Here is a 226,536-nt window from a genome sequence, read left to right as displayed (position 1 = left end):
GCGCCCGCGCACCTACTACGACGTCGATATCCAGGCCACCCCGCGCGATCTGCGCAAGCTGCTCGAGGCGCACCTCGACATTGCGCGCTTCGCCACGCGCGCCGACGTGAACGAGGACCAGTTCGAGTTTCTCGTGACCGCGACGCCGCAACAGGTGCGCGACCTCGCCTCGACGGCGGGCTATTTCACGCCGGTCGTGCGCACCGATGTGCGCACGATCGACGGCAGGCGGCACGTGCGGGTGAGCGTCGATCCGGGGCCGCGCACCACGATTTCGTCGGTGAAACTCGTCTTTCGCGGTCCGGTCCTCACGGAAGACCCGGCGCAGGAGAACACCGCGCGCTTCGCGTTCTCGCTGCACGAAGGCGACGCCTTTACGCAGTCGGGCTGGGACGACGCCAAGAACGGCTCGCTCAAGGCGCTGCAGGCGCGCCGCTACCTTGGCGCGAAGATTACGTTTTCGGAGGCGCGGGTCGATCCGCTCAGGCACGACGCGCAACTTTCCGTAACGTTCGACAGCGGGCCGACCTTTACGCTGGGCAAGCTCGATGTTTCGGGGCCGCGGCGCTATCCGGGCTACATCATCGACAACGTGAATCCGCTTTCGCCGGGCGAAATCTACGACCTGAAGCGCGTGGCCGAACTGCAGCGCCAGGTGCAGAACACGCCGTACTACGCGAGCGTGGCGATCGACGTCGACGCGAACACGCAAAAGCCGCTCGAGACGCCCGTGCACGTGAAGGTGAGCGAGTTCCCGTACAACAACTTCCGCGGCGGCGTGGGTTATTCGACCGATACCGGCGCGCACGTCCAGGGCTCCTACACCTACCTGAACACGTTCGGGGCGGCGTGGCCGTTCCAGGTGCAGGGGCGGCTCGACCAGATCCAGAAGTTCGGTCAGGTCCAGCTTTCGATGCCACCGGGCCCGCGCGCCTGGACCAACAGCCTCGTCGCGTCTTACACCACCACCGACGTCTCGGACACCAACATCTATAGCGCGCGCGTCGGGGTGCAGCGCACGCGCACCTCGCAGAACATCGACTATGCGTACGCGCTGATGTTCTACGACGACCGACTTACGCAGAACGTGGGGCCGTCCTCGCGGGCCTATGCGCTCGTGCCGACCTGGGGCTGGACCCGCCGCAACGTCGACGACCCGCTCTTTCCGCGCTCGGGCAACATCATCCGCGTGGAGGCGGGCCTCGCACTCAAGAACGCGGGCGCTGAGCAAAGCTTCTTTCGCGCCTACATGCGCGGCCAGCAATATCTGCCGATCGGCCACAGCGACATCATGGTGTTCCGCGCGGAACTGGGCGGCGTGTTCACGGGCGGCCCGTCGAGCGGCATCCCAGCGTCGCTGCTGTTCCGTGCGGGCGGCTCGAACTCGGTGCGCGGCTACTCGTTCCAGAGCATCGGTAACGACCAGTCGGGCTCGATCCTGCCGACCAAGTATCTCGTCACCGGCTCGGCCGAGTACCAGCACTGGTTCAGCCACGACTGGGGCGGCGCGGCGTTCTTCGACGTCGGCACCGCCACCGACACCTGGGGCGAAAAGCAGTTCGATCCGGGCGCGGGTATCGGCGCGCGCTGGCGCAGCCCCGTCGGGCCGGTCAACCTCGATCTCGCCTATGGGTTTCGCACTCACAGCGTGCGGCCTTATCTGACACTCGGGATCGCCTTCTGATGATGACGTGCTCGCTGCTCCGCTTCGCAACGCCTCCTGCGCCGCACGGCGAGGGGGCCGCATGAGCGCGCGCCGTTTTGCTGCGGTGGCATGGCTGCCGGCCACGTTCGCGGTGCCGCCGGAAGAAGCTGGCCGCAGCCCGGAAGATGAAGCGCGCAGCGAAGCCGGCGGCCATGGAGGCCATGGCGGCGACGGCGGCGCGGGCGGCGACGGTGCGCCGCCGCGCCGCCGCGGGCCGCGGCTCTGGAAGGCGCTTGCCTGGGCGATCGTCGTGCCGGTGCTGCTCGTCGGGCTCGTCGCCGGTTTGCTCTATGGCGTGCTGACCACCGAGCGCGGCACGGCCTACGCGTGGCGCGCGGCGGTCAGGCTGCTCGACGGCAAGCTCGCGGGCCGGTTCGAAGGCGGCACGCTCGCGAGCGGTGTGCGCTTTTCCAACGTGAGCTGGCGCGGCACGGACGGCACCACCCTCAAGGTCGACCGCATCGGCGGCCAATGGGAGCTGCAGGGCTTCGGCCAGCAACCGTGGCGCTTCGTGGTGGACTACCTGCATGCCGGCGACATCGAGATGCGCGTCGTGCCGTCGCACGAGCCTTCCTCGCCCATGAAGCTGCCGGAAAACCTGCAGCTGCCGCTCGGGCTCGAGATCCGCGACCTGCAGGTGGACAAGCTCACGGTGCACGAAGGCACCTCGACCAACGAGTTCTCGCACTTCCAGTTCCACGGCCGCAGCGACGGCCGCCATCACGAGGCCGCCATCGAGCATCTCGACACGCCCTTTGGCGCAGTGAGCGCCGAGGCGAAGCTCGACGGCGTGCGGCCGTTCGCGCTCACGGGCGACCTGGGCTACTCCGGCAAGGTGAACGGCGAAGACGTGCAGGTGAGCGCAAACCTCGCCGGCTCGCTCGAGGCGCTCACGGCCGACGTCGAGGCGAGCGGCATGAAGCTCACCGGCCGCGCGCATGTGGAGGCCACGCCGTTCGCTGCCGTGCCGCTGCAGCGGGTCACGCTCGCGTTCGATCATGTCAATCCGCAGGCGTTCGCGCCGGGCGCGCCGTTCGCCGACCTCGCCGTGCGTGCGCAGTTGCAGCCGGTGCCGGGCGGCGCGGCGGGCGTGCCGGCGGCGCTCGCAGCGGTGGCTTCGGGCGCGGCGGCGGTGTCGGGCGTGACGCCGGCTTCCGTGCCCGCGCTGGCATCGGCGCCTGCGGGCGGGGCGATGCCCGATGCGGCGCGCGCGCGCAGTAATGTGGCGGGCTTCACGGTGGCGGGCGCGGTCTCGATCGTGAACGCGAAGCCGGGCGCCATCGACGAAAAGCTGCTGCCGCTCATCGACGCCCACGCCGACGTCGTGCTCGACGCGAAGACGCAGCGCATCCCGAAGCTCGCCGTGCGTCTCGTGAAGAACGCGACGATCACCGGCGGCGGCACGATCAGCGGGCGCGACGGGCGTTTCGATCTGAAGGTGGCCGGGCTCGACCTCAACGCGATCCAGTCGAGCGTGCGCGCCACGCAATTCGCGGGGCCGGTCGGCGTGCGGCTGAATGGCGACGTCCAAAGCGTCACGCTCGATCTCGCCGACCCCAAGGCGGCGCTGCGCGTGCAGGGCAAGATCACGCAGGACCCCGCGCGACTGTCGCTCAACGATGTGCGACTGACTTCCGGCGCGGGGCGCATCGACCTGTCGGGCGCGCTCAAGCACGACGCCAGTTCGACCTATCAACTCAAGGCGGTGCTGACCAATTTCGATCCGCTGTCGCTCACGTCGCAAACACCGGCGCGCACGGCCGCGAAAACTCCAGCGCCGGCCGCCCGGCCGCGGCCTGCAGCCCAACCCGCCGCCGACGCGCTCAACCCGCAACGCAATCTCGCGCTCAATCCGGCGCTGAACCCGTCGCTCAATCCCGCGCAATCGGGCGAGCAGGCCGCCGAGCAAAAGCGCGTGGAGAACGCCAAGCAGACCGAGCGGGGCGGGGCGGCCCAACACGAGGCGAAGCCGCGAGCCGCCACGCGTCCCGCGGCCCGGCGCATCGAAGCGCGCGTGAACGGCACGCTCAATGCGAGCGGCACGCTCGCGCCCGCCTTCACGACGCGGGCCGAGTTCAAGCTCGGCCCGAGCGTCTACGACGACTTGCCGCTCACGGGCGAGGGCCTCATCCAGCTGGCGGGCTCGCGGATTCTGCCAAGCCGCGCGAACCTCTCGGTCGCGGGCAATACCGTGGATCTGCAAGGCAGCTTCGGCGCGCGTGGCGACCGCTTGCGCTTTCGCGTGGATGCGCCACAGCTCGATCGGCTCGGCTTTGGCATCGCGGGCCAGCTCGCGGCGAACGGCGACGTGACCGGCACCTTCGCACATCCCGACGTCTCGCTCGACTACAAGGCCGACCACGTGGTGTTCGGCGATAACCGCGTCGGCCATGCCGAGGGCCGGGCGCTCGCGCGCGACGGCGCGAACGGCGCGCTCGCCTTCAGCACCGACGCGAGCGATATCGCCGTGGCGGGCGTCGATATCACGACGCTCACCGCGCGCCTCGACGGCACGCGCGCGAAGCACACGCTCACCGCGAGCGCGAAGGGCAAGGTGCAGGGCCAGCCGATCGACTTCGTGGCGGCGGCCAACGGCGGCCTCCAGGACACGCGCGAGGGCACGCGCTGGAACGGCACGGTGACGCAGCTCGAGAACCGCGGCGTGCCCGGCGTGAAGCTGCAGTCGCCTCTCACCGTCAGCGCGGGCCCCGGCAAGGTCACGCTCGGCGCGACGCGTATCACGGCGGAAGGCGCGTCGCTCGACCTGAAATCGTTCGACCTCGACCATGGCCGCATCCGTTCGGCGGGCACGCTCACCAACGTGTCGCTTGCACGCATCATGCAAATCCGGCAGCAGTTTACGGGCGTGCCGTCCACGCTCAGGACCGACCTGATCTTCGACGGCGACTGGGACTTCGCTGTCGGCCCGACGGCCACCGGCTACGTGCAGATCAAGCGCCGCTCGGGCGACATCACGACCGAGGTCGGCCGCGGCTTTGCCTCGCTCGGCGTGGGCGACCTCAACGTGCGCGCGGCCTTCAGCGGCGGCAACCGCCTTACGCTCACGGCGCATGCGCAGGCGAACCGCGTGGGCGTGCTCGACATCGACGCCTACACGACGCTCATGCCGCGCGACGGCATCCTCACCGTCGCGGACGAGGCGCCGATCGGCGGCACCATCAAGGCGAACGTGCCCTCGCTCCGGAACACAGGCGGCATGCTCGGCCCGACTTACCTGCTCGACGGCCATCTCGCGCTGCAGCTTGCGCTCGGCGGCACGGTCGCGAAGCCGAATCTCACGGGCTCGCTGGTCGGCGACGGCATCTCGGCCACCGTGGTCGACCAGGGCGTGGAGTTGAAGGACGGCGTGATACGCATCGCGCTCTCGCAGAACCTGGTCGACTTCCAGCAGGTGGAGTTCCACGGCGCGACGAGCGGCACGCTGCGCGCAAAAGGCCAGGTGCGGCTCGACAACGCCGAGCCCGATCTCACCGCGAGCATCGTCGCCGACAAGCTCGAGCTTTTCGCTTCGCCCGACCGCAAGCTGTCGCTTTCCGGCAGCGCGAGCATCGCCAACGGCGGGCATCTGGGCGGCATGCAGATCGACGGCAAGTTCACCGTCGATCACGCGCTCTTCGACATGCCCGCGTTACCTGCGCCGTCGCTCGGCGACGACGTCGTGATCGTGCGTCCCGACGGCACGACAGTGGGCGGCAGGCCGCCGATCGAAGAAACGGCGTCGACCAGGCCCGCGCCGCGATTTGCTCCGCGTGCTAACGTCGACATCGATCTCGGCCACGACTTCCGCTTCCGCGGGCAGGGTGCGGATCTGGGCCTGGCGGGCACGATTACGGTCAACAGTGCGCCGGACGTCCCGCTGCGCGCGGTCGGCAACGTGCGCGTGACCGAAGGCTCCACGTACACGGCGTTCGGCACCAAGCTCAATATCGAAAACGGCTTCTTCACGTTCAACGGGCCGGTGGGCAATCCGGGCATCAACATTCTCGCCATGCGGCGCAACCAGCAGGTCGAGGCGGGCGTGCAGGTCACCGGCACCGTGCAGGCGCCGTCGGTGCGGCTCGTCTCCGAGCCCAACGTGCCCGATAACGAAAAGCTCTCCTGGCTGCTGTTCGGGCACGGTACCGACCAGGGCAACAACCTCGGCCAGCAGAGCGCGATGACGACGGCGCTCGCCCTGCTCGGCAGCGCGCAAGGCAAGCGCATTGCGCAGAGCATCGGCCTCGACGAATTTTCGATCGGGCGCAGCGAGGTGGGTCTGACCGACACCGAGGTCGTCATGATCGCGAAGGCCATCAACCAGCGTCTCGTGATCGGCTATGAGCAGGGCCTGCAGTCGGCGTCGAACGCGGTGAAGGCCACGATCAACCTCTCGCGCTACTGGTCGCTGGTGGTGTACGGCGGCACCTTCAACGGCGCCGATATTCTCTATACGCGGCGTTTCGATCGGCTGCGCCGCTAGCGCCTCGAAAAGCCAGATGCAAAAAGAAACGCCCCTCGCAAGGGGCGTTTCGTATGACATCAGCGAGTGGGTATTACCTGACCCGCATGCCCGGCTTTGCGCCGCTATGCGGTTCGAGAATGTACAGACCCGGTTCGGCCTTCTCGTCGGCGGCGGAAGCCGCGAGCACCATGCCTTCGGACATGCCGAACTTCATCTTGCGCGGCGCGAGGTTCGCAACCATCACCGTGAGCTTGCCCTTGAGGTCTTCCGGCTTGTACGCCGAACGGATACCCGAGAACACGTTGCGGGTTTTTTCCTCGCCCACGTCGAGCGTGAGTTGCAGCAGCTTGTCCGACCCTTCGACGAAGTTGCAGTCGACGATCAGCGCCACGCGCAGGTCGATCTTCGCGAAGTCGTCGATGGAGATGACTTCCGGCGTTTCATCGGCGGCAGGCTTCTTCGCTTCCTTCGCAGCCTTCGACTTCTTGTTCGCATCCGCAACCGCGGCGGCGGGCGCATCGGTTGCCTGCAGCGAATCGCGGTTGGCGGCAAGCAGCGCTTCGATCTGCTTCGGATCGACGCGCGTCATCAGGTGCTTGTACGCGTTGATCGGCTGTTGCGACGAAAGCGCCTTGCCGGCATCGGCCCAGGTCAGCGGCTCGATCGCGAGGAACTGCTCGACGCCTTCCGCGAGCGTCGGCAGCACCGGCTTCAGCGCGAGCGAAAGCAGGCGGAACGCTTCGAGGCTCACGCTGCAGGTCTCGTGCAGCGCCACCGGGTTGGCCGGATCCTTGGCCTGTTCCCACGGCTTGGCCGTGTCGACGTAGCCATTCACGGCGTCGGCGAGTTCCATCGTCTGGCGCAGCGCGCGGCTGTATTCGCGTGCTTCGTAGTGCGCAGCGATTTGCGCAATCGCGCCGCGCAGTTGCTCGAGCAGCGGATGGTGCATCGCGCTGTCCTGCACGCGGCCGTCGAAGCGCTTGATCAGGAAACCCGCCGCGCGGCTTGCGATGTTGATGTACTTGCCGACGAGGTCGCTGTTCACGCGCGCCTGGAAGTCTTCGAGGTTCAGGTCGAGGTCTTCCATCGTGCTGTTGAGCTTCGCGGCGAAGTAGTAACGCAGCCACTCGGGGTTCAGGCCCGTGGTCACATAGCTTTCCGCCGTGATGAACGTGCCGCGCGACTTCGACATCTTCGCGCCGTCCACGGTCAAAAAGCCATGCGCGAAGACGTTGGTCGGCGTGCGGTGGCCCGAGAACTGCAGCATCGCCGGCCAGAACAGCGTATGGAAGTACAGGATGTCCTTGCCGATGAAGTGATACTGCTCCGTCTTCGAGCCGGCCTTCACCCATGCCTCGAAATCGAGGCCGCGCTTTTCGCACAGGTTCTTGAAGCTCGCGTAATAGCCCACGGGCGCATCGAGCCACACGTAGAAGTACTTGCCGGGCGCGCCCGGAATCTCGAAGCCGAAGTAGGGGGCGTCGCGCGAGATGTCCCAGTCGGCGAGCTTCGATTCGCCCGATTCGCCCAGCCACTCGCGCATCTTGTTGGTCGCTTCCGGTTGCGCGAGGCCGCTCACCCAGCCGCGCAGGAAGTCTTCGCAGCGCGGGTCCGAGAGACGGAAGAAGTAGTGCGTCGAGGTCTTGCGGATCGGCGTCGCGCCCGAGACCACCGAGTACGGATTCTTCAGGTCAGTGGGCGCGTAAGTCGAGCCGCATACTTCGCAGCTGTCGCCGTACTGGTCCTTCGCGCCGCACTTCGGGCACTCGCCCTTGATGAAGCGGTCCGGCAGGAACATGTTCTTGACCGGGTCGTAGGCCTGCTCGATGTCGCGCGTCTCGATGAAACCCGCTTCCTTGAGCGCCAGATACACCGACTCGGAGAGCACGCGGTTCTCTTCGGAGTCCGTCGAGTAGTAATTGTCGAACGACACGCCGAAGCTGTCGAAGTCGCGCTTGTGCTCCTGCCACACGCGCGCGATCAGCTGCTGCGGCGTGAGGCCTTCCTTCTCCGCGCGCAGCATGACGGGCGTGCCGTGCGTGTCGTCGGCACCGACGTAGTAAACCTCGTGACCATGCATTCGCAGCGCGCGAACCCAGATGTCCGTCTGGATGTACTCGACCAGGTGGCCGATGTGGATCTGACCGTTGGCGTACGGCAGAGCAGACGTAACGAGAATCTGGCGGCGGCCGCTTTGATTGGCATGCGCGCCGGCTGCTGCGAGGTCGGTGGCGGGTGCTGACATAAGTGAGGGGAAGTCCGATGTTGCGGGGGGAAAGCGCGATTTTAGCAGGGCAGGCGCAGCGCCGTTCGGCGAGCCGGTGGACGCTCGTATGCGCAATGCCTGGAAGGGGCGCGGGCTGCGTGAGTCGCGGGGATGCTGCGACGCACAAATTGTGGCCAAAAAAAACCGGGGCAAGATTGGCCCCGGAGCAACAACGACAAGAGGAGAATGGTGACGCGGCGGCACTGCCGCACACGTACCGTAAAGACAGACAGCACGGCTTCCCGAGAGTTCGAAAATTTTTTCGATTCTCTGCAAGCGCGTCGAAGCAGGTTTGCGAGGGCCGTCCAGCAAGGGTTTCCGAGCGCGTGTTCGAGCGACTCCAAATGCAAACGGGGCGGCATGACTGCCGCCCCGTCAATATGTCGCTGTTTTTTGCGCAGTCGCCGGCACTGCGTTCCCGGCGACTGCGGCGGGCCAGCTTAACCGCCCTGGTGCTGCGACGTCGCGCGCAGGTACATTTCCACGCGGCGGTTGGCGGCGCGGCCCGCTTCGGTGTTGTTGTCGGCGATCGGTTGCGTATCGCCGCGTCCCTCCGCCGCCATGCGCTGCATCTGAATGCCGCGAGACGCGAGGTAGTTCACGACGCTCTGTGCGCGGTTGACCGACAGCGTCTGGTTGTACGCGGCGGAGCCCGTGTTATCCGTATGGCCGACCACCTGCGCAACCACTTCCGGGTTCTGCTGGAGCGTCTGCGCGACCTGGTCGAGCACCGGCGCGAACGACGGCTTGATCGCGTAGCTGCTGGTGTCGAACGTCACATTGCTCGGGATGTCGAGCTTGAGCGAGCCGTCCGGCTGCTCGGTGATCTTCGTGCCGGTGCCCTTGGTGGCGCCCGAGAGCTTGTTGTGGATGTTTTGCCAGTTGTAGCCGGTGATGCCGCCGACCAGTGCGCCCGCGCCTGCGCCGATTGCCGCGCCCTTGCCGCCGCCGAAGATGGCGCCGATCGCCGCGCCCGTGCCTGCGCCGACACCGGTGCCGACAGCCGTATTGGTGCCCTGCTGCGTCGCGCAGCCGGCGACGAGCGCGCCGGCAATGGCGAAGACGGACAGGCGAGTCAGGATTCTTGTGTTCATTTGCTTTCCTTTCTTGAGTGGAACGGACGCTGCCTGCGGCGTTCGCGGCCCCGCTTGCGAACAGGGTCTTCGAACGGTGCGCGGCGGCAGCTACTACAATGACGCCTTGAGGTTTGCGCCGCCAGGCGAAAGGCCGCTGGGTCGCGGCTTCGAGACCGCCTGGTCGGCATACAAAATCGATGCTGCCGCGAAGCGTGCCCTTTCGGGCAATTTTGCGCAATGCAGCTTAACAATTTCTTTCGATTTCCGGCGCGTAGGCGATCAGTCCTCACTCGGATCGGCGCTAACGCAGACCGGCATTCTCCCCACGGAGTTTCAATGAGCATAGATCGGGCTTTGGTCGACGCCGCGCTCGCGGCCTTGACGGACGCGAACACGGGCCATCCCTACACGGTGGCCAAGGGCGTGCGCAACGTGACCGTCGATGGCGATACGGTCGGCGTCGAGATCGTGCTCGGCTATCCGGCGAAGAGCCAGTTCGACGCGGTGCGCGCGCAGGTCGAAGCGGCGCTTGCCGCCGTGCCGGGCGTGAAGGCGAGCCGCGTCGCGGTCAGAAGCGAGATTACCGCGCATACGGTGCAACGCGGCGTGAAGCTGCTGCCCAACGTGAAGAACATCGTCGCCGTGGCATCGGGCAAGGGCGGCGTGGGCAAGAGCACGACCGCCGTGAATCTCGCGCTCGCGCTCGCCGCCGAAGGCGCTTCGGTCGGCGTGCTCGACGCGGACATCTACGGCCCTTCGCTGCCGATGATGCTGGGCATCGAAGGCCGCCCCGAATCGCCCGACGGGCAGTCGATGAATCCGCTCGAAGGCCACGGCGTGCAGGCCAACTCGATCGGCTTTCTGATCGAGCAGGCCAACCCGATGGTCTGGCGCGGCCCGATGGCCACTTCCGCGCTCGAGCAGCTGCTGCGTCAGACCAACTGGCGCGAGCTCGACTATCTCGTGGTCGACATGCCCCCGGGCACCGGCGACATCCAGCTCACGCTCTCGCAGCGCGTGCCCGTCACGGGCGCCGTGATCGTCACGACGCCGCAGGACATCGCGCTGCTCGACGCGAAGAAGGGCCTGAAGATGTTCGAGAAGGTGGGCATTCCGATTCTCGGCATCGTCGAGAACATGGCCGTGCACATCTGCTCGAACTGCGGCCACGCCGAGCATATTTTCGGCGCGGGCGGCGGCGAGCGCATGGCCAAGGAGTACGGCGTGGAAGTGCTCGGCAGCCTGCCGCTCGACATCGCCATTCGCGAGCAGGCCGATTCGGGCAACCCCACCGTGGTGGCCGCACCCGAGGGGCCGGTGGCGGCAACCTATCGCGCGATCGCGCGGCGCGTGGCGATCCAGATCGCCGAGCGCGCCCGCGACATGACCTCGAAGTTCCCGACCATCGTCGTCCAGAACACCTGAGCGCCGGTGCGGCCGCAGCGCTCGTGCGGCGCCCCGCGCATGGGGACAGATAGGCGCGCGACGCGCCGCCTGCGCGGTATCATGTGGGCTTCATCGGGTCCGGTATGGCGGCAGCAACGGGGCTGCCGCCGCCCGGCAAGAGGATCGCATGGATAAAGGACACGACAGGCAAGCGGGGAATGCGCAGGTCGTCAGGATGATCGCCCTCGTCACGCTCTGCGGCTGCGCGCTGCTGGCGGGCTGCACGAGCTTCATGGGGCAGCAGGAGAAGCGCGCGGTCGCACAGTTGCTGCCCACTGTCGGCAGCCAGGTGCGCGGCACGGTTTCGTTCGTCGAACATTCGGACGGCGTGCAGGTGAGCTACAACCTCGCGGGCCTGCAGCCCGACAGCGATCACGCATTGCAGGTGCACGAGCGCGGCGACTGCAACGCCACCGACGCCTCGAGCGCCGGCGCCGTGTTCGCGCCCGCCGCGGAGCGCCTGAAGCCCGGCGCGCGCGTGGAAGGCGACCTCGGCAATATCCATGCGGATTCGAACGGCGTGGCGTCGGGCTTTATCGTCGCCCCCGACGTCTCGCTCGACGGCGTGCGCTCCGTCCTGCAACGCGCGGTGATCGTGCACCGGGACGCCATCGACCCCTACGCGTACCCGCAGCGCGGCACGGGCCCGGCGCTCGCCTGCGGCCTGATCCGCGCCCAGTGAGCGCGGCGTTGGCGCCGGCGCGAAACGCAGTTCCAGGCATGGCGATCCACATCGCGTAAAATAGGCGCCTTTCGCACGCGGCGCGCGCCCGGTGGGTCCGTCCGCATGCTTTCCCGACCCGAATTTCTCGTCAAGTAGCGAACATGGCAATCAAGTCCGACAAGTGGATCCGGCGCATGGCCGAAGAGCAGAAGATGATCGAGCCGTTCGTGCGCGATCAGGTCCGTATGTCGGAAGACGGCCGCAAGATCGTGAGCTACGGCACCTCGAGCTACGGCTACGACATCCGCTGCGCCGACGAATTCAAGATCTTCACGAACATCAATTCGACCATCGTCGATCCGAAGAACTTCGACGAAAAGTCGTTCGTGGACTTCAAGGGCGACGTCTGTATCATCCCGCCCAATTCGTTCGCGCTGGCGCGCACGGTCGAGTATTTCCGCATTCCGCGCAACGTCCTGACGGTGTGTCTGGGCAAGTCGACCTATGCGCGCTGCGGGATCATCGTGAACGTCACGCCGTTCGAGCCCGAGTGGGAAGGGTACGTCACGCTCGAATTCTCAAATACGACACCTTTGCCTGCGAAAATCTACGCGAACGAAGGGGTGGCGCAAGTGCTGTTCTTCGAAAGCGACGAGATCTGCGAGGTCTCGTACGCGGATCGCGGCGGCAAGTATCAAGGCCAGCACGGCGTCACCCTGCCGAAGACCTGAGTTCCAGCGCACAACACTACCGGATTCAACGACATACGGGGACCGCTGCGCGTCATATGCAGCGGTCGTTTCTTTTGGAGAATCGCCCATGAAGTTTCGTTTTCCCGTCGTCATCATCGACGAAGACTTTCGCTCCGAGAACATCTCGGGTTCCGGCATCCGCGCGCTCGCCGAAGCCATCGAGAAAGAGGGCGCGGAAGTCCTCGGGCTGACGAGCTACGGCGACCTCACGTCGTTCGCGCAGCAGTCGAGCCGCGCCGCGTGCTTCATCCTCTCGATCGACGACGACGAGCTGCTGCCCTACGTCGAAGGCTCGGACGAGGAAGCGCCCGAGCACGCGCCCGCCATCGTCGCGCTGCGCGCGTTCATGGAAGCGGTGCGCAAGCGCAACTCGGACATCCCCATTTTCCTGTACGGCGAGACGCGTACCTCGCGCCATCTGCCCAACGACATCCTGCGCGAGCTGCACGGCTTCATCCACATGTTCGAGGACACGCCGGAGTTCGTCGCGCGCCACGTGATTCGCGAAGCGCGCGTGTATCTCGACGCGCTCGCGCCGCCGTTCTTCAAGGAACTCGTCAAGTACGCCGACGAAGGTTCGTACTCGTGGCACTGCCCGGGTCACTCGGGCGGCGTCGCTTTCCTGAAGAATCCGCTCGGCCAGATGTTCCACCAGTTCTTCGGCGAAAACATGCTGCGCGCCGACGTCTGCAATGCGGTCGAGGAACTCGGCCAGCTGCTCGATCACACCGGCCCGGTCGCGGCCTCGGAGCGCAACGCGGCGCGCATCTTCAGCGCGGACCACGTGTTCTTCGTGACCAACGGCACGTCCACGTCGAACAAGATCGTCTGGCACGCAACGGTCGCGCCCGGCGACATCGTGCTGGTCGACCGCAACTGCCACAAATCGATCCTGCACGCGATCACGATGACGGGCGCGATTCCCGTGTTCCTCACGCCGACGCGCAACAACTTCGGCATCATCGGCCCGATTCCGCGCGACGAGTTCAAGCCGGAAAACATCCGCAAGAAGATCGAGGCGAATCCGTTCGCCCGTGAGGCGCTCGCAAAGAATCCGAACGTGAAGCCGCGCATTCTGACGATCACGCAGAGCACGTACGACGGCGTGGTCTACAACGTCGAGATGATCAAGGATCTGCTCGGCGACATGCTCGACACGCTGCACTTCGACGAAGCCTGGCTGCCGCACGCCGAATTCCACGAGTTCTATCAGGACATGCACGCGATCGGCGCGGGCCGTCCGCGTACCAAGGCGCTGGTGTTCGCGACGCACTCGACGCACAAGCTGCTCGCCGGAATCTCGCAGGCCTCGCAGATCGTCGTGCAGGACTCGGAAGACAGCGCGTTCGACCGCCACCGCTTCAACGAGGCGTATCTGATGCACACGTCCACGTCGCCGCAATACGCGATCATCGCGTCGTGCGACGTGGCCGCCGCGATGATGGAAGCGCCGGGCGGCCCGGCACTGGTGGAAGAGTCGATCGCCGAAGCGCTCGACTTCCGCCGCGCCATGCGCAAGGTGGACGCCGAGTACGGCGACGACTGGTTCTTCCAGGTCTGGGGCCCGGACGAGCTGGCCGAAGAAGGCATCGGCTCGCGCGAAGACTGGATGCTGCGCCCGAACGATCACTGGCACGGCTTCGGCGCGCTGGCGGAAGGCTTCAACATGCTGGACCCGATCAAGGCGACCATCGTCACGCCGGGTCTGGACGTGGACGGCGAATTCGGCGAGACCGGCATTCCCGCCGCGATCGTGACGAAGTACCTGGCCGAGCACGGCATCATCGTCGAGAAGACGGGGCTGTACTCGTTCTTCATCATGTTCACGATCGGCATCACGAAGGGCCGCTGGAACTCGATGGTGACCGAGCTCCAGCAGTTCAAGGACGACTACGACAACAACCAGCCGCTGTGGCGCGTGCTGCCCGAATTCGTCGCGCAGCATCCGATGTACGAGCGCGTGGGCCTGCGCGACCTGTGCCAGCAGATCCACAGCGTCTACCGTGCCAACGATATCGCGCGCCTCACGACCGAGATGTACCTCTCGAGCATGGAGCCTGCGATGAAGCCGTCGGACGCATTCGCGAAGCTCGCGCACCGCGAGATCGACCGCGTGCCTGTCGACGAACTCGAAGGCCGCGTCACGTCGATCCTGCTCACGCCGTATCCGCCGGGTATTCCGCTGCTGATTCCGGGCGAGCGCTTCAACAAGACGATCGTGAATTATCTGAAGTTCGCGCGCGAGTTCAACGAGCGCTTCCCGGGCTTCCATACCGACATCCACGGGCTCGTGGGCGAGACCATCAACGGCCGCATCGAGTATTTCGTGGATTGCGTGCGCGACTGAACGCGCGAGGGGAGGGGATGTTGGATGGTTCTTCGGCGCGGCTAGCGCGTTATTTTGCTGCGATGGTGTCGACGCTGTCGGTGATTTCGACCGCCACGGTGCTGTTCGCCGTGGCACCGGCGGCGCGCGCCGAGGTCGCGGCGGCCGATCCGATCGATACGGCCATGCGCACCTGTCTCGCGCGCGCGGACCGGTCGTCGACGGCTGGCCAGATCCAGTGCATGGACGACGCGCGCACCGCATGGCGCAAGGCCGCCGACAACGCGCTCGCGCAACTGCTCGCGAAGCTGCCGGCCGCGCAGCAAAAGCGCTGGCAACTGAGCCAGCAGAAGTGGGTGGCCTGGCGCGACGCCGAGGACACCATGCTCGGCGCCGCATTCGCGACCACGAGCGGCAGCACCTACCAGCTCTACGAGGCGGACATGCGCCTGCAGCCGGTGCGCGATCGCGCGCTCGCGCTGCGCACCCAGGCGACGACCTACGACGGCGACGCGCCGAAGGTGCGCGCCTGCAGCGCCGATGCGCGCTGCGAGCACGTGAGCTATGACCTCAATCGCTACTACCGTCAGCTCTATGCGCGCATACCGAAGCACGCCCGGCCTACGGTTGCACGCGCACAAAGCGACTGGCGCGCGTATCGCGACGCGACCACGCCGCTCATCGACGAGCATGCGCGACTCGATCTGCTAGGCGGGCGCCTCGCGACCTTGAAGCGCCTCGCCGAAACGGTGAACAACCACTGAGGCTGCGCCTTCAGTCGAGGATGAACTGCTCCGGCGCGCGCGCCGGCAGCGCAGTCGGCTCGCCCATCAGGTCGTGCAACGCGACTTCGATGCCGGTCGACATCAGGTTGAGCGCGAGGTCGTTGTCTTCGGTGCCGAACGGGTCTTCGAGCTGCGAGGCGATCGCCTCGTGGGCCATGAACGCGTAGGCCACGAACACGGCGAAGATCGGCGTCAAACCGCCGATGCTGTCGACGAGGCCGAACGGCAGCATCGCGCAGAAGAAGTACACGGTGCGATGAATCATCACCGTATAGGCGAACGGCAGCGGCGTGGAGACGATGCGCTCGCACCCGCCGATCACATCCGAAATGCCATTGAGATTATGTTCGAACGCGAGCACCGCGTAGCCGTCGAGGCGGCCTTCGCGCGTCTCGCGCTGGACCCATTCCGAAGCGCACAGCAGGAGCGTGGCCGGGCGGTAGCGCGCCGCCATCACGCGCGCGAACAGCGCGGGCGCCAGGCGCGACTCGAGATCGGCGCGCGGGTCGGTGTTGCGCAGTTGATGGCGCAGCGCATGCGGCAGCGCAGCGAGCAGACCGGCCAGTTCGCTCGCCCGCTCGCGTGTTGCCGCTTCGTCGCCGCTGCGCGGGAGCGTCAGCGCCTGGCGCACCAGCGAGCGCGTCTCATTGAGCATTTGCCCCCAGAGCTTGCGGCCCTCCCAATAGCGGTCGTAGCTCGCGCTGTTGCGAAAGCCGAGAAACACCGCGAGCGCAATACCGATCAGCGAGAACGGCACGGTGCTCAGGTTGACCGTGAGCTTGAGGATGTGATCGTGCGCGGCCACTGCGATGATCGACAGTACCAGCACGATGAAGAGGCGCGGCAGAAGTTGCGGCAGCACGGAGCCGCGCCACGCGAGCAGCATGCGGAACCAGTGGAGGTGAGGGCGGACGATCATGGGGCAGGTGTTGGGGGCGAAGACGAAACCTGACGGAGCAAGTCGTCAGTATGGCGCGGGATCGTAGGCCATGACGCGCGGCTGCCGGGCGCACACTTCCGGCATTTTGCTGCGGGTACAGCGCGCTGTCATGTGTGTCCTCATGGGCATGGTCACCTTGTGCGCCGCCCAAAAGCAAACCGGGCGCGCGACGTTGTCCGTCGCGCGCCCGGTTGGGCTTTAGACTGCGGCCGTTTTCCGCCCGTTGCGCTGCGCTTACTTGAGCGCCGCGCGCGCCGCCGCGATGGCCGCACGCACCTGCTCGGGCGCGGTGCCGCCCGGATGGTTGCGCGCCGAGACCGAGCCTTCGAGCGTCAGCACTGCGAACACGTCTTCGGCCAGCAGGTTCGACACGGCCGGCAGTTCGCGGCGCATCTCGTCGAGCGTGAGGTCGGCCAGATCGCAGTTGCGGTCCACGCAGATACGCACCGCGTGCGCCACGGCTTCGTGCGCGTCGCGGAACGGCAGGCCCTTCTTGACGAGGTAGTCGGCCAGATCCGTGGCCGTGGAGAAGCCCTGCAGCGCCGCCGCGCGCATCGCCTGCTCCTTGACCGTGATGCCCGCGACCATCTCCGCGAAGATGCGCAGCGTGTCTGCCACGGTATCGACCGTGTCGAACAACGGCTCCTTGTCTTCCTGGTTGTCCTTGTTGTAGGCGAGCGGCTGGCCCTTCATGAGCGTGAGGAGCGCCATGAGATGGCCGTTGACGCGGCCGGTCTTGCCGCGCGCGAGTTCCGGCACGTCCGGGTTCTTCTTTTGCGGCATGATCGACGAGCCCGTGCAGAAGCGGTCGGCCAGATCGATGAAGCCCACGCGCGGGCTCATCCACAGTACCAGTTCTTCCGAGAAGCGCGAGACGTGCGTCATCACCAGCGCGGCCGCCGCCGTGAATTCGATGGCGAAGTCGCGATCGGACACGGCGTCGAGCGAGTTTGCGCAGATGCCGTCGAAGCCCAGCGTCTTCGCCACGGCGAAGCGGTCTACGGAAAAGCTCGTGCCCGCGAGCGCCGCCGCACCGAGCGGCAGACGGTTCACGCGCTTGCGGCAGTCCACCATGCGCTCGGCGTCCCGCGTGAACATTTCCACATAGGCGAGCAGGTGATGCCCGAAGGTGACCGGCTGCGCCACTTGCAGGTGCGTGAAGCCGGGCATGATCGTGCCCGAGTGCTGTTCGGCCAGGTCGAGCAGCGCGCCGCGCAGGTCGCCGAGCAGGCCGCCGATGCGGTCGATCTCGCCGCGCAGCCAGAGGCGGATGTCGGTCGCGACCTGGTCGTTGCGCGAGCGGCCCGTGTGCAGCCGCTTGCCCGCATCGCCGATCAGGGCGGTCAGGCGCGCTTCGATGTTCAGGTGCACGTCTTCGAGGTCGAGCAGCCATTCGAATTCGCCGCGCTCGATTTCGCCCTTGATCTTCGCCATGCCGCCCTCGATGGCGGCGAGGTCGTCGGCGGAGATGATCTTCTGCGCGGCCAGCATGGACGCATGCGCGAGCGAGCCCTCGATATCGACGAGCGCAAGGCGCTTGTCGAAGAAGACCGACGACGTGTAGCGCTTGACCAGCTCCGACATGGGTTCGGAGAAGCGAGCCGACCAGGCTTCGCCTTTTTTGTGCAGTTGGGACGTCATGGTGATGGGGCGTGAACGAGCAAGCGGTGAGAAGGCGTGCCGCGCGGCGCATTGCGCTGCATTGCGTCAAGCACGGCGGGAAAGAACTCGATTTTAACATTGGCGGTCTGCCGCAACGCCGCCAGGCGGCCCGCGCCGCTCAGAGCCGCACCAGCACCACGAGCTTGAGATCTTCGCGATGCGCGGGCTTGAAGGTGATCTGGTCGCAGGCGATGCGGCCGTGGCGCGGATGGTTGAACTCGCGCCGGCCGCCCTCGCGCTCGAACACGTCCTGCGAGGCCCAGAAGCGCGCGAAGTCATCGCTTGCGGCGATCAGCGAGTCGATCAGCGCGCGCGTGGGCGCGTCGTTGAGGTGGCGGATGGAGTCGGCGCGGAACTCGGCGGCCAGGCGCCGCGCGCGCGTTTCCCAGTCCACGATCAGCTCGCGCCCGAGCGGCTCGGTGAACGTGAAGCGCAGCAGGTTGCGGTCGTGCTCGCCGTCGAGCCAGCCCGTGAAGAGGTCCGCCGCATGCGCGTTCCAGGCGAGCGCCGTCCACTGGCGGTCGAGCACGTACGCGGGGGCGTCCACGAGCTTCACCGTTTGCAGCAGCGTGGCGGGCGCGTCCGCGGCGGTGGCCGGATCGGGCTCGGCGGGGTCGCGCTGCGCGGCCAGCTCGAACAGATAGGCGCGCTCGGCGCGCGAGAGCCGCAGTGCGACGGCGATGCGCGCGAGCGCGTCCGCCGAAGCCGAAACGGGGCGGCCCTGCTCGATCCACGTGTACCAGGTCGGGCTCACGCCGCACAGCTGTGCGACTTCCTCACGGCGCAGGCCAGGCGTGCGGCGGCGCGGGCCGGGCGGCAGGCCGACCTCCGCGGGCGAAAGACGCTCGCGATGGGCGCGGATGAATTCGCCCAGCGCGCGGGCGGGCGTTGCGTCGAGGGTTTTGCCGGCGGCGGCGGGTGAAGCCGGGGAGGGCGTATCGAGGCTCATTGGGCGTGGGGCTAGTGGCAGCGATACCAGAATAATCGCTTAACTTGTACTGGTACAAAACGGACTCTATTGTAGCGTCTGACGCGGCGACGGGCCGCCACGTCAGCCAGCCCGGAGATTGCAGACCCCTCGGCGCGCGGCGCTCGCCGCTTCGCGCCCCACATAAAGCACCGCATAAGAACCCGCAAAAGGAGCATGCGATGAAGCATCACGATCAGGTCGCCGACGCGTTCGGCTCGACCGCCGCCGCCTACCTCACGAGCCAGGTCCACGCGAGCGGCGCGGATCTGGAGAACCTCGCCGCGACCTTCGCGGCCACCTGCGGCAATGCGACGGTGCTGGACATGGGCTGCGGCGCGGGCCACGCGAGCTTCGCCGTGGCGCCGCACGTGCGCGAAGTCGTGGCCTACGACATCGCTCCGCAGATGCTCGCCACGGTCGAAGCCGCCGCGAAGGAGCGCGGCTTGACGACCGTGCGCACGCAGCAGGGCGCGGCGGAAACGCTGCCGTTCGCCGACGCGAGCTTCAACTGGGCCGTGAGCCGCATGAGCGCGCACCACTGGCGCGACGTGCCGCGCGCGCTTGCCGAAGTGCACCGCGTACTCAAGCCGGGCGGACGGCTGAAGTTCATCGACATCGCGGGCATCGACGATCCGCTTTACGACACGCATATTCAGGCGATCGAACTGTTGCGCGATGCGTCGCACATTCGCGACTACCGCGCCGACGAGTGGATCGCGATGCTCGACGCCGCCGGCTTCGACGCGAAGGTGAGCGCGCGCTGGCGCATCGCGCTCGATTTCGATTCGTGGGTCGCGCGCATGCGCACGCCGCCGGAGCGCGTGACGGCGATCCGCTCGATGTGGGAGCGCGCGCCCGATGAAGTGCGCCAATATTTCGATGTGCAGAGCGATTCGTCGTTCAAGCTCGACGCCCTGATGATCGAGGCGACGCGGCGCGATTGACGCTCGCCTGAGGCAATAAAAAACGGCGTCGTGACCGCGAGGGCACGACGCCGTTTGCACAGGAGCACAGCGCGAACGCTCAACCCGTATTGCGCAGCCCCGCCGCAATCCCGTTGATCGTCAGATGAATACCGCGCCGCACGCGCGGGCTCGGGTCGCCGGCGCGATAGCGCTTGATCAGCTCCACCTGCAAGTGATTCAACGGATCGAGATACGGGAAGCGGTTCTTGATCGAACGCGCGAGCAGCGGGTTGTCGGCGAGTCGTCCGGGGGCGCCCGTGATCTCACCGAGCACCTTCGTCGTGCGCTCCCATTCGGCCACGATGCGCTCGAATACGAGCTTGCGCAGCTTCTTGTCCGCGACGAGTTGCGCGTAGCGCGAGGCCACCGCGAGGTCGGTCTTCGCGAGCGTCATGTCCATGTTCGAGAGCAGGTTCGAGAAGAACGGCCAGGTCTTGTACATCTTCTTGAACATCGCGAGACGGCGCGCGCGCTCGGCGTCGCTGCCCGCATCGTCGAGATACGAGGCCACCGCGCTGCCAAAGCCGTACCAGCCCGTGAGCAGCAGGCGGCACTGGCCCCACGAGAAGCCCCACGGAATCGCGCGCAGATCGTCGATCTTGCGGTTCTTCGGGTCCTGCAGCTTGCGCGAGGCCGGGCGGCTACCGATGTTCAGCTCGGCGATTTCCGTGATCGGCGTGGAGGCGAAGAAGTAGTCCGTGAAGCCGGGCGTCTCGTAGACGAGCGAGCGGTACGCGGCCATCGCGGCGTCGGAGAGCGATTGCATCGTCTGCTCGAACGCGGGCAGCTGGTCGGGCGCGTTGCTCGCCCCGCCCATCGGCAGCAGCGTCGCTTCGAGCGTCGCGGCGATCACCGTTTCGAGGTTGCGGCGGCCGATCTCCGGATTGCCGAACTTGCTCGCGATGACTTCACCCTGCTCGGTCAGGCGGATCTGGCCTTCGACCGTGCCCGGCGGCTGCGAGAGGATCGCGTTGTAGGTCGGGCCGCCGCCGCGGCCCACCGTGCCGCCGCGGCCGTGGAACAGACGCAGCGTGATGCCGCGCTGCTTGTATAGCGCGACGAGCGCGAGTTCCGCACGATACAGCTCCCAGTTCGAGGTGAGGAAGCCGCCGTCCTTGTTGCTGTCCGAGTAGCCGAGCATGATTTCCTGCTCGTTGCCCTGGTGCTCGACGATGGCGTCGATGCCGGGCAGCGCGAGCAGGTCGCGCATGATGCCCGGCGCGTGGCGCAAGTCGGGAATCGTCTCGAAAAGGGGGATCACCATCAGCGCGGCCTTCGCGGGGTCTTCCGCGTGGCCGAGGCGCCCGCTCATGAGACCGGTTTCCTTCTGCAGCAGCATCACTTCGAGCAGGTCGGAAACCGTTTCGGTGTGCGAGATGATGTAGTTGCGCACGGCGCGCGCGCCGAACTTCTCGCGCGTCACGCGCGCCATCTCCAGCACGCCCAGCTCGCTTTTCACGAGCTCGGAATAGTCGAGGTACGGCGAGCGCAGCGTGCGCGGATCGGCGAGCTGCGCGAGCAGCACGATCTGCTTGTCTTCTTCGGAAAGCGCCGCGTAGTCGGCTTCGACACCGGCGCGCGCGAGCAGCTCCGTAATCACGGCTTCGTGGATGTCCGAACTCTGGCGCAGATCGATCGAGGCGAGATGGAAGCCGAACACGTCGACGGCGCGCATGAGCGGCGCAAGCCGCGTGGTGGCGAGCGACGCGCCGTGATGCTCGGCGAGCGAATCCATCAGGATATGCAGGTCGCGCGAGAACTCGTCGGCATCGGCATAGGGCTTGGCACGCACGGGCGCGGCGTTGCGGCCCGCGCTGCGCACGGCCACCACGCCTTCGCCCAGACGCACGCGCGCGCTCGCGGCGAGGCGCGTATATACGCCGATCAGCGCGCGGCGATACGGCTCGTCCACGCGGTGCGGCGACTGGTCGGGCGAGGCTTCGGCGAGCGCCTTCAGTTCTTCGCTTGCGCCCGCGAGCAGGTTCGACACCGAAAGCTCGGCGCCGAGGCGGTGCACTTCGTCGAGGTAATGCTGCAGGATCACCTGCGCCTGGCGCTCGCTCGCTTCTTCGAGCGTGGCGGCGGTGACGTTCGGGTTGCCGTCGCGGTCGCCGCCGATCCAGCTGCCCATCTGGAAGAACGCGGGCAGGCGCGCCGAAAGGCCGTGCTCCTTTAGCTGCGTTTCGATCTCGCTGTAAAGCGCCGGGATCTCGGTGAGGAAGGTCGTGTGGTAATACGAAAGCGCGTTTTCGATTTCGTCGCCCACGGTCAGGCGCGACTCGCGCAGCATGCGCGTTTGCCAGAGCGAGGTCACGCGCGCGCGCAGGAGCGACTCGTTGTGCTCGAGCTCGCGATGCGTGAGCGGCTGGTCGCGCTCGGCGAGCAGGCGCGCGATGTCGTGCTGCGAGTCGAGCGTGCTCTTGCGCTGCACTTCCGTGGGGTGCGCGGTGAGCACGGGGACGATCAGCGCGTCGTTGAAGAACTGCTGGAGCACCGGCGTCGCGGCCGCGCCCGCCAGTGCGAGACGTTCGAGCGAATGCGCGATGGTGCCCGCCTGCGGCGCCGAGCCCGCGAGGTCGTGAATGCGGCGGCGGCGGTTGCGGTGGCGATCTTCAGCGATGTTCGCGAGATGCGAGAAGTAGCTGAACGCGCGCACGACGCTCACGGTCTGCTCGGGCGAGAGCGCGCGCAACTGCTTTTCCAGCGCGAGCGCGTCGGCGCTGTCGTCCTCGCGGCGAAAGCGCACGGCGGTCTGACGAATGGATTCCACGACGTCGAATACCGCGTCGCCTTCCTGCTCGCGCAGCACTTCGCCGAGCAGGCGGCCCAGGTAGCGGATGTCTTCGAAGAGCGGCTGGTCCTTGTCGTCGCGCGCGCGACCATTGCGCGAAGCGCCGGCGGGCGTTTTCGGAGCCTTCACCGCCTTCGTGGCCTTCGTCGCTTTTTCGGCCTTCGGCTTCTTCGCCGCCTTGACAGCCTCGGCGGCCGGTTTCGTCGTCGCGGATTTCGTGGTCTTCGTGGTCTTCGTCGTTTTCGCCGGTTTCGTGGACGGCGCGGCCGATGCGGCCTTCGAAGTTGCGTTCTGCGATGCGGTGTTGCGGCGCTCTGCGCGCGCCGAGCCGGAAGACTTCACGATGTTTTCCTTGAGGCTTGCCAGGATATGGGCAGGTTAGTCGGAGAACTGCCAACTGCATGACCGCGGCGCGTGCCGGGCCGTGTACTGCGGGTGCAACCTGGAGAGGGCGGAAGGTGCCACCCGGTGCGAGCCGTGCGGATAGGGCAGAGGCGGCGCGGCTCGCCAATGGCGGTGCGCCGGGTGCAGGCCTTGCTGGAGAGTGCGCCGCTCGCGAGGGCGAGCGCAAGCCGAAGCGGCGCCGCGGCCGCGCGGGCCGCGTTTGTGCCAGCCGCATGCCAGACGCGCGCCAGTTTGCCTACGATGGGTACAGTAAGCGCCGCTGCAACGCCTGAGTCTCTTCCTTGCCGCCGCCCGCGCCCTGTCAGCCTGTCCCAGCGGGGAGGCGGTAAAAAGGGCGCGTGCTAACATTGCCTGTTATCCGATCCTGCTTTTCATCCCGTCATTCGATGTACTTGTCATGAACTCCGAGACGTTATCCGCGCCCATGCCCCGCACCCTGGTGATCGCTTCGCGGGAGAGCCGCCTCGCGATGTGGCAGGCCGAGCATGTGCAAGCTGCGCTGCACAAATTATATCCAGCCTGCGACGTGAAAATTGTTGGAATGACGACACGCGGCGATCAAATTCTCGACCGCACGCTCTCGAAGGTGGGCGGCAAGGGTCTTTTCGTCAAGGAACTGGAGCAGGCGCTGGCCGAGGGCCGCGCCGATCTCGCCGTGCACTCGCTCAAGGACGTGCCGATGGAGCTTCCGGAAGGCTTCACGCTCGCGGCCATCATGGAGCGCGAGGACCCGCGCGACGCGTTCGTCTCCAACGACTACGACTCGCTCGCCGCGTTGCCGGCGGGCAGCGTGGTGGGCACGTCGAGCCTGCGCCGCGAGTCGATGATCCGCGCGCGCTATCCGCATCTCGACGTGAAGCCGTTGCGCGGCAATCTCGACACGCGCCTCGCCAAGCTCGACCGCGGCGATTACGCGGCCATCATTCTCGCGGCGGCGGGCTTGAAGCGCCTTGGCCTCGGCGCGCGTATCCGCGCGCTCATCGAGCCCGAGGACAGCCTGCCGGCGGCGGGGCAGGGCGCGCTCGGCATCGAGATCCGCGCCGATCGCGCCGATATTGCCGCATGGCTCGCGCCGTTGCACGACGACGCCACCGCGAAGGCCGTCGAAGCCGAGCGCATGGTTTCGCGCGCACTGGGCGGCAGCTGCACGGTGCCGCTCGCGGCCTACGCGCAGTGGCACGATGGCAAGCTTGCGCTGCGCGGCACGATCGCCATGCCCGACGCGAGCCGGGTGCTCGCGGCGCAGGAGGCCACCGCGGCATCCACGCTCGACGATGCCATGGCGCTCGGCCGCCGCGTTGCCGACGACCTCATCGCGCAGGGCGCGCTCGAGATCGTGCGCGCACTCGCGGACGCGGCCCAGGCCGCCGATGGTCCGAATGCGGCGCCCGCCAGCGGCGGCGCCGCCCACAACCCTACCGGCGCGGGCGAAGGCCCGGCCTCCAGATGATGGCCGGCCCGAGGCAACCATACGGCAACCCCGACCAGCCCGACGACTGGGGCGGGCCGGGCGACGCCTCTACCGGCGCGAAGCGCGCGTCACCGGCAAGCGGCGATAACAGCCATGGTGGCAATGGCAATGGCAATGGCAATGGCAATGGCAATGGCGACGGTAAGCCATTCACCGTCGTCATGACCCGGCCGGCCGGTCAGTCGGATGGTCTGGCGGGGCGACTCGCGCAGCACGGCATGCGCACGCTCGACTTTCCGCTCATCGCCATTGCGCCCGTGACCGACGAAGCGCCGCTGCGCGCCGCGCTCGGCGCGCTCGAACGCTATGCGCTCGTCGTGTTCGTTTCGCCGAACGCCGTCGATCGCGCGTTCGCATGCTATGCCTCGGTCTCGTCGATCTGGCCGCCCGCGCTGCCCGTGGCCGTGGTCGGCCCGGCGAGCGTGGCCGCACTCGAGCGGCACGGCGTGGCGGCCCCCGAGCATCGCGTGGTGAGCCCTGCGGGCGCGGGGGAAGAAGAGCCCGCGCGCTTCGATTCCGAGTCGCTTTACGCCGCGCTCGAAAAGACCTTCGGCGTGGATGCCTTCGCGGGCAAGCGCGTCCTGATCGTGCGCGGCGACGGCGGCCGCGAGTGGCTCGCCGAGCGTCTGCGCGAAGCGGGCGCCGAGGTCGAGACCGTGGCGGCCTACCGCCGCGTCGTGCCCGAGCCGCCCATTGCCGCCTGGACGCGGGTGCACGCGCTGCTCGAAGGCGCGCCGCACGCGTGGCTCGTCACGAGCTCCGAGGGCGTGCGCAACCTCGACGAACTCGCGCGCGAGCACCTCACGGCCGGCGAGATCGTCGAGCTGCGTCATGCGCCGCTTGTCGCGCCGCACCCGCGGATCGCCGAGACGGCGCGCTCAATGGGTTTTGATAGGATTACGGTGTCCGGCGCGGGCGACGAACGCATCGTCGAGACGCTGCTAAGCCTCGCTTCTTCCGTTGTTCAACCGGTTCAGAACACTCCGGCCCAGGCGCCGGCCAACCCACGCATGACAGATTCGAACAACTCAAGCAGCACAACAAACCAGGGCGCCCTCGCCACGGGCGCGGCCGCTTCCAGCAGCGCGTCGGCTTCGGGCAGCGCATCGGCGCGGCCTTCGTATGCGTCGTCGGGCGCGGGCTCTTCCGCGCCGCTGACGCCACCGCCGGGCGCGGGCAACGGGCGGCGCGGCGCAGGCTCGGCGCTGCTGTGGCTCGTCCTGGTGCTGGTCGCGGCGGGCTCGGGCGCAGGCGGCTATTTCCTCAATCGCAAGGTCGACAACCTCGGCATGCAGGCCATTCAACGCCAGCAGGCGAGCGAGCAGCAGACCGCCGCGCTGCGTGCGCGCGCCGACCAGGCTGTGGCGGGCGCACAGCAGGTCGACAAGCAGATCGCCCAGCTCGAAGGCAAGATCGCCGACGCGCAGAATTCGCAGCAGGCGCTTGCGCAGCAATACGCCGACCTGTCGAAGAGCCGCGACGACTGGACGCTCGCCGAAGTCGGCCAGATGCTGTCGAGCGCGAGCGAGCAGCTCCAGCTCACGGGCAACACGCAGCTCGCACTGTTCGCGCTGCAAAGCGCCGACACGCGCCTCGCCGCCTCGGACAACGCGCAGGCCATCGCCGTGCGCAAGGCGATCGCGCAGGACATCGACAAGCTCAAGGCCGCGCCGTCGACGGACCTCACGGGTCTCGCCATCAAGCTCGACACCGCGCTCGGCCAGATCGACTCGCTGCCGCTTTCGGGCGAGGCGATCGTCGCGCATACGAAGCCGGAGGCTGCACAGCCCGCCGATATCGCCCAGGTTGCCGCGGCGACCAACCAGCCGAAATGGAAGGTGTGGATCGACACCTTCGTCGACGGCGTGGGCAAGCAGATCGCGAGCCTCGTGCAGGTGCGCCGCATCGACAACGCGGACGCCATGCTCGTGTCGCCCGATCAAGGCTATTTCGTGCGTGAGAACCTGAAGCTGCGTCTGCTTTCGGCGCGCCTGTCGCTGCTCTCGCGCAACCAGGACACGCTCAAGTCCGACCTCGCGGCCGCCGACGCCACGCTCGCACGCTACTTCGACAGTGCGTCGAAAGACACGCAAACGGTGCGCGGACTGCTCAAGGAAGTGAACGACGGCTCGGCCGCCGTCACGCTGCCCACGCTCGACACGAGCCTGAAGGCGATTCAGCAATACCGGAGCCGGGGGTAAGACATGGCGATCCGTGGACTCCTCTGGCTCGCGCTTCTGTTCGCGATTGCCGTCGCGCTCGCGACTGTCGGGCGCTTCGACACCGGGCAGGTGCTGCTCGTCTATCCGCCGTATCGCGTGGACGTCTCGCTCAACCTGTTCGTGGTCGGCATCGTGGTGGCGTTCCTGCTGCTATACGCGATCCTGCGTTTCGCTCGCAACATCGTGACGATGCCGCGCCGCGTGGGCGCCTACCGCGCGCGCATGCGTGCCGAGAAGGCGAACTCGGCGCTGCGCGATGCCGTGGGCAATCTCTACGCGGGCCGCTTCTCGCGCGCCGAGAAAGCCGCACGCGATTCGCTCGCCGACGCGAAGAATACGAGCGCCGCGGGCCTGATCGGCGCGACGGCTGCGCACCGTCTGCACGAATACGCGCGCCGCGACGAATGGCTCACCCAGGTCGACGACCCCGACCTCCAGGAAGCGCGCCTCATGGCGACCGCCGACATGCGCGCCGACGGCCGCGACGCCGATGGTGCGCTTGCCGCGCTCACCGAAATGCGCACGCAGGGCGGCCGCCGCATCCACGCGCAACAGATCGCACTGCGCGCGCAGCAGCAGCTCAAGAACTGGAGCGAAGTGCTCAAGCTCGTGAAGACGCTGGAAAAGCGCGAAGCGTTGCACCCGGCCGTGGCCGTGCGCCTGCGCCAGCTCGCGGCGGAAAATCTGCTGCGCGACCGTCGTCACAACGCCGATGCGCTGCTCGAACTGTGGCAGTCGCTCTCGAACGTCGAGCGTCACTCGCCGCGTCTCGCCGACTGCGCCGCCGAACTGCTGATCGCGCTCGATCGCCAGGCCGACGCGCGCAAGATCGTCGAGGAAGCGCTCGCGCAGAACTGGGACGCGCGCTTGCTGCGCCGCTATCCGGACACGGCGGGCAGCGACGCGCTGCCGCTCATCCAGAAGGCCGAGATTTGGCGCAAGGAGCGCCCTGAGGACGGCGACCTGCTGTTCGCGCTGGGCCGCCTGTGCCTGAAGCAGCAACTGTGGGGCAAGGCGCAGTCGTTCCTCGAAGCCGCGCTCAAGTCCGCGGACGCCACGCAGAACGAGCCGCTCAAGATCCGCTCGCATCGCGCACTCGCGCGTCTGCACGAGCAGCTCGGCGACGGCGAGAAGGCCGCTTCGCACTATCGGGAAAGTGCGCTGTCGATGAACGTGGTGTAAAGCAGCCCGCGACGAATCCGAAGCCGCAATAAAAACGGCCGCCTGCAAAACAGGCGGCCGTTTGTTTTTGCTGAAGCCGTAATGCGCTTAGCGGTTCACGAGCTTCGCCGGTGCCGAAAGCGCGAGCAAACCGCCCAGGATCATGAACGCGGCGAGCATGTACATGCCCGAATCGTTGGCCTTGGTGGCCTCTTTGAGCCAGCCCACCGCGTACGGGCTCAGGAAGCCCGCGAGATTGCCGATCGAGTTGATGAGTGCGATACCCGCCGCCGCGCCCGTGCCTGCGAGCCAGGCCGTGGGCAGGCTCCAGAACAGCGGCAGCGTGGTGAGAATGCCCATCGTCGCGATGGTGAGCGCCGTCATGGCGAGCGTCGTGTCGTGCGCCCACGTGACCGAAAGGACGAGGCCGAGCGCACCGATGGCGGCCGGCACGGCGATGTGCCAGCGGCGCTCGCGCGTGCGGTCGGCGCTCTTCGCCACCAGCACCATGCCGACCACGGCCGCGGCGAACGGAATCGCCGAAAGCAGGCCGATCGTGAGCGCGTCTTTCACGCCCGTCGCCTTGATGATGGTGGGCAGCCAGAAGCTCACGCCGTAGAGGCCCATCACGAACGAGAAGTAGGTGAGGCTCATCACCAGCACGCGCGCGCTCGTGAGTACGGTCATGATCGGCGGGTCCTCCTTGGTGGCATCTTCAGCGGCGATGTTGCGCTCGAGCAGCGCGCGCTCTTCTTCCGTGAGCCACTTCGCTTTTCCGATGCGGTCGTCGAGCACGAAGAACACCAGCACGCCGACGATCACCGAAGGCAGCCCTTCGAGCAGGAACAGCCACTGCCAGCCTTGCCAGCCGTTCGCGCCATCGAAGGACTTGAGAATCCAGCCCGACACCGGACCGCCGATCACGCCCGACAGCGCAATGGCCGTCATGAACCACGTGGTCATGCGCCCGCGGCGGTGCGCCGGATACCAGTAGGTGAGATAGAGGATGATGCCGGGGAAGAAGCCCGCCTCGCACAGGCCGAGCAAAAAGCGCATCACGTAGAACATGGTGGGCGTGGTGACGAACATCGTCAGGATGGAGACGAGGCCCCACGTGACCATGATGCGCGCGATCCACACGCGCGCACCCACGCGATGCAGGATGATATTGCTTGGCACTTCGAACAGAAAGTAGCCGACGAAGAATATGCCCGCGCCGAAGCCATAAACCGCATCGGAGAGATTGAGCGCCGAACTCATCTGCAGCTTGGCGAAGCCCACGTTGACGCGGTCCAGATACGCGACCACGTAACACAGCATGAGAAGCGGAATGAGACGCCACGCGACTTTGCGGTACGTGGCTTCTTCGAAGGCGGAGGGCGGGGCACCCGCTCCCGCTTGCGGCAGATGATTCGCTGGACTGGCCATGGTGTCTCCTAAGCGATCTTGCTCGTTGGCGTGTTTGTTGTATTGCCGCCTTGATATGGCGGGTATTCGACGCGAAAGCACGAACATTCTATACGCGCCGCCGTGGCGCGACGGCGCGTATCTGTCGGGGAAAACACCGATCGGCCAGCTGGCGGGCGCAACTATACACAGCGCCCGCCATCCACTTCGATGCAGGTGCCGGTAATGAACGCGGCCTCATCCGAAGCGAGATAGAGACACGCATTGGCCACGTCCTGCGGCGTGGAAAAGCGCCCGAGCGGAATGGTCGCGACGAAGCGCTGGCGGTTCTCGGGCGTGTCGGGCACGCCCATGAACTCCGCCGTGAGCCCCGTATCGCCGATCACGGGATTCACGCAGTTCACGCGAATCTGGTCGGGGCCCAGCTCGGCCGCCAGCGCCTTGCTGGCCACGATCATCGCGCCCTTGCTGCCGTTGTACCAGACGAGCCCGGGCCGGGGCCGGATGCCGGCCGTAGACGCGATATTGACGAACGCGCCGCTGCCGCGCTCCCGAAAGTGCGGCACGAACGCGCGCACGCTCCAGTAGAGGCCCTTCACGTTGACCGCGTATACGCGGTCGAACTCAGCTTCGCTCACTTCGAGCACGGGCTTGTTGCGATGCGTAGTGCCTGCGTTGTTGACGACGATCTGCACGCTGCCGAAGTCCTCGATGGCCGCCTCGCGCAGCGCGTGCCAGTCGGCTTCGCGCGTGATGTCGCCTTGCACGGCAATGGCCTTGCCGCCTGCGAGCGCGATCTCGCTCGCCACGCGCTCGGCGGCGTCACCGTTCAGATCGTTGATGACGACGTTCGCGCCTTCGCGCGCGTAAGTCCTGGCGATCCCTTCGCCGAAGCCCGAGCCGCCGCCGGTCACGACGGCCGTCTTGCCTTTGAGTCGCATGGTGTCTCCGTATGTATGAGTATCGACATGTTCAGCCGTGCCGGATCGCAATCGTCTTGAGCACCGTGAAGCCATAGAGTGCTTCGAAGCCTTTTTCGCGCCCGTGTCCCGAGTGCCGCGTGCCGCCGAACGGCAATTCGACGCCGCCGCCCGCGCCGTAGTTGTTGACGAACACCTGGCCCGCGCGCACGCGCCGGGCGAGACGCATCTGGCGCGCGCCGTCGCGTGTCCAGATGCCGGCGACGAGGCCATAAGGCGTGCCATTGGCGAGCGCGAGCGCTTCTTCCTCGCTCTCGAAGGGCATGGCCGCGAGCACCGGGCCGAACACTTCCTCCTGGGCGAGGCGGCTTTGCGGCGGCACGTCGCGCAGGAGCGTCGGGACTTCGTAGAAGCCGCCGCTGGGCGCATCGGCTTCGAGCGTGCCGCTTGCCGCCGTGGCGATGCGGCTCGCGGCCGCTTCGTCGAGAAAGGCGCGCACACGCTGGCGCTGCTTCTCGTTGATGAGGGGGCCGCAGTCGAGATCGGCACTGGCCGGGCCCACGCGCAACTTGCCGAACGAGGCGGCGAGCCGGTCGATGAGCGGCTCGTAGGCGTTGCGCTCGATCAGCACGCGGCTGCCCGCCGAACAGGTCTGCCCCGCGTTCTGCACGATCGCGGCGACGAGCACGGGCAGCGCGGCGTCGAAATCGGCATCGGCGAAGACGATTTGCGGCGACTTGCCGCCCAGTTCGAGCGTGACGGGCACATGGTGCTCGGCGGCCATCTGCGCGACGAGCTTGCCCGTTTGCGGCGAGCCCGTAAACGAGATGTGGTCGATGCCCGGATGCGCGCTGAGCGCCGCGCCCGCCTCATGCCCGAGCCCGGTGACGATGTTGAGCGCGCCCGCGGGCAGACCGGCTTCGCGCGCGAGTTCGGCTACGCGCAGCAGCGACACGCAGGCGTCCTCGGCGGGCTTCACCACGCACGCGTTGCCGGTGGCGAGCGCCGCGCCCACGCTGCGGCCGAAGATCTGCATCGGGTAATTCCAGGGCACGATGTGGCCCGTCACGCCGTGCGGCTCGCGCACCGTGAGCACCGTGTAGCCGGCCTGGTAGGGCAGCGTTTCGCCGTGCAGCTTGTCGGCGGCGCCGGCGTAGAACTCGAAATAGCGCGCGAGCGCGGCGGCGTCGGCGCGCGCCTGCTTGAGCGGCTTGCCGGTGTCGCGCGCTTCGAGCTGCGCGAGTTCTTCCTTGTGCTGGCCGACGAGACCCGAGAGCGCGAACAGCATGCGCCCGCGTTCGGCGGCGCTCAGTGCGCCCCAGGCGCCCTCGAAGGCTTTGCGTGCGGCCGTGACGGCCGAGTCGATGTCGGCTGCATTGCCGCGCGCGAGTTGCGCGAAGGGCTGGCCGGTGGAGGGATCGATCGCGGCGAGCGTCTCGCCGCTGGCGGGCGATTGCCACTCGCCGCCGATGAAGTGCTTCGCTTCTTCCATGTATGCGCCTCGTAAGTAGGGAGTGAAGCGGGGATGAAACGCGGAAGGGAAACGCAAAAACGGGAAACGTCGCCGAAGCGTGGCTCGGATCGCCCGAAGGAGGGCCGCGCCGGCAGATCGATTATCGCGCCAATTGCGGGCGCCACGCGCGGGAATTCAGCAGCCACTTCATCTGCGTGCGGGAAAGCCCTGGGCCGAACTGCCGGCCGCCCTGGCCGATTGGCTATAATGGCGTCCATCCTCCAACGTCCGCGACGTTCGGTTCCGCGCCGTTTTTCCGCGCGAGCCGTCGATTTTTCCCCTTCTCAACAGAGAGCGCTCATGAGCTTTGCAAATGTCCCCGCCGGCAAGGATCTGCCGCAAGACTTCAACGTGATCATCGAGATTCCCGCGCAAAGCGATCCGGTGAAATACGAAGCCGACAAGGACCTGGGCCTGCTCGTCGTCGACCGTTTCGTCGGCACGGGCATGCGCTATCCCGTGAACTACGGCTTCATTCCGCAGACGCTCTCCGGCGACGGCGACCCGGTCGACGTGCTCGTGATCACGCCGTTCCCGCTGCTGGCCGGCTCGGTCGTGCGCTCGCGCGCGCTCGGCATGCTGCAGATGACCGACGAGTCGGGCGTCGACGCGAAGCTGATCGCGGTCCCGCACGACAAGGTCTGCCCGATGACGGCCAACCTGAAGTCGCTCGACGACGTGCCCGAGTACCTGAAGGACCAGATCAAGCACTTCTTCGAGAACTACAAGGCGCTCGAAAAGGGCAAGTGGGTCAAGGTCGAAGGCTGGGTCGGCATCGAAGCCGCCCACAAGGAAATCACCGAAGGCGTGGCGAACTTCAAGAAGTAACTCGCGCTTCAGGGTTGATCGAAAACCGCACGTGCCTGCCAGGGCCGTGCGGTTTTTTCATGGGCGCCCGATCAACCCACTTCGGCGACGTCGCGCAGCTCCGGCCCGCGCAGGATGTCGAGCCGCGCGGGCCTGCCCACGCCGTAGCCCTGCGCGTAGTCCACGCCCATCGCGATCATCCAGTCCACGATGGCGGCGTCCTCCACGCACTCGGCGATCGTCAGCTTGCCCGCGGCATGTGCGACCTGGTTGATCGATCGCACGATGGCCTGGTCCAGCGGGCTGTCGATGATGCCGCGTATGAAGCTGCCGTCGATCTTCAGATAGTCGACGTGCAGATGCTTGAGGTAGTTGAACGACGACATGCCCGCGCCGAAGTCGTCGAGCGCGAAGCGGCAGCCCTGCGCGCGCAGACGTTCGATGAGCGTGATCGCGTCGTCCAGGTTCGTGATCGCGGCGGTTTCGGTGATCTCGAAACATACGCGCTCGAACGGGATGGACCAGATGCGCTGCTGCTCCTCGATATAGTCGGCGAGTTGCTCGTCGCCGAGCGAGGCGCCCGAGAGGTTGATCGACCAGGTGCCGTAATCGTGTGTGCCTTCGGCGATCATCGCGAACGCGCTCGCAATCACCCAGCGGTCGATGGCCGGCATGAGGTCGAAGCGCTCGGCTGCGCCGATGAACGCGGAAGGCTCGACGAGCGCGCCTGAGGCGGACTGCATGCGCAACAGCAGTTCGACGTGCGTGTCGTCGGCCCCCGATGCCGATGTGGACGACTGCGCGAGCGAGAGGATCTTCTGGCCGAAGAGGCAGAACTGGCCGTTCTCGAGCGCCGCCTTGATGTCGGAGACCCACGCCATCTGCGCGTGGGTTTGCGAGAGTTCCTCGTCGTCATAGCGAAAACGGTGCACGCGGTTGCGGCCTTTCTTCTTCGCCATGTAGCACGCGACGTCCGCGGCTTTCATCACCTCCTTCACGGAAACGAGACCCGCCGCATCGCCGACGAGGCCGATGCTCACGCTCGTCTGCACGATGCGCCCGGCGCCCGTGAAGCGGATCGCGGCGATGCCCGCGCGCAGGCCTTCCGCGAGCAGCGACGCGTGCGCCGCCGTGCAGTGGGGCAGCACGACGCCGAATTCGTCGCCGCCGAGGCGCGCAATGATGTCCTCGCCGCGCAACTCGCTCTTGAGCACGCGGCAGACCTGGCGGATCAATTCGTCGCCGGTCGAGTGGCCGCAGGTGTCGTTGACGACCTTGAACTGATCGAGGTCGAGAAACATGACCGCGTGGCCGGGCTGTCCGGGCGGTGCGCCCGCGCTGTCTTCCAGCAACGCGGCGAGGCGCCGCTCGAACTCGCGGCGGTTGTAGATGTCGGTGAGCTCGTCGTGGGTCGCCTGGTACGCGAGGCGGGCGGCATGCTCGCGCAGCGCGCTCACGTCGTAGAGCACGATGACGGTGCCGATCACGCGGCGTTGCGCGTCGCGCAGCTTCGACATCGAGTAGTCGACCGCGAGACGCGAGCCGTTCGGGCGCATCACATGCAGACTCGCGCCGCCTGCGTTGCCCGTCGCTTGCGAATTCATCAGGATATCGAAGCGCTGCGGTTCCTGTGCGTCGTTGCGCACGTCGCAGATCGCATCGAACGGTTGCGCGAGCATCTCGGCGGCCGCGCGGCCGAGCATGCGTTCGGCCACCGCGTTGCAGTAGGTCACACGCGCGTGCTCGTCGGTGCGGATCACGGCTTCGCCGATCGAGGCCAGTGTGACCTCCGCCAGTTCGCGTTCCGTATAGGCCTTCGCTTCGGCGGTCTTCAGCTCGGAAATGTCGAACAGGCAACCGACCATGCGCACGGCACGCCCGCGTGCATCGCGCACCGCCTGACCGCGCGCGCGGCACCAGCAGTAGCTGCCCGCGAGCGTGCGCAGGCGAAACTCCACGTCGAAAGTCGTTGCGCGCGCAAGGTGTTGGCGCAGCGCGTGGCGCACGAGTGTGAGGTCGTCCGGGTGGACGAGCTGGGTGAGGCCCGTGTCGCTTTCGAAGCGCGTGCCCACGTCGTAGCCGAGCTGCTCGTAGAGCCAGTTCGAGAAGTAGCATTGGCGGCTGCCGACCTCCCAGTCCCAGAGTCCGGCGTTGATGCCTTCGAAGCCTAGCGTGAGGCGCTCCTCGTTCTTGCGCACTTCGGCTTCGAGGCGGTCGCTGCGCGCGAGCGCGCGGCGGATGAACTGCGAGAACACGCCGAGCAACACGATCGCGGAGGCGGCGAGCGCGAGCGTGAGGAGCGAGCGCGTGGCGCGCGCCGCGTCGTCGAGCGAGCGGGAGAAGCCGCTTTCGATGGGCGCGAGCCGGCTGTCGATCTCGCGCAGCTCGTGCACGAGGTTCGCGGACTCGGGCGCGTGCAGTTTGCCCGCCTGCACGAGCGCGTGCAGGCGTTCGCCGGTATCGGCAAGACGCAGAATGTAGCGGTCGCCGATCTCCCAGAAAGCGACGGCCGGGCGCATCCACGGCGTGTTCTTGAGCGTGCGGTAGCCCCAGGTCATGCCGTCCATGTCGGCGGACGCGATGCGGCCCAGCTCGAAACCGTGCCGGATCGCCGCGATGTCCGGCTGCGCGCGGTTCATCTCCAGCCGTGCCGCGCGGTCGCCGAGCGGCACGGCAATGCCGGCGAGAAACGTGCGGTAGTCCGCTTCGTCGCCGGTGCGCGCGTAGCGTTCCAGCGCGTGGACCGCGTCCTTCTGGCCCTTCGACCAGCTGCTTTCCCCCGCCACATAGGCGAGCAGGATCGACATGATCGCGAGGCTGACCGCCGCGATCAACGCCATGACGGCAGCGAGCAGCCATAGCGGCAGCAGGACCGCGGTCGTGCGCCGCAATCCGTGCCAACCGGGGCCAAGCCGGGTCGTCTCCGATTTAATGGGTCTCTTCATGCTTCACCGGTCCCCGTCGGCTTGCGAGGTGAAATGAGAGCGCGCGCCGGGGGCCAGGACCGGCGTCTTGTGAGCAATAACGGCGGGGGCAGCGGCGGCTTTAGGATTTAGACGGCACGTTCGATGAAAAGAGCAAACGCTCTTGCCGCGAGGCGTTTGCTCATTCTGGCGCTGCGGTTTCCGGGGCTGCTTCCGCGGCCGTTTCCGGCGGCGGTGGTGGCGGTGGTGGCGGGGGCAGGACCGATTCGAGCGTGCGCACGCCGGCCGCGAGCGCGCGCTTTTCGCGTGGTGTGAGGCGCTTGACCCAGTACTCGGCGCTCGAGGCACGTGCACGGTCGGCGAACTCGAATTGCGCGAGCACCTGTACCGGCTTGCGCGAGCGCGTGTAGCGCGCGCCGGTGCCGCTCGCGTGCTGGGCGAAGCGGGCGGCGACGTCGATGGCGATGCCCGTGTAGACGCTGCCGTCGGCGCATTCGAGCATGTAGAGGAACCACGGCATAGTTCTGGAAGCGATGATCGTTATGGGCGTGGGCGTTTCAGGCCACGTCGTGCGCGAGTTTTACGGATGAATCACGCACGAAACGGATTGCGCTCATTGAGCTCGTGCATGTAGGCGTGAATGTGGTTCGTCTCGCTTTCGAGAAAGCGCGCGACGGCATCGGAGAACGCCGGATGGGCGAGCCAGTGTGCCGAGCGCGTGGCGGTGGGCAGGAAACCGCGCGCCATCTTGTGTTCGCCTTGCGCGCCGCCTTCGAACACGTCGAGCTTTTCCTCGATGCAGAATTCGAGCGGCTGATAATACGCGGTCTCGAAGTGCAGGCAGGGCACGTGTTCGAGCGCGCCCCAGTAGCGGCCATAGAGCGTGCCGCCCTGGCCATTCTCACCGCGCTGCCAGACCACGAGCGAACTCGCGATCGGCTTGCCTTCGCGCTCGGCGATCACGAGCAGCAGATTCTCGGGCATCGTGTCGCCGATCATGCGAAAGAAGTCGAGATTCAGGTACGGCGAAGAGAAATGCTCGCGGTAGGTTTGCCGGTAGCAGCGACTGAAAAAGCGCCACTCGGTGTCGCTAATGTCCTCGCCGCGCACACGCCGCATCGTCACGCCCGCGTCGTGCACCTTGCGACGTTCCGCGCGGATGTTCTTGCGCTTCTTCTGTTCGAGAGTCGAGAGGAAGTCCTCGAAGTCGCGATAGCCGTCGTTGAGCCAGTGAAATTGCACGCCTTCGCGCTGCATCATGCCGAGGTCGGTCAGTGCCTCGGCGTCTTCGGTGGTCGGAAAGAGCACGTGCAGCGACGAGACGTCGGCCTGCTCGGCAAAGGCGAGCAGCGTCGCGGCCAGATGGCGGCGCGCGGTCGTGTCGGCGGCGATCAGGCGCGTGCCCTGTACGGGCGTGAACGGCACGGCGCACAGGAGCTTCGGGTAGTACTCGAGGCCGTTGCGCTTGTACGCGTCGGCCCAGGCCCAGTCGAACACGTACTCGCCGTACGAGTGGCCCTTCAGATACACCGGTGCGGCGGCGGCGAGGCGGCCCGTGCGTGCGTCGGTGAGCGTGACGAATTGCGCGGCCCAGCCCTCGTTCGGCGTGGTACAGCGCGTGGCGTCGAGCGCCGCGAGGAATTCGTGGCGCAAAAAGGGCGTAGGCTGCGCCTGACGCGCGAGCAGCGCGTTCCATTCGGCGGCGTCGACCTCGGACGGTGAGCCGAGGATGCCCGTGCGATAATTGAAATGTTCCTGTTTCATGCGTGCCCGTTGGCGTGGGATGCGGCTTGAGTCGTTCAGCAGCGCCTGCAGCGGCAAACGGTCATGGTAAAGCAAACGTCCCGAGCGGGTGAGGACCGCCGCGCTTCGTGCAGCGGCGTCAGCCACGCAGCATCGAGCGTTTCAAAGCGGCTTCAAGCGGCACCAGGCAGCCCAAACGTCAGAGCGCGCGCTTTCGTGCGCAGCGCGCCCGCCTCAAGGTTATCGAAATGAAAGAGCGCTTCTTCAATCTCTATACGCACGGCTTTGCGCGCGTGGCCGTGGGCGTGCCGCGCTGCCGTGTGGCCGATCCCGCATTCAACGCCAGCGAGACGCTCGCGCTCGCGCGCCAGGCCGCGGCGCGGGGCGCGGCGCTCGTCGCGTTCCCCGAGCTGGGGCTTTCGGCCTATACCTGCGACGACCTGTTCCATCAGCAAGCGTTGCTCGACGCCTGCGAGCGCGCGCTCGCGCAGATCGTCGAAGCGTCGGCCGCGCTGCCGCTCGTGATGATCGTGGGGCTGCCGGTGCGCGCGGGGCATTCGCTCTTCAACTGCGCAGCGGTCGTGGCGGGCGGGCGTGTGGCGGGCGTCGTGCCCAAGAGCTTCCTGCCGAACTACGGAGAATTCTACGAGCCGCGCCAGTTCAGCGCCGCCGATAGCGCGAGCACCGACACCGTGCGCCTCGCCGGCGCGGATGTGCCGTTCGGCGCGTCGCTGCTGTTCGAGGTGCCGCAGGTTGCGGGTCTGCGCTTTCACGTGGAAATCTGCGAGGACGTCTGGGTGCCGATCCCGCCGTCGTCGTTCGCGGCGCTCGCGGGCGCTTCGGTGCTCGTCAATCTTTCGGCGTCGAACGTCGTGGTGGGCAAGGCGGGCTACCGTCAGCAGCTGGTCTCGCAACAGTCGGCACGTTGTCTCGCCGCGTACCTGTACACCTCGGCGGGCAAAGGCGAATCGACCACCGACATGGCCTGGGACGGCCACGCGCTCGTGTGCGAAAACGGCGAACTGCTCGCGCAGTCGGAGCGCTTCTCCGACGACTCGCACCTCATCTTCGCCGATGTCGATCTCGCGCGGCTGCAGCAGGAGCGCATCCGCCAGACCACGTTCGGCGATTCGATCCGCCGCCACGCCGGTGAAGTCGCGAAGTTTCGCGTGATTTCATGCGAGCTGGCGGGCGAGGGCGCATGGCAGCGCGACACGCTCGCGCTCTCGCGCCGCGTGGAGCGCTTCCCCTATGTGCCGGCCGACCCGAAGCGGCGCGACGAGCGCTGCAACGAGGTCTACAACATCCAGGTGCAGGCGCTCGTGCAGCGGCTTTCGCAGGCGGGCATCAAGAAGGTGGTGATTGGCGTCTCGGGCGGGCTCGACTCCACGCATGCGCTGCTCGTGTGCGCGAAGGCGATGGATCGCCTCGGGCTGCCGCGCGCGAACATTCTCGCGTACACCATGCCTGGTTTCGCCACGAGCGAGCGCACGCTGCGCCAGGCGCGCGAGCTGATGGCGCTCGTGGGCTGTACGGCGCGCGAAATCGACATTCGCCAGAGCTGCATGCAGATGCTCGAAGACCTCGGCCATCCGTACTCGGAAGGCAAGCAAGCCTACGACATCACGTTCGAAAACGTGCAGGCCGGCGAGCGCACGAATCACCTGTTCCGCCTCGCCAACTTCAATCACGCGATCGTGATCGGCACGGGCGATCTCTCCGAGCTCGCGCTCGGCTGGTGCACATACGGCGTGGGCGATCACATGTCGCACTACAACGTGAATGCGAGCGTGCCGAAGACGCTCATCACGCACCTCGTGCGCTGGGTGGCCGAAACGGGCCAGATTGGCCAGAACGGGGAGAGCGGCCGCGACGTGCTCGAAGCGATTCTCGCCACCGACATCAGCCCGGAGCTGATCCCCGGCAAGTCCGATGGCGCGCCCGAGCAGAAAACCGAGAACACGATCGGCCCCTACGAGCTGCAGGACTTCAACCTCTACTACACGCTGCGCTTTGGCTTCGCGCCTTCCAAGGTCGCGTTCCTCGCGCGCCACGCGTGGGGTGACCGCGAAGCGGGTGCATGGCCCGAGAACGCGAAGGTCGCGCGCAATCAGTACGATCTCGCGTCGATCAAGCGCAATCTGCGCATATTCCTCGACCGCTTCTTCCGCCAGAGCCAGTTCAAGCGCACCTGCATTCCGAATGCGCCGAAGGTCGGCTCGGGCGGCTCGCTCTCGCCGCGCGGCGACTGGCGGGCGCCCAGCGATTCGGAGTCGGTGGTCTGGCTCGCCGATCTGGAGCGCGTGCCCGACGAAGCGGGCGGGTCGAGCGCGGCGCCTGCGGGCAAGCCCTCGGCGTGAGCCCCGGCCGCACAGCGTAGAATCCCGATATGTTCCGAAATTTCCGACAAATCCGATAACGAGACGAGGTTCGCCATGAAACGCATTACTGCCGTGATCAAACCGTTCAAGCTCGACGAAGTACGCGAGGCGCTCGCCGAAGTGGGCCTCACGGGCCTGACCGTCACCGAGGTCAAGGGCTTCGGCCGCCAGAAGGGCCACACGGAGCTTTACCGCGGCGCCGAATACGTGGTCGATTTCCTGCCAAAGGTGAAGATCGAGGTGGTGGTCGCGAACGACCAGGCCGACCAGGTGATCGACGCGATCATCGGCGCGGCGCGCACCGGCAAGATCGGCGACGGCAAGATATTCGTGACCGACGTGGAGCGCGTGATCCGCATCCGCACGGGCGAGGAAAACGAAGCGGCGGTTTGAGACCGTGCGCCTTCGAAGCACCTGATGCACCAATAGAAAAGGGGACGGCGCCGCTCGCGCGGCCCGTCCCCAGAATAAAAAACGGTGCGATACCCTTTCGGACATCGCACCGATACGCGCCTCTCGCAGCAGCGTGAAAACGTCGATGTAGCTGTTCTTTCTACACTCGTTTCGAATTAGAACGAGTGCTGGATACCTGCGTACACGCCAACCTGGCTGTGGCCCGGAACCGGGTTGCCCGTGCTTGCAGCCGTACCGAAGTTGTTGGCGTTCAGACCGAAGTTGGCCGTCTTGCTGTTCTGCACCGTGCCTGCCTGGATGTCGAGCAGCGTGCGCTTGGACAGGTTGTACGAGCCGCCGATCGTGTACAGCGTGGCGTTGCCGCCGCCGTTGTTCGCGTTGACGTGGTAGACCGCTGCAATCAGCGCTGCAGCCGGCGTCATTTGCCACGTCACACCGCCCCACTCGTGGTCGAGCGTGGTCGGCTGGCCGATGATGCCCGGATTCATGCCCGACGAACGGATGGCTTCGTAGCCGCCCTGAACCTTGAACGCGCCGAGGAACAGGTTGAACATGGCCATGTAATCGCGCGAGTAAGCGAACACGCCGTTGCCGTTACCTTGCGAGGTGGAGAGCGGCGTCTTCGTGCTGCCGTCCAGCGCGTTGTACAGGCCGCCCAGCTGACCATTGTTTGGATTGCGGATTTCGTCATACAGGCCGCGGATCTGGAACAACGAGCTCGTGTAGGTCAGTTGCAGGCCAGCTTCACGACCCGACGGCGTCGTGTTGTTGCCGTTCCAGTTCGTCGCGTTCGAGAACGCGTACTGGCCGTACACGTCAAAGCCGAACCAGTTCGGCGACTGGTACGAAATGTTGTTGCTCGATTGCGGCCAGTTGCGGCCACGGACCATCGAGGCCGACGACCAGTTCGACTGACCGAACGGGTCGAAGTCCCAAATGCCGTTGGAGATGAACAGCATGCGGCCAGCGAGCAGCGTACCGAACTGGTCGTTCGCGACGCCGATAGTCGCCCAGCGATTCCAGAGCGAGCCGGCCGAGCCGAGCGAGCCGTTGGCGGTGCTGAAGCTGCCTTCCAGGTGGAACAGGACCTTGTTGCCGCCACCGATGTCTTCAACGCCCTTCATGCCCCAGAGGCTGGTGCCCCAGTAGCCGCTCTCGAGCTGAACCTGGCTGGAGCCGTGGGTGGCTTGACCATTTGCGCCGCTGCCGGCACCAATGCCGTTCATATACGCCACACCCATGTCCAGGCGGCCGTAGAGCGTGACGCTGCTTTGTGCATGCGCGATCACGCCAGCCGACATCAATGCTGCGGCGAGCAAAGCTTTCTTCATCTTCTCCTCCATACCCTGTCAAAGAGTCAACCTTAGTACTGCGAAAGACGTCCGTGCGCTTGGCGGCGCTGCGAACAGAAATCGTCGCGTAAGGGAGAATTACCCCGAGGACCGGCGTACGGGCTGGTGCCGCTGCATGACCCGGGCTGGGTCGTCTTGCAGGTCCCCTGGTTGACTGGCATCTCCCGTTCTTTTTGAAGTGAAACTACTTTTAATGAACTTTGTTTTGCTACTTTGGTTACTAATTTAGCAAAAAAGGTCCGCGCTGGCGAACTAATTCGTGCTCGCACCCCGGGATGTCGTCAAATTGCAATATGGTCTTCCTGGATGGTGGTCAGAGAGGTACTACAACCAGGTCGAAACCCTTGTGGGACAAGGGACTCACGTCAATTGAATGGCTGAGTTCAGGATTGCCACTATTGACGGAAGATTTCGCAAGGAGTAATGCGAAAAACGCCGTTTTTAAGGCTAAACGGACGGCTTTTGGAGGATGAAAGTCCCAAAAAGAACAGGCGCTGTAAGCGCCTTGTAAAACTACTTTTGCTACATCGCCGAAAGGCGGCGACCCTGCGAGTCGTCTTATTTGAGGCTGCCTGAAAGGAACTGGCGCAGGCGCTCGCTCTTCGGATTGGCGAAGACCTCGGCCGGCTGGCCTTCCTCTTCCACGAGACCCTTGTGCAGGAACATGACGTGGTTCGAAACGTTGCGCGCGAAACCCATTTCGTGTGTGACCACGATCATCGTGCGGCCTTCCTCGGCGAGCTTCTGCATGACCTTGAGCACTTCGCCAACGAGTTCGGGATCGAGGGCCGAAGTGGGCTCGTCGAACAGCATCACGTCGGGGTGCATCGCGAGCGCGCGGGCAATCGCCACACGCTGCTGCTGGCCGCCCGAGAGGTGCGAGGGGTATTGCTTCTCCACGCGCGGCGCGAGACCGACCTTCTCCAGATAGGTGCGCGCGCGCTCTTCGGCTTCCTTGCGCGGCAGGCCCAGCACGTGCACGGGCGCTTCGATCACGTTCTCGAGCACCGACATGTGCGACCAGAGGTTGAAGTGCTGGAACACCATGGCGAGCTTGGTGCGCACGCGCTGGAGTTGCTTTGCGTCGGCGGGGTGCAGTGCGCCCGTGCGCTTGTCCGCGCGAGTGGCGACTTCCTCGCCATCCACCACGATGCGCCCTTCGTTGGGCTGCTCGAGAAAGTTGATGCAACGCAGCATCGTGCTTTTGCCCGATCCGGACGAGCCGATCACGCTGATCACGTCGCCGGCATTGGCCTTCAGGGACACGCCCTTGAGGACTTCGTTGTCGCCGTACTTCTTGTGGATGGAGTCGACGAACAGCTTCTGCTTCTGGGAATTCATCAATTGACCTTTAAACACGCCCTGGCGGGCTCACTTGCCTTGCGGTCGCAGGTACGCGAGCCAGCGGCGCTCTGCGCGGCGGAACAGCCACACGAGCGTGAAAGAAATGATCAGGTACAACAGCGCGGCGATGCCGAATGCGCCGAACGACTGATACGTCGCCGAGTTCACGTCGCGCGCGATCTTCAGGATGTCCGGCACGGTCGCCGTGAAGGCCACGGTCGTTGCGTGCAGCATCAGAATGACTTCGTTGCTGTAGTAGGGCAGGGCGCGGCGCAACGCCGAAGGCAGGATCACGCGGCGGTACAGCGTGAATTGCGACATGCCGTACGCGCGCGCAGCTTCGATCTCGCCGTAGGGCGTCGCCTTGATCGCGCCCGCGAAGATTTCGGTGGTATACGCGCAGGTGTTGAGCGTGAACGCCAGCAACGTGCAGTTCATGCCGCTCCTGAAGAACGCGCTCGTGAGTTCGTGGTTGCGCACGATCTCGAGGCTGTAGAGGCCCGTGTAGCACAGCAGCAGCTGCACGTAGAGCGGCGTGCCGCGGAAGATGTACGTGTAGAGCCACACGAGCCCGGCGAGCCACTTCTTCTTCGACACGCGGGCCACGGCGAGCGGCACCGAGAGGCAGAAGCCGAGTCCGATCGAGATGACGAGCAGCCACAGCGTAATGGCCACGCCGCTGAAATGGTAGCCGTCGGAGAAGAGATAGTTGCGCCAGTACTGCTGGATCAGTTGGACGAAGTCTTGCATGGTCTTGGCCTCGCGCGATTCAGAGATCCGCCTTGCGCACACCGGTGGAGTAGCGCTTGTCGAGATACATCAGCACGAAGTTGGAGACCGTGGTGATGACGAGATAGATCGCGCCGGCGAGCAGCGTGAAGAAGAAGAAACGCAGCGTGCCCTTGCCGGCGTCCTGGCTAGCCTTCACGACGTCGGCCAGGCCGATGATCGAGACGAGCGCCGTGGACTTCACGAGCACCTGCCAGTTGTTGCCGATGCCGGGCAGTGCGAAGCGCATCATCTGCGGGAACATGATGCGCGTGAACACCTGCCAGCCCGTCATGCCGTAGGCGTGGCCCGCTTCGAGCTGGCCGCGCGGCACGGCGAGGAACGCACCGCGGAACGTCTCGGTGAAGTACGCGCCGTAGATGAAGCCGAGCACGACCACGCCCGCGAGGAACGGATCGATGTCGATCTGATCCCAGCCGAGCATGTCGGTGAGATTGTTCAGCCAGATCTGGATGCTGTAGAAGAGCAGCAGCATGAGCACGAGATCGGGCACGCCGCGAATGAGCGTGGTGTAGAGCGTGCCCGCGCCGTGCGCGACGCGGTTTTTGGAGAGCTTGGCCGCCGCGCCGATCAGCCCGAGCACGAACGAGAGCGCGAGCGACAGCACGGCGAGCTTGACGGTCTGCCAGGTGCCGGCGAGGATCAGCGGGCCGTAGCCTTGAAGAAACATGGGCAAGTCCTTGACGATGCGTTTCTCACACCGCGAAAGGCGCGGCTGTCTGCCGCGGTTCAAATCCGTTCATGGCCGCGCGGTTTATAGCCTGGTCGCGCGCGGCCGATGCAATTGCGCTCGTGAGCGCGCCTGTGACTGTATACGAAGCCCGGTGGCGGTCTATCGGGGAGCCCCCGGGGCTTTTGATGTGTCGTGGCGCGAGGCGCGAGCGGTGGTGTCTCGTTGTTTATTTACCTGCGTGTGCTTTCCCGTTCACTTGCCTTTGTAGATATCGAAGTCGAAGTACTGCTTCGCGATCTTGTCGAACGTGCCGTCGGCGTGAATCGCGGCCAGCGCCGTGTTGAACTTCGCCTTCAGGTCGGCGTCGTCCTTGCGCAGGCCGATCGCGGTGCCGTCACCGATCGTCGCCGGGTCTTCCACTTCCGGGCCCGCCCACGCGAAGCCTTTGCCGCGCGGCGTCTTCAGGAAGCCGAAATCCGCCTGAACCTCGTCTTGCAGCGTGGCGTCGAGGCGCCCGGCGATCAGATCCTGGTAGACCTGATCCTGATTCTGGTACGAGATCACGTTCACGCCCTGCGGCGCCCAGTGCGCCTTTGCGTACGCTTCCTGGGTCGAGCCCTGCTCGACGCCCACGTTCTTGCCCTTGAGCGAAGCCGGCGTGGGCAGAAGCGGCGAGCCCGTGCGCGCGAGCATGCGTGCGGGCGCATCGAACATCTTCGCGGAGTAGTCGATCTGCTGGGCGCGCTGCGGCGTGATGGTCAGCGACGACACGATCGCATCGAACTTGCGGGCCTTGAGCGCCGGGATGATGCCGTCGAGGTCGTTCTCTACCCAGACGCACTTCACGTTCATGCGCGCGCACAGGGCTTTCGTGAGGTCGACATCGAAGCCGACGATCTGTCCGTTCGGCGCTTTGGATTCGAACGGCGCATAGCTGGCGTCCACGCCGATGCGCACGGTTTTCCACTCTTTGGCGGCGGCGCTGCCTGCGATCAGGGCGAGCGCCACGCACACTGCAAACTTCTTCATCATTCTCCTGTCGAGCCGGAGCGAGTGCTTTTTTTAGCACTGACTCCGTCCCATGCACGACTGATACGGGCGGCGCGGCGCGGTAGGGGCGCGCGGCCGACGCAAGGCGGACCGGCTCGTGGCCGTTGGCCGCCATTCTAGGTGATCAAAAATGCGGGTCGGAAAGCGCGACGCACTCCGGCCCCTGCGGCAGCGCGCGCTGGCGGGGCGGACAATCGCCACGGGGTGTCCACCCCGGGGCCATCAGGGCTCACGCCGGCCGAAAAGCGCGGTATTTTACCCGAAGCCGGGGGGCGTGCGGGTCTGACGCAGGGCGACGTCGGCAGCGCAGCGCATTGATGTTGCTGGTGAAACGATGCGGTGCGCCGCTGCGGATTGTGCAAGTGGGCCGCCGCCCTTACCTTCGGACATCGACATGATTGACCGGAGATTGCCATGCTGACTATCCGACGCGCCGACGAACGCGGCCATGCCAACCACGGCTGGCTCGACTCGTACCACAGCTTTTCGTTTGCCGACTATTTCGACGAAGCGCACATGCACTACGGTGCGCTGCGGGTGCTCAACGACGACCGCATCGCGGGCGGCCAGGGCTTCGGCGCGCACGGCCACCGCGACATGAAGATCGTGACCTATGTGCTTTCCGGCGCGCTCGCCCACCGCGACAGCATGGGCAACGGCTCGACCATCCGCCCCGGCGACGTGCAGCGCATGAGCGCCGGCACCGGCGTGATGCACAGCGAGTTCAACGGCTCGAAGGAAGAGGAGGCGCACCTGCTGCAGATCTGGCTGCTGCCGCGTGAGCGGGGCGGGGCGCCCGGCTACGAGGAGAAGCGCTTCGACGACGCCGACAAGCGCGGGCGGCTGCGCCTCGTCGCCTCGCCCGACGGGCGCGACGGCTCGGTGACCGTGCAGTCGGATGCCGCGATCTACGCGGCTCTGGTCGACGGCGACGAGCGCGTCGAGTATTCGGTGCCTGCCGGGCGGCGCGTCTATCTGCATGTGGCGCGCGGTGCGCTCGACGTGAATGGCCAACGCCTCGAAGCCGGTGATGCCGCGATGATCGAGACCGAGGCGGCCGTCGCGCTTGCAAACGGTGCCGCGGCCGAAGTGCTGCTGTTCGATCTCGCCTGAGCCGTTGACTGGCAGCGGCAAGCGGCCGCCCGCGCCATGAAAAAAAGCGCCGCGGGGTGCGAATCCCGCGGCGCTTTGTCGCGCCGCTTTGTCGCGCAATGCGCGCGCGTGTGTGCCGATTACTGCTGGGCGGCCGGTGCCGAAGCGCCGCCCTTGTGGTGCTGCTCCCAGCGCTCGCGCATCTGCTCGTGGCGCTGCTCCATCTTCGCGAAGCGTTCCTTGATCGCCGTGCTCACGGTCGTCTTCTGCTGGTCGTTCAGGCCGTTGTAGAAGGCGAGCCACGCTTGCGTGGTTTGCTCGCGCAACTGCTGGTTCTGCTGCTCGACCTGCTCGTGCGCCGTGTGCATGGCGTTCAGGTCGAGGATCGGCTGGTTCTTCATCGAATCGAACTGCTGCTTCATCTGCTCATGATTCTTGCGCATGGCTTGACCGTTCTGCTTCATCGTGTCGAGCGCGGCCTGCCATTGCTTTTCCTGCGCGGCGTTCAGATTCAGCTTGTCGTGCAGCTTCTTGAAGCCGAGCATGAAATCGCCGTGCATGCCGGGGCCGTCATGCATGCCCGGAGCGCCGTGCATCATGCCGGAACCGCCCGGGGGCGGCGGGGTCTGGGCGTTGGCGGCGGTGGCGCCCAGGGTGAGCGCGAGCGAGGCAGCGGCGATGGCGAGAAGGCGCGAAGTCGTCTTGTACATGGTGATGCTCCTGACAAATCCATGAGGGTTTTATCCGGTCTGGCGCGGCGCTTTCGGAAAGTGGTGGCGCTCGCAACCGGTGTCCCTAGCGTATCGACCGGGCAGCCAGCGCGTGTTACGCGGGGGGGCGCCGAGATTACGCGACATTACACGCGCCTTTCGCGGTAACACCTCGTAACCCAGCTGGAAGAGCTGTAAGCAAACGGCCCGTGCGCGCGCGTTACACTTCATCCCATGGCTACTCAAATCCTTGTCGTCGACGACGACCTCGAACTACGCGACCTCCTGCGCGACTATCTCGCGCGCCAGGGCATGGAAGTCTCGGTGCTGCACGACGCCGGCTCGCTGGAGCGGCGGCTCGAGCGCGAGCGCCCGGACCTGATCGTGCTCGACCTGATGATGCCGGGCGTGGACGGCCTGACCGCACTGCGCAAGCTGCGCGCAGCCGGCGACGACATCCCCGTGATCATGCTGACGGCGCGCGCGGACGACGTGGACCGCATCGTCGGCCTCGAACTGGGCGCGGACGACTACCTCGGCAAGCCGTTCAACCCGCGCGAACTGCTCGCGCGCGTGCAGGCGGTGCTGCGCCGGCGCCGCACGGTGCCTTCGGCCGCGGCGCCCGAGCAGCGCGAGCCGTACGCGTTCGGCCGCTTCACGCTCGACTTCCAGTCGCGCACGCTGCAACAGGAGGGCAAGCCCATCATGCTGTCGGGCAGCGAGTTCGCGCTCCTGAAGATTTTCGTGAATCACCCCATGCGTACGCTCACGCGCGAGCGTCTGCTGGAATTGCTGCACGGTCCCGAGTACGACGGCACCGACCGCGGCATCGACGTGCAGGTATGGCGTCTGCGACGCATTCTCGAAAGCGACCCGTCCACGCCGCGCTTCATTCAGACCGTCCGCGGGCGCGGCTACGTGTTCGTTCCCGACGGAGAGCAGGGCAACCATGCGCCAGCCGGTTGATTCGCTGTTCGGGCGCCTCGCGGTCATCTTCATCGGCGTTCTACTGGTGTCGCATGTCGCGTGGTTCACGCTCATGCGCGTCGAACACAATCAGATGCAAACGCGCTACGCCGTCGAGGAAGCGACCTTCCTCGTCGACGCGGTGCGCCAGCACGTCGAGCGCGAGCCCGACCAGCCGCTGCCTTCGCGCGTGCAACTCGTCGATCCGGCGAGTCCCGCCGTGCCGCCGGTCACCGACCGCATGCCCGAGCCGCTGCGCCGTTTCATCGACGACGTGCGCGAACGCATGCCGCCTGGCACCGACGTGCGCGTCGGGCCGCCCGGCGGGCCGCCCACGCTCTGGGTGCGCGGGCCGCAGGACGCCCGCTGGATCGTGCTGCCGGGCCAGCCGCTGCGGATCATGCGGCCGCTCGACAAGTTTCTGCCTTGGGTCATCACCATTTTCGCCACCGCTGTGGTCGCCGCGCTCGTGGCCGCGTGGATGCTGCAACAGCCGCTGAGCGCGCTCGCGCAGGCCGTGGGGCGCTTTGGCCGCGGCGAGCCCGTGCCGCCCGTGCCCGAACGCGGGCCGCGCGAGCTGCGTCAGCTCACGCTGGGCTTTAACCAGATGGTCAAGGAAGTCGAGCGTACGGAGAAAGACCGCGCCGTCATGCTGGCGGGCGTGGCGCACGATCTCAAGACGCCGCTTGCCCGGCTGCGCCTGCGCGCCGAAATGATGGACGAGCAAAAGGTGCGCGACGGCGTGGTGCGCGATGTCGAGTCGATGGCGCATATCGTCGACCAGTTCCTCGTGTTCGCGCACGACGGCGCCGATCGCAGCGAGCCCGTCGAGGTCGACGACCAGTGCGAGCGTATCGCGCGCAACCACCGCACGGCGAGCGGCGAGACGATTGCGATCGAAACGCGTCTGCGTGCGGGTCCGGAGTTTCGCCTGCCTGCGGCCACGCTCGAACGCGTGGTATCGAACCTGCTCGACAACGCGCATGCGTACGGCGCACCGCCTGTCGTGATCGAGAGCGAGCGCGGCGCGACGGGTTTTTCGCTCACCGTGCGCGACCACGGCAAGGGCATCCCCGACCAGGAGCTGACGCAGGCGAGCCGGCCGTTCGTGCGCCTCGACCCGGCGCGCGGCGGCAACGGCCACAGCGGCCTCGGCCTCGCGATCGTCGAGCGGCTCGTGCGCCGCGCGGGCGGCGAGCTTTCGATCGGCAACGGCGAGAGCGGCGGGCTCGCGGTGCGCATGACGTTTGCGTTCGACGTGGTGGAGCGCACCGTCACCGAGGCGGCGCAGATCTGGTAAATCGCGCTGGAATGGTTTGGCGCAGGCCCTCAGCGAACGGGCGGGGCATTGCCGGATGGGCTCGCCCGAAGGCGCCGCCACAGCGACGCCAGATTCAGCGAGGTCAGGTTTGGCGCAGCCGCTCAGGCCGTAAAGAGCGTGTCGAGCGCGGCGGCGGCCTCGTTGTCCACCGTGTTGTAGGTCACGGTGTCGGCCTCGAAGATGTAGTGCGTGGTGTACTTGCCGAGGCGGGCAAGAATCTCTTTCTGAATCAGCTCGGGCGTGGCGTCGAGTTTCAGGTACCACGCGGTCGATGACAGGCGCGTCTGGAACGCGCCGTACTCGACCATCAACTGGTCGAACGCGAGCGCATCCTGATCGCGGCAGACAATGACCAGATTTCCCTTCATGCATGCCTCCAGATTTGTGCGGAACACCGAAGTGACGCGGTTTGACTCATGCGCACCGTATGGACTGGCGCGCACCGTTCATCCCATGATACCGCGCCTCGCCGGTTGAGCCGGGCGAGCCCCGCAGCCTGGTACGGGCATCCCTCGTGTGATGGGTTGGCAAGCTCGTTGCGCACTCACCAGGTCGGCGCCGCGGCGCGCGGCGGCACGACGCCCTCGGCCGTCATGGCCTCGCAACGGTCGCGCCCGGCCGCCTTCGCCATATAGAGCGCGAGGTCGGCGCGGCTCATCAGACGCTCGGGCTGATCCTGCGCGGCTGCAAGTTCGGTCACGCCGATGCTCACGCTCACGCTCGCTTCCTCGGGCAATTCCACGCAAATGCGTTTGCTCACCTGCTCGCGCAGGCGATCGAGCACCATGAGCCCCGTGGCAAGCGAGGTCGCGGGCAGCAGGATGCCGAACTCCTCGCCGCCCAGGCGTCCGACGGCGTCGTCGGCGCGCAGTTCGGCGCGGCAGGTCTCCACGAAATGCTGGAGCGCGCGGTCGCCCGCCGGGTGGCCGAAGCGGTCGTTGATCTGCTTGAAGTAGTCGAGGTCGGCAATCGCCATGCACAGCGGTTCGCCTGCCTCGTAGGCCGTGTCGATCTCGCGGCGCAGCAGGTCGAGGAAGTAGCGCCGCGAGAGCGCGCCGGTCAGGGCGTCGTGGCGCGCCTCGGCGGCGAGCAGGGCGTTCGCGGCCTGCAACTGCCCGGCGAGATCGCGGCTCGCGTGGTGCAGACGCCGCTCGCGCACCCACGACACCGAGATCACCGCAGCGAGCGCCGCGGTGCCCGCGAGCGTGAGGAAAATGAGGAGCCGGTCGCGCCGATGGTTCGCGATCAGCTCGGACCACGCATTGACCGGATCGACGAGGTGCGCCGAGAGCCCGGAGTTCAAGCCGCCGCGCTGCTCGTAGAGGGCAGGCGTGCGCTGGCCCGGCAAGGCGACCATTTGCGCGGCGTCGGCGCGCGGGATCCACGGCGCTTCGCTCAACACGGGTTTCGATGCCGAGCGCAGCTCGAGCGGCGCGAAGTGCTCGCGCAGATAGGTGTTCACGCGGTCCAGCGCATTCATTTCGGCGACGTGTGAGCCCGGCAGTGCGCGTCCTTCGAGCGCGCTGTCATGGGCCATGATGATGACGCCATTGTTGTCCGCGACGAAGGTGCCGGGGCGGGTGACCCAGTGGCGCAGCCGCGCGATGCTGACCTTCGCGACTACGGCGCCGACCAGCAGGCCGTCGTCATAGGCGGGCGCGGCGACGAAAATGCCTGGCTCGCCGCTTGCCGTGCCCACGCCGTAGGCTTCGGAAAACGCCCCGAGCAGCGTGTCGTTCAGATACGCGCGCGGACGCATGTCCACGCCGACGTAGGAGATTTTTTCGAGCGCATTGCTCGACGCGATGCAGATGCCGTTCGCGTTGACGAGCCAGATTGCATCGAGCCCGGAGAAGCCCTGGGCGTCGTGGAGGAAGCGGTCGACCCCGGCGAGCGCCGGCACGCCCTGCAGCTCCTTGCGCCGCGCCAGTTCCGTCGAATCGCTCGACGCGGCATAATGCGCGGCCCCAGTGAGCGCCTGCTGGACGACGCGGGTTTCGGCCATCGTCGCCGGAATGGCGCGCGACATGGCGAGGTCGCTGGCGATCACTTCAGCCATGTTGTCCACGACCGAGCGCATCATCTGGCGCTGTGCGGCGAGCGCGGCCTCGAACTCCTGGCGGACCATGCGGTCCGCGAGCCAGCCGGCCGCCGCCCAGCAGACGAGCGCGACCACCACGACCCCGAGGGGTCCGGCTGCCTGACGCAAGAGTCTCCTGTTCATCGGCCTTCTGGTTCGTGAGTGGTATTGAGGCGTGGGTGTCGGCGCCCGGGGCGTAGGAGCGCTACTGACGGAGCGTGTCGATTTTACCCCTCGAAACGGGGCTGGCGAGCCCGCTATCTAAGCGTCAGTGCGGCGTTGCGAGGCGGCGCGAGCGGGCGGCGGCGAGAGCGTGGACCGCCAACATGCAAGGCGCATGCCGTCAGCACGGCGACACGCGGCGATGAGCGGGGTCGACGGAGCGTTAAACGCGGTCGGCGCGGCTTCGCGTGAACGGTTCACGCGCGTGCCAGCGTGTGGCGCGCAAGCGACGCCCACTGGCGTTGGCGGCGCGAATGAGGCAAGCGCGGAGGCGGCCCCGGCGTCGTTGTGTCATCAAGGCGTCATCGATGCGTCATCACGATGACGTGCACAACCCGCGCGGCGCCTTCTGGAAGCTCTCCAGAAGGCCGGCGAAAGCGCCGCGAAAGCCCGTGTGGTCTGGCTTTCGAGGCGTACCGGGCGCGGTTGTGAGTGTCATCAAGGTTGTAGTAGTGTCGTGCCGTTTCAGTCGAGGCAAGCCCCCCCGCCAGTTGCCAGCCGCAACTGCGGCGCGGGCGGTGCGTACCACCGCGGCATCGTCGCCGTGTCATCAACGCCAACGAAATTCTGAGTCCATGCGCCTTGCCTTTGTCGATCCGCCATCCCCGCAGCTCGTGCAGTGCCTTTCCGGCGGCACGGACGCCAAGTCGTCCGCCTTTCTGAAACCCGGCGCGGAGGGCGTCTGAATGGAGTTCAGCTTCAACCTGAACCGCACGGCCAACGCCTCGGCGTGGCGCGTGCTGCCGAACCGCTGGGACTTCGTGGCGTTCCCGCTGATGATCGGCCTGATCGCAATGGCGGCCGTGGGCTTTCACGAAACGATGGCGCCCATTGCCACGTTGAAGGCGCAGCCCATCTCGCTCGATCCCGCGAACCTGCCCGAGTACGCCATGCGCACCACGCTGCGCATGCTCGCGGCGATGGTGGCCTCGTTGATCTTCACGCTCGTCTACGGCACGCTCGCGGCGAAGAGCCGCCGCGCGGGCCAGGTGCTCGTGCCGATTCTCGACATCCTGCAGTCGGTGCCGGTGCTCGGCTACATCTCGTTTACGGTCACGTTCTTTCTCGCGCTCTTTCCCTCGCGCGTGCTGGGGGCCGAGCTCGCGGCAATCTTCGCGATCTTCACGAGCCAGGCCTGGAACATGACCTTCAGCTTCTACCAGTCGCTGCGCACGGTGCCGCGCGATCTGGATGAAGTCTCGCGCGGGTTTCATCTGACCGCATGGCAGCGCTTCTGGAAGCTCGAAGTGCCGTTCTCGATGCCGGGCCTCATCTGGAACATGATGATGTCGATGTCGGGCGGCTGGTTCTTCGTGGTGGCCTCCGAAGCGATCACGGTGGGCAACAACACGATCACGCTGCCGGGTGTCGGCGCGTATCTGGCCCAGGCGATCGCGGAAAAGAACCTGCACGCCGTGGGCTGGGTGATCCTCGCGATGGTCGTGGTGATTCTCGCGTACGACCAGTTCCTGTTCCGCCCGCTCGTCGCGTGGGCCGACAAGTTCCGCATGGAGAACACGAGCTCGGGCGACGCGCCCGAATCGTGGCTGCTCGACCTGATTCGGCGCACCCATCTCATTCATCAACTGCTCGTGCCGCTCGGCTGGCTCTTCGCCAAGGCTGCGCGCATGCCGATCAAGCTGCCGTCGTTTCCGAACGTGACGTTCGCGGCGCCCGTCGCGCGCGGCCGCCCCGGCTTGCGCGCACGCATTGGCGACGCCGTGTGGGCCGTGCTCGTGATCGCATTGACCGTGTTCGTCGTATGGCGCGTGGTGACCTTCGTACGCACGGGTGTGACGCTCGACGAAGTGTGGCACGTGCTCGGCCTCGGCTTCATCACGCTCTTTCGCGTGATCTTGCTGATCGCCATCGCTTCGGTGATCTGGGTGCCGCTCGGCGTGCTGATCGGTCTGCGCCCGGCGCTCGCCGAGAAGGTGCAGCCGCTCGCGCAGTTCCTCGCGGCGTTCCCGGCGAACCTGCTGTTCCCGGTGTTCGTGATCGTGATCGTGCGCTTTCACCTGAACCCGGACATCTGGCTGTCGCCGCTGATCGTCCTCGGCACCCAGTGGTATATCCTGTTCAACGTGATCGCGGGGGCCAGCGCCTATCCGAACGACTACAAGGAAGCCGCGAAGAACTTCCGCATTCGTGGCTGGCAGTGGTGGCGTCAGGCCATGCTGCCGGGCATTTTCCCGTACTACGTGACGGGCGCCATCACGGCTTCGGGCGGCGCGTGGAACGCGAGTATCGTCGCGGAGTTCGTGCAGTGGGGCGACACGAAGGTCGTCGCGCACGGCCTCGGCGCCTACATCGCGCAGATGACGGCGGCCGGCGATTACCCGAAGATCATCCTCGGCATTGCCGTGATGTCGCTCTTCGTCACGCTGTTCAACCGCCTCTTGTGGCGCCCGCTGTACACGTACGCCGAGTCCCGTCTGCGGCTCGACTGATCGACGACTGATCGAACAACGAATGATCGAAGGTAACGCGATGCAAAACCCCAAGACGCTGAGCGCCGCGCACGGCGATGTGCAGACGGCCCCGAACCCGCCGCGCCTCGGCGAAGAAATTCTGAACGTGAAGGACGTGTGCCGGGGCTTCAAAAAGAACCAGGGCGAGCTGCTCGTGCTCGACGACGCCAACCTCCAGCTGCGCGAGGGCGAGATCGTCGGGCTGCTGGGCCGCTCGGGCTCGGGCAAGTCCACGCTGCTGCGCATCATCGCAGGCCTGATCTCGCCGACCTCCGGCGACGTCACCTGGCGCGGCAAGCCGCTCGAAGGGCCGGCCGAAGGCGTGGCGATGGTGTTCCAGACCTTCGCGCTGTTCCCGTGGCTCACGGTGCTGCAGAACGTGGAAGCGGGCCTCGAAGCGCAGGGCGTAGGCGCAGGCGAGCGCCGCGAACGGGCGCTGGCGGCCATCGACCTGATCGGTCTGGACGGCTTCGAAAACGCGTATCCGCGCGAGCTTTCGGGCGGCATGCGCCAGCGCGTGGGTTTCGCGCGCGCGCTCGTGGTCGACCCGATGCTCATGCTCATGGACGAGCCGTTCTCCGCGCTCGACGTGCTGACCGCCGAAACGCTGCGTACCGACCTGCTCGACCTGTGGACGCAAGGCCGCTTGCCGATCAAGTCGGTGCTGATCGTCACGCACAACATCGAAGAAGCGGTGTTCATGTGCGACCGCATCCTGGTGTTGTCGTCGAATCCGGGCCGCGTGGTGGCCGAGATCAAGGTACCGTTCAAGCATCCGCGCAACCGTCTCGACCCGGCGTTCCGCAAGCTCGTGGACGACATCTACGCGAAGATGACCGCGCGTCAGACCGACGAGACGACCAGGAAGGGCCTCGAACTCGGCAGCTGGCTGCCGCGCGTGTCGACCAACCTGATGGCCGGTCTGATCGAAACGCTCGCGATGGCGCCGTATCACGGCCGCGCCGACATGCCGGAAATTGCGCGCTCGCTGCATCTCGAAGTGGACGACCTGTTCCCGATCGCGGAAGTGCTGCAGAACCTCGGTTTCGCCGACGTGCGCGAAGGCGACGTGCTGCTCACGCCGCCCGCGCGCGTGTTCGCGGAGTTCGGCACGCAGGAGCGCAAGATGATGTTCGCCGAACATTTGCTGCGCCACGTGCCGCTCGCGGCGCGCATCAAGAAAGTGCTCAACGAGCGCCCGGGCCATCGCGCGCCGCGCGTGCGTTTCGAGCAGGAGCTGGAGGACTTTCTCTCCGATGGCGCGGCGGAAGAAACGCTCGACACCGTGATCGACTGGGGGCGTTATGGCGAGATCTTCTCGTATAACGACCAGTCGGAAATCTTCAGCCTCGAAGACGTGGAGTCCTGAGCGACGCGCTTTTCGCCAGGCATTAAGAGCGGTCGCGGGGTGCGTTCACCCGGCGACCGTTTTCGTTTGCGGATGAGGCAGGCTATTGCAGCGTGCCCCAGCGCTCCACCGCGGGCTCGGCCGTGGCCCACTTCCAGCCCGACTGGTCCTGACAGGCGCTCGCGGTGAACCACTGCTCGGGCGCGTCGGCTTTCTCGCCGTCCTGCACCGAGAATACGAAGTCCTTGCACAGCGTGAGGGCGTTGGCGAACGCGCGCGTCACGCGCACCTGGCCGTGGCCGTTCTCCACGGGCAAATCGTGCTTGATGCGCCAGAGGTCCATGCCGCCCACGGGCAGGCGGCCGGCTGTTTCGGCGATCAGTGCCTGCTGGTCCGCGTGCATGCTTTTCATGAAGCGGCCGACGGCTTCGTCGGTGGCCGCCTGCACGGCAATGCCTACGCCGATGCCCACGGCAGGATTCGCCGTGACGATGCCCGTTGCCGCCGCAGCCGCAGCGCCGCTTGCCGCGCCGATCGACGAGCAGCCGCTCGCCGCGAGCGCGATGCCCGCGCAGAGCGCGGCCAGCGCGATGAGCATCACGGGGCGAGCCGTCGACGACTCCGTTGCAACGTGCCGTACGCGCTTCGCGCGCGCGTTCATGCCGTTCATTGCAGCGCACCCCACCGGGCGGTAGCGGGTTCGGCCGAGGCCCACTTCCAGTTGTCGCCGTCGCGGCACACCGATGCGACGAAGAACGCGCTCGAGGCGGGTTTGTCCTTCGTGGCCTCGTGGTCGACGGAGAACACGATCTCCTTGCAGTCGAGCGCACCGCTGCTGATCGTGCGGCTCACCGTGACGCGGCCGTGTTCGTCGTCCTCGATCGGGAACGAGTGCGTGATTGACCATGGCGCGACCGCGCCGACTGCGAGCGGGCCCGCCGCGTGGGCGATGCTGTTCTGGGTGTTGGTGTGGACGACGCGCTCGGAGTACTGCACGCCGGCCTTCGCCGCGGCCACGGCGCCAAGGCCGATGCCGGTCGCCACGGCGGCGTTGCTCGTCACTTTCGAGGCAACCGCTGCGCCGGCGATACCGGCGCCCGTTTGCGCGCCTTCGGAGTAGAGCGAACTGCACGCCGAGCACGCGAGGCTCGCCACCGTGGCGAGCAGCGTGAGCGACATGACGCGTCGCCGGGGAGGATGCGCGGAAGGGCGCGGGCTGCCGCCGGCAATCGTTTCCATGACCGCCGCTGACACCGATGGCGCAACGCGCGCCCGAGCACTTCGTTCTTGCATGATGATTCCCTGCCGCTAGCCGGATAGCGCCGCATTGCGCGGATATCCGGCATGTTTTGCTTACTTGACGTGCTGCGGATTGTGCAGCACGGCATTGCTTACGGGGATAGGTAAAGTGCAAGAAATTGCAAAAGGGCGTGCTCGGCAGACCGACCTTTGATCGGTCTGCCGTACTGCTCCCGCCTCGTCGCGCAACGAGCGTGCCGCGATGGACGGGGGAGGGCAATCAGGCTTCGTCCGCGTCCGGCTCGGTGGGCGCTTCGCTTTCGCCATCGTCGGCGCCGTAGCTGCCGAGCCGGTTGTAGAGCGTCTTGAGGCTCACGCCGAGCGTGCGCGCCGCGAGACGCTTGTCGCCGCCGCAGTATTTGAGCGTGCCGAGAATGATCTGCTTCTGCGCATCGGCGAGCGGCGTGCCGATCCAGACGCTCATGGCGTCGCCCTGGGTGACGGGCTTCTTCACGCGCGGCACCAACTGCGGATGTGCGATCTCCACGACCTTTTCCGCGAGGATGTACGCGCGGTACACGGCGTTTTTCAGTTCGCGCACGTTGCCGGGCCACGACCAGTTGCGCACGGTTTCGAGCGCGCGCTTGCTGAACGCCTTTTGCGTGCCTTCCTGGTCGTTCAGTTCGGTGAGGAAATGCTGCGCGAGCAGTTCGCGGTCGCGCTCACGTTCACGCAGCGGCGGCGCGCGCAGCGGAAACACCGCAAGCCGGTACATCAGGTCCTCGCGCAGGCAGTTTTCCTTCACGGCCGTTACGGGGTCGCGGTTGGTGGCGGCGATGATGCGCACGTCGCCGCGAATCGCTTCGTTGCCGCCCACCGGAAAGTACTCGCCGGTTTCGAGCGCGCGCAGCAGCTTCACCTGATGCAGCAGCGACATCTCGGTGATTTCGTCGAGGAACAGCGTGCCGCCGCGCGCGTGCTCGAAGTGGCCGTCGCGCGCCTGCACGGCGCCCGTGAAGCTGCCTTTTTCGTGACCGAACAACTCGGCCTCGATCAGTTCGTCGGGAATCGCGCCGCAGTTGACCGCGATGAACGGCCCGTCGCGGCGTTCGCTGTGGGCGTGGATGGTCCGGGCGATCAGTTCCTTGCCCGTGCCCGATTCGCCGACGATGAGTGCCGTCGCCTCGGTCACGGCCACGCGGTCGATCTGCGCATAAAGATCCAGCATGACCGCCGACGAGCCGTACAGCAGACCGTACGACTGCAATCCCGCGACGCGCGCCTCGGCGTCCGCTGCGGGATTTGCGTTGTTTTCGCTGTTGCGTTTTGTGGCGGCGGGCGAGCCCGGCTCGATTGACGCCATAGGGATGTTCGTCCTGCAAAGGTAGTGCGGGGCGTTTGCTTCTGCGCGCATCGGCATGCTTCTGCGCGTATCGGCGAACAGGCCCTGCGATCCGGGGCTGGCCGTCCAGGACAGGTGCGGAACTTGCCGCTCCGACGGCCGCGAGGTTTGCGTCTTCGAGCCTGGTATCTCGCTTTCGCGTAAACATTTAACCACTGCCGCGCCTGACAGGGCAATGGACCTGTCCAGGCACAGCGCGAGGGAGTGTGGCACGCATCCTGCTGCGGAACTCGAGAAGCCCGGCGCCGTCTGCATGGATAGGGGCAGCGGATCGGCCACGCCCCGGGCGATGTCATTCGAGTCAACTCGCGTCTTCCGTCTTTGACGAGGCGTATCTGGGAGAAAGCGATATGTCGAAGAACCGCAGCGGTTTGGTAGGAACCCTCGTAACCGTCGGTGCGCTTGGCGCCATGGCTGGCATGCTGGCCTGGCGTTTCTCGCAGCGTCATCGCATGCAACGGCAAACCTTTTATCGCGATCTGAGCCGCTGGGAAGGCGAAGGCGGCTCACTTGCCGATACCACGGGCAACAACGGGCTGGGCCCGGAAGTGGCCATGGCCGGGGGCGCTTCGGACTTGCCTGCACACGGCGCGAAGGGCCGGATGCCGAATGGCGTGAACGGCGCGAATGGCTCGGCTGGCATGCCGTGGCCGTTTCCGCACAGCTAGAAGGCAGGCGTGGCATGGCCACGCGAGAGCCGTGCCCGCTTGTCTCGAATAAGTCTATAATAGTGATATCAACAACAATCGAGGTTCGGGCGGCCCGCGGCTGACGGTATTGTTGCTCCGATGTAGCAAAACCGCGCATATTCAGGCTTTTGTCGTCTTGGGTTTGCGTCCGACCGTTTCGTACTCCACTGCAGCGCAAACACGTGCGTCGCGACTTCCGCGGTGCCGGGCAACGTTGTCCGGCACGCCTGCGAAGGGCGCGGCGCGCGCGCTTTGGAGCCATTCACCTATCAAGGCTGACGAGACGCGATGCCACATGTATTGATTGTCGATGACGATGCGCAAACCCGCGAGGCGCTGGCGGCCGTGGTGAGCGACGACGGGCTCACCACTGCCCAGGCAGGCGACCTGCGCGAGGCGCGCATCCAGCTCGTGCGGCAGACGCCGGACGTGGTCTTCACCGACCTGAAGCTGCCCGACGGCAGTGGCACCGACCTTTTCGAGGATCTCGACCCGCGCTCGGGCGTGGAACTCGTGGTCATCACGGGGCATGCGACGGTCGAGACGGCAGTCGATGCGCTCAAATCCGGCGCGATCGATTACCTGGTCAAGCCGATCAACCTCCAGCGCGTGAAGGCGATCCTGAACCGCCTGCCGCGCGCGGGCGACCTCAAGGCCGAAATCGGCACGCTGCGCGGCGAGTTGCGCCGCATGGGCCGCTTCGGCCTGATGCTCGGCAATTCGCCGACCATGCAGGAGGTCTACGACCAGATCAGCCGCGTTGCGCCTACGCCCGCCTCGGTCATGCTGGTGGGCGAATCGGGCACGGGCAAGGAAGTGGCCGCACAGACCATCCATCAGTTGAGCCTGCGCCGCAAGCACGAATTCCTCGCGGTGAACTGCGGCGCGATCTCGCCGAACCTGATCGAGTCCGAGATGTTCGGCCACGAGCGCGGCTCGTTCACGGGCGCCGACCGGCAGCACAAGGGCTATTTCGAGCGCGCGAACGGCGGCACGCTGTTCCTCGACGAAATCACCGAAATGCCGATCGAGCTGCAGGTGAAGCTGCTGCGCGTGCTCGAGACCGGCATGTTCATGCGCGTGGGCACGACCAAGGAAATCGAGACCGACGTGCGTCTGATCGCGGCGACCAACCGCGACCCGGAGCAGGCCGTCGCCGAGGGCAAGCTGCGTCTGGACCTTTATCACCGCCTGAACGTGTTTCCGATCAGCCTGCCGCCGCTGCGCGAGCGCGGCAAGGACGTCGAGCTGCTCGCCCAGGCGTTCCTCGACGAGCTGAACGAGCGTCACGGCACGAAGAAGCAGTTTCCCGCGGCGGTGCGCGACATGCTGGCCGCCTACCCGTGGCCCGGCAACGTGCGCGAGCTGAAGAACTACGTGCAGCGCGCGCACATCATGTCGGGCAACGACGGCGATTTCACGGCGACGGTGCCGCTGCAGATCTCGCTCTCGAAGCCGATTGCGGGCACGGCGGTGACGATCCCGTTCGGCACCTCGCTTGCCGATGCGGATCGCCAGCTCATCCTCGCGACGCTCGAGCAGTGCGGCGGCGTGAAGACGCGCGCGGCGGAAATCCTCGGCATCAGCCTGAAGACGCTCTATAACCGTCTTGTGGAGTACGGCAACGAAAGCGCCGGCAAGGGCGATGCGCCTGCGCGCGTAGCCGGCGCCTGAGCAGCATGTGCGAGCGCGTCCGCCTGGGCGCGCTCGCACGGGCGGTACGACGCTTGCAGTGTGAGTTTCGCGTCCATGATGAGGAGCGAAAAATGCCGAGCTGCAAATCCAGTGATGCCCTCCGCGTGAAGCCCTGGCTCGCGCATACCCCGCAGCCCGACGAACCGCCGCCGGACCAGCCCGGTGAGCCCGACGTGCCTCCTATTGGCGATCCGCCAGAGCCGCCGGGCGAAGTGCCGCACGCGCGGCCCCGATTCGACCCTTCGGTCTCCTCTCGATTTCATCGTTCGTCTGGCGCATTGCCCGCCACGTGAGCATCTGCTCGCGCGGCCTTAGAAGTCATCAGCAGATCCTGATGGTTTTTATGTACTAGTTACAAAGGCCCCACCATTTTTACCGGCGGATTCACGCGGCGAACCCTGGACTATAAAAAAGCGCCACGGCCGCGTGGCCGCCTTCCCGCTGGAGGCATCGACATGAGACATCCTGCCTTGCGCCGCTCCGCACGTTACACGGGCAAGCGTGGCCCGCGCGATTCGCAAGAGAAAAGCAGTCCGCAGCAGTCGAACGCGCCGGACCCCGCGGGCCAGAATCGCGCAGCGCCTGGCGTGCCGCCCGACGGCGAGCACAACCAAGGCGGGGCGCGGGCTGAGGGCATCGAGTACCAGCGCGATCTCGGCTCGGAACAGGACGCCTGATCCGCTTCGAACCGCAGTTCGCCGCGCACTGTTTGCAAGCCGGTTTCCTGGTCTGGCAAATCACCGGGTATTCCGGACTTGCGCGATTGCCGCGCGGAATTTGCTCGCGCCGTCACTTGCGAGGAAAGATTTTTGCTCCGACCCTGTCTAACCGGCACGCGTCTTGCGTGCGTACCTGAAGCATTGTCTTCGGACCCAACGAAACAGGAGGTAGAGCCGCAATGGGCAGACTGATCGTGGTATCGAATCGCGTTGCGCCGACCCAGGAGGGCCGTCCCGCAGCGGGCGGGCTCGCAGTCGGCGTATTGGACGCGCTCAAGGAAACCGGCGGTGTGTGGTTCGGGTGGAGCGGCGAGACCGTCGCGGAACCGTCCGCACCGGTCATCGAGCAGCAGGGCAGCGTCACCTACGCGACGGTGGGTCTCACCCGGCGTGACTATGACCAGTACTACAAGGGCTTCTCGAATACGACGCTCTGGCCGACGTTCCACTACCGCAACGACCTCGCGCGCTATGAGCGCCAGGAGTACGGCGGCTACCTGCGCGTGAACGTGTCGCTCGCGCGCCAGTTGCAGCCGCTCATCGAGCCCGACGACATCATCTGGGTGCACGACTATCACCTGATTCCGTTCGCGCGCTGCCTGCGCGATCTCGGGGTGAAGAACCCGATCGGCTTCTTCCTGCACATTCCGCTGCCGGTGCCCGAAGTCATGCGCTCGGTGCCGCCGCACGAAGAACTCATGAAGTTCATGTGCCACTACGACGTGGTCGGTTTCCAGACCGACGCGGACCGTCAGGCCTTTCTCGACTACATCGAGCGCGGCGGTCATGGCACCGCAAGCGACGACGGCATGGTCCACGCGTGGGACCGCTTCCTCAAGGTCGGGGCGTACCCGATCGGCATCTATCCGGACGCCATTGCCAAAGCCTCGTCGCAGTTCGCCGACCGCAAGGCCGTGCGCAGCCTGCGCGAAGCCATGCGCGGACGCAAGCTGATCATGAGCGTGGACCGGCTCGATTATTCGAAGGGGCTCGCCGAGCGCTTCCAGGCGTTCGAGCGCCTGCTGCAGAACGGGCCGGGCTGGCATGGCCGCGTCTCGCTCCTGCAGATCGCGCCGCCGACGCGCTCCGACGTGCAGACCTACCAGACGATTCGCCGCAATCTCGAAGGCGAGGCGGGCCGGATCAACGGCCGTTTCGCGCAGCTCGACTGGACGCCGATCCAGTACCTGAACCGCAAGTACGAGCGCAACCTGCTGATGGCGCTGTTCCGCGAGGCCCAGGTGGGCTACGTCGCGCCGCTGCGCGACGGCATGAATCTCGTGGCGAAGGAATACGTGGCGTCGCAGAATCCCGACGATCCCGGCGTGCTGGTGCTTTCGCAGTTCGCGGGCGCGGCCGAACAACTGCCCGGCGCGCTGGTCGTGAATCCGTACGACCTGAACCAGACAGCCGAGGCGCTCGAGCGCGCGCTCTCGATGCCGCACGCCGAGCGCGTCTCGCGATACAACGACATGATGGCGTCGCTGCGCGAGAACAATCTTTCGGTGTGGCGCGATACGTTCCTTGCCGATCTGCGCAGCGTGGCGACGGCCGCTTCGGTCACGGCCAGGGCGCGCAACGCCGCACCGGCGGGGAAAGCTCCCGTGCAAACGAGCGCGCCCGAACAGCCGCATCGCGCAGCGCGCGCGTAGCGACGGGGCGGTGAGCGGCGAGGCGGCGTGACGCCTTTAGCCCTCTAACGTTTTTCTCGACGCAATTGCATCCGCGCGGCGGCCTTCGGGCCGCCGCGTTTTTTTACGTCCGCGAGATCGATACCCGGCGATACCCGGCGATACCCGTCGATCCGCGGCGCAGCGTGCGCTCAGACCCGCTGGCCGCTCGGTGCGGCGAACGGCATTGGCGCGCGGGTCGGATCGAAATCGGCCCAGTGTCCGTCGTGCCATTGGCCCGAAGCGCACTCGATATCGGCGGCGCCGCTGTCGCGCAGCAACTGCGCAGCGAGATCCTGGTTCTCGTAGCAGACGTGCACCGAGAGCAGCACGCCGTCGCTGCGCGTTTCGCGATGCACCCGCTCGTGGTGCGCCGAGATTTGCTGCGCAGCGGCTTTTGCCCCGACGCTCGCGCCGATGCGCGCGCCGATCCAGGCGCCTACGCCGGCCGCGATCACGACCGAAGGCAGCGCAGCCGAGAACGCGCTGAAAATCACCACGCCCACTACGGCGCCCGCCACGGCGCCTGCGGTGATATTGCGGGTGTGATGCGGGTGCCCTGCGGCGAGCGTAGGCGGCGCGCCCATCGCCGTCCCCTGGACGCTGTGGTGCGCATGCTGGCCGCGCGGATTGACGAAGAACAGGTTGACGTCTTCTTCGAGGAAGCCGCCCGCGTACAGCTTTTCGGCGGCGGCTTCGGCGGCGGGAAAGGTCGTGAACCGACCAGCGACGATCAGTGACATGGGAAGCCCCCTTTGCCGGACTCGGCAGGTTGACTCGCCGGGCGCAGCCGCGAATGCGGCTCGCCCTGAATCCATGTTAGTGCCTGCGCGCGCGCAGGGTTAGGCCGCGCTTAGCGCGGCGTGCGCGCCGCGGTGCCCGGCATGAGGCGCAGCAGGCTCACCACTGCCGCGACCGCGGCAAAGGCCGTCGCCACGTAGAGCGCCATGGTCGGCCCGTGTTGCGGTGCCACGCCGAAGATGAGCGCGACGAGCGCCGCGCCGAGCGTTTGCCCGGTGAGGCGCGCGGTGCCGAGCATGCCGCTCGCGCCGCCGCTGCGCTCGCGCGGTGCAGAGGAAAGAATTTGCCGGTTGTTGGGCGACTGGAACACGCCGAAGCCCGCGCCGCACAACGCCATGCGCCAGCAGATATCGAACACCGTGGGATGCGTGCCGAGTGTCGCGAGCGAGAGCAGGCCGAGCGCGAAGAGCGCGAGTCCGATGCCGCCTAGCATGCCCGCCGGATAGCGGTCGGAGAGCGCGCCCGAGAGCGGCGCTGCGCCGACGATGACGAGCGGCCAGGGCGTCATGAGGAGGCCCGTGTCGACCTGCGAGAAACCGAAGGTCTCCTGCAGCATGAAGGGCAGCGCGACGAACGCGAGCATTTGCGCGCAGAACGAGCACACCGAGGTGCCGATCGACAGTGCGAACACGGGGTTGGCAAGCAGATCGACGGGCAGGAGCGGCGCGGCCTGCGTGAGCTGGCGGCGCACGAAGAACCAGCCGACGACGATTGCGAGCACGAATTCGAGCGCGACGAGGCGATTGCTCTCGCCGTGGCCGAGGCCGTCGACGGCAAAGATCAGGAGGCCGAATACGATGGCGTTGAGCACGGCGCTCAAATAGTCGTAAGGCGCGGGGTGCCGCTCGTTCACGGGCAGTGCGCGCAGGCCCAGCATGAGCGCGGCGATGCCGATCGGCACGTTGATCGCAAAGAGCCAGGGCCACGTCGCGATGGCCAGCACGCCCGAGGCGAGCGTCGGCCCGACCGCCGAGGCGATCGCGACGACCATCGCGTTGATGGCCACGCCCCGGCCGAGCTGCGCGCGCGGATAGATCATGCGCACGAGCGCGGTGTTCACGCTCATGATCCCCGCGCCGCCGAAGCCCTGCACCATGCGTGCGAGGGCGAGTTCGGGCAGCGTGGTCGCCAGCGCGCAGCCGAGCGACGCGACGGTGAACAGCACCATGCCGGCCAGATACACGCGCTTGTAACCGATGCGGTCGCCGAGCGAGGCGAGTGGCAGGAGCGCGATGGTCACCGAGAGCTGATACGCGTTGACGATCCAGATCGAACTTGCCGCGCTCGCGTGAAGATGGCGTGCGATGGTCGGCAACGCGACGTTGGCGATCGCGCCGTCGAGCACGGCGAGCGTGATGCCGAGCGCGACCACGAGGATCGCGTAGTAACGTTGCGGGAAGGGCAGGCCGTTTTCGATGTCGGCGGTGGAATGGGCGGAGCGTTCGGAAAGCGTGGGCATCGACGGGAGAGGCGGCGCGCGATGGACGTGCGCCGCCGGCTGGATGTTGTTTTCTGGTGTTCCGTGGCGGCTTATTTCAGTTCATAGAGCCCGACGTAGGTGGTCGAATCCACCTCGTTCAGATGCGTCATGAAACGCGCTACCGCGTTCGTCGTTTCCGGCGTGACGGGCAGTTGCGCTGCCTTGAGCGCATGCACGCGGAAGATGTAGCGATGGGGTTTGTCGCCGCGCGGGGGCGCCGCGCCGCCGAAGCCGACCGTGCCGTAGTCGTTGTGCACCTGCACTGCGCCCTGCGGGAGCAGGCTGCCGTCGGCCTTGCCGGCGTTGCGGGCGAGCGAGCGCACGTCGGGCGGAATGTTCACCACGACCCAGTGCCAGAAACCGCTGCCCGTGGGCGCGTCCGGATCGTAGACGGTGAGCGCGAAGCTTTGCGTGTCGGCGGGCGGCTCGTCCCACTGCAGCGCGGGCGAGACGTTGTCGCCGTCGACACCGAAGGCCCGGTCGTCGAACTCCTGCGCCTTCGGCATGAAACCGTTGCTGGGAAAGTCATCGGACCAAAGTCGGAAATCAGCCATCGGGTGTCTCCTTCGCTTGGGGTCGTGGGACGGTTGCGCCAGCACGTGTGACGCGTGCAGGTGGGCGCGCAGCCGGTCGATCGAGTTTATCACCGCGGGCCCTACAGGCAGGGCCAGCTTCGCAGCGCGAGATGCGCAGCGCATCGGCTTGCGGTCACGTTTCGCGTGACATGTCGCGAGGGCGTGTTACGACCGCGCCTCGAACCAGGTCGACGACTCGTCTTCGAGCCATGCGGCCAGCCGCTCGACGACCGCTTGCGGATCGTGCTGCGCGCCACGCAACGCGCATTCCCAGATCACTGCCACGCGCCAGCCCTGGGCTGCGAGCGCGGCGAGCGCCTTGGCGTCGTTCAGTCGGTTGCGCGCGATCTTCTCGCGCCAGAACTCGGGGCGCGTTCGCGGCCACTTGAAGAGCGCGCAGTTGTGGCCGTGCCAGAAGCAGCCGTGCACGAACACCACGGCGCGCCGGCGCGGCAGCACGATGTCGGGCCGGCCCGGCAGCTCGCGCACGTTCAGGCGAAAGCGAAAGCCGCGCCGGTGCAGCAGACTGCGGATCAGCTTTTCGGGCTTCGTGTTGCGTCCGCGTATGCCGGACATCATCCGGCTGCGGGTCGCCGTATCGACGACGTCCACCATCGTCTGTCGCCTCGCTTCGGTTGGCCGTGGCGCGCGCCGGTCAGCGGCCTCCCGCCGTGGCCGTCGCCGAGGCCGCGTTGCGCTTGGCGCGCGTGGTGCGCGCGACGGCGGGAACCGTCGTCGCTTGCGCACGCGGTGCTTCGTGCCGTGCGGCCAGTATCGCGTCGAGATGCGGCATCATCGTGCGCGCGACTTCGCGCATCACCGGCATCACCACGCTGTTGCCGAACTGGCGGTACGCCTGGGTGTCGCTCACTGGAATGCGGAAGGTGTCGGGCAGACCCATCAGCCGCGCGCACTCGCGCGGCGTGAGGCGGCGCGGGCGCAATCCTTCGCCTTGATAGACGAGGATCTCCGAGCCGTCCTTGTGATAGCGCGCAGAAAGCGTGCGCGTGACGCTGTCGGGAAACGCGAGGCCGAAGCCAAAGCCGTTGCCGGCCGCGCGATGCTTCTCGGCGTATTGCTGCAGATAGGCCCAGAGCCCCGGCGTGAGCGTGTACTTCGGCTGCACGCGGCGCGCGCCGTGATCGAAGAAGCGCTCGCCGTCCCACGGCAGCAGCGGCTCGCAGCCGTCGGTGCGGTGCAGGATCGAGGCGAGCCGCGGGCCTTCTTCCGGCAGCGCGAGCGCGTCCCACGAGAACGCCGCCGGCTCGCGAAAGCCGACGATGATGATGCGTTCGCGATGCTGCGGCGTGAAATGGCTTCCGTCGATCACGCGGTAGTGCACGTCGTAGCCGAGTTCGTCGCGCAGCACCTGGAGGATCACGTCGAACGTGCGGCCACGGTCGTGCGAGACGAGGTTCTTCACGTTCTCGAGCAGGAAGGCGGCGGGCCGCTTCTCGGCGATGATGCGCGCGACGTCGAAGAACAGCGTGCCCTGCGTGGTGCAGGCAAAGCCGTGCGGACGGCCAAGCGCGTTCTTCTTGCTCACGCCCGCGATCGAGAACGGCTGGCACGGAAAGCCCGCGAGCAGGACGTCGTGATCGGGCACGTCGGCGGCGTCCACGGCCGTAATGTCGCCGATGAACGGATGGTCTTCGCCGTAGTTTTCCAGATAGGTCTTGCGCGAGAACGGATTCCATTCGCTCGTGAAGACGCACTCGCCGCCGTGGGCCTCGAACCCCTTGCGGATGCCGCCGATGCCGGCGAACAGGTCGATGAAGCGAAAGCGCGCCGCGCCGCCATTGGCGTGAGCGCCGCCTAGCAGCAGTTCGCGCAGTGCGGCTTCGAGCATCGCGGGGCAGGGCGTCTCGCCTTTTTCCCAACGCCGCACGGTCTTCACGTCGCGGCCGACGTGTGTGGCGATCTGCTGTTGCGTGAAACGCTTGCGTGCCTGCTGGAGCAGGTCTCTCGGTTCGGCCGTGAGCACGGAGTCCTCGTTAGGGTATTTTTGCGGACATTATGACCGATGGTCGACCCGCGGCACCAGGAATTCCCGATGTGCGTGCGCGGACGTGCGCCGCGCAGGCGAATGCCTGCACGCGCGAGCGTTGAATACAGCGGGAAGTCAGGAGTGTTGCGGGCCGGCGTTTGCCTGCTTCGCGAGGGCCGCGGAGGCCGAGGCGACGTTTAGCTCGTGCAGGTCGAGGATCAGCAGCAGGCTGTCGATTTCACACAGCTGGCCCTTGTTCACGTGACCGGTGTCGAGCAGGCGGTGCAGGCGCTGGCGCCAGTAGAGCGCGGGGAGAATCGGCCCGCCGAAGTCGCCGGCGAGTGACAGCGGCATCACGCGGCGAATGTGCGCGATATCCTGATCGATGAGGGTCGACATCATATGACCGGCGGGGAGGGGACGCGTGGAGTCCATGAAGGCCTTTACGGCACTATTTTTCCCTACTTTAGGGTTATTTAACTCGGTATTTACCCGTAATTAGCCGGTCAGCTTCCGTTTATTCGGCAGCCGGCGGCGTCGCGCCTTGCACCTGGGCCGCGCTTTCGAAGAAACGCCGCGTCGCTTCGAACGAGTTCAGCATCTGCTCGGGCCAAGGCGTCTGCAGCATGACGGCCTGGTGGTTCTCGAACGCGGCGCCCAGCTGGCGGGCGAGTTCGGGCGAATTGAGGTGGCGCAGCAGCACGCTCACGGCGATGGCGGTGGCCTGGCTGGCTCCGGCCGTCTGCAGTTCGGAAGCGGTGAGGGCGGCGACTTGCTTGTTGATGTCCATGGAAAACCTGCTCGGGAAAGAGGGTGCGCGAGTGCGCGAAAGAGACGGGACGGGAATCTGCGAACCGGTTGCGGATTTCGCGGCCCGGCCTGCGCGGCTCGGGATGGCCCAGCGGCTGGTCCCCCTGGCAGGAATCGAACCTGCATCTAGCGCTTAGGAGGCACTTGTTCTATCCATTGAACTACAGGGAGCGCGAGGTCGAGCATGGCTCCGTTCGATCGCCATGTTTCCCAAGTGACCCGTCATGGCGCGGAGCGGCGCGCGAACCGGTTCGGCCTTGCAGGTCCGAGCGATATCGCGGCGCAGGGCCCAGAGTATAGCAAACGTGTTCGGGCGCGAAAATGACGCCCTTTAGCTGCGTGGGAATCGTCGCAATCAGAACTCGACGACGGCGAATTCCGCCTTGCCCACGTCGCACAGCGGGCAGCGCCAGTCGTCGGGTATCTCCGCAAAGCGCGTGCCGGGGGCGATGCCTTCGTCGGGCAGACCTTCTTCCTCGTTGTAGATCCAGCCGCAGATCAGGCAGACCCAGCTCTTGTACTCGATTACTTCGCTCACAGCGTGTCCTTCTTCTAGTCGATTCGATGCGTGGCCCGTCATGTGGCCCTTTATCTAGAGGCAGGGCGGCGCGGGCGACCCGCGATGTTACCGGAAAACGGTTCGCGTGCCGCTGCGCTAAAGGGAAGCTAGGCGCGGAGGCCCGACCTGCGCGGCCCGACCTGCGCGGCCCGACCTCCGCGGCCCGACCTGCGCGGCCCGGTACAATGCCCCCTTCAGGTCCACCGCACGCATCGCTTTCCATCCATGTCGCTTTACACCATCACAGACGCGCAACTGGCGTTCGGCCACGTCGCGCTGCTCGACCACGCGGACTTTTCGCTCGAAGCCGGCGAGCGCGTCGGGCTGATCGGCCGCAACGGCGCGGGCAAGTCGTCGCTGCTCACGATCGTCGCCGATCTCGCCAGGCCCGACGACGGCCTCGTCACGCGCCAGCAGGCGCTTTCGACCGTCTACGTGCCGCAGGAGCCCGACTTCGACGCCGACGCCACGGTCTTCGACACCGTCGCCTCGGGCCTCGCCGACGTGCGCGCGCTGCTCGACGAATACGACACGGTCGCGCACAAGCTTGCGGACACGCCCGAAGGCGCCGAACACGAGGCACTGCTCGCGCGCATGAACACGCTGCAATCGTCGCTCGATCATGCCGACGCCTGGAGCTGGCGCACGCGCGTTGCCACGACACTCGCGCAGATCGGCCTCGAAGGCGAAGCCCGCGTGGGCGCGCTCTCGGGCGGCATGCAAAAGCGCGTGGCGCTCGCCCGCGCGCTCGTTGTGCAGCCCGATATCCTGCTGCTCGACGAACCGACCAACCACCTCGACTTCGACGGCATCCGCTGGCTCGAGGAACTGCTCGTGGCACAGCGTTCAAGCCTGCTCTTCATCACCCACGACCGCGCGTTTCTCGACCGCGTGGCCACGCGCATCGTCGAACTCGATCGCGGCAAGCTGCTTTCGTATCCGGGCAACTTCTCGCAGTACCAGGAGCGCAAGGCGCAGCAGCTCGAAGTCGAGCGCGTGGAGAACGAGAAGTTCGACAAGCTGCTCGCGCAGGAAGAAGTGTGGATCCGCAAGGGCGTGGAAGCGCGGCGCACGCGCAGCGTGGGACGTATCGCGCGCCTCGTGCAGATGCGCAGCGAGCACGCCGAGCGCCGCAACGTGCAGGGCAACGTGAAGCTCGACGTCGCGCAGGGCGAGAAGTCCGGCAAGATCGTCGCCGAACTCACGGACGTGACCAAGCGCTATGGCGGCCGCACGATCGTCGATAACTTCTCGTCGACGGTCATGCGCGGCGACAAGATCGGCTTCGTCGGTCCGAACGGCGCCGGCAAGACCACGCTGCTGAAGCTGATTCTCGGCGAGTTGAAGCCCGATGAAGGCACTGTGCGCGTAGGCACGAACCTGCAGGTCGCGTACTTCGACCAGATGCGCGCGCAGCTCGACATGGAAAAGAGCCTCGCCGATACAATCAGCCCCGGCAGCGACTGGGTCGAGATCAACGGCGCGAAGAAGCACGTCATGAGCTATCTCGGCGACTTCCTGTTCGCGCCCGAACGTGCGCGCTCGCCCGTGAAGTCGCTTTCGGGCGGCGAGCGTAACCGTCTGCTGCTCGCGCGTTTGTTCGCGCGGCCCGCGAACGTGCTGGTGCTCGACGAACCGACCAACGACCTCGACATCCCGACGCTCGAACTGCTCGAAGAGTTGCTCACCGACTACGACGGTACCGTGCTGCTCGTTTCGCACGATCGCGCGTTCCTCGACAACGTGGTGACTTCGGTGATCGCGTCCGAGGGCGAGGGCAAGTGGCGTGAGTACGTGGGCGGCTTCACCGACTGGCAAACGCAGAGCACGCGTGCGCAGGAGATTGCCGAGGCGCGCGCGCCGAAAGAAGCGGCTGCTGCGGCTGCCGCTCCCAAGGAGAGCGCGGCGGGCCGCAATGCGCAACGTACTGTGAAGCTTTCGTTCAAGGAGCAGCGCGAGCTCGAGGACCTGCCCAAGCGCATCGAGGCGCTGGAGACCGAGCAGAAGACGATCGGCGCGAAGATCGAGGACGGGTCGATCTTTGCGAAGGACGCGGCCGAAGGCACGCGGCTCACCGAGCGCTACGCGGCGATCGACGAGGAATTGCTCGTCGCGCTGGAGCGGTGGGAGGAGCTGGAGAGCAAGCGCAAGTGATGCGAGACAAAGCGGCCTGATGAAGGCCGCTTTTTTTAAGACGGGCGGCCCGTACTCATCTGTTCAGCCAGCCAACCCCCAAGCAAATTGCCGTGCGAGCCCAAATCAGTACAATACCTCGCGAATTCGAACAACTGCGCGAACCACTGCGCCGCCGCGAGCGCACCTGCCACCGCGGCGCGCAGCCGGTTCACTTCGTTGTTTCGTATCGGTTTTTTTGAACGCTCAACGCGTTTTCCCCGCAGATGTCCACAGGACCTGTGGACAAGCGCGCGGACAACCCCCTGTGGATCACCATGTCAACGAAGAAGTCCAACGCTGGAAACACTGGCTATAGCGAAGCGTCGATCAAGGTGCTCAAGGGCCTCGAGCCCGTCCGGCAGCGGCCGGGCATGTATACGCGCACCGAGAATCCGCTGCACATCATCCAGGAAGTCATCGACAACGCCTCGGACGAAGCGCTCGGCGGCTACGGCAAGCGCATCACCGTGACGCTGCATGCCGACCATTCCGTCTCCGTCGAGGACGACGGCCGCGGCATTCCGTTCGGCCTGCACCCCGAAGAGAAGGTGCCCGTCGTCGAAATCGTCTTCACGCGCCTGCACGCGGGCGGCAAGTTCGACAAGGCCGCCGGCGGCGCCTATACGTTCTCGGGCGGCTTGCACGGCGTGGGCGTCTCGGTCACCAACGCCCTGTCCACGCGCCTCGACGTGACTGTCTGGCGCGACGGCAAGGTCGCCGAAATCGGTTTCTCTGACGGCAACGTCACGAAGCAGCTCACTACGCGCAACGCCGCGCGCGACGAGAAGAAGAGCGGCACGCGCGTGACCGCTTGGGCCGATCCTAAGTATTTCGACTCGCCCAATCTGCCGCTCGGCGAACTTCAGCGCCTGCTGCGCTCGAAGGCCGTGTTGCTGCCGGGCGTCGAGGTCGAACTCGTCATCGAGAAGACCGGCGAGCGCCAGAGCTGGAAGTATGAAGACGGCCTGCGCGGCTATCTGCTCGAAGGCATGGGCGGCGCCGACCTGCTGATCCCGCTGTTCGAAGGCGAGCGCTACGCCGACGCGCGCACCACCGACGACACCTTCGCCGAAGGCGAGGGCGCCGCGTGGGTCGTGGCGTGGAGCGAGGAAGGCTCGCTCACGCGCGAGTCGTACGTGAACCTGATCCCGACGCCCGCGGGCGGCACGCACGAAAGCGGCCTGCGCGACGGTCTGTTTCAGGCCGTGAAGAGCTTCGTCGAATTGCACAATCTCCAGCCGAAAGGCGTGAAGCTGCTGCCCGAAGACGTCTTCGCGCGCGTCTCGTTCGTGCTCTCGGCCAAGGTGCTCGACCCGCAGTTCCAGGGGCAGATCAAGGAGCGCCTGAACAGCCGCGACGCCGTCAAACTCGTGTCGTCGTTCTCGCGTCCGGCTCTGGAGCTGTGGCTCAACCAGCACGTCGAGCACGGCAAGAAGCTCGCCGATCTCGTCATCAAGCAGGCGCAGGCGCGCACGCGCGCGGGCCAGAAGGTCGAGAAGCGCAAGAGCTCGGGCGTGGCCGTGCTGCCCGGCAAGCTCACCGACTGCGAATCGACCGATATTGCGCGCAACGAACTCTTCCTCGTGGAGGGCGACTCGGCCGGCGGTTCCGCCAAGATGGGGCGCGACAAGGAGTACCAGGCCATCCTGCCGCTGCGTGGCAAGGTGCTCAACACGTGGGAGACCGAGCGCGACCGGCTCTTTGCGAACAACGAAGTGCACGATATTTCGGTGGCGATCGGTGTCGATCCGCACAGCCCCGACGAGACGGTCGATCTTTCGAATCTGCGCTACGGCAAGATCTGCATTCTCTCCGATGCCGACGTCGACGGCTCGCACATCCAGGTACTGCTGCTCACGCTCTTCTTCAAGCATTTCCCGCAGCTCATCGAGCGCGGTCACGTGTGCGTGGCGCGCCCGCCGCTGTTCCGTGTCGATGCGCCCGCGCGCGGCAAGAAGCCTGCACAGAAGCTCTATGCGCTCGACGAAGGCGAACTCGAAGCGATCCTCGACAAGCTGCGCAAGGACGGCGTGCGCGAAACGCAATGGACCATCAGCCGCTTCAAGGGCCTGGGCGAAATGAGCGCCGAACAGCTCTGGGACACGACGATGAACCCCGACACGCGGCGTCTCTCGCCCATCGCGCTCGGCGACCTCGACTACGAGTCCACGGTTGCGCGCATGACGATGCTCATGGGCAAGGGCGAAGCGGCCTCGCGCCGTTCGTGGCTCGAAGAGAAGGGCAACGAAGTCGAAGCGGATATCTAAGCGCACGCGCCCATACAAGATTACGGAACGATTGAAACATGGACGATCTCTTTGCTGAAGTGACGGACGCCCCGAACGGCGACACGCTCACGCTCGGCCACTACGCGGAACGCGCCTATCTCGACTACGCGGTGAGCGTGGTGAAGGGCCGCGCGCTGCCCGACGTCTGCGACGGCCAGAAGCCGGTGCAGCGGCGCATTCTTTTCGCGATGAACGAAATGGGCCTGGGCGACAACGCCAAGCCCGTGAAGTCCGCGCGCGTGGTGGGCGACGTGCTCGGCAAGTACCACCCGCACGGCGACCAGTCGGCCTACGACGCGCTCGTGCGCCTCGCCCAGGACTTCTCGATGCGCTATCCGCTCATCGACGGCCAGGGCAATTTCGGCTCGCGCGACGGCGACGGCGCGGCGGCCATGCGCTACACCGAAGCGCGCCTGACGCCCATCGCCAAGCTGCTGCTCGACGAAATCGACATGGGCACTGTCGATTTCATGCCGAACTACGACGGCTCGTTCCAGGAGCCGAAGACGCTGCCCGCGCGCCTGCCGATGCTGCTGCTCAACGGCGCGTCGGGGATCGCGGTGGGTCTCGCCACCGAAATTCCCTCGCATAACCTGCGCGAAGTCGCGTCGGCGGCGGTGGCGATGATTCGCAACCCGAAGCTTTCGCACGCGGAGATCATGGAAAAGCTGCCGGGGCCCGATTTCCCGGGCGGCGGCCAGATCATTTCGAGCGACGCGGAAATTGCGGCGGCTTACGAGTCGGGCCGCGGCAGCCTCAAGGTGCGCGCGCGCTGGAAGATCGAGGACCTCGCGCGCGGCCAGTGGCAGCTCGTGGTGACCGAGCTGCCGCCGAACACCTCGGGCCAGAAGGTGCTCGAAGAGATCGAGGAACTCACGAACCCGAAGCTCAAGCTCGGCAAGAAGACGCTCACACCCGAGCAGCTGCAGAGCAAGCAGACCATGCTCGGGCTGCTCGACGCCGTGCGCGACGAGTCGGGCAAGGACGCGCCCGTGCGCCTCGTGTTCGAGCCGAAGACGAGCCGCATCGACCAGGCCGAGTTCGTCAATTCGTTGCTCGCGAACACGAGCCTCGAATCGAACGCATCGCTCAATCTCGTGATGATCGGCGCCGATGGCCGTCCGCGCCAGAAGGGCATCAGCGAGATTCTGGGCGAGTGGATCGGCTTCCGTTTCGCCACGGTCACGCGCCGCACGCAGCATCGCCTGACGAAGGTCGACGACCGCATCCATATCCTCGAAGGGCGGATGATCGTCTTCCTCAATATCGACGAGGTGATCCGCATCATCCGCGAGTCGGACGAGCCCAAGAGCGCGCTGATGAGCGCGTTCGGGCTTTCCGAGCGCCAGGCCGAGGACATTCTTGAAATCCGTCTGCGTCAGTTGGCGCGGCTCGAGAAGATCAAGATCGAGAAGGAACTCGCGGAACTGCGCGAAGAGAAGGCGAAGCTCGAAGAACTGCTCGCGAACGATGCTTCGATGAAGCGGCTCATCGTGAAGGAAATCGAAGCCGACGCGAAGCAGTACGGCGACGATCGCCGCACGCTCATTCAGCAGGAAAAGCGGGCGAGCTTCGAAGCGCGCGTGGTCGACGAGCCGGTCACGGTCGTCGTCTCGCAGAAGGGCTGGGTGCGTGCGCTCAAGGGCCACGGGCTCGATACGCAAGGTTTCACCTTCAAGGCCGGCGACGGCCTCTATGCGGCGTTCCAGTGCCGCACGCCCGATACGCTGATCGCGTGGGGCAGCAATGGCCGCGTCTATTCGGTGTCGATTGCGAATCTGCCTGGCGGCCGCGGTGACGGTGTGCCGGTCACGTCGCTCATCGAACTCGAAGCGGGCACGCATCTGCTGCATTACTTTGCGGCGAACGCGGAACAGCAATTGCTGCTGGCGTCGAGCAACGGCTTCGGCTTCATCGCGAAGATCGGCGACATGGTGAGCCGCGTGAAGGCAGGCAAGGCGTTCATGACGATCGACGAGGGCTGCGTGCCGCTCGCGCCGATGCCGATGCTGCCCGACGCGCTGCAGGTGGCGTGTCTGTCGTCGGGCGGTCGTTTGCTGGTGTTCGGCCTCGACGAGATGAAGACGCTCTCGGGCGGCGGACGTGGCGTTACGCTCATGCAGCTCGACGAGAACGAGAAGCTCGTGCAGGCGCTCGCGATCAGCGCGGCGGGCGTCGTGCTCGTGGGCACGGGCCGCGGCGGCAAGGCGACCGAGGACCTGATGGCGGGCGCGGTGCTGGCTCCGCAGATCGGCAAGCGCGCACGCAAGGGCCGCGCGCCGGACTCGAAGCTCAAGGTCGTGACGGGCATGCGTCCGGTGTTGCCGCAGTAACTTAGCTGCTCTGCATGGCGCCGGAGCGCTCTGCGTGGGACCGGAGTAAGCGCTGAAGCGCTAACTCCGGATCGCAAAGTGCTAAAGCGCTAACTCCGGCCGACACATATCCGGCGCGAATCGCGGCGCGGCATGGAATAATGCCGCGCAAAGGCATGGGACGGGAGTGCGTTGCACTCACTCCGTCGACATGCCGCCGATAACGACACGTTACGAGGGAAATCAAGCATGGGCCACGCGATCGCAGTCGCGCTCTTTCTGCATCTGCTGGGCGTCGCCGTCTGGGTGGGCGGCATGATCTTCGCGCATTTCTGTTTGCGCCCAGCGCTCGAAGACCTCTCGCCGCAGTTGCGCCTGCCGCTCATCGAATCGGTGTTCGGCCGCTTCTTCAACTGGGTGGGCGTCTCGGTCATCGTGATCCTGCTGACCGGCGGCTTCCTGCTCATGCAGTCCGGCGGCGAGCATGCCACCTGGCAGCTGCACGCCATGGCGGGCCTGGGCGTATTGATGATGCTGATCTTCGGCCACATCCGCTTCGCTGTGTTCCCGCGCATTCGCCGCGCCGTGCAGGCGCAGAAGTGGCCCGACGGCGCGCGCGCCGTGGGCACCGTGCGCCGGCTCGTCGTCATCAATCTCGTGCTGGGTATCGTGACGATCGGCGTTGCCGTGCTCGCGCGCGGGTTCTAATCGTTTCTCCCGCAACGTTCGCGGTCTGCGCTTGACGCACTACAGGCGCTCCGCGAGCGCATGACGCTGCATGCAGCGCTCCATCGCGTCGAAGAACGCTTCTTCGGCCGCATTGCGCTTGCGTTCGCGATGCCACAGCAAGTGGATATCGACGTCCACGAGCCCTTCCTCCGGCGGCAGCCGCCACAGGCGCTGCCGCGCCAGATCGTCCCGCACCGTATGCTCGGGCAGGCAGCCAATGCCGTAGCCCGCAAAGATCAGCCGCCGCACCTCGTCCAGACTCGGTGACGACGCCACGATCCGCCCCGTGAAGCCGCGCTGGTCGCGAAACACCGTGAGCGGCGACAGGCTGTCGCCAATCTGGTCGCTCGTGAATGAGACGAAGTTCTCCGCGAGCAGGTCGTCCATCGTCAACTGCGAGAGCCCGAAGAGCCGGTGATGCCGGCCGCAGAACATCGCGTAGCGCTGGCGCAGGAAGCAGCGCATGTCCAGCTTGTCGATGGGCGTGCGGCACAGGCTCAGGCCCGCGGTCGCGGTTTTCTGCAGCAGCGACGAGATGATGTCCGACGAGCGCATCACTTCGATCTGCAAGTCGATGCGCGGGTAGGCCGTGTGGAACTCCGCGAGAAATTCGTCGTACACGCGCGACTCGATGCGGCTCACCGTGAGCAGGCGGATCGAGCCGGTGATGTCGGCGGTGCGCTCGTCGAGCCCGGTTTCGAGCTGGGAAATCGTGCCGTAGATGTCGCTCGCAATGCGATAGACCTCTTCGCCCGCCTCGGTCGGCACGAACTGCGCGCCGCGGCGCTCGATGAGCTTGCGGCCGAGCGCGTCTTCGAGGCGCTTGAGCGCCTGGCTCACGGCCGGCTGCGTGACATAGAGCCGGGCGGCGGCGCGGCTCAGGCTGCGCTCCTGCATGATCGCGAGGTAGGTGCGCAGGAGGTTCCAGTCAAGACGGTCGTTGAGAAAGCGGGTGGTGTCGGCGCGCATGGGCGGTCTCCCGGCGCAAGGGTGCGCCAAGGGTATTAGTTAAATTTATGTGCAGAATAATAACGCGAAATTTGACTAATGATTTGTGGCTGGCGATAAAGCGTCCATGCAACAGCAACACGAACCCATCCCAAACGCGCCTGAAGGAGACCGACGCATGGCCAGCCCACAACCCAGCACCCGGCAACCGGTGCGCGCCGCCGCCGCGGCGTTCATCGGCACGATGATCGAGTGGTACGACTTCTACATCTACGCCACGGCCGCCGCGCTCGTGTTCGGCGAGCTGTATTTCCCTTCTGAAGACCGCTTCGTGAGCACGATGGCGTCGTTCGCGACCTTCGCCGTCGGGTTCTTCGCGCGTCCGCTCGGCGGCCTGATCTTCGGCCACCTCGGCGACCGCATCGGCCGCAAGAAAGCGCTCATGACCACCCTGATGATGATGGGCGTCGCGACCGTCTGCGTCGGCCTGCTGCCGTCGTACGCGAGCGTGGGGATGCTCGCGCCGGTGCTGCTCGTGCTGCTGCGCGTGGTGCAGGGCATCGCCGTGGGCGGCGAGTGGGGCGGTGCGGTGCTGATGGCGGGCGAGCACGCGCCCGAAGGCCGCCGCACGTTCTTCGCTTCGTTCGCGCAGCTGGGTTCGCCGGCCGGCCTGATTCTTTCGCTGCTCGAGTTCCGCTCGGTCACGTCGCTCGACAAGGCCGACTTTCTCTCGTGGGGCTGGCGTCTGCCGTTCCTCGTTTCGGCGGTGCTGCTCGTGGTCGGCATCATGATCCGCCTTGGCGTGAACGAGTCGCCCGAGTTCGAGAAGCTCAAGGACCAGCGCCGCACGCTCAAGCTGCCCGTCGCCGAAGTGTTCCGCTCGGCGTGGGGCCTCGTGCTGCTGTGCATCGGCGCGAACACCATCGGCATTGCGGGCGTGTACTTCACCAACACGTTCATGATCGCCTACACCACGCAATACGTCGGCATCACGCGCTCGCTGATTCTCGACTGCCTGTTCGCGGTCGCGATCATCCAGTTCCTCGTGCAGCCGCTCGCCGCGTGGCTCGCCGAACGCATGGGCGGCGCGCGCTTCCTCAAGTGCGCGGCGCTCGCCGCGATGCTCTCGCCGTATCCGATGTTCGTGCTCGTGCAAAGCGGCAAGGTCGTGCCGATGGTGATCGGCATTTCGATCGCCGTGGTCTGCATGGCGAGCTTCTATTCGGTGATCGCCGGCTTCGTCTCCGGCGTGTTCCCCACGCGCGTGCGCTACTCCGCGATTTCGCTCTCTTACCAGGTATGCGGCGCGATCGCGGGCGGCCTCACGCCGCTGGTCGGCACGTGGCTCGCGCATCGCCATGCGGGGCAGTGGTGGCCGCTCGCGGTGTTCTATACGTGCCTCGCGGGCGTCTCGCTGTTGTGCATCGTCGCGCTCGACGCGCGCCGTCACCAGCATGCGTTAGACGAGGCGGGAGCCGAGGCGTTGAGCGCACGATGACGTTGTTCAGCTGTTTGAATAGTTCGACTGAAATGGATGGACCGATGAAAGACCTTTTGCAGATCGACGGCCCGCGCCTGTGGGCGAGCCTCATGGAGATGGCGCGTGTTGGCGCGACGGCGGGCGGCGGCGTGCGCCGCCTCGCGCTCACCGAAGAAGACCGGCGCGGGCGCGAGTTGTTCGCGCGCTGGTGCCGCGAGGCGGGCATGACGGTGTGGACCGACGAAGTGGGGAACCTGTTCGCGCGCCGCGAAGGCGACGATGCGCAGGCTGCGCCGGTGCTGATGGGCAGCCACCTCGACACGCAGCCCGAAGGCGGCCGCTTCGACGGCGTATACGGCGTGCTCGCCGCTCTCGAAGTCGTGCGCGCGCTCAACGACGCGGGCGCACGCACCGTGAAGCCGATCGAAATCTGCTCGTGGACCAACGAGGAGGGCGCGCGCTTCACGCCGGCGATGCTGGGCTCGGCGGTCTTCACTGGCGCGATGACGCTGGCGGAGGCACTCTCGCGCACGGACGCCGACGGCGTGACGCTCGGCGCCGCGCTCGACGCATGCGGCGTGCGCGGCACGCGCGCCGTGCAAGGCGTCGCCGTCGACGCCTACTTCGAAGCTCATATCGAACAGGGCCCGATTCTGGAGGCGAACGAGACGACCATCGGCGTCGTGACGGGCGGCCAGGCGATTCGCTGGTTCGACGTGAACGTGACGGGCGTGGCCGCGCACGCGGGCACGACGCCGATGCGCTATCGCAAGGACGCATGGTTCGGCGCGGCGCAGATGTCGCTCGACATCGAACGCACGATGGCGCGTTACGCACCGCTCGGTCTCGTGACGATCGGCCAGGCGCAGATCGTGAACTCGTCGCGCAACACGATCGCGGCGAACCTGACGTTCACGGTCGATCTGCGCCATCCCGACGATGCGCAACTCGATGCGATGGAGCACGACTTGCGCGCGCTATGCGCGGACGTGGCCACACAGCGGGGCCTCGGCGTGCAGATCGCACATTGCTGGACGAGCCCAGCCACGCCGTTCGATGCGCAATGCGTCGAGCTGGTCGCGCAGGCAACGGCGCGCTTTGGCTATCCACACGAGCGTATCGTAAGCGGTGCGGGCCACGACGCGATCCACCTCGCGCGCTACTGCCCGACCGCGATGGTGTTCATTCCCTGCGTGGCCGGTCTGTCGCACAACGAAGCCGAGGACGCTCTGCCGGAAGACATCACGGCCGGCGCGAACGTGCTGCTCAACGCCGTCGCGGCGCGCGCGGGCGTGCGCCTGGCCGTTGAAGTGGAAAACCCGGCCGACGCGTAAAAGAAATAGAAGGAGAACTGAGCATGAAAACCTGGTTTCACCCCGATCAGCTGCTGCACCATCCGCGCGCCTATTTCTCGCGCGGCCAGTTGCGTGCGCCGCAGGAAGTGCCACAGCGTGCCGAGCATCTCGTTGCCGCGGCGCGCTCGCTTGGCTTCGACGTGCAGGCGCCCGCCGATTTCGGCACCGCGCCCATCGCCGCCGTGCACGACATGAACTATCTGCGCTTTCTCGAAGAAGCGCACACCGAATGGAAGCGCGTGCCCGAAGATTGGGGCGAAGAGGTGATGTCGAACATCTACGTGCGCGAGCCGAATCCGCTGCGCGGCGTGCTCGCGCAGGCGGCGCGCTATCTCGCGGACGGCAGTTGCCCCATCGGTGCGAACACCTGGCGTGCGGCCTACTGGTCGGCGCAAAGCGCGCTGGCGGCGGCCGCATGCGTGAACGAAGGCGCGCGCGAGTCGTACGCGCTCTCGCGTCCGCCGGGTCATCATGCCCGCGCGGACGCGGCGGGCGGCTTCTGCTATCTGAACAACGCGGCCATCGCGGCGCAGTCGCTGCGCAGCCGCTTCGAGCGCGTGGCGATCCTCGACACCGATATGCACCACGGCCAGGGCGTCCAGGAGATCTTCTACGGTCGCAGCGATGTGCTCTACATCTCGATTCACGGCGATCCGACCAACTTCTATCCCGTGGTCGCGGGCTACGAGGAAGAGCGCGGCAACGGTGCTGGCGAGGGCTACAACGTCAATCTGCCGATGCCGCATGGCGCGTCCGAAGCCGACTTCTTCGAGCGCGTGAAAGCGGCGCTGCGGGTGCTCAGGCGCTTCGAGCCGGACGCGCTCGTGCTGGCGCTCGGCTTCGACATCTACAAGGACGATCCGCAGTCGAAAGTCGCCGTGACCACCGAGGGTTTCGGCCGGCTCGGCGCGGAGATCGGCGCGCTCGGCCTGCCTTCGGTGATCGTGCAGGAAGGCGGCTATCACCTCGAAAGCCTCGAAGACAACGCACGCGCATTCTTCGGCGGTTTTGCGGCAGCGCGCTGATCAGCGCGTGAACGCGCGCTTCAGGCCAGCAGCAGCCTCGCCCCGCACGCGAGTCCTACCGTCGCGTAGACCGCGTAAGCGGGGAGCTTGAGCTTGCCGAAGCACATCGCCGAGAAGACGGCCGTCAGCAGATAAGAAAGATGCAGCGGCACGTGCCGCGCGATATGCCAGACGGCGATCGCGAGGAACGCGGTGGTCGCGGCGCGCAGCCCGCGCATGGCGTGCTCGAAGCGCGGGTTCGCCTTCATGCGGTGCAAGTGCCGCCGCGCGAGCACGACGAGGCAGCCCGACGGCACGAACAGCGCGAGCGTGGCGACGAGCGCGCCGACCCAGCCATCGACGAGATAGCCGAAGAACGGCACCACGTTCAGGAGCGGCCCCGGCGAAAGCGGCGAGAGCGTGAATGCCAGCGTGAAGTCGTCGTTGGTGATGCCGACCGCAGGCGTGACGAACAGCGTTTTCAACACGGGCAGCGCCGAAAAGCCGCCGCCGAACAGCGTCATGCCCGCGCCCGCGAGACGCGGCCAGAGCAGCGCCGAATCGAGCGGATGCGGCAGCGGCAGCGCGAACACGACGATCAGCGCGGCCAGCGCGGCGAGCAATTGCCCATCGCGCCGTGTCACGCGTAATTCGAGCCGCTGCGAAGGCACGGGGCTTGCGAGCCAGCCCGCGGCAAACGCGACGAGCAGAATCGCGACGTAGGCCGCGCCGCTCGCCGCGAGCGCGAGGGCCACACAGGCAGCGATCGCCACGCCCCATTCGAGCGGGCCGCGCACGAGCGCACGCGTCTGCCTGTACCAGGTCACGCCGATCAGCATGGCGAGCACCACGCTGAAATGGTCGAGCAGCGTGCGCGAGGCGACCGCATGCACGAGCGGCGTGCGGTAGAAAATGGCGAACAGCGTCATCAGCGCGAAGAAGGGCAGCACGCTCGCCACGCCCGCGACCCACGCGCCCGCGCGTCCGCGCAGCGCATGGCCGAGTTGCACCGCGACGTTGCAGCCTACCGGCCCCGGCACCATCCAGGCGAGTGCTACCAGATCCGAGAATGCGGTTTGCGTGAGACGCGCTTCGCGCTCCACGTAGTGCTGCTCGAGTTGCGCCATGAGCGCGAGGCCGCCCCATGAGACCGCGGACACGGTCAGCACGACGCGAAAGAGCGTCAGGAGCGGTTCGTGATGGTCGCGGATTGGCGCCGCGATCGCTTCGTCGGTGCGGGTTTGCATGGCTGCATCGTGCGGGCGAAGGTCCGTGCGGATCTGTGCGCGAAGGCACGCGGTTCGCGCAACTCACTGGAAGGCGTGGACAATGCGCAATCTGCGCGCCGGCCTCGCGTCAGCGCGATTGCGGCGCGTCGCTCAGGCGCTCGTTGCGGCGATCTTCGCGTGCGGCTTGCGTGCCCGCCGGCTGCGTCGCGCTACAGACGCCGAAGCGCTCGATCAGCGCGGCCACGCCTTCCACGGGCACGGGGCGCGAGAACAGGAAGCCCTGCGCCTCGATCGGGCCGAGCGCGGAGAGCCACGCGATCTGCTCTTCGGTTTCGGTGCCCTCGACGACTACCGTGAGCCCGAGCGAGCGCGCGAGATTGACGATCGCCGAGACCATCACGCACACGCTGCGGTCGGCGGGGATGGCCTGCACGAACGAGCGGTCGACCTTGAGCGTGTCGACGGCGAAGCGGTTCAGGTAGGACAGCGACGAATAGCCGGTGCCGAAGTCGTCGAGCGCGACGCGCACGCCAAGGCGCTTCAGCGCGAAGATCTTTTCCGAAACGAGCTCCGGGTACTCCATCATCGCGGTTTCGGTGATCTCGAGTTCGAGCCGGTGCGCGGCAATGCCGGTTTCCTCGATGGCGCGCGCTACGGTCTCGTACAGGTCGCCGCGCCAGAACTGCACCGCCGAGATGTTGATGGCGAGCGTGAGCGACTCGTAGCCCTGCTGCTGCCACTGCGCGAGTTGCGCGCACGCGGTACGGATCACGAAGTCGCCTACGGGCACGATGAGCCCCGTGGATTCGGCCACGGGAATGAACTCGCCCGCGGGAATGAGCCCGTATTGCGGATGGTTCCAGCGCACGAGCGCCTCGAAGCCCGTGATGCAGCGCCGGCGCAGATCGATCTTCGGCTGGTAGGCGAGAAAGAGCTGGTCCTCGGCGAGCGCGACGCGCAGCTGCTGCTCCCACTTCATCAGGTGGTCGGCGCGGTGGGCGAGTTGCGGCGAGTAGAAGCGAAAGCAGTTGCGTCCGGCCTCCTTGGCGGCGTACATCGCGAGGTCGGCTTTCTTGAGCAGATCGATTTCGCTTTCGTGCGCGACCGCGAAGAGCGCGATGCCCGTGCTCGCATGCAGCACGAAGGCGCTGCCGCGCACGTCGAACGGATGCGTGAACGCAGCGTTGGTGGCTTCGGCGAGCGCGATGGCGCGTTTTTCGATGTCGTCGCCCTTCACGATCACCACGAACTCATCGCCGCCGATGCGCGCAAGCGTGCCCGCGCCGCCCACGGCGTCGGCGAGGCGCGCGGCGCTCATCTGCAGCACGATGTCGCCGGCGTTGTGGCCCAGCGTGTCGTTGACCGTCTTGAAATTGTCGAGGTCGATGAAGAGGATGGCGAGCCGCCCGAGGTTGCCCGGCTGCGAGACCTCATGGCGCAAACGCTGCAGCGTGGCGTAGCGGTTGGGCAGGCCCGTGAGGAGGTCGTACTGCACGAGTTGCGACATCTCGCGCTCGCGCCCGAGCAGCTTGCCGATCAGTCCCGTGGCCACGGCGAAGAACGAGAGCATGGCGAGCGAGATGAACGTCGCCATCATCAGGTAGACGTCGCGCGTGTGGTTGTAGTCGGCGAATTCCTCGGCCTGCGAGAGACCGACCAGCACGGCGAGCGGATAGCCATCGATATGGCGGTACGAGACGATGCGCGTCACGTGATCGATCGGGTCGACGTAGGTGCCCGACACATGCTCGGAAATGGGATACACGCCGCTCGCGGAGAACGTGCCGTTCGCGCGCTCGGCGCTGCCCGTGCGGCGCGCGAGCACGGCGCCGCTGTCCGAGATGACGGCGATCACGCCGTCGCGGCCGATCGCGGCGTTGTTGTAGAAGTCGCTCGTGAAGTAGCTCGGGTCCTCAGAAACCACGACGACGCCCGCGAACGAGCCGTCCGGGTGATTGAGGCGGCGCGTCATCTGCAGGGTCCAGTGGCCGGACACGCGGCCGAGCACCGGCTTGCTGATATAGAGCTGGTCGTCGTTCTCGTGCTCGTGCACCTTGAAGTGCTCGCGGTCCGAGAGGTCGATGGGCTTGGGATTCGGATCGGCCGTGTTGGCGACGAGCGTGCCGTGCTCGTCGATGATCGACACCTGCACGAGCGAGTCGCTCTGCACCACACCCTTTTCGACTGTGCTGCCGAGATCGAAGCGGCCCGGCGACTTTTCGAACTCGTACTTCACGAAGCGCGTGATCTGGTCGACCTGGTGGATCGCCTTGACGGTGTGCTGTTCGAGCGCCGCCGAGAGAATCGCGGCCGAGGCCGTGGCCTCGCGCATGGTCGCTTCCTTCTCGACTGAGAGACGCGTGAAGATGACCGCCCACAGCAGCACGAGCACCAGCACGCCGAGCAGCGGAATGGCGAGCAGTGCGCGCGGACGCGTGTACGCCGGCCCGGGCGCGTTGCGCAGGCTCGAATCGCGCGAGAACGGACCCCGCGTGGCGCTCATCGCGGCCGCCGTAGGCGCGGGAACTCACACCGCGGATGCGGCGGCCGGAACGGCAAGGATGCGCTCGGTTGAGTCGGCGGCATGAAGGACGGATGGCTGGGGGAATACGTGCATTGCGCGCGCGCAATGCACGCCGGACGCGTCGTGCGTCCGATGTTTCGATATTACTGGTTGGGGAATGATTAAGGAAGCTGTGGTCCCTCGGGTATACGCGAGGGTCGCCTCAACCCGCGCGCGATGCTGATGTGCGGTGCATAGCTGCGAGGCGGTGCATCGTGGTCGATGCACCTTGCATGAATCGGGGCGCCGCTGCGGGCGCTTAGCCGAGCCGGCAGGTCCCGTCGACGACGGTCACCGAGTGGCCGCCAATCCAGATCTTTTTCGCCGCATCGTCATAGTCGACGCGCACGCGCCCGTCGCGCCCGAGCGCCGTGCCCTGGCGCACCGTATAGCGTGCGCCCGGACGCCGGTTCTGCTGTTCGAGCAGCATGGCGATGGCGGCGTTCGCGCTGCCGGTGACGGGGTCTTCGCCCTTGCCGAGCCCGGTCATGAGGCAGCGCACTTCGAAGGTTGCGGGACCATCGGCCTCGTGCGGGCCGTAGGCGGCCACGCCATGTGCACCCACGCTCGCGGCAACGGCTTCGATCGCTTCGTAGTCGACGTCGAGCGCGAGCACCGCTTGCGCCGACGCGAGACGTACGACGAGCCAGGGCGCGCCGTTGTCGACGCCGCAGGGCGCGGCCGAGAAGTCGACGGCGTTCGAGCGCAGCGCCGCGCGCAATGCGTCGAACTGTGCGGCGGCGAGCGGCGTCACGCGCGCGGGCGGCGCGGCGAAGGCCCATGCGCCGTTCTCCGCGGCGGCCAGATCGATGAGACCGGCGCCGCATTCCTGCACGAGGCGCCCTGGCGTCTTCGGCGGGCGGCCGCTTTCGAGAAACGCATGCGCCGTGCCGAGCGTCGGATGGCCTGCGAAGGGCAGTTCGCCCTTGGTCGTGAAGATGCGCACCCGGTAGTCGGCGCGCGCGTCGGTGGGGGCGAGCAGGAAGCTGGTTTCCGAGAGATTGGTCCAGCGCGCGATGGCCTGCATCTCGTCGCCGCTCAAACCGTCGGCGTCGAACACCACGGCGAGCGGGTTGCCCTTGAAGGGTACCGACGTGAAGACGTCGACCTGTTTGAAGCGGACGCTGGGCTGGGTCATGGCGGGACGATCACGGAAGGGGGAGAGCGGCGCAAGAGGCGCGCCAGGTTGCGCGAACGCACAACAGAAAATGCAGTAACGTGCGCGGACCCCGATGCAGGTCCGCGTGCACTGGCAAAGGTCGCTAGTGTTGTTTACTCGACTTCGGCGATCAGCTCGATCTCGACGCATGCGCCAAGCGGAATCTGCGCGACGCCGAAGGCCGAGCGCGCGTGCTTGCCCTTTTCGCCGAACACATCGGCGATCAGCTCCGAAGCGCCGTTCGTGACGACGTGCTGTTCCGTGAAGGTGAGCGTCGAGTTCACGAGGCTCATGAGCTTGACCACGCGCTTGACCTTGTTGAGGTCGCCCGTGTGGGCGTGCAGCGTGGCGAGCAGGTCGATCGCGATCGAGCGCGCGGCGGCCTTGCCTTCCTCGGTCGTGAGCGACTCGCCGAGCTTGCCGGCCCACACCGTGCCGTCCTTCTTCGCGATGTGACCCGACAGGTAAACCGTGTTGCCGCTCTGGGCGCTCATCACGTAGGCCGCGGCGGGCGCGCCTGCCTGGGGCAGGGTGATGCCGAGCTGTTCGAGACGGTCGTAGATGTTGATGTCAGCCATGATCAGGATTCCTCGTTCGGGTGTTGAGTCGGAAAGAGCCTGGCGCTGCGCCAGGCCTTCGCCGGGCTTGCGTCAGGCGTGCGCGCGGATCAGGGCCGCGAGCTTCGCGACGCCTTCTTCGATCTTCGCGGGCGGCACCGTGACGAACGACAGGCGCAGCTTGTTGTGTTGCGGCTCGTCGGCGAAGAACGGCGCGCCGGGCACGAAGGCCACGTTCTGCGCGACGGCTTCGGCCAGCAGCTTCATGCTGTCGATGTTCGAGGGCAGCGTCACCCAGATGAACATGCCGCCTTCGGGGCGGTTCCAGCTCACGCCTTCGGGCATGTTGCGCTTGAGCGAGTCGAGCATCGCCTCGCACTGGTCGCGATAGAGCGCGCGCACCTTCGGGATGTGCGTGTCGAGGAAGCCGTCCTTCACCACCTCGTAGACGATGCGCTGCGTGAAGCTCGGCGTGTGCAGATCGGTGGCCTGCTTGGCCTGCACGAGCTTGAAGTGCAGGTCTTCGGGCGCAATGATGTAGCCCACGCGCAGGCCCGGGGCCAGGATCTTCGAGAACGAACCCAGATGCACGACATGCTCGGGCGCGAGCGAGTGCACCGTCGGCAGCGGCTCGCCCGCGTAGAGGAGCGCGCCGTAGGGGTCGTCTTCGATCACGGGGAAGGGCGAGTGCTTCGCGAATTCCGCGAGCGCCTGGCGGCGCTCGAGCGGCAGGCGGCGGCCCGTGGGGTTCTGGAAGTTCGGGATCGCGTAGAGCAGGCGCGCGCCGGCCGTGAGTTCGGGCGTCAGGCCTTCGGGCACGAGGCCCTTTTCGTCGGTCGGGACCTGGACGTACTTCGGCTCGTAAAGCGAGAACGACTGCAGCGCGCCGAGGTAGGTGGGCGTTTCCACGAGCACGGGGCTATTGGGGCAGACCAGCACCTTGCCGATCAGGTCGAGCGCCTGCTGCGAACCCGTGGTGATGAGCACCTGCGAGGGACGCACCGTCACGCCGCCCACCGAGTGGCGCGCGGCAATCCATTCGCGCAGCGGCATATAGCCTTCAGTCGCGCTGTACTGGAGGGCGCCCGAGGGGTCGTCGCGCAGGATGCGGTCGGCGGCGGCGCGCATTTCCTCGGCCGGGAAGCTGGCCGGCGCGGGTAGGCCGCCCGCGAACGAAATGACTTCGGGACGCTCGGTGACCTTCAGGATTTCGCGAATCGCCGAGCTGGTCAGCTTGATTGCACGCTCGGACAGTTGCCACGCGGGCGCGGCCTTGAGATCGCTCTGGTCCATGGGGTCTCCTTGTTGGGGTGAGGCGAGTGGCTGTTCAGCGGCGGCATGGGGCGCGATCGCGCGCCGCCGGAGGCCGCCGAAAACCTTGAATTATGACGTGAAACCGGCTCATGCGCGCGCGGGCGCCGGGGCCGTGCCGATCGCCGCGCGGCGACCGAGTACGACTGTGGCGATCACCGCGGCCGCGTAGAGCCACGCCGAGGGCGCGACCTGCTCGCCGAAAAAGAGCGCCGAGAACGCCATCGTGAAGAAAATCTGCAGCAGCTGCACCTGGCCCACGCGCGCCGTACCGCCCATGGCGAGCCCCGCGTACCACGCGAAAAAGCCGATGAACTGCGAAAACAGCGTGACGTAGCCGAAGGCGAGCCAGGTCTTGAGCGCGACGGGGCCCGGGTGCGCGACGTGATGCGCCCATGCGAGCCAGCCTACCGGCAGCACGAGGAACGGCGCCGAGAGCACGAGCGCCCAGCAGATCACCTGCCAGCCGCCCAGTTGGCGCGCGAGGCGCGCGCCTTCGGCGTAGCCGAGCGCACCGATGCCCACCGCGATGAGCATCCACGCGTCGCCCGCATGCAGCGAGCCGCCGCCCGCCTGGAGCGCGAACGCGACCACGAGCGCGCTGCCGATCAGCGCGCTGACCCAGAACGCCTTCGAGGGCCGCTCGTGCGAGAGCCACGCCGCGTAGATCGCCACGGCGAGCGGCTGCAGGCCGTTGACGATGGCGCCGTGCGAGGCCGGCACGGTCTTCATCGCGAAGGCGGAAAAGACCGGAAACGCGACGATCACGCCAAGCGACACCACGGCGAGGCTCTTGACCTGCGGCCAGGTGGGCCATGTCTCTCGGCGGATGGCGAGCAGCAGCGCGGCCGGCACGGCGGCGGCGAGCGCGCGGCCGAGGCCGTTCAGAAGCGGGTGGAATTCGGCCACGACGATGCGCGTCATCGGCAGCGTGAGGCTAAAGATCATGACGCCGACGAGGCCGAGCAGCATGCCTTGGGTTTCGCGTGCTTTCATGCGGGACTTTGCGCTCGACGGATCAGCGTGCCGGCGCGCCGAGCGTGCGCGGACCGGACGGGGTTTCGAACTGCGCGACGAGCGCGGGCGAGAGGGCTTCCTCCACGACGATCAGGTGCGCCGCGCCGAGCCACTGCAACTGCTCGCGCGCCGCCTGCGCCTCTAGGTGAAACCCGGTGAGGGACGTGAGCGCGATGCCGGTGTCGGCCAGCACCTGCGACGGATGATGCGCCGTGTCCCACTGGATCAGCGAGGGCAGGATGCCGTCGCCCGCGCCTTGCCAGGACGGGAAAGCGCCGTTTTCCGGCACGGTGAGCTGCCACGAGAAGTCGCCGCGCGTCATCGGCACGAGCGCGGGAATGCGCTGGGGATACTGCTCGCGCCAGCGTGCGAGGCTCTTCGGCGGATCGACGCGCGCGACCCAATGCGACAAATACGGGCCCTGTTCGAGGCGCGCCAGTACGGCGGGGTCGTCGAGCGCGAAGAGGCGCGCGCGGGCGTTCGCGTCGCTTTTCGCCGCCGGATCGACCGCGATGACTTCCAGATACGCACCGCCCCACAGCCCGAGCAGACGGTTGTGCGTGCGCATGAGCGGGTGAGCGCCGCCGCCCGAGGGCGCGGCGCCGAGCGCGTCGCTCACGTACTGCACGCCTTCTTCCAGCGTGCGCGCGGCAACGACGAGATGATCGAGGCGAAGCGGCGAGGCGTTCATGGGCGGTCGAGCGGAGCCAAAAATACGGAGGGGCCGGAGAGAAGGGGGACAGGAGCCTGCGCCTGGACAGTGTGCCGACGCCGCTACCGAATCCTTACCGGTACGCATGCGATCAAATGTACCGGTATGGTGGCAGACAGTAACGGTACAATCGGCCCGATAGTGCTCTGTACAGTTCGAGTTCAGGGAGTCCTCATGTCCTCCGTACCGCTAGACCAGATTCCCGCCCCGCACGACGCGGCGACGCTCACGCTCGTCGACCAGCTCGTGCAGTGGGGCCGCCGCCGCATCGAGGAGCGCGTGTTCCGGCCCGGCATGCGCATGCCGTCCATCCGCAAGCTCGCGCTCGACAAGGGCGTCTCGCGCTTCACCGTGGTCGAGGCGTACGAGCGTCTGGTCGCGCAGGGCTACCTCGACTCGCGGCGCGGTTCCGGATTCTATGTGCGCGAGCGGCTGGCGCTCGTGGCCGGCGGCGAACGCCAGCCGGTGACTGCGGGCGTCCCGGCGCGCGCCGACGCGGTTGCTGCCCCGGCGCCGCCCACCATCGACGTGGTCTGGCTGCTGCGCAACATGCTTCACACATCCACGCGGCCGGAAAAAGGGCCGGGTTTGGGCTATCTGCCCGCGCGCTGGCTGGATGGCGAGCTGCTGACCGGCGCGATGCGCTCGCTTGGCCGCCAGAGCGGCACGCAACTGCTCGGCTTCGGCTCACCGCAAGGCTTCCTGCCGCTGCGCCAGCAACTCCAGACGCGCATGGCGGAACTCGAGATCGGCGCGACGCCCGACCAGATCGTGCTCGTCTCCGGCATCACCCAGGCGATCGACCTGCTCGCACGCATCTACGTGCAGCCCGGCGACACGGTGATTGTGGGCGACCCCGCGTGGTTCCAGATGTTCGGGCGCTTCGCCTCGCAGGGCGCGCGGCTCGTCGGCATGCCGTACACGCCAGACGGGCCGGACCTCGACGCGCTCGAAGCGCTGGTCGAGACCTGGCGGCCGAAAATGCTCGTCATCAATTCGGTGCTGCAAAATCCCACGGGCACCTCGCTTACCGCCGCGCAGGCGTTCCGCATTCTGCGGCTTGCCGAACAGTACGATTTCATCGTCGTCGAAGACGATATCTACGGCGACCTCTGCCCGGCCGGCTATCCGGCCACGCGCCTCGCGAGCCTCGACCAGCTTCGCCGCGTGATCTATCTCGGCAGCTTTTCGAAGACGCTCGCACCGAACCTGCGCGTGGGCTATATCGCGAGCGCGCTCGACGTGACCCAGGCGGTGGCGGACCAGAAAATGCTCGTCGGCATGACGAGCCCGGAACTCAATGAGCGTGTGCTGTACCGCGTGCTCACGGAGGGTCACTACCGGCGTCACGTGGAGCGCCTGCGTGCACGGCTGGACGGCGTGCGCGACAAGGCGGAGCGCATGCTGGAGCGCGCCGGCCTGCGCCTTTTTGCGGCGCCGGGCGCCGGCATGTTCCTGTGGGCGGACACGGGCGTCGACGCGGATGCGCTCACCGCGGCGGGCCACGAAGCGGGTTTCCTCCTCGCGCCGGGGAGCCTGTTCTCGCCGCACCAGTCGCCGACCACGTGGATGCGCTTCAACATCGCCAACTGCGGCGACCCTGCGCTGCCCGCGTTCCTCGCCGACTACCTCGAAGGCGTGGGCCGGCGGGGCGGCTCTTGAAAACGGTGCCGTCTGTCCCCAACTGGGCGGGCGGCGCGCCGCGATGCGAATTGCCGAGAACTCGCGGCCACAAATTTGTCAGACTAGAACTGCAACGTAAGAGGACTCGACCATGGCACAAGAAACCATGAGCTTCCAGGCGGAAGTGAAACAGCTTCTGCACCTGATGATCCATTCGCTGTACAGCAACAAGGAAATCTTCCTGCGCGAACTCATCTCGAACGCATCGGACGCGGCGGACAAGCTGCGCTTCGAGGCGATCGCGAACAGCGCGCTCTATGAGAACGATCCGAATCTGCGCATCCGCGTGGGCTTCGATAAGGAAGCGCGCACCATCACGATCGACGACAACGGCATCGGCATGAGCCATGACGAAGCCGTGTCGAACCTCGGGACGATCGCACGCTCGGGTACGAAGGAATTCTTCGGCAAGCTCTCGGGCGACCAGCAGAAGGACGCGGCGCTGATCGGCCAGTTCGGCGTGGGCTTCTATTCGGGCTTCATCGTCGCGGACAAGATCACCGTGGAAAGCCGCCGCGCGGGCCTGACGGCGGCCGAAGGCGTGCGCTGGACGAGCGCGGGCGAGGGCGAGTTCGCCGTCGAGGCGATCGAGCGCGCGCAGCGCGGCACGACGATCACGCTGCATCTGCGCGAAGGCGAGGACGAGCTGCTTTCCGCATGGAAGATCAAGTCGATCATCCAGAAGTATTCGGATCACGTCGGTCTGCCCATCGAGATGAAGAAGGAAGAATGGGACGCCGAAAAGAGCGAGATGGTCACGAAGGACGAGTACGAGACCATCAACCAGGCGAGCGCGCTGTGGACGCGTTCGAAGAGCGAGATCAGCGACGAGCAGTATCAGCAGTTCTATCAGCACCTCGCGCACGACCACCAGAACCCGCTCGCGTGGACGCATAACCGCGTGGAAGGCCGCAGCGAATATACGCAGCTCCTTTACGTGCCGTCGCATGCGCCGTTCGACCTGTGGAATCGCGATCACAAGAGCGGTCTGAAGCTCTACGTGAAGCGCGTGTTCATCATGGACGACGCCGAGCAGCTGCTGCCGAACTATCTGCGCTTCGTGAAGGGCGTGGTCGATTCGAGCGATCTGCCGCTCAACGTCTCGCGCGAAATCCTGCAGGAAAGCCGCGACGTCAAGGCGATTCGCGACGGCGTGACCAAGCGCGTGCTCTCGATGCTCGAAGAGATGGCGAGCGCTGTTACGGACGCCGAAGCAAGCGAAGAGGACAAGGCGAAGTACGCGACGTTCTGGACCGAGTTCGGCCAGGTGCTCAAGGAAGGCATCGGCGAGGATCACGCCAATCGCGAGCGCGTGGCGAAGCTCGCGCGTTTCGCGTCCACGCACAACGACACGAACGAGCAGACCGTCACGCTCGCCGACTACGTGGCGCGCATGAAGCCCGAGCAGACGAAGATCTACTACGTCACGGCGGATACGTGGCAAGCCGCGAAGAACAGCCCGCACCTCGAAGTGTTCCGCAAGAAGGGCGTGGAAGTGCTGCTCCTCACGGACCGTGTGGACGAGTGGATGCTGTCGTTCCTGAACGAGTTCGACGGCAAGCCGCTCGCGAGCGTGGCGCGCGGCGACCTCGACCTCGGCGCGCTCAACGACGAGGAAAAGCAGCAGCAGGAGAAGGTGAGCGAAGCGCTCAAGCCGCTCGTCGAGCACATGAAGGAAGCGCTCAAGGACAAGGCCAAGGACGTGCGCCTCACGTTCCGCCTGACCGATTCGCCCTCGTGCCTCGTGGCCGACGAAGGCGACATGAGCGGCTATCTGCAGCGCATGCTGAAGGCGGCGGGACAAAATGCGCCGCAGATGCAGCCGATCCTCGAAGTGAACCCGGAGCATCCGCTCGTGAAGGCGCTGCGCACCGATAGCGCGGACTTCGGCGACTGGTGCAATCTGCTGTTCGATCAGGCGTTGCTGGCGGAAGGCGGCGCGCTGGAAGATCCGGCCAGCTTCGTCAAGCGTACGAACGCGTTGCTGATTGCCCGCGCCGGATAAAGCGCGCGGCTTTGCGTGAGCGAAACCCCTTGCGGCTACTGGCTGCAAGGGGTTTTTCTTTTGTCCTGCCGCGCTTGCAGCGAACTGAAATCCTCGCAGCCTATAATGCGCGCCATGCCTCTTCGATTCGATGCCGCTAACGCGCACTGGCGCGTCACGCCCTTGCCCGCCTTGAGCGCCGACCAGAAGGACTGGCTCACGCGCGGCGGTTCGCTCACGGCGCATTTGCGCATGCTCGGCCGCGTCGTGGTGCGGGTCACGCGCGAAGCCGTCGACATGCCCTGGTCCGATGAATGTGCCGCGCTCGGTCTGGCGCCGCGCGAGCGCGCGTGGGTGCGCGAGATCGTCCTCGAAGTCGATGGTGTGCCGTTCGTCGCCGCGCACAGCGTGACGCCACTCGCCGCGAGTCAAGGCGTGTGGCAGGCCATGCGCCGCTTACGTACGCGGCCGCTCGCGGAACTTCTCTATAGCGATAGCGGTGTGGCGCGCTCCGCGCTCGTGAGCCGGCGCGTAAGCGCGCGGCATCCGCTCTATACACTCGCGGCGCGCGAGCTCATGATCGAGGCGAAGCACACACCGCATGCGTTCGTCGCGCGCCGCTCGGTATTCGAGCGCGCAGGCGTGCCGCTGCTCGTGACCGAATGCATGCTGCCCGCGCTGTGGTCGCGCCTCGCAAGCGGACCTTTGGCGCAAGAAGCCGGCGTGCATCTCGGACGCGAACGCGGCCCGCTCGATCACACCGCCTCGCGCACGCATCACGCGCCGCGTTGAACGTGCCGCATTCGTTGCCATGACCTTCAAGCGCTGCTTCGATCCCGTCGTCGACGCACGCACGCGTGTGCTCATCCTCGGCAGTCTGCCTGGCGAGGCGTCGCTCGCGCATCAGCAGTATTACGCGCATAAGCAGAACAAGTTCTGGCACCTCGTGGGCGAGGTGATCGGCGAGGATCTCGTGGCGATGGAGTACGAAGCGCGGCTACAAACGCTGCGCGCGCATCGCGTGGGCCTGTGGGACGTCGTGGCGCAGGCGCGCCGCGAGGGCAGTCTCGATGGCGATATCCGCGACCACGAGGGCAACGATCTCGTCGCGCTTGTCGAGCGCCTGCCCGCCCTCGAAGCGATCGCGTTCAACGGCGGCACGGCGGCGCGCATCGGCGAGCGCATTCTCGGCGCGCATGCGCGGCCCATGACGATTCTGCGCCTGCCTTCCAGCAGTCCTGCGTATGCGTCGATGAACTTCGCGGCGAAACTCGTGCAATGGCGCGCATTGGCCGCGTTCACAGGCGACTCCGATGCGCCTATGAGTGCTGGCGCACGCAAACATAAGCGCGCTGCAAACTCGCCCCGCTAGCATCGTTCCGCAGCACGCTGCGGCGCGCGCTGATCCCGTCGGGACACGGGACCATAACGAACAAGAAACGTCTGCCCCTGATCATTTTGCCCATGACGCACATGCCAGGCGCCTGCCCAGGCGACAGTCACTGACTCGCGCAGCGCGTGGGCCAGGCGCTCGAAGTGCCTGCGAAATCAGGCCCGAAGCGCCGCGAATGCTATGCTCTCGGTCGCCTGAGCAAATGCACCTGCATTTGCGCCCCCACAGCAAGCGATTTTCTACATGACGACTCTCATCAAGCGCGCCTCAGCCGAGGCCCGCGCATTCAAGCAAACCGGCAACGCGACGCAATCGGGCGACACCGCGAGCAAGACCGCAAAGGTCACGAAGCGCCCGCGCCGCGCCGCTGCCGCCGCTGCCGCCGAAGAACTCGACAACGCCCCGGTCATCGAAGCGCCGCGCAAGCCGCGTTTCGCGCCGGTCACGTTCTCTGAAGAGAACGGCGTGCGCTATCTGCACTTCGGCACGGAGTGGGTGCAGGGCGCGATGCGTCTGGCGAAGCCGCTGCACATCGAACTGGAATACGCGCAGCAGATGATGGCCTGGCTGCTGTTCCTGGCCACGCCCGAGCGCATCGTGCAACTGGGTCTGGGCGCCGCCGCGCTCACCAAGTTCGCGCACCGCTATCTGCGTCCCGCGAAGGTCGAGGCGATCGAACTGAATCCGGCGGTCGTGGTGGCCGCGCGCACGATGTTCGATCTGCCGTACGACGACGCGCGCCTCACCGTGCGCGAACTCGACGCGTGGGACTTCGTGCAGGATCGCGCCAATCACGGCACCATCGGCGCGTTGCAGATCGACGTGTACGATGCGACCGCGCGCGGCCCGGTACTCGACAGCGTGGCGTTCTACCGCGCCGTGCGTGCCTGCCTGACCAATGCCGGCGTTGCGACCATCAACCTGTTCGGCGACCACCCGAGCTTCGTGCGCAACATGAAGCGCCTGAACGAAGCCTTCGAGGGCCGCGTGATCGCGCTGCCCGAAGTGCACGAAGGCAATCGCGTGGCGCTCGCGTTCTCGGGCCCGGCACTCGAAGTCACCTTCGACGCGCTCGAAAAGCGCGCGCGTCTGCTCGAAAGCAAGCTCGGCCTGCCGGCGCACCAGTGGGTCAAGGCGCTGCGCGAATCGAGCGGCCAGCACGGCGCAACGTTCTCGATCTGATCCGCGCGAACGGCGGCAACGCCGTTGCGGCACGGAAAACCGGCTTCAGGGGCATCCCTGGGCCGGTTTTTTTTTCGCCTGCTCGCCTGCATAGCGCATTTCCGGGCAATTATCAGGAGGCGGCTCAAGCCGTTGGCTCTTGACAACGTCCTCGGAATTGGGGTCCGCCCTGCTTGACCGTGCGGCGTGGCCTCGATACTCTTTTCAGCGCTTTCGGGGACCTTGCGGACCATCCGTCCGTGAGGCCATCGGCCGCCTCACGCCGGGCGGCGGACCGCAGACAAAGCAAGGCCGCATAACTACATAAGCAACGAGGAGACGTCATGGCTCACGACGCCGACGCCGGAAAACCAAGCAAGCATTGGCTGTGGCTTTTGCTGCTGCCCTGGATCGCCATGGTCTGGGTGCCGTCTTACAACAGAATCGAGCCCACTCTGTGGGACTTCCCGTTTTTCTACTGGTATCAGCTTCTCTGGGTGCTGATCAGCGCAGTCATTACCGCGCTCGTCTACTTCAAGACGAAGACCCGCAAGGGCGATGAAGGGGGCGCGCAATGAACGTCACAGCAACGATTGTCTTTATCCTGTTTTTCCTCGGCGTCACGGTGCTCGGCTTCGTCGCCGCGCACTGGCGCAAGGGCGACCTCGCGCACCTCGAAGAGTGGGGCCTCGGCGGCCGCCGTTTCGGCACGATCGTCACCTGGTTCCTGCTCGGCGGGGACCTCTACACCGCGTACACCTTTATTGCCGTGCCGGCGCTCGTGTTCGGTGCGGGCGCAACGGGTTTCTTCGCGCTGCCGTACACGATCCTGATCTATCCGTTCGCGTTCGTCGTGTTCCCGAAGCTCTGGGCCGTCGCGAAGCGCCATCAATACGTCACCTCGGCCGACTTCGTGAGCGCGCGCTATGGCAGCCGCATGCTCGCGCTCGCCATCGCCGTGACGGGCATCGTCGCGACCATGCCGTATATCGCGCTGCAGCTGGTGGGTATCGAAGTGGTGATCGGCGCGCTCGGCTTCGACACGACGGGCTTTGTCGGCGACCTGCCGCTCATCATCGCGTTCGCGATTCTCGCCGCGTACACGTACACGTCGGGCCTGCGCGCGCCGGCCATGATCGCCGTGGTGAAGGACATCCTCATCTACATCACGATCATCGTCGCGATCATCGTGATTCCCGCGCAGATGGGCGGCTTCGGCCACATCTTCGGCGCGGTGCCGCCGGCCAAGCTGTTGCTCAAGTCGCCGGACGCCACGAGTCTGAACGGCTATAGCGCCTACGCGACACTCGCGGTAGGGTCGGCGCTCGCGCTGTTCCTGTACCCGCACTCGGTCACGGCCATCCTGTCGTCGTCGTCGGGCAACACCATCCGCCGCAATATGGCGATGCTGCCGGCGTACTCACTGGTGCTCGGTCTGCTCGCGCTGCTCGGCTACATGGCGCTCGCCGCCGGCGTGAAGGACATGCCCGAATTCGCGCCGTACTTCAAGGCCTTCGGTCCGAACTTCGCGGTGCCGGCGCTGTTCCTGCACTTCTTCCCCTCGTGGTTCGTGGGCGTGGCGTTCGCGGCCATCGGTATCGGCGCGCTGGTGCCGGCCGCGATCATGTCGATTGCAGCGGCCAACCTCTACACGCGCAACATCCACAAGGAGTTCATCAACCGCAACATGAATCACGAGCAGGAGACCAACATCGCCAAGCTGGTCTCGCTGATCGTGAAGGTCGGCGCGGTGGCGTTCATCCTGGGCCTGCCGCTCACGTACGCGATCCAGCTGCAGCTGCTCGGCGGTATCTGGATCATCCAGACGCTGCCCGCCATCGTGCTCGGTCTCTACACGCGCATGCTGGACTATCGCGGTTTGCTGATCGGGTGGGCGGCCGGCATTGCCACGGGCACGTGGATGGCGATCTCGCTGCAGTTGAAGGGCTCGATCTTCACGATCCACCTGTTCGGCATGGCGATTCCGGGCTACGCCGCGGTGTGGTCGCTGATCGTGAACCTCGTGGTCGCGATCGTCGTGTCGGCCCTCGTGCACGTGGTCGGCATGCAGAAGGGCGCGGACCGCACGCGTCCGGAAGACTATCTCGACGTCGTCGAGGGCTGATGTCCCCATGCCCGGCGCGAGCCGCGGGGCGTGGCGTTAGCGAAAATGCCCGCAACACAACAGTTGCGGGCATTTGTTTTTCTGGTGCACGATGATTGCTGATCCGGCTCACGTTCAGCCCGTGCCATGGCCTCGTCCCAAACCGAATCCCGTTCCCGATCCGGGCGCAGCGGCGCGCAACGCCTGCGGGCGCCGCGCCGCCGCTCGCGTCTCGCGCGCATGTGGCGCGCGTTGGCCTCGCCGTACTATCGCTACCGTAACGCCAAGGTGATCCACAGCGTGCGCGTGGGTCTCGCCATGCTCGCCTCGATTCTCGCCACGTCGGGCATCCATATTCCGCACGGCATCTGGGCGTCGGTCACGCTGCTCGTCGTGATCGGCGGACTGCAGCACCAGGGCAACATCCGCAAGAAGGCCGCCGAGCGCGCGCTCGGCACGCTGCTCGGCGCCGTGATCGGGCTCTCGCTCATCGCCGTGCAGGCCATTTCCGGCTCCGTGGCGCTCACCTACGTGCTGATGTCGCTCGTCGCCGCCGTGTGCGGCTACTACGCCATCGGCAAGCCCGGCTACGTCGCGCTGCTGGCCGCCATCACCATGTGCATCGTCGCGGGGCACGGCGACAACCTCATCGATACGGGCCTCTGGCGCACGCTCAACGTGATCCTCGGCATCGTCATCGCGCTCGTGTTTTCGTTTGCCTTGCCGCTGCACGCGACGTATTCGTGGCGCTACAGCCTCGCCGACAATCTGCGCGACTGCGCGCGCGTCTATGCGCAGGTGGCGAACGGCGTGCACGTCGACGCCGACGAGCAGGTGCAGACCTTCATGCGCCTGAACGCACGGCTCGTGCAACTGCGCGCGCTGATGCCCTCGGTCGCCAAGGAGATCGACGTGCCGCTCGCCCGGCTCGAACAGGTGCAGCGCCTGCATCGGTCGCTGCTGAGCGCGCTGGAGATGCTCTGTACGGGCACGGGCAGCTACGAGCAGGCGCTCGTGCGCGTGGCGTTCGCCGAGCGCAGCGAGACCGTGCGCCGTGCGCTGCTCGCCACGGCGCGGGCGCTGCGTTTTGGCGGCGGGCGTCACCCCGAGGCGGCGCAGCAGGCGCTGCGCACGGTTGGGGCACGGGGAGAGGGCAGTGGCGGGGGCGACGGCGTGGCCGAGTCCGACCAGGAAAGCACGCAGGCTCAGCCGCAGGGCTGCCCCGAGCCGCAGATGCAGGGACCCTACTGGCTGAGCCTGCGTGTGGAGGAGCAGGTGGAGCGCCTTCGTGCGCTCCTGCTCGAGACCGAGCCGCGCTGGAACATCGAGCGCGCCGCGACGCACCGCATGGTGTGACGCCGGGCGCGCTTCTCCGGTCGTGCCGGCGGACGATCAGGCGGGCTGCTCGTGCGGCGCCGAGACCATCCACGGCACGCCGAACTTGTCGGTCAGCATGCCGAAGCCGGGCGACCAGAAGGTCTTCTGGAACGGCATCGTGACCGTACCGCCTTTGGCGAGCGCGTTGAAGTAGCGTTCGGCCGTGGCGAGGTCGGACCCGGTCAGCGAGACGCCGAAGCCGAGGAACTTGTCGTTCTGCGTCATGCAGCCGCCGTCGGACACCATGATCTGCGCATCGCCGATCTGGAGCGTCGCGTGCATGATCTTTTCGGCGAATTCGGGCGGCATGGGGCGCGCGGGGTCCGGCGGCGCTTCCTTGAAGCGCATCTTCATCACTTCCTTCGCGCCGAGCGCTTCGCCATAGAACGCGATCGCTTCATCGCAGTTGCCGGGGTAAAAGAGATAGGGCTGGATTTGCATCGTCGGTTTCCTTGCGGACGGGACGTTGGCCGGCCTTGATCGTGCGATTCCGTGCGAGGGTGTGCACGGGGCCGGATCGCGCGGCGGGTTGCGCCGCTGCCCTGATTCTAGGCGCGCGCGATGACGTGACCGAGCGGTGTGTCGTCAGGGTTTGCGAGCGTGCAGACGGGAACGGTCGTTGCAGTCCGCCCCGTAAAACAAAGGGCCGCACGTGCTCCCTGTGCGGCCCTCCTCGGTCATCGATACGGCAATGCGCGCTGCGTGGGCGCGCCGGCGCTTTACTTCGCGCGCAGTTCTTCGATCATCTTTTCGAGCTTGATCGCGTCTGCGGCGAACGCGCGGATGCCTTCAGCGAGCTTTTCGGTCGCCATGGCATCGTCGTTGAGCTGGAAGCGGAACGACGACTCGTCCACGGCCACGCGCTCGATCTTCGCGTCCTTGAACGCTTCCGGCGAGAGCTTGCGCTCGACCTTCTCGTTGCTGTCGTGGAGCTTCTGCAGCAGGTCCGGGCTGATGGTGAGCAGGTCGCAGCCGGCCAGCTCGACGATCTGGCTCGTGTTGCGGAAGCTTGCACCCATCACCTCGGTCTTGTGGCCGAACTTCTTGTAGTACGCGTAGATCTTGCGCACCGACTGCACGCCCGGGTCGTTTGCGCCGCCGTCCTTCGCGTCGTCCCAGTCGCCCCCCTTGGCCTTCTTGTACCAGTCGTAGATGCGGCCCACGAACGGCGAGATGAGCTGCGCGCCCGCTTCGGCGCACGCAGCGGCCTGCGCGAGCGAGAACAGCAGCGTCATGTTGCAGTGGATGCCGTCCTTTTGCAGCGCTTCGGCGGCGCGGATGCCTTCCCAGGTGGAGGCGAGCTTGATCAGCACGCGTTCACGGCCGATGCCGGCCTGCTTGTACAGGTCGATGATGTGGTGCGCCTTGTCGATCGACCTTTTCGTATCGAACGAGAGGCGGGCATCAACTTCCGTCGAGACGCGGCCCGGGATGATCTTGAGGATTTCGGTGCCAAAGGCGATCAGCAGATGGTCGATGATCGACTCGAGCGACTCGCTCGCGTGATCGCGCACGGTTTTTTCGAGCAGCGGACGGTACTCGGCTTTCTGGACCGCCTTGAGGATCAGCGACGGGTTGGTCGTCGCGTCCTGCGGCTTGTACTGCACGAATTGCTGGAAGTCGCCCGTATCGGCGACGACGGTGGTGTACTGCTTGAGCTGGTCGAGTGCGGTAGTCATGTCAGGCCTTGTGGGCGCGTGCGCGCCTGCATCGGTGAGAGTTGAACGGCCGGCGCGCTTCAGGCGTGAACCCGAGGTGCGCCGGGCGGAACGAGAAAGGCGCTGCGCCTTTGCGGCACAGCCCGCGCGGATTGGGCGGGGAACCGGGTGGGGCGCATCTTGCCGCGCGTCCGGGCGCGGCTCACATCGTCATTTTATGGCGGAAACGCATGGCGTTGCGTTTCGCGCGGGCAGGGCGCATGACAAACGCGCCGCGCACACCGTGCCAGCGGCGTTGGCGGGCGCACGCGGCGGGGGCTCGCCCGCGTCAGGCGCGCCGCGCGTTGAGCACGAACTGTGTCATGACCCCCGCCACGAGCCCCCAGAACGCCGCGCCGATGGACAGCAGCGTAAGCCCGGAAGCCGTCACCATGAAGGTGATGAGCGCGGCTTCGCGCTCCCTCGGGTTCTGCATGGCGTTGGTGAGGCCGCTCATGATCGAGCCGAACAGCGCGAGCGCCGCGATCGACACCACGAGCGCCTGCGGGAACGCCGCGAACAGCGCCGCGATGGTCGCGCCGAAGGTGCCGGCGATCAGGTAGAAGATGCCGCACCAGACGGCCGCCATGTAGCGCTTCGTGCGATCTTCGTGGGCGTGCGGGCCGGTGCAGATCGCCGCGGTGATGGCCGCGAGGTTCACGCCGTGCGAGCCGAACGGCGCGAGCACGAGCGAGGCGATGCCCGTGGTGGCGATGAGCGGCGAGGAGGGCGCGGCCGTGTGGTCGTAGCCGTCGGCGCGCAGCACGGCGATGCCGGGCACGTTCTGCGAGGCCATCGCCACGACGAAGAGCGGAATGCCGATGCTCACCACCGCGGTGAGCGAGAACGCCGGCATCGTGAACACGGGTCTCGCCACCGCCACGCGGAAGTGGCTGAAGTCGAGCAGCCCGAGCATGGCGGCGGCGGCGATGCCGATCACGAGCGTCGCGACGATCGCGTAGCGCGGCACGAAGCGCTTCACGATCAGGTAGCCGAAGAACATCGTGAGCACGAGCGGCGTCTGCACCTGCGCGGCGTGGAAGATCTCGATGCCGATCTCGAACAGGATGCCCGCGAGCAGCGCCGCCGCGATGCCCGCGGGAACGCGCTTCATGAGCGCGTCGAACCAGCCGGTGAGGCCCACGGCCGTGAGCAGCACGGCGCAGACGAGATAAGCGCCGATCGCCTCGGCATAAGGCACGTGCGGCAGCGAGCTGATGAGCAGCGCCGCGCCCGGCGTGGACCACGCGATCACGATGGGCGCGCGCAACCACAGCGACAGGCCGATGGTGGTCAAGGCCATGCCGATGGACAGCGCCCAGATCCACGAGGAGATCTGCGCGTCGGACAGATGCGCGGCCTGGCCGGCCTGAAACATCAGCACGAGCGAGCTGGTGTAGCCGGTCATCATCGCGACGAAGCCGGCCACGATCGTGGCGACCGAGGTGTCGGCGAAGGGCCGCAGCGGTCCCGGCCTGAACGCCGCTGGCAGGTCGGGGGAAGAGGGGGCGGTCATGCGGTTGGTCTCCGGATTTTGCGTAGGTATGACGGCATCGGGCGGCGCGGCCTGAACACACCTCAGGCACGCGCCGCCTCGAACAAGCGGAAAAGGGCGGGAGTGCTGGCGCCTATTTGCTCAGCACGCGCATGGCCGTTTCGAGCCCGGCGACGGTGAGCGGGTACATGCGGTGGCCGAGGATCTCACGGATGATCGACACCGACTGGCGGTACTCCCATAGTCGCTCGGGCTCGGGGTTGAGCCAGGCGAAATGCGGGAACTGGTCGGCGAGGCGGCGCAGCCACACGGCGCCCGCTTCGGGGTTGTTGTACTCGACCGAGCCGCCCGGCTGCAGCACCTCGTACGGGCTCATGGTGGCGTCGCCCACGAAAATGAGCTTGTAGTCGGGTGTGAACTTGTGCAGCAGGTCCCACGTGGGCGTGCGCTCGGCGTGGCGGCGGCGGTTGTTCTTCCACAGGTGGTCGTACACGCAGTTGTGGAAGTAATAGAACTCGAGATGCTTGAACTCGGCCTTGGCAGCCGAGAACAGCTCCTCGGTGCGCTTGATGTGATCGTCCATCGAGCCGCCCACGTCGAGCAGCATCAGCACTTTCACGTTGTTGTGGCGCTCCGGCACCATCTTGAGGTCGAGCCAGCCCGCGTTCGCGGCGGTGCTGCGGATCGTGTCGCCGAGGTCGAGTTCTTCCGCCGCGCCTTCGCGCGCGAAGCGGCGCAGGCGCCGCAACGCGACCTTGATGTTGCGCGTGCCGATTTCGACCTGGTCGTCGTAGTCGCGGTACGCGCGCGCGTCCCACACTTTCACGGCGCTGCGCTGGCCGCCTTCGCCGCCGATGCGGATGCCTTCGGGGTTATAGCCGCCGTGGCCGAAGGGCGACGTGCCGCCCGTGCCGATCCACTTGCTGCCGCCCTCGTGACGCTCCTTCTGTTCTTCGAACAGCTCTTTAAGGCGCTCCATGAGCTTGTCGAGGCCGCCCATCGCCTCGATCTGCGCGCGCTGTTCGGGCGTGAAGTCGCGCTCCAGCCGCTTCTTGAGCCAGTCCTCGGGGATCTCGAAGGCCAGTTCCGACTTCTTCTCGATGCCGCGAAAATACGCGCCGAACGCCTGATCGAAGCGGTCGAAGTACTGCTCGTCTTTCACGAGCGTCATGCGCGCGAGATAGTAGAAGTCGTCGAGCGAGGGCGCGATCACGCGCGCCTTGAGCGCTTCGACGAGCGTGAGGTACTCCTTCACGGAAACCGGCAGCTTCGCGTCGCGCAGCGTGTAGAAGAAGTCGATCAGCATGCGGTGTCTCCGGCTTTCGCGCGCGGTTTCCCGGTCAACGGTTGTGGCGGTTCATGTAGATGAGGCGCTCGAACAGCGTCATGTCCTGCTCGTTCTTGAGCAGCGCGCCGGCGAGCGGCGGCATGGACTTCGAGCCGTCGACCGCGCGCAGCGCCGAGGGCGGGACCTCTTCGGCGAGCAGGAGCTTGAGCCAGTCGAGCAGTTCCGAAGTTGAAGGCTTCTTCTTCAGGCCCGCGACGTTGCGCAGTTCGAAGAAGCTTTCCATGGCCGCGTTGAGCAGTTCCTTGCGGATGCCCGGATAGTGCACCTCGACGATCCGTTGCATCGTCGCCGGATCGGGAAAGCTGATGTAGTGAAAGAAGCAGCGGCGCAGGAAAGCGTCGGGCAGCTCCTTCTCGTTGTTCGACGTGATGATGACGAGCGGACGCTGTTTCGCCTTGATGAGCTGGCGCGTCTCGTAGACGTAGAACTCCATGCGGTCGAGTTCGCGCAACAGGTCGTTCGGGAACTCGATATCGGCCTTATCGATTTCGTCGATCAGCAGCACGCTTTGCTCGTCCGACTCGAACGCCTGCCACAGCACGCCTTTCACGATGTAGTTGGCGATGTCCTTCACGCGTTCGTCACCGAGCTGCGAGTCGCGCAGGCGCGAGACCGCGTCGTACTCGTAGAGCCCTTGCTGCGCCTTGGTGGTGGACTTGATGTGCCACTGCATGAGCGGCATACCCAGCGCCGCGGCCACTTCTTCGGCCAGCATGGTCTTGCCCGTGCCGGGCTCGCCCTTGATGAGCAGGGGGCGTTTCAGCGTGATCGCGGCGTTGACCGCGAGCTTGAGGTCGTCGGTGGCGACGTACTGCGATGAGCCTTCGAAACGCGTGGCGCGCATGGTGAATCCGCTCGCTGGGAAAAAAGCCCAGTATAAGTCAGATGGGGTGTTGCGTCGGCGCGCCACCGCGTATCGTTGGGTCCGCACTTTGGGGCACGGTCGCGAGGGCTGCCAGCCGCCTCGCGACGGCGCGCGGCGGGTCCGTTGCGCGTGCCAGGGTTCCTCCGGGTTGTCTGCGGGCGAGGCCGCGCGACAGGGCGCTGCGTGGCCGCCGCGGGCCCGTCGCGGGGCCTCGCGATGCGCTCCGAGGCCCGCCAGGCGCGGCGCGGCCGGTGGACGGGCGGCGCGGCGGCGCGGTATACTCGGACCGATTTTTTTCGGCCTGCACGGCGACCCCAAAAGTAAAACAGCAGTAATGCGGCGCAGGCCGTGGCCTGCGGTTCGGGCGTTCGAATCCCCTCAAGCCAGGTTGGATGCTATGAAAAAAATTGTCGGCAAGCACGTCATCACGGGCGCAATCACCATGCTGGCGTGCTTCGCGGTCACGGCTCACGCGGACATCGTGGGCAACGCGAAGGCGGGTCAGGACAAGGTGGCGATGTGTATCGGCTGTCATGGTATTCCCGACTACCGCACCGCTTACCCCGAGGTCTACCACGTGCCCATTCTGGGCGGCCAGAACGCCCAGTACATCATGAACGCGTTGCTCGCCTACAAGAAGGGCGACCGGCATTTCGAGACGATGCACGCGATCGCGTCCTCGCTCACCGAACAGGACATCGCCGACATCGCGGCCTACTATGCGTCGCAAACGGCCGCGTCGAAAGACAATCCGAATAAATAACCGGCAGGTGGAGAACCCATGAACAAGCCCTACACGGCTATGCCTTCGTTTGCCGGTGCAACCATCAAGCTCGCGGGTACCGGGCTCGCACTGGCCGCCGCGCTCGCGCTCAACCCCGCATACGCGGCCGATGCCTCCAACGGCAAGGTCCTCGCCGACAGCCACAACTGCGCGGCCTGTCACGGCCCGGGCCTGAACAAGCCCGTGAGCCCCGAATATCCGAAGCTCGCCGGCCAGCACGCCGACTACATCTACTGGGCGCTGCGCCAGTACCAGATGGGTACGAGCAATCCGCACCTCGGCCGCAACAATGCGATCATGCAGGCGCAGGTGCAGAGCCTTTCGCAGAGCGATATGAAAGATCTCGCCGCGTACATCGAGTCGCTCGGCGGCGACCTCGTCAACAAGAAGTAAGCGTGAGCGCGGCGCGCCATGCGTGCCGCATCATGTGAAACACCCCGCGTGGGCCTCGTTTGCGGCGAGGCGTTCGCGGGGTGTTTTTTTGCGGTGGCGTTTGCCTGCGTCGCGCTTTCAGTTGCGATTCAATCGCGAGAAGCGCGGCGCTCGATGCGCATGAGATAGGCGTCGGTGTCGGGTGGCGTGTTCGTGCGTTGCGCTTCCCAGATCGTTTCGCCGAGGCACTCCATGATCGCGTGCTGCGCATCGTGCGTGGAGCCGAGGCGTGCGGCGAGCCGGTCGTGCGCGGCGCGGATGCCGGGCGGCTGGTCGATCGAAAGCTGCTCGCTGATCGCGAGATGCATCGACAGATGCAGGAACGGATTGCTCTGGCCGCGCTCGGGCGAGTAATCCTGCGCGGCGGCCGCATCGGCGTCGGCGAGTTCGGTGTGATATTCGGGGTGCTCGACGATCCAGTCGGCGGCGATCGCCTCTAGCGGCGTGAGGATTTCGCCCGCGCGCTGTTTGCGCCAGGTCTCGGTGAAAAAGCGGCGGACTTCGTCGCGGCTGGGATTGAACATCGTGAGTCGGTCGTATGGGTGTGCGCTACATCGTGCAGCGTCGTGTTGCGACGCCTGAATCGATCATTTTACGCCCGGGCGCCTGCGCTCGCTCAGAGCTCAGGCGGCGGCGTCTTCGGCTTGAACTCGCACAGCGGCTCGATCACGCAATGCCAGCATTCGGGCCGGCGTGCCTTGCACACATAGCGGCCATGGAGGATGAGCCAGTGATGCGCGTCCTGGAGGAACTCGGGCGGCGTGAATTTTTCGAGCGCGGTTTCGACGGCGCGCACGTCCTTGCCGGGCGCGAGTCCCGTTCGGTTCGCAACCCGAAAGATATGCGTGTCGACCGCGATGGTCGGCTGACCGAAGGCCGTGTTGAGCACGACGTTGGCAGTCTTGCGTCCAACGCCGGGCAGGGCTTCGAGCGCCTCGCGCGTGGGTGGCACTTCGCTGCCGTATTGCTCGATGAGAATGCGGCACGTCGCAATGACGTTCTTGGCCTTGGTGCGATAAAGGCCGATCGTCTTGATGTAATCGGCCACCCCTTCTTCGCCCAGCGCGAGCACCGTTTCCGGCGTGTTGGCGACCGCAAACATCCGGCGCATGGCCTTGTTCACCGAAACGTCGGTGGCCTGCGCGGAAAGCATCACGGCGATCAGGAGTTCGAACGGCGTGTTGAATTCCAGCTCGGTAGTGGGATGCGGATTGAGGCTTTGCAGCGTTTCGTAGATGGCGCGGCGCTTGGTGGCATTCATGCTCGTTGTGCGTGGGGCCTTTGCGTTGCGTTGCGGAGCGCTATCGCGCGGATTTGTCGTCGTCAGTCGACGAGTCCGATGTATTCGACTCGATACCGATACGCTTGCGGCGCGCTTCTGCGGCATCGATCTGCGCCTGCACGTCGGCGCTCACGTGCTCGACGTTGCGCGGTCCCACACCCTGTTCGGCCAATTCCGCCTTCTTGCGGCGCGCCCGTTCGAGCGCGGCCTGGATGATCGCTTTCTTCTTCGCTTCGGCATCATCGGCGGGGGAGCCTGCGGGTTGCGCGGCGCTCGCTTGCACCGCGGCGTCCTGCGCTGCCTGGGCCTGCGGCGCACTCGTGGCCGCGCGGCGTGCAGCGGCGCGCGCCTCGGCCGCATTGCGTTCGGCAGCCTGGCGCGCGGCGCGCCGGTCATGGCGCACGCGGGCTTCGTCGGCCTGCTGCTGCGTCCATGCGTCCCAGCCGGTTGCTTCGCCCGTAACGGGAATCATTGCGATGCAGTCGACCGGGCAGGGCGCGACGCACAGGTCGCAACCCGTGCACTGATCCTTGACGATGGTGTGCATCTGCTTGGGCGCACCCACGATCGCGTCGACGGGGCAAGCCTGCATGCACAGCGTGCAGCCGATGCACAGCTGTTCGTCGATGAACGCGACCGGACGCGGACGCTCCACGCCGTTGTCCGGATTGATCGGGATGACGGGTTTGCCGAGCAGTTTCGCGAGGCGCTCAACGCCTTCCAGGCCGCCGGGCGGGCACTGGTTGTAGTTGGCGGTGCCGGCGGCGACGGCTTCGGCATAGGGCCGGCAGCCGTCATAGCCGCACTTCGTGCATTGGGTCTGGGGCAGCAGATCTTCGATGCGATCTGCGAGTGTTTTGGGATCGTTCACGTTCGCTACATCGGGGCGGGGCGGGCGGTGGCGCGACCTTGGGTGCGCAGGGTTTTGCACCTGGTCTGGCAGGGCGCACACGCACAGCGCCAAAGCCTGCATTATCGCCGATTTCCCGCATTGCCATCGGCGGGCCATGTGCCATAATCAAAGCGCTTAATGCGAAGCACCGTGCAGTCCAGGGGAAATCAATAGACGTAAGCGGTACATGTTGGGCACGGCAGGCGACGTGCTTCGCACGAAGCAGACAGGGGGAAGAACGATGTCGGCTCGCAACGACATCAAACAAACAAGAAGGAACGCAAGACCGTAGGTCGGAGGGTGTCTGTCCATTAACCTGGCGCGCCCCGCACAACGTTGTCGATACCAGGGCGAGGAGAGGCCCGGCGCGGTATTGCCCGACAACGTAAACCGGACAACGCGGCTTAACGAGATCCTGCCACCATGAATCAGCCAAAAATCAAAAGAGATCCTGAAGGCACACGCCGCCGTATTCTGCTCGCCGCGGCGGAAGAATTCGCCAATGGCGGCCTGTTCGGCGCACGCGTCGACCAGATCGCGCGACGCGCGGAAACCAATGAGCGCATGCTCTATTACTACTTCGGCAGCAAGGAGCAACTGTTCACAGCTGTCCTCGAACACGCATTCGGCGCGCTCAATGAAGCCGAACGCGCGCTCGATCTCTCGGGGCTTGCACCCGTCGAGGCGATCACGCGGCTCGCGCATTTCGTGTGGGACTACTATCGCGACAATCCCGAACTGCTGCGGCTCGTGAACAACGAGAATCTGCATGAGGCGCGATATATGCAGAAGTCCACACGAATTCGCGAGATGATCTCGCCGATCGTGGCGACGCTCGGTTCGATTCTCACGCGCGGTGAATCTGCGGGACTGTTCCGCCCGAGCATCGATCCGTTGCGTCTTTATGTGACGCTTTCGGGCATGGGCTACTACATCGTCTCGAACCGCTATACGCTCAACGCCACGCTCGGTCGCGACTTCAGCACGACTGCCGAGCGCGCGGAAGTCATTCAGCTCAACACGGAGATGCTGCTCGCGTATCTCATGCGCAAATAGCGCACGACTCGCGCGGCAAATTCGCAAAGCCGTTTCACGCTCCACAAACGCCACGCGCCGTCCTGGGACGGCGCGCGGATTCTGCTGCCGGTGCGGATTGCGTGCGCTCGAGTGAAGCGCAAGCCTTCGTCAGGCGACAGCGCCCTGTGCCGAGCGGCCGCGGGCAGACGCTTCTTTGCTCGTGTGGGCGGCGGGCTGCTGGTGCTGGCGGATGAAATCGCGCAGTTGCGGATAAATGATCGTGCGCCAGCGGCGGCCCGAGAAGATGCCATAGTGGCCGCATTTTTCGGCAGTCAGATGATGCTTGTTTGCCTCGGGAATGCCCGTGCACAGATCGTGCGCGGCGCGCGTCTGGCCCGCGCCCGAAATGTCGTCGAGCTCGCCTTCGATCGTGAAGAGCGCCGTGTCGTGAATGTCCTGCGGACGCACGCGTTCGCCGGCCACGTCCCACGTGCCTTCAGCGAGACTGAACTCCTGGAATACGGTGCGGATGGTCTCGAGGTAATACTCGGCGGCCATGTCGAGCACCGCGTTGTATTCGTCGTAGAACTGGCGATGTGCTTCGGCGTCCTCTTCGTCGCCGCGCAGCAGGCTCTTGTAGAAGTCCCAGTGCGCCGTGGTGTGACGGCCCGGATTCATCGCGACGAAACCCGCGTGCTGCAGGAAGCCCGGATACACCTCGCGTCCTTCGCCCGGATAGTTCGCCGGCACGGGATGGATCACGTTGTTCGCAAACCAGTCGAGCGAGTGTTCGGTGGCGAGCGAGTTGACGGCGGTCGGGCTGCGGCGCGCGTCGATCGGGCCGCCCATCATCGTCATCGTGAGCGGGGTGTCCTCGCCGCGGCTCGCCATCAGCGAGATGGCCGCGAGCACGGGCACCGTAGGCTGGCAAACCGACAGCACATGCAGATTCTTCGCGCCGATATGGCGGATGAATTCCTGGATATACGCAACGTAGTCGTCGAGATGGAACGGACCGGCTTCGAGCGGCACCATGCGCGCGTCGACCCAGTCGGTGATGTACACCTTGTGGTCCTGCAGCAGCGTGCGCACGGTATCGCGCAGAAGCGTGGCGTGGTGGCCGGAGAGCGGCGCGCACACGAGCACGGCCGGCTCGTCCTTGAGCGCGGCCACGGCGCCGGTGTCGTCGGCGTAGCGCTTGAAGCGCAGCAGGCGGCAAAACGGCTTCTCGATGATGGTCTGCTCGACGATCGGAATATTGAAGCCATCCTTCACGATCTGGCGAAGGTTGAACTCGGGCTTCTCGTAGTCCTTGCCCAGGCGATAGAGCAGTTCGTAGCCTGCGGCGAAGCGCGTGGCGCCCGGCACGAGTGAAAACGGGCTCGTCGGATTCGAGAACGATTTCGAGGCGGCCTGGGCCCAGGCGGTCAGCGGGCTGAGCAATGCGCGCTGGAATTCACGGATTTGATAGAGCATGGGCGCTCCGGCATCTTCAAGGAGCGGTTCGCACCCGGGTCGCGCGCGGTTGAGGCGCGGAGCAGATGCGGGCCGGCAAGGTTGGTCGGTCAGTCAGGTTGTATATCGGCCGCCGCCCGGAGGGCTTTAGCGCGAGCGGACCCGCATGCGTTCGCAGCTCGTGGCTGCAAGCGCGCTGCAAGGCGGTACACGCGTTTTGCCCCGTTGCCAGGCGGCGCGGGCGGCCTTGTTTTTGCCCGGCTGTTGTGCAACGCAGCATCCCTAGTGTACCCCAGCTCGCGAAAACGTCCAGGCGCTTTCGAACATTTACGATGCGGATGCAACAGCTGGTTCGGCCGACGCGCCGCCGACCGCGGGGTGCCCCGTCTCCTTCGCCATTTCCTGTTCGTGCCGCATGAGGTTCAGGCCCGTATGCACGAGCGCCACATGCGAGAACGCCTGCGGGAAGTTGCCGACGAGACGCCCCGCAATGGGGTCATATTCCTCGGCGAGCAATCCCACGTCGTTGGCGAGCGAAAGCAGGCGCTCGTACATGTGGCGTGCGTCGTCCATGCGGCCTTGCAGGGCCAGGTTGTCGACCATCCAGAAGCTGCACGCAAGGAAGGTGCCTTCCCCGGGCGGCAGTCCATCGTTGAATTCGGTGGTGCGGTAGCGCATCACAAAACCTTCACACATCAGATCGCGCTCGATCGCCGCGACCGTGCCGGCGATGCGCGGATCCGCCGCGGGCAGGAAGCCGACCAGCGGCATGAGCAGCAGGCTCGCATCGAGATCGGTGCCGCCATAGATCTGCGTGAAGGAATTCAGATCCTTGTCGAAGCTGCGCTCGCAAATGGTCGCGTGGATCGTCGAGCGCAGTTCGCGCCAGTGATCGAGCGGCCCCGGCAGCTCGAATTTTTCCGCCGACTTGATCGCGCGGTCGAAGGCGACCCACGCCATCACCTTCGAGAACGTGAAATGCTGGCGGCCGCCGCGCGTTTCCCAGATGCCCTCGTCGGGCTCGGTCCAGATCGTCTCGAGGTGCTCGAGCATCGCGCACTGGATCGACCATGCGGTGTCGTCGGCCTGCAAGCCGCCCACGCGCGCGAGGTGCAGCGCGTTCATCACTTCGCCGTACACGTCGAGCTGCAGCTGGCCGACCGCGTTGTTGCCCACGCGCACCGGTTTCGCGCCTTCGTAGCCGGGCAGCCAGTCGAGTTCGAATTCGGGCAGGCGGCGCTCGCCGGCCAGCCCGTACATGATCTGCAACTGCGAGGGCGAGCCCGCCATCACACGGCCCAGCCAGGCGCGCCAGGCGCGGGCTTCGTCGTAGTAGCCGCCGCGCATCATCGCGAGCAGCGTGATGGTCGCGTCGCGCAGCCAGCAGTAGCGGTAGTCCCAGTTGCGCGTGCCGCCCAGCTGCTCGGGCAGCGACGTGGTGGGTGCCGCGACGATGCCGCCGGTGGGCTCGTAGGCCAGCGCCTTGAGCGTGATGAGCGAGCGGCGGATGGGTTCGGCCCAGCGGCCTTCCACGGTGCTGCGTGAGGCCCATTCGGTCCAGAAGTTTTCGGTGCGCGCGAGCGCCGTGAACGGGTCGCGCGGCGGCGGCAGACGCAGGTGCGAGGCCGCATACGAAAGCGAGAACGGCACGCGCTCGCCTTCCTTCACGTCGAACTGCGCCACTGTGTGCATGTTCTCGCCCTGGAGGTCCACGGGCGTGCGCAGCACGACCGTGTCCGGGCCCACCGTGGCCTTGATGCCGCTCTCGTAAGTGAGGCGGCTCACCCATGGCACCGAAAAGCCATAGTCGAAGCGCAGCACGAGCTGGCTTTCCATGCGCACGGTGCCGCGCCGGCCCACGACGATGCGCACGAGTTCCGACCAGCCGTTGCCGGGCGGCATGAAATCGATGAGCGTCACCGCGCCTTCGGGTGTTTCGAAGTCGGTTTCGAGGATCAGCGTGTCGCCGCGATAACGGCGCGTGGTCTTGATCTCGACTTTCGCGCCCTCTTCGGGCTGCGCGGGCGCGATCAGCCAGCGGCCGTTTTCTTCGGTGCCGAGGAGGGCGGCAAAACAGGCGCCGGAGTCGAAGCGCGGCCAGCAGAGCCAGTCGATGGATCCGGCGCGGGAAACGAGCGCGGCCGTGTGGCCGTCGCCGATCAATGCGTAGTCTTCAATGGGTGCGGGCATAGTAAGCAGATTGACAGCGTTGCTCGAAAACGAAAGCCGCTTGCCGCAGCGGTGCGGCATGCACGCACAAGAGTAGTGGCAGCGGGGCCGCCTGCGCAATGCGTTTTGCGCAGCAGCACGCGCAAATACTCATCTCGCCTGTGTCAACAAACGCCGTCGAGCGCGACCTGAGCGGGTCACAGATGCCCGCCCACGCCGAATAGCCCGATGACCCCGATGATGATCAGATACAGCGCGACGATGTAATTGAGCAGACGCGGCACGGCGAGAATCAGAATGCCTGCGATGAGCGCGACGAGCGGCCCGATGGCGACGTGAATGTTCATGACGGCTCCCTGGTTGCGGCGGGTTTCGAACCTTGGCGTGGATGCCTTTGTTGCTTGTTGCTGCTTCGATTTTGGCCCGGACTTGCCGCTGCGCGCTTGCGGGGCGGGCGCTCGCGACCTCTCCTATACTGGGCCGGTGTCCCACGTATCAGACGAAAGCGGGGCGAATACGGTCGGCATTGCGACGAGGGCCGACCCGCTCCCCTGCATCGACAAGAAAAAGGAGGTCGACATGTTCCTTCGCCGTGCCGCCGCAAACGCCGTGCCTACGCCCTCCCGCTCATCGGCCCACTTATCTGCCCGTTCAGGTAGCCTTTCCCGATCGCGCCGGGCTGAGGGCCGACCGGCGCATCTCCTTACCCAGCTCGTCAAAGGTGTTGTCATCATGGCTTCCGTCGCCGCGACGCATGCGTTCGCGCAATCCGCTTCCACGACCGCGCCCGCGGGCGGTGTCTACAACCTGATCGTCGGCACCTATACGGGCGGCAAGAGCGAGGGCCTCTACGTCTATCACTTCGATACGCAGACGGGCGACATGCAGCCGGTCAGCGTGGCGAAGACGGTGAACCCGTCGTTTCTCGTGGTGAGCAAGGACAACCGCTTGGTCTACGCAGTCAACGAGCTACCGGGCGACAACGGTCCCGCCAGCTTGCGCGGCGACGTGAGTGCGTTCGGCTTCGATGCCGCAAGCGGTCAGCTCACGTTTCTCAACAAGGTGTCGGCGCAGGGCAACGATCCGTGCTACCTGAGCCTCTCGCCAGATGGGCGCTACCTCTTCGTGGCGAACTACTCGGTTGCGGCCGACCCGGGCGGCAGCTTCGCCGTCCTGCCCGTGCAGCAGGACGGCAAGCTGGGCGAGTCCGTGCTGACCGTGCACCACGAGGGCGGCGGCCCCGTGAAGGGGCGTCAGGACAATGCGCACGTGCACTCGACGGTGTTTTCGCCGGATGGGCACTATCTCTTCACCCAGGATCTCGGCACCGACAAGCTCTGGACCTATCTCTATACGCCGGACGGCAGCCGCGGCCTGGTGAGCCCGACCGAATGGCGTTATACCGATGTGAAGTCGGGCAGCGGTCCGCGTCATCTGATCTTCGGCAATGACGGCCGTCACGCGTATCTCACGAGCGAGCTGGCCGCCACCGTGACGGTGTTTGCGTATCACGATGGCCACATGAAGCTGGAACAAGTGGAGAAGCTGGCGGAGCCGGGCTTCGAGGGAACGCAGGGCGCGGCGGCGCTCCATCTTTCGCCGGACGGCAAGTTCCTCTACGTTTCCAATCGCGGTGACGCCAACGATATCTCGATCTTCGCCGTCGATGGCGAGAGCGGCAAGCTCAAGCGCGTGGGGCGCCAGTCGAGCCTCGGCAAGTCGCCGCGCGAGTTCGCGATCGATCCGACCGGGCAGTGGCTCATCGTCGGCAACCAGAACAGCGATACCGCCTACGTGTTCCGCCGCGACCAGCAGACGGGTTTGCTCGAGCCGAACCCGAAGCGCATCGATATCGGCTCGCCGGTCGATTTCAAGTTCGTTGCGCAGTAACGGCTTGAGATGACGAAAGAAGGCGCGAGGCGCGCCTTCTTGCTTATTCGCCCTGGCCGCCGCCCGGCACGAGCACTTCGCGGCTGCCGTTGATGCCCATCGGCGAAACGAGTCCCGCGGTTTCCATCTGCTCGACCAGTCGCGCGGCGCGGTTGTAGCCGATGCGCAGTTGCCGCTGCACCGACGAGATCGACGCGCGCCGCGTGCGCACGACGAATGCGACGGCCTCGTCGTAGAGCGGATCGGCTTCGGCGTCGGGCGAGTCGCCGAACAGGTCCTGCGGCGCGCCTTCGGCCGCCGGGCCGTCGAGAATGCCTTCGACGTACTCGGGCTCGCCGAACTGCTTCAGGTACTCCACCACCGCGTGCACTTCCTCGTCGGCGACGAACGCGCCGTGCACGCGCTGCGGGTAGCCCGTGCCCGGCGGCAGGAACAGCATGTCGCCCTGGCCGAGCAGCGACTCGGCGCCCATCTGGTCGAGAATCGTGCGCGAGTCGATCTTCGACGACACCTGGAACGCCACCCGCGTCGGAATATTCGCCTTGATGAGACCCGTGATGACGTCCACCGAAGGACGCTGCGTCGCGAGGATCAGGTGGATGCCGGCGGCGCGCGCCTTCTGTGCGAGACGCGCGATCAATTCTTCGATCTTCTTGCCCGCAACCATCATGAGGTCGGCGAGCTCGTCGATCACGACCACGATCATCGGCAGCGGCGAGAGCGGCTCGGGGGCTTCGGGCGTGAGCGAGAACGGGTTGCCGATCTTCTTTTCCTGGGCTTGCGCGTCGCGGATCTTCTGGTTGAAGCCCGCGAGATTGCGCACGCCCACCGCCGACATCAGCCGGTAGCGCTTCTCCATCTCGCCCACGCACCAGTTGAGCGCGTTGGCGGCGAGCTTCATGTCGGTCACGACCGGCGCGAGCAGATGCGGAATGCCTTCGTACACGGAAAGCTCGAGCATCTTCGGGTCGATCATGATGAGCCGCACGTCCTCGGGTGTCGCCTTGTAGAGCAGCGAGAGGATCATCGCGTTGATCGCGACCGACTTGCCCGAACCGGTCGTGCCCGCCACGAGCATGTGCGGCGCCTTGGCGAGATCGGTGACGATCGGATGGCCGACGATGTCCTTGCCCATCGCGATCGTGAGCTTCGACTGCGAGCGGTGGTACGGCGCCGATTCGAGGATTTCCGAGAGGCGGATCATCTGGCGGCGGGCGTTCGGCAATTCGAGGCCCATGCAGGTCTTGCCGGGAATCGTTTCGACCACGCGGATCGACGTGAGGCCGAGGCCGCGCGAGAGATCCTTCATCAAGCCGACGATCTGGCTGCCGCGCACGCCGAGCGCGGGTTCCACTTCGAAGCGCGTGATGACCGGGCCCGCCGAGGCGCCGACCACGGTCACGGGGACCTTGAACTCCTGAAGACGCTGCTCGATGAGCTGGCTCGTTTCGGCGAGCTTCTGCTCGGAGACGGGCTCGATCTCGGACGATGCGCGCTCGAGCAGATCGAGCCCCGGCAGTTCGACCGCCGATGCGCTGAGCGGCTCGAACACGAAGGACGTGGGCGCGTGGCCGCGCACGGGAGCGCGCTGGACTGCGGGCTCGGGAGCTTCGACTGCCTCGGGGGCTTCTATGGCTTCGATTGCTTCGGGTGCGGACTCGAAGTCGGGGCTCGCCGCGCCGGGTTCGGTCGCGATGGCGGGGTAGGGCGCCGCGAGTGGGGTGGCAGCCGGCGTCGCGGGCTGCGAGGGAGTCGGCGTGAGCGTGGCCTCGGCCGATGCAGGACAGCTTTGCTTCGGCGTTTCGGCAACCCACGGCGGCGTTGCTGCGGGTGCGGGTGCCGGCGCTTGCACTGCGGACAGGGGCGTCGCGTCAAAAGGCGTTGCTTGAGTCGCCGGCGCGTCAGGTGCCGGCAAGGCTTCAGCCGTTTCGTTCGCAAACCCTTGCGCTTCGTCCATCGACGCAGGGTATGCATCGACGCTGGCGGATTCGCTGTGCGCGACGGGCGCGAAAGACTCGCTCGCCTTCTGCTCTGCCACCGGCGAAGGCGCTGCGTCGAACGGCGTCGCGGGAGCCGCATGCGTAACCGTCGGCGCGACATGTGCAGGCGTCGCGGCGGCGTCGGGCTGCGTCTCGCGAGCGATGCGGGGGGAGTGCACGATGTTCGACGCGGCCGCTGTGTCGAGCGGGTCGTGTGCTTCGTGCGCAGCGTGCGCTTCGGTCGGAGCGGGTTGCTCGGCCTGCGCGTCTACCGCGCCCGGCGTTTGCGTCGCTGCGGGCACTGACACTGGCGCCGGTGCCACAACGGGAGAAGCCGCTGCGGGCGCAGGCGCACGCACCTGCTCCTGCACCGTCGACGGGCTGAACGTGAAGAACGGTTCGGCAGTGTGCGTCTCGGCGGGGGCGGCAGCCGACGGTTCGTCGTCGAGCAGGATCCACGGCATGCCGTGATCCAGTGTCGGCCACGCCGAAGGCGTTGCAGCTTCCTCCGCCGCAGCTTGCACCTGCTCGATGCGCGTTGCCTCGTTCGAGGCGCCGTGCGTGGCTTCGTCCACGTGCTCAGCAATCGGTTGCCAGGCAGTCGGCGCAGCCATGTAGCCGACGCTGGCCGAATTCGGCTCGGACGATGCCGCGTTCTGAGGCGCGGCAGGGTAGGGGGCAGCGGGTGTCGCGCCCGGCGTCGTGTCGCCCGGTTGCGGCGAGGCGTGCATTTCCACGAACGATTGCCCAGCCGGGCTTGGCGAAAGGTAGTCGCCGTCCGACAGCGCGACCGGAGCGGACGTCGTTTCCAGCGACGCGGCCGAAGGCATTACCGGCAGCGCCGCCGTCGCGATGTCCGGCGATGCGCTCGGGAATTGCGCGTGCGTGTGTTCCTCGCCCGCGAGCGTACCCGCTTCGTCCAGGGTGCGGCGTGCGAGGCTCGCGCCGGCGAGAGTGGTCCAGCGCGCGGCGTTCTCTTCGATCGAGCGCAATGTTTCGAGCACGCTCGTCGAGAGCGGCGCCTGCGCCTGCGGTGCGCTGGTGGGCGCGAGGCGCGAGTAGGCGGGCGTCGCGGGCGGCGTTTCGGCTGGATGCGTGCCGAACGGCGCCGTGCGCGGCGCACTCATGGGCGGGCGAGGGTTCACGCGCGCGGGCTGCCCTTGCCAGACGTAGGGTTTCGGTGGCTTCGCGACGCGCGGCGGTGCGGCGGCCGCGGCGCGCGCGGCCGTGCTGCCTGCCGCAGGCGGCGGCGCCGTGCGGCGCGGCATGACGGGTTGTGCGAACGGCGAAGTCAGCGGATCGGGCGGTGGCGGCGTCGTGCCGAACGCGGCACTGCGCGCGGCGGCGGCGGCTGCGGCGGCACCGGCCGCGAGCGGCGCACCATGCACCACCGCGGAAGCCGAAGCCGTGCGCGCTGCCGCGCCCGTCATCGCGGCGGCCATGGCCGGTCGCGTTTGAGGCGTCTGCGCCCGCCACGGGGCATACGGCTGCGCAGGGATGCCCTGCACCCCTTGCGCAGGCGCCACGTCCTGCACTGCGCTCGCACCGCGCACCGGCTGGCGGCGCCCGTCGCCGAGCGGCGCGGCTGCTGGCTGCAACGGCGCGCGCGGCGGCTCCATCGGGGCTCGCGACGCACCCGCAGGCGGAGTTTGCCCCGGCGCACGCGTGCCGCGCAGCCAGTCGGCGGTCGCGGTCGGTTCGGTGCGCGCCCACGCCGCGGCGGGATCGGCGGGACCACGGAAGCCCGGTTCGGCGCGCCACGACCCGGCATCGGCAAACGCGTCCTGTGCGGTTGCAGCGGCCGACGCTGCGCCAGGTCCCGCAGCCATGGCACCGGCTGCGCGCGGGTTATCGCGACCCTCGCGCGCGTCACGCGCCGGCGGGCGCCAGATCGTCGGTCGTTTGCGCCGCGCGCCGTCGCCAGGCATCGGCGGATTGAAGGTAGCGGCGCCATGTGCGGGCAGTCCCTCTTCGGCTGCGGCGCGGCGGCTGCGGCGTTCGCGGTGCGGGCTGTCGTCAGTGTCACGCGCGGCGCGGATGTTCAGGCCGAGTCCGAGCGAAATATCCGCCCACGCGAGGAATTCGCGCCAATGGAAGTCGAGCAGCCACGGCAAGCTCACGAGGAGAAGCGCCGTCATCGCGAGCGGCGCGGCCACGTGGCCGATGAGCTTGCCGAGCCCGCCCGAAAGCGCGTGGCCGAGTGCGTTGAACCCGGCGATGTCGATGAGCGTCGCCTCGAGCACGCAGCTCGCCAGGAGCACGCCGACGAAGCCGAGCCATAGACGGATCGTGCCAGGGCCGCGCAGGCCCGCGCCGCCCGGCAGCACGGACTTGACGAGACGCCAGATCAGGGGGATGAACCAGACGGCCGAAACGCCGAACCAGCCAGGAACTACCGTGTGCATGCCGAAGATGTACGTAGAGAAGGTGTGCGACGTGTGGAGTGTAACCGCTCGGCCCCTGCGCGCCGCCATCCACTTGAGGGCGGTGTTGCGTGCGGCACGGCAGGCGTTGCGCGCCTGACACGCCAATGACCCGGCGCGCGCCGGTTTGGTTCGCGCGCAACAAAAAAAGCGCCGCGCCGGGCAAGGGCGCGGCGGCTCATGCGCGCAGCGTTCACTGCACCGGTTTGGCGTCGGAGGCGGCACCGGGCGTCGCGGCCGGGCCCGTGCCCGATTCGGCGCCCTGCTCGGCGAACGTCAGGCGGTCGCCGTTTTCGAGCACGAGAAAGAGCGATTGCGGATGGCGCATCTGCACGCCGGAGCGCGCGATATGCGAGAGCGCTTCCAGATAAGCGCCCTCGATATCGCCGCCCGCGCCGATGCACGCCATGCGCGTGCCGCCGAGCTGGCCGAACGAGAGCAGGCCGTTCTTGAGCGTATAGGCGCCGAAATAGCGGTTGCAGCCCGAAAAGCCGCTTGCGCGGCGCTGGCCGCTCTCGGTCGAGAGGTCGAGCGTAATGGGGCGAGCGTCGGGGTTTTCGATGTTGCCGGCATCGGCGTGGCCGCCCGGCAGGGCTCGCATCGTGCCGTCGGCGCGCTTCCATTCCACGAGCTGCCAGTGCGTGTTGTCGAGCAGCTGCGTCGTGGCGGGGTTGAACGGATCGGGCAGCGGCGCAGAGGCGTCCGTGTGCACGGGCAGCTTGCACGCGCACACCAGCAGGGCCGCAGCGAGCATCGCCGTGCGCGAGGCCAGCTTTCGCGCGAATTCGCCTCGGGCAGGGCGCGGGCGCTGGCGCATGGTCATGCGCGGGCTCTGGCTCGGTGCCTGGATCGGCGTCTGGCTCGCCGTCTGGCTAATAGGCATCGCATCGTTCCTCGTAATCGACGAAGGCGTAAGCGTAACGCACCGCGCTGCAGCATGCGAGCGCAAACGTGCGTGCGCCGTGCTGGAAGCGGGCGGCCGCCGACGCGCCAAAGCGCCGCGCCGCGGCAGGGCCGCGTGTTAACATCGGCGCTCTTACGCATTTGCGCCATACCGCCATTCTGGAGACATCATGCAAACCCGCCCCCGCATCGGCACGCCGCTTTCCGCTTCCGCCACCCGTGTCATGCTGCTCGGCGCGGGCGAGCTTGGCAAGGAAGTGATCATCGCGCTGCAACGTCTCGGCGTTGAGGTGATCGCCGTCGATCGTTACGAAAACGCGCCCGGCCACCAGGTCGCCCATCGCGCGCACGTGATCGACATGGCCGATCCCAAGGCGCTGCGCGCGCTCATCGACGCCGAACGCCCGCATCTCGTCGTGCCCGAAATCGAAGCGATCGCCACCGACGCGCTCGCCGCCGTCGAGGCCGAGGGTGTCGCCGAGGTGATCCCCACCGCGCGCGCCGCGCAACTCACGATGAACCGCGAGGGCATTCGCCGCCTCGCCGCCGAGGAGCTCGGCCTCGCCACCTCGCCTTACGCGTTCGCCGATTCGCTCGACGAGCTGAAGGCGGGCGTCGCCAAGGTCGGCTATCCGTGCGTGGTGAAGCCGGTGATGTCGTCGTCGGGCAAGGGGCAGTCGGTCGTGCGCAGCGACGCCGATGTCGAGCGCGCCTGGGACTATGCGCTCGCGGGCGGCCGCGTGAATCGCGGTCGCGTGATCGTCGAGGGCTTCATCAACTTCGACTATGAAATCACGCAGCTCACCGTGCGCGCCATCGACCCGGCGAGCGGCCAGGTGCAGACGTATTTCTGCGATCCGATCGGCCACCTCCAGGTGGACGGCGACTACGTCGAATCGTGGCAGCCGCAGCCGATGAGCGCGAAGGCGCTCGAGCGCTCGCGCGAAATCTCGCACAAGGTGACCGAGGCGCTGGGCGGGCGCGGTCTCTTCGGCGTCGAGCTGTTCGTGCGCGGCGAGGAGGTGTGGTTCTCGGAAGTGAGCCCGCGCCCGCACGACACGGGGCTCGTCACGCTCGCGTCGCAGCGCTTCTCCGAGTTCGAACTGCATGCGCGCGCGATTCTCGGCCTGCCCGTCGATACGACGGCGCGCGGTCCGGGCGCCTCGGCCGTGATCTACGGCGGCATGGACGCACGCGGCATCGCATTCGAAGGCGTGGCGCAGGCGCTGGCCGTGCCGGGCGCGGACCTGCGCCTGTTCGGCAAGCCCGAGAGCTTCGTGAAGCGCCGCATGGGTGTCGCGCTCGCCACGGGCGCCGACACCGACGAGGCCCGCTCGCGCGCTCGCGAAGCGGCTGCGGCGGTGCGCCCCGTGCCGGGCGACGCTGCGCAGTGAGCGCGCAGTGAGCGTATAGCGCGGCGCCAACGCAACCCACGGAGAACACGATGATCGATGCTCGAAGCGGTGCAATCCGGTTGGCGGCAGCGTGCGGTCTCGCCGCCGCGCTCCACGTGAGCGCGGCGAACGCGGCGGCCCCGCTCGAAGTGCGTGACATCCAGGTGCAGTCGCGCCACACGTTCAGCTACACCTGCGCCAACAGCAAGACCTTCAAGGTCACCTATCTGAACGCGGCCAACGGCCAGAGCTTCGCGCTCGTGCCGGTGAAAGGCCGCAAGCTCCTTTTCGTCGGCGTGATCGCGGCTTCGGGCGTGAAGTACGTCGCCGACCGCTACACGTGGTGGACCAAGGGACCCGGCGCCGATCTCTACGACGTCACCTCCGACGCAAGTTCGAAGCCGGTGCTCTCGGGCTGCGCGACGATCATGCGCTGACGCCGAACGCACGCTTCACGACGCATTGCGCCTCTCGGTAGTAACCTGACGGCCTGTTCGCGAAGGCCGGCTGCCGCCCGCGCGCCGGCCACGCTCTTGCCAGCGAGGTGGTCGATGAAAGCATCGGATCTGTTCGTGAAGGCGCTCGAAGCAGAAGGCGTCGAGTATGTGTTCGGTATTCCAGGGGAAGAGAACCTCGATCTGCTCGAATCGCTGCGGCGCTCGAAGATTCGTCTGATCGTCACGCGCCACGAGCAGGCCGCGGGCTTCATGGCCGCCACTTACGGACGGCTGACGGGCCGCACCGGCGTGTGTCTGGCCACGCTCGGACCCGGCGCCACCAACTTCGTGACCGCCGCGGCCTACGCGCAGCTCGGCGGCATGCCCATGCTGATGGTCACGGGCCAGAAGCCCATCAAGTCGAGCAAGCAGGGCCACTTCCAGATCGTCGACGTGGTGCGCATGATGGAGCCGCTCACCAAGTACGCGCGTCAGATCGTCTCCATCGGCAACATTCCGGCGCTCGTGCGCGAGGCGTTTCGCCAGGCCGAGCAGGAGCGGCCCGGCGCCGTGCATCTCGAGCTGCCCGAAGACGTGGCAGACGAAGAGGGCGACGGCAAGCCCATTCCCAAGAGCTTCAGCCGCCGGCCCGTGGCCGAGGAAAAGGCCGTCGCGCACGCGGTCGGGGCGATCTGCAAGGCGCGCCATCCGCTTCTCATGATCGGCGCGGGGGGCAATCGCAAGACCACGCGCAACGTGCTGCGCGAATTCGTCGACGAAACCGGCATCCCGTTCTTCACCACGCAGATGGGCAAGGGCGTGATCGACGAGTCGCATCCGCTGTGGCTCGGCAACGCCACGCTGTCGGACGGCGACTTCGTGCACCGCGCGATCGAGCACGCCGACTGCATCATCAACGTCGGCCACGACGTGATCGAAAAGCCGCCGTTCTTCATGCGCAGCGCGGAAGAAAAAACCGTCATCCACGTGAATTTTCTCGGCGCGGAAGTCGACCCCGTGTATTTCCCGCAGATCGAAGTGGTGGGCGACATCGCCAACGCCGTGTGGCAGCTCAAGGAAAGCCTGAAACCGCGCGAGCACGCGTGGGACTTCGCGCGCTTCGAGGAGATCAAGCGCCATTTCGAGGCGCATCTCGCCAAAGGGCAGCACGACGAGCGCTTTCCCATGTACCCGGTGCGGCTCGTGCACGACGTGTACGGCGCGATGCCCGACGACGGCATCCTGTGCCTCGACAACGGCATGTACAAGATCTGGTTCGCGCGCTACTACCGCGCACGTGAGCCCAACTCGATCCTGCTCGACAACGCGCTCGCCTCGATGGGCGCGGGGCTGCCCTCGGCCATCGCCACGAAGATCGTGCATCCGCAACGCAAGGTCGTGGCGGTCTGCGGCGACGGCGGCTTCATGATGAATTCGCAGGAACTGGAGACGGCGGTGCGCCTGAAGCTCGATCTCGTCGTGCTGCTGTTGCGCGACGACGCGTTCGGCATGATCCGCTGGAAGCAGGAAAACATGAATTTCCCCGATTACGGGATGACGCTGCAGAACCCCGATTTCGTCGACTATGCGCAGAGCTATGGCGCGCATGGCCATCGCGTGGGCTCGGCTGACGAACTCAAGCCGCTCGTCGAGCAGTGCCTCGCGCAACCGGGCGTGCATGTGATCGACGTGCCCATCGACTATTCGGACAACGAGCGCGTGCTCAATCGCGACATCAAGCGCCTGAGCGCGCAGCTTTGACGCCGCACTTACGGAGAACCCGTCATGCTCAAACCGACTTATCCGTACTATCTGGCCAACGAGGCCGTTGCCGCCAATACCGACCTCGAGGTCACCGACAAATACAGCGGCGAAGTCGCCACGCGCGTCGCGCTCGCCGACGCGAAGGCGATCGACGAGGCCATTGCGGCGGCCGAAGCCGCCATGCCCGCCATGCGTGCGTTCCCGCCATACAAGCGCCAGGCCGTGATCGATCATTGCGTGACGCGCTTTCGCGAGCGCTTCGACGAGCTGGCGATGGCGCTGTGCATCGAGGCGGGCAAGCCGATCAACGACTCGCGCGGCGAGGCCACGCGCCTGATCGACACGTTCCGCGTGGCCGCCGAAGAGAGCGTGCGCATCGACGGCGAGATCGTCAATCTCGAGATTTCGGCGCGCGCGAAGGGCTATCACGGCTACGTGAAGCGTGTGCCGATCGGACCGTGCTCGTTCATCTCGCCGTTCAATTTCCCGCTCAATCTGGCGGCGCACAAGGTCGCGCCGGCGCTCGCCGCGGGCGTGCCGTTCGTGCTGAAGCCCGCGAGCCGCACGCCGGTGGGGGCGCTCATCATCGGCGAGGTGCTGGCGGAAACCGACCTGCCCAAGGGCGCGTTCTCGATCCTGCCCGCGCACCGCGACGGTGCCGACCTCTTCACCACCGACGAGCGCTTCAAGCTGCTTTCGTTCACGGGCTCGCCCGCGGTGGGCTGGGACCTCAAGAAGAAGGCCGGCAAGAAGAAGGTGGTGCTGGAGCTGGGCGGCAATGCGGCGGCTATCGTCGACGGCGATCAGGGCGGCAAGCTCGACTACGTCGTCGACCGGCTGGCGTTCGGCGCGTACTACCAGTCGGGGCAGAGCTGCATCGGCGTGCAGCGCATTCTCGTGCACGCGTCGATCTACGAGACGCTGCGCGACAAGCTCATCGCCAAGGTCAAGACGCTCAAGATGGGCGACCCGAAGGACGAGACAACCTTCGTCGGGCCGATGATCTCCGAATCCGAGTCGAAGCGTCTGGCGGGCTGGATGGAGAGCGCGGTGCTCGCGGGGGCGAAGATCGTCGCGGGCGGCAAGGTGGACGGCGCGATGTTCGAGGCCACGCTGCTCGAAGACGTGCGCCGCGACACCGACCTCTACCGCAAGGAGGCGTTCGGGCCGGTCGCGATCCTCGAGCGTTTCGACGACTTCGGCAAAGCGCTCGACATCGTCAACGACAGCGATTTCGGCCTGCAGGCGGGCGTCTTCACGGATTCGCTCGCCAACGCGCATCGCGCGTGGGACGGGCTCGACGTGGGCGGCGTGGTGATCAACGACATTCCGTCATTTCGCGTCGATAACATGCCGTACGGCGGCGTGAAGGACTCGGGCCTCGGGCGCGAGGGGGTGCGCTACGCGATCGAGGATATGACCGAACTGCGGCTGATGGTGATGCGCGAGACGTGGTGAGCAGGGTGCAGCGGGCTGGCGAAAAAAGGGTGCGATTCTGCGCCGCATGGCGCGCGGGGATTTCCCGTGCGCCATGTTGCAGAACGCATGGCCCGCTGCCATAGGGATTTATGCCAAGGTGCTACAATACCGGCCTTTCGGCCCTTTGCGCCTGCCGCAGAGGGGGCAGAACGCCGGCAGCAGGCACGCAGCAAGCGGGCAGCAAGCACGCAGCAAGCCGCCCCGAGGCTTGCTGGATCGGCCTGAACGGTCGATCGAGCCGTTTTGACACATCCGGTGCGCACGCGCGTCAAGAGACGAGGACGGCGCCGGAACCATCTGGAATCGAGCGAGTCTGGCTGGGTTGAACCCGAGCGAGCGCGGCGATGCAGCCAGCGCCCCGTCCCCGGCAGATTGTCTCGTCGTCCCACGGGCCATCCCGGGCCATCCGTTTGCCGGGAAGCCCTCGCGGGCGTGTGTTCCGCCCGTCGCAGGAGGGCGCCTGACGTGTTGTCCGGCGCCTTTGCATCGACCTGCAATGCCCAGCAGTGACCATTTGAGGCGCTTCCGCGCCTTGCGCGAATAGCGCCTTTATAGCGAAGCCACCATGTCCGACACAGCCGTCACGCCCAGCATTGCGAACTTTGACCAGTTTGGTCTGGCCCCCGAAATCCTCCGGGCCATCAAGGAGCAGGGCTACACGACGCCCACGCCGATCCAGGCGGAGGCGATTCCCGTGGTGCTCACGGGCCGCGACGTGCTGGCTGCAGCGCAGACTGGCACGGGCAAGACGGCGGGTTTCTCGCTGCCGATCCTGCAACGCCTCCTGCCGTTGGCGAGCACGAGCGCCTCGCCCGCACGGCATCCCGTGCGCGCGCTGATTCTCACACCGACGCGCGAGCTGGCCGACCAGGTCGCCAACAACGTGCGCACCTACGCGCAGCACACGCCGCTGCGCAGCGCGGTGGTGTTCGGCGGCGTCGACATGAATCCGCAGTCCGACGAGCTGCGCCGCGGCGTGGAAATCCTGATCGCGACGCCTGGCCGCCTGCTCGACCACGTGCAGCAGAAGACCACGAGCCTCGGTCAGGTGCAGATGCTCGTGCTCGACGAAGCCGACCGCATGCTCGACATGGGCTTTCTGCCCGACCTGCAGCGCATCCTGAACCTGCTGCCGAAGGAGCGCCAGACGCTGCTGTTCTCGGCCACGTTCTCGGGCGAGATCAAGAAGCTTGCCGCGACCTATCTGCGCACGCCGCAGACCATCGAGGTGGCGCGCAGCAACTCCACCGCGACCAATGTCACCCAGGTGGTGTACGAAGTCGCCGAGGGCGACAAGACCGGCGCGGTCGTTCAACTGATCCGCGAGCGGGGCCTGAAGCAGGTGATCGTGTTCTGCAACAGCAAGATCGGCGCGAGCCGTCTTGCGCGCCAGATCGAAAAGCAGGGCATCGTCGCGGCCGCGATCCACGGCGACCGCACGCAGAGCGAGCGCATGCAGGCGCTCGACGCCTTCAAGCGCGGCGAAATCGAAGCGCTCGTGGCGACCGACGTGGCCGCGCGCGGCCTCGATATTGCCGAACTGCCCGCCGTCATCAACTTCGACCTGCCGTTCAACGCCGAAGACTACGTGCACCGGATCGGCCGCACCGGCCGTGCAGGCGCCTCGGGTGACGCGCTGTCGCTGTGCAGCCCGAACGAGAAGAAGCAGCTCGCCGATATCGAGAAGCTCATCAAGCGCCCGCTGACCGTGGAGCGCCTCGTGGTCGACGTGCCGGTGGCGCATCACGAGGGTGGCGGCCGGCGCCGCGAGCGCGACGGCTATGAAAGCCGCGAAGGCCGCGGTGAACGTGGCGAGCGCGGCACGCACCGCCGCGCGGCCTCGTTCGAGCGCCCGCATCACCATCGTTCGCAGCCGATCGACGACTTTTTCCTGAAGCCCTACGAGCCTTCGGCGAGCGCGCGCAGCAAGGTGGAAGACAAGCCCGCGAACGCCGCGCCGCAGAAGCAGCAATCGAAGCAGCCGCTCGCGGCGCTGCTGGGCGGCCTCGGGTCGTCGTGGCGCAACAAGCCGACGTCGTCTTCGAGCTGAGTTCGAGCGCGAAAGAATCGCGCGACGCAAAAAAAACGGCATGTCGCTCCTGGCGGCATGCCGTTTTTGTTTATGCGGCTGGCAATTGCACGAGCCGCCGCTTCCACGCGTCGATCGCGGCCAGCTGGAACGCTGCGAGCGTCGCGGGCGCGGGATCGTGCAATTCGAGGCCCAGGTGCCGTGCGGCGGCCATCAGCGTTTCCAGCGGGCGTGACGCGTCGAGCGCCTGCGCCCCGGTCTGCTTCGACAGCTTTTCCCCATCCGCGTTCGTGACGACCGGCACATGCAGATACGCGGGCGTCGGCACGCCAAGACACTGCTGGAGCCAGATTTGCCGCGCCGTCGAGTCGAGCAGGTCCGCGCCGCGCACCACGTGTGTGATGCGCTGGTCGGCGTCGTCCACGACGACGGCGAGCTGGTAGGCCCACTGGCCGTCCGCGCGCAGCAGCACGAAATCACCGACTTCGGTCGCGAGATTCTGGTGCTGCGGGCCTTGCCAGCGATCGTCGAAGCGGATCAGTGCGGGATTGGCGGCTGCGCCCGCAGGTTCGTCAACAGCGTCTTCGTCAGGCACGCGCAGCCGCCACGCGCGGGCGGGCTTACCGTGCAGGCCGTCGCGGCAGGTGCCCGGATAGATCAGCGTGGTGTTGCGCTGATGCGCGCGCAGTTGCGAATCGGCGATTTCCTTGCGCGTGCAGCCGCACGGATAGACGTCGCCGGAGGCGATCAGCCGGTCGAGCGCCGCGCAGTAAAGACCGGTGCGGCGGCTCTGCCATTCGGGCGGCTCGTCGGCGTGAAAGCCGAAGGCCGCAAGCGTCGCGAGAATGTCCTCGGCTGCGCCCGGCAAGGTGCGCGGGCCGTCGATGTCCTCCACACGCACGAGCCAGGCGCCGCCGTGCGCTCGCGCGTCGAGCCAGCTCGCGAGCGCCGAGACGAGCGAGCCGAAATGCAGCGGGCCAGTGGGCGAGGGCGCGAAGCGCCCGCGATACCCTTGCGGCGTTGCGCTCACGCGCGTGGCTTAAGCGGCAGCCTGAGCCGCTGCATCCGGTGCGCCTGCGCGCTCAGGATGGCACGCCGGGCAGCTCTTGCCCACCACGTAGAGCGGCGAAGCCTGCTCCTGCGGCGTCACGACGGCGCGGCACGCGAAGCACTGCACGGTGTCCGTCGGTTCGAGCTGCGGATTGAGCGCGGTGCGCTGGTCGAACACGAAGCAGTCGCCGTTGTAGTGCGCGCCGCCCACTTCCTCGAAGTACTTGAGAATGCCGCCTTCGAGCTGGTACACGTGCTCGATGCCCACTTCCTTCATGTGGATGGCCGCCTTTTCGCAGCGAATACCGCCCGTGCAGAAGGACACGACCGTCTTGCCTTCGAGGTCGGCGCGGTTCGCCTCGATCACGCCGGGGAATTCGCTGAACTTGTCGATGCGGTAGTCGAGCGCCTTGTCGAACGTGCCGACGTCGATTTCGAACGCGTTGCGCGTGTCGAGCATGACGACGGGGCGGCCTTCGTCGTCGAAGCCGCGGTCGAGCCACTCCTTGAGCACGAGGGGCGCCACGGAAGGCGCGCGGCCTTCCTCGGGACGGATCGCGGGCTTCTTCATCGTGATGATCTCGCGCTTCAGGCGCACGAGCATGCGGTTGAAGGGCCGCGTTTCCGAGAGGCTTTCCTTGAACCGCAGCGTCGCGAACTTGCCCTCGAAGAGCGGATCGTGATTGATGTAGTCCATGAAGGCGCGCACGTTGCCTTCATCGCCGGCAACGAACAGGTTGATGCCTTCCGGCGCGAGCAGGATCGTGCCCCGCAAATCGAGCGATTGGCAGCGCTCGAGCACGAGCGGACGCCACTCGGCGGTCTTGTCGAGCGTGGCGAACTGGTAAGCGGAGAGATTGAGGATACGCATGGTGCAACTGGAAAAGCGCCGTTAAAAAAGCGCGTGAAACCGGAGCCGGGCGCGCGTGCTTGCCTGTCAACGTCGGGTCCTGACTGCGTCCCCCGAAAACGGGAATTGGGGCAGAGCGCGCGGCGGGCGCAATCCGCTATTATCCCTCAATCGCGCCTCGCGCCGCTTGCGGCGTAGTCGACACGCCGTGGGGCGCCCCCGCGCCCGCGGCAAGGTCCAGGCCAGACTGGCCGATGTCACTTGCCCATGCGAGCGTGCGCCGAAAATCGCGTGCCCCTGAAGGTACAATGACGGCCATGTCAGATCCCCGCTTCGTCCATCTCCGCGTCCACTCCGAATTCTCGATTGCCGACGGCATCGTGCGCCTCGACGACCTCGTCAAGGCGGCGGCCAGGGACGGCCAGGGCGCGCTCGCGCTCACCGACCTCGGCAACGCATTCGGCCTCGTCCGTTTTTACACCGAAGCCCGTGGCAAAGGGGTCAAACCCATCGCCGGCTGCGACGTCTGGATCACTAATCACGACGACCGCGACAAGCCGTCGCGCCTCCTGCTGCTGGTGAAGAACAAGCGCGGCTACCTGAATCTGTGCGAGCTGCTTTCCAAGGCGTGGCTCACGAACCAGTATCGCGGCCGCGCGGAAGTCGACGTCGCCTGGCTCGAAGAAGGACTCGGCGAGGGCCTGCTCGCGATCTCGGGTGCGCAACAGGGCGACGTGGGTCTCGCGCTCGCGGCGGGCAATGCGGAAAGTGCGAAGCGCCATGCGCAGCGCTGGGCGAAGCTGTTTCCGAACGCGTATTACATCGAGCTGCAGCGCTGCGGCCAGCCCGGCGGCGAGCAGTATGTCGAGCAGGCGGTGGCGCTCGCGTCGCAACTGAAGCTGCCGGTAGTCGCCACGCACCCCATGCAGTTCATGACCGACGAGGAATACACCGCGCACGAAGCGCGCGTGTGCATCTCGGAGGGCGACATCCTCGCGAATCCGCGCCGCCAGAAGCGCTTCACGACCGATCAGCGCTTTCGCACGCAGGAAGAAATGGTCGCGCTGTTCGCGGACATTCCTTCGGCAATCGCGAACACCATCGAAATCGCCAGACGCTGCAATCTGACGCTCGAACTTGGCAAGCCGAAGCTGCCGCTGTTCCCGACGCCCGACGGCCTCTCGCTCGACGACTATCTCGTGCAGCTTTCGCGGGAAGGTCTCGAAAAGCGCCTCGTGCAGCTGTATCCGAACGAGGCCGAACGCGAGCAGGAGCGCGCGCGCTACAACGAGCGGCTCGAATTCGAGTGCGGGACCATCATCAAGATGGGCTTCCCGGGCTACTTCCTGATCGTTGCGGACTTCATCAACTGGGCGAAGAACAACGGCGTGCCGGTGGGGCCGGGCCGGGGTTCGGGCGCGGGCTCGCTGGTCGCCTACGCGCTCGGCATTACCGATCTCGATCCGCTGCGCTACAACCTGCTGTTCGAGCGCTTCCTGAATCCGGAACGCGTGTCGATGCCCGACTTCGACATCGACTTCTGCCAGCACGGGCGCGACCGCGTCATTCAGTACGTGAAGGAGAAGTACGGCGCGGATGCCGTCTCGCAGATCGCCACCTTCGGCACCATGGCCGCGAAGGCCGCGGTGCGCGACATCGGCCGCGTGCTCGATCTGGGCTACAACTTCACCGACGGCGTCGCGAAGCTGATTCCGTTCAAGCCGGGCAAGCACGTCACCATCGCCGACGCGATGAAGGAAGAGCCGCTCCTGCAGGAGCGCTACGACAACGAAGACGAAGTGCACCAGCTGCTCGACCTCGCGCAGCTCGTGGAGGGTCTCACGCGTAACGTGGGCATGCACGCGGGCGGCGTGCTGATCGCGCCGGGCAAGCTCACCGACTTTTGCCCGCTCTACACGCAGGGTGACGAAAGCGGCGTCGTGAGCCAGTACGACAAGGACGACGTGGAAGCCGTCGGCCTCGTGAAGTTCGACTTTCTGGGCCTGACCACGCTCACGATTCTCGACTGGGCCGAGCGCTATATCCGCATGCTCGATCCGTCGAAGAAGGACTGGTCGCTCGCCCAGGTGCCGCTCGACGACGCGCCGTCGTTCCAGATCCTCAAGAAAGCGAATACGGTCGCCGTGTTCCAGCTGGAAAGCCGCGGCATGCAGGGCATGCTCAAGGACGCGCAGCCCGACCGCTTCGAGGACATCATCGCGCTCGTGGCGTTGTATCGTCCGGGCCCGATGGACCTGATCCCGAGCTTCTGCGCGCGTAAGCACGGCCGCGAAGTGGTGGAGTACCCCGATCCGCGTGTCGAACCTGTTCTGAAAGAGACCTACGGCATCATGGTCTACCAGGAGCAGGTGATGCAGATGGCGCAGATCATCGGCGGCTACTCGCTCGGCGGCGCGGACTTGCTGCGTCGCGCGATGGGCAAGAAGAAGCCCGAGGAAATGGCCAAGCACCGCGAGATTTTCGCGGAAGGCGCGGCGAAGAACGGCCTCACGCGCGAGAAGGCGGACGAGACCTTCGACTTGATGGAGAAGTTCGCGGGCTACGGCTTCAACAAGTCGCACGCGGCCGCTTACGCGCTCCTCGCTTATCACACGGCGTGGCTCAAGGCGCACCATCCGGCCGAATTCATGGCAGCGAATATGTCGCTCGCCATGGACGACACCGACAAGGTGAAGATCCTCTTCGAGGATTGCCTGACCAACAAGATGGTCGTGCTGCCGCCGGACGTGAACGCCTCGGCGTACCGCTTCGAGCCGGTGGCCGACGCCAGCGTGGCCGATGGCAAGCGCTCGCGCACGATCCGCTACGGTCTCGGCGCGATCAAGGGCAGCGGCCAGAACGCCATCGAAGAAATCTTGCGCGCGCGTGAAGAGGGCGGTCCGTTCAAGGACCTGTTCGACTTCTGCGAGCGCATCGACCGTCGTCTCGTCAATCGCCGCACCATCGAAGCGATGATCCGCGCCGGCGCGTTCGACACGATTCACGCGAACCGCGCACAGTTGCTCGCGTCCGTGCCGATGGCGATGGAAGCCGCCGACCAGGCGAGCGCCAACGCCATGCAGGCCGGCCTCTTCGACATGGGCGATGCACCGCTCGCCGCGCACGAACTGGTGGACGAGCCGGCGTGGGGCGAGAAGCGCAAGCTTCAGGAAGAGAAGGCGGCGCTTGGTTTCTACCTCTCGGGCCATCTGTTCGACGCCTACAAGGACGAAGTGCGCCGCTTCGTGCGCCAGAAGATCGGCGAGCTCAAGGAAGGGCGCGACAAGCTGATCGCGGGTGTGATCGCTTCGTTGCGCACGCAAATGACCCAGCGCGGCAAGATGCTGATCGCGCTGCTCGACGACGGCACCGGGCAGTGCGAAGTGACGGTGTTCAACGAGCAGTTCGAGGCGCACAAGGCGCTCTTCAAGGAAGACGAGTTGCTCGTCGTGCAGGGCGGGGCGCGCAATGACGCGTTCACGGGCGGTATTCGCTTCACCGTGGACACCGTGATGGATCTCGAGCGCGCGCGCAGCCGCTACGCGCAAGCCGTGAAGCTGCAGATGAACGGCAATGCCAATGCCGGCGCGCTGCGCACGGTGCTCGAAGCCTATCGCGCGAAGCCCGACGACTCGCTGCCGGCGCCTGCCGCGGAAACGCGTGGCCGCGGCGGTTTCGGGCGCGATCGCGGCGAGCGCGCGCATGCGGTCATTCCGAACGGGCTCGCGGTGCAGATCGCCTATCGCAACGATCGGGCGGAAGGCGAAGTGCGTCTGGGGGACGCCTGGCGCGTGAAACCTACCGACGACCTGCTCGCCGCGCTGCGTGGCGAGTTCGCAGGCAGCGAAATCGAGATCGTGTACTGACGGGATCGGACGGTATGGCGGTCTTCACCGCTGCCATGCCGCGCCGTGGTTCTGCGAAACGCGCGTCGTTCAGCTCGCGAGTTCGGCCAGACCGCGTTCGGCGCGCACGGTGCCGTCCGCGACACGCACCTTGACCCTTGCTTCGTTGGAGCTTGCCTGCGCGCGCGCTTGCTCGCGGTGCCACAGGTGGAAGATTTCCGTGGCATAGGCGCCGAGCTTGCGGTGCACGCCGCCATTGGCGAGCCGGGCCACGAAATCGGCGTCCTCGTGCCCCCAGCCGGTGAAGCTGGTGTCGAATCCGTTCACGCGCTCGATGTCGCTGCGCCAGGCGCTCATGTTGCAGCCCTTGATGCCGCGCCACTTGAACTGCTCGATCACGCGCCATTTGCGATCCGGCAACTTGACGAAGAGGGGCGCGATCTTGTTGACGTGGCCAGCGAGGCGTTGCTGAACCCAGAAGCCGAAGCCCCTATCCGCAAGCGGAATCGTCTGTGCGATCACCTGTTGCGTGAGCGTTTCGTCGAGCAGGATGCGGCTGCCGGTGATGATGGCGCGCTCACTCGCGAGTTGCCGATGGCGCGCAACGAAATCGTGCTGCGCGACGCAGTCGCCGTCGAGAAAGATCAGGTAATCGCCGCGGGCCTGCACGATGCCCTTGTTGCGGATTTCGGCGAGGCGAAAGCCGTCGTCCGGGTGCCACACGTGCGCCATGCGCACCGGACTCGACGCCGCACAGCGCTCCACGGTTGCGCGGGTCGCATTGGCCGAGCCGTCGTCGGCGACGATGATTTCGTAGCGCGTGTCGGACTGCGCGCTTAAGCTGGCCAGTACCCGTTCGAGCGCATCGGGCCGGTTGTAGGTGCTGACGATCACCGAAATCAGCATGTCGCGACGCGCGTTCATCGGCTCTCCGGCGCGGCGTCGCGGGCTTTTGCCGCCGCGGACTGCTGTGTCTCGAGGAGCATGAGCTTCAGGTAGCGGTAGTAGGTGCCTTCCGCGTTGGAGATCGCCAGCACGAAGCCCATCTTGCCGTCGAGAAAGCCGCGTTGAATGATCCAGCTGCGCACGAAGGACCAGAAGCCGTGCAGCAGCGCCTTGCGCAGGCCGCCGCGCTTGCCGCGCGCCGCGCCCTGGGTCGCGCCGTAGGTCGAATAGCTGTCGATTTTGCCGAGCACTTCGGAGAAGTCGCGGAAGCTGTAGTGAATCAGCGCCTGAGTGAGCGTGCCGACGCGCGCGTCGGGCGCGGCGATCACGCGTTCGTGCACGAGATCGTTCGAGAAGCGCGCCGCGTCGCGGCGAAAGAGCCGCGTCACGTAGTCGGGCGACCAGCCGGAATGGCGGATCCACTTGCCGCAGTAGTTCGATTGGCGAGGCACGCGGAACAGGTCGGCGCCGTTCGACTTCACGCTTGCGAGAATTTCGTCGCGAAGCTGGGGGGAGACGCGTTCGTCGGCGTCGAGCGAGAGAATCCACGGGCCGCGGGCCGCGTCGAGCGCACGCTGTTTTTGCGGGCCGAAACCGGGCCAGTCGGTTTCGACGACCGTCGCGCCGAACTCGCGGCAGATGCCCTGGGTGCCGTCCGTGCTGCCCGAATCGAGCACGACGATTTCGTCGACCCAGCCGTGCACGGAAGCAAGGCAGTCCCGAATATCGTGTGCTTCGTTTTTGACGATGACGATGACACTGATCGCATCGGGTTTGGCGCTGTCGTTCATCGGCGCTGGCTCGCGATGGCTGGTAGAAGGTGAAGAGGGTGGGAAGGCCGGCTGGAGCCGGCCTCGCGTTCGGAGAGCGCTTCGCGCAGACGCTTGCTGCGCGCGCGTTCCTACCCGGAAGCCGAATCGCTGAGTATATACAAAAACGCCGGCGACGACGAAACCGCCCCGGCGCCAGGCCCGTCCGGACGGATACATCGCCTCCTGGGCCGAACGTTTACAATGGCGTACCTGTTTGCCAGGGGGCGGGCAGATTACCCGCATTTTTTTCGAGGAAATTTTGGGCGAGAGATCAACCTTGAGCAAGCCGATCGGCTCCGACACCAAGTCGTCGCCGGTCGTGATTGGCCGGCGGCTGTGGCCGTATGTGAAGCCGCTTATGTGGGTGCTCCTCGCAGGCGTGATCGCGATGGCCGTGGTGGCCGCCACCGAAGCCGGCATTCCCGCGCTGCTCAAGCCGCTGCTCGATCACGGCTTCGGCACGCGCGGCGCTCCGCAAGCGAAGTGGCTGGTGCCCATCGCGGTCATCGGGCTGGCGCTGGTACGCGGCCTCGCGCAATACGCGTCCGGTTACCTGTTGCAGTACGTGTCGAATCGCGTCCTGCTCGCGCTGCGCCTGAAGATGTTCGAACGCATGATTCACGCGAGCGTCGGCTTCTTTCAGCGCGAAACCGCGAGTACGGTCATCAATGCGATCGTGTTCGAGGTCAACCAGATTCTCGGCGTGCTGCTCGGCGTGCTGGTCACGCTCGTGCGCGACTCGCTCACGGTGATCTTCCTGCTCGGCTACCTGTTCTACCTGAACTGGCGGCTCACGTTGATCGTCGCGGTGCTGCTGCCGGCGATCGGCTGGCTCGTCAGCAAGATCAACCGGCGTTTGCGCCGACTGAACCGCGAGCATCAGATGCTCACGAACGATCTGTCCTATATCGTCGAGGAGACGGTGGGCGGCTACAAGGTCGTCAAGGTTCACAACGGCGAGACCTACGAAAAGGAGCGCTTCGGCGAAATGAGCCGCCGTCTGCGCGGCTATCAGATGCGCATGACGGTGTCGGGCGGGCTCGCGCAGCCGCTCACGCAGTTCCTCGCTTCGATCGCGCTGGCGATCGTCATCACCATTGCCGTTGTGCAAGCCTCGAACGACCAGACGACGGTCGGCGGCTTCGTGGCGTTCGTCACGTCGATGCTGCTCGTGATCTCGCCGCTCAAGCACCTGATCGACGTGAATCAGCCGCTGCAGCGCGGCATGACCGCGGCCGAGCTGATCTTCGGGCTGATCGACGAGCCGCCCGAGCCCGCGGGCGGCGGCTTGCCGCTCGAACGCGCGCGCGGCGAAGTGGAGTTCCGCGACGTCTCGTTTGCCTATGGCGAGAGCCATCGCGTGACGCTCGACCATGTGTCGTTCCGCATCAATCCCGGCGAAATGGTGGCGCTCGCCGGCCCGTCCGGCAGCGGCAAGACCACGCTCGTGAATCTGTTGCCGCGCTTTTTCGATCCGAGCGGCGGCCAGGTGATGGTCGACGGCGTGTCGATCGCCGATTACGACGTGCATGCGCTGCGCAACCAGATCGCGATGGTCAGCCAGGACGTGGTGCTGTTCAACGACACGGTTGCGAATAACGTCGCCTATGGCCAGACGGCCGACCGCGAGCGCGTGGAGCGCGCGCTACGCGCCGCGAACCTGTGGGAAACGATCTCGGCGCTGCCCGAAGGCATGGACACGCTGATCGGCGATAACGGCATGAAGTTCTCGGGCGGCCAGCGCCAGCGTCTGGCGATCGCCCGTGCGATTTACAAGGATGCGCCGATCCTGATTCTCGACGAGGCGACCTCGGCACTCGATTCGGAGTCGGAGCGCCACGTGCAGGCGGCGCTGGAAACGCTGATGCGCGGGCGCACGACGCTCGTGATCGCACACCGCCTGTCGACGATCGAGCGCGCGAACCGCATCCTCGTGATGGATGGCGGCCATATCGTCGAATCGGGCACGCACCAGCAGCTGCTCGAGAAGGGCGGCATGTACGCGCACCTGCACAAGATCCAGTATCAGCAAAGCGCTGCCTGAGTCTTCCGGGCGATGACGCGGCGCGCGCGTTCAGGCGCGCCGCGGACCTGAAAGTGCCCCGGCGTGGGCCTGAGCCGTTACGTTTGGAGTGATCAGGCCGCCGCGGACGCCGTAGCGGGCGCGTGAGCGGCGAGTTGGCGCAGCACCGCGCCGACGACTTGCGCGGGCGGGATGGTGTCCACGTTGCCGCTGCCCTGCAGACCGATGGACCGGCAGGCTTCGGTCAAACGCAGCGCGGGCGGCTCTTGATCCCTGAACAGCGAGACGCTGGGCGTTTGCGTGGTGTGGGCGACGTGCATCAGGCCGCCGTCCGCGCCCACGAACAGTTCGGCGTGCGCCACGATCTCGCGTGCCTGAAGGAACGCGAGCTTGCCGGTCAACGAGCGGATATGTACGCCAGCGGGCGCGCTCGCACACAACTGCTCCGCGATCTGCGTGCCGTTGTCGGAGCCGAGCACGACGATTTCCTTCGCGGCGCCGGCGGTGTCGTACTTGTTCAGCAATTCGACGACTTCGGGCCAGCGGTTGTAGGTGCGATCGGGGTCCACGCCGCCCGCCGCGATCGCGATGAACGGACGCGCCGGCAGGAGGCCGCGCACCGACTCGCGCGTTGCCGGCTCGCTGGCGAGATAGGGCTTGCTGATCGCGGCGAGCGTGTCGGCGTCGTGGCCGAGCGAGAACACGTCGTTGACGCTCGCGAAGCTGAAGCAGGTCTGGTTGCGGTCGGGGCCGTTGAAGTAACGGAACAGGCCCGCGTAGGGCAGCTTCGCGAAGTGCCGGGTCTTGATGCGAATCGACGGCAGGTTGTACTCGGAGAGCAGGATCGCGTCGTAGCGGCTCGCATCGACCTCGTCCGGGTCACCGTAGACCTTGCCGAACACGTCGTCTTCGCTGAACAGCGGCACCAGCGACGGCAACGCGAGGAGATCGATGCGCATGCCGAGGCCCTTGAGCAGGGCGCGGCCGGCCATGTCCATCGTCGCGTCGCCGAAGTTGCGTTTGGCGTAGACCCACAGGATGCGCTGCGAAGGGTCCAGATGCGCCTGTTCGAGGCGCAACTGGCCGTGCGCCTTCAGAAGAAATTGCTTGTGCAGGTATTTCTTCGCGATCTTGATGCGGCTGGTGCTGCGAAGAAACGGCTCCGGCTCGTAAGGCACGCCCGGGTAGGGGATCGTGCAGGACCGGGAAACTGCCCGATCGAGCCAGCTTGCCGGCGAAACCCACGAAGTGTTTGAGTTGGTCTGCTGAAACACGGGTCTACTTGATCTTCAAGATAACCTCTTATTATCACACGATAGCAGCTCGTGCGCTTGACGAAGAATCAGGGACGGCTTAATGGGCGGCCACCGTGGGGTACGAACTCCCGCGGCAGTTTGGGCAAGAAGAATGTATGCGTACAATATCGCGTTTCTCGTCATGCTTCGCACCCAAAAGCCGCGTAGTCAGGACGTCATGAGAGAACCCATTTCTTCAGGCTTGCGTGCTGGCCGTTCTCGCGGCGAGCACGAAATGCATGCATGTCAAATCTGACCCTTTCTAGGGCAAAACCTTCATGTTCAGTATTCTGATCCCGACCTGGAATAACCTGCCGTATCTCAAGATGTGCGTCGACAGCATCCGGCGCCATTCTTCGTTCGAGCACGAGATTCTCGTGCACGTCAACGACGGCAGCGACGGCACGCTCGACTGGGTCCGTGAGCAGGGTATTCGCCATACGTGGAGCAAGGGGAACGTGGGCGTATGCCTCGCCGTGAACGACGTGGCGCGCCTCGCGACGACCGGGTGGATCCTGTTCATGAACGACGACATGTTCTGCACGCCCGGTTGGGATACGGCCTTCGTCGACGCATTGCGCGAAATCGGCCCGGCGCCTGCCTATCTCGCCTCGCAGATCATCGAGCCGACCGACACCGGCAACGGCCTCGTGACGGTCGCCCACTTCGGCACGGGACCTGCCGACTTCAACGAGGCGGGGCTGCTCGAATTCGCCGCGAAGATGAACACAGTGGACCGCAACGGCATTGCGCTGCAGCCGACGCTCGTGAGCCGCGAACTTTGGCTGCGCGTGGGTGGCTATAGCATCGAGTTCGGGCCGGGCATGAGCAGCGACGACGACTTCCTGATGAAGCTCTGGCTGGTCGGCTGCCGCACGTTCCGCTCGGTCGGCGCGAGCCGCATCTACCATTTCGGCTGCCGGACGACGGGACGCATTCGCCGCAACCGCGGCGGCCGCGAATTCCTCCTGAAGTGGGGCGTGACGCAGCGCGACTTCAAGTACAACTACATGGCCCGCACGGCCGAGGCCGCGCCGGGCACGCTTGCGAACGTCCCGCGTCCCAACTTCGTGAGCCGCCTAAAGCGGGTGATCTACGCGTTCGGCCTTTATCCGACTCAGGATCTCGAAGCGTGGGAGCCCGATCTGCCCGCGCAGCTCCAGCACACCGCTTCGTTGACTGAAAACGCCACGCCGCGTCAGTAATCGCGCCAACGCCGATGGCGCCCTTCGGCGCCGGATCGCGCGGACTTTGCCTCGAATTGGAACAGTGCCTTAGGATTCTAGGGGTTAACCCTAGGGATTCGTGAGCATACGATGTGTACATCGGTCGCATGCACACACAGCCGCACGTCGACCGCCAATCCAACTGGAGGTCGTTTCCATGAAGTCCCTGATTCAAGCCGTTGCCGTCGCCACCGTTCTTGCCGCTGCCGCTCTGCCCACCGCTTCGTTCGCGCAGTCGCACTCGACCATCACGCGCGCCCAGGTGCGCGCCGAACTCGTGCAGCTCCAGCAGGTGGGCTACCGCGTCGGTGACGGTGACAACGCCCATTACCCCGAAGCCATCCAGGCCGCCCAGGCGAAGGTCGCAGCGTTGAATGGCGCAAACAGCAGCTACGGCGGCGTGGCGAACGCCTCGCAAGCGGGCGGCCGCGCCACGGTTTCGCCTGAAGACTGGAACGCGATGTACTCGCGCTAAGCCATCGCGGCGCGCGCGCCTTTTATGAAGTCCGCGAAGGGGAAGGGGATACGTCAGACAGTGCGAGGCACTTCGGCTTCGCTGTCCGCAGGTTCTGCGGCGTAGGACGTTTCCTCCAGCCGCGCGAGCAGCGTGCGGGCTTGCGCGAGCGTGTCGCCCGTCATCGGCTGGAACGCGAAGTGCAGCGATTTTTCGAGCTTCGCGAAGTTGCGCCGCGTGCTGCGTGTATAGGCGGGATCGTAGTGCTGCGCGACGAGCGCCTCGTAAAGCTCGGCCCGTCGATCTTCGTCGAGCAGCTTGCACCACGATTCGATACGCTCGCGCCCGTGCAGCGGCGTGAGCTTGTCCAGTTGCTCGCGGAAATACGTACGTTCGTCGAACAAATGTCCGTACTCCTCGAGCAGCAAGTCGATACGTTCTTTACGCGCGACGTCGAGTACGACACAAGGCGCGGCATGCAGACGTTCGACGAGCGCGGGCGGCAGCGTGATGACGCCGATGCGCCGGCTCTCGGCCTCGACGAACACGGGCCGCGTGGCGTCGAAACCGCGCAGCGTCTGCACGAGCGCCGTATCGAACGACTTCTGCGACGGCTGCGCCCGCTGGGGCAGCGCACCCAGCAACGAGCCGCGATGCGCGGCGAGCCCTTCGAGATCGAGCATCTGCGCGTTCGCTTGTCCCAGCGCCTTCAAGAGGCGCGTCTTGCCGCTACCCGTCGGGCCGGCCACCACGATATAGCGAAAGCCTTCAGGCAGTGTGCCAAGCGCTTCCACGACCGTATGCCGGTACGCCTTGTATCCGCCATCCAGCTGACGCGCGCGCCAGCCGATCATGTTGAACCACGCCGTCATCGAGCCGGAACGCTTGCCACCGCGCCAGCAATAGATGAGCGGGCGCCAGTTGCGCGGACGGTCGGCGAACAACGTGTCGAGATGCATGCCGATATTGCGCGCCACCATGGCCGCGCCCACGCGCGTCGCCTCGAAGGGCGAGTCCTTGTACATGGTCCCGACGATCACGCGCTCCTCGTTGCTGAGCACGGGTGCGTTGATCGCGCCGGGAATGTGGTCCTCGGCAAATTCGAGCGGCGTTCGTACATCGACGATCTCGTCGAATTCGCCGATCTGTTCAATGGTGACGCGCTGGTGATTCAACTGCGATGCTCCGGTGATGCCTGCCACGGCGTCGCGCTACATGAGCACGATGTCGTACTGTTCCTGACTCAAATTCGACTCCACCTGCAGCGAAACCGGCTTGCCGATGAAGTCGATCAACATGGCGAGATGCTGCGACTCTTCCTCGAGAAAGAGGTCGATCACCTGCTGTGAAGCGACCACGCGAAACTCGCGCGGATTGAACTGGCGCGACTCGCGCAGAATTTCACGCAGCACGTCATAGCAAACGGTGCGTGCGGTCTTCACCTGGCCTTTGCCGAGGCAAGTCGGGCAAGGCTCGCACAGCACGTGCGCAAGCGATTCGCGCGTGCGCTTGCGCGTCATCTCCACGAGTCCCAATTGCGAGAAGCCGTTCACGGTCACGCGCGTGCGATCGCGCGAAAGCGCCTTCTTCAGCTCGCCGAGCACCTGGTCGCGATGCTCGATGTTCTCCATGTCGATGAAGTCGATGATGATCACCCCGCCCAGATTGCGCAGACGCAATTGCCGCGCGATCGTATGCGCCGCTTCGAGATTCGTCTTGAAGATCGTGTCGTCGAAGTTGCGCGCACCGACATAGCCGCCCGTGTTCACGTCGATGGTCGTCATCGCCTCGGTCTGGTCGATCACGAGGTAGCCGCCGGACTTGAGGTCCACGCGGCGCGAGAGCGCGCGCTGGATTTCGGCTTCGATGTTGTAGAGATCGAAGAGCGGCCGCTCGCCCGAGTAGTGATGCAGCTTCGGCAGCACGGCTGGCGTGAATTCGGTGGCGAACTCGGTGAGCTTCTGGAACGTTTCGCGCGAATCGACCTGAATGCGCGAGGTCTCGTCGTTCACGAAGTCGCGCAGCACGCGCTGCGCGAGATTCAGGTCTTGATACAGCAGGCTCGTGGCGGGCAGGCGCTGCGCCTGGGCGAGTATCGTCGCCCACGTCTTGCGCAGATACGCGACGTCCGCCGCAAGCTCTTCGCTCGTGGCGTCTTCGGCGATGGTGCGCACGATATAGCCGCCTTTTTCGTCGGCGGGCAACACGGCCGTGAGGCGCGCGCGCACCGCTTCGCGCTCGGCCTCGCTCTCGATCTTCTGCGAGATGCCGATGTGCGGTTCCTGCGGCAAATAGACCAGCGTGCGCCCCGCAATGCTCACCTGCGTGGAAAGCCGTGCGCCCTTCGTGCCGATCGGATCCTTCACGACCTGCACCATGAGCGTTTGCCCTTCGAACACCGTCTTTTCGATGGGCTGATGATGCACCGGCGCATGCGCTTCGCCGGCAATGCGCGGATGCCAGATATCGGCCACATGAAGGAACGCGGCGCGCTCGAGACCGATGTCGATGAACGCGGACTGCATGCCCGGCAGCACGCGCACGACCTTGCCGAGATAGACGTTGCCGACGCGCCCGCGCGACAGCGTGCGCTCGACGTGAAGCTCCTGTACTGCGCCTTGCTGGACCAATGCGACGCGCGTCTCCTGGGGCGTGACGTTGATCAGGATTTCTTCGTTCATGGTTTGTTCTAGAAGTCGATGCCCGCGGCGCGCAGGAGGGCGGCCGTTTCGAATAGTGGCAAACCCATGATACCCGAATAGGACCCGTCGATTCGCTCGACGAATTCCGCCGCGCGGCCCTGTATGCCGTACGCGCCGGCCTTGCCGAACGGCTCGCCGCTCGCCACGTAGCGCGCGATCGCGGCGGGCAGCGCCGGGGCGAAGCGCACGTGCGAGCGCGAGACCGCGACGGGCAGGCACACCCCTTCGGCGTTGACCACGGCCACCGCCGTGAGCACTTCGTGCTCGCGCCCGGCGAGGCGCTCGAGCATCGCATATGCTTCGGCTGCATCGTGCGGCTTGCCGAGAATATGGCCGTCGATGGAGACCGTGGTGTCGGCGGTCAGAATCGGCGCGTGCCTGTGCGCGCCTGCGACGAGGCGCGCGCGGGCGGCGTCGGCCTTCGCGGCGCACACGCGCTCGACATAAACGGCGGCTTGCTCGCCGGGCAGCGCGATTTCGAGCGCTTCGGCGTCTTCGTCGGGGCGCGGCAGCAGCAGTTCGAAGCGCACGCCGAGCTGCTGCAGCAGCTCCTGGCGGCGCGGGCTCTGCGAGGCGAGATAGACGAACGGATAGGGCGCGTTGGTGGGCATCGGAGCGTCTTTGTCGTTACGGACTTCGGGTTGACGTGCGCGGCCGCCATGTCGGGCGCAAGCGGGGCTCGAGCGGGGGGGCGCAAGCGGGGCGCCGGCGCACGACGAGAGGCGGCGCGGGCGCACTGTAAACCTGCATCACACGCGATGATAGGGGTGATTCTGCGTGATGGTCCACGCGCGGTAAAGCTGCTCGGCGAGCAGCACGCGCACCATCGCATGCGGCAGCGTGAGGGAGGACAGGCGCAGGAGCGTGTCGGCGCGCGACTTGAGTTCGGGGTCGAGGCCGTCCGCGCCGCCGATCAGGAACGCCACGTCGCGGCCGTCCTGCTGCCACAGCGGCAGCGTCTTGGCGAGCTGCATCGTGGTCCAGTCGCGGCCGCGTTCGTCGAGCGCGACGATGCGCGCGTTCTTCGGCAGCGCGGCCTCGATGCGCGTGCGCTCGGCCGCCATGACGCTCTCGGCCGAGCGGCCCGACGAACGCTGCTCGGGCTTCACCTCGCGCAGCTCGATGCGCAGCTCCGGCGGCATGCGCTTCGTATATTCCTCGAAGCCCTCGGCGATCCAGTCCGGCATCTTGTGGCCGACGGCGACGATATGCAGTTTCATCGTGCGGGTCGATGGTCGTTCGCGAACGCGCCGCGCTTACTTCGCGGTTTTACGCGCGGCGCTCTTGCGCGCGGGCTTCTTCACGGCCGGCGCGGCTTCTTCGTCTTCGTCCTCGCCGTCCATCGGCTCGCTCGGGCGTGCGCCCACGAAGCCCGTGCTGGCGGCGAGCTTCACGCGCACCGGCTTGTCGCCCCAGATTTCCTCGAGGTTGTAGTACTGGCGCAGCGCGGGCTGGAGGATGTGGACGACCGCGTCGCCGCAATCCACGAGCACCCATTCGCCGATGTCCTCGCCTTCCGTGCTGATGATGTCGCCGCCGGCTTCCTTGACCTTCTCGCGCACGCTGTTGGCGAGCGCCTTGGTCTGGCGGTTCGAGGTGCCGCTCGCAACGACCACGCGGTCGAACAGCTCAGTCAGATGGCTCGTGTTGAAGACGCGGATGTCTTGCGCCTTGACGTCTTCGAGACCGTCGACGATGGCGCGTTGAAGTTTGCGGATGTCCATAGTTACCCGTGATGCAGATAGAGATGATGTTGAAGGATATAGTCCCACACGGCCGCGGGAAGCTTGTCGGCGGCGGTGCCGCGACGTTGCCCGCTTGCCACGCAGGCGGGCAGGTCGCGCCGGATTTCGGTCGCCGAAACGTCGAGCGCGAGCGTGTCGTCGACCAGCAGGTGGCCGTACGGCGTGGTCGCAAGCGCGGCGGCGCTTGCGCGGCGAGCGGTGGCTTCACGCGCGACTTCGGGCGGCAGCGCCGCGAAGTCTTCGTCAAAGCCGAAGCCGGGGCGGCTCGCCACGGCCAGATGCGCGAGGGAGAAAAGCTCGCGCCATTCGTGCCACGAATCGAGGTGCAGCAGTTGATCGGCGCCCATTAACAGCGTGAGCGCCGCTATCGCGTTGCTCGCGTTGCCGTCGACGTCGCGTCGCGCACGCCAGCGGCGCAGCGTTTCCACTGTGTAGGTCGGGCCGTTGTGCTCGATTTCGTCGGCATCCACTGTCACCGTCACGCCCGGCAGCGCGAGCGAGGCAGTGGCGGCACGCGTCATGGCGAGCCGATCCTGCGCCGCGGTAACACCCGGCTTTTGCCACGGTTGTCCGGCGGGCAGCAGGATCAGCTCGTTCAGGTCCAGCACGCGCGCAAAATGGCGCGCGAGCGCGAGGTGGCCCTCGTGGATCGGATCGAACGTGCCGCCGAGCAGCCCGACGCGCCGTTCGAGCGCGTTGGGCGGGACGGTGAAAGCGTGCGTCACGGCGTCAGACCCAGTCGCGCACGGGCAGGAAGTCGCTGTAGAGGCGCGCTTCCGGCGTGCCCGGCTGCGGCTGCCAGTCGTAGCGCCAGGTGGCGCCCGGCGGCATCGACATCAAGATCGATTCGGTGCGGCCGCCGCTTTGCAGGCCGAAATGCGTGCCGCGGTCCCAGACCAGATTGAATTCGACGTAACGACCGCGCCGGTACGCCTGGAACTCGCGCTCGGCTTCGCCGTAGGGCGTTGCGCGGCGCTTTTCGATGATCGGCAGATACGCCTTCAGGAAACCGTCGCCCACGCTCCTGAGCATGGCGAACGCCTCGTCGAAGCCGCCAGTGGCGTAATCGTCGAAGAAAATACCGCCCACGCCGCGCGCTTCGTTGCGGTGCTTCAGGAAAAAGTACTCGTCGCACCAGCGCTTGAAGCGCGGGTACAGGTCCTCGCCATAGGGCGCGAGCGCGTCGCGGCACACGCCGTGGAAGTGCTGCGCGTCTTCCTCGAAGCCATAAAAAGGCGTGAGGTCCATGCCGCCGCCGAACCAGAATACCGGCGCCTCGCCCGCCTTGGTGGCGAGCAGCATGCGCACATTCATGTGCACGGTCGGGCAATACGGATTGCGCGGATGCAGCACGAGCGAAACACCCATCGCCTCGAAGCCGCGGCCGTTCAGTTCGGGGCGCGCCGCCGTTGCCGAGGGCGGCAAGGCGTCGCCGGAAACGTCGGAAAAGCCGATGCCCCCGCGCTCGAAGAACTCGCCGCCTTCGATGATGCGCGTGCAACCGCCGCCGCGCAGCTTCTCGCCGGGGCCGCGTTGCCAGTTGTCGGTGGCGAACGGCTTGCCGTCGAAGGCGCCGAGCGTGTCGGCGATCTGCGTCTGCAGGCCGGCCAGCCAGGCGCGGACGGCGGCGCTGTCGGGGTAGGCGCGGTTAGGGGTGTCGGTCATCGATGAAATGGGGACGGCAGCGCTCGGGCGCTGGAATCGGTTCTTCGTCGGGTTATGCGTTAGGTTACTGGGATAGGCCGCCCGGCGCGGCCTGACAGCGGCAGTGTAGCGCCGATCGGCGCGACGCCCGGCGCCAACGGCGGCCGCGCGGGCTGCATGCTGCGCGCGCTTCAGGCTGCTGCGTGGCGGATGGCTTTTCAGCGTACGAAACCGGCCAGACGAAAATGCCGTGAGCGCGCCGTTGCGCGGTGGCGCATGGCCGCTCGCTTTCTTTGGGGCCGCATCGAAAGCGGGCGGCCCCGGCAAAGCGCTGCGCTTACTGCTTGCGCCCCGCGGCGCGATAGCCAATGTCGTTGCGATACTGCATGCCGTCGAACGAGATGCGGTTCACGGTCTCGTACGCCACGTTCTGCGCGCTGCGCACCGAATCGGCGAGACCCACCACGCACAGCACACGGCCGCCCGAGGTCACGAGCTTGCCGTCCACCATCTGCGTGCCCGCATGGAACGTCACCGAATCGTCGGTTTCGGCGGGGATCTCGCTGATGCGGTCACCCTTGCGCGGCGTTTCCGGGTAGTTGTGCGCGGCGAGCACGACGCCAAGTGCCGTGCGGCGGTCCCAGTCGAGCTCGACCTGGTTGAGCGTGCCGGCGATGGCGTGCTCCACGACCTTCGAGAAGTCGCCCTTCAGGCGCGCCATGATCGGCTGCGTCTCGGGGTCGCCCATGCGGCAGTTGAATTCGAGCGTCTTCGGGTTGCCCTGCGCGTCGATCATCAGACCGGCGTAGAGGAAGCCCGTGTAGCGGATGCCTTCCTTCTCCATGCCCGCCACGGTCGGCAGGATGATTTCGCGCATCACGCGTGCGTGCAGCTGCGGCGTGACGATCGGCGCGGGCGAGTAGGCGCCCATGCCGCCCGTGTTCGGGCCCTGGTCGCCATCTTGCAGGCGCTTGTGGTCCTGGCTCGAGGCGAGCGCGAGTACGTGCTTGCCGTCCACCATGACGATGAAGCTCGCTTCCTCGCCCGCCAGGAATTCCTCGATCACCACGCGCGCGCCGGCGTCGCCGAGCTTGTTGTCGGCGAGCATCATGTCGATGGCCTGGTGCGCTTCTTCCAGCGACATCGCCACGACCACGCCCTTGCCGGCAGCCAGGCCGTCGGCCTTGATGACGATGGGCGCGCCGTTCTTCTCGACGTAGGCGTGCGCCGCCGCGGCGTCCGAGAAGGTCTCGTAGGCCGCCGTCGGGATGTTGTGGCGTTTCATGAACGCCTTGGCGAAGTCCTTCGAGCTTTCGAGCTGCGCGGCTTCCTTCGACGGGCCGAACACCTTCAGGCCGCGCTGGCGGAACACGTTGACGATGCCCGCGGCGAGCGGCGCTTCGGGGCCGACCACCGTGAGGGCGACGCCTTCGCGCTCGGCGAAATCGGCGAGCTCGTGGATATCCGTGATGTCGACGTTGGCGAGCCGCTCGTCCTGCGCGGTGCCGCCGTTACCGGGTGCGACGTAGACGAGCTGCACGCGCGGCGACTGCGCGAGCTTCCACGCCAGCGCATGTTCGCGGCCGCCAGAACCGACGACGAGTAACTTCATGAGAATCCCCGAAAGACCAAGACCAGAAACAGTTGCGGCCGGCGCACAGTGCGCCGGCCGTGAAAATCGCAAGCAGGAGGCGGGGCCGAACCAGACCTCGACGCGGCCTCCCGCGCCGACGCCTTATTCCTCGGCGATCGACGCGTTGGTGTACACATCCTGGACGTCGTCCAGGTTTTCGAGAGCGTCGAGCAGCTTTTGCATCTTCACGGCGTCGTCGCCCGTGAATTCGACCTCGTTCTGCGGCTTCATGGTGACTTCGGCCATTTCGGCCTTGAAGCCCGCGGCTTCGAGCGCGGTCTTCACCTTCGTGAAGTCGAACGGCGGGCAGACCACTTCGATCGAGCCGTCGTCGTTCGTCACGACGTCGTCGGCGCCCGCTTCGAGCGCGGCGTTCATGAGCTCGTCTTCGGGCGTGCCCGGCGCGAACACGAACTGGCCGACGTGATCGAACATGAACGCAACCGAGCCGTCCGTGCCCATGTTGCCGCCGAACTTCGAGAACGCGTGGCGCACTTCCGCGACCGTGCGGGTGCGGTTGTCGGTCATCGTGTCGACGATGACGGCCGCGCCGCCGATGCCGTAGCCTTCGTAGCGGATTTCCTCGTAGTTCGCGCCATCGACACCGCCCACACCGCGCTGGATGGCGCGGTTAATGTTGTCCTTGGGCATGTTGGCGTCGTACGCCTTGTCGACGGCCAGACGCAGGCGCGGGTTCGTGTCGGCATCGCCGCCGCCCATGCGCGCCGCGACCTGGATTTCCTTGATGAGCCGCGTCCAGACCTTGCCGCGCTTCGCGTCAGCAGCAGCCTTCTTGTGCTTGATGTTGGCCCATTTCGAATGACCCGCCATACCTTTCTCCGTCTCACGCGCCATGCGCGTGCAGTGTGCAATGTGCTGTTGTCGTTGCGATGTTCCCGGGTGCGGCCTTCGCGCGTCGTTCGCGCGGCGCGCGTGAATGTCGCGCGTGCCTCGCGCGCCACGGCCGCGCAGCACGATGTGCCGGCAGGATGGGACGCAGCGCCCGTTCAGGTGGATCTGAATTTTATCACGCCGGGACCGTCCGGCTTCGCCTGCCTACGTAACGTAACGCCAGACGATTGCCGGTTACGCCGGCTGCAGAGGGTGCTAAGGGGGCGGGATCGGGTGCGCCCGGCCAAGGCGGGGTAGGGGGAGAGGGCGGCCCGTTTTCGCCGGCCGCCCCTGAACAAGCGTGGCGCAGCTGTTAGTTTTTCGTGCCGAAGAGCCGGTCGCCGGCGTCACCCAGGCCCGGGATGATGTAGGCGTGCTCGTTCAGATGCGAATCGAGCGACGCCACGTAGAGCTTCACGTCCGGGTGGGCCTTCTGGAACACGTCGACGCCCTCGGGCGCGGCCACCAGCGCGAGGAACAGGATGCGCTCGCCGGGCACGCCGCGGCGCTTGAGCACGTCGATGGCGTGCGCCGCCGAGTAGCCCGTCGCGACCATCGGATCGCAGAGGATGAAGGTGCGGTCTTCGAGGTCGGGCAGTCGCACGAGGTACTCGACCGGGCGATGGTCGTCGGCGCGGTACACGCCGATATGGCCGACGCGCGCAGAGGGCACCAGCTCGAGCAGGCCGTCGGACATGCCCACGCCCGCGCGCAGCACCGGCACGATGGCAAGCTTCTTGCCCGCGATCACCGGCGCATCGATTTCGACGAGCGGTGTCTTCACGCGGCGCGACGCGACCGGCAGGTCGCGCGTGATTTCATAGCCCATCAGCAGCGTGATCTCGCGCAGCAACTCGCGGAACGTGCGCGTGGACGTGTCCTTGTCGCGCATATGCGTGAGCTTGTGCTGGATCAGCGGGTGATCGAGGATGAAGAGATTCGGGAAACGGCTGTCCTGTTTCATGACGGGGCGCACGAGGCTGCAAGGGAATCGGAGAATCGGTCGTGCCGTTGCCGCGCGAGCCCGAAGCGCACGCCCGGGTTGCGCGGTGGCGGCGAGCACGGGCCGCCGCGCGGCAAGCGCTCAAGGCTTGCGAGGGCGCCGGGCCGCGCTACAGGCGCAAGTATACGGTAAGCATGCGCGCACCGGCGCGCGCTTGGCGCGTTGCGACGCGACTTCGCTCACGGGTTGCCGGGCCGCGCGCCATCGGCCTTCCACGCGTCGCGCCCGATTCTTCTAGAATCCCAAAAAGGTCGCAGGGCGGGACGGAGCAAGGCCTGGCCGTGTCCGCCCTGTCACAGGACGGTCATCCACGCAAAAAGGACACGAAAACGATGGACATGGGCATCGCAGGACGCAACGCGCTGGTGTGCGCGGCCAGCAAGGGACTTGGGCGCGGCTGTGCCGAGGCGCTCGCCGCCGAAGGCGTCAACGTGACGATCGTCGCGCGCACCGCGCAGACGCTGGAAGAAACCGCCGCGCAGATCCGCAAGAGCACGGGCGTGGACGTCAAGGCGGTGGCCTGCGACATCACGACCGAAGCGGGCCGCGCCGCCGCGCTCGCGGCGTGTCCGTCGCCGGATATCCTGGTGAACAACGCGGGCGGGCCGCCGCCGGGCGACTTCCGCAAGTACACCCACGAGGCGTGGATCGCGGCGCTCGAAGCGAACATGCTCACGCCGATCGCGCTGATCCAGTCGACCATCGACGCCATGATCGCGCGCGGGTTCGGGCGCATCGTCAACATCACGAGTTCGTCGGTGAAGGCCCCGATCGACGTGCTCGGCCTCTCGAACGGCGCGCGCTCGGGCCTGACGGGCTTCGTCGCGGGCGTGGCGCGCCAGGTCGCGGCCACGGGCGTCACGATCAACAACCTGCTGCCGGGCGCGTTCGACACCGACCGCATCCAGGCCACCATCGTCGCGCAGGCGAAGGCGAGCCAGATTTCGGAAGAGGAAGCGCGAGCGCGCCGTATGAAGGCGATTCCGGCCGGACGTTTCGGCACGCCCGAGGAATTCGGCCGCGCCTGTGCGTTCCTGTGCAGCGTGCACGCGGGCTATATCACCGGGCAGAACTGGCTGATCGACGGCGGGGCTTATCCGGGCACCTACTGATATCGAGTCAGCGTTGGGCAGCAGCGGCGCCTTTTGGCGCCGCATCACGACACGCATCACGACAATTACGCACGCAAACCACACGTCAAGGAGAGTTACGCCATGCCAACCCGCGTCGCACTGATCGCGCACGACCACAAGAAGGATGACATCGTCAAACTGGCGACCGAATACGTCGATACGCTGCGTCACTGCGAGATCGTCGCGACCGGCACGACCGGCTCGCGCATCGAGGCCGCGACGGGCGTGAACGTCGAGCGCATGCTCTCGGGCCCGCACGGCGGCGACCTGCAGATCGGTGCGCGGCTCGCGGAAGGCAACGTCGACATCGTGATCTTCCTGCGCGACCCGATGACCCCGCAGCCGCACGAACCCGACATCAACGCGCTCGTGCGCGCATGCGACGTGCACGACGTGCCGTGCGCAACCAACATCTCGACGGCGCGCATGCTGCTCGACGTGCTCACGCTGCGCCAGAAGAACGCGGTCTGACGCGCGCGCCGCGGAGCCCGATTTCAGGAAACCCGCCAGGACAACACCAAGGAGACGTGATGACCAAGGCAATCCGATACGACAAGACCGGTGGCCCCGAAGTGATGAAGTGGGTCGATGTCGACGTGGGCGAGCCGGGCGAGGGCGAGGTGCGCTTGCGCCAGACCGCCTGCGGCCTCAATTACATCGACGTGTATTTCCGCACCGGGCTGTACCCGCAGCCGCTGCCGGCAGGCCTCGGCATGGAAGCGGCCGGCGAGGTGACGGCGGTGGGCAGTGGCGTGAGCGCGCTGAAAGTGGGCGATCGCGTGGCTTACGTCGCGCGTCCGCCGGGTGCCTATGCACAGGAGCGCGTGCTGCGTGCCGACCAGGTGATCAAGCTGCCCGACGCGATCAGCGACGAAGCGGCGGCCTCGATCATGCTGCAGGGCCTCACCGCGCAATACCTGCTGCGTCGCACGTATCGCGTGAAGGCTGGCGACACCATCCTCATCCAGGCTGCGGCGGGCGGCGTGGGCCTGCTCGTGTGCCAGTGGGCGAAGGCGCTGGGCGCGACCGTGATCGGCACCGTGGGCTCGGACGAGAAGGCCGCGATTGCGAAGGCGCACGGCTGCGATCATCCGATCGTCTACACGCGCGAGGACTTCACGGCGCGCGTGCGTGAGATCACGAACGGTGCGGGTGTGCCCGTGGTGTACGACTCGATCGGCAAGGACACCTACACGAAGTCGCTCGACTGTCTTGCCCCGCTCGGCATGTTCGTGAGCTTCGGCAATGCATCGGGGCCGCTGCCGCCGCTCGATTCGTCGGAGTTCGCCGGGCGCGGCTCGCTCTTCTTCACGCGCCCGACGCTCTTCACGTATATCGCGAAGCGCGCCGACTACGAGGCGATGGCCGCCGAACTGTTCGACGTGGTGTCCTCGGGCAAGGTCAAGACGTCGATCAACCAGCGCTACGCGCTCAAGGACGTCGGGCAGGCCCACGCCGGTCTCGAAGCGCGCAAGACTACCGGTTCGACCGTGCTGATTCCGTGACATGACCATTGATGCACTGCTGCGCCGCATGGGACATGCTTCGGCGCCGGCGCATTGATTTGACCTTTACGTTTCTTGACTCCGTCATGGAGACCCAAAAGGCGCGCAACGCCAACGTTGCGCGCTTTTTTTCTTTGTGCCCCGGCCCGTGATCGCGTCCGCGTTTACGCGCTTTTTATACGAGCGCCAAGACCTTTGATCCGGATTTAATGCCGCAGCGGGTAACTTTCAGCCATCCGTCATCCGCGAATGGAGAACACGACAATGGATGTGCTGTATATCGGGGGGCTGGTGGTTTTCGCCGCGCTCACATACGCGTTGATCGCGGGCTGCGAGAAGCTCATGCAGTACCGCCGCGATCAAGGTGCGAAGGGGGTGCGACCATGACCTGGATCTTCTGGCTATCGGGGGCGGCAACGCTGTTGCTGTTCGTTTATCTCGTCCATGCGCTGCTGCGCGCGGAGGATATCGAATGAACGCCAACAATCTGCTCCAGGCGGGGATTTTCCTCGTCATTCTGCTCGCGCTCGCGGTGCCTGTATCGCGCTACATGACGCGCGTTCTCGACGGACGCTCGCGCGTCGTGCGGCTCTTCGCGCCGCTCGAAAACTTCCTCTATCGCATCGCCGGCGTCGATCCGCAGGCCGAGATGAACTGGAAGCGCTATGCGCTCGCCACCATCTCGTTCAACGTGCTCGGCGTGGGCTTTCTCTATGTGCTGCTGCGCATTCAGGGCTGGCTGCCCGGCAATCCGCAGCAGTTCGGCGCGATGACGGTGGACGGCGCGTTCAACACGGCCGTGAGTTTCGTCACCAACACCAACTGGCAGGACTACACGCCCGAGCAAACGGTGAGCTATCTCACGCAGATGCTCGGCCTCACCGTGCAGAACTTCCTGTCGGCGGCGACGGGCATCGTGGTCGTGATCGCGCTGATTCGCGGCTTTGCACGCCACTCGGTGCAGACCATCGGCAACTTCTGGGTCGACCTCACGCGCACGACGCTCTACATCCTCGTGCCGATGTCGGCGATCATCGCTGGGCTGCTGATGAGCCAGGGCATGATCCAGAACTTCAAGGCGTATCAGGACGTGCCGGTGCTGCAAACCACGACCTACGCCGCGCCGAAGCTCGACGCCCAGGGCAACCCGGTGAAGGACGCGAAGGGCAATCCCGAGACGGTGGACACGAAGGTCACGTCGCAGACGCTCGCCATGGGCCCGGTCGCTTCGCAGGTCGCGATCAAGATGCTCGGCACCAACGGCGGCGGCTTCTTCAACGCGAACTCGGCGCATCCGTACGAGAACCCCACGCCGGCCTCGAACGTCATCGAAATGTTGGCGATCCTGATCATTCCGGCCGCGCTGTGCCTCGTGTTCGGCAATATGGTGGGCGATCGCAGGCAGGGCGTCGCGGTGCTCGCGGTGATGACGGTGGCGTTCGCCGTGGCCGTGGGCGGCGTGCTGTCCGCCGAGCAGTCGGGCAATCCGATGTTCACGACGCTCAACGTCGACCAGCACGCCAGCGCGCTGCAAGCCGGCGGCAACATGGAAGGCAAGGAAACGCGCTTTGGCATCGCGCAAACGGGCATCTTCGTGGTCGCGACCACGGCGGCTTCGTGCGGCGCCGTGAACGCGGCGCACGACTCGCTCACGCCGCTCGGCGGTCTCGTTCCGCTGCTCTTCATCCAGCTCGGCGAGGTGATCTTCGGCGGTGTCGGTTCGGGTCTCTACGGCATGCTCGTGTTCGCGCTGCTCGCGGTGTTCGTGGCGGGGCTCATGATCGGCCGCACGCCGGAATATGTCGGCAAGAAGATCGAGTCGTTCGAGATGAAGATGGTCTCGATCGTCGTGCTGCTCACGCCGCTGCTCGTGCTGCTCGGCACCTCGATCGCCGTGCTCTCCGACGCGGGCAAGGCCGGTATCGCCAATCCGGGTGCGCATGGCTTTTCCGAGATCCTGTATGCGTTCAGCTCGGCCGCCAACAACAACGGCAGCGCGTTCGCAGGCCTGACCGTGAACACGCCGTTCTATAACTGGCTGCTCGCCATTGCCATGTGGTTCGGCCGCTTCGGCACCATCATTCCGGTGCTCGCCATCGCGGGTTCGCTCGCGAGCAAGAAGCGCATTGCTGTGACGGGCGGCACGCTGCCCACGCATGGCCCGCTCTTCGTCGTGCTGTTGCTCGGCACGGTGCTGCTGGTCGGTGCGCTCACCTATGTGCCCGCGCTCGCCCTCGGTCCCGGCGTCGAGCATCTGATCATGATGGGCGTGCATTGAACGGGGGCTTCGCAACATGAGCGAAACGAAAATGAATCAGCATAGTGCAACTCGGTCCATGTTCGATCCGGCGCTGGTGCGCCCGGCCATCGTGGACTCGTTCAGAAAACTCAATCCGCGCACGCAGTTGCGCAACCCGGTGATGTTCTGCGTCTACGTGGGCAGCGTGCTCACGACGATCCTCTGGATCGCGGCGCTCGTGGGCCAGGCCGAAGCGCCCGCGGGTTTCATCCTCGCGGTCGCGCTCTGGCTGTGGTTCACGGTGCTGTTCGCGAACTTCGCGGAAGCGCTCGCCGAAGGACGCTCGAAGGCGCAGGCGGCGTCGCTTCGCCAGGCCAAGAAAGACGTCATGGCCAAGAAGCTCAACGAGCCGCATCCGAAGGCGCCGATCCGCATCATGACGGCGTCCGATCTGCGCCGCGGCGACGTGGTGCTCGTCGAGACCGGCGACACGATCCCGGCCGACGGCGAAGTGATCGAAGGCGTGGCATCGGTGGACGAATCGGCCATCACGGGCGAATCGGCACCGGTGATCCGCGAGTCGGGCGGCGACTTTTCCTCCGTGACGGGCGGCACGCGCGTGCTCTCCGACTGGATCGTCGTGCGCGTCACGGCGAACCCAGGCGAAGCGTTCCTCGATCGCATGATCGCGATGGTCGAAGGCGCGAAGCGTCAGAAGACGCCGAACGAAATCGCGCTCACGATCCTGCTCGTCGCGCTGAGCATCGTGCTGCTGCTCGCCACCGCGACGCTGCTGCCGTTCTCGATGTTCTCGGTCGAGGCCGCGAAGATGGGCCACGTGGTCACGATCACGGCGCTCGTGGCGCTGCTCGTCTGTCTGATTCCGACGACCATCGGCGGTCTGCTTTCGGCGATCGGCGTGGCCGGCATGAGCCGCATGATGCAGGCCAACGTGATCGCGACTTCGGGCCGTGCGGTGGAAGCTGCCGGCGACGTGGACGTGCTGCTGCTCGACAAGACCGGCACGATCACGCTCGGCAATCGTCAGGCGTCGATGTTCCTGCCGGCGCCCGGCGTGACCGAAGAAGTGCTCGCCGACGCCGCACAGCTCTCGTCGCTCGCCGACGAAACGCCGGAAGGCCGCAGCATCGTCGTGCTCGCGAAGCAGCGCTTCAACATTCGCCAGCGCGACATGCATTCGCTGCACGCCGCGTTCCTCGCTTTCAGCGCCCAAACGCGCATGAGCGGTGTGGACATGCCCGGCCGCGAGATCCGCAAGGGCGCGGCCGACGCCGTGAAGAACTATGTTCAGGCGCATGGCGGCCGTTTCCCCGGCGAAGTCGACAACGCCGTGGACGATGTGGCCCGCCGCGGCAGCACGCCGCTCGTGGTGGCCGAAATGCATGACGGCGCCGCGCGCGTGCTCGGTGTGATCGAGCTGAAGGACGTGGTGAAGGGCGGCATCAAGGAGCGCTTCGCCGAGCTGCGCAAGATGGGCATCAAGACCGTGATGGTGACGGGCGACAACCGCCTGACCGCCGCCGCGATCGCCGCCGAAGCAGGCGTTGACGACTTCCTCGCGCAGGCCACGCCTGAAACCAAGCTCGCGACGATCCGCGAACATCAGGCGCAAGGCAAGCTCGTGGCGATGACGGGCGACGGCACCAACGACGCCCCGGCGCTCGCGCAGGCCGACGTGGCCGTGGCGATGAACACGGGCACCCAGGCCGCGAAGGAAGCGGGCAACATGGTCGACCTCGATTCGAACCCGACCAAGCTCATCGAGATCGTCGAGATCGGCAAGCAGATGCTCATGACGCGCGGCTCGCTCACGACGTTCTCGATCGCCAACGACGTCGCGAAGTACTTCGCGATCATTCCGGCGGCGTTCGCTTCGACGTATCCGCAACTGCGCGTGCTCGACGTGATGCATCTGACGTCGCCGTCGTCGGCGATCCTCTCGGCGGTGATCTTCAACGCGCTCATCATCGTGATGCTGATTCCGCTCGCGCTCAAGGGCGTGAAGTACCGGCCCCTCGGCGCCGCGACGCTGCTGCGCCGCAATCTGCTGGTCTACGGCCTCGGCGGCATTCTCCTGCCGTTCCCGTGCATCAAGCTCATCGACATGGTGCTCGCCGCGTTCGGCTGGGTTTGATCCGCGCCAACCCACGCGGATAGATACATAGGAAGCCAAAATGAAATCGCAGTTTCGTCCTCTGATCGTGATCTTCGCCGTACTGACGGTCATCACCGGCCTCGTGTATCCGGCCGTGATGACCGCGTTCGGCCAGGCCGCGTTCCATCACCAGGCCAACGGCAGTCTGGTCGAAGTCGACGGCAAGGTGGTGGGCAGCGCGCTCATCGGCCAGCAGTTCGACGCGCCCCAGTACTTCTGGGGCCGTCTGTCGGCGACCTCGCCGATGCCGTACAACCCGGCGGGCTCGGGCGCCTCGAACCTCGGGCCGACCAACCCGGCGCTCGCCGACGAGATCAAAGGCCGCATCGCCGCCCTCAAGGCCGCGGGCACCGATGTCTCGCAGCCCATTCCGGCCGACCTCGTGACGTCCTCGGGCAGCGGGCTCGATCCCGAGATCTCGCCGGCCGCGGCCGCCTACCAGGTGGCGCGCGTGGCGCAGGCGCGCCATATGAGTGCGAACGACGTGCAGGCGCTCGTGGACCGCTTTACGAAGGGCCGCCAGTTCGGCCTCTTTGGCGAGCCGCGTGTGAACGTGCTCGAGCTCAACCTCGCGCTCGACGGCAAAGAGGTTAGCTGAGCGGGAACGTCGAGCCGCGCCGCACGCTCGACGCCCCGCGCGTCGCGCGTGCGGTTTGCCATTTCCGTGCCACGGTGAGACGATCATTCGTGCCACAGGTGCAACCTCCGTGATTTTCATCCCGACTTCCGCATGAACCGCCCCGATCCCGACGAACTGCTCGACCGGCTGCAGCGCGACGAAGAAAAACGCCGCCGCGGCAAGCTGAAGATTTTCTTCGGCGCGTCAGCTGGCGTCGGCAAGACCTATGCGATGCTGCAGGCCGCCCGCCGGCGCGCCGAGGAGGGCGTGGACGTGGTGGTCGGCATCGTCGAGACGCATGGGCGCAGCGAGACCGCCGCGCTCACCGCCGGCCTCGACGTGATGCCGCGTCAGCGTATCGCCTACCGCGGGCGGCTGCTGGAAGAGTTCGATCTCGACGCGGCACTCGAACGCAAGCCGCAGCTCGTGCTCGTCGACGAGCTGGCGCATTCGAACGTGGCCGGCGCGCGCCACATGAAGCGCTGGCAAGACGTGTACGAACTGCTCGACGCGGGCATCGACGTCTACACGACCGTCAATGTCCAGCACCTCGAAAGTCTCAACGACGTGGTGGGGCAGATCACGGGTATTCGCGTCTGGGAGACCGTGCCCGACCGTGTGTTCGACCGCGCCGACGAAGTCACGCTCGTCGACCTGCCCGCCGAAGAACTGCTCGACCGCATGCGCGACGGCAAGGTGTACATGCCGGCGCAGGCCGAACGCGCGGTGCGCAACTTCTTTCGCAAGGGCAACCTGATCGCGCTGCGCGAGCTTGCGCTGCGCCGCACCGCCGATCGCGTGGACGCGCAGATGCGCGAGTATCGTGCCGATCGCTCGATCCAGCATGTGTGGCAGGCGCGCGAGCGCCTCGTCGTCTGCGTCGGGCCGGGGCCCGAGGCGAACGCGCTGGTGCGCGCAGCCGCGCGACTCGCCGCGAGCCTGAAGGCCGACTGGATCGCCGTGTACGTGGAGACGCCGAAGCTCCAGCGTCTGCCCGACGCCGTACGCGAGCGCACGCTCGGCGCGCTCAAGCTCGCCTCCGAACTCGGCGCCGAAACGGCGACGCTCGCGGGCGAGGACGCCGCGACCACGCTGGTCGGCTACGCGCGGCTGCGCAACGTATCGAAGCTCGTGGCGGGCGGGTCGCTGCGCACGGGCTTGTCACGCTGGGTGAAGCGCCCGTTCGGCGAGCGCCTTGCCGAAAAAGCCGGCGACGTCGATCTCACGCTCGTGCGCGCGAGCGCGGGCGAAGCCGTGCGTGGGGGCAGCGAGCCCGGGGGGGCGGCCAGCGCCGCGACGCGCGCCGCCAACGCCTGGCGCGATGCGCTTGCGGCGGGCGGCGCCGAGCGCTCGCCGCCGCGCGCCTACGGGGCGGCGCTCGTGATCTGCGCGTGCGTGACGCTCGTCGCGAACCAGCTGATCGACCGCATCGATCTCGCGAACCTCGTGATGCTGTATCTGCTCGGCGTGATCTTCGCGGCGACGAAGCTCGGGCGCGGACCGGGCGTGATGCTCTCGTTTGCAAGCGTCGCGGCGTACGACTTTTTCTTCGTGCCGCCGCGCATGTCGTTCTCGGTCTCCGATACGCAATATCTGCTGACCTTCGTCGGCATGCTGCTCACTTCGCTCGTCATCAGCCATCTCACGTCGAGCCTGCGCCGCGAGGCGAGCGTCGCGCAGCGGCGCGAACAGCGCACCGGCGCGATGTACGCGATGGCGCGCGAGCTGGCCGCGGCGCTGACCACGGAGCAGATCGTGGCGATCGGCAGCCGCCACGTGAGCGAGGTGTTCGGCGCGCGGGTGGCGCTGCTGCTGCCCGATAGCGCCGACAAGGTGCAGCAGAAGATCGAGGAGCCCGATCCGAAGATCATGCTCGACGCCGAAAACCTCGACATCGACGTGGGGCAGTGGGTGTACGACCAGCAAAAGCCCGCGGGCAACGGCACCGACACGCTGCCGGCGGCTGTGGCGCGCTACCTGCCGCTCAAGGCGCCGATGCGCACGCGCGGCGTGCTCGCCGTCGTCACACGCGACGTGCGCGAGCTGCAGGTGCCCGAGCAGCAGCGCATGCTCGACGCGTTCGCCGCGCAGATCGCGCTCGCGCTCGAGCGCGTGCACTACGTGGACATCGCGCGCGACGCGCTCGTCAACATGGAATCGGAGCGGCTGCGCAACTCGCTGCTCTCGGCCATCTCGCACGACCTGCGCACGCCGCTCACGGCGATTGTCGGCTTCTCGTCGATGCTCGCGCAAACGCACGAGCCCGAGGATGCGCAAGACTCGCGCTCGGGCGAGCTGATCGAGGCGATTCACGACGAGGCGCTGCGCATGACGGGCATCGTCACGAACCTGCTCGACATGGCCCGGCTGCAGGCGGGCAGCCTCAATCTCAATCGTCAGTGGACGCTGCTCGAGGAAACCGCGGGCGCCGCGCTCGCCGCTTGCCGCCGCGTGCTCGCGCGGCATCCCGTGCAGGTGAGGCTGGAAGAAGGCTTGCCGCTGCTTCAGCTCGACGCCGTGCTGATGGAGCGGCTCTTCTCGAACCTGCTGGAGAACGCCGCCAAGTACACGCCCGCCGACACGCCGCTCACCATCGCGGCGCGGCGCGTGGAGGAGGGCGGCCAGCCGTTCGTGCGCGTCTCGATCGAGGACAACGGGCCGGGTCTGCCGCCCGGCATGGGCGAGCGCGTGTTCGAGAAGTTCACGCGCGGCGAGAAGGAGTCGGCCAAGCCCGGCATCGGGCTCGGACTCGCCATCTGCCGCGCGATCGTGGAGGCGCACGGGGGTACAATCGGCGCAGCCAATCGCGTTGCCGCCGACGGCCATGTGGAAGGCGCGACGTTCTGGTTCGCGCTGCCCGTGGAGTCGCCGCCGCCGCTGCCCGCCGATGTGACCGATGCGCCGGAGGCACACGAAGCGCTCGAGCCGCTTGAGCCGCTCGAGCCGCTCGAGCCCGCCGGCGATGCAGAACATGCGAGCGCCGTCGAACCTGTCAGAGGCGAATCCGTCGCACGGATGCCCGCCTCTCAAGAAAACGTCGATCCCAAACCCGCAAATGAGTGACCCGAGCATCGCCGTCGTTCTCATCGAAGACGAAAAACAGATTCGCCGATTCGTGCGCGCAACCCTGGAGGGCGAAGGCATCGTCGTGCACGACGCCGAGACCGGCAAGCAGGGCCTCGTCGAGGCCGCCACGCGCAAGCCCGACCTCGTGATCGTCGACCTGGGCCTGCCCGACACCGACGGCCTCGACGTGATCCGCGAACTGCGCGGCTGGAGCGATCTGCCCGTGATCGTTCTGTCGGCGCGCACCCAGGAAAGCGAGAAGGTGGCCGCGCTCGACGCCGGCGCCGACGACTACCTGACGAAGCCCTTCGGCGTGTCCGAACTGCTCGCGCGCATTCGCGCGCAGCTACGGCGGCGCAACCGAGGCGGGGCGAACGAGGTGCCGCAGGTGAGCTTCGGCGCCGTGAACGTCGATCTGGGCTTGCGCCAGGTCACGCGCGAAGGCGCGCCCGTGCATCTCACGCCGATCGAGTACCGCCTGCTCGCCACGCTCGTGCGCGATGCGGGGCGCGTGCTTACGCACCGGCAACTGCTGCGCGAGGTCTGGGGGCCGTCGCACGTGGAGAGCAGCCATTACCTGCGCATCTACATGGCGCATCTGCGGCAGAAATTGGAGCGCGATCCCGCGCAGCCGGAGCACATCATTACGGAGACAGGCGTGGGGTATCGGCTGGTCGGCGTGCAGTAGGGCTGCACTGCGAGCCTGCACTGCGTCGGTGCTATCATTACAGCTCTGTAAGGACGGCCTTACGGATTCTGACGTCATCGGGGACGGCCCCATTTTTCAAATGGAGCGTTCCCCATGTCCTGGTTTCTTCTTCTCGTCGCCGGCCTGCTCGAAGTGGCGTGGGCCGCCGGTCTCAAATCTTCCGAAGGATTCACGCGGCTCTGGCCCTCGGTGTTCACCGTGGTCACTGCCCTGGGCAGCTTCGTCCTGCTCGCCATGGCCATGCGTCAGCTGCCGCTCGGCACCGCCTACGCGGTGTGGACTGGCATTGGCGCGGTCGGCGCGTTCGTGTTCGGCATCCTCATGATGGGCGAGGCAGTGAGCGCCGCGCGCGTGGCAAGCGCCGCGCTGATCGTGCTCGGCCTCATCGGACTCAAGCTTTCTTCGGCCGCCTGATTAAATTCGCTGCGCATACCTCGATGCGGACCTGTGCCGCGGCCGCGCAACACCGCTGCGGCACCGCAGCGAGCGTGGCTATAATGGAACGGTCATAACCCGATAACCCTCCGCGCCGCATGAGCGGCGAGCGTGTGCGCACAGCGCCTGCTCTCCCGCTTTTGCGCGTGGAGCGCCGGCGCCCCGGCCGCCCGCGCGAGGAGGCAAGCCATGCTGGAACCACTTTCGCTAGCAGCGGGCCTGTCCTGGGGCAGCGGCCTGCGTCTCTATCTCACGGTGCTGATGGCCGGCGTCTTGCAACGTCTTGGCCTGATCCATCTGCCCGACACGCTTGCCGCGCTCGCTTCGCCGTGGGTGATCGGCATCGCCGCCGCGCTCACGGTCCTCGAATTCCTCGCCGACAAGATTCCCGCGTTCGATTCGCTCTGGGACGCGGTGCATACCTTCATCCGTATTCCGGCCGGGGCCGTGCTCGCAGCCGGTGCGCTTGGCCATGCCGATCCGGCGCTGTTGACCGTCGCGGCGCTTGCGGGCGGCACGCTCGCGGGCACGGCGCATCTCGCCAAGGCGGGCACGCGCGCGTTGATCAATCTGTCGCCTGAGCCGGTGTCGAACGTCGTCACATCGAGCGCCGAAGACGGTATGACCTTCGTCGGCGTGCTGCTCGCGCTCTTCGTGCCTGTGCTCTTCCTCGTCATGCTCGTGGCGTTCCTCGTGCTCGCGGCCTGGGCGCTGCCGCGCCTGTGGCGCGGCGTCCAGGGCGGTTTTCGCGGCATGGCGACGCACATGGTTTCGCGGCTTTCGCTGCGCGGTCGTCACGATTGAGCGGCGGCGCGCCTTCTTCCTCCAACGCCAGACCTCCGCGCAGCGAAGGCGGCCCGGGCTTCGTGCAGGCTGAGCCGCCGGGCGCGGCTGGTGGCCCGGCTGGTCCTGGCGGCCCGCGTGCGCCGGTGGCCGTGCGCACCACACCTGGCTGGTCCGATCTCGTGCATCTTGCCGCGCGCATGACGGCGCGCGACTGGCGCGCGGGCGAACTCACCATGCTGCTGTTCGCGCTCGTGCTGGCCGTGGCGGCGCTCGCCAGCGTCGGTTTTCTCGCTGACCGTCTGCAGCGCGGCCTCGAGCGCGATGCCCGGCGCATGATCGCCGCCGATTTCATCGTGCGCGCCGATCACCCCGTCGATCCCATGTTCGCGCGCGAGGCGCAGTCGCTGTCGCTGCGCACGGCGACCACGGCGATCTTCCCGAGCATGGTGAGTTCGGGGACGCCACAGGCCGCGGCAGCGGCGGGCGCTTCCGCCGCCCCGGTCGCCACGGCCACTCGTCTTGCTGCCGTCAAGGCCGTCTCGGCGGACTATCCGTTGCGCGGCGCGCTGCGCATCGCCGCGGCGCCGGGTGCACCCGATCACGCTGCGCAAGGCATTCCCCCGCCCGGCACCGTCTGGGTGGACGACGAACTGCTCGACGCGCTCAAGCTCCATGTCGGCGACACGGTGAAGGTCGGCACACGCACCTTCACCGTCAACGCGCTCATCACGAAAGAACTCGACCGCGGCTTTTCGTTCGTGAACTTCTCGCCGCGGCTCATGATGCGCGCCGACGAAGTCGCGTCGACCGGACTGCTCGGCTATGGCAGCCGCGTGACCTACCGCCTGCTCGTGGCGGGCGCCGATCCGGCCGTCGCGCAGTTCGCGTCCTGGGCGCGTGCGCGCGTGGATGGCGGCAAGATGCGCGGCGTCGCGCTCGAATCGCTCCAGGACGGCCAGCCTCAGGTGCGCCAGACGCTCGACCGCGCGCGCCACTTCCTCACGCTGGTTTCGCTCCTGACAGCGTTGCTCGCGGCGGTGGCGATCGCCATGGCCGCGCATCGCTACACGCGCCGCCATCTCGACGCCTGCGCCGCGATGCGCTGCCTCGGCGCGAGCCAGCGCACGTTGCGCACGCTGTTCGTGCTGGAGTTCGCGGGGCTCGGACTCGTGGGCGGCGTAGCGGGCGTGGCGCTCGGCTACGCGGGTCATCTCGCGCTGCTGGCGTGGCTCGGTAATCTCATCGACGTCGTGCTGCCGCAGCCCGGGCCGTTGCCCGTGCTCGAAGGCATCGCCGCGGGCCTCGTGCTGCTGCTGGGCTTCGCGCTGCCGCCGCTCCTGCCGCTCACGCGCGTGCCGCCGGTGCGCGTGCTGCGCCGCGAGTGGGGCGACGAAGGACGCGCCGCGTGGGCGGCCTATGGCGTCGGCATTGCGCTGTTCGCGGGGCTGCTCGTGATCGCGGCGGGGGAGTTGAAGCTGGGCGGCATCGTCGCGGGCGGTTTCGCGATCGGGCTGCTCGTGTTCGCCGGCGTGGCGCGCGCGGCGCTCTGGTGCGCGGCGCGCGTGGCGCGCAGCGGACGCCTCTCCGGGCAGGCGCGCGCGGGCGTGGGTTGGCGCTATGCCCTGGCGTCGCTCGAACGGCGTCCGGGCGCTAGCGCGCTGCAGATCACGGCGCTCGCCATCGGCCTCATGTGCCTGTTGCTGATCGCGATGACGCGCAACGACCTCGTCGAAGGCTGGCGCAAGTCCACGCCGCCCGACGCGCCCAACGAATTCCTCATCGACATCCAGCCCGATCAGCGCGACGCCGTGGCCGCCTGGCTGCGCTCGCATGGCATTGCCGGGGCTGCCGGCAGCGATCTCCAGCCGATGGTGCGCGGGCGTCTCATCTCGATCAACGGCAAACCCGTGAATCCCGACTCGTACAAGAGCGAGGACGCGCGCCGGCTCGTCGATCGCGAGTTCAATCTCTCGTACACGACGAAGCTGCCCGACGACAATCGCATCGAGGCCGGCACCTGGTATGGCGATGCGGCCACGCCGCAGCTATCGATCGAGCAGGGACTCGCGAAGCTCATCAACGTGAAGCCCGGCGACGTGCTCAAGTTCGACGTGACGGGCCTGGAAGTCACGGCGCCCGTGACTAGCGTGCGCAAGCTCGACTGGGGCTCGTTCAAGGTCAACTTCTTCGTGCTGATGCCGCCCGAACTGCTGCGCGATTTTCCGGCGACGTACATCACGAGCTTTCACCTGCCGCCCGGGCAGCGCCAGGTCGTGGACGGTCTCGTGGCCCGCTATCCCAACGTCACCGCGATCGACATCGCGCCGATTCTCGCGCAGATCGAGCGTGTGCTGGAGCAGGTGATCGGCGCGGTGCAGTTCCTCTTTCTCTTCACGCTCGCCGCCGGCGTGCTGGTGCTCTACGCGGCGCTCGCGGGCACGCGCGACGAGCGCATGCGCGAGTCGGCGCTGCTGCGCGCGCTGGGGGCATCGCACCAGCAGGTGCGCGCGGTGCAGGTGGCCGAATTCGTTTCCGTGGGTGCGCTCGCGGGGCTCATGGCGGCAATCGGCGCGCAGGCGGTGGGCTCGGTGCTCGCCACGCACGTGTTTCTCTTCTATCTTCCGTTCGATCCGTGGCTCCTGCCTGCGGGCATCGCCGCAGGGGTGGTGTGCGCGGGCGTGGGCGGGTGGATCAGCTTGCGGCACGTGCTCGCGCGGCCGGCGCTGCAGTCGCTGCGCGACGCGTAGAGCAGCAACCCGCCGCCGCCCGCCACGCGCCGCTGTGCGAAAATCAACGATCTACGGCAGTGCGCTGCCGTCCCTCTTTTTTCCCGATTCAACCGTATGACCGATCCAGCCGACGAAGCGCCGCAGAAACCCACGGCCTTCGAACTCGTCGGCGGCGAGGCGCGCGTGCGCGAACTCGTCGACCGCTTCTATGACCTGATGGACCTCGAGGCCGATTTCGCGGGCATCCGCGCGATGCATCCGCAAACGCTCGACGGTTCGCGCGACAAGCTGTTCTGGTTTCTCTGCGGCTGGCTTGGCGGCCCGGACCACTACATCGAACGCTTCGGCCATCCGCGCCTGCGCGCGCGCCATTTGCCGTTCGCGATCGCCTCGTCCGAGCGCGACCAGTGGCTGCGCTGCATGGCCTGGGCGATGGAAGACGTGGGCCTCGCGGAGCCGTTGCGCGAGCGCCTGCTGCACTCGTTCTTCGATACCGCCGACTGGATGCGCAATCATCCGGGCTGATTGACTGGGCCCGATTGTTCCGGTCCCTGCGCCGGTACAGTCAGGCGCTCACGCATCGCGGCCGTCCGGCGGGGCGTTTCGCCTCGCGGCCATAATGGCCCTTTGGCGGGCGTCCGGCTTTGCGCGGCCCGCCGTACGCAAAACAAGGAGACACCCACGATGACGACCACCCGCGCGCTCTTTCGCGAAGACGCCTATCTCACGCAGTGCGAAGCGACCGTGCTTGCCGTTGGCGAGGACGGCGTGCGACTCGACCAGACCGTGTTCTATCCGCTCGGCGGCGGCCAGGCCGGCGACGCCGGCGCGCTGGTGCTCGCCGACGGTACGCGCATCGAGATCGCCGACACGCGCAAGGCGAAGTTCGAAGGCGCGACGCCCGACGACGCGCTCCACGTTCCCGCGCCCGGCCAGCAGGCGCTGCTCGCGCGTCTCGGCGCGGGCGAGCGCGTACGCGCCGAGATCGACTGGGCGCGCCGTCACCGGCACATGCGATTGCATACGGCGAGCCATCTGATGTGCGCGGTCCTGCCATATCCCGTGGACGGCTGCAGCATCACGACCGACTATGCGCGCCTCGATTTCGCGACCGTCGAGCCGATCGAGCGCGAGATGGTGGAGGCGCGGCTCGCCGAACTCGTGTCGGGCGCGCACGCGGTGGCGACCGAATGGATCACCGACGAGGAAATGGCGCAACGCCCCGAACTCGTGCGCACGATGAGCGTGAAGCCGCCGATGGGCCTGGGCCGTGTGCGGCTGTTGCGTATCGATAACGTCGATTTGCAGCCCTGCGGCGGCACGCATGTGCGCAATACGCAGGAGATCGGCGCGCTGCGGGTGGCGAAGCTCGAGAAGAAGAGCGCGCGCACGCGGCGTCTCGTGCTGGAACTGGCGTCATGACGCTCGACGCGCGTGCGCGCGAGGTGCTCGACTTCTGGTTCGGCGCGCCGGGTTCGGAGGAGTTCGGCCGCGAGCGCAAGATGTGGTTCCGCAAGAACGCCGCGTTCGACGCCAGGCTGCGCGAACGCTTCGGCGCGCTGCTCGACGCCGCGTGTGCAGGCGAGTTCGACGCATGGTGCGAGACGCCCGAAGGCGCGCTCGCGCTCGTGATCGTGCTCGACCAGTTCTCGCGCAACTGCCACCGCGGCACGCCGCGTGCATTCTCCGCGGACGACAAGGCGCTCGGCATCGCGCGCAGGATGGTGGCGAACGGCGCGGATCTGCGCCTACCCACGCTGCAGCATCGCTCCTTCGCTTATCTACCGTTCGAACACGCCGAAAGCGCCGAAGCGCAGCGCGAATCGCTGCGTCTGTTCGGCGAGTTGGCGAAGGATCCCGAGGGCAAGGGCTACTACGATTACGCGGTGCGCCACGCGCAGATCATCGAGCGCTTTGGGCGCTACCCGCATCGCAACGTGCAACTGGGCCGCGATTCCACCGACGAAGAAGCCGCTTTTTTGCGCGAGCGGGGTTCGTCGTTCTAGCAAAAGCCAGCGCGCGAGTTCAGCGTCCGCCGCTCACGTCGAGCAGGGCGCCTGTGACATACGAGGCCGCGTCGCTGAGCAACCACACGATCGTTTGTGCGACTTCGTCGGCGCTGCCGGGCCGGCCGAGCGGCGTTTGCGCGCCGAGCACGGCCGCGCGGTCGGGGCGGCCGCCGCTCGCGTGGATTTCGGTGTCGATGAGGCCGGGGCGCACCGCGTTCACGCGCACGCCCTGCGGGCCGAGTTCCTTGGCGAGCCCGATCGTCATCGTGTCGACCGCGCCTTTGGACGACGCATAGTCCACATATTCGTTGGGCGAGCCAAGCCGCGCGGCAGCCGAAGAAACATTGACGATCGAGCCGCCGTCGCCGCCGCGATCCTTCGACATGCGCCGCGCCGCTTCGCGTGCGCACAAAAACGCGCCGTACACGTTCACGTCGAACATGCGCTTCAGACGCTCGGCGCTCATGTCGGCGACCTGGCTGCCGGGCGCCACGATGCCCGCGTTGTTCACGAGCGCATCGATACGGCCATAGGCCGATTCGAGAGCGTCGAACATCGCGACGACGTCTGCCTCGCTCGCGACGTCGCCGCGCAGCACGCGCGCGTGGCCGCCCGCGCGGCCGACTTCGGCGGCGGTTTCGGCGGCGGCCGGTTCGTTGTGCAGATAGTTGACGCCCACGGTCCAGCCGTGTGCGCCGAGCAGGCGCGCCGTCGCGCGGCCGATGCCGCGGCTCGCGCCGGTGATCAGGACAACCTTGCTCATCGCGATGTACTCGTCATGGAGGTAACTGCGCGTGGTGCCTGCGGATTGTCGGGCGAACGGCGCGATGCGGCCGGGTCAAACGTTCTCGCGCAAATCCGCCCACTTGTCCTTCGTGGGCGCGTGGTAACGCTTGAGCCTGGCGATCAGCGCCACGGGATCGCCGTCGGTTTGCAGCATGTCGCGGTAGGTCTGGCGCATGAAGCCTTCGCGCACCGTGTGATCGAGCAGCGCCATGAGCGGATCGTAAAAGCCGCCGATGTTCAGCACGCCCACCGGCTTGCGGTGATAGCCGAGCTGCGCCCACGTATAGACCTCGAACAGCTCTTCGAGCGTGCCCGCGCCGCCCGGAAGCGCGACGAAGGCGTCGGAGAGGTCGGCCATCATCTTCTTGCGGTGGTGCATGTCGGGCACGACATGCAGCTCGGTGAGGCCCACATGGCCCACTTCCTTGTCCACCAGCAGCTTGGGGATCACGCCGATGGCGCGGCCGCCGCCCGCCATCACGGTGTCGGCGATCACGCCCATCAGGCCGACCTTGCCGCCGCCATAGACGAGCGCGAGGTTCGAGGCGACGAGCGCGCGGCCGAATGCCTGTGCGGCTTCGGTGTACACCGGATTGGCTCCGGGCGAGGAGCCGCAATATACGCAGACTGCTTTCATTCGGCTTTTGCCTTTATTCGCGGTTGTCCTTGGCGGCGCCCGCGCCTTCGCGCGGCGGCAGGTAGTCGTAGAACTCGCGTTTGGCGAGCTTGCCCGAGACGAGATCGTCGAACAGCTCGCGCGCGCGGCCGCGCAGATACGGTGCCATCAGCGAGACGATCTGCACGCTGACCTGGTGCAGCTCGTCGCGAATCGCTTCCTGGTCGTTGTACTTGCGCGGATTCATCACGAACTGGTACGAGAGCCAATAGGTGGCGATCACACCGATATTGGTCGAGATCACGTCGATCTCGGCGGGCGTGGCGACCATGTCGCCGTCTTCCACGAGCTGCTCGCAGAACTGCTTCGCGAAGTGCACCTTGTGGCTGATGATCTGCTTGAAGTGCATCTCCAGCGTGCGGTTGCGCGCGAGCAGGTCGTTCAGGTCGCGATAGAGAAAGCGGTAGCGCCACGTGAAGTCGACCATGTACTGCAGGTACGCCCACATCTCGTCGATGGTGGCGCGATGGTCCTCGGGGAAGCGCAGACGCTTTTCGATCTCCTGCTCGAACTGGCTGAAGATGCTGTTGATGATGTCGTCTTTGTTGCGGAAGTGGTAGTACAGGTTGCCTGGACTGATCTCCATTTCCTCGGCGATGGTCGTCGTGGTGACGTTCGGCTCGCCGATCTCGTTGAACAGCTTCAGCGACAGCTCGAGAATCCGTTCGCGTGTACGGCGGGGAGGTTTGGCATCCATGTCGTCCGGCCCTGAAAATGCAGTGCCGGGCTCAGGCGCCCGCTCGTATGTTGCGGTGCGCGCGGCCCGGACGCGGTTGGTCGTTATAAGACTGTCGTTCGATTATAAACCGACGGCCCGCGCGCACCGACAGCTTGCGCCTGTCAGATGCCGGGGAGCGTGGCGAGGCCCCCGCGGACTGGGGGCATGGGGCGCTAGAGTACGCCGATTCCGTGCAACAGCAGCGGGCCGAAACGGGGCACGAGAATCAGTCCCCAGGTCAGGACGCAGAGCAGCAAGGCGAGCGTCACCGCCGCGCTGCCCAGGTCCTTGGCGCGGCCCGAGAGCTCGTTGCGCTCGAGGCCGATGCGGTCCACCGCGTTCTCGATGCTCGAATTGAGCAGCTCGACGATCAGCACGAGGATCACCGAGCCGAGCAGCAGTACGCGCTCGACGGGCTCGACCGGAATGAACACGCCGATCGGCACGAGGATGGCCGCGAGCGTGAGTTCCTGGCGAAACGCGCTTTCCTCGCGGATGGCGGCGCGAAAGCCCTTGATCGAGTACTTGAGCGCTTTCCATGCCCGGGTGATGCCGCGGTTGCCCTTGTAGGGGTTGAAGGGCAGCGGGGCGAGCGGATCGTCGGGGCCGAGCGGTTCGTGCAGATGCGGCGGCTCGGGCGGTTCCGGTGCGGCCGCGCGTGGCGCAGCGGGCCCGGTGGGCTTGGCGGGCTCGCTCGCCGATGCCGGTGCGGCTGGCGGCGCAACGCCAGATGCGGCAGCGGCGGAAGCGCTCGCGCGCGGATCGAGCGCTTCGGCGGCGCGTGCGGCGCGCGTAGAGCCGCCGGCACGCTGGCTGGCTGGCGCATTGGAACTGCGTGCGCCCTGGGCGCTATGCGGCGGTAACGGAGGACGTGGCGTCATGGTCGTGCCAGGTAGTACCCCAGTATCGCACGCGTGCGACGCGGTTGCGCCGGGGCCGTCCGTGTCCCCGGCGCGCTCGCGGACAATCGAAGCGCGCACCATAGCCGGCCCCGCGCTCAGGCAGCGGCGCTGGAGGGCTCCATCGTCGCGCGCGAGCGCGGCTTCAGATGCGCCGCGAACTGCTCGGAGGCGGCGCGCCACGAGAAGCGCTCGGCCCAGGCGCGCGCCTCGGCGCGGTCGATCTTTAACGCTTCGAGGCACGCTTCGCGCAGGTCTTCGTTCATCGAACCCGCGCCGCCCGTGCCCAGCACGTCGATCGGGCCTGTCACCGGGTAGGCGGCCACGGGCGTACCGCATGCGAGCGCTTCGAGCAGCACGAGACCGAAGGTGTCGGTGCGGCTCGGGAACACGAAGACGTCGGCGGCCGCGTAGACCTTCGCAAGCTCGGGCTGGCTCAGGACACCCAGGTAATTCGCCTGGGGATAGCGCGACTTCAGTTCGGCGAGCGCCGGGCCTTCGCCGCACACCCATTTCGAGCCGGGCAGATCGAGCTTGAGAAACGCCTCGACGTTCTTCTCCACGGCCACGCGGCCCACATACAGGAAGATGGGGCGCGCCGTGTTCAGCACCTTCGATTCCATCGGCCGGAAGATGTCGAGGTCCACGCCGCGCGTCCACAGCACGACGTTCGTGAAGCCGAACTTCTCGAGGTCGGTCTTCACGACGGGCGTGGGCGCCATCACCGCGAGCGAAGGCTTGTGGAACCAGCGCAGGAAGCGGTACGTCGCCGAGAGCGGAATGCCGAAGCGCGCCTGCACGTACTCGGGAAAGCGCGTGTGATAAGCGGTCGTGAACGGCAGGTCGTGGTCGATCGCGTAGCGGCGCGCGGCGAGTCCGAGCGGACCTTCGGTCGCGATGTGGATTGCATCGGGCCCGAATGCGCTGATGCGTTCGTGCAGATGCCGCTTCGGAAACAGCGAGAGCTTGATTTCCGGGTAGGTGGGGCACGGTATCGTGCGGAACTCCAGCGGCGTAAGCAGTTCGACCTGATGGCCGAGCGCGATGAGTTCGCGCGTCGTGTTCTTCAGGGTTCGAACTACGCCGTTGACCTGCGGCTCCCATGCATCGGTCACGATCATTACTTTCATCGGTCGTCGGCCCTCTCGTCGTTCGGTAGTGCGGTTATGGCTGTTGCGTAACGGTATCAGTCGATACTCAGGCGGCGCTCACACGCGCCTTGCGCGTGGAGACCTGCGCTTCCGGCGCGCGCTTCACGGTCCAGTAGACGATGCGCAACTCGCCCTCGAACGTCTCGACGAGCGCGGACAGGCTCTCCACCCAGTCGCCGTCGTTGCAGTACAGGATGCCGTCGATGTCGCGGATCTCGGCCTTGTGGATGTGGCCGCAGACCACGCCGTCGCAGCCGCGGCGGCGCGCTTCGTCGGTCATCACGCGCTCGAACGAGGAGATGAAGTTCACCGCGTTCTTGACCTGATGTTTGAGGTACTGCGAGAGCGACCAGTACTGGAAGCCGAGCTTCGCGCGCACGCGGTTGAACCAGCGGTTGAGCAGGAGGATCAGCGTGTAGGCCGAGTCGCCGAGATAGGCGAGCCACTTGGCGTGCTGGATCACGCCGTCGAAGAGATCGCCGTGCACGACCCACAGGCGCTTGCCGGTGAGCGTCGTGTGAAAGGCTTCCTCGCGCACGTGGATGTCACCGAACGCGAGATTGCAGAACTGGCGCGCGCTCTCGTCGTGGTTGCCCGGGATGTAGATGACCTGGGTGCCCTTGCGCGCCTTGCGCAACACCTTTTGCACGACGTCGTTGTGCGCCTGGGGCCAGTACCAGCCCTTCTTCAACTGCCAGCCGTCGATGATGTCGCCCACGAGGTACAGATACTCCGACTCGTTGTGGCGCAGAAAGTCGAGCAGATACGACGCCTGACAGCCGCCCGTGCCGAGATGGATATCGGAGAGCCAGATCGTGCGGTAGCGGGTGGGATCGGGGTGGTCGTCGTCGTGGGGGCCGGAGGCGGGGGCGTCGTCGATCGACGAGGGCGGCAGGGGCGGGACGGGAAAGGTGGCTCCGCCGGGAGATGGGTGGAACGTGGCGGAGTCGGTGCCTCGTCCGGTGGTCTGCCGGAACAGGGTGGTCGCTGACGTCTTTTGGGCCATGGCGCGCGCGGCAGGTTGTAATACGCGCATTGCGCCATGCCGCCGTGACGGCAACATGACAGTCACGAGAAGGTCTCGTTACGCAGTCCCAGGGGTCCCGTGCAGCCGCTTTTCCGGCGCGATAGGGGATGTCGTGCGCCGGCTACGCCTTCGCGCCTTGTGGCGCGATTGCGACAATGCGCGTGCCCGCAATGCGGTCGTGAAGGAACTGGCGGTCGTGGGAGAAGCGGGCGCTCGCGGCCCAGATCACGAACCAGCAGGCAACGAGCGCAAGCGTGTGCGGAATCGAAAGATCGAGCAGCGGATGCAGCACAAGCGGCGGCAGGAACCAGAGCCAGGCGGCGAGATAGCGCAGCGTCGCTCGCGCGAGCGCGGGCGGCTTGCCGTCGGGGCCGACCACACGCAAACGCCAGGTCTTCATCGGCAGCGTCTGCCCGCCCTTGTGCCAGAAGCCGACGAAGTACGTGCCGGCCACGAAGATGATCCAGACTGCCATCGCGTTGTGATGCGTGTAGCCATTGCGCTGCTGCAGGACGAGGCTGAACGCGAGTCCCGCGGCGAAGACGACGCCGAACAGCAGCACGCTTTCGTAGACGAACGCGGCGAGGCGGCGACGAATCGAAACGGGCGCAGGTTCAACCGCGAAGACGGCGGCGGGCGGCAGGGCGGCGGCTTGGGCGCTTTCGGACACGATGGCGTCAGTTCGGGGACGGGACGTCCAAAGCATAACCTCGAAAACGCGCGCGGCGAAACGACCGCAACGCCGCGGCGGGGTTAACGAGGGTGCGAAGGGTGCGCGCGAGGGCGCCGCGAGCACCGGGTTGAGGCTTCAGGAGCCCTTGAACGCCGCGGGTGCTTCGGCGGGCGAGACAGGGATGGGCGTGGCGGGGACGAAGCTCCCGGCGGCGGGAATGCCCGACGCAAACGACGAAGCCACCGCCGGCTCGCCCGGCGCGCCGGGCGCTGGGGGCGCGAGACCCGAACCCGTGCTGCTCGCGCCAGCCGCGCCCGATGCCCCGGTGACGCCTGCGGGCGCGTGCGGCAGGCCGCGGTGATCACGCTCGTTGACGAGGCGCTGGATATCGCGGATCTCGCTCTTGTTGCCGCTGGGCGGGGCGCTCACGACGGTGGGCCGGCGCTTGTGCTCGCTCGCGGCAAGGCGTTCTTTCTGCTCTTCAGGGAGTTGCTGGTAAGCCTTCCAGGCGCGCTGGCGCGCCTGCGCCGGCAGTTCCTTGGAAACCTGGTAGTTTTCGCGCGCCACACGCCGTTGCTCAGGCGTCATGCCGACCCATTCCGCCATGCGCTCATGCAAGCGCTTCTGGGCGTCGGGCGACATTTTCGGGTAACGGGCGGCGATCTTTAGCCATTTGCGCTTGCGCTCGTCGCTGAAGCGGTCCCATTCGACGGCGAACGGCGCGAGCGCCGTGTGCTGCGCATCGCTCAGATGCGCCCACGCGAGCGGATTGGACTGGCCGGGCAGCGGCGCAAAGGTGGTCGTGATCGAATTATCGACCGGGGGCGCTTTCGCCTGCGCGGGCGCGCCAGCGGTGTTTTCGCCGGTGGGCTCGGGATGAAAGCGCGGGTAGGTCGCCACATACGACACCACTGCCGCGACCAGACATCCAATGACAACGGCCAGGCCGCGCTTGTAACTCACCCCGTCAGTCTCCCGCTCAGAGTCCTTAGTGCGCGCGCGTCAGATACGCGTTGAACCCGTGATCGAGGTAGGCCGTGAGCGGCAGGTCGTCGCTCAGCATGGCCGCGTCGATATCGGCGAGTTCAGCGGTGCGTTGCTGATCTTCGAAGTACGCGATGGCAAAGAGGCCCGCCACGAGTGCCGCGAGCGGCCAGGCGAGCGCGAAGCGCGCGAGCGCGGAACGGCGCCGCGCGGGCCGGGGCATGGGCGCGCCGGACAGACCGCCGACGCCGGCCGCGGCGAGCGCCGGGGCGCGTACGAGCACGACCTCGGCCTTTTTCTGGGCGAGTGCGGTCTTGCGTGCGGCGGCGAGTCGGGCGGTGGTGGCAGCGGGCAGGTTGGCGGCGCTCTCGTCGAGCGCACGACGCATTTCCCGCACGAACGCCAGTTCTTTATTTTCGAGGGCGGAGCTCATAGGGTGATTCCTTTGGCCTTGAGCGCTTGAGCCAGCGTGTGGGTTGCCCGCGAGCAGTGCGTTTTCACGCTGCCTTCGGAGCAGCCCATTGCGGCGGCAGTCTCGGCGACATCCATATCCTCCCAGTAACGCATCAGAAACGCCTCCCGTTGACGTGCCGGTAATTTCTGGATTTCGTCGTCGATCATCTGGAGCACCTGCGCGCGCTCGATCTGCTGCTCGCTGCTCTCGGCGCCAGCCGTACCCTGCTCGGCCTCGAAGGTCTCGAGGGGGTCGAATTCCTCGTCGTCGGCGTTGCCGAGCGACGAAAACAGGCTCACCCACGTATTGCGTACTTTCTGCCGACGAAAATAGTCGTGCATCGTATTTTGCAAAATACGCTGAAAGAGCAGGGGGAGTTCTGCGGCCGGGCGGTCTCCGTATTTTTCCGCGAGCTTGATCATCGCGTCCTGCACGATGTCGAGCGAGGCGTCGTCGTCCCTTACGGCGTAGACCGTCTGCTTGAACGCGCGTCTTTCGACGCCCGCCAGAAAGTCGGCGAGTTCCTTGTCTGATGCCATCCGTTGCAGGGCGCCGCCGCCAGCGTACGCGTAATCGTTCGAAAAATGTCGTAAAACTCGCGGATCGTAGCAAATTTTCGCGCCAACAGGCTAGCGGAAGGCCATGAGAATGCTTCGCATCATGGATGCGCCGGCCGTGATGCCTGTCCTGTCGGCCCTTGGCCGGCGCCGCGAGGCGTGCGCGCTGTCGCAACGTTCGTGCCCGGCTTCTCAATAATTGCTTGACCGAAAGGCACCGAGCCGCTATCTTCGACGGTTCGCAACATAAGTGACTAGTCTCAATTCGGATGTGGCCCAAGAAGCTCATCTGTCAACTGGACGCGCCGCTTGAACCCGAGCCACAAGCCCGGCAGAGAGCACCCGATCAATTTTTTGCCGAAAATTCGAAAGGTCAATGATGAACATGCCCAGCGCGGAATTCTCCACGTCGGTCCCCCCTTCGCAAGAATCTGACCCTCAAGCGCATACGTCCATCGGCGGAACCGTGCTGATGAAGGCGCTCGCAGACGAGCAGGTCGAATTCATCTGGGGCTATCCCGGCGGCTCGGTACTCTACATTTACGACGAGCTGTACAAGCAGGACAAGATTCAGCACGTTCTCGTGCGCCACGAACAGGCAGCCGTGCACGCGGCCGACGCCTATGCGCGTTCGACCGGCAACGTCGGCGTGTGTCTCGTGACCTCGGGGCCTGGCGTCACCAATGCGGTGACGGGCATCGCGACGGCCTACATGGACTCGATCCCGATGGTGATCATCAGCGGCCAGGTGCCTACCGCCGCGATTGGTCAAGACGCCTTCCAGGAGTGCGACACGGTCGGCATCACGCGTCCCTGCGTGAAGCACAACTTCCTCGTGAAGGACGTGCGCGATCTCGCCGCCACCGTCAAAAAAGCTTTCTACATTGCGCGCACCGGCCGTCCCGGCCCTGTGCTGATCGACATTCCGAAGGATGTGTCGAAGACGCCGTGCACGTATGAACCGATCAAAAACGTCACGCTGCGTTCGTACAACCCCGTCACCAAGGGCCACTCGGGGCAGATCCGCAAGGCGGTGTCGCTGCTGCTCTCGGCAAAGCGTCCGTACATTTATACCGGCGGCGGCATTATCCTCGCGGATGCGTCGCGCGAACTGAACCAGTTCGCCGATTTGCTCGGCTACCCGGTCACGAACACGCTGATGGGTCTGGGCGGCTACCGCGCGAGCGACCGCAAGTTCCTCGGCATGCTCGGCATGCACGGCACCTACGAAGCCAACATGGCGATGCAGCACTGCGACGTGCTGATCGCGATCGGTGCGCGCTTCGACGACCGTGTGATCGGCGACCCGGCGCACTTTGCCTCGCGTCCGCGCAAGATCATCCACATCGACATCGATCCGTCGTCCATCTCGAAGCGCGTGAAGGTCGATATCCCCATCGTCGGCGACGTGAAGGAAGTGCTCAAGGAGCTCATCGAGCAGCTTCAGCACGCCGATCACGGCCCGGATACGGCCGCGCTCGCCGACTGGTGGAAGGACATCGAAGGCTGGCGCGAGAAGAACTGCCTGAAGTTCGACCGTTCGAGCGAGATCATCAAGCCGCAGTACGTGGTGGAGAAGGCGTGGGAGCTCACGGGCGGCAACGCGTTCGTGTGCTCGGACGTGGGCCAGCACCAGATGTGGGCCGCACAGTTCTACCGCTTCAACCAGCCGCGCCGCTGGATCAACTCCGGCGGCCTCGGCACCATGGGCTTCGGCCTGCCGGCGGCGATGGGCGTGAAGATGGCGCACCCCGACGACGACGTGCTGTGCATCACGGGCGAAGGCTCGATCCAGATGTGTATTCAGGAGCTGTCGACCTGCAAGCAGTACGACACGCCCGTGAAGATCATTTCGCTGAACAACCGCTACCTCGGCATGGTCCGCCAGTGGCAGCAGATCGAATACAGCAAGCGCTATTCGCATTCCTATATGGATGCGCTGCCTGACTTCGTGAAGCTCGCCGAAGCGTACGGCCACGTCGGCATGCGGATCGAAAAGACCGCGGACGTCGAGCCGGCGCTCAAGGAAGCGCTGCGTTTGAAGGACCGCACGGTGTTCCTCGATTTCCAGACCGACCCTTCCGAAAACGTCTGGCCGATGGTACAGGCCGGCAAGGGCATCACCGAGATGCTGCTCGGCTCGGAAGACCTGTAACGGTATTTGCACGGCGCCGTTTCGACCTCGCGCGGCGCGCGTCCACACAAGGGGCGCGCGGGTTCGCGGGGAAGGGCGGCAGCCGCATCTGCCAAATGCGAAACTGGATAAATCGCGGATCACATCATGAGACACATTATTTCCGTTCTGCTGGAAAACGAGCCGGGCGCGCTCTCGCGCGTGGTCGGCCTCTTCTCGGCACGCGGCTACAACATCGAAACCTTGACGGTGGCGCCGACCGAAGACCGTTCGCTGTCGCGCATGACCATCGTTTCCATTGGCTCGGACGACGTGATCGAACAGATCACGAAGCATCTGAACCGCCTGATCGAGGTGGTGAAAGTGGTCGACCTTACCGAGGGCGCCCACATCGAGCGCGAGCTGATGCTGATCAAGGTAAGGGCGGTCGGCAAGGAACGTGAGGAGATGAAGCGGATGGCGGATATTTTCCGCGGCCGTATCATCGACGTCACCGAAAAGACCTACACGATCGAACTGACGGGCGCGAGCGACAAGCTCGACGCGTTCATCGAAGCGATCGATGCGACCGCGATTCTCGAGACCGTCCGTACGGGCGGCTCGGGCATTGGGCGCGGAGAGCGCATTCTGAAGGTGTGACCCGACCACAGTCGATCTTGCACCGGAACCTGACCGGATGCGTCCTTAATCGCATCCGGTGCAGCAAAAGCTAATAGCAGTACCGATATTCACCAGACTCTCGCCAAGGAACCAACATGAAAGTTTTCTACGACAAGGACGCCGATCTCTCCCTCATCAAGGGCAAGCAGGTCACGATCATCGGTTACGGCTCGCAAGGCCACGCACACGCGCTGAACCTGAAGGACAGCGGCGTGAACGTCACGGTCGGTCTGCGCAAGAACGGCGCATCGTGGAGCAAGGCTGAGAACGCCGGCCTGCAGGTCAAGGAAGTGGCCGAAGCGGTGAAGAACGCCGACGTCGTCATGATGCTCCTGCCCGACGAGCAGATCGCCGATGTCTACGCGAAGGAAGTCCACGCGAACATCAAGAACGGCGCAGCGCTTGCGTTCGCCCACGGCTTCAACGTGCACTACGGCCAGGTGATCCCGCGCGCGGATCTGGACGTCATCATGATCGCCCCGAAGGCGCCGGGCCACACGGTTCGCGGCACGTACTCGCAAGGCGGCGGCGTGCCCCACCTGATCGCTGTCCACCAGGACAAGTCGGGCGCAGCGCGTGACATCGCTCTGTCGTACGCGGCAGCGAACGGCGGCGGCCGTGCCGGCATCATCGAAACGAACTTCCGCGAAGAAACCGAAACCGACCTGTTCGGCGAACAAGCCGTGCTGTGCGGCGGTACGGTCGACCTGATCAAGGCTGGCTTCGAAACGCTGGTCGAAGCGGGCTACGCGCCGGAAATGGCCTACTTCGAGTGCCTGCACGAACTGAAGCTGATCGTCGACCTGATCTATGAAGGCGGCATCGCCAACATGAACTACTCGATTTCGAACAACGCCGAGTACGGCGAGTACGTGACGGGCCCGCGCGTCATCACGGCCGAGACGAAGAAGGTCATGAAGGAAGTCCTGAAGGACATCCAGACCGGCGAATACGCCAAGAGCTTCATCCTGGAAAACAAGGCCGGCGCACCGACGCTGCAATCGCGCCGCCGCCTCGGCGCCGAGCACCAGATCGAAGTGGTCGGTGCAAAGCTGCGCGCGATGATGCCGTGGATCGCCGCGAACAAGCTGGTCGACCAGTCGAAGAACTAATCTGACGGTATTAATCTGACTGCGTGTACGGTTTTTTGCCGACACTCATCAGTTTGACCTGAGTCAGACCCGAAAAAGCCGCCCAGGTGGGATGAACCCTGGGCGGCTTTTGCTATCCTACGGTTTTCAAAATAACAGCGAAGCCACCATGAATTACCCTCATCCGATCATCGCGCGCGAAGGCTGGCCGTTCATCGCCATTGCGGCCGTCGTGGCGCTCTTGATCCATGCGGTCGCAGGCTTCGGACTCGCATGGCCCTTCTGGCTGATCCTGATCTTCGTCGTCCAGTTTTTCCGCGATCCGCCGCGCCCGATCCCGAGCCAGGCCAACGCCGTGCTGTGCCCGGCGGACGGCCGCATCGTCGCTGTGGAAACCGCGCACGACCCGTATGCAAACCGTGAAGCGCTCAAGATCAGCGTGTTCATGAACGTCTTCAACGTCCACTCGCAACGTTCGCCCGTGGACGGCGCCGTCGCCAAGGTCGAGTACTTTCCGGGCGCGTACCTGAACGCCGCCATCGACAAGGCTTCGACCGAGAACGAGCGCAATGCCGTGGTGCTGACGATGGCCGACGGCACGACCGTCACCTCGGTGCAGATCGCGGGCCTCATCGCGCGCCGCATTCTCTGCTACGTGCGTGCCGGTGAGCCGCTGTCGCGCGGCCAGCGCTATGGCTTCATCCGCTTCGGCTCGCGCGTCGACGTCTACCTGCCCGTGGGCAGCCGCCCGCGCGTGTCGATTGGCGAGAAGGTGTCCGCCTCGTCGACGATCCTCGCCGAACTGCCGACCCAATCGGCATAAAGGAGGGCTGCGATGGCCGGATTCAAACAGCGTCGACCCCGTAACCCCGCCGGCGGGCCGCTGCCGCGGCCGTTCCGGCGCAACAAGGCCGTCCAGGAGCCCATGGGCGTCGCCGCGAACCGGCGCGCGGCGCGCCAGGAGTTCCTGAAGAAGCGCGGCATCTACCTGCTGCCCAACGCGTTCACCACGGCGGCGCTCTTCTGCGGCTTCTTCGCGGTCGTGCAGGCCATGAACGTGCGCTTCGAGGTGGCGGCCATCGCCATTTTCGTGGCGATGGTGCTCGACGGCATGGACGGGCGCGTGGCCCGCATGACGCACTCGCAAAGCGCGTTCGGCGAGCAGTTCGACAGCCTTTCGGACATGGTGTCGTTCGGCGTGGCGCCCGCGCTCGTGATGTACGAGTGGGTGCTCAAGGATCTCGGGCGCTGGGGGTGGCTGGCGGCATTCGTCTACTGTTCGGGCGCGGCGCTGCGTCTTGCGCGCTTCAACACGAACATCGGCGTGGTGGACAAGCGCTTCTTCCAGGGCCTGCCGAGCCCGGCTGCGGCCGCGCTCATCGCCGGCTTCGTCTGGCTCGCCACCGACAACCGCGTGCCCGTGAAGCTCTCGTGGCTGCCGTGGGTGGCGTTCGTCCTGACGATTTACGCCGGCGTGACGATGGTGTCCAACGCGCCGTTCTACAGCGGCAAGGCGCTCGACGTGCGCCATCGCGTGCCGTTCGCGGCCACGCTGCTCGTGGTGGTGGCGTTCGTGCTGGTTTCGTCCGATCCGCCGCTGATGCTGTTCGGCCTGTTCGTGCTCTACGGCCTCTCGGGCTACGTGTTCTGGGCGTACCAGGCCGTGCGCGGACGCTCGAACCCGGCGCGTTCGTCGCCGCGCGAGCGGTAGGGCGCGGGTGCGGGAGGGCTGCAAAGGGGCTGCGCGCGAGCGCGGCCCTTTTTCTTTTTGCGCGCGCCCACGCGGTTGCCCGGGCTGGTCTCTTCCAATTGCGCTATCGGCGGATTCCGGCTATAGTCGGCGGCATGGACACCATCCAGTTCCCCCTCTCTTCTCTTCAAGCCGGCGCGCTACTAAGCACGCTAGCGCTAGCGCGCCTGCCGCGCTGATCTCGCTCGCCCTCCGTAAGCCTCGTTCATTGTCAGCGTCGCCATCGGTGGCGCGAACACCCAAAATCCGTTTTAGACATTGAACAAGTCCCCCTGGAGACCCGAAATGGCAGCAGACAAGCTCATCATCTTCGATACGACCCTGCGTGACGGCGAGCAGTCGCCCGGTGCGTCGATGACGAAGGAAGAGAAAATCCGCATCGCGAAGCAACTCGAGCGCATGAAGGTCGACATCATCGAAGCCGGCTTCGCGGCCAGCTCGAACGGCGACTTCGACGCGATCCACACGATCGCCGGCATGGTGAAAGACAGCACGATCTGTTCGCTCGCCCGCGCGAACGACAAGGACATCCAGCGCGCCGCCGATGCGCTCAAGCCCGCCGACCACTTTCGTATCCACACGTTCATCGCCACCTCGGCGCTGCACATGGAGAAGAAGCTGCGCATGTCGCCCGAGCAGGTGCTCGAGCAGGCGAAGCTCGCGGTGCGTTTCGCGCGCAAGTTCACGAGCGACGTGGAGTTCTCGCCCGAAGACGGCAGCCGCTCGGACATGGACTTCCTGTGCCGCGTGCTCGAAGCCGTGATCAACGAAGGCGCGACCACGATCAATATCGCCGATACGGTCGGCTACGGCGTTCCCGAGCTGTACGGCAACCTCGTGAAGACGCTGCGCGAGCGCATTCCGAACTCGGACAAGGCCGTTTTCTCGGTGCACTGTCACAACGACCTCGGCATGGCCGTGGCGAATTCGCTGGCCGGCGTGCAGATCGGCGGCGCGCGCCAGGTGGAGTGCACGATCAACGGTCTCGGCGAGCGCGCGGGCAACACCTCGCTCGAAGAAATCGTGATGGCCGTGAAGACCCGCAAGGACTACTTCGGTCTCGATCTCGGCATCGACACCACGCAGATCGTGCCGGCTTCGAAGCTCGTTTCGCAGATCACCGGTTTCGTCGTGCAGCCGAACAAGGCCGTGGTCGGCGCCAACGCCTTCGCGCACGCCTCGGGCATCCACCAGGACGGCGTGCTCAAGGCGCGCGACACCTACGAGATCATGCGCGCGGAAGACGTGGGCTGGAGCGCGAACAAGATCGTGCTCGGCAAGCTCTCGGGCCGAAACGCATTCAAGCAGCGTCTGCAGGAACTGGGCATCCAGCTCGACAGCGAAGGCGAACTGAACAACGCGTTCGCACGCTTCAAGGAACTGGCGGACCGCAAGTCCGAAATCTTCGACGAAGACATCATCGCGATCGTCACGGAAGAGTCGGCCCAGGCGCAGGATCAGGAGCACTTCAAGTTCATCTCGCTCGCGCAGCACTCGGAAACGGGTGAGCGTCCGCACGCACGCGTCGTGTTCTCGGCCGACGGCAAGGAAGTGACCGGCGAAGCCGCGGGCAACGGCCCGGTGGACGCCACGCTCAACGCGATCGAAACCGAAGTGGGCAGCGGCTCGGAGCTTTTGCTGTACTCGGTGAACGCGATCACGACGGGCACCCAGGCGCAGGGCGAAGTGACGGTGCGTCTCTCGAAGGCCGGCCGCATCGTCAATGGCGTGGGCACCGATCCGGATATCGTCGCCGCTTCGGCGAAGGCGTATATCTCGGCGCTCAACAAGCTCTACTCGGGCGACAAGGTCAATCCGCAGCGCTCCGAAACGGTTTGAGCGGTTGCGAGGCATCTTGCCTCGCATCGCACAGCCGATGAAAAACCCCCGGCTCGCAAGAGCGCGGGGGTTTTGTTTTTTGCGGCGCCGGGGCCGCTGCGGCCAAAGCAATCAGAACAGGCTGCGGCGATCCGGATCGTGCAGCGGATCGGGCGTCTTCTGCGTGAGCCGCAGAATGCCCTGGTCGTCGAAGTAGAAGCTGTAGAGCATGTACCAGACGTTGTCTTCGAGGTAGCGGTAGGTCCACGCTTCCTTCTTCATCAGCGGGAAGTAGGAGGTTTCGACCGGGCGGCCGAAGTTCACGAGCACGTCGCTGCGCGTCCATTTGCCGATTTGCGCGCGATAGAACTCGTTGGGCTGCAGCACCTGGCGCACGTTCACGACGCGGCCGCTGGCGTCGATGTCGGCGGCCGTGGTGACTTCGCCCATCGGCTGGGTCGGCCACATCAGGCGCTTGCCGCCGTCGGGCAGGTCGTAGGTTTCAGCCGGCGGGCCGAAGCGGGCGATCACGGACTGCGCGTCGTCGCCTGCATGGAATTGTTGCCACGGCTGGGCGCAGCCGGCGAGCGCGAGTGCGCCCACGCCCGCGAGGAGCCCGAGACGCAAGCGGCGCGAGGCGAGGCGCACGGGTGTTGCGAGCGAGGTTGAGAGGCGCGTGAACATGATGTCCCCCGATGGCAAGGTTTCAATGACCGCCGTGAATGTGGAACCCTTATTTTGACACGGCGCGAGACGCTCGCGGGGCGGCCCCGTCCGGGCAGGCGGTGGATCGCGGCCTTGCCGTCGCCCCGCCTTGCGGCCTATGATCCGCGCTTCGAATGACAATCGGGCTGGCATCAAACAATGAGAGTAAAGCGCATGACGGCACGCACGACGCGTGCGGCCGCGATCATGGTCGGCGTGACGGCGCTGGCGGCAGGCCTTGGGGCCGCAGCCGGCGCACAGGCGGATGAGGCGCCGACCGGCAAGCCGATCCAGCTCGCGCTCATCGAAGGCATGTCCGGCCCCTTCGCGGACGCGGGCGCGGCCGTCGAGCGCAATCTGCGCTTCGGCGTGGAGCGCGTCAATGCGCGCGGCGGCGTCGTGCTGCGTGATGGGGCGCATCCGCTCGAACTGGTGACGCTCGACAGCAAGGGCAGCCCCGAGGCGGCGCTCGTGCAGCTGCGCATGGCGCAGGACCGCCACATCGGCTATGTCATGCAGGGCAACAGCTCGGCGGTGGCGGCTGCGCTCGAGTCGGCGGTCGATCGCCAGGCCACGCGCGATCCGCAGAACCGCGAGCTCTTCCTCAACTATTCCGCAGACGACCCCGCGCTCACCAACGCGAATTGCAGCTTCTGGCATTTCCGCTTCGACGCGCACGCGGGCATGCGCATGGACGCGCTCGCGGACGTGATCGCCGCGGACAAGTCGGTGAAGAAGGTCTATCTGCTCAACCAGGACTACAGCTTCGGCCACGATGTGACCACGCTCGCCCGCGCCGCGCTGGCGAAGGACCGTCCGGACATCGCCATCGTCGGCGACGAGTTCCACCCCATTGGCCGCGTGAAGGACTTCGCGCCGTATATCGCCAAGATTCGCGCCGCGGGCGCCGACGCCGTCATCACGGGAAACTGGGGCAATGACCTCACGCTGCTCGTGAAGGCTGCACGCGAGCAGGGCCTCGACGCGAAGTTCTACACCTTCTACGGCAACAGCCTCGGCGCGCCGGCGGCGCTGGGCGACGCGGGCGTGAAGCGCGTAATCGCCGTGGCCGACTGGCATCCGAACGCGGGCGGTGCGGCTTCCGACGCGTGGTACAAGTCCTTCCGGGCACGCTATCCGGCAGCGAAGGACGACTACCCGGTGCTCCGCATGTCGATGATGGTGGAGATGCTCGCTCAGGCTATGACGAAGGCGGGCACGGCCGACCCCGCGGCGGTCGCGAAGGCGCTGGAGGGCATGCGCTTCGACAATGGCTTTCACCCCATGTGGATGCGCGCCGACGACCACCAGGTGATCCAGCCCCTTTACGTCATGGAGATGGACAGGCAGGGCACGCCCGGCGTGCGCAACGACAACGAGGGTTCCGGCTACGGCTTTCGCACGGTGCTGGCGCTGCCCGCGCAGCAGACCGTGCCCGCCACGGTCTGCCAGATGAAGCGGCCTTGACAGCGTCCCTTACAAGCGGTTTCGCGGCAATTCGGGGCTGTGCTACAATACGCCCCTTGTCGCGAACCTGCGGCAAGACAATCACGCAGTCAGAACCAAGCCACGGCACGGCCTTTCTTCCGTGACCGCTCGTTTGTTTTAAAGGAAAAGCAAAATGTCCGTAGCAGATATCAAGAAGTCCGACGTCGTCGCGCAATTCGCGCGCGGCACCAACGACACGGGATCGCCCGAAGTTCAGGTTGCACTCCTGACGTCGCGTATCAACGAACTGACTGGCCACTTCAAGTCGCACGCGAAGGACCACCACAGCCGCCGCGGTCTGCTGCGCATGGTGAGCCGCCGCCGTAAGCTGCTCGATTACCTGAAGGGCAAGGATGCTGATCGTTACCGCGCGCTGATCGAGAAGCTGGGTCTGCGTAAGTAATCGGAAGGTCTTCCGCAAAGATGCCTGTGTCAGTTCCACTGATGCAGGCATTTTGTTTTTTGAACGGTGCGCTTCATGCTGCTTTTCAGGCTGCTTCGATGCAAAAAACACCGGTCGGAAACACAAGGCATCACCACGTAGCACCAGCAGTACAAGCAGCAGGGCCGGGCCTCCGGGCAGAGCTTTGTGTCATTCCAGCAGATCGTACGCGGCGATGCGTCACAGCCGCACTGCAACCGTTTTGCAACCTCGCGATCCGCTGGAATGGCATAACACTCCTCTTCCTGCGCGGTGCCGGAGCCTGTCTTGCCGCATCGTCCGCGTGTGCGGGCGGCGCATAACAAATGAGTAAGGAGTGAGTGACCATGACCATGTTCAATAAAGTCGTGAAGGAATTCAAATGGGGCCAGCACAACGTGCGCCTCGAAACGGGTGAGATCGCCCGTCAGGCCAGCGGTGCTGTCATCGTCGACGTCGAAGACACCGTCGTGCTCGCGACCGTCGTCGGCGCGAAGACCGCCAAACCGGGTCAGGACTTCTTCCCGCTCACCGTCGACTACATCGAAAAGACCTATTCGGCCGGCAAGATCCCGGGCGGCTTCTTCCGCCGCGAAGGCCGTCCGTCGGAAGGCGAAACGCTGATCTCGCGCCTGATCGACCGTCCGCTGCGCCCGCTTTTCCCGGAAGGCTATTACAACGAAGTCCAGGTCGTGATCCACGTCCTGTCGATCAACCCGGAAGTCCCGGCTGACATCCCCGCGCTGATCGGCGCGTCGGCTGCGCTGGCGATCTCGGGTCTGCCGTTCAACGGCCCGGTGGGCGCCGCACGCGTGGCCTACATCAACAACGAGTACGTGCTCAACCCGACGCGCGCCCAGATCAAGGAATCGCGCCTCGACCTCGTCGTGGCTGGTACCGAGCGCGCCGTGCTGATGGTGGAATCGGAAGCCGACCAACTGCCGGAAGACGTGATGCTCGGCGCGGTCGTGTTCGGCCACGAGCAGATGCAAACGGCCATCGACGCGATCCACGAACTGGTGCGTGATGGCGGCAAGCCCGAGTGGGACTGGACGCCGGCGCCGAAGGACGAAGCGCTCATCGCACGCGTCACGGCCATCGCCAACGACAACCTGCTCGCCGCGTACCAACTGCGCGACAAGCAGCAGCGTTCGGCCAAGCTGAAGGAAGTCTACGCAGCGACGTCGGCCAAGCTCGAAGAAGAAGCGGCTGCGGCCGGCACGACGGCGGCCGACAAGGCCACCGTCGGCAACATCGTGTTCGACCTCGAAGCGAAGATCGTCCGCTCGCAGATCCTGAACGGCGAGCCGCGTATCGACGGCCGCGACACGCGCACGGTGCGCCCGATCGAAATCCGCACGGGCGTGCTGCCGCGCACCCACGGTTCGGCGCTCTTCACGCGCGGCGAAACGCAGGCGCTGGTCGTCGCGACGCTCGGCACCAAGGGCGACGAGCAGATCATCGACGCGCTCGAAGGCGAGTACCGCGACCGCTTCATGCTCCACTACAACATGCCCCCGTTCGCGACCGGCGAGACGGGCCGTGTCGGCTCGCCCAAGCGCCGTGAAATCGGCCACGGCCGTCTCGCCAAGCGCGCGCTGGTCGCGTGCCTGCCGAGCGCCGAAGAGTTCGGCTACTCGATCCGCGTCGTTTCGGAAATCACCGAGTCGAACGGTTCGTCGTCGATGGCTTCGGTGTGCGGCGGCTGCCTCGCGCTGATGGACGCCGGCGTGCCGATGAAGGCGCACGTCGCCGGCATCGCGATGGGCCTGATCCTCGAAGGCAACAAGTTCGCCGTGCTGACCGACATCCTCGGCGACGAAGATCACCTCGGCGACATGGACTTCAAGGTGGCGGGTACGGAAGCTGGCGTGACCGCGCTGCAAATGGACATCAAGATCCAGGGCATCACCAAGGAAATCATGCAGGTCGCGCTCGCGCAGGCGAAGGAAGGCCGCATGCACATCCTCGGCAAGATGACCTCGGCCGTGTCGGGTGTGAACACCGAACTGTCGGCGTACGCTCCGCGCATGATCACGATCAAGATCAACCCGGAAAAGATCCGCGACGTGATCGGCAAGGGCGGTTCGGTGATCCGCGCGCTGACGGAAGAAACGGGCACGACCATCGATATCTCCGACGACGGCGTCGTGACCATCGCTTCGACGTCGAGCGAAGGCATGGCCGAAGCGAAGAAGCGCATCGAAAACATCACGGCCGAAATCGAAGTGGGCCAGGTGTACGAAGGCGCGGTCCTCAAGCTGCTGGACTTCGGCGCGATCGTGAACCTGCTGCCCGGCAAGGATGGTCTGCTGCATATCTCCGAGATCGCCAACGAGCGTATCAAGGACATCAACGACTATCTGAAGGAAGGCCAGGTCGTGAAGGTCAAGGTCATCCAGACGGACGAGAAGGGCCGCGTGCGCCTGTCCGCCAAGGCGCTGCTTAACGAGCAAGCGAATGGCGGCGCACCGCAAGGCGAGCCGCAGCAGTAAAGCGGTAAGCTCCAACGGCCGGCAGCGTGCAAAACGCGCCGGCCGTTTTTTATGACAATGAGGGTGAATGGCAGTGCGCATGCGTCAATCCTGTCGCGTGCGCAGCGCCATCCAGACGGGGCGCGAAGCGCTGAGGAGACGCGAGATGAAGGCAGTCGAGATTACGGAATTCGGTGCGCCGGACGTGCTCAAGCTGGCGGAACGGCCAACTCCCGAGCCGAAGGCCGGCGAAGTGCTGATCAAGGTGAGCGCCTCGGGCGTGAACCGTCCCGACGTGTTCCAGCGCAAGGGCTCGTATGCGCCGCCGCCGGGCATTTCCGATCTGCCGGGACTCGAGGTGGCGGGCGAGATCGTCGGTGGCTCGATCGACGAGAAGACCAATCCGTTCGGCCTGAAGATCGGTGATCGCGTGTGCGCGCTGATCGCGGGCGGCGGTTACGCCGAATATGCGGTCGCGCCGCTCGGGCAATGCCTGCCGGTGCCGCAGGGGCTCACCGATGTCGAGGCGGCTTCGCTGCCCGAAACGTTCTTCACAGTCTGGAGCAACGTATTCCAGCGCGCCTACCTGGGCCAGGGCGAGGGCGGCGAGAACGAGACGCTGCTCGTGCAGGGCGGCTCGAGCGGCATCGGCGTGACGGCGATCCAGATCGCGCATGCCCTCGGCTTTCGCGTATTCGCCACCGCGGGCTCGGACGACAAGTGCCGCGCTTGTGAAGCGCTCGGCGCCGACCGCGCCATCAACTACCGCACCAGCGATTTCGTGGAGGTCGTGAAGGCGCTCACGAACGACCGCGGCGTGGACGTGATTCTCGACATGGTGGCCGGCGGCTACGTGGCGCGCGAGCTGTCCGCGCTGGCGACCGGCGGACGCATCGTGCTCATCGCGACGCTCGGCGGCTCCAAGGCCGAACTCAACATGGGCGAGATCCTGCGCCGCCGGCTCACGGTGACCGGTTCGACGCTGCGTGCGCGATCCGTCGAGTTCAAGGCCCGGATCGCTCAGGAGCTCAAGGCGAAGGTCTGGCCCCTCATCGAAGAGGGACGCATCAAACCCGTCGTGTTTCGCGTATTTCCCGCCGCACAGGCCGCTGAGGCCCATGCGTTGATGGAAAGCAGCGAGCATATCGGCAAGATCATGCTCGACTGGAGTAGCGCGGCGTGAGCGCGCGTCGGCAGGAGCGATCCGCTCCTGCTTGATTTTTCGGGATTTTTTTCGCGTATTTTTTGTGCATCCCGGGCGGGGCGGTTTGACCCGTCTGGTTTTCACGCAGTAAAATTATGTGTTTTGCGTCCGCTTTTAACCGCAACCGGAACAATGACGAAACAACGATCGAAGCTCGTAGTCGGTAACTGGAAGATGCATGGCCGCCTCGCGGCCAATGCGGCACTGCTGGAAGGCGTTGCACGCGGCGCGCAGGCGCTGCCCCAGGACGTGCACGTGGGTGTGTGCGTGCCGTTCGCGTATCTCGCGCAGGCGCAGGCACTGCTCGGCGGCAGCCGGGTTCAGTGGGGCGCACAGGACGTTTCGGCGCACGAGCAGGGCGCCTATACGGGCGAAGTCGCGGCAGGCATGGTTGCCGACTTCGAGGCCACGTTTGCGATCGTTGGTCACTCGGAACGCCGCGCTTACCACGGCGAAAGTTCCGAATGCGTCGCTGTGAAGGCGCAGCGCGCGCTTGCGGCGGGCCTCACGCCTATCGTCTGCGTGGGTGAAACGCTCGAAGAACGCGAGTCGGGCGCGACTGAGCGCGTGGTCGGCGCACAGATCGACGCCGTGCTGGCCGCGCTGTCGATCGAAGAGGCCGCGCGTATCGTCGTCGCTTACGAGCCGGTTTGGGCGATCGGCACGGGCAAGAGCGCGAGCTCGGAGCAGGCTCAGCAGGTCCATGCGTTCCTGCGTGCCCGCCTCGCGGCCAAGGGCGCGCAAGTCGCGGACGTGCCGCTGCTCTACGGCGGCAGCGTGAAGCCGGAAAATGCGGCGGAGCTATTCCGTCAGGCCGACATCGACGGCGGCCTGATCGGCGGTGCGTCGCTGAAAGAGGGTGATTTCCTCGCGATCTGCGTGGCCGCTGCGGCGGGCGCCAGCATCGCGAGCTAAAGGCTTGCGCACGAAGCATTCGAACTAAAACGCGTCGTGCGGGCTGCTTATGCGTCTGCTCCGGGAGGGGCGGGCGTTCAACCAGGACTCAGGTGAGTGTGATGCTGTATTTGAAAACGTTGATTATCGTCGTCCAGCTTCTGTCGGCGCTCGGGGTGATCGGCCTCGTCTTGCTGCAGCACGGCAAAGGCGCGGACATGGGCGCCGCATTCGGCAGCGGCGCGTCGGGCAGCCTGTTCGGCGCGAGCGGTTCCGCGAACTTCCTTTCGCGCACTACGGCAGTTCTCGCAACGGTGTTTTTCTGCTCCACCCTTGCGTTAACTTACCTGGGGTCGTATCATGCGAAGCCTTCGGCGGGCGTGCTTGGCGCTTCGGTTTCAGCCCCGGTCGTAGCCTCGGCGCCGGCTGCTTCGGCGCCGGTTGCACCTGCTCCTGGCGCATCCGCTCCGGCGGCGGCTTCGCCGGCTGCAGCAGCCTCGCAACCCGGCAGCGACGTTCCGAAATAAGTTTGAAAAACCTGTTTTGTGCGTTGAACAACGAACGGAAACAAGTTAGAATCTAAGTCTTGAAGCGATTCGCGGGTTGCAAGATTTTGTTGTCCCGGATTGCATGTAGTGCCGACGTGGTGAAATTGGTAGACACGCTATCTTGAGGGGGTAGTGGCGAAAGCTGTGCGAGTTCGAGTCTCGCCGTCGGCACCAATGTTATCTAAAAAATGCCAGCCGCTTGCTTCAGCTTCGGCTGGCATTTTTGCTTCTTACGTCGTGTTCGTCTTCTGTTCGCAGCGCGAAGTACGTGAAGTGATTCCCGCGGAGCGACGCAAGTTCCAGCGGAACCTCAGAACCAACCGATATAGAGGATAGCCTTGAACCTCGCTGCCTATTTCCCCGTCCTTCTGTTCCTCCTCGTGGGTGTTGGTCTGGGCATAGCGCTAGTGACAATCGGCAAGGTCCTCGGTCCCAACCGGCCAGACAGCGAAAAAAATTCGCCGTACGAGTGCGGCTTCGAAGCCTTCGAAGACGCCCGAATGAAGTTCGACGTACGCTACTACCTGGTCGCCATCCTTTTCATCATCTTCGACCTCGAAACGGCGTTCCTGTTTCCGTGGGGTGTGGCCCTGCGCGACATCGGCTGGCCGGGCTTCCTGTCGATGATGCTGTTTCTGCTCGAATTCCTGCTGGGCTTTGCCTACATCTGGAAGAAGGGTGGTCTCGACTGGGAATAATGGGTTAATCGCCGGATTGCATGGGCGGCACTGCGGGGAAACTGTGGGCTGTCCGTCTGGAGTGGAAAGCACATGAGTATCGAAGGGGTCTTGAAGGAAGGGTTTGTCACCACTACGGCTGACAAGCTGATCAACTGGACGCGCACTGGCTCGCTGTGGCCGATGACGTTCGGTCTGGCGTGTTGCGCGGTCGAGATGATGCACGCGGGCGCGGCCCGTTATGACCTTGACCGTTTCGGCGTAGTGTTTCGTCCGAGCCCGCGTCAGTCGGACGTCATGATCGTCGCCGGCACGCTCTGCAACAAGATGGCGCCGGCGCTGCGCAAGGTCTACGACCAGATGGCCGAGCCGCGCTGGGTCATTTCGATGGGGTCGTGCGCCAACGGCGGCGGCTACTACCACTATTCGTATTCGGTCGTGCGCGGTTGTGATCGCATCGTGCCGGTCGACGTCTATGTGCCGGGATGCCCGCCGACAGCGGAAGCCCTGGTCTACGGGGTGATCCAGTTGCAGGCGAAGATTCGCCGCACCAGCACCATCGCCCGTCAATAAAGGCCGCGAGCCTCCCCACAATATGGCAAGCAAACTCGAGACCCTGAAAGCGAACCTCGAAGCGGCCCTCGGCGCGCGCATCGTCAGCCTCACCGAGGCGCTCGGCGAGCTGACGCTGGTCGTCAAGGCGGGCGAGTCCCTCGCGGTGGCCAAGGAGCTGCGCGACAATCCCTCGCTGCGCTTCGAGCAACTGGTCGACCTGTGCGGTGTCGACTACCAGACCTTCGGCGACGGCGCCTGGGAAGGCCCGCGCTTCGCCGCGGTGTCGCATCTGCTGTCGCTCGCGAACAACTGGCGCGTGCGCCTGCGCGTGTTCGCGCCGGACGACGAAGTGCCTATCGTGCCCTCGCTCGTCGAGATCTGGAATTCGGCCAACTGGTACGAGCGCGAGGCGTTCGACCTGTTCGGCATCGTCTTCGAAGGCCACCCCGACCTGCGCCGCATCCTGACCGACTACGGTTTCATCGGCCATCCGTTCCGCAAGGACTTCCCGGTTTCGGGCTATGTCGAAATGCGTTACGACCCGGAGCAGAAGCGCGTGGTCTATCAGCCCGTCACGATCGAGCCGCGCGAGATCACGCCGCGTGTGATCCGCGAAGATCGCTACGGCGGTCTGAAGAAACACTAAGAGGGTCGCATGTCAGAGATCAAGAACTACACGCTCAACTTCGGCCCGCAGCACCCGGCAGCGCACGGTGTGCTGCGCCTCGTGCTCGAGCTCGACGGCGAAGTGATCCAGCGCGCCGATCCGCACATCGGCCTGCTGCATCGCGCGACCGAAAAACTCGCCGAGAGCAAGACGTTCATTCAGTCGGTGCCGTACATGGACCGTCTCGACTACGTGTCGATGATGGTCAACGAGCACGGCTATGTGCTCGCCATCGAAAAGCTGCTCGGCATTGAAGTGCCGATCCGCGCGAAGTACATCCGCGTGCTGTTCGACGAAGTCACGCGCGTGCTGAACCACCTCATGTGGATCGGCTCGCACGCGCTCGACGTCGGCGCGATGGCGGTGTTCCTCTACGCGTTCCGCGAGCGCGAAGACCTGATGGACGTCTACGAGGCGGTCTCGGGTGCGCGCATGCACGCGGCTTACTACCGTCCGGGCGGCGTGTATCGCGATCTGCCTGACGCAATGCCGCAATACAAGGCGTCGAAGATCCACAACGAGAAGGCGCTCGCCCGCATGAACGAGGCGCGCCAGGGCTCGGTGCTGGACTTCATCGACGACTTCTTCACGCGCTTCCCCGGTTGCGTCGACGAGTACGAAACGCTCCTCACCGACAACCGTATCTGGAAGCAGCGTCTGGTCGGCATCGGCGTGGTGAGCCCCGAGCGCGCCATGCAGCTTGGTCTCACGGGCGCGATGCTGCGCGGTTCGGGCATCGAATGGGATCTGCGCAAGAAGCAGCCGTACGAAGTCTACGACCAGATGGACTTCGACATTCCGGTGGGCGTGAACGGCGACTGCTACGACCGCTATCTCGTGCGCGTCGAGGAAATGCGTCAGTCCACCCGCATTGCGAAACAGTGCATTGAGTGGCTGCGCAAGAATCCGGGCCCCGTGATGATCGACAATCACAAGGTTGCGCCGCCCTCGCGCGTGAACATGAAGTCGAACATGGAAGAGCTGATTCACCACTTCAAGCTCTTCACGGAAGGCTTCCACGTGCCCGAAGGCGAGGCGTACGCTGCCGTCGAACATCCGAAGGGTGAATTCGGCATCTACCTGGTGTCAGATGGCGCGAACAAGCCGTATCGTCTGAAGATCCGTGCGCCGGGCTATGCCCACCTGTCCGCGCTCGATGAAATGGCGCGCGGCCACATGATTGCCGACGCGGTCACGATCATCGGCACGCAGGACATCGTGTTCGGTGAAATCGACCGCTAGGGCGGCGCGCAGTAAGGTACGCCCGGTCCCGGGCGCACGCAGCATGGAACGCCACGTCTGCCGCAGCGAATGTATGAGAATGCGCGGCAGGTTTTCGTTCGGTAGGAATTGAAAGAGTCGTGTCTGAAAATGATCTCAGCTGAAGGCCTGAAAGAAATCGATCGCGCGTTGACGAAGTACCCCGCCGATCAACGACAGTCCGCCGTGATGGCGGCTTTGGCCGTTGCTCAGGAAGAGCATGGCTGGCTGTCTCCCGAAATCATGCAGTTCGTGGCCGACTACATCGGCATGCCGCCTGTCGCGGTCCAGGAAGTGGCCACGTTCTACACGATGTTCGAGACCACGCCGGTCGGCAAGCACAAGATCACGCTCTGCACGAATCTGCCGTGCCAGCTCGGCCCGGAAGGCGGCTCGGAGAGCGCCGCCGAATACCTGAAGCAGAAGCTCGGAATCGACTTCGGCGAAACCACGCCCGACGGCAAGTTCACCTTGAAAGAAGGTGAATGCATGGGCGCGTGCGGCGATGCACCGGTGATGCTCGTGAACAATCACCGCATGTGCAGCTTCATGAGCCGCGAGAAGATCGACCAGCTGCTCGAGGAGCTTTCGAAATGACTTCGTTGCACGACCGTCACATCAAACCGCTGATTCTCGCGGGCCTCAACGGCGAGAACTGGCATCTCGAAGACTACGTCGCGCGCGGCGGCTACAAGCAGCTGCGCCGTATTCTCGAAGAAAAGATTCCGCCCGAGCAGGTGATCGCCGACGTGAAGGCGAGCGGTCTGCGCGGCCGCGGCGGCGCGGGCTTCCCGACCGGCCTGAAATGGAGCTTCATGCCGCGTCAGTTCCCGGGGCAGAAGTATCTCGTCTGCAACTCGGACGAGGGCGAGCCTGGCACGTTCAAGGACCGCGACATCCTGCGCTGGAATCCGCATAGCGTGATCGAAGGCATGGCCATCGGCGCGTACGCGATGGGCATCACCGTCGGCTACAACTACATCCATGGCGAGATTTTCGAGGTGTATCGCCGCTTCGAGGCTGCGCTGGAAGAAGCGCGCCAGGCGGGCTACCTCGGCGACAACATTCTCGGCACGGACTTCTCGTTCCAGCTGCACGCGCACCATGGCTATGGCGCGTACATCTGCGGCGAGGAAACCGCGCTGCTCGAGTCGCTCGAAGGCAAGAAGGGCCAGCCGCGCTTCAAGCCGCCGTTCCCGGCGAGCTTCGGCGTGTACGGCAAGCCGACCACGATCAACAACACCGAGACCTTCGCAGCCGTCCCGTTCCTGTTGACCGTCGGTCCGCAGACGTACATGGAACTCGGCAAGCCGAACAACGGCGGCACGAAGATCTTCTCGATCTCGGGCGACGTGGAGCGTCCGGGCAACTACGAGATCCCGCTCGGCACCCCGTTCGCGAAGCTCATGGAACTGGCCGGCGGCGTGCGCGGCGGCAAGAAGCTGAAGGCCGTGATTCCGGGCGGCTCGTCGGCGCCGGTCATTCCGGGCGACCTGATGATGCAGACGGACATGGACTATGACTCCATCGCCAAGCAGGGCTCGATGCTCGGCTCGGGCGCCGTCATCGTCATGGACGAAACGCGCTGCATGGTGCGCTCGCTGCTGCGCCTCTCGTACTTCTATTACGAAGAGTCGTGCGGCCAGTGCACGCCGTGCCGCGAAGGCACGGGCTGGCTGTATCGCGTGGTGAACCGTATCGAGCACGGCGAAGGCCGCCAGGAAGACCTGGATCTGCTGAACTCGGTGGCGGGCAACATCATGGGCCGCACGATCTGCGCGCTCGGCGACGCGGCGGCCATGCCGGTGCGCGGCATGCTCAAGCATTACTGGGACGAATTCGAATATCACGTGCACAACAAGCGTTGTCTGGTCGGCGGTCATGCCGGCTCGCACGCGGCCTCGGAGACGGTGGCCGCCTGACAGGCGAAGAGACAGCATGTTGTGCGCGAACCGCGTAGCACGACGCAACGACGCAACGGCGCAGTGACGGGGAATGCTGCTGTGAAATTGAGCGGTAACAGGTTAGGGACGATTAACCATCATGGTTGAACTTGAAATAGACGGCAAGAAGGTGCAGGTGCCCGAGGGCAGCATGGTGATCCAGGCTGCTCAGCGCGTGGACACGTACATCCCGCACTTCTGCTATCACAAGAAGCTCTCCATCGCGGCCAACTGCCGGATGTGTCTCGTCGATGTGGAGAAGATGCCGAAGGCCGTGCCCGCATGCGCGACGCCGGTGTCGCAAGGCATGGTCGTGCGCACCATGTCGGACAAGGCCGTGCAGGGTCAGCAAGCCGTGATGGAATTCCTGCTGATCAACCACCCGCTCGACTGCCCGATCTGCGATCAGGGCGGCGAATGCCAGCTTCAGGATCTGGCCGTCGGTTACGGCAAGTCCGCGTCGCGCTACAGCGAAGAAAAGCGCGTGGTGTTCCACAAGAACGTCGGTCCGCTCATCTCGATGGAAGAGATGTCGCGCTGCATTCACTGCACGCGCTGCGTGCGCTTCGGCGACGAAATCGCCGGCGTGATGGAGCTCGGCATGCTCGGCCGCGGCGAGCATTCGGAAATCACCTCATTCGTCGGCAAGACGGTCGACTCCGAACTCTCGGGCAACATGATCGACCTGTGCCCGGTCGGCGCGCTCACGAGCAAGCCGTTCCGCTTCTCGGCGCGGACGTGGGAACTGTCGCGCCGCAAGTCGGTGAGCCCGCACGACGCAACGGGTGCGAACCTCGTCGTGCAGGTGAAGAACAACCGCGTGATGCGCGTGCTGCCGTTCGAGAACGAATCCATCAACGAATGCTGGATCTCGGACAAGGACCGCTTCTCGTACGAAGGCCTGAACAGCGAAGACCGCCTCACGCGCCCGATGATCAAGCAGGGCGGCGAGTGGATCGAGACCGACTGGCAGACCGCGCTCGAATACGTCGTGAAGGGCATCAAGGGCATATGCGACGAGCATGGCGAGAACCAGCTCGCGCTGCTCGCGAGCCCGCACAGCACCCTCGAAGAACTCTATCTCGCGAAGCAGTTCGCGGACGCGATCGGCACGCCGAACGTCGACTTCCGTCTGCGCCAGAGCGACTTCTCGGCGCCGCTCGAAGGCGCGCCGTGGCTCGGCACGAAGATCGCCGAACTCTCGTATGCCGACTCGGCATTCGTGATCGGTTCGTTCCTGCGCCGCGACCACGCGCTGTTCGCAGCGCGTCTGCGCCAGGCAGCGAAGGGCGGTGCACAGGTCAGCTTCCTGCAGGCCACCGCTGACGGCTCGCTGATCCCGAACGCGCAGCGCATTGTCGCCGCGCCCTCGGCATGGCTGGACGAACTCGCTTCGATCGCAGCGGCTGTCGCCGAAGCGAAGGGCGTTGCGGTGCCGGAAGGTTTCGCGGGCGCACAGGCCACGCACGCCGCGAAGCAGGTTGCCGCGTCGCTTGCGAATGGCGAGCGACGCTACGTGCTGCTCGGCAACGCCGCGGTCCAGCACCCGGAATTCTCGCGCCTGCACGCCGCCGCGCAGTTCATCGCCGAAACGACGGGCGCGACGCTTGGCTTCCTCACGGAAGCGGCCAACACGGTCGGCGCGCATATCGCCGGCGCACTGCCGGGCCGCGACGGCCTGAACGCACGCGAAGCGTTCGAGCAGCCGCGCAAGGGCTATCTGCTCCTGAACGTCGAGCCGGAATTCGATACGGCCAACCCGGCCGCCGCGCGCGCCGCGCTTGCGCAGGCCGAAATGGTCGCCGTGTTCTCGCCGTACAAGACGGGCCTCGACTACGCGGACGTACTGCTGCCCATCGCGCCGTACACGGAAACGTCGGGCACCTTCATCAACGCAGAAGGGACGTCGCAGACCTTCAACGGCGTCGTGCGCCCGCTCGGCGACACGCGTCCGGCATGGAAGGTCCTGCGCGTGCTCGGCACGCTGCTGGGCGCCAAGGGTTTCGAATACGACACCGCCGAAGAAGTGCGCCGCAAGGCGATGGGCGACGGCAGCTTCGAAGGCCGTCTGTCGAACAAGGCCGGCGCCACGATTGCACGCGGCAGCCTCGCGAAGGCCGCGGAAGGCCGCTTCGAGCGTATCGCCGACGTGCCGATCTACCACGCCGATCAAATCGTGCGCCGCGGCGAAGCGCTGCAGCTCACCATGGCTGCCCGCGTGGCGAACGCGATCGGCCTGCCGGCGGCATACTTCGACCAGCTCGGCCTGAAGGAAGGCGACGCCGTGCGCGTGCGCCAGGGCGAGCTGTCGGTGACGGCGCCTGCAACGCGCGATGCGAATCTTGCGCCGACAGTCGTGCGTGTGTCGGCGGCGACGCCGGCCGGAGCGCAACTCGGCAGCCTGTTCGGTGAACTGCTGGTGGAGAAGGCGTAAATGAGCTTGTTCGATACGATCAATGCAGGCGGCAGCCAGCTGCTCGGCGTGGCATGGCCCACCGTCTGGGCGCTGGTGCGCATTCTCGTCGTCGCGGTGGTGATCCTGCTGTGCGTGGCGTACCTGATCCTCTGGGAGCGCAAGCTGATCGGCTGGATGCACGTGCGTCTCGGCCCGAACCGCGTGGGCCCCGCAGGTCTCTTGCAGCCGATCGCCGACGTGCTGAAGCTGCTGCTCAAGGAAGTGATTCAGCCTGCGCAGGCAAGCCGCTGGATCTACATGGTCGCGCCGATCATGGTGGTGGTGCCGGCCTTCGCGGTCTGGGCGGTGATTCCGTTCCAGGCGGGCGCGGTGCTCGGCGATATCAACGCGGGCCTGCTCTACGCGATGGCGATCTCGTCGATCGGCGTGTACGGCGTGATTCTGGCGGGCTGGGCGTCGAACTCGAAGTACGCGTTCCTCGGCGCCATGCGCGCCGCGGCGCAGATGGTTTCATACGAGATTTCGATGGGCTTCGCGCTCGTCGTCGTACTGATGGTGTCGGGCAGCCTGAACCTCTCGGTGATCGTCGAAGGCCAGATGCGCGGCATGTTCGCAAACTGGGGCATTACGTTCCTCTCGTGGAACTGGCTGCCGCTGCTGCCGATGTTCGTCGTCTACTTCATCTCGGGCATTGCCGAAACGAACCGTCACCCGTTCGACGTGGTGGAAGGGGAGTCGGAAATCGTCGCGGGTCACATGATCGATTACTCGGGTATGGCGTTCGCGCTGTTCTTCCTCGCCGAGTACATCAACATGATCGTGATCTCGGCGCTCGCCTCGGTGCTGTTCCTCGGCGGCTGGAGCGCCCCGTTCGCGTTCCTCGACTTCATCCCGGGCGTGTTCTGGCTGGTGCTGAAGGTCTTCTGCCTGCTGTCGGTCTTCATCTGGGCCCGCGCGACGTTCCCGCGCTATCGCTATGACCAGATCATGCGTCTCGGCTGGAAGGTGTTCATTCCGGTGTGCATCGTGTGGCTGATCGTGGTCGGCTTCTGGTACATGTCGCCGTTGAGCATCTGGAAATAAGGGGCGAACACAACCATGAACGCTATCCAAAACTTCTTCAAGACGTTTTTCCTGACCGAGCTGCTCAAGGGGCTCGCGCTGACGGGTCGTTACACCTTCAAGCGCAAGTTCACCGTGCAGTTCCCGGAAGAAAAGACGCCTATCTCGCCGCGTTTTCGGGGTTTGCACGCGCTGCGCCGCTATGAAAATGGCGAAGAGCGCTGCATCGCGTGCAAGCTGTGCGAGGCCGTGTGCCCTGCGCTCGCGATCACGATCGAATCGGAAGTGCGCGAGGACAACACGCGCCGCACGACGCGTTACGACATCGATCTGACCAAGTGCATCTTCTGCGGTTTTTGCGAAGAGAGCTGCCCGGTCGACTCGATCGTCGAAACGCACATTCTCGAGTATCACGGCGAGAAGCGCGGCGATCTGTATTTCACGAAGGATATGCTGCTGGCCGTTGGCGATCGCTATGAAGCGCAGATCGCGGCGAACAAGGCAGCGGATGCACCGTACCGTTGATCTTTCAGTTTGACGCTGCATCGGCCCGCGGTTCGGGCCGGCTGTGGGGAACGCGTGTGCCGAACGCCCGCGCGATACCGCAGCCTGACCGCCGCGGCGCGACGCTCACTGGTCTGGCCGCCAGTCTGCGCCGCGCAATCCGCTTCACGAAGGCCTCAACGATGAACCAGTAATCATGGAATTCACGACCGTCCTGTTCTACATCTTCGCGCTGCTGCTCACGCTGTCAGGGCTGAAGGTGATCACTTCGCGCAATCCTGTCGCGTCTGCGCTCTTCCTCGTGCTCGCGTTCTTCAACGCGGCCGCGATCTGGATGCTGCTCGAGGCCGAATTCCTCGCGATCCTGCTGGTGCTCGTCTACGTGGGCGCGGTGATGGTGCTGTTCCTGTTCGTGGTGATGATGCTGGACATCAACATCGACGTGCTGAGCCGCGACTTCAAGCGCTTCATTCCGGTGGCGACCATCGTGGGCGCGATCATCGTGGTCGAAACCGCGCTGATCCTGTGGCACGGCTTCGGCGCGACGAGCGCGCCGGTGCCCGATACCACGCCGGCTGCCGCCGCCGCGATCTCGAACGCACACCTGATCGGCAAGATCATCTACACCGACTACATCTTCGCCTTCGAAGTCGCCGGCCTCGTGCTGCTGGTGGCGATCGTCGCGGCCATCGCGCTCACGGTGCGCGAGCCGAAGGACTCGAAGCGTCAGGACGTATCGAAGCAGGTCAACGTGCGTCGTCAGGACCGCGTGCGCCTCGTGAAGATGCAGGCCGTCGTGGAAGTGCCGGAGCCCGCGGAACCGGCGCAAGCCGAAGCCGGGGCTGCGCCCGCGGCGGGCGCCGCGCCGGCCGCACCGGCAACGAAGAGCTAAGCGCGAAGGAGCGAACCATGCTGACACTGGCCCATTACCTCGTCCTCGGCGCGATCCTTTTTGCGATCTCGATCGTCGGAATCTTTTTGAATCGGCGCAACGTCATCATCATCCTGATGGCGATTGAGCTGATGCTGTTAGCGGTGAACACGAACTTTGTCGCGTTCTCGCATTACCTCGGTGACGTTCACGGACAGATTTTCGTGTTCTTCGTGCTTACAGTTGCGGCGGCGGAAGCTGCAATTGGTCTGGCTATTCTTGTGACCCTGTTCCGCAGCCTCGACACGATCAATGTCGAGGATCTCGATCAGCTCAAAGGCTAAGGCAGGCTGACTTTATGGCAACGACTCTCAACGAAACTCTTCTGCTGGCGATCCCGCTGGCTCCTCTCGCCGGTTCCCTGATTGCCGGTCTCTTTGGCAAAACGATCGGGCGCGCGGGCGCGCATACGGTGACCATTCTCGGCGTCGCGATTGCGTTCGTGCTGTCGTGCATCACGCTCTTCGACGTGATGGGCGGCGCGAGCTTCAACGCGACGGTCTACGAATGGATGTCGGTTGGCAGCCTGAAGTTCGAAGTCGGCTTCCTCATCGACTCGCTGACTGCGCTCATGATGGTCGTCGTGACCTTCGTGTCGCTGATGGTGCACATCTACACGATCGGCTACATGGCGGAAGAAGAGGGCTACGAGCGCTTCTTCTCGTACATCGCGCTCTTCACGTTCTCGATGCTGATGCTCGTGATGAGCAACAACTTCCTGCAGCTGTTCTTCGGCTGGGAAGCAGTCGGTCTCGTCTCGTACCTGCTGATCGGCTTCTACTTCAAGCGTGAAAGCGCGATCTACGCGAACATGAAGGCGTTCCTCGTGAACCGCGTGGGCGACTTCGGCTTCCTGCTCGGTATTGGCCTGTTGCTCGCGTTCGGCGGCTCGCTGAACTACAACGACATCTTCGCGAAGGGTCATGAAATCGCCGCGCTGACGTTCCCGGGCACCTCGTGGAACCTGCTCACCGTTGCGTGTATCTGCCTCTTCATCGGCGCGATGGGTAAGTCGGCGCAGTTCCCGCTGCACGTCTGGCTCCCGGACTCGATGGAAGGCCCGACGCCGATCTCCGCGCTGATTCACGCGGCAACCATGGTGACGGCCGGTATCTTCATGGTCGCGCGCATGTCGCCGCTGTTCGAACTCTCGGAAGCCGCACTGTCGTTCATCGTCGTGATCGGCGCCATTACCGCGCTCTTCATGGGCTTCCTCGGCGTGGTCCAGAACGACATCAAGCGTGTGGTGGCTTACTCCACGCTCTCGCAGCTCGGCTACATGACGGTGGCGCTCGGCGTGTCGGCTTACCCGGTCGCGATCTTCCACCTGATGACCCACGCGTTCTTCAAGGCGCTGCTGTTCCTCGGCGCGGGCTCGGTCATCATCGGCATGCACCACGATCAGGACATGCGCAACATGGGCGGCCTGCGCAAGTACATGCCCATCACGTGGATCACGTCGCTCATCGGTTCGCTCGCGCTGATCGGCACGCCGTTCTTCTCGGGCTTCTACTCGAAGGATTCGATCATCGATGCCGTGAAGCTCTCGCACCTGCCGGGTTCGGGCTTCGCGTACTTCGCGGTGGTCGCGAGCGTGTTCGTCACGGCGCTCTATTCGTTCCGCATGTACTTCCTCGTGTTCCACGGTGAAGAGCGCTTCCGCGGTCCGAAGCATCCGGAATCGCCGATGGCGATCGAAGCAGCCCACGGTCATGGCGATCATGGCCACGACGAACACCACGTGCACGTGCCGCACGAGTCGCCGTGGGTCATCTGGGTGCCGCTCGTTCTGCTCGCGATTCCCTCGGTGATCGCCGGTGCGTTCGCGATCCAGCCGCTGCTCTTCGGTGACTTCTTCTCGCATGGCGTGGCGTTCCAGAACGTCATCTTCGTTGGCGAGAACCACGAAGCGCTCGCGGAGATGGGCAAGGAATTCCAGGGCTGGGCCGCGATGGGCGCGCATGCGTTCTCGGGTCTGCCGGTGTGGCTCGCACTCGCGGGTGTGGTGGTGGCGTGGTTCTTCTACATGAAGCGCCCGGAACTGCCGGCCGTCGTGTCGCGCACTTTCTCGCCGGTCTACAAGCTGCTGGCAAACGCGTATTACCTCGACAAGATCAACGAAATTGTCTTCGCTCGCGGAGCCGTCGCGATCGGTCGCGGTCTGTGGAAGGAGGGCGATGTCGTCGTGATCGACGGCGTCGTAAACGGGAGCGCCAAGTTTATCGGCTGGTTTGCAACTGTCATTCGTTTCCTGCAATCCGGCTATATCTACCACTACGCATTTGCCATGATCATTGGCATGCTTGGCCTCCTTACCCTGTTTGTAACGCTCGGCGGCAAATAAGGCAAAATAAGGCGAGGAAACGCATGCACGCAACTCCGATTCTCAGTATTGCGATATGGATGCCGATCGTATTCGGCATCATCGTTCTTGTAGTGGGTTCCCGTCGGAACCCGAGTGCGGACCGCTGGCTCGCACTCATCGGTTCGGTGCTTAGTTTCCTCGTCACCCTTCCGCTCGTTGCGGGCTTCGATACGAGCACGGCTTCCCTGCAGTTCGAGGAGAAGGCGGTCTGGATCGAGCGGTTCAATATTGCGTATCACCTGGGCGTCGACGGCATCGCGATGTGGTTCGTCGTGCTGACGGCGCTCATCACCGTGATCGTCGTGATCGCGGGCTGGCAGGTCATCACGAAGAACGTTGCGCAGTATTACGCGTCGTTCCTCATCCTGTCGGGCATCATGATCGGCGTTTTCTGCGCCGCCGACGGTCTGCTGTTCTACGTGTTCTTCGAAGCCACGCTCATTCCGATGTACATCATCATCGGTGTGTGGGGCGGCCCGAACCGCGTGTACGCAGCGTTCAAGTTCTTTCTTTACACGCTGGCCGGCTCGCTGCTCATGCTGGTCGCGTTGCTGTACCTGTACCGCATTACCGGGACCTTCGACCTCGCCACCTGGCAGGCCGCGAAGATCGCCATGACGCCGCAAATCCTGCTGTTCATCGCGTTCTTCTTCGCGTTCGCGGTCAAGGTGCCGATGTGGCCGGTCCACACGTGGTTGCCGGACGCGCACGTCGAAGCGCCCACGGGCGGCTCGGTCGTGCTGGCCGCGATCATGCTCAAGCTCGGGGCGTACGGTTTCCTGCGTTTCTCGCTGCCGGTCACGCCGGACGCGAGCCACTACCTGGCGCCGGTCATCATTACGCTGTCCCTGATCGCCGTGATTTACATCGGCCTCGTAGCGATGGTGCAGGCGGACATGAAGAAGCTGGTCGCGTACTCGTCGATTGCCCACATGGGCTTCGTCACGCTCGGCTTCTTTATGTTCGGCGAATCGAGCCAGCTCGCGATGGAAGGCGGGATCATCCAGATGATCTCGCACGGTTTCGTCTCGGGCGCCATGTTCCTGTGCATCGGCGTGCTGTATGACCGCATGCACACACGCGATATCGCGGATTACGGCGGTGTGGTCAACACCATGCCGAAGTTCGCGGCGCTGGTCATGCTGTTCGCGATGGCCAACTGCGGTCTGCCGGGCACCTCGGGATTCGTCGGCGAATTCATGGTGATTCTGGCGGCCGTGAAGTACAACTTCTGGATCGCATTCGGGGCGGCGTTCACGCTGATCCTGGGCGCGGCCTATACGTTGTGGATGTACAAGCGGGTGTATTTCGGCGCCGTTGCGAATGACCATGTTCGCGAGCTGAAGGACATTAACGGTCGCGAATACTTCATTCTCGGAGTACTCGCACTGTTTACGCTTTTCATGGGCGTCTACCCGAAGCCCTTTACCGATGTGATGCACGTTTCCGTGGAAAACCTCCTCTCCCACGTCGCAGTGTCGAAACTGCCGCTGTCACAGTAATACCCGAGCGGAGGAACAAAAGATCATGCCAAACGCCCCTATGTACGCTCTGCTGCCCGACGGCCTGGTGATGACCGGCCTCGTCGTCGCGTGGCTCAACGACACGTTCACCGGACCTGAAGGCCGGCGCACGACCTACTTCATCGCGCTGCTGACCACGGTCATAGCCGGTATCTGGTTCGCGGTGGACGCGTTCGATCCGCACGTGTACTACTACTTCACGCGCATGTACGTGGTCGATCCGTTCGCGAGCGCCATGAAGGCGGTGGTCACGCTCGGCTACGCCGTGTCGATCGTGTACTCGCGCAAGTACCTCGAAGACCGCGACATGTTCCGGGGCGAGTTCTTCCTGCTTGGCCTGTTCTCGCTGCTCGGCCAGCTCACGATGATCTCGGGCAACAACTTCCTCACGCTGTACCTCGGCCTCGAGCTGATGTCGCTCTCGCTCTACGCGGTCATCGCACTGCGCCGTAACGCGGCACAGTCGAACGAAGCGGCCATGAAGTACTACGTGCTGGGTGCGCTCGCTTCGGGCTTCCTGCTCTACGGCATCTCGATGCTGTACGGCGCGACCGGCTCGCTCGAGCTGAACGAAGTGTTCAAGGCCGTGGCTTCGGGCCACATCAACGATATCGTCCTGCTGTTCGGCGTGGTGTTCATCGTCGCCGGCGTGGCGTTCAAGATGGGTGCGGTGCCGTTCCACATGTGGGTGCCCGACGTCTATCAAGGCGCGCCTACGGCCATGACGCTGCTGACCGGCGGCGGCCCGAAGGTCGCGGCATTCGCCTGGGCCGTGCGCTTCCTCGTGATGGGCCTGCTGCCGCTGGCCGTCGACTGGCAGGAGATGTTGATCATCCTCGCGGCACTCTCGATGATCGTCGGCAACATCACGGGTATCGTCCAGCGCAACATCAAGCGCATGCTCGCGTACTCGGCCATTTCGAACATGGGCTTCGTGCTGCTCGGCCTGCTCGCCGGCATCGTCGACAACAAGGCGACGGGCGCGGCCAGCGCATACAGCTCGGCCATGTTCTACAGCATCGTCTATCTGATCACGACGCTCGGCGCGTTCGGCATCGTCATGCTGCTGTCCCGCCGCGATTTCGAAGCGGAGACGATCGACGACTTCAAGGGCCTGAACCAGCGCAACCCGGTGTTCGCGTTCGTGATGATGCTCATGATGTTCTCGCTCGCCGGCATTCCGCCGACCGTCGGCTTCTACGCGAAGCTCGCCGTGCTCGAAGCGACCATGAACGCGGGCCTCACGTGGCTTGCCGTGCTCGCCGTGGTTACGTCGCTGTTCGGCGCGTTCTACTACCTGCGTATCGTCAAGCTGATGTACTTCGACGCACCGCAGGACGAAGCACCGATCGAGAGCCACGCATTGAACCGCGGGCTGCTCACGCTCAACGGCGTGGCGGTGCTCTTGCTGGGCATCATTCCTGGCCCGCTGATGTCGATCTGCCTGCAGGCTGTCACGCATACGCTGCCGCTCTGATGTCGGCAGCGGGCTGGTTCATCGTGCTGTTGGCGCTCGCGGGCGCCAACCTGCCGTTCCTCAACCAGCGATTGTTCGGCGTGGTGCCGCTTCGCGCACCGAAGAAGAGTGCGTGGATTCGCATCGCTGAAATGATCGTGTTGTACTTTGTGGTCGGTACGTTCGGCTTCCTGCTGGAGGCGCGCGCCGGCAATCGTTTTGACCAGGGCTGGCAGTTCTACGCGATCACCTTCAGTCTTTTTGTCGTGTTCGCGTTTCCCGGCTTCACCTGGCAATATCTCGTCAAACGCCGCCCGGCGTGACGCGCGTGGCCGGCCCGCGGCCGGCACGCGCGGTGCGACCCGCAGTCCGGCCGCAGTCTGGCCGGTTTCACTTCAAGCGGCGCGCGCGCGGCTTCCCGATTTTCCTGAGCACCCACGAGGCTGACTATGGCTGAACATCATCAACACGACCCGGCGCTCGCCGAGACGTGCGTGGAAAGCACGACGCTCTACGCCGGTAATTTTCTTACCCTGAAGCGCGACACCGTTGCGCTGCCGGACGGCAAGCATGCGACGCGCGAGTTCGTGCAGCATCCTGGCGCGGTGATGGTCATCCCGCTGTTCGACGACGGCCGCGTGCTGATGGAGCGCCAGTACCGCTATCCGCTCTCGCGTGTGATGACCGAATTCCCGGCAGGCAAGCTCGATCCGCAGGAGGGCGCGCTCGCCTGCGCGATCCGCGAACTCAAGGAGGAGACGGGCTATACGGCGCGCGAGTATGTCTATCTCGCGCAGATCCATCCCGTGATCTCGTACTCGACCGAGTTCATCGACATTTACCTCGCACGCGGGCTGACCGCGGGCGCGGCGCAACTCGACGACGGCGAGTTTCTCGAAACCTTCACGGCGAGGGTTCCGGAACTGCTCGAATGGGTGCGCACGGGCAAGATCACCGACGTGAAGACGATCATCGGTACGTTCTGGCTCGAAAAGGCGCTGTCGGGCGCGTGGCCGCTCGCGAACGCTGAGCAGGGCTGACACGCTACCCGGCAGCGAATCCCTGAGCAGCGGCGGCCCGTGTGGCCGCCGTTGTCGCTTTTACGCGCACCCCAAGCGCAGGTACACCTGAAGCACCTTCAGCGCGCCCGCCCGCGCGGCGCTACAATCGAACCCCCGGGAAAGTCCCGGTGGCTGGCCGCAGGAATTTTTTCGAACGGTCGTTCACAAATTTACGATTTGCGCTAAACTCATCGCAAGCCTCGATTCCCCATGAAGGTCCTCGATTTACAGTGTCCAGACGGCCATCGGTTTGAAGGCTGGTTCGCCTCGGTTGACGACTTCGAGTCGCAACTGTCCCGCAAGCTGGTCGAATGTCCGATGTGCGGCGCCACCCATGTGACCCGCTTGCCGTCCGCGCCCCGGCTGAACCTGTCCGGCGCGAGCGAAACGCCCAAAGCGTCGCCGCACGAGCAGGCGGCGCAATGGCAGGCGCATGCGATGCGTGTGATCCGCGAGGTCCTCGAGAAGACGGAGAACGTAGGCGACCGTTTCGTCGAGGAGGCGCGGCGCATTCACTACAACGAAGCGCCGTCGCGCAACATCCGTGGAGTCGCTTCCGCGGACGATGCGCAAGCTCTCGTCGAAGAAGGCATCGATGTGATGCCGCTGCCGGTTCCGGCCGCGTTGAAGGGTCCGCTGCAATAACGCCATGCGGGTCTTCGCCGCGGCGCGGGGGAAACGCTCCGCACCGGCCGCGGCCAGGAGACATTGCGCATGGATCTGGACTACACCCCCGCTGACGACGCATTTCGCGCCGAAATCCGCGCTTGGCTCGAGGCCAATCTGCCTCAAGCGATGCGCGACAAGGTTCTCAACCACAAACGCCTCTCGCGCGACGACATTGCCAACTGGCACAAGCTGCTAGGCAAGAAGGGCTGGTCCGCGCCCGCGTGGCCCGCGCAATGGGGCGGCCCAGGCTGGACCGAAGCGCAACGCCACATCTGGGACGCCGAGTGCGGACGCATCGGCGCGCCGCCGGTGCTGCCCTTCGGCGTGTCGATGGTCGCCCCCGTGCTCATGAAGTACGGCAACGAGGCCCAGAAGCGCCGCTATCTGCCGCGCATCCTTTCCGGTGAAGACTGGTGGTGTCAGGGGTACTCCGAACCGGGCTCGGGATCGGACCTCGCATCGTTGCGTACACGCGCAGTTCGTGAAGGCGATCACTACGTCGTGAACGGGCAGAAGACCTGGACCACGCTCGGCCAGCACGCCGACATGATGTTCTGCCTCGTGCGCACCGATCCTGCGGCCAAGAAGCAGGAAGGCATCTCGTTTCTCCTCATCGACATGAAAACGCCCGGCATCACCGTGCGTCCGATCATCACGCTCGATGAAGACCATGAGGTCAATGAAGTCTTTTTCGAAGACGTGAAGGTGCCGGTCGAAAATCTCGTCGGCGACGAGAACCGCGGCTGGACTTACGCGAAGTATCTGCTCGGCCACGAGCGCACGGGCATCGCGCGCGTGGGCGCGTCGAACCGCGAACTCGCCTTCCTCAAGAGCGTTGCGCTCAGGCAGAAGAAGCATGGCAAACCGCTGCTCGAAGATCCCGTATTCGCGGCGCGCGTGGCCGCCGTCGAAATCGAGCTGATGGCGCTGGAAGTGACCGCCGAGCGCGTGATCGCGAGCGCGGCGGGCGGACGCGGCCCCGGTCCCGAAGCGTCGATGCTCAAGATCAAGGGTACGGAGATCCAGCAGGCGCTGACCGAGCTGATGGTCGACGCGGTCGGCCCGCTTGCAGCGCCGTTCGACCCGGCCTACCTCGAGGGCGAGCACGAACACGCGGCCGGCGGCGACGACGACGCGGCCCCGCTCGCGGCGTACTACTTCAACTATCGCAAGACGTCGATCTACGGCGGGTCGAACGAAATTCAGAAGAACATCATCTCGCAGATGATTCTGGGGATTTGAGGAGCGGCGCCATGAACTTCAATTTCACCGAAGAACAACAGCAACTCGCCGACGCGCTGCGTCGCTATCTCGACAAGAACTACGGCTTCGAAGCACGCCAGGCGATCGTGAAGACACCGGCCGGCGTTTCGGACCAGCACTGGAACGCGTTCGTCGAACTGGGACTGACCGCGCTGCCGGTGCCGGCGGCGCAGGGCGGCTTCGACGGCGCGCCATTCGACATGCTCGTCGTCATGCAGGAGCTGGGCCGCGCGCTCGTGGTCGAGCCGTACTGGGCAACCGCGGTGGGCGTCGAGGCGCTCAAGCTCGCGGGCGGTGCGGCCGAACCGGAAAACGCAGCGCTGCTCGAACGCGTCGCCTCGGGCGAGATCAAGCTTGCCGCCGCGTTCCACGAGCCGCAGTCGCGCTACGACCTGTTCTCGCTGGAAACACAGGCGAAGGAGACGGGCGACGGCTTCGCGCTCACCGGCACGAAATCGGTCGTGCAGCACGGCGCCCAGGCCGACCACTGGATCGTGCCGGCGCGCTTCGCGGGCGAGGTTGCGCTCTTCGTCGTGGCGCGCGATGCGCACGGTGTCGAGGTGGGCGATTACCGCACGATCGACGGCCAACGCGCTGCGACGCTGACCTTCAACGAAGCGCACGCGCGCCGTCTTGGCGACGCGCATGCCGGCGCGGCGACGTGGGAGAAGATTGCCGATTACGCCACGTTCCTACTGTGCGCGGAAGCCGTGGGAGCCATGGACGCGCTCAACCACGCCACGGTCGAATACACGAAGACGCGTCAACAGTTCGGCGTGCCGATCGCGCGCTTCCAGGCGCTGCAGCACCGCATGGCAGAGATGCTGATCCACGCCGAGCAGGCCCGCTCGCTGACTTACCTGGCCGCCGCGCGTTACAGTAGCGAGTCGGCCGAAGAGCGGCGCCGCGCGATCTCGGCAGCGAAGGTGCGCGTGGGGCAGGCGGCGCGTTTCATCGGCCAGCAGGCCGTGCAGCTGCACGGCGGCATGGGCGTCACCAACGAAGTGGCGGCCGCGCATCTGTTCAAGCGTCTCGCGATCATCGAAACGACGCTCGGCGATGTCGATCACCACCTCGAACGCTTCGCATCGCTGCCCGGTTTCGCGCAGGCAGCAGCGTAACGCGTGGCGGCAGCAGGCAACAACAGGGCAACATCGGCGGAGAAAACGGATGGGCGTGAGTTACGAAGATCTCGAAGTGGGCAAGCGCTATGTGGTCGGTTCGCACACCTTTGGGCGTGACGAGGTGGTGCAATTCGCGGAGCAGTTCGATCCGCAACCATTCCACATGAGCGAGGCGGGCGGCGAGGCGTCGATGTTCGGCGGGCTCGTCGCGAGCGGCTGGCATACCTGCTCGGTCATGATGGGCATGCTCGTACGCAACTTTCTCAAGGACTCGACCTCGATGGGCTCGCCCGGCGTCGACGAGATTCGCTGGCTCAAGCCCACGCGCGTGGGCGACACGCTGACGATGACGAACGCGATCCTGAGCAAGCGCGTTTCGGCGAGCAAGCCCGATCGCGGCATCGTGGAAACGCAGTGGGAAGGACACAACCAGCACGGCGAGCTGATCGTGACCGTGCGTTCGAAGGCGCTGTTCGGCCTTCGCCATCCAGGGAGCGTAGCGTGAGCGAAAGCGATGTCATGCAGATTGCCGACGCGGCGGCGTTGCGCTTGCTGATCGGCGCAGGGCCGCTCGTGAGCGGCTGGCGCGAGGTGAGCGAGGCGGACGTGCACGGTTTTGCCAACGCCACGGGCGACCACCAGTGGATCCATATCGACGCCGAACGTGCGCGCCGCGAGTCGCCGTTTGGCGGCCCGATTGCGCACGGCTTTCTCACGCTTTCGCTGATTCCCGTGCTGCTCGGAGGAACGCTGCACATGCGTCAGCGCATGGGCGTGAACTACGGGCTCAACCGCGTGCGCTTCACGCAGCCGGTGCCCGTGGGCGCGAAGGTGCGTGCACGCATCGCGGTGAAAGAAGTGAGCGACGTGGAGGGCGGCGGCGTGCAGGTCGTGTGGGATGTGAGCATCGAGCGCGAAGGCAGCGAGCGGCCCGCATGCGTGGCCGAGTTCATCACGCGGCACTACTTCTAGTTTGATTGCGTGCTCAACGAAAAGGGGCGCTCCGTTGCACGGCGGGCGCCCCTTTGATTTTGCGCGGATTTCCGCGTAATGCGTTAGTGTCTGGCGTACTGCGTCGCGCCGAACAGCATCTCCTTCGCCTTCTCATCCATGAGCGGCTTGCGCGCATTGGCGAGCACTTCCACGCCGCGCTTGACTGCCGGCCGCGCGGCGATCGTTTCGTGCCAGCGCTTCACGTTGGGCAGCGAATCGAGATCGATGCCCTGGTTTTGCCAGGAGCGCGTCCACGGGAATGCGGCGATATCCGCGATGGTGTACTCGTCCCCGGCCAGATACTCGGTCTTTTCCAGCTGCGTTTCCATCACGTTGTAGAGCCGCTTCGCCTCGTTCGTGTAGCGATTGACCGCATACTCGATTTTCTCGGGCGCGTAGATGCGGAAGTGGTGCGCCTGGCCGAGCATGGGGCCGAGACCGCCCATCTGGAACATCACCCATTGCAGCACGTCGTAGCGCGCCGCGAGGTCTTCAGGCATGAAGCGGCCGGTTTTCGCGGCGAGATAGATCAGGATCGCACCCGACTCGAACAGCGAGAACGGCTGGCCGTCGGCGCGGCGCGGGCCTTCGGAGTCGGTAATGGCGGGAATCTTGTTGTTCGGGCTGATGGCGAGGAATTCGGGCTTGAACTGGTCGCCCGCGCCGATATCGACCGGATGCACCCGGTATTCGAGGCCGGTCTCCTCGAGCATGATATGGACTTTGTGACCGTTCGGCGTGGCCCAGCTGTAGACGTCGATCATCGTGGCTCCTTGGCACCATGAAAGAAGGCGCCGCGAAAGTCTGGATAGTCTTGCGCGACGCCCGATCTGGCGCAAATTAGCATAGATCGGCGTCGCTCGCAGAGGGCGCAAGAGCGCCCCTGCTGCGCTTGTGGACTTACGTGGACTCGCGCGGACTTACGAGCGCGTGACCGGCATTTCCACGCGCGATGCCGCGCCCGCGTCCATATGGCGAGCGAGTTCGAGCTTGGCGATGGCGTTGCGGTGCACTTCGTCGGGGCCGTCCGCGAAGCGCAGCGTGCGCGCCGAAGCGTACGAGTACGCCAGCGGGAAGTCGCCGCTCACGCCCGCCGCGCCGTGCACCTGCATGGCCCAGTCGATCACCTGGCAGGCCATGTTCGGCGCCACCACCTTGATCATGGCGATCTCGCCGCGCGCGCCCTTGTTGCCGACGGTGTCCATCATGTACGCGGTCTTGAGCGTGAGCAGGCGTGCCTGCTCGATCATGCAGCGCGCTTCGGCGATGCGCTCCTGCGTGACCGTCTGCTGGGCGACCGCCTTGCCGAACGCCACGCGGGAGAGGGCGCGTTTCGCCATGAATTCGAGCGCGCGTTCCGCGAGGCCGATGAGACGCATGCAGTGGTGAATGCGGCCCGGTCCGAGCCGCCCTTGCGCGATCTCGAACCCGCGGCCTTCACCGAGCAGAATGTTCGAAGCCGGCACGCGCACGTTTTCGAGCGTGATCTCCATATGGCCGTGCGGCGCGTCGTCGTAGCCGAACACGGTGAGCGGGCGGCGCACGGTGATGCCGGCCGTATCCGACGGCACGAGGATCATCGACTGTTGAGCATGGCGCGGCGCATCGGGGTCGGTCTTGCCCATCAGGATGTAGATCGCGCAGCGCGGGTCGCCCGCGCCCGACGACCACCACTTCGTGCCGTTGATCACGTAGTCGTCGCCGTCGCGCTCGATGCGCGTCTGGATGTTCGTCGCGTCCGACGAGGCCACGTCGGGCTCGGTCATCAGGAAGGCAGAGCGGATCTGCCCTGCCAGCAGCGGCGTGAGCCATTGCTGCTTGTGCGCCTCGCTGCCATAGCGCTCGATGGTTTCCATGTTGCCGGTGTCGGGCGCGCTGCAGTTGAATACTTCAGGCGCCCAGTGCACGCGGCCCATGATCTCGCACAGCGGCGCGTATTCGAGGTTCGTGAGACCCGCGCCGCGTTCGGAGGCGGGCAGGAACAGGTTCCATAGCCCGGCCGCGCGAGCTTTTTCCTTCAACTGCTCGACGATCTCCGTCGGCACCCACGCATTGCCGTTCGCGCGATTGCGCTCGACTTCCTCGTGGAAGATGGCTTCGTTCGGATAGATGTGTTCGTCGAAGAACGCGAGCAGTTTCTCGCGCAGGGCCTGCACTTTCGGGGAGTAATCGAAATTCATCGGTGACCTCGCAATGCGATGCAGTGACAGTGAAAGTGAGTCGGTTTCGAACGGATTTTCAGCGCACCTTCTGCGCGTAGCGCCAGGCGAGTTCCGCCATGGGCCTCGCGCGGCGGCCGGCGTCGATGGCCTGCGCGCTCGCGGCTGTGCCGTCCACCACGCGTTTCATGATGCCCTGCAGGATCGCCGCGATCCGGAACATGTTGTACGCAAGATAGAAGTTCCAGTCGCCGCGAATCTCGAGGCCGGTGCGCTCGCAATAGCGCGCAACGTACTGCGCCTCGTCGGGTATGCCGAGCGCCTGCCAGTCGAGGCCGGCAATGCCGCGAAACTGCGCGGGATCGACGTGCCAGGCCATGCAGTGATACGAGAAGTCGGCGAGCGGGTCGCCGAGCGTGGAGAGCTCCCAGTCGAGCACGGCCAGCACGCGCGGCTCGCTCGGATGAAAGATCAGGTTGTCGAGCCGGTAGTCGCCATGCACGACCGATACGCGCGAGCCCGCATCGTCGGGCATGTGCTGCGGCAGCCATTCGATCAGGTGATGCATGGCGTCGATGCGCTCCGTTTCCGAGGCCTGATACTGGCGGCTCCAGCGATCGATCTGGCGTGCGAAATAATTGCCTGGCTTGCCGTAGTCGGCGAGGCCCACGGCGTTGGGCGTCACGTTATGGAGCGCCGCGATCACACGATTCATCTCGTCGTAGATCGCGCCGCGCTGCTCGCGCGTCATGCCGGGCAGCGACTGGTCCCAGAGCACGCGCCCCTCGACGAACTCCATCACGTAGAACGCGCGGCCGATCACCGCCTCGTCGTCGCAGAGCGCTAGCATCTTTGCGACCGGGACATCGGTTGCGGCGAGCGCATCCATCACGCGGTATTCGCGTTCGATCGCGTGCGCGGACGGCAGCAGCTTCGCCTTGGGTCCCGGCTTCGCGCGCATCACATAGGTGCGGCCGGGGGTGACGAGCTTGAACGTCGGGTTCGACTGGCCGCCGGCGAACTGCTCGATCGCGAGGGGGCCCTGGAAGCCTTCCACGTGAGCGGCGAGCCAGGCGCTCAGCGCTTCGGTGTCGAAGCGCTGGCGCTCGGCAACCGGGCGCGTGCCTTCGAACGCCGAGTAGTCGGGGCGCGTTTGCGCGTTGTTTTTCGTGTCTCCATCCGGGGTGGCTTGCGCCATATGCGTCTCCCTTCTCCTGATTCTCCTGTGGGTCGCCGCGCGTCAGCCGCGCGGTCTATAGCGCAGGTATTGCGCGTACAGCATCTCCATCGTCGTGTTGCGGGTGTCGCGATGCAGCGGTGAGGGCGGAGCGTAGTTGAGCATGCGCACGACCCAGTCTCGCGGCGCGGCGCCGACATCGAGTGCGTTGATGCAGCCCGTGGCCTGCGCGAGATGGCCGAAGAATGCGCGTCCGCCCGCCGTGATTGCATGCGAGAGAATCGCGCGGTTCACGCCGCCGTGCAGCACGAGCAGCGCCGAGTCCCACGTGAGGTCGGCGCGCAGCGCATCGAGCGGCGGCAGCACGCGGTCGAGCAGCTCGCCGATGGTCTCGCCGCCGAGAAAGCGCGTGTCTTCCGGCACGATGCCGTCGAACACGCGCAGAAAGGCGTTTTCGACTTCAGCGGGAGGAATGGCGGCGAGACGGCCGCCGCGAATTTCTTCCCACGCGCTCTGCACTTCGAGTTCGATCGACTGACCGCTTGCCGCGAGCACGCGCTGCGCGGTCTCGACCGTGCGGCGCAGTCCGCTGACGATCACGCGGTCGAAACGCACCCCCTGCAAGGCGAACGCTGCGCCGGCGGCGGTGGCCTGGGCGCGGCCGTTCTCGTTGAGCGACACGGTGTCCGGGTCGATTGCGCGACCGGTCTCGTCGAAGTAGGTGACGTCGCCGTGACGCATCACGTAGAGGCGCCGGCGCGCGGGCAACTGGTACTCGGTCATGGGTGTGTCGCTCGTGCGGATTGAAGCCGGTTCACTTGTAGACAGGGGCGCGTTTTTCGAGGAACGCGGTAATGCCTTCGAGGCCGTCGCGGTGATGCAGCGACGCGACGAAACTGTCGCGCTCCGCAGCGAGCTGTGCTTCGAGCGGCTGCGCGTCGGCGACGTTCGTCAAACCCTTGATGCGCGCCACCGAATTCGGCGAGATCTTCGCGAGTTCGTCGGCCCAGGCAAGCGCCGTATCGAGCGCCGATTGCGGCTTCGAGAGCCGGTTCACGACGCCCAGTTCCGCGAGACGCGCCGCGCCGATCGGCTTGCCTTCCACCATCAGCTCGAACGCGAGAGCACGCGGCAGCGAGCGCGCGAGGAACCACGAACCGCCGCCATCGGGCGTCAGGCCTACGCGCGAATAGGCCATGACGAACTTCGCATCGTCGGCGGCGACGAGCAGGTCGGCGGCGAGTGCGAGCGAGAAGCCCGCGCCGGCGGCCGCGCCTTCCACGGCCGCGATGATCGGCTTGCTCGACTGGCGCATCGCGGTGACCCACGCAGCGAGCATGTCGATGCTGGCGGCCTGCACCGACGGGTCCTTCGCGCGGTTTTCGAGCAGGCGGTTGAGGTTGCCGCCCGCACAGAAGAAGTTGTCGGCGCCCGTGAGGACGATTGCGCGCAATGACGAATCGCGCTCGGCGGTGTCGAAGGCTTCGACGGCAGCGGCGTACATGTCGGGATGCAGCGCGTTGCGTGCGCCGGGGTTCGACAGCGTGAGGACGAGTGTCGATTCGTGGCCTTGCGGGCGGGTGCTGAGGAGTTCGGCGCTCATTGCGGTGCCTCGTTCGATGCGTTGATGTCTGCTGCGTCTGCTTGCGTCAGCGAAAGGCCGAGCTGCGCGCGGCGCGCGAGCCACGGCGACGGGCGATAGCGCGGATCGCCGAGCACGGTGTGGATGTTGCGCAGGATCGTGAGGATCGTGCGCGCGCCCAGCGCGTCGCCGAGCGCGAGCGGGCCGCGCGGGTAGCCGAGACCCAGCGTAACCGCGAGGTCGATGTCACGGGGCGTGGCGATTTGTTTTTGCGCGATGTCGCAACCGATGTTGACGATCGTCGCGACGATACGCTGCGCGACAAAGCCCGTCGAATCGCGCATCACGGTGACCGGCACGCCGTCGGCGGCGAAGAGCGCGTGGCCCGCGTCGCGGGCTTCGCGCGTGGTGGCGGGCGTCGTCATCAGCGTGCGGCGCTTCGCGGTGTCGAGCGGGAACAGCGTGTCGATGGCGACGACGCGGCTCGCGTCGAGCTGCTCGTCGAGCGCGGCGGTCGTGGCGTCGAGGCCGAGCGGCGCGACGACGATCAGCGAACCGGCTGCCGGCGTATCGCTTTCGTCGACGGCCACACCCGCTTTTACTGCGAGCGCGAGCACGGCGTCACGCGCGGCGGCGTTGCGGCGGCTCACCCAGACGCGCGCAGGCAGCGCCGTGGGCGCTGCGGGCTCATCGGGCGCCTGCTGCTTGCCATCGACATAGCGATAGAAGCCTTCACCGGCTTTGCGGCCAACGAGCCCGCCTGCGAGCCGCACACCCGTGATGGGGGAGGGCGTGAAGCGCGGCTCCTCATAGAACTGGTGATAGATCGACTCCATCACCGGATGCGAGACATCGAGGGCGGTGAGGTCGAGCAACTCGAACGGTCCGAGGCGAAAGCCAGCCTGTTCGCGCATGATGCGATCGATCTCGACGAAGCTCGCTACGCCTTCGCCCGCCACGCGCAGGCCTTCGGTATTCATGCCGCGGCCCGCGTGATTGACGATGAAGCCGGGCATGTCCTTCGCGCGCACTGGCGTGTGGCCCATGCGGCGCGCGAGCGCCATGAGCGCGTCGCCGGCGGCGGGATCGCTGCGCAGGCCGTCGATCACTTCGACCACCTTCATGAGCGGCACGGGGTTGAAGAAGTGATAGCCCGCCACACGCGATGCATCGCTGCACGCGGCAGCGATGGCGGTAATGGAAAGCGAAGAGGTGTTCGAAACGAGCAGGCAACGCTCGCTCACCACGCTTTCGAGCTCGCGAAAGAGCGTGCGCTTGGCCTCGAGATTCTCGACGATCGCCTCGATCACGAGATCGCAGACAGCAAGTTCATCGATCGTATGCGCGCCGCTCACGCGTTCGAGCGCGGCGTTGGCGGCAGCCTCATCGAGCTTGCCTTTTGCCGCGAGTTTCGCGAAGGTGTCGGCGAGATAATCGCGCGCGGCGGCGACCGCCTGCGGGTTCGTGTCGTAGAGGCGCACCGCGAGGCCTGCCTGCGCGGCGATCTGGGCGATGCCGCGGCCCATCGCGCCGGTGCCGACGATGCCGATTGTCTCAATGTTGAAATGATGTGAAGTCATTGGAAGCCTGGCTCCATGATTGGCCTAGAATAGCACGGTCGTACAATTTTATGAAAACGGTCCGGCAGTTCCGAAAAGGGAGCTGCCTCTCTGAAGGAGGCAACGAGGATGATCAAGCTGCACGGTTTCGCGCTTTCGAATTACTACAACAAGGTCAAGCTTCTGCTGCTCGAGCACGGCATCGCGTTCGAGGAGCTGCCGAACAAGCTGCCGCTCGAAGAGGCGCAACTCGCGCAGTCGCCGGCCGGCAAGGTGCCTTATATCGAAACGGAGCAGGGCTTTTTGTGCGAGTCGGAAGTGATCGTCGAGTATCTGGCAGCGCGCTTTCCAGAGAAGCACATTTTCGCGGCGGATCCGTGGCAGGCAGCGAAGGAGCGCGAACTCATCGTTTTCATCGAAACGCATCTGGAGTTGAACGCGCGTGAGCTGTATGGCGAGGCGTTCTTCGGCAGCAAGGTGACGGACGAGGTCAAAGCGACCATGGAAAAGCGGCTGCGCCGTTACGTGGCGGCCTTCAGGCGGATCGCGAAGTTCGCGCCTTACGTGGCGGGCGAGCAGTTCGGCGTGGCCGATGCGGCGGCGTTCGTGAGCCTGCCGCTCGTGGGCCGCGCGACGCAGGCCGTCTACGGCAGCGATTTCCTCGCCGACGTGGGTATCGACTGGAAAACGTATATCAAGCTGATCGGTGAACGCCCGACGGCGCAGCGCGTCAACGCGGACCGCAAGGCGTATATCGAGGCGAACTCGTAAGCGTTGCGGCGTTTTGCACGTTGTTGCGCGCGATGATCGGGAACGCACTGCCGTTCGTGGATTCATCGCGCGCGCACGACATCAGAGCCGCGCAAGCCGCTCGAGCGCGGTCGCGAGCGTGCTTTCCTGCTTGGCGAAGCAAAAGCGCACGACGCCCGATTCGTGCGCCTCGTGATAGAACGCCGACACCGGAATGGCGGCCACGCCGATCTCCGCAGTGAGCCACTTCGAGAATTCCGCTTCGGGCAGATCGCTGATCGCCGAATAGTCCACGCACTGGAAGTAGGTGCCTTCGCACGGCAGCAGCTTGAAGCGCGTGTTGGCGAGTCCGGCGCGGAAGAAGTCGCGCTTCTTCTGGTAGAACGCGGGCAGTTCCAGATACGGCTTCGGATCACGCAGATACTGCGCCAGGCCGAACTGCATCGGCGTGTTCACGGTGAAGACGTTGAACTGGTGCACCTTGCGGAACTCGGCCGTGAGCGGCGCGGGCGCGGCGACATAGCCCACCTTCCAGCCCGTCACGTGATAGGTCTTGCCGAAGCTCGACACGATGAAGCTGCGCGCGGCCAGCTCCGGATAGCGCGCCACGCTTTCGTGCGGCTGGCCGTCGTAGACCATGTGCTCGTAGACCTCGTCGGAGAGGATCAGCACGTTGGTGCCGCGCACGATCTCCTCGAGCTTTTGCATGTCCTCGGCGCGCCACACTGTGCCCGTGGGGTTGTGCGGCGTATTGATGAGGATGAGGCGCGTTTTCGGCGTGATGGCCGCGGCGAGGCGGTCGAACGCAATCGCGTAGTCGGGCGCTTCGAGCGTCACGAACACGGGCTTGCCGCCCGCCAGTTCGATCGACGGCAAATAGCTGTCGTAGGTCGGCTCGACCACGATCACTTCGTCGCCCGCGTGCACGGTCGCGAGAATCGCCGTGAGGAGCGCTTGCGTGGCGCCGGCCGTCACCGTGATCTCGCTATTGGCGTCGTAGCGGCGGCCGTACACGTGCTCGATCTTGTCCGCGATCGCTTCGCGTAGCGCGGCGATGCCTGCCATCGGCGGGTACTGGTTGTGACCCTCGCGCATGGCTTGCGAGACGGCGTCGACGATGCGCCCGTCGCAATCGAAGTCGGGAAAGCCCTGGCCCAGGTTGACCGCGCCCTTTTCGGCGGCGAGCGCGCTCATCACGGTGAAGATCGTCGTGCCGACGTTCGGCAGACGCGACGGAAAAGAGGGCGTGAGCAGGGTGTCCTGCGAATTCTGCGTGGGATGCGGTGCGTTCATGTCGCGGGCGGGAGTCGGGCGTTGGGTTGGGTCAAAGTCCGATTGTAGGCAAATCGGCACCGCTGCGGTGGTCAGGCCGGGCGCGCACGCCGTGATGCAGGGGCATCAGGCCTGCGCTGCTTGAGCAGCGCTTTGCACGCATTCGGCGACGAAGGCGTCGGGCGTTGCGATGCGAAAGCCAAAGTCGCGCGCCACGCGCTTCGCGAGCTTGAGCACCGCGCGGTCCTTCGAGACGAGCCACTGTGCGCCGCTTGCGCGCGCCAGTTCGAGAAACTTCTGGTCGTCGCGGTCGCGGCATTGGGGCAGGGGCCGCGCGTCGGCGGCAAGCTCGGGCAGCTCGATCAGTTCGACGAGGCCGGCCAGCGCCGCGAGCGCGTCCGCTTTCGCGACGCCGCGGCCAGCGAACTGCGGATAGTCGAGCACGTGGGCCAACTCGGCCTGGCAACGCGCGTCGATCAGCGCCTGGATCGCGCCGCGCTCGAGCGCCGCGCGAATGGGGCGCGTGTGCGCGTCGTCGAACACGAGGATATCGAGCCAGACATTCGAGTCGAGAACCACGGGGAGCGCGCGAGCGGCGGCGGGCGAGAGGGATGCTGCGGTTGGGGGCGTGAGGCCGGTCATTCGTGAATTCGCTACAATCGGGCTTTCGCCTTTGAACATCGGCACATCGTGCCTGCAAGCCTCTATGATAATCGTTCTGTCGCCGGCCAAATCGCTCGACTATGACACGCCGGCGCACATCGAAGCCCACACTATCCCCGATTTCGTCGACGACGCAGCCGAGCTGATCGCGGGCTTGCGCCGCCTCTCGCCGCAGCAGATCGGTTCGCTCATGAGCATTTCCGACCCGCTCGCGCGCCTGAATTTCCAGCGCTACGCCGACTGGTCAAAGCAGTTCAGCCAGACCAACGCGAAGCAGGCCGTGCTCGCGTTCAACGGCGATGTCTACGAAGGCTTCGACGCGAAGTCGCTCTCGTCGGCGGATCTCGACTATGCGCAACAGCATGTGCGTGTGCTCTCCGGGCTCTATGGCCTGCTGCGTCCGCTCGACCTGCTGCAGCCTTATCGCCTGGAAATGGGCACGCGTTTCGAAAATGCGCGCGGCAAGGATCTCTACGCGTTTTGGGGCGAGCGCATCACGCACGCGATCAATGCGCAGATCGAGCACAACCAGGCGAAAGTGGCGAAGGGTGCGCGCGTGCTGGTGAACTGCGCGTCGAACGAGTACTTCAAGGCCGTGAAGCCGAAGAAGCTCGCCGCGCCTGTGATCACGCCGGTATTCGAAGACTGGAAGGGTGGGCGCTACAAGATCATCAGCTTCCACGCGAAGCGCGCGCGCGGATTGATGGCGCGTTATGCCGTCGAGAACCGCGTGGCGGAGCCCGAGGCGCTCAAGGCGTTCGATGTGGAAGGCTACGCGTTCGATGCGGATGCATCGAACGATTCGACCTATGTATTTCGTCGGCGCATCGCCGAGTAAATGAACAAGCAAGCGGGAAGGAAAACACCATGACGATTGCCATCTCAAGCCATTTCGATGCGGGCGCGATCGAGGTCCTGTCGTGCGAGCGCGCCGACGACATCCGTCTGCGCGTGCGAGCGGATAACCAGTCCGAGTTCGCGCAATGGTTCTACTTCCGCCTCTCGGGCGCGCGCGGCGAACGTTGCGTGATGACGTTCGAGAACGCGTCGGCCTGCGCATTTCCCGAGGGCTGGCGCGACTACCAGGCCGCGGCGAGCTACGACCGCGTGAACTGGTTCCGCGTGCCGACCTCGTATGACGGGAAGGAACTCGTCATCGACCACACGCCCGACTTCGACAGCATCTACTACGCGTACTTCGAGCCGTATAGCGAAGAGCGTCACTCGGAGTTCCTCGGCGCGCTTCAGCAACTGCCGCACGCCACACTGACGGAACTCGGCCAGAGCGTCGAGGGCCGCCCCATGTCGCTGCTCTCGCTTGGCATGCCGGGCGACACCGCGCCCGACGGCAAGCCCAAGAAGACGGTCTGGATCATCGCGCGCCAGCATCCGGGTGAGAGCATGGCCGAGTGGTTCGTCGAAGGGTTGGTCAAGCGGCTCGCCGGTTGGGGCGACTGGGCTGGCGATCCGGTCGCGCGCAAGCTTTACGACCGCGCCGTGTTCCATATCGTGCCGAACATGAATCCGGACGGCAGCGTGCACGGGAATTTGCGTACCAACGCCGTGGGCGCGAACCTGAACCGCGAGTGGATGGCGCCGGACGCGCAGCGTAGTCCCGAAGTGCTGGTCGTGCGCGATGCGATCGAAGCCACGGGCGTCGATCTCTTCTTCGACATCCACGGCGACGAGACGCTGCCCTATGTGTTCGTGGCGGGCTCGGAAATGCTGCCTGGCTTTACCGATCAGCAACGCGCGGAGCAGAAGGCGTTCATCGAGGCGTTCAAGGTGGCGAGCCCCGACTTCCAGGATCAGCACGGCTACGAGGCGAGCCGCTACCGCGAAGATGCGCTCAAACTCGCGTCGAAGTACATCGGCCATCGCTACGGCTGCCTGTCGCTCACGCTCGAGATGCCGTTCAAGGACAACGCCAATCTGCCCGACGAACGCGTAGGTTGGAACGGTGAGCGTAGCGCCGCACTTGGCGCTGCGATGCTGCAGGCCATCCTGCATCACGTGGAGGCGTTTGCGTAACACGCGTCTTCGCCGCGCAGACATCAAGAAAAGGGGGAAACGGCCAGGCCGTTTCCCCCTTTTTCGCGTCGAGAACACCGACGGGTTCAGTTGGCCGTCGTCTTCTTCTTTGAAGTCGCTTTTTTCGCAATGGATTTTGTCGTCGTCGATTTGCTGGACGACTTCGTGCTGCTCGTCGACATTTTGTGGCTCGACTTGTTCGCAGGCGTTTTTTTCGAACCGTTGCCAGTGGCCTTCCTGGTCGAATGCTTGCCCTTTCCATGGGCGCCGCTCGACGCCGTGCCGCGCTCGCTGCGTGCGTGCGCCGGCGGGACCGGATCGTTCCAGCTGAACGCGAGCATCTGCTGCCCGACATAGCCGCAGCGAAACTTCAGGTCATAGGGCGTGTTGCCGCTTTCTTTGGGAATGCCGATGCCGTCGACTGTCACGATCGTCTCGACCTTTACGCGCTGCTTGCCTTCGTCGAACGAGTCGTTCCACGGCGTCACGCTCGCGTGCGCGCTGTCGAACGAACTGGGCGGAAACTCGACGTGATCGAGCGCTGTCGATGTGCTTGCGACGAAGTCGCCGTGCGCCGCGCAGTCCGCGACGAGCGGGTCCGCGTGCATCTGGGTGACGAACTGCTTGACGAGATCGTTGTGTTGATCGAGTTGATCGGCCTGCGCGGCTGGCGCGGCGATGAGCATGAGGCTCGCGGCGCACGCCGCCAGTTGACCGGCTACGAACAACAGCCGGCGAGATGCATGGTTGCAGTCCATCTGCTTGCTAGGGATGAGGGGTGAGACGTCAGGCACCGTAAGATGCAGCCCAGCCAGCTTGAGTTCAATCCGGAAACAATTATTTTCTTCTGTCAGAGCAGTGGGATCGGCAGCAAGCGCTGCTGCGTATGCGCTTGCGGCCGAGCGCGACGTGCGGTCGCGCCGTCGCCACGTTGCTGGCGGTGGGGCGTCCGGCTGAGGCAGCGTTCAGGTTCGCGGGCCGCCCAGGCGATAGCGACGCACGTCGTACGTGGTGACCCAGGCCGGCCGGTAGACGGCGATCAGCGCCGTTGCCATACCTGTGAACCAGGCTTCGCCCGAAGCGAGTAGAAATACGCTGAATGCATAACCTGCGGGCACGGTGATCGCCGATCCGCCGTTGAGCGCCACATGGGTGCCGAGCGCGAGATAGGCCGCCGCCGAAACGGCGATGGCTGGCGACACGAAACCCTGGCCGACGATGAACATGAAGAGGTTGCGCGGCAGCCACGCGGTGCAGGCGCGCTGCAGTAGCGCCGAAATCGCGACAGGGAAGGCGCCGAATATCAGGAAGGTGAGGGCGACGCCTTCCCAGGGGGCGTCGAAGACCAGTGCGGCGAGCCCGACGACGACGCCCATGGCGACGAGCGCGAGCCCCCAGTCGAATAGCGTGACCACGAGTGTGGCGCCGAGCAGGTGCAGCACGGTGCCGTCTTCGAGCCACGCATTACTTGCCCACAGCACGGAGATTGCGACGACGATCGCAAGCCACACGTGCTGGAGCGTGGCGTCCTGCAGACGCTTGAAGGGGTTCTTCCATAGCGCGAGCGCGAGCAGCCCCACGGTGACAACCCAGGCACCGATAGCAACCCAGAACGGAAGCGGCGTAAATAGGAACCCCATGTGCTTCATATTACTCGTTGGAAGGCGAGCCGTGTGCGCGAGCGAGCACCAGGGCTTCCTCCTCCGTGCTCTCACTGGCCTCGCCGACGTCGACGGGGCGCATCTGCTGCGCCGCGGCGAGGTCGCCATAGGGCGTCACTGGCTCCGCGGCGATGGGTAGGGGAGCCGCACTGTCGCCTGACAGCAACGGATAGCGATGCGCAAGAGCGTCGCGTGCGCGCAATGGCACCGGACCGTGCTCGCCGTGCCGGGGCTTCGCCGCCCGCTCGCATTCTGCGCGCAGCACCTGCAGCTGGTTCGCGAGCAATCCGTTGTAGATCGCGACGGCTGCCGCGCGATTGGGCGCGCCGAGCTGCTGAAAGATGCTTGTCAGATGGACTTTCACCGTGCCCTCGCTGATGCCGAGCGCTCTCGCGATCATCTTGTTCGTATTGCCCATATGGACGCAGCGAAGGATCTGCTCCTGTCGCGGTGACAGGTCCACCTTCGGACGTACCTTGCGGGCCTGTGCGGCGGCTTGGGCATCGCGCCGGGGCGGCAGCGGCCATGGCGTGCATGGACCGAGCACGTCGGCCGGCAGATGATCGCCACCAAGCATGATGAGTTCCAGAAACTTCACAATCAGGACGGAGTCCGTTGTGCGCCGGATGACGCCGCGGGCGCCTTCGTTGATGAGCGCGCGCACAGTCGTGGGCGTCTCGGCGCTGTCAACCAGTATGGCGACGGGCAAGCTGCGGTGCCGCATGACAAAGTGGCGCAGTTCGCCGGCACGGATGTCGTCGTGCCAGTCGATCACGATCAGGTTGGGGGTGAACCGTTGCAAGGCGCGCTCAGCGCTGCGCCAGTCCGGCGCATCATTGAAGCGTGCGCGACGGTCGATTTGTCTTAACAGCGCCTTGAGTCCTTCGCGCCTTTCGGCGTCCGGATTGAGTACAACGAACCGCATGGATATGCCCTCCTTTCGTAACGGCCTCTCGCAATATTGTGAAATGCGCACCGCTTCTACTCGGCGGTGAACCAGACCAGCAGCACCATGATGACAAAAAGGTTGCGCGCTGGCGGCCTGTCCAAAAGGCATAAGACATAGGGCAAAAAAAAGTCCCGCACACAGGCGGGACCGGGTAGGAATTTGGGCGTTGTCCTAGTGGAAATGTGGCTGTACGGGCTCAGCATCTTCTGGCATCTCGGCGTGGACGATCTCGCCGAGTGGATCCGCATAGAGCGGCACGCCGCAGTCATCGCAGTATTCCGGCTCGAAGCGGCCAGCGTGACGACGGATATCGGTGATGCCCGATTCCTTCAGCAGCGCAACGATCTCTTCGAGCGGACCGCTGCTGACACTCTCCTCGGTCGGCTCTTCGTCGATGTCGGCGTCGCCGTTCTCGCGGCCATAGAGCGGCCAGACCACGCCATACAGTACGTCATTGCTGCCGCGCTTCGTGAAGCCGATGCGGTATTCGTCGATACGGCGCTCGCCGAAGCCGGCGACGACGGCGCGCAAGTCCTGCGCACCCGCGCCGATCGTGTCGAGCAGATAGCGCACGGCGGTGCGGATCGTGTGCGGGCGCACGCGCTCGTCCGCGTCACGGCAGGCAGAGTAGTAGGCGTCTGGCAGCAGGCATTCGAACTCGCATCCTGGCATGACGACGGCAAGGTTGGCACCGCCCTGGGTAGCCCATTGTTCCAGGCATTGACCGCGCTCGATGCGCGAGCCGTGTTCCTCTTCTTGCCAGCGGAAGAGCGGGGCGCCAACGGGCGCGGCGACGACGGCGAGCAGGAAACGCGGATCGGCGAGGATCGGCGACGTTTCCGGCAGTTCGCCCGAGCTGATTTTCGCCGGCGCGCCGCTCAATGCCGCCTGCGTAAGCTGTTGTGCGAGGCGCCAGGTTTCGACATGGTGGCGCGGCAACTGGTCGATGCTATAGAGATAGGGGGCCATCGCCACGCGCGTGCCGTTCGCCAGCACATGGGCCTGAAGATGGGTGCGCAGGGCGTCGGCGCCGTCGGCCTTCAGCGGGCCCGAAGGGATGACATAGCGCGTCCAGGCCAGCACCGGCGCGGCGACGAGCAGCGCCTCGTATTGCGCGCCGTCGTGTTCGACGATGAACGACTCGCTGTGCGTCTCCGCCATGTCGGCGAGCGCGCCGTAGGCGTCCGGATGATTCTGCTGCAGATGATCGAGCGCGGCGTCGAGTGTGGTCTGATTGCCGTTGCGCACGACCTTCGCTAGCAGCGTGTCGAGCTTTGCCTCCCAGAAGCGGTCTTCGGTGCGGCTGCCCGAGGCGAACAGGGCGAGCGAGAGGCCGACGAGTTTGTCGGCGTCAGGAGGAAGGCGTTTGGCGATTCGCGAGCGCATAAATCTGTGAGTTTGGGTGCAGAGAACCCCATATTCTAGTCGGTTCCGTGCGCGCCATCGGTTTGGGCAGCAGGAGCGCACCGAATGGGCCTCGGTGCGATGCAGGATCGTCGTTGCTGCACAGCCGGAAGGCATCGACCGGAAGCACTATGACGACTGCTCTATGGAGCAGGCGAGCCGTGGTCAGCCCGACTTTACTAGCCGGTCAAAAAACCGCTTGCAAGATGTCATCTGCGTGACTAGAATTCCGGTCTTTCGCGCTTTCGATGAAGGCGCGGGGAGACGGGAAGCCTGGGGCGAAAGCCTTGTGGCGGCTGGGTCTGCGGGTGATTGGAAGTTGAGCGGCAGGTTGAACGAAGTAAAAAAACCGGTTGACAGATCGCCAGACAGTCTTCATAATCTCGTTTCTCTGCTGCTGACGCAGCAACGCAGAAAGAAGCCGGTAGTTGAGCAGTTTTAACGGCGCTTTCGCGATCGATCTTTAAAAATTTACAGCCGATAAGTGTGGGCGCTTGATGCGGTGGCGACCCGATAGTGTTCTTCGGAGCGGTATCGGGAGCAGCAAAAGTATCAAGAGTCTCACACTAAAGTAAGTCAGGTTTTTGAATTTATTCAGAAAACCTGTCAGCTTTGAGTGAGCGACCGGTCTCGAGAGAGACCGAAAACAGTAACAGGTATTGAACTGAAGAGTTTGATCCTGGCTCAGATTGAACGCTGGCGGCATGCCTTACACATGCAAGTCGAA

The 226,536-nt window shown here is 65.8% G+C and carries 194 protein-coding genes, 2 tRNA genes, 1 rRNA gene and 1 pseudogene (1 of these 198 only partly in view); 107 read left to right on the top strand and 91 right to left on the bottom strand.

The genetic code is table 11. The features are described from left to right. Together AB3X98_RS10295 and AB3X98_RS10290 are read left to right on the top strand one after the other, a co-directional pair. A protein-coding gene (locus AB3X98_RS10295) for an autotransporter assembly complex family protein (protein ID WP_368606882.1) crosses the window boundary here: on the top strand, positions 1-1,684 show its 3' portion. The gene continues 2 nt to the left of window position 1, outside the view; the window shows 1,684 of its 1,686 coding nt (coding positions 3-1,686); the start codon is cut by the window's left edge — 1 of its three bases falls inside, at position 1; it ends in the stop codon at positions 1,682-1,684. A gap of 61 nt (positions 1,685-1,745) precedes the next feature. Further along, positions 1,746-6,185 (top strand): translocation/assembly module TamB domain-containing protein, encoded by a 4,440-nt coding sequence (locus AB3X98_RS10290; RefSeq protein ID WP_368606876.1) that lies wholly within the window; start codon positions 1,746-1,748, stop codon positions 6,183-6,185. A gap of 73 nt (positions 6,186-6,258) precedes the next feature. Here AB3X98_RS10290 and metG read toward each other — a convergent pair whose 3' ends face one another. Continuing rightward, on the bottom strand, positions 6,259-8,412 hold the full coding sequence (gene metG / locus AB3X98_RS10285; protein ID WP_368606877.1) for a methionine--tRNA ligase: 2,154 nt from the start codon (positions 8,410-8,412) through the stop codon (positions 6,259-6,261). Between the two features lie 461 nt (positions 8,413-8,873). Continuing rightward, positions 8,874-9,527, bottom strand: coding sequence for an OmpA family protein (locus AB3X98_RS10280; RefSeq protein WP_069265434.1), 654 nt, complete (start codon positions 9,525-9,527; stop codon positions 8,874-8,876). Between the two features lie 318 nt (positions 9,528-9,845). Between AB3X98_RS10280 and apbC the strand changes: the two genes are divergently transcribed. The 5 genes from apbC to AB3X98_RS10255 all read left to right on the top strand — a co-directional run bounded on the left by apbC (position 9,846) and on the right by AB3X98_RS10255 (position 15,461). Beyond that, entirely contained in the window at positions 9,846-10,934 is a 1,089-nt protein-coding gene (gene apbC / locus AB3X98_RS10275) for an iron-sulfur cluster carrier protein ApbC (RefSeq protein WP_368606878.1), read from the top strand. A gap of 148 nt (positions 10,935-11,082) precedes the next feature. Continuing rightward, positions 11,083-11,637 (top strand): superoxide dismutase family protein, encoded by a 555-nt coding sequence (locus AB3X98_RS10270; RefSeq protein ID WP_324161893.1) that lies wholly within the window; start codon positions 11,083-11,085, stop codon positions 11,635-11,637. Between the two features lie 143 nt (positions 11,638-11,780). After that, entirely contained in the window at positions 11,781-12,350 is a 570-nt protein-coding gene (gene dcd / locus AB3X98_RS10265; protein ID WP_028207739.1) for a dCTP deaminase, read from the top strand. A gap of 88 nt (positions 12,351-12,438) precedes the next feature. Beyond that, positions 12,439-14,718, top strand: coding sequence for an arginine/lysine/ornithine decarboxylase (locus AB3X98_RS10260; RefSeq protein ID WP_069265431.1), 2,280 nt, complete (start codon positions 12,439-12,441; stop codon positions 14,716-14,718). A 62-nt stretch (positions 14,719-14,780) separates the two neighbouring features. Continuing rightward, positions 14,781-15,461, top strand: a complete 681-nt coding sequence (locus AB3X98_RS10255; protein WP_368606883.1) for a lysozyme inhibitor LprI family protein — start codon at positions 14,781-14,783, stop codon at positions 15,459-15,461. 10 nt (positions 15,462-15,471) lie between these two features. Here the strand turns inward: AB3X98_RS10255 and AB3X98_RS10250 are convergent, their stop codons facing one another. From AB3X98_RS10250 to AB3X98_RS10240, 3 genes are all read right to left on the bottom strand, one after another. Beyond that, entirely contained in the window at positions 15,472-16,401 is a 930-nt protein-coding gene (locus AB3X98_RS10250; RefSeq protein WP_342947878.1) for a bestrophin family ion channel, read from the bottom strand. A gap of 255 nt (positions 16,402-16,656) precedes the next feature. After that, on the bottom strand, positions 16,657-18,063 hold the full coding sequence (gene argH / locus AB3X98_RS10245; RefSeq protein WP_069265428.1) for an argininosuccinate lyase: 1,407 nt from the start codon (positions 18,061-18,063) through the stop codon (positions 16,657-16,659). Between the two features lie 139 nt (positions 18,064-18,202). After that, complete coding sequence (locus tag AB3X98_RS10240) at positions 18,203-19,033, bottom strand: helix-turn-helix transcriptional regulator (RefSeq protein ID WP_368606879.1); 831 nt, start codon at positions 19,031-19,033, stop codon at positions 18,203-18,205. Between the two features lie 200 nt (positions 19,034-19,233). Here AB3X98_RS10240 and AB3X98_RS10235 point away from each other — a divergent pair, with 200 nt between their 5' ends. After that, positions 19,234-19,998: a methyltransferase domain-containing protein gene (locus tag AB3X98_RS10235; protein WP_368606880.1), complete on the top strand. Its 765-nt coding sequence runs from the start codon at positions 19,234-19,236 to the stop codon at positions 19,996-19,998. A gap of 79 nt (positions 19,999-20,077) precedes the next feature. On the opposite strand, the gene ppc is transcribed toward AB3X98_RS10235, so the two are convergent. Then, positions 20,078-22,939 carry a phosphoenolpyruvate carboxylase gene (ppc, locus tag AB3X98_RS10230; protein WP_256094747.1) on the bottom strand — a complete coding sequence of 954 codons (2,862 nt, stop codon included), beginning with the start codon at positions 22,937-22,939 and terminating at the stop codon, positions 20,078-20,080. Positions 22,940-22,946: 7 nt separating this feature from the next. Here ppc and AB3X98_RS10225 point away from each other — a divergent pair, with 7 nt between their 5' ends. From AB3X98_RS10225 to AB3X98_RS10210, 4 genes are all read left to right on the top strand, one after another. Further along, the gene (locus AB3X98_RS10225) at positions 22,947-23,192 is read left to right on the top strand and encodes a hypothetical protein (RefSeq protein ID WP_256094746.1); all 246 of its coding nucleotides are present in this window, start codon (positions 22,947-22,949) and stop codon (positions 23,190-23,192) included. A gap of 420 nt (positions 23,193-23,612) precedes the next feature. Continuing rightward, positions 23,613-24,665 (top strand): hydroxymethylbilane synthase, encoded by a 1,053-nt coding sequence (gene hemC, locus AB3X98_RS10220; protein ID WP_069265424.1) that lies wholly within the window; start codon positions 23,613-23,615, stop codon positions 24,663-24,665. After that, positions 24,662-26,887: a fused uroporphyrinogen-III synthase HemD/membrane protein HemX gene (gene hemDX / locus AB3X98_RS10215; protein ID WP_368610240.1), complete on the top strand. Its 2,226-nt coding sequence runs from the start codon at positions 24,662-24,664 to the stop codon at positions 26,885-26,887. Before hemC ends, hemDX begins: the two co-directional genes overlap by 4 nt. A gap of 3 nt (positions 26,888-26,890) precedes the next feature. Then, positions 26,891-28,090 (top strand): heme biosynthesis protein HemY, encoded by a 1,200-nt coding sequence (locus AB3X98_RS10210; RefSeq protein WP_368606930.1) that lies wholly within the window; start codon positions 26,891-26,893, stop codon positions 28,088-28,090. A gap of 87 nt (positions 28,091-28,177) precedes the next feature. Here the strand turns inward: AB3X98_RS10210 and AB3X98_RS10205 are convergent, their stop codons facing one another. From AB3X98_RS10205 to AB3X98_RS10195, 3 genes are all read right to left on the bottom strand, one after another. Beyond that, complete coding sequence (locus AB3X98_RS10205; protein WP_321929330.1) at positions 28,178-29,497, bottom strand: MFS transporter; 1,320 nt, start codon at positions 29,495-29,497, stop codon at positions 28,178-28,180. 161 nt (positions 29,498-29,658) lie between these two features. Continuing rightward, positions 29,659-30,417, bottom strand: a complete 759-nt coding sequence (locus AB3X98_RS10200; protein ID WP_368606929.1) for an SDR family oxidoreductase — start codon at positions 30,415-30,417, stop codon at positions 29,659-29,661. Positions 30,418-30,448: 31 nt separating this feature from the next. Next, positions 30,449-31,888 carry an aldehyde dehydrogenase family protein gene (locus AB3X98_RS10195; RefSeq protein ID WP_368606928.1) on the bottom strand — a complete coding sequence of 480 codons (1,440 nt, stop codon included), beginning with the start codon at positions 31,886-31,888 and terminating at the stop codon, positions 30,449-30,451. A gap of 321 nt (positions 31,889-32,209) precedes the next feature. On the opposite strand from AB3X98_RS10195, the gene ppa reads away from it, so the two are divergent. Next, positions 32,210-32,737 (top strand): inorganic diphosphatase, encoded by a 528-nt coding sequence (ppa, locus tag AB3X98_RS10190; RefSeq protein ID WP_028207725.1) that lies wholly within the window; start codon positions 32,210-32,212, stop codon positions 32,735-32,737. A gap of 71 nt (positions 32,738-32,808) precedes the next feature. On the opposite strand, the gene AB3X98_RS10185 is transcribed toward ppa, so the two are convergent. The 3 genes from AB3X98_RS10185 to AB3X98_RS10175 all read right to left on the bottom strand — a co-directional run bounded on the left by AB3X98_RS10185 (position 32,809) and on the right by AB3X98_RS10175 (position 37,404). Continuing rightward, positions 32,809-35,661, bottom strand: a complete 2,853-nt coding sequence (locus AB3X98_RS10185; RefSeq protein WP_368606927.1) for an EAL domain-containing protein — start codon at positions 35,659-35,661, stop codon at positions 32,809-32,811. Between the two features lie 160 nt (positions 35,662-35,821). Beyond that, on the bottom strand, positions 35,822-36,160 hold the full coding sequence (locus AB3X98_RS10180; RefSeq protein WP_368606926.1) for a GIY-YIG nuclease family protein: 339 nt from the start codon (positions 36,158-36,160) through the stop codon (positions 35,822-35,824). Positions 36,161-36,231: 71 nt separating this feature from the next. After that, positions 36,232-37,404, bottom strand: a complete 1,173-nt coding sequence (locus AB3X98_RS10175) for a GNAT family N-acetyltransferase (protein ID WP_368606925.1) — start codon at positions 37,402-37,404, stop codon at positions 36,232-36,234. A gap of 227 nt (positions 37,405-37,631) precedes the next feature. On the opposite strand from AB3X98_RS10175, the gene AB3X98_RS10170 reads away from it, so the two are divergent. Next, on the top strand, positions 37,632-39,743 hold the full coding sequence (locus tag AB3X98_RS10170) for an NAD(+) synthase (RefSeq protein WP_368606924.1): 2,112 nt from the start codon (positions 37,632-37,634) through the stop codon (positions 39,741-39,743). A 75-nt stretch (positions 39,744-39,818) separates the two neighbouring features. After that, positions 39,819-40,157, top strand: coding sequence for a P-II family nitrogen regulator (locus tag AB3X98_RS10165; protein WP_027795598.1), 339 nt, complete (start codon positions 39,819-39,821; stop codon positions 40,155-40,157). Between the two features lie 176 nt (positions 40,158-40,333). Here AB3X98_RS10165 and AB3X98_RS10160 read toward each other — a convergent pair whose 3' ends face one another. The 5 genes from AB3X98_RS10160 to AB3X98_RS10140 all read right to left on the bottom strand — a co-directional run bounded on the left by AB3X98_RS10160 (position 40,334) and on the right by AB3X98_RS10140 (position 45,365). After that, a complete protein-coding gene (locus AB3X98_RS10160) occupies positions 40,334-41,509 on the bottom strand; it encodes a porin (RefSeq protein ID WP_368606923.1) in 1,176 nt (391 codons plus the stop codon). 579 nt (positions 41,510-42,088) lie between these two features. Further along, complete coding sequence (locus AB3X98_RS10155; protein WP_342920947.1) at positions 42,089-42,871, bottom strand: ABC transporter ATP-binding protein; 783 nt, start codon at positions 42,869-42,871, stop codon at positions 42,089-42,091. 30 nt (positions 42,872-42,901) lie between these two features. Then, positions 42,902-43,624 (bottom strand): ABC transporter permease, encoded by a 723-nt coding sequence (locus AB3X98_RS10150; RefSeq protein ID WP_028210520.1) that lies wholly within the window; start codon positions 43,622-43,624, stop codon positions 42,902-42,904. A gap of 19 nt (positions 43,625-43,643) precedes the next feature. Then, positions 43,644-44,333 carry an ABC transporter permease gene (locus tag AB3X98_RS10145; RefSeq protein WP_028207717.1) on the bottom strand — a complete coding sequence of 230 codons (690 nt, stop codon included), beginning with the start codon at positions 44,331-44,333 and terminating at the stop codon, positions 43,644-43,646. A 255-nt stretch (positions 44,334-44,588) separates the two neighbouring features. Next, entirely contained in the window at positions 44,589-45,365 is a 777-nt protein-coding gene (locus tag AB3X98_RS10140; RefSeq protein ID WP_368606932.1) for an ABC transporter substrate-binding protein, read from the bottom strand. A 435-nt stretch (positions 45,366-45,800) separates the two neighbouring features. Between AB3X98_RS10140 and AB3X98_RS10135 the strand changes: the two genes are divergently transcribed. Then, positions 45,801-46,499 carry a pirin family protein gene (locus AB3X98_RS10135; RefSeq protein WP_368606922.1) on the top strand — a complete coding sequence of 233 codons (699 nt, stop codon included), beginning with the start codon at positions 45,801-45,803 and terminating at the stop codon, positions 46,497-46,499. A gap of 119 nt (positions 46,500-46,618) precedes the next feature. On the opposite strand, the gene AB3X98_RS10130 is transcribed toward AB3X98_RS10135, so the two are convergent. Continuing rightward, positions 46,619-47,188, bottom strand: a complete 570-nt coding sequence (locus tag AB3X98_RS10130) for a Spy/CpxP family protein refolding chaperone (protein WP_368606921.1) — start codon at positions 47,186-47,188, stop codon at positions 46,619-46,621. A 234-nt stretch (positions 47,189-47,422) separates the two neighbouring features. Here AB3X98_RS10130 and AB3X98_RS10125 point away from each other — a divergent pair, with 234 nt between their 5' ends. Both AB3X98_RS10125 and AB3X98_RS10120 read left to right on the top strand, forming a co-directional pair. Next, positions 47,423-48,154: a response regulator gene (locus AB3X98_RS10125; protein ID WP_028207713.1), complete on the top strand. Its 732-nt coding sequence runs from the start codon at positions 47,423-47,425 to the stop codon at positions 48,152-48,154. Then, positions 48,138-49,454: an ATP-binding protein gene (locus AB3X98_RS10120; protein WP_342947894.1), complete on the top strand. Its 1,317-nt coding sequence runs from the start codon at positions 48,138-48,140 to the stop codon at positions 49,452-49,454. Before AB3X98_RS10125 ends, AB3X98_RS10120 begins: the two co-directional genes overlap by 17 nt. Before the next feature lie 122 nt (positions 49,455-49,576). Here the strand turns inward: AB3X98_RS10120 and AB3X98_RS10115 are convergent, their stop codons facing one another. Both AB3X98_RS10115 and AB3X98_RS10110 read right to left on the bottom strand, forming a co-directional pair. Then, a complete protein-coding gene (locus AB3X98_RS10115) occupies positions 49,577-49,843 on the bottom strand; it encodes a hypothetical protein (RefSeq protein ID WP_368606920.1) in 267 nt (88 codons plus the stop codon). A 176-nt stretch (positions 49,844-50,019) separates the two neighbouring features. Beyond that, positions 50,020-51,699, bottom strand: coding sequence for a diguanylate cyclase (locus AB3X98_RS10110; protein WP_069265401.1), 1,680 nt, complete (start codon positions 51,697-51,699; stop codon positions 50,020-50,022). A gap of 764 nt (positions 51,700-52,463) precedes the next feature. On the opposite strand from AB3X98_RS10110, the gene AB3X98_RS10105 reads away from it, so the two are divergent. Continuing rightward, positions 52,464-54,227, top strand: coding sequence for an ABC transporter permease (locus AB3X98_RS10105; RefSeq protein WP_368610239.1), 1,764 nt, complete (start codon positions 52,464-52,466; stop codon positions 54,225-54,227). Between the two features lie 40 nt (positions 54,228-54,267). After that, complete coding sequence (locus tag AB3X98_RS10100; protein WP_069265506.1) at positions 54,268-55,617, top strand: AAA-associated domain-containing protein; 1,350 nt, start codon at positions 54,268-54,270, stop codon at positions 55,615-55,617. 82 nt (positions 55,618-55,699) lie between these two features. On the opposite strand, the gene AB3X98_RS10095 is transcribed toward AB3X98_RS10100, so the two are convergent. The 3 genes from AB3X98_RS10095 to AB3X98_RS10085 all read right to left on the bottom strand — a co-directional run bounded on the left by AB3X98_RS10095 (position 55,700) and on the right by AB3X98_RS10085 (position 58,198). Next, entirely contained in the window at positions 55,700-56,194 is a 495-nt protein-coding gene (locus AB3X98_RS10095) for a hypothetical protein (protein ID WP_368606593.1), read from the bottom strand. 68 nt (positions 56,195-56,262) lie between these two features. Then, positions 56,263-56,775, bottom strand: a complete 513-nt coding sequence (locus AB3X98_RS10090; RefSeq protein ID WP_069265398.1) for a hypothetical protein — start codon at positions 56,773-56,775, stop codon at positions 56,263-56,265. A gap of 340 nt (positions 56,776-57,115) precedes the next feature. Next, positions 57,116-58,198, bottom strand: coding sequence for a sigma-54-dependent Fis family transcriptional regulator (locus tag AB3X98_RS10085; protein WP_069265397.1), 1,083 nt, complete (start codon positions 58,196-58,198; stop codon positions 57,116-57,118). A gap of 389 nt (positions 58,199-58,587) precedes the next feature. On the opposite strand from AB3X98_RS10085, the gene AB3X98_RS10080 reads away from it, so the two are divergent. The 4 genes from AB3X98_RS10080 to otsA all read left to right on the top strand — a co-directional run bounded on the left by AB3X98_RS10080 (position 58,588) and on the right by otsA (position 62,992). Then, positions 58,588-58,905 (top strand): hypothetical protein, encoded by a 318-nt coding sequence (locus tag AB3X98_RS10080; protein ID WP_368606590.1) that lies wholly within the window; start codon positions 58,588-58,590, stop codon positions 58,903-58,905. Between the two features lie 309 nt (positions 58,906-59,214). Next, positions 59,215-60,600, top strand: coding sequence for a sigma-54 dependent transcriptional regulator (locus AB3X98_RS10075; RefSeq protein ID WP_069265395.1), 1,386 nt, complete (start codon positions 59,215-59,217; stop codon positions 60,598-60,600). Positions 60,601-61,076: 476 nt separating this feature from the next. Next, positions 61,077-61,298 carry a hypothetical protein gene (locus AB3X98_RS10070; RefSeq protein WP_069265394.1) on the top strand — a complete coding sequence of 74 codons (222 nt, stop codon included), beginning with the start codon at positions 61,077-61,079 and terminating at the stop codon, positions 61,296-61,298. A gap of 221 nt (positions 61,299-61,519) precedes the next feature. Further along, the gene (otsA, locus tag AB3X98_RS10065) at positions 61,520-62,992 is read left to right on the top strand and encodes an alpha,alpha-trehalose-phosphate synthase (UDP-forming) (RefSeq protein WP_083245302.1); all 1,473 of its coding nucleotides are present in this window, start codon (positions 61,520-61,522) and stop codon (positions 62,990-62,992) included. A 170-nt stretch (positions 62,993-63,162) separates the two neighbouring features. On the opposite strand, the gene AB3X98_RS10060 is transcribed toward otsA, so the two are convergent. The 9 genes from AB3X98_RS10060 to AB3X98_RS10020 all read right to left on the bottom strand — a co-directional run bounded on the left by AB3X98_RS10060 (position 63,163) and on the right by AB3X98_RS10020 (position 69,243). Beyond that, positions 63,163-63,753 (bottom strand): hypothetical protein, encoded by a 591-nt coding sequence (locus AB3X98_RS10060; RefSeq protein WP_069265393.1) that lies wholly within the window; start codon positions 63,751-63,753, stop codon positions 63,163-63,165. A gap of 110 nt (positions 63,754-63,863) precedes the next feature. After that, positions 63,864-65,270: an MFS transporter gene (locus AB3X98_RS10055; protein WP_368606589.1), complete on the bottom strand. Its 1,407-nt coding sequence runs from the start codon at positions 65,268-65,270 to the stop codon at positions 63,864-63,866. A 71-nt stretch (positions 65,271-65,341) separates the two neighbouring features. Beyond that, the gene (locus AB3X98_RS10050; RefSeq protein ID WP_133181928.1) at positions 65,342-65,845 is read right to left on the bottom strand and encodes a YbhB/YbcL family Raf kinase inhibitor-like protein; all 504 of its coding nucleotides are present in this window, start codon (positions 65,843-65,845) and stop codon (positions 65,342-65,344) included. Between the two features lie 186 nt (positions 65,846-66,031). Next, positions 66,032-66,481: a very short patch repair endonuclease gene (locus AB3X98_RS10045; RefSeq protein WP_368606588.1), complete on the bottom strand. Its 450-nt coding sequence runs from the start codon at positions 66,479-66,481 to the stop codon at positions 66,032-66,034. A 40-nt stretch (positions 66,482-66,521) separates the two neighbouring features. Next, entirely contained in the window at positions 66,522-67,850 is a 1,329-nt protein-coding gene (gene dcm, locus AB3X98_RS10040) for a DNA (cytosine-5-)-methyltransferase (protein WP_368606587.1), read from the bottom strand. 138 nt (positions 67,851-67,988) lie between these two features. Further along, positions 67,989-68,288, bottom strand: coding sequence for a hypothetical protein (locus AB3X98_RS10035; RefSeq protein WP_342947902.1), 300 nt, complete (start codon positions 68,286-68,288; stop codon positions 67,989-67,991). 82 nt (positions 68,289-68,370) lie between these two features. Continuing rightward, on the bottom strand, positions 68,371-68,643 hold the full coding sequence (locus tag AB3X98_RS10030) for a hypothetical protein (protein ID WP_069265389.1): 273 nt from the start codon (positions 68,641-68,643) through the stop codon (positions 68,371-68,373). Between the two features lie 116 nt (positions 68,644-68,759). Further along, positions 68,760-68,834 (bottom strand) — tRNA-Arg (locus AB3X98_RS10025). Positions 68,835-69,018: 184 nt separating this feature from the next. After that, positions 69,019-69,243, bottom strand: a complete 225-nt coding sequence (locus AB3X98_RS10020; RefSeq protein ID WP_368606586.1) for a rubredoxin — start codon at positions 69,241-69,243, stop codon at positions 69,019-69,021. Between the two features lie 204 nt (positions 69,244-69,447). Here AB3X98_RS10020 and AB3X98_RS10015 point away from each other — a divergent pair, with 204 nt between their 5' ends. The 4 genes from AB3X98_RS10015 (at position 69,448) to AB3X98_RS10000 (ending at position 76,705) form a co-directional block, all read left to right on the top strand. Continuing rightward, positions 69,448-71,376 carry an ATP-binding cassette domain-containing protein gene (locus tag AB3X98_RS10015; RefSeq protein ID WP_368606585.1) on the top strand — a complete coding sequence of 643 codons (1,929 nt, stop codon included), beginning with the start codon at positions 69,448-69,450 and terminating at the stop codon, positions 71,374-71,376. A gap of 296 nt (positions 71,377-71,672) precedes the next feature. Continuing rightward, positions 71,673-73,664, top strand: coding sequence for a DNA topoisomerase IV subunit B (locus AB3X98_RS10010; protein WP_069265503.1), 1,992 nt, complete (start codon positions 71,673-71,675; stop codon positions 73,662-73,664). 38 nt (positions 73,665-73,702) lie between these two features. Next, on the top strand, positions 73,703-76,018 hold the full coding sequence (parC, locus tag AB3X98_RS10005; RefSeq protein WP_368606584.1) for a DNA topoisomerase IV subunit A: 2,316 nt from the start codon (positions 73,703-73,705) through the stop codon (positions 76,016-76,018). A 228-nt stretch (positions 76,019-76,246) separates the two neighbouring features. Beyond that, on the top strand, positions 76,247-76,705 hold the full coding sequence (locus AB3X98_RS10000) for a CopD family protein (RefSeq protein WP_069265385.1): 459 nt from the start codon (positions 76,247-76,249) through the stop codon (positions 76,703-76,705). Positions 76,706-76,744: 39 nt separating this feature from the next. Here the strand turns inward: AB3X98_RS10000 and AB3X98_RS09995 are convergent, their stop codons facing one another. After that, a complete protein-coding gene (locus tag AB3X98_RS09995; RefSeq protein ID WP_069265384.1) occupies positions 76,745-77,695 on the bottom strand; it encodes a LysR family transcriptional regulator in 951 nt (316 codons plus the stop codon). Between the two features lie 157 nt (positions 77,696-77,852). On the opposite strand from AB3X98_RS09995, the gene AB3X98_RS09990 reads away from it, so the two are divergent. The 3 genes from AB3X98_RS09990 to AB3X98_RS09980 are packed head-to-tail and all read left to right on the top strand — an operon-like array spanning position 77,853 to position 81,534. Further along, positions 77,853-79,172 (top strand): MFS transporter, encoded by a 1,320-nt coding sequence (locus tag AB3X98_RS09990; protein ID WP_368606583.1) that lies wholly within the window; start codon positions 77,853-77,855, stop codon positions 79,170-79,172. Between the two features lie 44 nt (positions 79,173-79,216). Beyond that, positions 79,217-80,488 carry a Zn-dependent hydrolase gene (locus AB3X98_RS09985; RefSeq protein ID WP_368606582.1) on the top strand — a complete coding sequence of 424 codons (1,272 nt, stop codon included), beginning with the start codon at positions 79,217-79,219 and terminating at the stop codon, positions 80,486-80,488. 23 nt (positions 80,489-80,511) lie between these two features. Beyond that, complete coding sequence (locus AB3X98_RS09980; RefSeq protein WP_342947908.1) at positions 80,512-81,534, top strand: histone deacetylase family protein; 1,023 nt, start codon at positions 80,512-80,514, stop codon at positions 81,532-81,534. A 20-nt stretch (positions 81,535-81,554) separates the two neighbouring features. Here AB3X98_RS09980 and AB3X98_RS09975 read toward each other — a convergent pair whose 3' ends face one another. The 7 genes from AB3X98_RS09975 to AB3X98_RS09945 form a co-directional block, all read right to left on the bottom strand. Beyond that, positions 81,555-82,760 (bottom strand): chromate transporter, encoded by a 1,206-nt coding sequence (locus AB3X98_RS09975; protein WP_368606581.1) that lies wholly within the window; start codon positions 82,758-82,760, stop codon positions 81,555-81,557. Between the two features lie 109 nt (positions 82,761-82,869). Continuing rightward, complete coding sequence (locus tag AB3X98_RS09970) at positions 82,870-85,245, bottom strand: EAL domain-containing protein (RefSeq protein ID WP_069265379.1); 2,376 nt, start codon at positions 85,243-85,245, stop codon at positions 82,870-82,872. Positions 85,246-85,564: 319 nt separating this feature from the next. After that, complete coding sequence (locus tag AB3X98_RS09965; protein ID WP_368606580.1) at positions 85,565-86,443, bottom strand: PhzF family phenazine biosynthesis protein; 879 nt, start codon at positions 86,441-86,443, stop codon at positions 85,565-85,567. Positions 86,444-86,577: 134 nt separating this feature from the next. Further along, positions 86,578-87,042: a RidA family protein gene (locus AB3X98_RS09960; RefSeq protein WP_368606579.1), complete on the bottom strand. Its 465-nt coding sequence runs from the start codon at positions 87,040-87,042 to the stop codon at positions 86,578-86,580. A 72-nt stretch (positions 87,043-87,114) separates the two neighbouring features. Then, the gene (locus AB3X98_RS09955; RefSeq protein WP_069265376.1) at positions 87,115-88,314 is read right to left on the bottom strand and encodes a PLP-dependent aminotransferase family protein; all 1,200 of its coding nucleotides are present in this window, start codon (positions 88,312-88,314) and stop codon (positions 87,115-87,117) included. Positions 88,315-88,422: 108 nt separating this feature from the next. After that, a complete protein-coding gene (locus AB3X98_RS09950) occupies positions 88,423-89,328 on the bottom strand; it encodes a DMT family transporter (RefSeq protein ID WP_368606578.1) in 906 nt (301 codons plus the stop codon). Between the two features lie 22 nt (positions 89,329-89,350). Beyond that, complete coding sequence (locus AB3X98_RS09945) at positions 89,351-90,040, bottom strand: VOC family protein (protein WP_368606577.1); 690 nt, start codon at positions 90,038-90,040, stop codon at positions 89,351-89,353. 195 nt (positions 90,041-90,235) lie between these two features. Between AB3X98_RS09945 and AB3X98_RS09940 the strand changes: the two genes are divergently transcribed. The 8 genes from AB3X98_RS09940 (at position 90,236) to AB3X98_RS09905 (ending at position 99,742) form a co-directional block, all read left to right on the top strand. Next, positions 90,236-91,723, top strand: coding sequence for a PLP-dependent aminotransferase family protein (locus tag AB3X98_RS09940; RefSeq protein ID WP_368606576.1), 1,488 nt, complete (start codon positions 90,236-90,238; stop codon positions 91,721-91,723). 112 nt (positions 91,724-91,835) lie between these two features. Then, positions 91,836-93,749 carry a molecular chaperone HtpG gene (gene htpG / locus AB3X98_RS09935; protein ID WP_368606575.1) on the top strand — a complete coding sequence of 638 codons (1,914 nt, stop codon included), beginning with the start codon at positions 91,836-91,838 and terminating at the stop codon, positions 93,747-93,749. Positions 93,750-93,863: 114 nt separating this feature from the next. Continuing rightward, a complete protein-coding gene (locus AB3X98_RS09930; RefSeq protein ID WP_368606574.1) occupies positions 93,864-94,520 on the top strand; it encodes a chorismate lyase in 657 nt (218 codons plus the stop codon). Between the two features lie 19 nt (positions 94,521-94,539). Further along, positions 94,540-95,100 (top strand): DNA-deoxyinosine glycosylase, encoded by a 561-nt coding sequence (locus AB3X98_RS09925; protein WP_368606573.1) that lies wholly within the window; start codon positions 94,540-94,542, stop codon positions 95,098-95,100. Positions 95,101-95,364: 264 nt separating this feature from the next. Next, complete coding sequence (locus tag AB3X98_RS09920) at positions 95,365-96,303, top strand: spermidine synthase (protein ID WP_069265368.1); 939 nt, start codon at positions 95,365-95,367, stop codon at positions 96,301-96,303. Between the two features lie 323 nt (positions 96,304-96,626). After that, on the top strand, positions 96,627-96,860 hold the full coding sequence (locus AB3X98_RS09915; RefSeq protein WP_342920986.1) for a DUF3311 domain-containing protein: 234 nt from the start codon (positions 96,627-96,629) through the stop codon (positions 96,858-96,860). Then, positions 96,857-98,407: a monocarboxylate uptake permease MctP gene (mctP, locus tag AB3X98_RS09910; protein WP_069265366.1), complete on the top strand. Its 1,551-nt coding sequence runs from the start codon at positions 96,857-96,859 to the stop codon at positions 98,405-98,407. Before AB3X98_RS09915 ends, mctP begins: the two co-directional genes overlap by 4 nt. 219 nt (positions 98,408-98,626) lie before the next feature. Further along, positions 98,627-99,742: an FUSC family protein gene (locus AB3X98_RS09905; protein ID WP_368606592.1), complete on the top strand. Its 1,116-nt coding sequence runs from the start codon at positions 98,627-98,629 to the stop codon at positions 99,740-99,742. A gap of 36 nt (positions 99,743-99,778) precedes the next feature. Here the strand turns inward: AB3X98_RS09905 and AB3X98_RS09900 are convergent, their stop codons facing one another. The 5 genes from AB3X98_RS09900 to AB3X98_RS09880 all read right to left on the bottom strand — a co-directional run bounded on the left by AB3X98_RS09900 (position 99,779) and on the right by AB3X98_RS09880 (position 105,147). Continuing rightward, positions 99,779-100,204, bottom strand: a complete 426-nt coding sequence (locus tag AB3X98_RS09900) for a VOC family protein (protein ID WP_342947921.1) — start codon at positions 100,202-100,204, stop codon at positions 99,779-99,781. A 278-nt stretch (positions 100,205-100,482) separates the two neighbouring features. Then, positions 100,483-101,442, bottom strand: coding sequence for a transaldolase (tal, locus tag AB3X98_RS09895; RefSeq protein WP_368606572.1), 960 nt, complete (start codon positions 101,440-101,442; stop codon positions 100,483-100,485). A gap of 307 nt (positions 101,443-101,749) precedes the next feature. Continuing rightward, positions 101,750-102,976: a benzoate/H(+) symporter BenE family transporter gene (locus tag AB3X98_RS09890; RefSeq protein WP_368610238.1), complete on the bottom strand. Its 1,227-nt coding sequence runs from the start codon at positions 102,974-102,976 to the stop codon at positions 101,750-101,752. Positions 102,977-103,088: 112 nt separating this feature from the next. Continuing rightward, positions 103,089-104,261: a VWA domain-containing protein gene (locus AB3X98_RS09885; protein WP_133181986.1), complete on the bottom strand. Its 1,173-nt coding sequence runs from the start codon at positions 104,259-104,261 to the stop codon at positions 103,089-103,091. Between the two features lie 34 nt (positions 104,262-104,295). Further along, positions 104,296-105,147, bottom strand: coding sequence for a MoxR family ATPase (locus tag AB3X98_RS09880; RefSeq protein WP_069265360.1), 852 nt, complete (start codon positions 105,145-105,147; stop codon positions 104,296-104,298). Positions 105,148-105,565: 418 nt separating this feature from the next. Between AB3X98_RS09880 and AB3X98_RS09875 the strand changes: the two genes are divergently transcribed. Continuing rightward, positions 105,566-105,931: a c-type cytochrome gene (locus AB3X98_RS09875; RefSeq protein ID WP_069265359.1), complete on the top strand. Its 366-nt coding sequence runs from the start codon at positions 105,566-105,568 to the stop codon at positions 105,929-105,931. Between the two features lie 18 nt (positions 105,932-105,949). Next, positions 105,950-106,345 (top strand): cytochrome c, encoded by a 396-nt coding sequence (locus AB3X98_RS09870; protein ID WP_368607077.1) that lies wholly within the window; start codon positions 105,950-105,952, stop codon positions 106,343-106,345. 128 nt (positions 106,346-106,473) lie between these two features. On the opposite strand, the gene AB3X98_RS09865 is transcribed toward AB3X98_RS09870, so the two are convergent. From AB3X98_RS09865 to rsxB, 3 genes are all read right to left on the bottom strand, one after another. After that, a complete protein-coding gene (locus tag AB3X98_RS09865) occupies positions 106,474-106,908 on the bottom strand; it encodes a DUF1841 family protein (RefSeq protein ID WP_368607076.1) in 435 nt (144 codons plus the stop codon). A 92-nt stretch (positions 106,909-107,000) separates the two neighbouring features. Continuing rightward, entirely contained in the window at positions 107,001-107,645 is a 645-nt protein-coding gene (gene nth / locus AB3X98_RS09860) for an endonuclease III (protein WP_368607075.1), read from the bottom strand. A gap of 40 nt (positions 107,646-107,685) precedes the next feature. Continuing rightward, positions 107,686-108,537, bottom strand: coding sequence for an electron transport complex subunit RsxB (gene rsxB, locus AB3X98_RS09855; protein WP_368607074.1), 852 nt, complete (start codon positions 108,535-108,537; stop codon positions 107,686-107,688). A 444-nt stretch (positions 108,538-108,981) separates the two neighbouring features. On the opposite strand from rsxB, the gene AB3X98_RS09850 reads away from it, so the two are divergent. Continuing rightward, positions 108,982-109,614 carry a TetR family transcriptional regulator gene (locus AB3X98_RS09850; RefSeq protein ID WP_069265354.1) on the top strand — a complete coding sequence of 211 codons (633 nt, stop codon included), beginning with the start codon at positions 108,982-108,984 and terminating at the stop codon, positions 109,612-109,614. A gap of 201 nt (positions 109,615-109,815) precedes the next feature. Here AB3X98_RS09850 and AB3X98_RS09845 read toward each other — a convergent pair. The 3 genes and pseudogenes from AB3X98_RS09845 to AB3X98_RS09835 all read right to left on the bottom strand — a co-directional run. Continuing rightward, positions 109,816-111,051: pseudogene (locus tag AB3X98_RS09845) on the bottom strand (polyhydroxyalkanoate depolymerase); the annotation flags it as partial. A 306-nt stretch (positions 111,052-111,357) separates the two neighbouring features. Continuing rightward, a complete protein-coding gene (locus AB3X98_RS09840) occupies positions 111,358-113,220 on the bottom strand; it encodes a glycoside hydrolase family 15 protein (RefSeq protein ID WP_368607073.1) in 1,863 nt (620 codons plus the stop codon). Positions 113,221-113,396: 176 nt separating this feature from the next. Further along, on the bottom strand, positions 113,397-113,546 hold the full coding sequence (locus tag AB3X98_RS09835; RefSeq protein WP_081771773.1) for a DUF3096 domain-containing protein: 150 nt from the start codon (positions 113,544-113,546) through the stop codon (positions 113,397-113,399). 232 nt (positions 113,547-113,778) lie between these two features. Here AB3X98_RS09835 and AB3X98_RS09830 point away from each other — a divergent pair, with 232 nt between their 5' ends. After that, positions 113,779-115,089: a lactonase family protein gene (locus AB3X98_RS09830; RefSeq protein WP_368607072.1), complete on the top strand. Its 1,311-nt coding sequence runs from the start codon at positions 113,779-113,781 to the stop codon at positions 115,087-115,089. 43 nt (positions 115,090-115,132) lie between these two features. On the opposite strand, the gene AB3X98_RS09825 is transcribed toward AB3X98_RS09830, so the two are convergent. After that, entirely contained in the window at positions 115,133-119,473 is a 4,341-nt protein-coding gene (locus tag AB3X98_RS09825) for a DNA translocase FtsK (protein WP_368610237.1), read from the bottom strand. A 211-nt stretch (positions 119,474-119,684) separates the two neighbouring features. After that, a complete protein-coding gene (locus AB3X98_RS09820; protein WP_342947992.1) occupies positions 119,685-120,245 on the bottom strand; it encodes an META domain-containing protein in 561 nt (186 codons plus the stop codon). Between the two features lie 319 nt (positions 120,246-120,564). Here AB3X98_RS09820 and purT point away from each other — a divergent pair, with 319 nt between their 5' ends. The 5 genes from purT to AB3X98_RS09795 all read left to right on the top strand — a co-directional run bounded on the left by purT (position 120,565) and on the right by AB3X98_RS09795 (position 127,518). Then, on the top strand, positions 120,565-121,788 hold the full coding sequence (gene purT / locus AB3X98_RS09815) for a formate-dependent phosphoribosylglycinamide formyltransferase (protein WP_368606721.1): 1,224 nt from the start codon (positions 120,565-120,567) through the stop codon (positions 121,786-121,788). A 50-nt stretch (positions 121,789-121,838) separates the two neighbouring features. Continuing rightward, complete coding sequence (locus AB3X98_RS09810) at positions 121,839-122,225, top strand: MliC family protein (RefSeq protein ID WP_368606722.1); 387 nt, start codon at positions 121,839-121,841, stop codon at positions 122,223-122,225. A 114-nt stretch (positions 122,226-122,339) separates the two neighbouring features. Continuing rightward, entirely contained in the window at positions 122,340-123,986 is a 1,647-nt protein-coding gene (locus tag AB3X98_RS09805; protein ID WP_069265347.1) for an acetolactate synthase large subunit, read from the top strand. Between the two features lie 24 nt (positions 123,987-124,010). Beyond that, positions 124,011-125,447, top strand: coding sequence for an aldehyde dehydrogenase family protein (locus AB3X98_RS09800; protein WP_368606723.1), 1,437 nt, complete (start codon positions 124,011-124,013; stop codon positions 125,445-125,447). 586 nt (positions 125,448-126,033) lie between these two features. Continuing rightward, positions 126,034-127,518 (top strand): DEAD/DEAH box helicase, encoded by a 1,485-nt coding sequence (locus tag AB3X98_RS09795; RefSeq protein ID WP_368606724.1) that lies wholly within the window; start codon positions 126,034-126,036, stop codon positions 127,516-127,518. A 70-nt stretch (positions 127,519-127,588) separates the two neighbouring features. Here the strand turns inward: AB3X98_RS09795 and gluQRS are convergent, their stop codons facing one another. Then, positions 127,589-128,527, bottom strand: a complete 939-nt coding sequence (gluQRS, locus tag AB3X98_RS09790; RefSeq protein ID WP_368606725.1) for a tRNA glutamyl-Q(34) synthetase GluQRS — start codon at positions 128,525-128,527, stop codon at positions 127,589-127,591. A 9-nt stretch (positions 128,528-128,536) separates the two neighbouring features. Next, positions 128,537-129,418: a sulfurtransferase gene (locus tag AB3X98_RS09785; RefSeq protein ID WP_368606726.1), complete on the bottom strand. Its 882-nt coding sequence runs from the start codon at positions 129,416-129,418 to the stop codon at positions 128,537-128,539. Positions 129,419-129,705: 287 nt separating this feature from the next. On the opposite strand from AB3X98_RS09785, the gene dnaE reads away from it, so the two are divergent. Continuing rightward, positions 129,706-133,263, top strand: coding sequence for a DNA polymerase III subunit alpha (gene dnaE / locus AB3X98_RS09780; RefSeq protein ID WP_368606727.1), 3,558 nt, complete (start codon positions 129,706-129,708; stop codon positions 133,261-133,263). A 69-nt stretch (positions 133,264-133,332) separates the two neighbouring features. On the opposite strand, the gene AB3X98_RS09775 is transcribed toward dnaE, so the two are convergent. Next, positions 133,333-134,166 (bottom strand): glycosyltransferase family 2 protein, encoded by an 834-nt coding sequence (locus tag AB3X98_RS09775; protein ID WP_368606728.1) that lies wholly within the window; start codon positions 134,164-134,166, stop codon positions 133,333-133,335. Then, entirely contained in the window at positions 134,163-134,978 is an 816-nt protein-coding gene (locus AB3X98_RS09770) for a glycosyltransferase family 2 protein (protein ID WP_368606729.1), read from the bottom strand. Before AB3X98_RS09770 ends, AB3X98_RS09775 begins: the two co-directional genes overlap by 4 nt. Positions 134,979-135,258: 280 nt before the next feature. On the opposite strand from AB3X98_RS09770, the gene msbA reads away from it, so the two are divergent. Next, on the top strand, positions 135,259-137,043 hold the full coding sequence (msbA, locus tag AB3X98_RS09765) for a lipid A export permease/ATP-binding protein MsbA (RefSeq protein WP_141710694.1): 1,785 nt from the start codon (positions 135,259-135,261) through the stop codon (positions 137,041-137,043). A 92-nt stretch (positions 137,044-137,135) separates the two neighbouring features. Here the strand turns inward: msbA and AB3X98_RS09760 are convergent, their stop codons facing one another. After that, entirely contained in the window at positions 137,136-138,200 is a 1,065-nt protein-coding gene (locus tag AB3X98_RS09760; RefSeq protein ID WP_368610236.1) for a glycosyltransferase family 9 protein, read from the bottom strand. A gap of 395 nt (positions 138,201-138,595) precedes the next feature. Between AB3X98_RS09760 and AB3X98_RS09755 the strand changes: the two genes are divergently transcribed. Next, entirely contained in the window at positions 138,596-139,522 is a 927-nt protein-coding gene (locus AB3X98_RS09755; RefSeq protein ID WP_368606731.1) for a glycosyltransferase family 2 protein, read from the top strand. Positions 139,523-139,700: 178 nt separating this feature from the next. Further along, on the top strand, positions 139,701-140,018 hold the full coding sequence (locus AB3X98_RS09750) for a DUF4148 domain-containing protein (protein ID WP_069265337.1): 318 nt from the start codon (positions 139,701-139,703) through the stop codon (positions 140,016-140,018). A 53-nt stretch (positions 140,019-140,071) separates the two neighbouring features. Here AB3X98_RS09750 and mnmH read toward each other — a convergent pair whose 3' ends face one another. From mnmH to upp, 10 genes are all read right to left on the bottom strand, one after another. Next, positions 140,072-141,172: a tRNA 2-selenouridine(34) synthase MnmH gene (gene mnmH / locus AB3X98_RS09745; protein ID WP_368606732.1), complete on the bottom strand. Its 1,101-nt coding sequence runs from the start codon at positions 141,170-141,172 to the stop codon at positions 140,072-140,074. Between the two features lie 36 nt (positions 141,173-141,208). Beyond that, positions 141,209-142,678 (bottom strand): ribonuclease G, encoded by a 1,470-nt coding sequence (rng, locus tag AB3X98_RS09740; RefSeq protein ID WP_069265316.1) that lies wholly within the window; start codon positions 142,676-142,678, stop codon positions 141,209-141,211. A gap of 8 nt (positions 142,679-142,686) precedes the next feature. Beyond that, positions 142,687-143,310 (bottom strand): nucleoside triphosphate pyrophosphatase, encoded by a 624-nt coding sequence (locus AB3X98_RS09735; protein WP_368606733.1) that lies wholly within the window; start codon positions 143,308-143,310, stop codon positions 142,687-142,689. 138 nt (positions 143,311-143,448) lie between these two features. After that, positions 143,449-143,919, bottom strand: a complete 471-nt coding sequence (gene rlmH / locus AB3X98_RS09730) for a 23S rRNA (pseudouridine(1915)-N(3))-methyltransferase RlmH (protein WP_368606734.1) — start codon at positions 143,917-143,919, stop codon at positions 143,449-143,451. A 36-nt stretch (positions 143,920-143,955) separates the two neighbouring features. Beyond that, positions 143,956-144,423, bottom strand: coding sequence for a ribosome silencing factor (rsfS, locus tag AB3X98_RS09725; RefSeq protein WP_069265313.1), 468 nt, complete (start codon positions 144,421-144,423; stop codon positions 143,956-143,958). Positions 144,424-144,425: 2 nt separating this feature from the next. Next, the gene (locus AB3X98_RS09720; protein ID WP_368606735.1) at positions 144,426-145,169 is read right to left on the bottom strand and encodes a nicotinate-nucleotide adenylyltransferase; all 744 of its coding nucleotides are present in this window, start codon (positions 145,167-145,169) and stop codon (positions 144,426-144,428) included. Between the two features lie 4 nt (positions 145,170-145,173). Next, positions 145,174-146,109, bottom strand: a complete 936-nt coding sequence (gene hemF / locus AB3X98_RS09715) for an oxygen-dependent coproporphyrinogen oxidase (RefSeq protein ID WP_368610235.1) — start codon at positions 146,107-146,109, stop codon at positions 145,174-145,176. Positions 146,110-146,425: 316 nt separating this feature from the next. Continuing rightward, on the bottom strand, positions 146,426-147,700 hold the full coding sequence (gene purD, locus AB3X98_RS09710; protein WP_368606737.1) for a phosphoribosylamine--glycine ligase: 1,275 nt from the start codon (positions 147,698-147,700) through the stop codon (positions 146,426-146,428). Between the two features lie 123 nt (positions 147,701-147,823). Continuing rightward, positions 147,824-148,552 carry a YebC/PmpR family DNA-binding transcriptional regulator gene (locus AB3X98_RS09705; protein WP_069265309.1) on the bottom strand — a complete coding sequence of 243 codons (729 nt, stop codon included), beginning with the start codon at positions 148,550-148,552 and terminating at the stop codon, positions 147,824-147,826. A 373-nt stretch (positions 148,553-148,925) separates the two neighbouring features. Then, on the bottom strand, positions 148,926-149,576 hold the full coding sequence (gene upp / locus AB3X98_RS09700) for a uracil phosphoribosyltransferase (protein WP_028205714.1): 651 nt from the start codon (positions 149,574-149,576) through the stop codon (positions 148,926-148,928). Between the two features lie 371 nt (positions 149,577-149,947). Here upp and AB3X98_RS09695 point away from each other — a divergent pair, with 371 nt between their 5' ends. From AB3X98_RS09695 to AB3X98_RS09620, 16 genes are all read left to right on the top strand, one after another. Further along, complete coding sequence (locus AB3X98_RS09695; RefSeq protein ID WP_069265307.1) at positions 149,948-150,727, top strand: SDR family oxidoreductase; 780 nt, start codon at positions 149,948-149,950, stop codon at positions 150,725-150,727. Between the two features lie 102 nt (positions 150,728-150,829). Next, positions 150,830-151,219: a methylglyoxal synthase gene (locus tag AB3X98_RS09690; protein ID WP_069265494.1), complete on the top strand. Its 390-nt coding sequence runs from the start codon at positions 150,830-150,832 to the stop codon at positions 151,217-151,219. Positions 151,220-151,278: 59 nt separating this feature from the next. Next, the gene (locus AB3X98_RS09685) at positions 151,279-152,253 is read left to right on the top strand and encodes a quinone oxidoreductase (RefSeq protein WP_342947942.1); all 975 of its coding nucleotides are present in this window, start codon (positions 151,279-151,281) and stop codon (positions 152,251-152,253) included. A gap of 264 nt (positions 152,254-152,517) precedes the next feature. Continuing rightward, the gene (locus AB3X98_RS09680; protein WP_069265305.1) at positions 152,518-152,640 is read left to right on the top strand and encodes a potassium ABC transporter ATPase; all 123 of its coding nucleotides are present in this window, start codon (positions 152,518-152,520) and stop codon (positions 152,638-152,640) included. Next, positions 152,637-152,729, top strand: coding sequence for a K(+)-transporting ATPase subunit F (kdpF, locus tag AB3X98_RS09675; protein ID WP_027819619.1), 93 nt, complete (start codon positions 152,637-152,639; stop codon positions 152,727-152,729). The genes AB3X98_RS09680 and kdpF overlap by 4 nt, the downstream gene beginning before the upstream one ends. Then, on the top strand, positions 152,726-154,531 hold the full coding sequence (gene kdpA, locus AB3X98_RS09670; protein ID WP_368606738.1) for a potassium-transporting ATPase subunit KdpA: 1,806 nt from the start codon (positions 152,726-152,728) through the stop codon (positions 154,529-154,531). Before kdpF ends, kdpA begins: the two co-directional genes overlap by 4 nt. A 31-nt stretch (positions 154,532-154,562) precedes the next feature. Continuing rightward, a complete protein-coding gene (gene kdpB, locus AB3X98_RS09665; protein ID WP_069265493.1) occupies positions 154,563-156,647 on the top strand; it encodes a potassium-transporting ATPase subunit KdpB in 2,085 nt (694 codons plus the stop codon). A gap of 40 nt (positions 156,648-156,687) precedes the next feature. Further along, on the top strand, positions 156,688-157,266 hold the full coding sequence (gene kdpC / locus AB3X98_RS09660) for a potassium-transporting ATPase subunit KdpC (RefSeq protein ID WP_342947945.1): 579 nt from the start codon (positions 156,688-156,690) through the stop codon (positions 157,264-157,266). A gap of 132 nt (positions 157,267-157,398) precedes the next feature. Further along, the gene (locus AB3X98_RS09655; protein WP_368606739.1) at positions 157,399-160,350 is read left to right on the top strand and encodes a DUF4118 domain-containing protein; all 2,952 of its coding nucleotides are present in this window, start codon (positions 157,399-157,401) and stop codon (positions 160,348-160,350) included. Further along, positions 160,343-161,041, top strand: a complete 699-nt coding sequence (gene kdpE / locus AB3X98_RS09650) for a two-component system response regulator KdpE (protein ID WP_069265302.1) — start codon at positions 160,343-160,345, stop codon at positions 161,039-161,041. The genes AB3X98_RS09655 and kdpE overlap by 8 nt, the downstream gene beginning before the upstream one ends. 114 nt (positions 161,042-161,155) lie before the next feature. Then, entirely contained in the window at positions 161,156-161,476 is a 321-nt protein-coding gene (gene sugE / locus AB3X98_RS09645; protein ID WP_069265301.1) for a quaternary ammonium compound efflux SMR transporter SugE, read from the top strand. Positions 161,477-161,686: 210 nt separating this feature from the next. Next, positions 161,687-162,301: a DUF4126 domain-containing protein gene (locus tag AB3X98_RS09640; RefSeq protein ID WP_069265300.1), complete on the top strand. Its 615-nt coding sequence runs from the start codon at positions 161,687-161,689 to the stop codon at positions 162,299-162,301. Between the two features lie 179 nt (positions 162,302-162,480). Further along, on the top strand, positions 162,481-165,030 hold the full coding sequence (locus tag AB3X98_RS09635; RefSeq protein WP_368610251.1) for an ABC transporter permease: 2,550 nt from the start codon (positions 162,481-162,483) through the stop codon (positions 165,028-165,030). A 96-nt stretch (positions 165,031-165,126) separates the two neighbouring features. Next, positions 165,127-165,537, top strand: a complete 411-nt coding sequence (locus AB3X98_RS09630; RefSeq protein WP_069265299.1) for a group II truncated hemoglobin — start codon at positions 165,127-165,129, stop codon at positions 165,535-165,537. A 159-nt stretch (positions 165,538-165,696) separates the two neighbouring features. Next, the gene (locus tag AB3X98_RS09625) at positions 165,697-166,434 is read left to right on the top strand and encodes an alanyl-tRNA editing protein (RefSeq protein WP_368606344.1); all 738 of its coding nucleotides are present in this window, start codon (positions 165,697-165,699) and stop codon (positions 166,432-166,434) included. After that, a complete protein-coding gene (locus AB3X98_RS09620; protein WP_069265297.1) occupies positions 166,431-167,018 on the top strand; it encodes a DUF924 family protein in 588 nt (195 codons plus the stop codon). The genes AB3X98_RS09625 and AB3X98_RS09620 overlap by 4 nt, the downstream gene beginning before the upstream one ends. A gap of 19 nt (positions 167,019-167,037) precedes the next feature. Here AB3X98_RS09620 and AB3X98_RS09615 read toward each other — a convergent pair whose 3' ends face one another. The 10 genes from AB3X98_RS09615 to AB3X98_RS09570 form a co-directional block, all read right to left on the bottom strand. Next, positions 167,038-167,784, bottom strand: coding sequence for an SDR family oxidoreductase (locus AB3X98_RS09615; RefSeq protein WP_368606345.1), 747 nt, complete (start codon positions 167,782-167,784; stop codon positions 167,038-167,040). 75 nt (positions 167,785-167,859) lie between these two features. Then, the gene (locus AB3X98_RS09610; protein WP_069265295.1) at positions 167,860-168,444 is read right to left on the bottom strand and encodes a TIGR00730 family Rossman fold protein; all 585 of its coding nucleotides are present in this window, start codon (positions 168,442-168,444) and stop codon (positions 167,860-167,862) included. 13 nt (positions 168,445-168,457) lie between these two features. After that, positions 168,458-169,180: a TetR/AcrR family transcriptional regulator gene (locus AB3X98_RS09605; RefSeq protein ID WP_069265294.1), complete on the bottom strand. Its 723-nt coding sequence runs from the start codon at positions 169,178-169,180 to the stop codon at positions 168,458-168,460. A gap of 194 nt (positions 169,181-169,374) precedes the next feature. Beyond that, positions 169,375-170,082 (bottom strand): diacylglycerol kinase, encoded by a 708-nt coding sequence (locus AB3X98_RS09600; RefSeq protein WP_083245294.1) that lies wholly within the window; start codon positions 170,080-170,082, stop codon positions 169,375-169,377. A 116-nt stretch (positions 170,083-170,198) separates the two neighbouring features. Further along, complete coding sequence (locus AB3X98_RS09595; protein ID WP_069265293.1) at positions 170,199-171,230, bottom strand: glycosyltransferase family 1 protein; 1,032 nt, start codon at positions 171,228-171,230, stop codon at positions 170,199-170,201. 67 nt (positions 171,231-171,297) lie between these two features. Beyond that, positions 171,298-172,257 carry a UDP-2,3-diacylglucosamine diphosphatase gene (locus AB3X98_RS09590; RefSeq protein ID WP_342947953.1) on the bottom strand — a complete coding sequence of 320 codons (960 nt, stop codon included), beginning with the start codon at positions 172,255-172,257 and terminating at the stop codon, positions 171,298-171,300. Positions 172,258-172,399: 142 nt separating this feature from the next. Continuing rightward, positions 172,400-172,921 carry an RDD family protein gene (locus AB3X98_RS09585; protein WP_256094758.1) on the bottom strand — a complete coding sequence of 174 codons (522 nt, stop codon included), beginning with the start codon at positions 172,919-172,921 and terminating at the stop codon, positions 172,400-172,402. 165 nt (positions 172,922-173,086) lie between these two features. Beyond that, positions 173,087-173,914, bottom strand: a complete 828-nt coding sequence (locus AB3X98_RS09580; RefSeq protein ID WP_368606346.1) for a DUF3106 domain-containing protein — start codon at positions 173,912-173,914, stop codon at positions 173,087-173,089. 25 nt (positions 173,915-173,939) lie between these two features. Then, positions 173,940-174,368 carry a DUF3619 family protein gene (locus AB3X98_RS09575; RefSeq protein ID WP_069265289.1) on the bottom strand — a complete coding sequence of 143 codons (429 nt, stop codon included), beginning with the start codon at positions 174,366-174,368 and terminating at the stop codon, positions 173,940-173,942. Beyond that, on the bottom strand, positions 174,365-174,928 hold the full coding sequence (locus AB3X98_RS09570) for an RNA polymerase sigma factor (protein WP_069265288.1): 564 nt from the start codon (positions 174,926-174,928) through the stop codon (positions 174,365-174,367). The genes AB3X98_RS09575 and AB3X98_RS09570 overlap by 4 nt, the downstream gene beginning before the upstream one ends. 397 nt (positions 174,929-175,325) lie before the next feature. On the opposite strand from AB3X98_RS09570, the gene AB3X98_RS09565 reads away from it, so the two are divergent. The 6 genes from AB3X98_RS09565 to AB3X98_RS09540 all read left to right on the top strand — a co-directional run bounded on the left by AB3X98_RS09565 (position 175,326) and on the right by AB3X98_RS09540 (position 182,420). Further along, the gene (locus tag AB3X98_RS09565; RefSeq protein WP_069265490.1) at positions 175,326-177,101 is read left to right on the top strand and encodes an acetolactate synthase 3 catalytic subunit; all 1,776 of its coding nucleotides are present in this window, start codon (positions 175,326-175,328) and stop codon (positions 177,099-177,101) included. Between the two features lie 126 nt (positions 177,102-177,227). After that, on the top strand, positions 177,228-177,719 hold the full coding sequence (ilvN, locus tag AB3X98_RS09560; RefSeq protein ID WP_027795483.1) for an acetolactate synthase small subunit: 492 nt from the start codon (positions 177,228-177,230) through the stop codon (positions 177,717-177,719). Positions 177,720-177,835: 116 nt separating this feature from the next. Further along, positions 177,836-178,852, top strand: coding sequence for a ketol-acid reductoisomerase (ilvC, locus tag AB3X98_RS09555; protein WP_028205689.1), 1,017 nt, complete (start codon positions 177,836-177,838; stop codon positions 178,850-178,852). Positions 178,853-179,000: 148 nt separating this feature from the next. Beyond that, the gene (locus AB3X98_RS09550; RefSeq protein WP_028205688.1) at positions 179,001-179,654 is read left to right on the top strand and encodes a phosphatidylserine decarboxylase; all 654 of its coding nucleotides are present in this window, start codon (positions 179,001-179,003) and stop codon (positions 179,652-179,654) included. Positions 179,655-179,666: 12 nt separating this feature from the next. Next, positions 179,667-180,542 carry a CDP-diacylglycerol--serine O-phosphatidyltransferase gene (gene pssA, locus AB3X98_RS09545; protein ID WP_028205687.1) on the top strand — a complete coding sequence of 292 codons (876 nt, stop codon included), beginning with the start codon at positions 179,667-179,669 and terminating at the stop codon, positions 180,540-180,542. A 324-nt stretch (positions 180,543-180,866) separates the two neighbouring features. Beyond that, on the top strand, positions 180,867-182,420 hold the full coding sequence (locus AB3X98_RS09540) for a 2-isopropylmalate synthase (RefSeq protein ID WP_368606347.1): 1,554 nt from the start codon (positions 180,867-180,869) through the stop codon (positions 182,418-182,420). A gap of 111 nt (positions 182,421-182,531) precedes the next feature. Here AB3X98_RS09540 and AB3X98_RS09535 read toward each other — a convergent pair whose 3' ends face one another. Continuing rightward, positions 182,532-183,083: a hypothetical protein gene (locus AB3X98_RS09535; protein WP_368606348.1), complete on the bottom strand. Its 552-nt coding sequence runs from the start codon at positions 183,081-183,083 to the stop codon at positions 182,532-182,534. Positions 183,084-183,278: 195 nt separating this feature from the next. Between AB3X98_RS09535 and AB3X98_RS09530 the strand changes: the two genes are divergently transcribed. From AB3X98_RS09530 to AB3X98_RS09395, 28 genes are all read left to right on the top strand, one after another. Then, positions 183,279-184,571, top strand: a complete 1,293-nt coding sequence (locus AB3X98_RS09530) for a branched-chain amino acid ABC transporter substrate-binding protein (RefSeq protein WP_368606349.1) — start codon at positions 183,279-183,281, stop codon at positions 184,569-184,571. A 154-nt stretch (positions 184,572-184,725) separates the two neighbouring features. Further along, positions 184,726-184,995, top strand: coding sequence for a 30S ribosomal protein S15 (rpsO, locus tag AB3X98_RS09525; RefSeq protein ID WP_133182080.1), 270 nt, complete (start codon positions 184,726-184,728; stop codon positions 184,993-184,995). A 365-nt stretch (positions 184,996-185,360) separates the two neighbouring features. Further along, positions 185,361-187,508: a polyribonucleotide nucleotidyltransferase gene (gene pnp / locus AB3X98_RS09520; protein ID WP_069265284.1), complete on the top strand. Its 2,148-nt coding sequence runs from the start codon at positions 185,361-185,363 to the stop codon at positions 187,506-187,508. 145 nt (positions 187,509-187,653) lie between these two features. Further along, a complete protein-coding gene (locus AB3X98_RS09515) occupies positions 187,654-188,670 on the top strand; it encodes an NAD(P)H-quinone oxidoreductase (protein WP_368606350.1) in 1,017 nt (338 codons plus the stop codon). Positions 188,671-188,823: 153 nt separating this feature from the next. Further along, the gene (gene tpiA / locus AB3X98_RS09510) at positions 188,824-189,606 is read left to right on the top strand and encodes a triose-phosphate isomerase (RefSeq protein WP_368606351.1); all 783 of its coding nucleotides are present in this window, start codon (positions 188,824-188,826) and stop codon (positions 189,604-189,606) included. 101 nt (positions 189,607-189,707) lie between these two features. Further along, complete coding sequence (secG, locus tag AB3X98_RS09505) at positions 189,708-190,112, top strand: preprotein translocase subunit SecG (protein ID WP_368606352.1); 405 nt, start codon at positions 189,708-189,710, stop codon at positions 190,110-190,112. A 110-nt stretch (positions 190,113-190,222) separates the two neighbouring features. After that, positions 190,223-190,307 (top strand) — tRNA-Leu (locus AB3X98_RS09500). Between the two features lie 164 nt (positions 190,308-190,471). After that, complete coding sequence (locus tag AB3X98_RS09495) at positions 190,472-190,831, top strand: NADH-quinone oxidoreductase subunit A (protein ID WP_028205678.1); 360 nt, start codon at positions 190,472-190,474, stop codon at positions 190,829-190,831. A 72-nt stretch (positions 190,832-190,903) separates the two neighbouring features. Continuing rightward, a complete protein-coding gene (locus AB3X98_RS09490; protein ID WP_027819582.1) occupies positions 190,904-191,383 on the top strand; it encodes an NADH-quinone oxidoreductase subunit B family protein in 480 nt (159 codons plus the stop codon). Between the two features lie 22 nt (positions 191,384-191,405). Then, positions 191,406-192,011 (top strand): NADH-quinone oxidoreductase subunit C, encoded by a 606-nt coding sequence (locus AB3X98_RS09485; RefSeq protein WP_069265281.1) that lies wholly within the window; start codon positions 191,406-191,408, stop codon positions 192,009-192,011. Positions 192,012-192,020: 9 nt separating this feature from the next. Then, positions 192,021-193,274 carry an NADH-quinone oxidoreductase subunit D gene (locus AB3X98_RS09480; RefSeq protein ID WP_133182092.1) on the top strand — a complete coding sequence of 418 codons (1,254 nt, stop codon included), beginning with the start codon at positions 192,021-192,023 and terminating at the stop codon, positions 193,272-193,274. 129 nt (positions 193,275-193,403) lie between these two features. Further along, positions 193,404-193,889, top strand: coding sequence for an NADH-quinone oxidoreductase subunit NuoE (gene nuoE / locus AB3X98_RS09475; RefSeq protein ID WP_069265279.1), 486 nt, complete (start codon positions 193,404-193,406; stop codon positions 193,887-193,889). After that, entirely contained in the window at positions 193,886-195,214 is a 1,329-nt protein-coding gene (gene nuoF / locus AB3X98_RS09470) for an NADH-quinone oxidoreductase subunit NuoF (protein ID WP_133182095.1), read from the top strand. Before nuoE ends, nuoF begins: the two co-directional genes overlap by 4 nt. 121 nt (positions 195,215-195,335) lie before the next feature. Then, a complete protein-coding gene (nuoG, locus tag AB3X98_RS09465) occupies positions 195,336-197,669 on the top strand; it encodes an NADH-quinone oxidoreductase subunit NuoG (protein WP_368606353.1) in 2,334 nt (777 codons plus the stop codon). After that, complete coding sequence (nuoH, locus tag AB3X98_RS09460) at positions 197,670-198,734, top strand: NADH-quinone oxidoreductase subunit NuoH (protein WP_042271744.1); 1,065 nt, start codon at positions 197,670-197,672, stop codon at positions 198,732-198,734. It abuts the gene before it with no gap. A gap of 15 nt (positions 198,735-198,749) precedes the next feature. Then, positions 198,750-199,238, top strand: coding sequence for an NADH-quinone oxidoreductase subunit NuoI (gene nuoI, locus AB3X98_RS09455; protein ID WP_069265275.1), 489 nt, complete (start codon positions 198,750-198,752; stop codon positions 199,236-199,238). 175 nt (positions 199,239-199,413) lie between these two features. Continuing rightward, positions 199,414-200,109: an NADH-quinone oxidoreductase subunit J gene (locus AB3X98_RS09450; protein WP_069265274.1), complete on the top strand. Its 696-nt coding sequence runs from the start codon at positions 199,414-199,416 to the stop codon at positions 200,107-200,109. Between the two features lie 17 nt (positions 200,110-200,126). Next, the gene (nuoK, locus tag AB3X98_RS09445) at positions 200,127-200,432 is read left to right on the top strand and encodes an NADH-quinone oxidoreductase subunit NuoK (RefSeq protein WP_006052894.1); all 306 of its coding nucleotides are present in this window, start codon (positions 200,127-200,129) and stop codon (positions 200,430-200,432) included. A 14-nt stretch (positions 200,433-200,446) separates the two neighbouring features. After that, complete coding sequence (gene nuoL, locus AB3X98_RS09440; RefSeq protein WP_069265273.1) at positions 200,447-202,492, top strand: NADH-quinone oxidoreductase subunit L; 2,046 nt, start codon at positions 200,447-200,449, stop codon at positions 202,490-202,492. 23 nt (positions 202,493-202,515) lie between these two features. Then, positions 202,516-204,015, top strand: coding sequence for an NADH-quinone oxidoreductase subunit M (locus tag AB3X98_RS09435; protein WP_069265272.1), 1,500 nt, complete (start codon positions 202,516-202,518; stop codon positions 204,013-204,015). Between the two features lie 25 nt (positions 204,016-204,040). Further along, the gene (gene nuoN / locus AB3X98_RS09430) at positions 204,041-205,513 is read left to right on the top strand and encodes an NADH-quinone oxidoreductase subunit NuoN (RefSeq protein ID WP_069265271.1); all 1,473 of its coding nucleotides are present in this window, start codon (positions 204,041-204,043) and stop codon (positions 205,511-205,513) included. Beyond that, positions 205,513-205,815, top strand: coding sequence for a DUF2818 family protein (locus tag AB3X98_RS09425; protein ID WP_028205666.1), 303 nt, complete (start codon positions 205,513-205,515; stop codon positions 205,813-205,815). The genes nuoN and AB3X98_RS09425 overlap by 1 nt, the downstream gene beginning before the upstream one ends. Positions 205,816-205,941: 126 nt before the next feature. Continuing rightward, on the top strand, positions 205,942-206,532 hold the full coding sequence (locus tag AB3X98_RS09420; protein ID WP_069265270.1) for an NUDIX domain-containing protein: 591 nt from the start codon (positions 205,942-205,944) through the stop codon (positions 206,530-206,532). Positions 206,533-206,763: 231 nt separating this feature from the next. Continuing rightward, positions 206,764-207,198 (top strand): DUF1178 family protein, encoded by a 435-nt coding sequence (locus AB3X98_RS09415; protein ID WP_069265269.1) that lies wholly within the window; start codon positions 206,764-206,766, stop codon positions 207,196-207,198. A 69-nt stretch (positions 207,199-207,267) separates the two neighbouring features. Beyond that, the gene (locus AB3X98_RS09410; RefSeq protein WP_368606354.1) at positions 207,268-208,464 is read left to right on the top strand and encodes an acyl-CoA dehydrogenase family protein; all 1,197 of its coding nucleotides are present in this window, start codon (positions 207,268-207,270) and stop codon (positions 208,462-208,464) included. A gap of 11 nt (positions 208,465-208,475) precedes the next feature. Continuing rightward, entirely contained in the window at positions 208,476-209,606 is a 1,131-nt protein-coding gene (locus AB3X98_RS09405; RefSeq protein ID WP_368606355.1) for an acyl-CoA dehydrogenase family protein, read from the top strand. A 49-nt stretch (positions 209,607-209,655) separates the two neighbouring features. Further along, on the top strand, positions 209,656-210,114 hold the full coding sequence (locus AB3X98_RS09400; protein WP_069265266.1) for a MaoC family dehydratase: 459 nt from the start codon (positions 209,656-209,658) through the stop codon (positions 210,112-210,114). Between the two features lie 14 nt (positions 210,115-210,128). After that, positions 210,129-210,581: a MaoC family dehydratase gene (locus AB3X98_RS09395; RefSeq protein ID WP_368606363.1), complete on the top strand. Its 453-nt coding sequence runs from the start codon at positions 210,129-210,131 to the stop codon at positions 210,579-210,581. Positions 210,582-210,664: 83 nt separating this feature from the next. Here the strand turns inward: AB3X98_RS09395 and AB3X98_RS09390 are convergent, their stop codons facing one another. The 6 genes from AB3X98_RS09390 to AB3X98_RS09365 form a co-directional block, all read right to left on the bottom strand. Further along, positions 210,665-211,366: a glutathione binding-like protein gene (locus AB3X98_RS09390; protein ID WP_069265265.1), complete on the bottom strand. Its 702-nt coding sequence runs from the start codon at positions 211,364-211,366 to the stop codon at positions 210,665-210,667. A gap of 156 nt (positions 211,367-211,522) precedes the next feature. Then, positions 211,523-212,782 (bottom strand): acyl-CoA dehydrogenase, encoded by a 1,260-nt coding sequence (locus tag AB3X98_RS09385; RefSeq protein WP_069265264.1) that lies wholly within the window; start codon positions 212,780-212,782, stop codon positions 211,523-211,525. A 58-nt stretch (positions 212,783-212,840) separates the two neighbouring features. After that, positions 212,841-213,959 (bottom strand): phosphotransferase, encoded by a 1,119-nt coding sequence (locus AB3X98_RS09380; RefSeq protein ID WP_368606356.1) that lies wholly within the window; start codon positions 213,957-213,959, stop codon positions 212,841-212,843. Between the two features lie 42 nt (positions 213,960-214,001). After that, positions 214,002-214,721, bottom strand: a complete 720-nt coding sequence (locus AB3X98_RS09375) for a histidine phosphatase family protein (protein ID WP_368606357.1) — start codon at positions 214,719-214,721, stop codon at positions 214,002-214,004. A 31-nt stretch (positions 214,722-214,752) separates the two neighbouring features. Beyond that, a complete protein-coding gene (locus tag AB3X98_RS09370; RefSeq protein WP_342947963.1) occupies positions 214,753-215,541 on the bottom strand; it encodes an oxepin-CoA hydrolase, alternative type in 789 nt (262 codons plus the stop codon). Then, positions 215,538-217,100 carry a 3-hydroxyacyl-CoA dehydrogenase gene (locus AB3X98_RS09365; RefSeq protein ID WP_368606358.1) on the bottom strand — a complete coding sequence of 521 codons (1,563 nt, stop codon included), beginning with the start codon at positions 217,098-217,100 and terminating at the stop codon, positions 215,538-215,540. Before AB3X98_RS09365 ends, AB3X98_RS09370 begins: the two co-directional genes overlap by 4 nt. Positions 217,101-217,208: 108 nt before the next feature. On the opposite strand from AB3X98_RS09365, the gene AB3X98_RS09360 reads away from it, so the two are divergent. Further along, entirely contained in the window at positions 217,209-217,850 is a 642-nt protein-coding gene (locus AB3X98_RS09360; protein WP_342947965.1) for a glutathione S-transferase, read from the top strand. 81 nt (positions 217,851-217,931) lie between these two features. Here the strand turns inward: AB3X98_RS09360 and AB3X98_RS09355 are convergent, their stop codons facing one another. Both AB3X98_RS09355 and AB3X98_RS09350 read right to left on the bottom strand, forming a co-directional pair. Continuing rightward, a complete protein-coding gene (locus tag AB3X98_RS09355) occupies positions 217,932-219,122 on the bottom strand; it encodes a pyridoxal phosphate-dependent aminotransferase (protein ID WP_368606359.1) in 1,191 nt (396 codons plus the stop codon). Between the two features lie 105 nt (positions 219,123-219,227). Then, entirely contained in the window at positions 219,228-219,743 is a 516-nt protein-coding gene (locus tag AB3X98_RS09350; protein ID WP_342947967.1) for a putative toxin-antitoxin system toxin component, PIN family, read from the bottom strand. 64 nt (positions 219,744-219,807) lie between these two features. On the opposite strand from AB3X98_RS09350, the gene yaaA reads away from it, so the two are divergent. Together yaaA and AB3X98_RS09340 are read left to right on the top strand one after the other, a co-directional pair. Beyond that, positions 219,808-220,602, top strand: coding sequence for a peroxide stress protein YaaA (gene yaaA / locus AB3X98_RS09345; RefSeq protein ID WP_368606360.1), 795 nt, complete (start codon positions 219,808-219,810; stop codon positions 220,600-220,602). 29 nt (positions 220,603-220,631) lie between these two features. Further along, entirely contained in the window at positions 220,632-221,795 is a 1,164-nt protein-coding gene (locus AB3X98_RS09340; RefSeq protein WP_069265255.1) for a M14-type cytosolic carboxypeptidase, read from the top strand. Between the two features lie 86 nt (positions 221,796-221,881). Here the strand turns inward: AB3X98_RS09340 and AB3X98_RS09335 are convergent, their stop codons facing one another. The 4 genes from AB3X98_RS09335 to AB3X98_RS09320 form a co-directional block, all read right to left on the bottom strand. Next, on the bottom strand, positions 221,882-222,553 hold the full coding sequence (locus AB3X98_RS09335; RefSeq protein ID WP_368606361.1) for a hypothetical protein: 672 nt from the start codon (positions 222,551-222,553) through the stop codon (positions 221,882-221,884). Positions 222,554-222,760: 207 nt separating this feature from the next. After that, on the bottom strand, positions 222,761-223,435 hold the full coding sequence (locus AB3X98_RS09330) for an energy-coupling factor ABC transporter permease (protein WP_069265487.1): 675 nt from the start codon (positions 223,433-223,435) through the stop codon (positions 222,761-222,763). 10 nt (positions 223,436-223,445) lie between these two features. Next, a complete protein-coding gene (locus AB3X98_RS09325) occupies positions 223,446-224,381 on the bottom strand; it encodes a response regulator transcription factor (RefSeq protein ID WP_069265253.1) in 936 nt (311 codons plus the stop codon). Between the two features lie 195 nt (positions 224,382-224,576). Next, on the bottom strand, positions 224,577-225,791 hold the full coding sequence (locus AB3X98_RS09320; protein WP_133182136.1) for a DUF2863 family protein: 1,215 nt from the start codon (positions 225,789-225,791) through the stop codon (positions 224,577-224,579). A gap of 163 nt (positions 225,792-225,954) precedes the next feature. Here AB3X98_RS09320 and AB3X98_RS09315 point away from each other — a divergent pair, with 163 nt between their 5' ends. Together AB3X98_RS09315 and AB3X98_RS09310 are read left to right on the top strand one after the other, a co-directional pair. Continuing rightward, positions 225,955-226,251, top strand: a complete 297-nt coding sequence (locus AB3X98_RS09315) for a hypothetical protein (protein WP_368610234.1) — start codon at positions 225,955-225,957, stop codon at positions 226,249-226,251. A 219-nt stretch (positions 226,252-226,470) separates the two neighbouring features. Beyond that, positions 226,471-226,536 (top strand): 16S ribosomal RNA (locus AB3X98_RS09310); the annotation flags it as partial.

The sequence above is a fragment of the Paraburkholderia sp. BR14312 genome (genome assembly GCF_040948675.1).
Lineage (GTDB): Bacteria > Pseudomonadota > Gammaproteobacteria > Burkholderiales > Burkholderiaceae > Paraburkholderia > Paraburkholderia nodosa_A.
This window is presented reverse-complemented; position numbering and strand designations above follow the sequence as displayed.

Excerpts from the sequence above, each read along its gene's own strand:
- AB3X98_RS10290 (WP_368606876.1), top strand. The coding sequence starts at position 1,746 with ATGAGCGCGCGCCGTTTTGCTGCGGTGGCATGGCTGCCGGCCACGTTC.
- metG (WP_368606877.1), bottom strand. The coding sequence starts at position 8,412 with ATGTCAGCACCCGCCACCGACCTCGCAGCAGCCGGCGCGCATGCCAAT.
- AB3X98_RS10280 (WP_069265434.1), bottom strand. The coding sequence starts at position 9,527 with ATGAACACAAGAATCCTGACTCGCCTGTCCGTCTTCGCCATTGCCGGC.
- apbC (WP_368606878.1), top strand. The coding sequence starts at position 9,846 with ATGAGCATAGATCGGGCTTTGGTCGACGCCGCGCTCGCGGCCTTGACG.
- AB3X98_RS10270 (WP_324161893.1), top strand. The coding sequence starts at position 11,083 with ATGGATAAAGGACACGACAGGCAAGCGGGGAATGCGCAGGTCGTCAGG.
- dcd (WP_028207739.1), top strand. The coding sequence starts at position 11,781 with ATGGCAATCAAGTCCGACAAGTGGATCCGGCGCATGGCCGAAGAGCAG.
- AB3X98_RS10260 (WP_069265431.1), top strand. The coding sequence starts at position 12,439 with ATGAAGTTTCGTTTTCCCGTCGTCATCATCGACGAAGACTTTCGCTCC.
- AB3X98_RS10255 (WP_368606883.1), top strand. The coding sequence starts at position 14,781 with ATGGTGTCGACGCTGTCGGTGATTTCGACCGCCACGGTGCTGTTCGCC.
- AB3X98_RS10250 (WP_342947878.1), bottom strand. The coding sequence starts at position 16,401 with ATGATCGTCCGCCCTCACCTCCACTGGTTCCGCATGCTGCTCGCGTGG.
- argH (WP_069265428.1), bottom strand. The coding sequence starts at position 18,063 with ATGACGTCCCAACTGCACAAAAAAGGCGAAGCCTGGTCGGCTCGCTTC.
- AB3X98_RS10240 (WP_368606879.1), bottom strand. The coding sequence starts at position 19,033 with ATGAGCCTCGATACGCCCTCCCCGGCTTCACCCGCCGCCGCCGGCAAA.
- AB3X98_RS10235 (WP_368606880.1), top strand. The coding sequence starts at position 19,234 with ATGAAGCATCACGATCAGGTCGCCGACGCGTTCGGCTCGACCGCCGCC.
- hemC (WP_069265424.1), top strand. The coding sequence starts at position 23,613 with ATGAACTCCGAGACGTTATCCGCGCCCATGCCCCGCACCCTGGTGATC.
- hemDX (WP_368610240.1), top strand. The coding sequence starts at position 24,662 with ATGATGGCCGGCCCGAGGCAACCATACGGCAACCCCGACCAGCCCGAC.
- AB3X98_RS10210 (WP_368606930.1), top strand. The coding sequence starts at position 26,891 with ATGGCGATCCGTGGACTCCTCTGGCTCGCGCTTCTGTTCGCGATTGCC.
- AB3X98_RS10205 (WP_321929330.1), bottom strand. The coding sequence starts at position 29,497 with ATGGCCAGTCCAGCGAATCATCTGCCGCAAGCGGGAGCGGGTGCCCCG.
- AB3X98_RS10200 (WP_368606929.1), bottom strand. The coding sequence starts at position 30,417 with ATGCGACTCAAAGGCAAGACGGCCGTCGTGACCGGCGGCGGCTCGGGC.
- AB3X98_RS10195 (WP_368606928.1), bottom strand. The coding sequence starts at position 31,888 with ATGGAAGAAGCGAAGCACTTCATCGGCGGCGAGTGGCAATCGCCCGCC.
- ppa (WP_028207725.1), top strand. The coding sequence starts at position 32,210 with ATGAGCTTTGCAAATGTCCCCGCCGGCAAGGATCTGCCGCAAGACTTC.
- AB3X98_RS10185 (WP_368606927.1), bottom strand. The coding sequence starts at position 35,661 with ATGAAGAGACCCATTAAATCGGAGACGACCCGGCTTGGCCCCGGTTGG.
- AB3X98_RS10180 (WP_368606926.1), bottom strand. The coding sequence starts at position 36,160 with ATGCCGTGGTTCCTCTACATGCTCGAATGCGCCGACGGCAGCGTCTAC.
- AB3X98_RS10175 (WP_368606925.1), bottom strand. The coding sequence starts at position 37,404 with ATGAAACAGGAACATTTCAATTATCGCACGGGCATCCTCGGCTCACCG.
- AB3X98_RS10170 (WP_368606924.1), top strand. The coding sequence starts at position 37,632 with ATGAAAGAGCGCTTCTTCAATCTCTATACGCACGGCTTTGCGCGCGTG.
- AB3X98_RS10165 (WP_027795598.1), top strand. The coding sequence starts at position 39,819 with ATGAAACGCATTACTGCCGTGATCAAACCGTTCAAGCTCGACGAAGTA.
- AB3X98_RS10160 (WP_368606923.1), bottom strand. The coding sequence starts at position 41,509 with ATGAAGAAAGCTTTGCTCGCCGCAGCATTGATGTCGGCTGGCGTGATC.
- AB3X98_RS10155 (WP_342920947.1), bottom strand. The coding sequence starts at position 42,871 with ATGAATTCCCAGAAGCAGAAGCTGTTCGTCGACTCCATCCACAAGAAG.
- AB3X98_RS10150 (WP_028210520.1), bottom strand. The coding sequence starts at position 43,624 with ATGCAAGACTTCGTCCAACTGATCCAGCAGTACTGGCGCAACTATCTC.
- AB3X98_RS10145 (WP_028207717.1), bottom strand. The coding sequence starts at position 44,333 with ATGTTTCTTCAAGGCTACGGCCCGCTGATCCTCGCCGGCACCTGGCAG.
- AB3X98_RS10140 (WP_368606932.1), bottom strand. The coding sequence starts at position 45,365 with ATGAAGAAGTTTGCAGTGTGCGTGGCGCTCGCCCTGATCGCAGGCAGC.
- AB3X98_RS10135 (WP_368606922.1), top strand. The coding sequence starts at position 45,801 with ATGCTGACTATCCGACGCGCCGACGAACGCGGCCATGCCAACCACGGC.
- AB3X98_RS10130 (WP_368606921.1), bottom strand. The coding sequence starts at position 47,188 with ATGTACAAGACGACTTCGCGCCTTCTCGCCATCGCCGCTGCCTCGCTC.
- AB3X98_RS10125 (WP_028207713.1), top strand. The coding sequence starts at position 47,423 with ATGGCTACTCAAATCCTTGTCGTCGACGACGACCTCGAACTACGCGAC.
- AB3X98_RS10120 (WP_342947894.1), top strand. The coding sequence starts at position 48,138 with ATGCGCCAGCCGGTTGATTCGCTGTTCGGGCGCCTCGCGGTCATCTTC.
- AB3X98_RS10115 (WP_368606920.1), bottom strand. The coding sequence starts at position 49,843 with ATGAAGGGAAATCTGGTCATTGTCTGCCGCGATCAGGATGCGCTCGCG.
- AB3X98_RS10110 (WP_069265401.1), bottom strand. The coding sequence starts at position 51,699 with ATGAACAGGAGACTCTTGCGTCAGGCAGCCGGACCCCTCGGGGTCGTG.
- AB3X98_RS10105 (WP_368610239.1), top strand. The coding sequence starts at position 52,464 with ATGGAGTTCAGCTTCAACCTGAACCGCACGGCCAACGCCTCGGCGTGG.
- AB3X98_RS10100 (WP_069265506.1), top strand. The coding sequence starts at position 54,268 with ATGCAAAACCCCAAGACGCTGAGCGCCGCGCACGGCGATGTGCAGACG.
- AB3X98_RS10095 (WP_368606593.1), bottom strand. The coding sequence starts at position 56,194 with ATGCTCATCGCGCTGGCCGCGCTCTGCGCGGGCATCGCGCTCGCGGCG.
- AB3X98_RS10090 (WP_069265398.1), bottom strand. The coding sequence starts at position 56,775 with ATGTCGCTCACGCTGCTCGCCACGGTGGCGAGCCTCGCGTGCTCGGCG.
- AB3X98_RS10085 (WP_069265397.1), bottom strand. The coding sequence starts at position 58,198 with ATGGCGTCAATCGAGCCGGGCTCGCCCGCCGCCACAAAACGCAACAGC.
- AB3X98_RS10080 (WP_368606590.1), top strand. The coding sequence starts at position 58,588 with ATGTCGAAGAACCGCAGCGGTTTGGTAGGAACCCTCGTAACCGTCGGT.
- AB3X98_RS10075 (WP_069265395.1), top strand. The coding sequence starts at position 59,215 with ATGCCACATGTATTGATTGTCGATGACGATGCGCAAACCCGCGAGGCG.
- AB3X98_RS10070 (WP_069265394.1), top strand. The coding sequence starts at position 61,077 with ATGAGACATCCTGCCTTGCGCCGCTCCGCACGTTACACGGGCAAGCGT.
- otsA (WP_083245302.1), top strand. The coding sequence starts at position 61,520 with ATGGGCAGACTGATCGTGGTATCGAATCGCGTTGCGCCGACCCAGGAG.
- AB3X98_RS10060 (WP_069265393.1), bottom strand. The coding sequence starts at position 63,753 with ATGTCACTGATCGTCGCTGGTCGGTTCACGACCTTTCCCGCCGCCGAA.
- AB3X98_RS10055 (WP_368606589.1), bottom strand. The coding sequence starts at position 65,270 with ATGCCCACGCTTTCCGAACGCTCCGCCCATTCCACCGCCGACATCGAA.
- AB3X98_RS10050 (WP_133181928.1), bottom strand. The coding sequence starts at position 65,845 with ATGGCTGATTTCCGACTTTGGTCCGATGACTTTCCCAGCAACGGTTTC.
- AB3X98_RS10045 (WP_368606588.1), bottom strand. The coding sequence starts at position 66,481 with ATGGTGGACGTCGTCGATACGGCGACCCGCAGCCGGATGATGTCCGGC.
- AB3X98_RS10035 (WP_342947902.1), bottom strand. The coding sequence starts at position 68,288 with ATGGACTCCACGCGTCCCCTCCCCGCCGGTCATATGATGTCGACCCTC.
- AB3X98_RS10030 (WP_069265389.1), bottom strand. The coding sequence starts at position 68,643 with ATGGACATCAACAAGCAAGTCGCCGCCCTCACCGCTTCCGAACTGCAG.
- AB3X98_RS10020 (WP_368606586.1), bottom strand. The coding sequence starts at position 69,243 with ATGACGGGCCACGCATCGAATCGACTAGAAGAAGGACACGCTGTGAGC.
- AB3X98_RS10015 (WP_368606585.1), top strand. The coding sequence starts at position 69,448 with ATGTCGCTTTACACCATCACAGACGCGCAACTGGCGTTCGGCCACGTC.
- AB3X98_RS10010 (WP_069265503.1), top strand. The coding sequence starts at position 71,673 with ATGTCAACGAAGAAGTCCAACGCTGGAAACACTGGCTATAGCGAAGCG.
- parC (WP_368606584.1), top strand. The coding sequence starts at position 73,703 with ATGGACGATCTCTTTGCTGAAGTGACGGACGCCCCGAACGGCGACACG.
- AB3X98_RS10000 (WP_069265385.1), top strand. The coding sequence starts at position 76,247 with ATGGGCCACGCGATCGCAGTCGCGCTCTTTCTGCATCTGCTGGGCGTC.
- AB3X98_RS09995 (WP_069265384.1), bottom strand. The coding sequence starts at position 77,695 with ATGCGCGCCGACACCACCCGCTTTCTCAACGACCGTCTTGACTGGAAC.
- AB3X98_RS09990 (WP_368606583.1), top strand. The coding sequence starts at position 77,853 with ATGGCCAGCCCACAACCCAGCACCCGGCAACCGGTGCGCGCCGCCGCC.
- AB3X98_RS09985 (WP_368606582.1), top strand. The coding sequence starts at position 79,217 with ATGAAAGACCTTTTGCAGATCGACGGCCCGCGCCTGTGGGCGAGCCTC.
- AB3X98_RS09980 (WP_342947908.1), top strand. The coding sequence starts at position 80,512 with ATGAAAACCTGGTTTCACCCCGATCAGCTGCTGCACCATCCGCGCGCC.
- AB3X98_RS09975 (WP_368606581.1), bottom strand. The coding sequence starts at position 82,760 with ATGCAAACCCGCACCGACGAAGCGATCGCGGCGCCAATCCGCGACCAT.
- AB3X98_RS09970 (WP_069265379.1), bottom strand. The coding sequence starts at position 85,245 with ATGAGCGCCACGCGGGGTCCGTTCTCGCGCGATTCGAGCCTGCGCAAC.
- AB3X98_RS09965 (WP_368606580.1), bottom strand. The coding sequence starts at position 86,443 with ATGACCCAGCCCAGCGTCCGCTTCAAACAGGTCGACGTCTTCACGTCG.
- AB3X98_RS09960 (WP_368606579.1), bottom strand. The coding sequence starts at position 87,042 with ATGGCTGACATCAACATCTACGACCGTCTCGAACAGCTCGGCATCACC.
- AB3X98_RS09955 (WP_069265376.1), bottom strand. The coding sequence starts at position 88,314 with ATGGACCAGAGCGATCTCAAGGCCGCGCCCGCGTGGCAACTGTCCGAG.
- AB3X98_RS09950 (WP_368606578.1), bottom strand. The coding sequence starts at position 89,328 with ATGAAAGCACGCGAAACCCAAGGCATGCTGCTCGGCCTCGTCGGCGTC.
- AB3X98_RS09945 (WP_368606577.1), bottom strand. The coding sequence starts at position 90,040 with ATGAACGCCTCGCCGCTTCGCCTCGATCATCTCGTCGTTGCCGCGCGC.
- AB3X98_RS09940 (WP_368606576.1), top strand. The coding sequence starts at position 90,236 with ATGTCCTCCGTACCGCTAGACCAGATTCCCGCCCCGCACGACGCGGCG.
- htpG (WP_368606575.1), top strand. The coding sequence starts at position 91,836 with ATGGCACAAGAAACCATGAGCTTCCAGGCGGAAGTGAAACAGCTTCTG.
- AB3X98_RS09930 (WP_368606574.1), top strand. The coding sequence starts at position 93,864 with ATGCCTCTTCGATTCGATGCCGCTAACGCGCACTGGCGCGTCACGCCC.
- AB3X98_RS09925 (WP_368606573.1), top strand. The coding sequence starts at position 94,540 with ATGACCTTCAAGCGCTGCTTCGATCCCGTCGTCGACGCACGCACGCGT.
- AB3X98_RS09920 (WP_069265368.1), top strand. The coding sequence starts at position 95,365 with ATGACGACTCTCATCAAGCGCGCCTCAGCCGAGGCCCGCGCATTCAAG.
- AB3X98_RS09915 (WP_342920986.1), top strand. The coding sequence starts at position 96,627 with ATGGCTCACGACGCCGACGCCGGAAAACCAAGCAAGCATTGGCTGTGG.
- mctP (WP_069265366.1), top strand. The coding sequence starts at position 96,857 with ATGAACGTCACAGCAACGATTGTCTTTATCCTGTTTTTCCTCGGCGTC.
- AB3X98_RS09905 (WP_368606592.1), top strand. The coding sequence starts at position 98,627 with ATGTGGCGCGCGTTGGCCTCGCCGTACTATCGCTACCGTAACGCCAAG.
- AB3X98_RS09900 (WP_342947921.1), bottom strand. The coding sequence starts at position 100,204 with ATGCAAATCCAGCCCTATCTCTTTTACCCCGGCAACTGCGATGAAGCG.
- tal (WP_368606572.1), bottom strand. The coding sequence starts at position 101,442 with ATGACTACCGCACTCGACCAGCTCAAGCAGTACACCACCGTCGTCGCC.
- AB3X98_RS09890 (WP_368610238.1), bottom strand. The coding sequence starts at position 102,976 with ATGACCGCCCCCTCTTCCCCCGACCTGCCAGCGGCGTTCAGGCCGGGA.
- AB3X98_RS09885 (WP_133181986.1), bottom strand. The coding sequence starts at position 104,261 with ATGCTGATCGACTTCTTCTACACGCTGCGCGACGCGAAGCTGCCGGTT.
- AB3X98_RS09880 (WP_069265360.1), bottom strand. The coding sequence starts at position 105,147 with ATGCGCGCCACGCGTTTCGAAGGCTCATCGCAGTACGTCGCCACCGAC.
- AB3X98_RS09875 (WP_069265359.1), top strand. The coding sequence starts at position 105,566 with ATGAAAAAAATTGTCGGCAAGCACGTCATCACGGGCGCAATCACCATG.
- AB3X98_RS09870 (WP_368607077.1), top strand. The coding sequence starts at position 105,950 with ATGAACAAGCCCTACACGGCTATGCCTTCGTTTGCCGGTGCAACCATC.
- AB3X98_RS09865 (WP_368607076.1), bottom strand. The coding sequence starts at position 106,908 with ATGTTCAATCCCAGCCGCGACGAAGTCCGCCGCTTTTTCACCGAGACC.
- nth (WP_368607075.1), bottom strand. The coding sequence starts at position 107,645 with ATGAATGCCACCAAGCGCCGCGCCATCTACGAAACGCTGCAAAGCCTC.
- AB3X98_RS09850 (WP_069265354.1), top strand. The coding sequence starts at position 108,982 with ATGAATCAGCCAAAAATCAAAAGAGATCCTGAAGGCACACGCCGCCGT.
- AB3X98_RS09840 (WP_368607073.1), bottom strand. The coding sequence starts at position 113,220 with ATGCCCGCACCCATTGAAGACTACGCATTGATCGGCGACGGCCACACG.
- AB3X98_RS09835 (WP_081771773.1), bottom strand. The coding sequence starts at position 113,546 with ATGAACATTCACGTCGCCATCGGGCCGCTCGTCGCGCTCATCGCAGGC.
- AB3X98_RS09830 (WP_368607072.1), top strand. The coding sequence starts at position 113,779 with ATGTTCCTTCGCCGTGCCGCCGCAAACGCCGTGCCTACGCCCTCCCGC.
- AB3X98_RS09825 (WP_368610237.1), bottom strand. The coding sequence starts at position 119,473 with ATGCACACGGTAGTTCCTGGCTGGTTCGGCGTTTCGGCCGTCTGGTTC.
- AB3X98_RS09820 (WP_342947992.1), bottom strand. The coding sequence starts at position 120,245 with ATGCTCGCTGCGGCCCTGCTGGTGTGCGCGTGCAAGCTGCCCGTGCAC.
- purT (WP_368606721.1), top strand. The coding sequence starts at position 120,565 with ATGCAAACCCGCCCCCGCATCGGCACGCCGCTTTCCGCTTCCGCCACC.
- AB3X98_RS09810 (WP_368606722.1), top strand. The coding sequence starts at position 121,839 with ATGATCGATGCTCGAAGCGGTGCAATCCGGTTGGCGGCAGCGTGCGGT.
- AB3X98_RS09805 (WP_069265347.1), top strand. The coding sequence starts at position 122,340 with ATGAAAGCATCGGATCTGTTCGTGAAGGCGCTCGAAGCAGAAGGCGTC.
- AB3X98_RS09800 (WP_368606723.1), top strand. The coding sequence starts at position 124,011 with ATGCTCAAACCGACTTATCCGTACTATCTGGCCAACGAGGCCGTTGCC.
- AB3X98_RS09795 (WP_368606724.1), top strand. The coding sequence starts at position 126,034 with ATGTCCGACACAGCCGTCACGCCCAGCATTGCGAACTTTGACCAGTTT.
- AB3X98_RS09785 (WP_368606726.1), bottom strand. The coding sequence starts at position 129,418 with ATGCGTATCCTCAATCTCTCCGCTTACCAGTTCGCCACGCTCGACAAG.
- dnaE (WP_368606727.1), top strand. The coding sequence starts at position 129,706 with ATGACGGCCATGTCAGATCCCCGCTTCGTCCATCTCCGCGTCCACTCC.
- AB3X98_RS09775 (WP_368606728.1), bottom strand. The coding sequence starts at position 134,166 with ATGAACGCGCGTCGCGACATGCTGATTTCGGTGATCGTCAGCACCTAC.
- AB3X98_RS09770 (WP_368606729.1), bottom strand. The coding sequence starts at position 134,978 with ATGAACGACAGCGCCAAACCCGATGCGATCAGTGTCATCGTCATCGTC.
- AB3X98_RS09755 (WP_368606731.1), top strand. The coding sequence starts at position 138,596 with ATGTTCAGTATTCTGATCCCGACCTGGAATAACCTGCCGTATCTCAAG.
- AB3X98_RS09750 (WP_069265337.1), top strand. The coding sequence starts at position 139,701 with ATGAAGTCCCTGATTCAAGCCGTTGCCGTCGCCACCGTTCTTGCCGCT.
- rng (WP_069265316.1), bottom strand. The coding sequence starts at position 142,678 with ATGAACGAAGAAATCCTGATCAACGTCACGCCCCAGGAGACGCGCGTC.
- AB3X98_RS09735 (WP_368606733.1), bottom strand. The coding sequence starts at position 143,310 with ATGCCCACCAACGCGCCCTATCCGTTCGTCTATCTCGCCTCGCAGAGC.
- rlmH (WP_368606734.1), bottom strand. The coding sequence starts at position 143,919 with ATGAAACTGCATATCGTCGCCGTCGGCCACAAGATGCCGGACTGGATC.
- rsfS (WP_069265313.1), bottom strand. The coding sequence starts at position 144,423 with ATGGACATCCGCAAACTTCAACGCGCCATCGTCGACGGTCTCGAAGAC.
- hemF (WP_368610235.1), bottom strand. The coding sequence starts at position 146,109 with ATGACCGACACCCCTAACCGCGCCTACCCCGACAGCGCCGCCGTCCGC.
- purD (WP_368606737.1), bottom strand. The coding sequence starts at position 147,700 with ATGAAGTTACTCGTCGTCGGTTCTGGCGGCCGCGAACATGCGCTGGCG.
- AB3X98_RS09705 (WP_069265309.1), bottom strand. The coding sequence starts at position 148,552 with ATGGCGGGTCATTCGAAATGGGCCAACATCAAGCACAAGAAGGCTGCT.
- upp (WP_028205714.1), bottom strand. The coding sequence starts at position 149,576 with ATGAAACAGGACAGCCGTTTCCCGAATCTCTTCATCCTCGATCACCCG.
- AB3X98_RS09695 (WP_069265307.1), top strand. The coding sequence starts at position 149,948 with ATGGACATGGGCATCGCAGGACGCAACGCGCTGGTGTGCGCGGCCAGC.
- AB3X98_RS09690 (WP_069265494.1), top strand. The coding sequence starts at position 150,830 with ATGCCAACCCGCGTCGCACTGATCGCGCACGACCACAAGAAGGATGAC.
- AB3X98_RS09685 (WP_342947942.1), top strand. The coding sequence starts at position 151,279 with ATGACCAAGGCAATCCGATACGACAAGACCGGTGGCCCCGAAGTGATG.
- AB3X98_RS09680 (WP_069265305.1), top strand. The coding sequence starts at position 152,518 with ATGGATGTGCTGTATATCGGGGGGCTGGTGGTTTTCGCCGCGCTCACA.
- kdpF (WP_027819619.1), top strand. The coding sequence starts at position 152,637 with ATGACCTGGATCTTCTGGCTATCGGGGGCGGCAACGCTGTTGCTGTTC.
- kdpA (WP_368606738.1), top strand. The coding sequence starts at position 152,726 with ATGAACGCCAACAATCTGCTCCAGGCGGGGATTTTCCTCGTCATTCTG.
- kdpB (WP_069265493.1), top strand. The coding sequence starts at position 154,563 with ATGAATCAGCATAGTGCAACTCGGTCCATGTTCGATCCGGCGCTGGTG.
- kdpC (WP_342947945.1), top strand. The coding sequence starts at position 156,688 with ATGAAATCGCAGTTTCGTCCTCTGATCGTGATCTTCGCCGTACTGACG.
- AB3X98_RS09655 (WP_368606739.1), top strand. The coding sequence starts at position 157,399 with ATGAACCGCCCCGATCCCGACGAACTGCTCGACCGGCTGCAGCGCGAC.
- kdpE (WP_069265302.1), top strand. The coding sequence starts at position 160,343 with ATGAGTGACCCGAGCATCGCCGTCGTTCTCATCGAAGACGAAAAACAG.
- sugE (WP_069265301.1), top strand. The coding sequence starts at position 161,156 with ATGTCCTGGTTTCTTCTTCTCGTCGCCGGCCTGCTCGAAGTGGCGTGG.
- AB3X98_RS09640 (WP_069265300.1), top strand. The coding sequence starts at position 161,687 with ATGCTGGAACCACTTTCGCTAGCAGCGGGCCTGTCCTGGGGCAGCGGC.
- AB3X98_RS09635 (WP_368610251.1), top strand. The coding sequence starts at position 162,481 with ATGACGGCGCGCGACTGGCGCGCGGGCGAACTCACCATGCTGCTGTTC.
- AB3X98_RS09630 (WP_069265299.1), top strand. The coding sequence starts at position 165,127 with ATGACCGATCCAGCCGACGAAGCGCCGCAGAAACCCACGGCCTTCGAA.
- AB3X98_RS09625 (WP_368606344.1), top strand. The coding sequence starts at position 165,697 with ATGACGACCACCCGCGCGCTCTTTCGCGAAGACGCCTATCTCACGCAG.
- AB3X98_RS09620 (WP_069265297.1), top strand. The coding sequence starts at position 166,431 with ATGACGCTCGACGCGCGTGCGCGCGAGGTGCTCGACTTCTGGTTCGGC.
- AB3X98_RS09615 (WP_368606345.1), bottom strand. The coding sequence starts at position 167,784 with ATGAGCAAGGTTGTCCTGATCACCGGCGCGAGCCGCGGCATCGGCCGC.
- AB3X98_RS09610 (WP_069265295.1), bottom strand. The coding sequence starts at position 168,444 with ATGAAAGCAGTCTGCGTATATTGCGGCTCCTCGCCCGGAGCCAATCCG.
- AB3X98_RS09605 (WP_069265294.1), bottom strand. The coding sequence starts at position 169,180 with ATGGATGCCAAACCTCCCCGCCGTACACGCGAACGGATTCTCGAGCTG.
- AB3X98_RS09600 (WP_083245294.1), bottom strand. The coding sequence starts at position 170,082 with ATGACGCCACGTCCTCCGTTACCGCCGCATAGCGCCCAGGGCGCACGC.
- AB3X98_RS09595 (WP_069265293.1), bottom strand. The coding sequence starts at position 171,230 with ATGAAAGTAATGATCGTGACCGATGCATGGGAGCCGCAGGTCAACGGC.
- AB3X98_RS09590 (WP_342947953.1), bottom strand. The coding sequence starts at position 172,257 with ATGGCCCAAAAGACGTCAGCGACCACCCTGTTCCGGCAGACCACCGGA.
- AB3X98_RS09575 (WP_069265289.1), bottom strand. The coding sequence starts at position 174,368 with ATGAGCTCCGCCCTCGAAAATAAAGAACTGGCGTTCGTGCGGGAAATG.
- AB3X98_RS09570 (WP_069265288.1), bottom strand. The coding sequence starts at position 174,928 with ATGGCATCAGACAAGGAACTCGCCGACTTTCTGGCGGGCGTCGAAAGA.
- AB3X98_RS09565 (WP_069265490.1), top strand. The coding sequence starts at position 175,326 with ATGAACATGCCCAGCGCGGAATTCTCCACGTCGGTCCCCCCTTCGCAA.
- ilvN (WP_027795483.1), top strand. The coding sequence starts at position 177,228 with ATGAGACACATTATTTCCGTTCTGCTGGAAAACGAGCCGGGCGCGCTC.
- ilvC (WP_028205689.1), top strand. The coding sequence starts at position 177,836 with ATGAAAGTTTTCTACGACAAGGACGCCGATCTCTCCCTCATCAAGGGC.
- AB3X98_RS09550 (WP_028205688.1), top strand. The coding sequence starts at position 179,001 with ATGAATTACCCTCATCCGATCATCGCGCGCGAAGGCTGGCCGTTCATC.
- pssA (WP_028205687.1), top strand. The coding sequence starts at position 179,667 with ATGGCCGGATTCAAACAGCGTCGACCCCGTAACCCCGCCGGCGGGCCG.
- AB3X98_RS09540 (WP_368606347.1), top strand. The coding sequence starts at position 180,867 with ATGGCAGCAGACAAGCTCATCATCTTCGATACGACCCTGCGTGACGGC.
- AB3X98_RS09535 (WP_368606348.1), bottom strand. The coding sequence starts at position 183,083 with ATGTTCACGCGCCTCTCAACCTCGCTCGCAACACCCGTGCGCCTCGCC.
- AB3X98_RS09530 (WP_368606349.1), top strand. The coding sequence starts at position 183,279 with ATGACGGCACGCACGACGCGTGCGGCCGCGATCATGGTCGGCGTGACG.
- rpsO (WP_133182080.1), top strand. The coding sequence starts at position 184,726 with ATGTCCGTAGCAGATATCAAGAAGTCCGACGTCGTCGCGCAATTCGCG.
- pnp (WP_069265284.1), top strand. The coding sequence starts at position 185,361 with ATGACCATGTTCAATAAAGTCGTGAAGGAATTCAAATGGGGCCAGCAC.
- AB3X98_RS09515 (WP_368606350.1), top strand. The coding sequence starts at position 187,654 with ATGAAGGCAGTCGAGATTACGGAATTCGGTGCGCCGGACGTGCTCAAG.
- tpiA (WP_368606351.1), top strand. The coding sequence starts at position 188,824 with ATGACGAAACAACGATCGAAGCTCGTAGTCGGTAACTGGAAGATGCAT.
- secG (WP_368606352.1), top strand. The coding sequence starts at position 189,708 with ATGCTGTATTTGAAAACGTTGATTATCGTCGTCCAGCTTCTGTCGGCG.
- AB3X98_RS09490 (WP_027819582.1), top strand. The coding sequence starts at position 190,904 with ATGAGTATCGAAGGGGTCTTGAAGGAAGGGTTTGTCACCACTACGGCT.
- AB3X98_RS09485 (WP_069265281.1), top strand. The coding sequence starts at position 191,406 with ATGGCAAGCAAACTCGAGACCCTGAAAGCGAACCTCGAAGCGGCCCTC.
- AB3X98_RS09480 (WP_133182092.1), top strand. The coding sequence starts at position 192,021 with ATGTCAGAGATCAAGAACTACACGCTCAACTTCGGCCCGCAGCACCCG.
- nuoE (WP_069265279.1), top strand. The coding sequence starts at position 193,404 with ATGATCTCAGCTGAAGGCCTGAAAGAAATCGATCGCGCGTTGACGAAG.
- nuoF (WP_133182095.1), top strand. The coding sequence starts at position 193,886 with ATGACTTCGTTGCACGACCGTCACATCAAACCGCTGATTCTCGCGGGC.
- nuoG (WP_368606353.1), top strand. The coding sequence starts at position 195,336 with ATGGTTGAACTTGAAATAGACGGCAAGAAGGTGCAGGTGCCCGAGGGC.
- nuoH (WP_042271744.1), top strand. The coding sequence starts at position 197,670 with ATGAGCTTGTTCGATACGATCAATGCAGGCGGCAGCCAGCTGCTCGGC.
- nuoI (WP_069265275.1), top strand. The coding sequence starts at position 198,750 with ATGAACGCTATCCAAAACTTCTTCAAGACGTTTTTCCTGACCGAGCTG.
- AB3X98_RS09450 (WP_069265274.1), top strand. The coding sequence starts at position 199,414 with ATGGAATTCACGACCGTCCTGTTCTACATCTTCGCGCTGCTGCTCACG.
- nuoK (WP_006052894.1), top strand. The coding sequence starts at position 200,127 with ATGCTGACACTGGCCCATTACCTCGTCCTCGGCGCGATCCTTTTTGCG.
- nuoL (WP_069265273.1), top strand. The coding sequence starts at position 200,447 with ATGGCAACGACTCTCAACGAAACTCTTCTGCTGGCGATCCCGCTGGCT.
- AB3X98_RS09435 (WP_069265272.1), top strand. The coding sequence starts at position 202,516 with ATGCACGCAACTCCGATTCTCAGTATTGCGATATGGATGCCGATCGTA.
- nuoN (WP_069265271.1), top strand. The coding sequence starts at position 204,041 with ATGCCAAACGCCCCTATGTACGCTCTGCTGCCCGACGGCCTGGTGATG.
- AB3X98_RS09425 (WP_028205666.1), top strand. The coding sequence starts at position 205,513 with ATGTCGGCAGCGGGCTGGTTCATCGTGCTGTTGGCGCTCGCGGGCGCC.
- AB3X98_RS09420 (WP_069265270.1), top strand. The coding sequence starts at position 205,942 with ATGGCTGAACATCATCAACACGACCCGGCGCTCGCCGAGACGTGCGTG.
- AB3X98_RS09415 (WP_069265269.1), top strand. The coding sequence starts at position 206,764 with ATGAAGGTCCTCGATTTACAGTGTCCAGACGGCCATCGGTTTGAAGGC.
- AB3X98_RS09410 (WP_368606354.1), top strand. The coding sequence starts at position 207,268 with ATGGATCTGGACTACACCCCCGCTGACGACGCATTTCGCGCCGAAATC.
- AB3X98_RS09405 (WP_368606355.1), top strand. The coding sequence starts at position 208,476 with ATGAACTTCAATTTCACCGAAGAACAACAGCAACTCGCCGACGCGCTG.
- AB3X98_RS09400 (WP_069265266.1), top strand. The coding sequence starts at position 209,656 with ATGGGCGTGAGTTACGAAGATCTCGAAGTGGGCAAGCGCTATGTGGTC.
- AB3X98_RS09395 (WP_368606363.1), top strand. The coding sequence starts at position 210,129 with ATGCAGATTGCCGACGCGGCGGCGTTGCGCTTGCTGATCGGCGCAGGG.
- AB3X98_RS09390 (WP_069265265.1), bottom strand. The coding sequence starts at position 211,366 with ATGATCGACGTCTACAGCTGGGCCACGCCGAACGGTCACAAAGTCCAT.
- AB3X98_RS09385 (WP_069265264.1), bottom strand. The coding sequence starts at position 212,782 with ATGAATTTCGATTACTCCCCGAAAGTGCAGGCCCTGCGCGAGAAACTG.
- AB3X98_RS09380 (WP_368606356.1), bottom strand. The coding sequence starts at position 213,959 with ATGGCGCAAGCCACCCCGGATGGAGACACGAAAAACAACGCGCAAACG.
- AB3X98_RS09375 (WP_368606357.1), bottom strand. The coding sequence starts at position 214,721 with ATGACCGAGTACCAGTTGCCCGCGCGCCGGCGCCTCTACGTGATGCGT.
- AB3X98_RS09370 (WP_342947963.1), bottom strand. The coding sequence starts at position 215,541 with ATGAGCGCCGAACTCCTCAGCACCCGCCCGCAAGGCCACGAATCGACA.
- AB3X98_RS09365 (WP_368606358.1), bottom strand. The coding sequence starts at position 217,100 with ATGACTTCACATCATTTCAACATTGAGACAATCGGCATCGTCGGCACC.
- AB3X98_RS09360 (WP_342947965.1), top strand. The coding sequence starts at position 217,209 with ATGATCAAGCTGCACGGTTTCGCGCTTTCGAATTACTACAACAAGGTC.
- AB3X98_RS09355 (WP_368606359.1), bottom strand. The coding sequence starts at position 219,122 with ATGAACGCACCGCATCCCACGCAGAATTCGCAGGACACCCTGCTCACG.
- AB3X98_RS09350 (WP_342947967.1), bottom strand. The coding sequence starts at position 219,743 with ATGACCGGCCTCACGCCCCCAACCGCAGCATCCCTCTCGCCCGCCGCC.
- yaaA (WP_368606360.1), top strand. The coding sequence starts at position 219,808 with ATGATAATCGTTCTGTCGCCGGCCAAATCGCTCGACTATGACACGCCG.
- AB3X98_RS09340 (WP_069265255.1), top strand. The coding sequence starts at position 220,632 with ATGACGATTGCCATCTCAAGCCATTTCGATGCGGGCGCGATCGAGGTC.
- AB3X98_RS09335 (WP_368606361.1), bottom strand. The coding sequence starts at position 222,553 with ATGGACTGCAACCATGCATCTCGCCGGCTGTTGTTCGTAGCCGGTCAA.
- AB3X98_RS09330 (WP_069265487.1), bottom strand. The coding sequence starts at position 223,435 with ATGGGGTTCCTATTTACGCCGCTTCCGTTCTGGGTTGCTATCGGTGCC.
- AB3X98_RS09325 (WP_069265253.1), bottom strand. The coding sequence starts at position 224,381 with ATGCGGTTCGTTGTACTCAATCCGGACGCCGAAAGGCGCGAAGGACTC.
- AB3X98_RS09320 (WP_133182136.1), bottom strand. The coding sequence starts at position 225,791 with ATGCGCTCGCGAATCGCCAAACGCCTTCCTCCTGACGCCGACAAACTC.
- AB3X98_RS09315 (WP_368610234.1), top strand. The coding sequence starts at position 225,955 with ATGGAGCAGGCGAGCCGTGGTCAGCCCGACTTTACTAGCCGGTCAAAA.